At 56.5% G+C, this 230,686-nt stretch carries 212 protein-coding genes, 12 tRNA genes and 1 riboswitch; of the genes, 107 read left to right on the plus strand and 117 right to left on the minus strand.

Annotated features, from left to right (window positions below):
- Positions 1-47 precede the first annotated feature (47 nt).
- The gene (betT, locus tag ACMGG5_RS11945) at positions 48-2,081 is read left to right on the plus strand and encodes a choline BCCT transporter BetT (RefSeq protein WP_024906970.1); all 2,034 of its coding nucleotides are present in this window, start codon (positions 48-50) and stop codon (positions 2,079-2,081) included.
- Between the two features lie 46 nt (positions 2,082-2,127).
- On the opposite strand, the gene ACMGG5_RS11950 is transcribed toward betT, so the two are convergent.
- The 3 genes from ACMGG5_RS11950 to ACMGG5_RS11960 form a co-directional block, all read right to left on the minus strand.
- Positions 2,128-4,233 carry a prolyl oligopeptidase family serine peptidase gene (locus ACMGG5_RS11950; protein WP_090417862.1) on the minus strand — a complete coding sequence of 702 codons (2,106 nt, stop codon included), beginning with the start codon at positions 4,231-4,233 and terminating at the stop codon, positions 2,128-2,130.
- Positions 4,234-4,556: 323 nt separating this feature from the next.
- Entirely contained in the window at positions 4,557-5,210 is a 654-nt protein-coding gene (gene entD / locus ACMGG5_RS11955) for an enterobactin synthase subunit EntD (RefSeq protein ID WP_420277908.1), read from the minus strand.
- Positions 5,211-5,372: 162 nt separating this feature from the next.
- Positions 5,373-7,622 (minus strand): TonB-dependent siderophore receptor, encoded by a 2,250-nt coding sequence (locus tag ACMGG5_RS11960; protein WP_420277909.1) that lies wholly within the window; start codon positions 7,620-7,622, stop codon positions 5,373-5,375.
- Between the two features lie 144 nt (positions 7,623-7,766).
- On the opposite strand from ACMGG5_RS11960, the gene fes reads away from it, so the two are divergent.
- The 3 genes from fes to entF are packed head-to-tail and all read left to right on the plus strand — an operon-like array spanning position 7,767 to position 13,043.
- Positions 7,767-8,966, plus strand: coding sequence for an enterochelin esterase (gene fes, locus ACMGG5_RS11965; protein WP_420277910.1), 1,200 nt, complete (start codon positions 7,767-7,769; stop codon positions 8,964-8,966).
- 10 nt (positions 8,967-8,976) lie between these two features.
- The gene (locus ACMGG5_RS11970; RefSeq protein WP_061715786.1) at positions 8,977-9,189 is read left to right on the plus strand and encodes an MbtH family protein; all 213 of its coding nucleotides are present in this window, start codon (positions 8,977-8,979) and stop codon (positions 9,187-9,189) included.
- Positions 9,186-13,043, plus strand: coding sequence for an enterobactin non-ribosomal peptide synthetase EntF (gene entF, locus ACMGG5_RS11975; protein WP_420277911.1), 3,858 nt, complete (start codon positions 9,186-9,188; stop codon positions 13,041-13,043). Before ACMGG5_RS11970 ends, entF begins: the two co-directional genes overlap by 4 nt.
- An 87-nt stretch (positions 13,044-13,130) precedes the next feature.
- Here entF and fepC read toward each other — a convergent pair whose 3' ends face one another.
- From fepC to fepD, 3 genes are read right to left on the minus strand one after another with little or no spacing between them, the layout of a single operon-like run.
- A complete protein-coding gene (fepC, locus tag ACMGG5_RS11980; RefSeq protein WP_069597968.1) occupies positions 13,131-13,925 on the minus strand; it encodes an iron-enterobactin ABC transporter ATP-binding protein in 795 nt (264 codons plus the stop codon).
- A complete protein-coding gene (gene fepG, locus ACMGG5_RS11985; RefSeq protein ID WP_420277912.1) occupies positions 13,922-14,914 on the minus strand; it encodes an iron-enterobactin ABC transporter permease in 993 nt (330 codons plus the stop codon). Before fepG ends, fepC begins: the two co-directional genes overlap by 4 nt.
- Entirely contained in the window at positions 14,911-15,915 is a 1,005-nt protein-coding gene (gene fepD, locus ACMGG5_RS11990) for a Fe(3+)-siderophore ABC transporter permease (RefSeq protein WP_248272899.1), read from the minus strand. The genes fepG and fepD overlap by 4 nt, the downstream gene beginning before the upstream one ends.
- Positions 15,916-16,023: 108 nt before the next feature.
- Here fepD and entS point away from each other — a divergent pair, with 108 nt between their 5' ends.
- Positions 16,024-17,271 carry an enterobactin transporter EntS gene (entS, locus tag ACMGG5_RS11995; protein WP_420277913.1) on the plus strand — a complete coding sequence of 416 codons (1,248 nt, stop codon included), beginning with the start codon at positions 16,024-16,026 and terminating at the stop codon, positions 17,269-17,271.
- 46 nt (positions 17,272-17,317) lie between these two features.
- On the opposite strand, the gene fepB is transcribed toward entS, so the two are convergent.
- Positions 17,318-18,277 carry a Fe2+-enterobactin ABC transporter substrate-binding protein gene (gene fepB / locus ACMGG5_RS12000; protein ID WP_420277914.1) on the minus strand — a complete coding sequence of 320 codons (960 nt, stop codon included), beginning with the start codon at positions 18,275-18,277 and terminating at the stop codon, positions 17,318-17,320.
- A gap of 188 nt (positions 18,278-18,465) precedes the next feature.
- Here fepB and entC point away from each other — a divergent pair, with 188 nt between their 5' ends.
- The 7 genes from entC (at position 18,466) to ACMGG5_RS12035 (ending at position 25,806) form a co-directional block, all read left to right on the plus strand.
- Positions 18,466-19,641, plus strand: coding sequence for an isochorismate synthase EntC (gene entC / locus ACMGG5_RS12005; protein ID WP_420277915.1), 1,176 nt, complete (start codon positions 18,466-18,468; stop codon positions 19,639-19,641).
- A gap of 9 nt (positions 19,642-19,650) precedes the next feature.
- The gene (gene entE / locus ACMGG5_RS12010) at positions 19,651-21,261 is read left to right on the plus strand and encodes a (2,3-dihydroxybenzoyl)adenylate synthase EntE (protein WP_420277916.1); all 1,611 of its coding nucleotides are present in this window, start codon (positions 19,651-19,653) and stop codon (positions 21,259-21,261) included.
- A 10-nt stretch (positions 21,262-21,271) separates the two neighbouring features.
- On the plus strand, positions 21,272-22,126 hold the full coding sequence (locus tag ACMGG5_RS12015) for an isochorismatase family protein (protein ID WP_420277917.1): 855 nt from the start codon (positions 21,272-21,274) through the stop codon (positions 22,124-22,126).
- Positions 22,127-22,131: 5 nt separating this feature from the next.
- Positions 22,132-22,878 (plus strand): 2,3-dihydro-2,3-dihydroxybenzoate dehydrogenase EntA, encoded by a 747-nt coding sequence (gene entA / locus ACMGG5_RS12020; RefSeq protein WP_420278617.1) that lies wholly within the window; start codon positions 22,132-22,134, stop codon positions 22,876-22,878.
- 1 nt (position 22,879) lies between these two features.
- The gene (gene entH, locus ACMGG5_RS12025) at positions 22,880-23,293 is read left to right on the plus strand and encodes a proofreading thioesterase EntH (protein ID WP_048993150.1); all 414 of its coding nucleotides are present in this window, start codon (positions 22,880-22,882) and stop codon (positions 23,291-23,293) included.
- Positions 23,294-23,442: 149 nt separating this feature from the next.
- Positions 23,443-25,548 carry a pyruvate/proton symporter CstA gene (cstA, locus tag ACMGG5_RS12030; protein ID WP_024906987.1) on the plus strand — a complete coding sequence of 702 codons (2,106 nt, stop codon included), beginning with the start codon at positions 23,443-23,445 and terminating at the stop codon, positions 25,546-25,548.
- 60 nt (positions 25,549-25,608) lie between these two features.
- A complete protein-coding gene (locus ACMGG5_RS12035) occupies positions 25,609-25,806 on the plus strand; it encodes a YbdD/YjiX family protein (protein ID WP_006809671.1) in 198 nt (65 codons plus the stop codon).
- Here ACMGG5_RS12035 and ACMGG5_RS12040 read toward each other — a convergent pair.
- From ACMGG5_RS12040 to ACMGG5_RS12055, 4 genes are all read right to left on the minus strand, one after another.
- Positions 25,803-26,207, minus strand: coding sequence for a helix-turn-helix domain-containing protein (locus ACMGG5_RS12040; RefSeq protein ID WP_023305666.1), 405 nt, complete (start codon positions 26,205-26,207; stop codon positions 25,803-25,805). The genes ACMGG5_RS12035 and ACMGG5_RS12040 overlap by 4 nt on opposite strands.
- Positions 26,182-26,484, minus strand: coding sequence for a type II toxin-antitoxin system RelE family toxin (locus ACMGG5_RS12045; protein WP_267217083.1), 303 nt, complete (start codon positions 26,482-26,484; stop codon positions 26,182-26,184). The genes ACMGG5_RS12040 and ACMGG5_RS12045 overlap by 26 nt, the downstream gene beginning before the upstream one ends.
- Before the next feature lie 183 nt (positions 26,485-26,667).
- A complete protein-coding gene (locus ACMGG5_RS12050; RefSeq protein WP_024906989.1) occupies positions 26,668-27,411 on the minus strand; it encodes an SDR family NAD(P)-dependent oxidoreductase in 744 nt (247 codons plus the stop codon).
- A 57-nt stretch (positions 27,412-27,468) separates the two neighbouring features.
- Complete coding sequence (locus ACMGG5_RS12055; protein WP_024906990.1) at positions 27,469-28,557, minus strand: oxidoreductase; 1,089 nt, start codon at positions 28,555-28,557, stop codon at positions 27,469-27,471.
- 159 nt (positions 28,558-28,716) lie between these two features.
- On the opposite strand from ACMGG5_RS12055, the gene ACMGG5_RS12060 reads away from it, so the two are divergent.
- From ACMGG5_RS12060 to ACMGG5_RS12075, 4 genes are all read left to right on the plus strand, one after another.
- On the plus strand, positions 28,717-30,219 hold the full coding sequence (locus ACMGG5_RS12060; RefSeq protein WP_090417837.1) for a sugar ABC transporter ATP-binding protein: 1,503 nt from the start codon (positions 28,717-28,719) through the stop codon (positions 30,217-30,219).
- A complete protein-coding gene (locus tag ACMGG5_RS12065; protein ID WP_024906992.1) occupies positions 30,216-31,211 on the plus strand; it encodes an ABC transporter permease in 996 nt (331 codons plus the stop codon). The genes ACMGG5_RS12060 and ACMGG5_RS12065 overlap by 4 nt, the downstream gene beginning before the upstream one ends.
- A gap of 19 nt (positions 31,212-31,230) precedes the next feature.
- Complete coding sequence (locus ACMGG5_RS12070) at positions 31,231-32,295, plus strand: sugar ABC transporter substrate-binding protein (protein WP_090417834.1); 1,065 nt, start codon at positions 31,231-31,233, stop codon at positions 32,293-32,295.
- An 88-nt stretch (positions 32,296-32,383) separates the two neighbouring features.
- Positions 32,384-33,625: an LVIVD repeat-containing protein gene (locus ACMGG5_RS12075; RefSeq protein WP_175557788.1), complete on the plus strand. Its 1,242-nt coding sequence runs from the start codon at positions 32,384-32,386 to the stop codon at positions 33,623-33,625.
- Between the two features lie 52 nt (positions 33,626-33,677).
- On the opposite strand, the gene mtnK is transcribed toward ACMGG5_RS12075, so the two are convergent.
- Complete coding sequence (mtnK, locus tag ACMGG5_RS12080) at positions 33,678-34,877, minus strand: S-methyl-5-thioribose kinase (protein ID WP_420277918.1); 1,200 nt, start codon at positions 34,875-34,877, stop codon at positions 33,678-33,680.
- A gap of 104 nt (positions 34,878-34,981) precedes the next feature.
- On the opposite strand from mtnK, the gene mtnA reads away from it, so the two are divergent.
- Together mtnA and ACMGG5_RS12090 are read left to right on the plus strand one after the other, a co-directional pair.
- Positions 34,982-35,998: an S-methyl-5-thioribose-1-phosphate isomerase gene (gene mtnA, locus ACMGG5_RS12085; protein WP_090417828.1), complete on the plus strand. Its 1,017-nt coding sequence runs from the start codon at positions 34,982-34,984 to the stop codon at positions 35,996-35,998.
- Between the two features lie 42 nt (positions 35,999-36,040).
- Positions 36,041-36,511, plus strand: a complete 471-nt coding sequence (locus ACMGG5_RS12090; RefSeq protein WP_049138715.1) for an SRPBCC family protein — start codon at positions 36,041-36,043, stop codon at positions 36,509-36,511.
- A gap of 96 nt (positions 36,512-36,607) precedes the next feature.
- Here the strand turns inward: ACMGG5_RS12090 and ACMGG5_RS12095 are convergent, their stop codons facing one another.
- Genes ACMGG5_RS12095 through ACMGG5_RS12105 form a run of 3 tightly spaced genes read right to left on the minus strand, consistent with a single transcriptional unit; the run spans position 36,608 to position 38,447 of the window.
- Positions 36,608-37,150 (minus strand): 1,2-dihydroxy-3-keto-5-methylthiopentene dioxygenase, encoded by a 543-nt coding sequence (locus tag ACMGG5_RS12095; RefSeq protein WP_023315605.1) that lies wholly within the window; start codon positions 37,148-37,150, stop codon positions 36,608-36,610.
- On the minus strand, positions 37,147-37,836 hold the full coding sequence (gene mtnC, locus ACMGG5_RS12100; protein WP_024906997.1) for an acireductone synthase: 690 nt from the start codon (positions 37,834-37,836) through the stop codon (positions 37,147-37,149). Before mtnC ends, ACMGG5_RS12095 begins: the two co-directional genes overlap by 4 nt.
- A complete protein-coding gene (locus ACMGG5_RS12105) occupies positions 37,833-38,447 on the minus strand; it encodes a methylthioribulose 1-phosphate dehydratase (protein WP_090417825.1) in 615 nt (204 codons plus the stop codon). The genes mtnC and ACMGG5_RS12105 overlap by 4 nt, the downstream gene beginning before the upstream one ends.
- A gap of 123 nt (positions 38,448-38,570) precedes the next feature.
- Here ACMGG5_RS12105 and ACMGG5_RS12110 point away from each other — a divergent pair, with 123 nt between their 5' ends.
- Positions 38,571-39,731 (plus strand): pyridoxal phosphate-dependent aminotransferase, encoded by a 1,161-nt coding sequence (locus tag ACMGG5_RS12110; protein ID WP_090417822.1) that lies wholly within the window; start codon positions 38,571-38,573, stop codon positions 39,729-39,731.
- On the opposite strand, the gene ACMGG5_RS12115 is transcribed toward ACMGG5_RS12110, so the two are convergent.
- From ACMGG5_RS12115 to citR, 3 genes are all read right to left on the minus strand, one after another.
- The gene (locus ACMGG5_RS12115) at positions 39,732-40,358 is read right to left on the minus strand and encodes an IbrB-like domain-containing protein (protein WP_090417820.1); all 627 of its coding nucleotides are present in this window, start codon (positions 40,356-40,358) and stop codon (positions 39,732-39,734) included.
- Positions 40,343-41,566, minus strand: a complete 1,224-nt coding sequence (locus tag ACMGG5_RS12120; protein WP_148769594.1) for a phosphoadenosine phosphosulfate reductase — start codon at positions 41,564-41,566, stop codon at positions 40,343-40,345. The genes ACMGG5_RS12115 and ACMGG5_RS12120 overlap by 16 nt, the downstream gene beginning before the upstream one ends.
- Positions 41,567-41,740: 174 nt before the next feature.
- Complete coding sequence (citR, locus tag ACMGG5_RS12125) at positions 41,741-42,640, minus strand: DNA-binding transcriptional repressor CitR (protein WP_208763613.1); 900 nt, start codon at positions 42,638-42,640, stop codon at positions 41,741-41,743.
- A 622-nt stretch (positions 42,641-43,262) separates the two neighbouring features.
- On the opposite strand from citR, the gene ahpC reads away from it, so the two are divergent.
- Together ahpC and ahpF are read left to right on the plus strand one after the other, a co-directional pair.
- Positions 43,263-43,826: an alkyl hydroperoxide reductase subunit C gene (gene ahpC / locus ACMGG5_RS12130; RefSeq protein ID WP_008501015.1), complete on the plus strand. Its 564-nt coding sequence runs from the start codon at positions 43,263-43,265 to the stop codon at positions 43,824-43,826.
- Between the two features lie 188 nt (positions 43,827-44,014).
- Positions 44,015-45,580 carry an alkyl hydroperoxide reductase subunit F gene (ahpF, locus tag ACMGG5_RS12135; RefSeq protein ID WP_420277919.1) on the plus strand — a complete coding sequence of 522 codons (1,566 nt, stop codon included), beginning with the start codon at positions 44,015-44,017 and terminating at the stop codon, positions 45,578-45,580.
- Positions 45,581-45,640: 60 nt separating this feature from the next.
- Here ahpF and uspG read toward each other — a convergent pair whose 3' ends face one another.
- Positions 45,641-46,069, minus strand: coding sequence for a universal stress protein UspG (gene uspG, locus ACMGG5_RS12140; RefSeq protein WP_023310731.1), 429 nt, complete (start codon positions 46,067-46,069; stop codon positions 45,641-45,643).
- Between the two features lie 180 nt (positions 46,070-46,249).
- Between uspG and ACMGG5_RS12145 the strand changes: the two genes are divergently transcribed.
- Positions 46,250-47,488 carry a zinc-dependent alcohol dehydrogenase gene (locus ACMGG5_RS12145; protein WP_024907005.1) on the plus strand — a complete coding sequence of 413 codons (1,239 nt, stop codon included), beginning with the start codon at positions 46,250-46,252 and terminating at the stop codon, positions 47,486-47,488.
- 10 nt (positions 47,489-47,498) lie between these two features.
- Here the strand turns inward: ACMGG5_RS12145 and yldA are convergent, their stop codons facing one another.
- Together yldA and rnk are read right to left on the minus strand one after the other, a co-directional pair.
- Positions 47,499-47,588, minus strand: coding sequence for a small membrane protein YldA (gene yldA / locus ACMGG5_RS12150; RefSeq protein WP_008501020.1), 90 nt, complete (start codon positions 47,586-47,588; stop codon positions 47,499-47,501).
- A gap of 139 nt (positions 47,589-47,727) precedes the next feature.
- Entirely contained in the window at positions 47,728-48,138 is a 411-nt protein-coding gene (gene rnk / locus ACMGG5_RS12155) for a nucleoside diphosphate kinase regulator (RefSeq protein ID WP_024907006.1), read from the minus strand.
- A 246-nt stretch (positions 48,139-48,384) separates the two neighbouring features.
- On the opposite strand from rnk, the gene ACMGG5_RS12160 reads away from it, so the two are divergent.
- Positions 48,385-49,002, plus strand: coding sequence for a flavin reductase family protein (locus ACMGG5_RS12160; protein WP_148769598.1), 618 nt, complete (start codon positions 48,385-48,387; stop codon positions 49,000-49,002).
- Here ACMGG5_RS12160 and rna read toward each other — a convergent pair.
- Positions 48,996-49,805, minus strand: a complete 810-nt coding sequence (gene rna / locus ACMGG5_RS12165) for a ribonuclease I (RefSeq protein ID WP_024907007.1) — start codon at positions 49,803-49,805, stop codon at positions 48,996-48,998. The two genes, ACMGG5_RS12160 and rna, sit on opposite strands and share 7 nt — an antisense overlap.
- 94 nt (positions 49,806-49,899) lie before the next feature.
- Complete coding sequence (gene dcuC, locus ACMGG5_RS12170; RefSeq protein ID WP_032649567.1) at positions 49,900-51,267, minus strand: anaerobic C4-dicarboxylate transporter DcuC; 1,368 nt, start codon at positions 51,265-51,267, stop codon at positions 49,900-49,902.
- Between the two features lie 393 nt (positions 51,268-51,660).
- Between dcuC and pagP the strand changes: the two genes are divergently transcribed.
- Positions 51,661-52,278 (plus strand): lipid IV(A) palmitoyltransferase PagP, encoded by a 618-nt coding sequence (gene pagP / locus ACMGG5_RS12175; RefSeq protein ID WP_080350496.1) that lies wholly within the window; start codon positions 51,661-51,663, stop codon positions 52,276-52,278.
- 190 nt (positions 52,279-52,468) lie between these two features.
- Positions 52,469-52,678 carry a transcription antiterminator/RNA stability regulator CspE gene (gene cspE / locus ACMGG5_RS12180; protein WP_002439184.1) on the plus strand — a complete coding sequence of 70 codons (210 nt, stop codon included), beginning with the start codon at positions 52,469-52,471 and terminating at the stop codon, positions 52,676-52,678.
- A 219-nt stretch (positions 52,679-52,897) separates the two neighbouring features.
- On the opposite strand, the gene crcB is transcribed toward cspE, so the two are convergent.
- A complete protein-coding gene (crcB, locus tag ACMGG5_RS12185; RefSeq protein ID WP_024907010.1) occupies positions 52,898-53,281 on the minus strand; it encodes a fluoride efflux transporter CrcB in 384 nt (127 codons plus the stop codon).
- Between the two features lie 67 nt (positions 53,282-53,348).
- Here crcB and ACMGG5_RS12190 point away from each other — a divergent pair, with 67 nt between their 5' ends.
- Together ACMGG5_RS12190 and tatE are read left to right on the plus strand one after the other, a co-directional pair.
- Positions 53,349-54,137, plus strand: coding sequence for a deaminated glutathione amidase (locus ACMGG5_RS12190; RefSeq protein WP_290094597.1), 789 nt, complete (start codon positions 53,349-53,351; stop codon positions 54,135-54,137).
- Between the two features lie 125 nt (positions 54,138-54,262).
- Positions 54,263-54,466: a twin-arginine translocase subunit TatE gene (tatE, locus tag ACMGG5_RS12195; RefSeq protein WP_023310742.1), complete on the plus strand. Its 204-nt coding sequence runs from the start codon at positions 54,263-54,265 to the stop codon at positions 54,464-54,466.
- Positions 54,467-54,547: 81 nt separating this feature from the next.
- Here the strand turns inward: tatE and lipA are convergent, their stop codons facing one another.
- From lipA to leuS, 14 genes are all read right to left on the minus strand, one after another.
- Positions 54,548-55,513, minus strand: a complete 966-nt coding sequence (lipA, locus tag ACMGG5_RS12200; RefSeq protein WP_024907012.1) for a lipoyl synthase — start codon at positions 55,511-55,513, stop codon at positions 54,548-54,550.
- 207 nt (positions 55,514-55,720) lie between these two features.
- Complete coding sequence (locus ACMGG5_RS12205) at positions 55,721-56,674, minus strand: YbeF family transcriptional regulator (RefSeq protein ID WP_024907013.1); 954 nt, start codon at positions 56,672-56,674, stop codon at positions 55,721-55,723.
- Positions 56,675-56,965: 291 nt separating this feature from the next.
- The gene (gene lipB, locus ACMGG5_RS12210) at positions 56,966-57,607 is read right to left on the minus strand and encodes a lipoyl(octanoyl) transferase LipB (RefSeq protein WP_024907014.1); all 642 of its coding nucleotides are present in this window, start codon (positions 57,605-57,607) and stop codon (positions 56,966-56,968) included.
- A 95-nt stretch (positions 57,608-57,702) separates the two neighbouring features.
- The gene (gene ybeD / locus ACMGG5_RS12215) at positions 57,703-57,966 is read right to left on the minus strand and encodes a DUF493 family protein YbeD (RefSeq protein ID WP_003858718.1); all 264 of its coding nucleotides are present in this window, start codon (positions 57,964-57,966) and stop codon (positions 57,703-57,705) included.
- A 106-nt stretch (positions 57,967-58,072) separates the two neighbouring features.
- Positions 58,073-59,284, minus strand: a complete 1,212-nt coding sequence (gene dacA / locus ACMGG5_RS12220) for a D-alanyl-D-alanine carboxypeptidase DacA (RefSeq protein WP_014069323.1) — start codon at positions 59,282-59,284, stop codon at positions 58,073-58,075.
- A 139-nt stretch (positions 59,285-59,423) separates the two neighbouring features.
- Entirely contained in the window at positions 59,424-60,536 is a 1,113-nt protein-coding gene (gene rlpA / locus ACMGG5_RS12225; protein WP_024907015.1) for an endolytic peptidoglycan transglycosylase RlpA, read from the minus strand.
- Positions 60,537-60,552: 16 nt separating this feature from the next.
- On the minus strand, positions 60,553-61,665 hold the full coding sequence (gene mrdB, locus ACMGG5_RS12230) for a peptidoglycan glycosyltransferase MrdB (RefSeq protein ID WP_008501037.1): 1,113 nt from the start codon (positions 61,663-61,665) through the stop codon (positions 60,553-60,555).
- Positions 61,666-61,667: 2 nt separating this feature from the next.
- On the minus strand, positions 61,668-63,569 hold the full coding sequence (gene mrdA, locus ACMGG5_RS12235) for a peptidoglycan DD-transpeptidase MrdA (RefSeq protein WP_032649564.1): 1,902 nt from the start codon (positions 63,567-63,569) through the stop codon (positions 61,668-61,670).
- A gap of 28 nt (positions 63,570-63,597) precedes the next feature.
- Positions 63,598-64,065 (minus strand): 23S rRNA (pseudouridine(1915)-N(3))-methyltransferase RlmH, encoded by a 468-nt coding sequence (gene rlmH / locus ACMGG5_RS12240; protein ID WP_003858701.1) that lies wholly within the window; start codon positions 64,063-64,065, stop codon positions 63,598-63,600.
- A 3-nt stretch (positions 64,066-64,068) separates the two neighbouring features.
- Positions 64,069-64,386: a ribosome silencing factor gene (gene rsfS, locus ACMGG5_RS12245; protein ID WP_023334893.1), complete on the minus strand. Its 318-nt coding sequence runs from the start codon at positions 64,384-64,386 to the stop codon at positions 64,069-64,071.
- A gap of 269 nt (positions 64,387-64,655) precedes the next feature.
- Entirely contained in the window at positions 64,656-65,321 is a 666-nt protein-coding gene (nadD, locus tag ACMGG5_RS12250) for a nicotinate-nucleotide adenylyltransferase (RefSeq protein ID WP_048989993.1), read from the minus strand.
- A complete protein-coding gene (gene holA / locus ACMGG5_RS12255; protein WP_024907018.1) occupies positions 65,314-66,345 on the minus strand; it encodes a DNA polymerase III subunit delta in 1,032 nt (343 codons plus the stop codon). The genes nadD and holA overlap by 8 nt, the downstream gene beginning before the upstream one ends.
- The gene (lptE, locus tag ACMGG5_RS12260) at positions 66,345-66,914 is read right to left on the minus strand and encodes an LPS assembly lipoprotein LptE (protein WP_420277920.1); all 570 of its coding nucleotides are present in this window, start codon (positions 66,912-66,914) and stop codon (positions 66,345-66,347) included. The genes holA and lptE overlap by 1 nt, the downstream gene beginning before the upstream one ends.
- A 14-nt stretch (positions 66,915-66,928) precedes the next feature.
- Positions 66,929-69,511, minus strand: coding sequence for a leucine--tRNA ligase (gene leuS / locus ACMGG5_RS12265; RefSeq protein ID WP_148769603.1), 2,583 nt, complete (start codon positions 69,509-69,511; stop codon positions 66,929-66,931).
- Positions 69,512-69,725: 214 nt separating this feature from the next.
- Between leuS and ACMGG5_RS12270 the strand changes: the two genes are divergently transcribed.
- Positions 69,726-70,208 (plus strand): zinc ribbon-containing protein, encoded by a 483-nt coding sequence (locus tag ACMGG5_RS12270; protein WP_023617134.1) that lies wholly within the window; start codon positions 69,726-69,728, stop codon positions 70,206-70,208.
- 146 nt (positions 70,209-70,354) lie between these two features.
- Here the strand turns inward: ACMGG5_RS12270 and rihA are convergent, their stop codons facing one another.
- The 10 genes from rihA to miaB form a co-directional block, all read right to left on the minus strand.
- Positions 70,355-71,296, minus strand: a complete 942-nt coding sequence (rihA, locus tag ACMGG5_RS12275) for a pyrimidine-specific ribonucleoside hydrolase RihA (RefSeq protein WP_420277921.1) — start codon at positions 71,294-71,296, stop codon at positions 70,355-70,357.
- A 120-nt stretch (positions 71,297-71,416) separates the two neighbouring features.
- Positions 71,417-72,142, minus strand: coding sequence for an amino acid ABC transporter ATP-binding protein (locus ACMGG5_RS12280; protein ID WP_014883001.1), 726 nt, complete (start codon positions 72,140-72,142; stop codon positions 71,417-71,419).
- Positions 72,142-72,816, minus strand: a complete 675-nt coding sequence (gene gltK / locus ACMGG5_RS12285) for a glutamate/aspartate ABC transporter permease GltK (RefSeq protein ID WP_032649550.1) — start codon at positions 72,814-72,816, stop codon at positions 72,142-72,144. Before gltK ends, ACMGG5_RS12280 begins: the two co-directional genes overlap by 1 nt.
- Entirely contained in the window at positions 72,816-73,556 is a 741-nt protein-coding gene (gene gltJ, locus ACMGG5_RS12290) for a glutamate/aspartate ABC transporter permease GltJ (RefSeq protein WP_008501048.1), read from the minus strand. Before gltJ ends, gltK begins: the two co-directional genes overlap by 1 nt.
- Before the next feature lie 155 nt (positions 73,557-73,711).
- Positions 73,712-74,617 (minus strand): amino acid ABC transporter substrate-binding protein, encoded by a 906-nt coding sequence (locus ACMGG5_RS12295; RefSeq protein ID WP_008501049.1) that lies wholly within the window; start codon positions 74,615-74,617, stop codon positions 73,712-73,714.
- A 353-nt stretch (positions 74,618-74,970) separates the two neighbouring features.
- Entirely contained in the window at positions 74,971-76,509 is a 1,539-nt protein-coding gene (lnt, locus tag ACMGG5_RS12300) for an apolipoprotein N-acyltransferase (RefSeq protein ID WP_048992563.1), read from the minus strand.
- A gap of 5 nt (positions 76,510-76,514) precedes the next feature.
- The gene (gene corC, locus ACMGG5_RS12305; protein WP_021242574.1) at positions 76,515-77,393 is read right to left on the minus strand and encodes a CNNM family magnesium/cobalt transport protein CorC; all 879 of its coding nucleotides are present in this window, start codon (positions 77,391-77,393) and stop codon (positions 76,515-76,517) included.
- 89 nt (positions 77,394-77,482) lie between these two features.
- Complete coding sequence (gene ybeY / locus ACMGG5_RS12310; RefSeq protein WP_008501052.1) at positions 77,483-77,950, minus strand: rRNA maturation RNase YbeY; 468 nt, start codon at positions 77,948-77,950, stop codon at positions 77,483-77,485.
- The gene (locus ACMGG5_RS12315) at positions 77,947-78,993 is read right to left on the minus strand and encodes a PhoH family protein (RefSeq protein WP_023310759.1); all 1,047 of its coding nucleotides are present in this window, start codon (positions 78,991-78,993) and stop codon (positions 77,947-77,949) included. The genes ybeY and ACMGG5_RS12315 overlap by 4 nt, the downstream gene beginning before the upstream one ends.
- 163 nt (positions 78,994-79,156) lie before the next feature.
- Positions 79,157-80,581: a tRNA (N6-isopentenyl adenosine(37)-C2)-methylthiotransferase MiaB gene (gene miaB / locus ACMGG5_RS12320; RefSeq protein ID WP_248272877.1), complete on the minus strand. Its 1,425-nt coding sequence runs from the start codon at positions 80,579-80,581 to the stop codon at positions 79,157-79,159.
- A 135-nt stretch (positions 80,582-80,716) separates the two neighbouring features.
- Between miaB and ubiF the strand changes: the two genes are divergently transcribed.
- The gene (ubiF, locus tag ACMGG5_RS12325) at positions 80,717-81,892 is read left to right on the plus strand and encodes a 3-demethoxyubiquinol 3-hydroxylase (protein WP_032649545.1); all 1,176 of its coding nucleotides are present in this window, start codon (positions 80,717-80,719) and stop codon (positions 81,890-81,892) included.
- 106 nt (positions 81,893-81,998) lie between these two features.
- On the opposite strand, the gene ACMGG5_RS12330 is transcribed toward ubiF, so the two are convergent.
- The 12 genes from ACMGG5_RS12330 to nagB all read right to left on the minus strand — a co-directional run bounded on the left by ACMGG5_RS12330 (position 81,999) and on the right by nagB (position 88,867).
- Positions 81,999-82,073: transfer RNA gene (locus tag ACMGG5_RS12330), tRNA-Gln, on the minus strand.
- Between the two features lie 37 nt (positions 82,074-82,110).
- A tRNA-Gln gene (locus tag ACMGG5_RS12335) sits at positions 82,111-82,185 on the minus strand.
- Between the two features lie 41 nt (positions 82,186-82,226).
- A tRNA-Met gene (locus ACMGG5_RS12340) sits at positions 82,227-82,303 on the minus strand.
- A 17-nt stretch (positions 82,304-82,320) separates the two neighbouring features.
- Positions 82,321-82,395, minus strand: a tRNA-Gln gene (locus tag ACMGG5_RS12345).
- Between the two features lie 32 nt (positions 82,396-82,427).
- Positions 82,428-82,502 (minus strand) — tRNA-Gln (locus tag ACMGG5_RS12350).
- A gap of 23 nt (positions 82,503-82,525) precedes the next feature.
- Positions 82,526-82,610, minus strand: a tRNA-Leu gene (locus tag ACMGG5_RS12355).
- Positions 82,611-82,618: 8 nt separating this feature from the next.
- A tRNA-Met gene (locus ACMGG5_RS12360) sits at positions 82,619-82,695 on the minus strand.
- 226 nt (positions 82,696-82,921) lie between these two features.
- The gene (gene asnB / locus ACMGG5_RS12365) at positions 82,922-84,586 is read right to left on the minus strand and encodes an asparagine synthase B (protein WP_420277922.1); all 1,665 of its coding nucleotides are present in this window, start codon (positions 84,584-84,586) and stop codon (positions 82,922-82,924) included.
- Between the two features lie 249 nt (positions 84,587-84,835).
- The gene (gene nagD, locus ACMGG5_RS12370) at positions 84,836-85,588 is read right to left on the minus strand and encodes a ribonucleotide monophosphatase NagD (protein WP_023310763.1); all 753 of its coding nucleotides are present in this window, start codon (positions 85,586-85,588) and stop codon (positions 84,836-84,838) included.
- A 45-nt stretch (positions 85,589-85,633) separates the two neighbouring features.
- Positions 85,634-86,854: a DNA-binding transcriptional regulator NagC gene (nagC, locus tag ACMGG5_RS12375; RefSeq protein WP_024907025.1), complete on the minus strand. Its 1,221-nt coding sequence runs from the start codon at positions 86,852-86,854 to the stop codon at positions 85,634-85,636.
- Between the two features lie 8 nt (positions 86,855-86,862).
- Positions 86,863-88,011 (minus strand): N-acetylglucosamine-6-phosphate deacetylase, encoded by a 1,149-nt coding sequence (nagA, locus tag ACMGG5_RS12380; RefSeq protein ID WP_420277923.1) that lies wholly within the window; start codon positions 88,009-88,011, stop codon positions 86,863-86,865.
- 55 nt (positions 88,012-88,066) lie between these two features.
- Entirely contained in the window at positions 88,067-88,867 is an 801-nt protein-coding gene (gene nagB / locus ACMGG5_RS12385; protein WP_023310765.1) for a glucosamine-6-phosphate deaminase, read from the minus strand.
- Positions 88,868-89,196: 329 nt separating this feature from the next.
- Here nagB and nagE point away from each other — a divergent pair, with 329 nt between their 5' ends.
- The 4 genes from nagE to chiQ all read left to right on the plus strand — a co-directional run bounded on the left by nagE (position 89,197) and on the right by chiQ (position 95,276).
- Positions 89,197-91,218, plus strand: a complete 2,022-nt coding sequence (gene nagE, locus ACMGG5_RS12390) for an N-acetylglucosamine-specific PTS transporter subunit IIBC (protein WP_024907027.1) — start codon at positions 89,197-89,199, stop codon at positions 91,216-91,218.
- 169 nt (positions 91,219-91,387) lie between these two features.
- Positions 91,388-93,055, plus strand: coding sequence for a glutamine--tRNA ligase (gene glnS / locus ACMGG5_RS12395; RefSeq protein ID WP_032649541.1), 1,668 nt, complete (start codon positions 91,388-91,390; stop codon positions 93,053-93,055).
- Between the two features lie 446 nt (positions 93,056-93,501).
- The gene (chiP, locus tag ACMGG5_RS12400; RefSeq protein ID WP_032649540.1) at positions 93,502-94,899 is read left to right on the plus strand and encodes a chitoporin ChiP; all 1,398 of its coding nucleotides are present in this window, start codon (positions 93,502-93,504) and stop codon (positions 94,897-94,899) included.
- Positions 94,900-94,946: 47 nt separating this feature from the next.
- Positions 94,947-95,276 carry a ChiQ/YbfN family lipoprotein gene (chiQ, locus tag ACMGG5_RS12405; RefSeq protein ID WP_024908817.1) on the plus strand — a complete coding sequence of 110 codons (330 nt, stop codon included), beginning with the start codon at positions 94,947-94,949 and terminating at the stop codon, positions 95,274-95,276.
- Positions 95,277-95,372: 96 nt separating this feature from the next.
- Here the strand turns inward: chiQ and fur are convergent, their stop codons facing one another.
- The 4 genes from fur to ybfF form a co-directional block, all read right to left on the minus strand.
- Positions 95,373-95,819: a ferric iron uptake transcriptional regulator gene (gene fur / locus ACMGG5_RS12410; RefSeq protein ID WP_023310771.1), complete on the minus strand. Its 447-nt coding sequence runs from the start codon at positions 95,817-95,819 to the stop codon at positions 95,373-95,375.
- A 290-nt stretch (positions 95,820-96,109) separates the two neighbouring features.
- On the minus strand, positions 96,110-96,640 hold the full coding sequence (fldA, locus tag ACMGG5_RS12415) for a flavodoxin FldA (protein ID WP_008501067.1): 531 nt from the start codon (positions 96,638-96,640) through the stop codon (positions 96,110-96,112).
- 155 nt (positions 96,641-96,795) lie between these two features.
- On the minus strand, positions 96,796-97,083 hold the full coding sequence (gene ybfE, locus ACMGG5_RS12420; RefSeq protein WP_024908816.1) for a LexA regulated protein: 288 nt from the start codon (positions 97,081-97,083) through the stop codon (positions 96,796-96,798).
- Between the two features lie 128 nt (positions 97,084-97,211).
- Positions 97,212-97,985 (minus strand): esterase, encoded by a 774-nt coding sequence (gene ybfF / locus ACMGG5_RS12425; protein ID WP_208763623.1) that lies wholly within the window; start codon positions 97,983-97,985, stop codon positions 97,212-97,214.
- Between the two features lie 183 nt (positions 97,986-98,168).
- Between ybfF and seqA the strand changes: the two genes are divergently transcribed.
- A complete protein-coding gene (gene seqA, locus ACMGG5_RS12430) occupies positions 98,169-98,717 on the plus strand; it encodes a replication initiation negative regulator SeqA (RefSeq protein WP_008501070.1) in 549 nt (182 codons plus the stop codon).
- 24 nt (positions 98,718-98,741) lie between these two features.
- A complete protein-coding gene (gene pgm / locus ACMGG5_RS12435) occupies positions 98,742-100,382 on the plus strand; it encodes a phosphoglucomutase (alpha-D-glucose-1,6-bisphosphate-dependent) (RefSeq protein ID WP_420277924.1) in 1,641 nt (546 codons plus the stop codon).
- A 104-nt stretch (positions 100,383-100,486) separates the two neighbouring features.
- Here pgm and potE read toward each other — a convergent pair whose 3' ends face one another.
- The 9 genes from potE to kdpF form a co-directional block, all read right to left on the minus strand.
- Entirely contained in the window at positions 100,487-101,800 is a 1,314-nt protein-coding gene (gene potE, locus ACMGG5_RS12440; RefSeq protein WP_048990031.1) for a putrescine-ornithine antiporter, read from the minus strand.
- The gene (gene speF, locus ACMGG5_RS12445; protein WP_420277925.1) at positions 101,797-103,995 is read right to left on the minus strand and encodes an ornithine decarboxylase SpeF; all 2,199 of its coding nucleotides are present in this window, start codon (positions 103,993-103,995) and stop codon (positions 101,797-101,799) included. Before speF ends, potE begins: the two co-directional genes overlap by 4 nt.
- A gap of 255 nt (positions 103,996-104,250) precedes the next feature.
- Complete coding sequence (speFL, locus tag ACMGG5_RS12450; protein ID WP_003858645.1) at positions 104,251-104,355, minus strand: leader peptide SpeFL; 105 nt, start codon at positions 104,353-104,355, stop codon at positions 104,251-104,253.
- Positions 104,356-104,633: 278 nt separating this feature from the next.
- Positions 104,634-105,311 carry a two-component system response regulator KdpE gene (gene kdpE, locus ACMGG5_RS12455; protein WP_370732281.1) on the minus strand — a complete coding sequence of 226 codons (678 nt, stop codon included), beginning with the start codon at positions 105,309-105,311 and terminating at the stop codon, positions 104,634-104,636.
- Positions 105,308-107,995, minus strand: coding sequence for a two-component system sensor histidine kinase KdpD (gene kdpD / locus ACMGG5_RS12460; RefSeq protein ID WP_024908811.1), 2,688 nt, complete (start codon positions 107,993-107,995; stop codon positions 105,308-105,310). Before kdpD ends, kdpE begins: the two co-directional genes overlap by 4 nt.
- A complete protein-coding gene (gene kdpC, locus ACMGG5_RS12465; RefSeq protein WP_420277926.1) occupies positions 107,996-108,571 on the minus strand; it encodes a potassium-transporting ATPase subunit KdpC in 576 nt (191 codons plus the stop codon).
- A 12-nt stretch (positions 108,572-108,583) separates the two neighbouring features.
- The gene (kdpB, locus tag ACMGG5_RS12470) at positions 108,584-110,632 is read right to left on the minus strand and encodes a potassium-transporting ATPase subunit KdpB (protein ID WP_024908809.1); all 2,049 of its coding nucleotides are present in this window, start codon (positions 110,630-110,632) and stop codon (positions 108,584-108,586) included.
- Between the two features lie 18 nt (positions 110,633-110,650).
- Positions 110,651-112,330: a potassium-transporting ATPase subunit KdpA gene (kdpA, locus tag ACMGG5_RS12475; RefSeq protein ID WP_090417779.1), complete on the minus strand. Its 1,680-nt coding sequence runs from the start codon at positions 112,328-112,330 to the stop codon at positions 110,651-110,653.
- Positions 112,330-112,419: a K(+)-transporting ATPase subunit F gene (kdpF, locus tag ACMGG5_RS12480; RefSeq protein WP_014069365.1), complete on the minus strand. Its 90-nt coding sequence runs from the start codon at positions 112,417-112,419 to the stop codon at positions 112,330-112,332. The genes kdpA and kdpF overlap by 1 nt, the downstream gene beginning before the upstream one ends.
- Before the next feature lie 309 nt (positions 112,420-112,728).
- Here kdpF and ACMGG5_RS12485 point away from each other — a divergent pair, with 309 nt between their 5' ends.
- The 7 genes from ACMGG5_RS12485 to nei all read left to right on the plus strand — a co-directional run bounded on the left by ACMGG5_RS12485 (position 112,729) and on the right by nei (position 118,583).
- Positions 112,729-112,935, plus strand: a complete 207-nt coding sequence (locus ACMGG5_RS12485; protein WP_013097552.1) for a YbfA family protein — start codon at positions 112,729-112,731, stop codon at positions 112,933-112,935.
- A 347-nt stretch (positions 112,936-113,282) separates the two neighbouring features.
- The gene (gene phrB / locus ACMGG5_RS12490) at positions 113,283-114,695 is read left to right on the plus strand and encodes a deoxyribodipyrimidine photo-lyase (RefSeq protein WP_420277927.1); all 1,413 of its coding nucleotides are present in this window, start codon (positions 113,283-113,285) and stop codon (positions 114,693-114,695) included.
- Between the two features lie 10 nt (positions 114,696-114,705).
- A complete protein-coding gene (locus ACMGG5_RS12495; protein ID WP_024908806.1) occupies positions 114,706-115,449 on the plus strand; it encodes a type 2 GTP cyclohydrolase I in 744 nt (247 codons plus the stop codon).
- A gap of 14 nt (positions 115,450-115,463) precedes the next feature.
- Entirely contained in the window at positions 115,464-116,120 is a 657-nt protein-coding gene (pxpB, locus tag ACMGG5_RS12500) for a 5-oxoprolinase subunit PxpB (RefSeq protein ID WP_420277928.1), read from the plus strand.
- Positions 116,114-117,046 (plus strand): 5-oxoprolinase subunit PxpC, encoded by a 933-nt coding sequence (gene pxpC / locus ACMGG5_RS12505; protein WP_420277929.1) that lies wholly within the window; start codon positions 116,114-116,116, stop codon positions 117,044-117,046. Before pxpB ends, pxpC begins: the two co-directional genes overlap by 7 nt.
- Positions 117,033-117,773 carry a 5-oxoprolinase subunit PxpA gene (pxpA, locus tag ACMGG5_RS12510; protein ID WP_420277930.1) on the plus strand — a complete coding sequence of 247 codons (741 nt, stop codon included), beginning with the start codon at positions 117,033-117,035 and terminating at the stop codon, positions 117,771-117,773. Before pxpC ends, pxpA begins: the two co-directional genes overlap by 14 nt.
- 18 nt (positions 117,774-117,791) lie before the next feature.
- Positions 117,792-118,583 carry an endonuclease VIII gene (gene nei, locus ACMGG5_RS12515; RefSeq protein WP_148769309.1) on the plus strand — a complete coding sequence of 264 codons (792 nt, stop codon included), beginning with the start codon at positions 117,792-117,794 and terminating at the stop codon, positions 118,581-118,583.
- 97 nt (positions 118,584-118,680) lie between these two features.
- Here the strand turns inward: nei and ACMGG5_RS12520 are convergent, their stop codons facing one another.
- A complete protein-coding gene (locus ACMGG5_RS12520) occupies positions 118,681-119,964 on the minus strand; it encodes a citrate synthase (RefSeq protein WP_023334930.1) in 1,284 nt (427 codons plus the stop codon).
- Between the two features lie 639 nt (positions 119,965-120,603).
- Here ACMGG5_RS12520 and sdhC point away from each other — a divergent pair.
- From sdhC to pnuC, 26 genes are all read left to right on the plus strand, one after another.
- Entirely contained in the window at positions 120,604-121,008 is a 405-nt protein-coding gene (gene sdhC / locus ACMGG5_RS12525; RefSeq protein WP_020684965.1) for a succinate dehydrogenase cytochrome b556 subunit, read from the plus strand.
- On the plus strand, positions 121,002-121,349 hold the full coding sequence (gene sdhD / locus ACMGG5_RS12530; protein ID WP_008501088.1) for a succinate dehydrogenase membrane anchor subunit: 348 nt from the start codon (positions 121,002-121,004) through the stop codon (positions 121,347-121,349). Before sdhC ends, sdhD begins: the two co-directional genes overlap by 7 nt.
- Positions 121,349-123,115 (plus strand): succinate dehydrogenase flavoprotein subunit, encoded by a 1,767-nt coding sequence (gene sdhA / locus ACMGG5_RS12535; protein ID WP_024908800.1) that lies wholly within the window; start codon positions 121,349-121,351, stop codon positions 123,113-123,115. Before sdhD ends, sdhA begins: the two co-directional genes overlap by 1 nt.
- A 15-nt stretch (positions 123,116-123,130) precedes the next feature.
- Positions 123,131-123,847 carry a succinate dehydrogenase iron-sulfur subunit SdhB gene (sdhB, locus tag ACMGG5_RS12540; RefSeq protein ID WP_008501090.1) on the plus strand — a complete coding sequence of 239 codons (717 nt, stop codon included), beginning with the start codon at positions 123,131-123,133 and terminating at the stop codon, positions 123,845-123,847.
- A gap of 233 nt (positions 123,848-124,080) precedes the next feature.
- Positions 124,081-126,888, plus strand: coding sequence for a 2-oxoglutarate dehydrogenase E1 component (sucA, locus tag ACMGG5_RS12545; RefSeq protein ID WP_032649515.1), 2,808 nt, complete (start codon positions 124,081-124,083; stop codon positions 126,886-126,888).
- A 14-nt stretch (positions 126,889-126,902) separates the two neighbouring features.
- Positions 126,903-128,123, plus strand: a complete 1,221-nt coding sequence (odhB, locus tag ACMGG5_RS12550) for a 2-oxoglutarate dehydrogenase complex dihydrolipoyllysine-residue succinyltransferase (protein WP_008501093.1) — start codon at positions 126,903-126,905, stop codon at positions 128,121-128,123.
- A 117-nt stretch (positions 128,124-128,240) separates the two neighbouring features.
- Complete coding sequence (gene sucC / locus ACMGG5_RS12555; protein WP_006809579.1) at positions 128,241-129,407, plus strand: ADP-forming succinate--CoA ligase subunit beta; 1,167 nt, start codon at positions 128,241-128,243, stop codon at positions 129,405-129,407.
- Positions 129,407-130,276, plus strand: coding sequence for a succinate--CoA ligase subunit alpha (gene sucD / locus ACMGG5_RS12560; protein ID WP_008501094.1), 870 nt, complete (start codon positions 129,407-129,409; stop codon positions 130,274-130,276). The genes sucC and sucD overlap by 1 nt, the downstream gene beginning before the upstream one ends.
- A gap of 730 nt (positions 130,277-131,006) precedes the next feature.
- Positions 131,007-132,575, plus strand: a complete 1,569-nt coding sequence (cydA, locus tag ACMGG5_RS12565; protein ID WP_048990050.1) for a cytochrome ubiquinol oxidase subunit I — start codon at positions 131,007-131,009, stop codon at positions 132,573-132,575.
- A gap of 15 nt (positions 132,576-132,590) precedes the next feature.
- Entirely contained in the window at positions 132,591-133,730 is a 1,140-nt protein-coding gene (gene cydB / locus ACMGG5_RS12570) for a cytochrome d ubiquinol oxidase subunit II (protein ID WP_023310796.1), read from the plus strand.
- Between the two features lie 14 nt (positions 133,731-133,744).
- Entirely contained in the window at positions 133,745-133,858 is a 114-nt protein-coding gene (gene cydX / locus ACMGG5_RS12575) for a cytochrome bd-I oxidase subunit CydX (protein ID WP_003858598.1), read from the plus strand.
- Positions 133,858-134,148, plus strand: a complete 291-nt coding sequence (gene ybgE, locus ACMGG5_RS12580) for a cyd operon protein YbgE (protein WP_008501100.1) — start codon at positions 133,858-133,860, stop codon at positions 134,146-134,148. Before cydX ends, ybgE begins: the two co-directional genes overlap by 1 nt.
- A gap of 148 nt (positions 134,149-134,296) precedes the next feature.
- Positions 134,297-134,701, plus strand: a complete 405-nt coding sequence (gene ybgC, locus ACMGG5_RS12585; RefSeq protein WP_003858593.1) for a tol-pal system-associated acyl-CoA thioesterase — start codon at positions 134,297-134,299, stop codon at positions 134,699-134,701.
- Entirely contained in the window at positions 134,698-135,390 is a 693-nt protein-coding gene (gene tolQ / locus ACMGG5_RS12590; RefSeq protein ID WP_008501101.1) for a Tol-Pal system protein TolQ, read from the plus strand. The genes ybgC and tolQ overlap by 4 nt, the downstream gene beginning before the upstream one ends.
- A 3-nt stretch (positions 135,391-135,393) precedes the next feature.
- Positions 135,394-135,822, plus strand: a complete 429-nt coding sequence (gene tolR / locus ACMGG5_RS12595) for a colicin uptake protein TolR (RefSeq protein ID WP_003858589.1) — start codon at positions 135,394-135,396, stop codon at positions 135,820-135,822.
- 28 nt (positions 135,823-135,850) lie between these two features.
- Positions 135,851-137,152: a cell envelope integrity protein TolA gene (gene tolA, locus ACMGG5_RS12600; RefSeq protein WP_048990051.1), complete on the plus strand. Its 1,302-nt coding sequence runs from the start codon at positions 135,851-135,853 to the stop codon at positions 137,150-137,152.
- Positions 137,153-137,286: 134 nt separating this feature from the next.
- On the plus strand, positions 137,287-138,579 hold the full coding sequence (gene tolB / locus ACMGG5_RS12605; RefSeq protein ID WP_032649508.1) for a Tol-Pal system beta propeller repeat protein TolB: 1,293 nt from the start codon (positions 137,287-137,289) through the stop codon (positions 138,577-138,579).
- Between the two features lie 35 nt (positions 138,580-138,614).
- The gene (gene pal, locus ACMGG5_RS12610; RefSeq protein WP_003858578.1) at positions 138,615-139,136 is read left to right on the plus strand and encodes a peptidoglycan-associated lipoprotein Pal; all 522 of its coding nucleotides are present in this window, start codon (positions 138,615-138,617) and stop codon (positions 139,134-139,136) included.
- Between the two features lie 9 nt (positions 139,137-139,145).
- Positions 139,146-139,937 (plus strand): cell division protein CpoB, encoded by a 792-nt coding sequence (gene cpoB, locus ACMGG5_RS12615; protein ID WP_024908792.1) that lies wholly within the window; start codon positions 139,146-139,148, stop codon positions 139,935-139,937.
- Between the two features lie 161 nt (positions 139,938-140,098).
- Positions 140,099-140,174 (plus strand) — tRNA-Lys (locus ACMGG5_RS12620).
- Positions 140,175-140,200: 26 nt separating this feature from the next.
- Positions 140,201-140,276 (plus strand) — tRNA-Val (locus tag ACMGG5_RS12625).
- A gap of 3 nt (positions 140,277-140,279) precedes the next feature.
- Positions 140,280-140,355, plus strand: a tRNA-Lys gene (locus tag ACMGG5_RS12630).
- Between the two features lie 146 nt (positions 140,356-140,501).
- Positions 140,502-140,577 (plus strand) — tRNA-Lys (locus tag ACMGG5_RS12635).
- Positions 140,578-140,600: 23 nt separating this feature from the next.
- A tRNA-Lys gene (locus tag ACMGG5_RS12640) sits at positions 140,601-140,676 on the plus strand.
- A gap of 191 nt (positions 140,677-140,867) precedes the next feature.
- The gene (gene nadA / locus ACMGG5_RS12645; protein ID WP_008501105.1) at positions 140,868-141,911 is read left to right on the plus strand and encodes a quinolinate synthase NadA; all 1,044 of its coding nucleotides are present in this window, start codon (positions 140,868-140,870) and stop codon (positions 141,909-141,911) included.
- 22 nt (positions 141,912-141,933) lie between these two features.
- Positions 141,934-142,653, plus strand: coding sequence for a nicotinamide riboside transporter PnuC (gene pnuC / locus ACMGG5_RS12650; protein WP_061715739.1), 720 nt, complete (start codon positions 141,934-141,936; stop codon positions 142,651-142,653).
- Here pnuC and zitB read toward each other — a convergent pair.
- Positions 142,650-143,588, minus strand: coding sequence for a CDF family zinc transporter ZitB (gene zitB, locus ACMGG5_RS12655; protein WP_420277931.1), 939 nt, complete (start codon positions 143,586-143,588; stop codon positions 142,650-142,652). The genes pnuC and zitB overlap by 4 nt on opposite strands.
- A gap of 106 nt (positions 143,589-143,694) precedes the next feature.
- A complete protein-coding gene (locus ACMGG5_RS12660; protein ID WP_420278618.1) occupies positions 143,695-144,075 on the minus strand; it encodes a protein YbgS in 381 nt (126 codons plus the stop codon).
- A 304-nt stretch (positions 144,076-144,379) separates the two neighbouring features.
- Here ACMGG5_RS12660 and aroG point away from each other — a divergent pair, with 304 nt between their 5' ends.
- Positions 144,380-145,432: a 3-deoxy-7-phosphoheptulonate synthase AroG gene (aroG, locus tag ACMGG5_RS12665; RefSeq protein ID WP_024908788.1), complete on the plus strand. Its 1,053-nt coding sequence runs from the start codon at positions 144,380-144,382 to the stop codon at positions 145,430-145,432.
- Positions 145,433-145,493: 61 nt separating this feature from the next.
- On the opposite strand, the gene gpmA is transcribed toward aroG, so the two are convergent.
- The 7 genes from gpmA to modE all read right to left on the minus strand — a co-directional run bounded on the left by gpmA (position 145,494) and on the right by modE (position 153,242).
- Entirely contained in the window at positions 145,494-146,246 is a 753-nt protein-coding gene (gene gpmA / locus ACMGG5_RS12670; RefSeq protein WP_126785938.1) for a 2,3-diphosphoglycerate-dependent phosphoglycerate mutase, read from the minus strand.
- Positions 146,247-146,452: 206 nt separating this feature from the next.
- The gene (galM, locus tag ACMGG5_RS12675; RefSeq protein WP_024908787.1) at positions 146,453-147,493 is read right to left on the minus strand and encodes a galactose-1-epimerase; all 1,041 of its coding nucleotides are present in this window, start codon (positions 147,491-147,493) and stop codon (positions 146,453-146,455) included.
- On the minus strand, positions 147,487-148,635 hold the full coding sequence (gene galK / locus ACMGG5_RS12680; RefSeq protein ID WP_032649494.1) for a galactokinase: 1,149 nt from the start codon (positions 148,633-148,635) through the stop codon (positions 147,487-147,489). The genes galM and galK overlap by 7 nt, the downstream gene beginning before the upstream one ends.
- Positions 148,636-148,639: 4 nt before the next feature.
- Positions 148,640-149,686 (minus strand): galactose-1-phosphate uridylyltransferase, encoded by a 1,047-nt coding sequence (galT, locus tag ACMGG5_RS12685; RefSeq protein ID WP_420277932.1) that lies wholly within the window; start codon positions 149,684-149,686, stop codon positions 148,640-148,642.
- 9 nt (positions 149,687-149,695) lie between these two features.
- Positions 149,696-150,712: a UDP-glucose 4-epimerase GalE gene (gene galE, locus ACMGG5_RS12690; protein WP_048992115.1), complete on the minus strand. Its 1,017-nt coding sequence runs from the start codon at positions 150,710-150,712 to the stop codon at positions 149,696-149,698.
- Positions 150,713-150,913: 201 nt separating this feature from the next.
- Complete coding sequence (modF, locus tag ACMGG5_RS12695; protein WP_420277933.1) at positions 150,914-152,386, minus strand: molybdate ABC transporter ATP-binding protein ModF; 1,473 nt, start codon at positions 152,384-152,386, stop codon at positions 150,914-150,916.
- Positions 152,387-152,453: 67 nt separating this feature from the next.
- Positions 152,454-153,242 carry a molybdenum-dependent transcriptional regulator gene (gene modE / locus ACMGG5_RS12700; protein WP_420277934.1) on the minus strand — a complete coding sequence of 263 codons (789 nt, stop codon included), beginning with the start codon at positions 153,240-153,242 and terminating at the stop codon, positions 152,454-152,456.
- Positions 153,243-153,369: 127 nt separating this feature from the next.
- On the opposite strand from modE, the gene ACMGG5_RS12705 reads away from it, so the two are divergent.
- The 4 genes from ACMGG5_RS12705 to modC all read left to right on the plus strand — a co-directional run bounded on the left by ACMGG5_RS12705 (position 153,370) and on the right by modC (position 156,221).
- The gene (locus ACMGG5_RS12705; RefSeq protein WP_008501118.1) at positions 153,370-153,519 is read left to right on the plus strand and encodes an AcrZ family multidrug efflux pump-associated protein; all 150 of its coding nucleotides are present in this window, start codon (positions 153,370-153,372) and stop codon (positions 153,517-153,519) included.
- 178 nt (positions 153,520-153,697) lie between these two features.
- Positions 153,698-154,471, plus strand: a complete 774-nt coding sequence (gene modA, locus ACMGG5_RS12710) for a molybdate ABC transporter substrate-binding protein (protein WP_370883986.1) — start codon at positions 153,698-153,700, stop codon at positions 154,469-154,471.
- Complete coding sequence (modB, locus tag ACMGG5_RS12715; protein ID WP_032649484.1) at positions 154,471-155,160, plus strand: molybdate ABC transporter permease subunit; 690 nt, start codon at positions 154,471-154,473, stop codon at positions 155,158-155,160. The genes modA and modB overlap by 1 nt, the downstream gene beginning before the upstream one ends.
- 2 nt (positions 155,161-155,162) lie before the next feature.
- On the plus strand, positions 155,163-156,221 hold the full coding sequence (gene modC / locus ACMGG5_RS12720; protein WP_407859597.1) for a molybdenum ABC transporter ATP-binding protein ModC: 1,059 nt from the start codon (positions 155,163-155,165) through the stop codon (positions 156,219-156,221).
- On the opposite strand, the gene ACMGG5_RS12725 is transcribed toward modC, so the two are convergent.
- Positions 156,222-157,040, minus strand: coding sequence for a pyridoxal phosphatase (locus ACMGG5_RS12725; RefSeq protein WP_256067637.1), 819 nt, complete (start codon positions 157,038-157,040; stop codon positions 156,222-156,224).
- A gap of 140 nt (positions 157,041-157,180) precedes the next feature.
- Here ACMGG5_RS12725 and pgl point away from each other — a divergent pair, with 140 nt between their 5' ends.
- Together pgl and tisB are read left to right on the plus strand one after the other, a co-directional pair.
- Complete coding sequence (pgl, locus tag ACMGG5_RS12730) at positions 157,181-158,176, plus strand: 6-phosphogluconolactonase (protein WP_048992106.1); 996 nt, start codon at positions 157,181-157,183, stop codon at positions 158,174-158,176.
- A gap of 444 nt (positions 158,177-158,620) precedes the next feature.
- On the plus strand, positions 158,621-158,710 hold the full coding sequence (gene tisB, locus ACMGG5_RS12735) for a type I toxin-antitoxin system toxin TisB (protein WP_420277935.1): 90 nt from the start codon (positions 158,621-158,623) through the stop codon (positions 158,708-158,710).
- 55 nt (positions 158,711-158,765) lie between these two features.
- Here the strand turns inward: tisB and ACMGG5_RS12740 are convergent, their stop codons facing one another.
- Positions 158,766-160,049: a putative acyl-CoA thioester hydrolase gene (locus tag ACMGG5_RS12740; protein WP_420277936.1), complete on the minus strand. Its 1,284-nt coding sequence runs from the start codon at positions 160,047-160,049 to the stop codon at positions 158,766-158,768.
- A 224-nt stretch (positions 160,050-160,273) separates the two neighbouring features.
- On the opposite strand from ACMGG5_RS12740, the gene hutI reads away from it, so the two are divergent.
- The 5 genes from hutI (at position 160,274) to hutH (ending at position 166,518) form a co-directional block, all read left to right on the plus strand.
- Positions 160,274-161,497, plus strand: a complete 1,224-nt coding sequence (hutI, locus tag ACMGG5_RS12745; protein ID WP_024908775.1) for an imidazolonepropionase — start codon at positions 160,274-160,276, stop codon at positions 161,495-161,497.
- Complete coding sequence (hutG, locus tag ACMGG5_RS12750; protein WP_420277937.1) at positions 161,494-162,432, plus strand: formimidoylglutamase; 939 nt, start codon at positions 161,494-161,496, stop codon at positions 162,430-162,432. Before hutI ends, hutG begins: the two co-directional genes overlap by 4 nt.
- Positions 162,433-162,451: 19 nt before the next feature.
- Positions 162,452-163,186 carry a histidine utilization repressor gene (locus tag ACMGG5_RS12755; protein ID WP_024908773.1) on the plus strand — a complete coding sequence of 245 codons (735 nt, stop codon included), beginning with the start codon at positions 162,452-162,454 and terminating at the stop codon, positions 163,184-163,186.
- 126 nt (positions 163,187-163,312) lie between these two features.
- Positions 163,313-165,001: a urocanate hydratase gene (hutU, locus tag ACMGG5_RS12760; protein ID WP_370883984.1), complete on the plus strand. Its 1,689-nt coding sequence runs from the start codon at positions 163,313-163,315 to the stop codon at positions 164,999-165,001.
- Positions 164,998-166,518 (plus strand): histidine ammonia-lyase, encoded by a 1,521-nt coding sequence (hutH, locus tag ACMGG5_RS12765; protein WP_061715729.1) that lies wholly within the window; start codon positions 164,998-165,000, stop codon positions 166,516-166,518. The genes hutU and hutH overlap by 4 nt, the downstream gene beginning before the upstream one ends.
- A 103-nt stretch (positions 166,519-166,621) precedes the next feature.
- On the opposite strand, the gene ACMGG5_RS12770 is transcribed toward hutH, so the two are convergent.
- The gene (locus ACMGG5_RS12770; protein WP_061715728.1) at positions 166,622-167,098 is read right to left on the minus strand and encodes a kinase inhibitor; all 477 of its coding nucleotides are present in this window, start codon (positions 167,096-167,098) and stop codon (positions 166,622-166,624) included.
- Positions 167,099-167,146: 48 nt separating this feature from the next.
- Entirely contained in the window at positions 167,147-168,436 is a 1,290-nt protein-coding gene (gene bioA / locus ACMGG5_RS12775; protein ID WP_416202943.1) for an adenosylmethionine--8-amino-7-oxononanoate transaminase, read from the minus strand.
- A gap of 86 nt (positions 168,437-168,522) precedes the next feature.
- On the opposite strand from bioA, the gene bioB reads away from it, so the two are divergent.
- From bioB to bioD, 4 genes are read left to right on the plus strand one after another with little or no spacing between them, the layout of a single operon-like run.
- Complete coding sequence (gene bioB, locus ACMGG5_RS12780; protein ID WP_033144975.1) at positions 168,523-169,563, plus strand: biotin synthase BioB; 1,041 nt, start codon at positions 168,523-168,525, stop codon at positions 169,561-169,563.
- Positions 169,560-170,717, plus strand: coding sequence for an 8-amino-7-oxononanoate synthase (bioF, locus tag ACMGG5_RS12785; protein ID WP_420277938.1), 1,158 nt, complete (start codon positions 169,560-169,562; stop codon positions 170,715-170,717). Before bioB ends, bioF begins: the two co-directional genes overlap by 4 nt.
- Entirely contained in the window at positions 170,701-171,456 is a 756-nt protein-coding gene (gene bioC, locus ACMGG5_RS12790) for a malonyl-ACP O-methyltransferase BioC (RefSeq protein WP_208763635.1), read from the plus strand. The genes bioF and bioC overlap by 17 nt, the downstream gene beginning before the upstream one ends.
- Entirely contained in the window at positions 171,449-172,150 is a 702-nt protein-coding gene (gene bioD / locus ACMGG5_RS12795) for a dethiobiotin synthase (protein ID WP_420277939.1), read from the plus strand. The genes bioC and bioD overlap by 8 nt, the downstream gene beginning before the upstream one ends.
- On the opposite strand, the gene ACMGG5_RS12800 is transcribed toward bioD, so the two are convergent.
- Positions 172,113-172,835 carry an ABC transporter ATP-binding protein gene (locus ACMGG5_RS12800; RefSeq protein WP_208763637.1) on the minus strand — a complete coding sequence of 241 codons (723 nt, stop codon included), beginning with the start codon at positions 172,833-172,835 and terminating at the stop codon, positions 172,113-172,115. The genes bioD and ACMGG5_RS12800 overlap by 38 nt on opposite strands.
- 752 nt (positions 172,836-173,587) lie before the next feature.
- Between ACMGG5_RS12800 and uvrB the strand changes: the two genes are divergently transcribed.
- Positions 173,588-175,603: an excinuclease ABC subunit UvrB gene (uvrB, locus tag ACMGG5_RS12805; RefSeq protein ID WP_248163629.1), complete on the plus strand. Its 2,016-nt coding sequence runs from the start codon at positions 173,588-173,590 to the stop codon at positions 175,601-175,603.
- Positions 175,604-175,676: 73 nt separating this feature from the next.
- Here uvrB and yvcK read toward each other — a convergent pair whose 3' ends face one another.
- Positions 175,677-176,585 carry a uridine diphosphate-N-acetylglucosamine-binding protein YvcK gene (yvcK, locus tag ACMGG5_RS12810; protein WP_048992088.1) on the minus strand — a complete coding sequence of 303 codons (909 nt, stop codon included), beginning with the start codon at positions 176,583-176,585 and terminating at the stop codon, positions 175,677-175,679.
- A 225-nt stretch (positions 176,586-176,810) separates the two neighbouring features.
- Positions 176,811-176,944, plus strand: a riboswitch (molybdenum cofactor riboswitch).
- Between yvcK and moaA the strand changes: the two genes are divergently transcribed.
- From moaA to ACMGG5_RS12840, 6 genes are all read left to right on the plus strand, one after another.
- Entirely contained in the window at positions 176,932-177,921 is a 990-nt protein-coding gene (moaA, locus tag ACMGG5_RS12815; protein WP_032645389.1) for a GTP 3',8-cyclase MoaA, read from the plus strand. It overlaps the preceding riboswitch by 13 nt.
- A 24-nt stretch (positions 177,922-177,945) precedes the next feature.
- Positions 177,946-178,458: a molybdenum cofactor biosynthesis protein B gene (gene moaB, locus ACMGG5_RS12820; protein WP_024908761.1), complete on the plus strand. Its 513-nt coding sequence runs from the start codon at positions 177,946-177,948 to the stop codon at positions 178,456-178,458.
- Between the two features lie 3 nt (positions 178,459-178,461).
- On the plus strand, positions 178,462-178,947 hold the full coding sequence (moaC, locus tag ACMGG5_RS12825; RefSeq protein WP_023292962.1) for a cyclic pyranopterin monophosphate synthase MoaC: 486 nt from the start codon (positions 178,462-178,464) through the stop codon (positions 178,945-178,947).
- The gene (moaD, locus tag ACMGG5_RS12830) at positions 178,940-179,185 is read left to right on the plus strand and encodes a molybdopterin synthase sulfur carrier subunit (protein WP_032649449.1); all 246 of its coding nucleotides are present in this window, start codon (positions 178,940-178,942) and stop codon (positions 179,183-179,185) included. Before moaC ends, moaD begins: the two co-directional genes overlap by 8 nt.
- A gap of 1 nt (position 179,186) precedes the next feature.
- Positions 179,187-179,639 (plus strand): molybdopterin synthase catalytic subunit MoaE, encoded by a 453-nt coding sequence (moaE, locus tag ACMGG5_RS12835; RefSeq protein WP_148769799.1) that lies wholly within the window; start codon positions 179,187-179,189, stop codon positions 179,637-179,639.
- 64 nt (positions 179,640-179,703) lie between these two features.
- On the plus strand, positions 179,704-180,411 hold the full coding sequence (locus ACMGG5_RS12840) for a Bax inhibitor-1 family protein (protein WP_024908758.1): 708 nt from the start codon (positions 179,704-179,706) through the stop codon (positions 180,409-180,411).
- A gap of 89 nt (positions 180,412-180,500) precedes the next feature.
- Here ACMGG5_RS12840 and ACMGG5_RS12845 read toward each other — a convergent pair whose 3' ends face one another.
- From ACMGG5_RS12845 to ACMGG5_RS12855, 3 genes are read right to left on the minus strand one after another with little or no spacing between them, the layout of a single operon-like run.
- Positions 180,501-181,463 (minus strand): lysylphosphatidylglycerol synthase domain-containing protein, encoded by a 963-nt coding sequence (locus tag ACMGG5_RS12845; RefSeq protein ID WP_048991527.1) that lies wholly within the window; start codon positions 181,461-181,463, stop codon positions 180,501-180,503.
- Entirely contained in the window at positions 181,463-182,701 is a 1,239-nt protein-coding gene (gene clsB / locus ACMGG5_RS12850; RefSeq protein WP_048991526.1) for a cardiolipin synthase ClsB, read from the minus strand. Before clsB ends, ACMGG5_RS12845 begins: the two co-directional genes overlap by 1 nt.
- Positions 182,698-183,459, minus strand: coding sequence for an endonuclease/exonuclease/phosphatase family protein (locus ACMGG5_RS12855; RefSeq protein ID WP_048991525.1), 762 nt, complete (start codon positions 183,457-183,459; stop codon positions 182,698-182,700). The genes clsB and ACMGG5_RS12855 overlap by 4 nt, the downstream gene beginning before the upstream one ends.
- Before the next feature lie 133 nt (positions 183,460-183,592).
- On the opposite strand from ACMGG5_RS12855, the gene ACMGG5_RS12860 reads away from it, so the two are divergent.
- The gene (locus tag ACMGG5_RS12860) at positions 183,593-184,003 is read left to right on the plus strand and encodes a YbhQ family protein (protein WP_032649440.1); all 411 of its coding nucleotides are present in this window, start codon (positions 183,593-183,595) and stop codon (positions 184,001-184,003) included.
- Here the strand turns inward: ACMGG5_RS12860 and ACMGG5_RS12865 are convergent.
- From ACMGG5_RS12865 to cecR, 5 genes are read right to left on the minus strand one after another with little or no spacing between them, the layout of a single operon-like run.
- Positions 183,965-185,071 carry an ABC transporter permease gene (locus tag ACMGG5_RS12865; protein ID WP_267214524.1) on the minus strand — a complete coding sequence of 369 codons (1,107 nt, stop codon included), beginning with the start codon at positions 185,069-185,071 and terminating at the stop codon, positions 183,965-183,967. The two genes, ACMGG5_RS12860 and ACMGG5_RS12865, sit on opposite strands and share 39 nt — an antisense overlap.
- A gap of 9 nt (positions 185,072-185,080) precedes the next feature.
- On the minus strand, positions 185,081-186,214 hold the full coding sequence (locus ACMGG5_RS12870) for an ABC transporter permease (protein ID WP_267214525.1): 1,134 nt from the start codon (positions 186,212-186,214) through the stop codon (positions 185,081-185,083).
- A complete protein-coding gene (locus ACMGG5_RS12875) occupies positions 186,204-187,943 on the minus strand; it encodes an ATP-binding cassette domain-containing protein (protein WP_267214526.1) in 1,740 nt (579 codons plus the stop codon). Before ACMGG5_RS12875 ends, ACMGG5_RS12870 begins: the two co-directional genes overlap by 11 nt.
- Positions 187,936-188,931, minus strand: a complete 996-nt coding sequence (gene hlyD / locus ACMGG5_RS12880; protein ID WP_024908726.1) for a secretion protein HlyD — start codon at positions 188,929-188,931, stop codon at positions 187,936-187,938. Before hlyD ends, ACMGG5_RS12875 begins: the two co-directional genes overlap by 8 nt.
- Positions 188,928-189,605, minus strand: a complete 678-nt coding sequence (cecR, locus tag ACMGG5_RS12885; RefSeq protein ID WP_148769793.1) for a transcriptional regulator CecR — start codon at positions 189,603-189,605, stop codon at positions 188,928-188,930. The genes hlyD and cecR overlap by 4 nt, the downstream gene beginning before the upstream one ends.
- Before the next feature lie 205 nt (positions 189,606-189,810).
- On the opposite strand from cecR, the gene rhlE reads away from it, so the two are divergent.
- Together rhlE and dinG are read left to right on the plus strand one after the other, a co-directional pair.
- The gene (gene rhlE / locus ACMGG5_RS12890; RefSeq protein WP_208763640.1) at positions 189,811-191,196 is read left to right on the plus strand and encodes an ATP-dependent RNA helicase RhlE; all 1,386 of its coding nucleotides are present in this window, start codon (positions 189,811-189,813) and stop codon (positions 191,194-191,196) included.
- Positions 191,197-191,293: 97 nt separating this feature from the next.
- Positions 191,294-193,471, plus strand: a complete 2,178-nt coding sequence (gene dinG / locus ACMGG5_RS12895) for an ATP-dependent DNA helicase DinG (protein WP_420277940.1) — start codon at positions 191,294-191,296, stop codon at positions 193,469-193,471.
- Here the strand turns inward: dinG and ACMGG5_RS12900 are convergent.
- The 5 genes from ACMGG5_RS12900 to ACMGG5_RS12920 form a co-directional block, all read right to left on the minus strand.
- Positions 193,458-193,961 (minus strand): fimbrial protein, encoded by a 504-nt coding sequence (locus tag ACMGG5_RS12900; protein WP_048991519.1) that lies wholly within the window; start codon positions 193,959-193,961, stop codon positions 193,458-193,460. The two genes, dinG and ACMGG5_RS12900, sit on opposite strands and share 14 nt — an antisense overlap.
- Positions 193,958-194,944, minus strand: coding sequence for a fimbrial protein (locus tag ACMGG5_RS12905; protein ID WP_420278619.1), 987 nt, complete (start codon positions 194,942-194,944; stop codon positions 193,958-193,960). The genes ACMGG5_RS12900 and ACMGG5_RS12905 overlap by 4 nt, the downstream gene beginning before the upstream one ends.
- Positions 194,945-194,967: 23 nt before the next feature.
- Positions 194,968-197,511, minus strand: a complete 2,544-nt coding sequence (locus tag ACMGG5_RS12910; RefSeq protein WP_420277941.1) for a fimbria/pilus outer membrane usher protein — start codon at positions 197,509-197,511, stop codon at positions 194,968-194,970.
- Positions 197,512-197,537: 26 nt separating this feature from the next.
- A complete protein-coding gene (locus ACMGG5_RS12915; protein WP_420277942.1) occupies positions 197,538-198,212 on the minus strand; it encodes a molecular chaperone in 675 nt (224 codons plus the stop codon).
- Positions 198,213-198,280: 68 nt separating this feature from the next.
- Positions 198,281-198,817 carry a fimbrial protein gene (locus ACMGG5_RS12920; RefSeq protein WP_024908718.1) on the minus strand — a complete coding sequence of 179 codons (537 nt, stop codon included), beginning with the start codon at positions 198,815-198,817 and terminating at the stop codon, positions 198,281-198,283.
- 256 nt (positions 198,818-199,073) lie between these two features.
- Here ACMGG5_RS12920 and ybiB point away from each other — a divergent pair, with 256 nt between their 5' ends.
- Positions 199,074-200,036 (plus strand): DNA-binding protein YbiB, encoded by a 963-nt coding sequence (gene ybiB, locus ACMGG5_RS12925; RefSeq protein WP_048991517.1) that lies wholly within the window; start codon positions 199,074-199,076, stop codon positions 200,034-200,036.
- Positions 200,037-200,155: 119 nt separating this feature from the next.
- Here ybiB and ybiJ read toward each other — a convergent pair whose 3' ends face one another.
- The 3 genes from ybiJ to mcbA form a co-directional block, all read right to left on the minus strand.
- A complete protein-coding gene (ybiJ, locus tag ACMGG5_RS12930; RefSeq protein ID WP_023310874.1) occupies positions 200,156-200,416 on the minus strand; it encodes a DUF1471 family protein YbiJ in 261 nt (86 codons plus the stop codon).
- A gap of 285 nt (positions 200,417-200,701) precedes the next feature.
- On the minus strand, positions 200,702-200,968 hold the full coding sequence (locus ACMGG5_RS12935) for a DksA/TraR family C4-type zinc finger protein (protein ID WP_024908716.1): 267 nt from the start codon (positions 200,966-200,968) through the stop codon (positions 200,702-200,704).
- Positions 200,969-201,092: 124 nt separating this feature from the next.
- On the minus strand, positions 201,093-201,359 hold the full coding sequence (mcbA, locus tag ACMGG5_RS12940; RefSeq protein WP_024908715.1) for a DUF1471 family periplasmic protein McbA: 267 nt from the start codon (positions 201,357-201,359) through the stop codon (positions 201,093-201,095).
- A gap of 243 nt (positions 201,360-201,602) precedes the next feature.
- Between mcbA and rlmF the strand changes: the two genes are divergently transcribed.
- Positions 201,603-202,514, plus strand: a complete 912-nt coding sequence (gene rlmF, locus ACMGG5_RS12945; RefSeq protein WP_024908713.1) for a 23S rRNA (adenine(1618)-N(6))-methyltransferase RlmF — start codon at positions 201,603-201,605, stop codon at positions 202,512-202,514.
- Positions 202,515-202,562: 48 nt separating this feature from the next.
- On the opposite strand, the gene ybiO is transcribed toward rlmF, so the two are convergent.
- The 6 genes from ybiO to rhtA form a co-directional block, all read right to left on the minus strand.
- The gene (ybiO, locus tag ACMGG5_RS12950) at positions 202,563-204,776 is read right to left on the minus strand and encodes a mechanosensitive channel protein (protein WP_148769784.1); all 2,214 of its coding nucleotides are present in this window, start codon (positions 204,774-204,776) and stop codon (positions 202,563-202,565) included.
- Between the two features lie 125 nt (positions 204,777-204,901).
- Positions 204,902-205,624 carry a glutamine ABC transporter ATP-binding protein GlnQ gene (gene glnQ / locus ACMGG5_RS12955; protein ID WP_048991512.1) on the minus strand — a complete coding sequence of 241 codons (723 nt, stop codon included), beginning with the start codon at positions 205,622-205,624 and terminating at the stop codon, positions 204,902-204,904.
- A complete protein-coding gene (gene glnP, locus ACMGG5_RS12960) occupies positions 205,621-206,280 on the minus strand; it encodes a glutamine ABC transporter permease GlnP (RefSeq protein WP_014169254.1) in 660 nt (219 codons plus the stop codon). The genes glnQ and glnP overlap by 4 nt, the downstream gene beginning before the upstream one ends.
- A gap of 84 nt (positions 206,281-206,364) precedes the next feature.
- On the minus strand, positions 206,365-207,108 hold the full coding sequence (gene glnH / locus ACMGG5_RS12965) for a glutamine ABC transporter substrate-binding protein GlnH (protein ID WP_013097464.1): 744 nt from the start codon (positions 207,106-207,108) through the stop codon (positions 206,365-206,367).
- Positions 207,109-207,470: 362 nt separating this feature from the next.
- Positions 207,471-207,974: a DNA starvation/stationary phase protection protein Dps gene (gene dps / locus ACMGG5_RS12970; protein WP_010428924.1), complete on the minus strand. Its 504-nt coding sequence runs from the start codon at positions 207,972-207,974 to the stop codon at positions 207,471-207,473.
- A 299-nt stretch (positions 207,975-208,273) separates the two neighbouring features.
- Positions 208,274-209,161: a threonine/homoserine exporter RhtA gene (rhtA, locus tag ACMGG5_RS12975; protein WP_024908710.1), complete on the minus strand. Its 888-nt coding sequence runs from the start codon at positions 209,159-209,161 to the stop codon at positions 208,274-208,276.
- 354 nt (positions 209,162-209,515) lie between these two features.
- Between rhtA and ompX the strand changes: the two genes are divergently transcribed.
- A complete protein-coding gene (gene ompX / locus ACMGG5_RS12980; protein WP_024908709.1) occupies positions 209,516-210,034 on the plus strand; it encodes an outer membrane protein OmpX in 519 nt (172 codons plus the stop codon).
- 144 nt (positions 210,035-210,178) lie between these two features.
- Here the strand turns inward: ompX and ACMGG5_RS12985 are convergent, their stop codons facing one another.
- Positions 210,179-211,762 (minus strand): phosphoethanolamine transferase, encoded by a 1,584-nt coding sequence (locus ACMGG5_RS12985; protein ID WP_420277943.1) that lies wholly within the window; start codon positions 211,760-211,762, stop codon positions 210,179-210,181.
- A gap of 283 nt (positions 211,763-212,045) precedes the next feature.
- Positions 212,046-212,174 carry a manganase accumulation protein MntS gene (gene mntS / locus ACMGG5_RS12990; protein ID WP_032645368.1) on the minus strand — a complete coding sequence of 43 codons (129 nt, stop codon included), beginning with the start codon at positions 212,172-212,174 and terminating at the stop codon, positions 212,046-212,048.
- 183 nt (positions 212,175-212,357) lie between these two features.
- Here mntS and mntR point away from each other — a divergent pair, with 183 nt between their 5' ends.
- The 9 genes from mntR (at position 212,358) to ACMGG5_RS13035 (ending at position 223,003) form a co-directional block, all read left to right on the plus strand.
- Entirely contained in the window at positions 212,358-212,831 is a 474-nt protein-coding gene (gene mntR, locus ACMGG5_RS12995) for a manganese-binding transcriptional regulator MntR (protein WP_023310887.1), read from the plus strand.
- Positions 212,828-213,937 (plus strand): anion transporter, encoded by a 1,110-nt coding sequence (locus ACMGG5_RS13000; RefSeq protein WP_157188804.1) that lies wholly within the window; start codon positions 212,828-212,830, stop codon positions 213,935-213,937. Before mntR ends, ACMGG5_RS13000 begins: the two co-directional genes overlap by 4 nt.
- 101 nt (positions 213,938-214,038) lie before the next feature.
- On the plus strand, positions 214,039-215,133 hold the full coding sequence (locus ACMGG5_RS13005) for an HlyD family secretion protein (RefSeq protein ID WP_420277944.1): 1,095 nt from the start codon (positions 214,039-214,041) through the stop codon (positions 215,131-215,133).
- Positions 215,130-216,701: a DHA2 family efflux MFS transporter permease subunit gene (locus ACMGG5_RS13010; RefSeq protein ID WP_420277945.1), complete on the plus strand. Its 1,572-nt coding sequence runs from the start codon at positions 215,130-215,132 to the stop codon at positions 216,699-216,701. The genes ACMGG5_RS13005 and ACMGG5_RS13010 overlap by 4 nt, the downstream gene beginning before the upstream one ends.
- Entirely contained in the window at positions 216,701-218,224 is a 1,524-nt protein-coding gene (locus ACMGG5_RS13015; protein WP_420277946.1) for an efflux transporter outer membrane subunit, read from the plus strand. The genes ACMGG5_RS13010 and ACMGG5_RS13015 overlap by 1 nt, the downstream gene beginning before the upstream one ends.
- Before the next feature lie 107 nt (positions 218,225-218,331).
- Complete coding sequence (locus tag ACMGG5_RS13020) at positions 218,332-219,372, plus strand: aldo/keto reductase (RefSeq protein ID WP_032649388.1); 1,041 nt, start codon at positions 218,332-218,334, stop codon at positions 219,370-219,372.
- A gap of 148 nt (positions 219,373-219,520) precedes the next feature.
- Positions 219,521-220,897, plus strand: a complete 1,377-nt coding sequence (locus tag ACMGG5_RS13025) for a glycoside hydrolase family 1 protein (RefSeq protein WP_061715701.1) — start codon at positions 219,521-219,523, stop codon at positions 220,895-220,897.
- A 51-nt stretch (positions 220,898-220,948) separates the two neighbouring features.
- Positions 220,949-222,271 carry a PTS sugar transporter subunit IIC gene (locus ACMGG5_RS13030; protein ID WP_420277947.1) on the plus strand — a complete coding sequence of 441 codons (1,323 nt, stop codon included), beginning with the start codon at positions 220,949-220,951 and terminating at the stop codon, positions 222,269-222,271.
- Between the two features lie 15 nt (positions 222,272-222,286).
- Entirely contained in the window at positions 222,287-223,003 is a 717-nt protein-coding gene (locus ACMGG5_RS13035; RefSeq protein WP_420277948.1) for a GntR family transcriptional regulator, read from the plus strand.
- Between the two features lie 8 nt (positions 223,004-223,011).
- Here the strand turns inward: ACMGG5_RS13035 and ACMGG5_RS13040 are convergent, their stop codons facing one another.
- A complete protein-coding gene (locus ACMGG5_RS13040) occupies positions 223,012-223,821 on the minus strand; it encodes a glycosyltransferase (protein ID WP_024908699.1) in 810 nt (269 codons plus the stop codon).
- A gap of 242 nt (positions 223,822-224,063) precedes the next feature.
- Positions 224,064-224,984 carry a L,D-transpeptidase gene (ldtB, locus tag ACMGG5_RS13045; RefSeq protein ID WP_024908698.1) on the minus strand — a complete coding sequence of 307 codons (921 nt, stop codon included), beginning with the start codon at positions 224,982-224,984 and terminating at the stop codon, positions 224,064-224,066.
- Positions 224,985-225,206: 222 nt separating this feature from the next.
- Between ldtB and ACMGG5_RS13050 the strand changes: the two genes are divergently transcribed.
- Positions 225,207-226,802 (plus strand): ABC-F family ATPase, encoded by a 1,596-nt coding sequence (locus ACMGG5_RS13050; protein ID WP_024908697.1) that lies wholly within the window; start codon positions 225,207-225,209, stop codon positions 226,800-226,802.
- Between the two features lie 91 nt (positions 226,803-226,893).
- Here ACMGG5_RS13050 and ACMGG5_RS13055 read toward each other — a convergent pair whose 3' ends face one another.
- On the minus strand, positions 226,894-229,257 hold the full coding sequence (locus ACMGG5_RS13055) for a TIM-barrel domain-containing protein (RefSeq protein ID WP_420277949.1): 2,364 nt from the start codon (positions 229,255-229,257) through the stop codon (positions 226,894-226,896).
- Between the two features lie 17 nt (positions 229,258-229,274).
- On the minus strand, positions 229,275-230,576 hold the full coding sequence (locus tag ACMGG5_RS13060; protein WP_045909413.1) for an MFS transporter: 1,302 nt from the start codon (positions 230,574-230,576) through the stop codon (positions 229,275-229,277).
- Positions 230,577-230,686 lie beyond the last annotated feature (110 nt).

Consider the following 230,686-nt stretch of genomic DNA (forward strand, 5'->3'; position numbering starts at 1 on the left):
GTTGCGGATTTGGATTTTAATAGTTACAAAAACAGTGGGGATACTGGATGACAGACCTTTCACAGGACAGAGAAAAAGACAAAATCAACCCGGTCGTTTTTTATACGTCTGCCGGGCTGATTTTGTTGTTTTCCCTGACAACGATCTTCTTTCGCGATTTTTCTGCCGAGTGGATTGGGCGCACCCTGAACTGGGTGTCGAAGACCTTCGGCTGGTACTACCTGCTGGCGGCGACGCTCTATATCGTCTTCGTGGTCTGCATTGCCTGCTCGCGCTTCGGTTCGGTGAAGCTCGGGCCTGAGCAGTCAAAGCCCGAGTTCAGCCTGCTGAGCTGGGCCGCGATGCTGTTTGCCGCAGGCATTGGCATCGACCTGATGTTCTTCTCCGTGGCGGAACCGGTCACGCAGTATATGCAGCCGCCGGAAGGGGCAGGGCAGACGATGGAGGCCGCGCGCCAGGCGATGGTCTGGACGCTGTTCCACTACGGCCTGACCGGCTGGTCGATGTACGCCCTGATGGGCATGGCGCTGGGATACTTTAGCTATCGTTATAATTTGCCCCTCACCATCCGCTCCGCGCTGTACCCGATTTTCGGTAAAAAGATAAACGGCCCGATTGGCCACAGCGTCGACATTGCGGCGGTGATCGGCACCATCTTCGGTATCGCGACGACGCTTGGGATTGGCGTGGTGCAGCTTAACTACGGGCTGAGCGTGCTGTTTGATATTCCGGATTCGATGGCGGCGAAAGCGGCGCTGATTGCGCTCTCCGTCATTATCGCCACCATCTCGGTGACGTCGGGCGTCGATAAGGGCATCCGCGTGCTCTCCGAACTGAACGTGGCGCTGGCGCTGGGCCTGATCCTGTTCGTGCTGTTTATGGGCGATACCTCGTTCCTGCTCAATGCCTTAGTGCTGAACGTGGGCGACTATGTGAACCGCTTTATGGGCATGACGCTGAACAGCTTCGCCTTCGACCGCCCTGTAGAGTGGATGAACAACTGGACGCTGTTCTTCTGGGCGTGGTGGGTCGCGTGGTCGCCGTTTGTCGGCCTGTTCCTGGCGCGTATTTCACGTGGCCGCACCATCCGCCAGTTTGTGATGGGCACGCTGATCATCCCGTTCACCTTTACCCTGCTGTGGCTGTCGGTGTTCGGCAACAGCGCGCTGCACGAGATTATCCACGGCAATGCTACTTTCGCGCAGGAAGCGATGGCGCACCCGGAGCGAGGCTTCTACAGCCTGCTGGCGCAGTATCCGGCGTTCACCTTTAGCGCCTCCGTGGCGACTATTACCGGCCTGCTGTTTTACGTCACCTCGGCGGATTCCGGCGCGCTGGTGCTGGGCAACTTCACCTCGAAGCTGAAGGACATCAACAGCGATGCGCCGAACTGGCTGCGCATCTTCTGGTCCGTCGCCATCGGCCTGCTGACGCTCGGTATGCTGATGACCAACGGCATCTCTGCGCTGCAGAACACCACGGTGATCATGGGGCTGCCGTTCAGCTTCGTTATCTTCTTCGTGATGGCCGGGTTGTATAAGTCCCTCAAGGTGGAAGATTACCGCCGCGTCAGCGCCAGCCGCGACACCGCGCCGCGTCCGATGGGCGCGCAGGACCGGCTGAGCTGGAAGAAACGCCTCTCGCGCCTGATGAACTACCCGGGCACGCGCTACACCAAACAGATGATGGAGACGGTCTGCTTCCCGGCGATGGAAGAGGTGGCGCAGGAACTTAAGCTGCGTGGCGCCTACGTGGAGCTGAAAAACCTGCCGCCGGAGGAGGGCGAGACCCTGGGGCACCTGGACCTGCTGGTGCACATGGGCGACGAGCAGAATTTTGTCTACCAGATCTGGCCGCAGCAGTACTCGGTCCCCGGCTTTACCTACCGGGCGCGCAGCGGGAAATCGACCTACTACCGGCTGGAGACCTTCCTGCTGGAAGGGAGCCAGGGGAACGATTTGATGGACTACAGCAAGGAGCAGGTAATTACGGACATTCTGGATCAGTATGAACGGCACCTGAACTTTATCCATCTGCACAGGGAAGCGCCGGGGAATAGCGTGATGTTCCCGGATGTTTGAACCATTTCGTGTATGAATGACAGGGCACCCGTAACGGGTGCCGCTATCATCTATCCTGAACGTGAAGACCGGTTTTCCAGATAAAGAAGCTTACCGTGTCGACTAATTTTGAATCGGCCTCGGCATAGGTTGCGGCACTGTGTCCTCCCTGACGGTAAGCCAGAACCAGCACGCTGCGCGGCGAGCCTATTTCCTCTAAACGGGCGGCGAATTTTGCTGTTTGCCACGGGGAAACGCGCTGGTCATGCAGGCCCACGGTTAACAGGACGGGAGGATAACGTTTTTCAGGTACCAGATGCCGGTAAGCATCTATTTTCAATAAGTTTAGTCTGCCTGACGGCGTCAGCGGCGATCCCAGTTCGTCATAGTTCATCACGCCTATCGGAATGTTATCCAGTCGGCTGGTATTGAGCATCCCTGCGTCTATGGCCACAGCGGCAAACAGTTCCGGGCGACGGGTCATCGCCATACCCACGATAATTCCCCCCGCGCTTTCACCCCCGATTGCCAGTTTTGACGGTGAGGTGTAGCGACTGTCGATAAGATATTCCGCGCAACGGATAAAATCGGTAATGGAATTTTCTTTCTTATCTGCTCTTCCTGCTTCGTGCCATTCAGGGCCCATTTCACCGCCTCCGCGTACATGCGCGATAGCGAGAATACCGCCTTGTTCCAGCCAGAGCAGACGGGTCAGATCGAATGAAGGAAACGTACTCACGCCGTACGCGCCATAAGCCGTCAACCAGGTAGGGACCGAACCATCGCGCGCAATGCCTTTACGGTATATGAGGGTCAGTGGGACGCGAATATTGTCTGCTGTAGTGACCCATTTTTCTTCCGTCACATAGTCTGTCAGGGGCTGGCTTAACGGCGGTATTAACTCTGTTTTCTGGATAATGTTGTCCGCAGGTTGATAATGATAAATGACGGGGGGCTTCAGCCAGCCCTGGCGGGTGAAGAGAATGTCCTGACTATCGCTGCTGGCAAATATCGCACTCACGTCTTCATTTGCGGGGACCGGAATTGTCTGGTGTTTATTGATTTCAGCAAACGGAATACGCATGAATTTACTGCTGCCAGCGTCATGATAAACCACATAAAGTGAATCCCTGCTCAGGCTTAATTGTGTTAACTCTCCGTTCGACCAGCTCATCACGGGTTCTTTGGTGGAGGCAGGAGCCGCCAGATTGATGCGTGAAATATCATAGCCTGAGGAGGCGTTATAGCTCGCCAGATAAATCCACTCCCCGGAATAAACAAAGGCAGAAACATTTTCATCGGGATCAACAATCCTGATCCAGTTGAGCGTGCCGTTGCCATCTGCGTCTTTTTTAGCGGAAAAAAGAGAGCTGCCATAACCGCTAATGGATTTTGACACGTTAACAATCAGGTAGTCAGAATCAGGGGAGGCGTAAAGATTAACGTTTTCGCAGGACTGCTGTGCGAGTTCTGGAATGGTGCGCCAGTCAAACGTCATAATATCGTTGTTGCTTTCTATATGGTGGAGATAGACCTTGCCGCAGGTCTGCCGTCCTGAATCCTGAGTTGTAGTGTTCAGGCTGTAATAAAAGGACTGATTATCTGCGGCCCAGACAACATTGGGGTAGCGAACGGCGGGGATGCGAGTGTCTAATACCACGTTATCAGCCACTCCGATCACCGTGATATCCGTGCTTTCCGTTCCATTTCGTGAGCGCCCAACGGCAACGAAGCGACCATCATGTGAAGGAATGAAAAAGTTAATCCCATAACCCACAGGCGGATCGATGAGCACACGTTCAGGCTTTCCCGCTTGTTTTACAAACAGCCGCAGGTAGGGATGTTCGACCGATGAGCGGAGATAAAAACGATTGTCTCCCGCATCATAAATGTCTGAAATAGTGGGGGCCGTATTCACTAACTCGCTCAACCTTTTCGCCAGCACGTTTCGCCAGGGAAGGGCGTGGAGCATGTTAACCGTCTGGTTTGAGCGTTGATTTAACCAGCGCGCGGTCTGTTGGGGGTGAGTTTCCATCCAATGATAAGGATCCATGTCATCCTCATAGGGATTTTCGTTAGCATGAACGAAAAAGAGACAGCCGAAAAATGCGAGGGTACTAATAATTATCTGCTTGCTGATATGTTTTATTCTCGGTATCAGACAATGTTTCATTTCTGGCTGGGCTCATGTTGTTCTGTTAGTGGCGTTAGTTGGGTACGTCATGTTTCCTTAGTCACATCGAGTTAAGGTAGAACAGCGAAGGAATAATGTTCCTGAAAATATAAAATTGAAATAACTTATTTTGTATTTATTGATTTTTTATCCTCGTATTTTTGATCTGGCTCGAGGTTTTATGACCAAATTCTGTTATGAAAAAACTCGCCCGCATACTTTTAAATGCTTCAGGAAGATTTTGGTGGCTATTATAAATGGTAGGAAGTGAGAGTTTCGTTATTTTTAGTGTTTAATTTCCGGGAGCAATAAACAGGGCAGCATTATTCCTGAACGACAATCAAGGTATATACCTCTCCATTAACACGTAGCCAGTCGAGGCTAAAGCATTTTCCCTGCTGATAACGGCCTGCCGGATGGCTGAGCGTCAACGCGATAGTTTTCTGATTCAACGCAGTGACGCGTGCACAGTCGAATCCCATGTAGCGCTTTGCCGTAGGGAACAGGGCTTTAAACAAACTTTCTTTGGCGCTGAATGCCAACGTCAACGCCAGCGCAAAGGGGTAGCCCGAACGCTTCAGGCACATCGCTTCCTGTGCATCAATGATGCCGTCCTGGATTTCTCGGGCTTCACGGTCAGGAAGAATGGCTTCGCAATCAATACCCACAAGCGCATATGGATGACGGACGGCAAGCGCCATCGCCTGCGTGCCGCAGTGGGTGATGCTCCCTGATACGCCGTCAGCCCAGAGAGGTTCACCGCTGGGGCCGATGCCGGGCACGGTGTGGTCAGGTAAGGCATACGCGGCGGCGATGCGGCCTGCCAGATGCTCGGCTTTGCGTTTGCGCCCGGCGTTGGAAAGCTCAGCGTGGTGGGGGAGCCAAAGGAGATCGGTGTCGGTGAAGGTGGTTGGGTCGAAGGTGACGTGGTGGACGGTGTGGTTAGCGAGAGAAAATGTGCTGTGGGTGGTGTGCATGGTTTTTTCCTTCAGAGTTGTGCGGCCTGATGCCCTCACCCCGGCCCTCTCCCACGGGGAGAGGGAGCAAACACTAAAAACGGCAACGGGGTTGCCGTTTTGCTTTCACCTCGCCCTCACCCCGACCCTCTCCCACAGGGAGAGGGGGAGTTACTGCCTGTATCAGAAACGCGTATTCACGCTCATGTACCAGGTACGACCCGGTTCATTATACGTATACGCACCCGCACCGTACATATACGCACCGGTGGTGGTGTTTCCGGTTGTCTGGGCATTACCCGCGCGCCACTGGCGTTTGTCAAAGACGTTGTCCACGCCGCCGGTCAGGCTGACGTTTTTGGTCATGTCCCAGGTCGCGCTCAGGCCAACGATGCTGTACGGACTGACTTCGTCTTTTTCAGACCCGGTCACCGGCTGACCTTTGTAGTTGTACTTTTTCGGCTGCTGCTTGCCGTACCAGGTAAAGGTCGACTGGAGCGACACGTCCTGATGCACCTGCCAGCTCAGGGTTGAGTTCAGCGTGTACTCCGGAATGATCGACAGACGGTCGCCGGTCTCCTTGTTCTTGCTCTGCAGCATGTAGGTGATGTTGTTGGTCCAGTTAATCGTGTCGCTGACCGGCACGTTCAGGGAGCCTTCCAGACCTTCCACCACCGCCTTCGGCACGTTTTCCCACTGGTAGATGTCGGTCTGCACTTTACCGGAAGAGGTGTGACCAATCGGCGCGTAGCCCGCTTCAATCTTGTCGCGGTAGTCGTTGCGGAACCAGGTGACGCCCGCCAGCCAGCCGTCGTGTTTCCACTCCAGGCCAATCTCTTTGTTGATGCTGGTTTCGGCCTTCAGGTCGTCGTTACCCATCATGTAGCAGCCCACGCCGTCGGAGCTGGCGTAGCAGCCCTGGCCTTTACTGTAGAGTAGGTAGTTCGGGTTGGTCTGGTACAGGCTCGGCGCCTTATAGGCGCGCGCGATCCCCATCTTCAGCGTGAAGTTATCCCCCAGACCCTGCGACAGGTTAAGTGACGGGCTCCAGTTGTTGCCGACGATGGTGTGATGGTCGAAGCGCAGGGCAGGGGTCAGCATGGTGCTGTCGGTCAGCTCCATGTTGTTTTCAGCGAACAGGGAGAAGATCTCTGCCGAGGTATAAGGGCTGCGATCGTTACTCATTCCCGGGATCGCGCCGCCCTGCTGGGTTTGGGTGAAGGAGGTCGAGTCCTTCATGCGCTGCTGGTTCCACTCGGTGCCGAGCGTCAGGTTCTGGTTAACGATGAAATCAATCGGCAGGTTGACTTCGCTGTGCAGCATCACGTCGGCCAGGTCGGTGTCGGTAAATTTATTACTGTTGAACAGACCTTCCAGGCCGCCTGCCAGCCCTTCACCCAGACGGGAGTTGCGGGTGTGCTCGTACTGTGCCCAGTTGCTGGTGGTAATGCCGTTATCCCAGCCGCCGTTCCAGGTCGCCGCGAAGTTCTGGCGATAGATACGGTTGGTCTCTTTGCCGTAGTTTTTTTTCACCAGGCCGCTGGAGCTGTTGTCGTTGTTGGTGTTCTGCGTGTCGCCGGCGTAGAGGTTGTTCTGACGGCTGTAGCCCGCCTCAAATTCCAGAGACTGCATCGGCGCAAAGTCCCAGCGCACCACGCCGTTAATGTCTTTATTTTCCACCCCTTCACGGCCCGCGGGCAGCGTGTCAGCGTAGGCACCGGTTCGGTCAGACTGGTGACCCTGGTTGATGTCCCACGCGTCGGCCTGAGTTTTGTCCAGATTGCCGTACATGCGGAAGCTGAAGTCGCCGCCCAGCGGGCCGCTCAGGCTAAAGTTGGTGCGTTTGGTGGACCCTTCATCCTTGTGCTCAGGCGCATTCAGGTAGGTGTTCCAGGAGCCGTGCCACTGGTCGTCGAATTTTTTGGTGATGATGTTTACCACGCCGCCAGCCGCGCCGTTGCCGTAGCGCGCGGCGGCCGGACCGCGGATCACTTCGATGCGCTCGATCATCTCTGGTGGCACCCAGCCGGTATCGCCGCGCGTGTCACGCTCGCCGCGCCAGCCCAGACGGATGGAGTTTCGGCTGGTGACCGGCTTGCCGTCGATCAGGATCAGGGTGTTTTCTGGCCCCATGCCGCGGATATCAATCTGACGGTTGTTCCCGCGCTGGCCGCTGGTGGAGTTACCGGTCAGGTTAACGCCCGGCATGGTGCGGATGATTTCAGCCACGTCCCGCGCGGGCGGGTTTTTACGGATCTCATCGGCGGTGATGGTCGATACCCCCGGCGCCTGCAGATTCTGCTCGGCGGCGGTGATCACCATCGTGTCTTCGTGCTGCGCAGAGGCGGTGTTGTCGTCTGCCAGAGCGGGCAGCGCGACGCCGTAAATCCCTAAATTGACCAGCAAGGCCAAAGAGTGAATCTTCTTATTCATTGTACGTCCTGCTTTTGTGGTTGTTTTATGAGCGCTTCCCACAGCGCGGGCACTACGCTATTGCAAATGCAAATAGTTATCAATAATATTATCAATAAAATTTGCTCTGAAACAAAAAAGACTGTTAAACATGAGGTTATAAGGGTGACGGCGTTAACAACGGGAAGTGAAGCGTGGTGGCAGTCGAAAAACGGGCCTGAATGGAAGCCGGAAAAGGGAAACTATCGCGTCACGTTCTGGTGGCGTGACCCGGCAGGAACGCAAAGAACGTCACCGATCAAACGCGTCTGGCTCTACGTCACCGGCGTGACCGATCACCACCAAAATGCCCGCCCGCAGTCTCTCGAACGCATGCCCGATACCGACGTCTGGCAGTGGCAGGGCGATTTCAGCCCCGAGTGGCGCGGAAGCTACTGTTTTATCCCTTCCGTGAATGAAAACGATTTTGCCGACGCGGTATTCGAAGGCGAGCAGCCGGACCGCATGGCGCTGCGCGAAGGCTGGCGCAAGCTGCTGCCTCATGCGGTTTCCGACCCGCTGAATCCGCAGAGCTGGCGCGGCGGGCGCGGCCATGCCGTCTCCGCGCTGGAAATGCCGGAAGCACCCGTTCAGCCGGGGTGGAATCATCCCGATACGCCGTATCAGCCGCCAGTCTGCATTGAGTGGGAAAGCGTGCGCCTGAAAAATCGCCGTCGCGTCTGGATTTTCACTACCGGGGGCGACGACCCGGAACGTCCGCTGGCGGTGCTGCTTGACGGGCAGTTCTGGGCCGAAAGTATGCCGGTCTGGCCTGCGCTGGCGTCGCTCACCGCCGAGCGCAAATTACCGCCTGCGGTCTACGTCTTAATCGATGTTATCGATATGGCGCATCGCAACCGCGAGCTGCCGTGTAATCCCGATTTCTGGCTGGCGGTGCAGGAAGAACTTCTCCCCCTTGTTAAAAAACGCGTGCCGTTTAGCGACCGTGCTGACCGTACGGTGGTGGCTGGCCAGAGCTTTGGCGGTCTCGCGTCGCTTTATGCTGGCCTCCACTGGCCGCAGCGTTTTGGCTGCGTGCTTAGCCAGTCCGGCTCCTACTGGTGGCCAGACCGTGGCGGCCAGCAGGACGGGCTATTAATCGAACAACTTAAAGCCGGTGAAATATCCCCTCGCGGGCTACGCATCATTCTTGAAGCCGGGCGCAACGAGCCGCTCATCTTCCGCGCGAATCAGGCGATTTACGCCGAGCTGCACGCGCACCAACCGGTTTTCTGGCGTCAGGTTGACGGCGGACACGATGCGCTTTGCTGGCGCGGTGGGCTGACGCAGGGGCTGATGACCCTCTGGCAGCCGCTTATTCACTAACGGAGTCTGTATGGAATTCAGCAATCCTTTCGATAATCCGCAGGGACAGTTCGCCATTTTGCAAAACGACCAGGGGCAGTACAGCCTGTGGCCGCAGCAGTGCGAATTGCCGGCGGGGTGGCACGTGGTGTGTGAAGCACAGTCTCAGGAGGCATGCCAGCAGTGGCTTGTCGGGCACTGGCAAACGCTTGAGCCGTCTCACTTTGCGGGGGAGTACGCATGATCCGTCTTCCTCTCGTCGCCGCCCAGCCGGGGATCTGGATGGCGGAACAGCTGTCCACGCTGCCAAACACCTGGAGCGTGGCGCACTACACCGAGCTGAAAGGCGATATCGACGCGCCGCTGCTGGCAAAAGCGATTGCTGAAGGCATGATGCAGGCCGATACCCTGCGGATGCGTTTTGCCGAGGAGAACGGCGAGGTGTGGCAGTGGATGGACGAGTCCACGATCCTGCCTGAGCCGTCCATCGTTCGCGTTAACTCTCACGACGACGCCATGACGCTGATGGAATCCGATCTTGACCAGAACCTGCGCGTCGACAGCGGTCAGCCGCTGGCGTTTCACCAGCTGATTCAGGTGGGTGAAAGCCACTGGTACTGGTATCAGCGCTATCACCATCTGGTGGTGGATGGCTTCAGTTTCCCGGCGATTACCCGCCAGATCGCCGCGATTTACGCCGCGTGGAAAAAGGACGAACCTACGCCCGCATCTCCGTTTACGCCGTTTGCCGGGGTGGTGGACGAGTATCAGCGCTATCGCGACAGCGAGGCGTATGCGCGCGACGGCGCGTTCTGGGCAGAGCAGCGCAAGGAGCTGCCTTCTCCGGTCTCGCTCTCCTCCGCGCCCCTGCCTGGACGCGCCGCCACGACCGATATTCTTCGCCTAAAGGTTGCCGCCGACGGCCGCGCCTTTAGCCAGCTTGCGCAGGCGGCAGAAAAGGTACAGCGCACCGACCTGGCCCTTGCGCTGGTGGCACTGTGGCTGGGCCGCCTGACCGGGAGGCTGGACTATGCCGCCGGGTTTATCTTTATGCGCCGCTTGGGCTCCGCGGCGCTGACCGCGACCGGGCCGGTGCTTAACGTCCTGCCGCTGGCGGTCAATATCGATCCGCAGGAGAGCCTGCCCTCGCTGGCGCTGCGCCTGGCGAACCAGCTGAAAAAAATGCGCCGCCACCAGCGCTACGACGCCGAGCAGATCGTGCGCGACAGCGGGAAAGCGGCGGGTGATGAAGCGCTGTTTGGCCCGGTGCTGAACGTCAAGGTCTTCGACTATCAGCTGGATATCGACGATGTGGAGGCCATTACCCACACGCTGGCAACCGGACCGGTGAACGACCTTGAGCTGGCGCTGTTCCCGGACGAGCAGGGCGGGTTGAGCAGTGAGATCCTCGCCAATAAGCAGCGCTACGATGAAGCGACGCTTTCCCGACACGTCGCGCGTCTGAACGCGATGCTAATGCAGTTTGCGGCTAATCCGGACCTGCGCTGTGGCGAAGTGGAAACCGTTTCAGAGCAGGAATATCAGCAGCTGGCGCGCATCAACGATACCGGACTGGCGCTGCCGTCCACCACGCTCGCGGATCTGGTGGCGGAGCAGGCGAGCAAAACGCCGGACGCCCCCGCGCTGGCGGACGCGCATATTGAGCTCAGCTATCGCCAGATGCGCGAGCAGGTCATCGCGCTGGCAAACCTGCTGAGCGCGCGCGGCGTGAAGCCGGGCGACAGCGTGGCGGTGGCCCTGCCGCGCTCGGTGTTCCTGACGTTAGCATTGCACGGCATTGTGGAGGCGGGCGCCGCGTGGCTGCCGCTCGACACCGGCTACCCGGACGACCGCCTGCGGATGATGCTTGAGGACGCGAAGCCGTCCCTGCTCATTACTACCGACGAACAGCTTCCGCGCTTTAGCGATCTGCCGATTACGACGTTTAGTTACAACACACTGTTACCGACCGAGGGTGCTGAGCCGCTGCGGCTGGCGACGCCGGAGCAGACGGCGTACATCATCTTTACCTCCGGCTCGACGGGGCGCCCTAAAGGGGTCATGGTCGGCCATACCGCCATCGTTAACCGCCTGAAGTGGATGCAGGATCATTATCCGCTGGCGGCGCATGACGTGGTGGCGCAGAAAACGCCGTGCAGCTTTGACGTGTCGGTGTGGGAGTTCTGGTGGCCGTTTATCGCCGGGGCGAAGCTGGTGATGGCCGAGCCGGACGCGCACCGCGACCCGCAGGCGATGCAGAGCTTCTTCGCGCAGTACGGCGTGACCACCACCCACTTCGTGCCGTCGATGCTGGCCGCCTTTGTCGCCTCGCTGACGCCGGAAAACGTAGCGTGCTGCGCGTCGCTTAAGCAGGTTTTCTGCAGCGGCGAAGCGCTGCCGACCGACCTGTGCCGCGAATGGGAGCAGTTGACCCATGCGCCGCTGCACAACCTCTATGGCCCGACGGAAGCGGCGGTGGACGTGAGCTGGTATCCGGCGTTTGGTCCCGAGCTGGCGGCGGTGGAGGGCAACAGCGTGCCGATCGGCTTCCCGGTATGGAACACGGGGCTGCGCATTCTGGACGCGATGATGCGCCCGGTGCCGTTCGGCGTGGCGGGCGATCTCTATCTCACCGGCATTCAGCTGGCGCAGGGGTATCTGGGCCGTCCGGACCTCACCGCCAGCCGCTTTATCGCCGACCCGTTTGCGCCGGGCGAGCGGATGTACCGCACCGGAGACGTTGCCCGCTGGCTGGACAACGGCGCGGTGGAATACCTGGGCCGCAGCGACGACCAGCTTAAAATCCGCGGCCAGCGCATCGAGCTGGGTGAAATCGACCGGGCGATGCTGTCGCTGCCGGACGTGGCTCAGGCCGTGGCGCACGCCTGCGTGTTCAACCGGGCGGCGGCAACGGGTGGCGATGCCCGGCAGCTGGTGGGGTACGTGGTTTCTGAAACCGGCTTACCGCTGGACCGCGACGCGCTGCTCGAATCGCTCAAGGCACAGCTGCCGCCGCATATGGTGCCGGTGGTGCTGCTGCAAATCAGCGCGCTGCCGCTGAGCGCCAACGGCAAGCTTGACCGCAAGGCGCTGCCGCTGCCGGAGCTGACCAGCAAAATCTCCGGACGTGCGCCGGAAAGCGAATCCGAAATTGCCGTCGCGCAGGCGTTTGCCGCGCTGCTGGGCTGCGAGGTCAACGACATTGAGGCCGACTTCTTTGCCCTCGGCGGACACTCGCTGCTGGCGATGCGCCTGGCCGCGCAGCTTAGCCGCGCGTTCGAGCGCAAGGTTACGCCGGGGCAGATTATGGTCGCCTCCACGGTGAGCAAGCTGAGCACGCTGCTGGACTCGCAGATGAGCGACGAGCAGGCGCAGCGTCTGGGTTATGAAACGCTTCTGCCGCTGCGCGAGAGCGGCGGCCCGACGCTATTCTGCTTCCATCCGGCGTCCGGCTTCGCCTGGCAGTTTAGCGTGCTGGCGCGCTACCTCAGCCCGCGCTGGTCAATCGTCGGCATTCAGTCGCCGCGCCCGGACGGGCCGATGCAGCAGTGTGCGGATCTGGATGGAGTGATTGAGCATCATCTGAATACGCTGCGTATGCAGCAGCCGCAAGGGCCGTATTATCTGTTCGGCTATTCCCTCGGGGGTACGCTGGCACAAGGGATTGCCGCCCGTCTGCGCGAGCAGGGTGAAGAGGTGGCCTTCCTCGGCCTGCTGGATACCTGGCCGCCGGAAACCCAGAACTGGGCGGAAAAAGAGGCCAACGGCCTTGACCCGGCGGTGCTGGCAGAGATCGAGCGGGAACGTCAGGCGTTTATCGCCGCCCAGCAGGGGCAGGGCTCCAGCGAGCTGTTTAATGCTATCGAAGGCAACTACGCCGACGCGGTGCGGCTGCTCACCACGGCGCACAGCGCGCGGTTTGACGGCAAAGCGACGCTGTTCGTCGCCGAGCGCACGCGAACGATGGATCCGCAGGTTGCCTGGGCGCCGTGGGTGGCGGAACTGGAGGTGTACAGTCAGGACTGCGCCCACGTGGATATCATTTCACCGCAGGCGTTTGAGAAAATTGGGCCAGTGTTGAAGAATATTTTGAGGTAACGTCAAAAGCGCCGGGTGGCGGCTACGCCTTACCCGGCCTACACTCGGCTCCCGTAGGCCGGGTAAGGCGTAGCCGCCACCCGGCAATTACCGCCGACCTAACGGCACCACCAGCGGCGTACCCGCCACCGGATCGTCAATAATCATGCAGCGCATGCCGTAGATCCGCGCGATCAGCTCCGGCGTGACAATCTCTTTCGGCGCGCCCTGGGCCACAATCTCCCCGTCTCGCAAGGCAATCAGATGCGTAGCGTAGCGGCACGCCTGGTTTAAATCGTGCAGCACCGCCGCCAGGGTGTACCCCTGCGTGCGGTTCAGCTCGCTCAGCAGCTCCAGCAGGTCGATCTGGTGGCTGATATCCAGCCAGGTCGTCGGCTCGTCCAGCAGCATGATGGAGGTCTCCTGCGCCAGCACCATCGCGATCCACGCGCGCTGACGCTGGCCGCCGGAAAGGGTATCCACGCTTTGCTGAGCGAGATCGGTAATGCCTGTCGCCCGCATCGCGCGGTTCACCGCCTCGTCATCTTCCTTGCGCCAGCGGGTAAACAGCGGCTGGTGCGGATAGCGCCCGCGCGAGACCAGCTCCTGAACCGTGATGTCTCCCGGCGTGGTGGCGTTTTGCGCCAGCAGCCCGATGCGCCTGGCCACCTCTTTGCTGGCGAAGCGCTGGATCTGCTCGCCGTCGAGAAGCACGCTCCCCGTAACTGGCGTCATCAGGCGGCTCAGGGTGCGCAGCAGGGTTGATTTGCCGCAGCCGTTCGGGCCGATAATCGCCGTGAAGTGACCGTCCGGAATGGCGACGGATAAATCACGGGCAATAATTTTTTTGCCGTAACCAAGGGTGAGGTTTTCGCCGCGCAAGCGGGTGGTTGAATCTGTCATTTCTTGCGTGACTCCTGAACGAGCAAGACGATAAGGTAAATGCCGCCGAGGCTGACGGTCACCACGCCCACCGGCAGCTGGTAAGGCATAAACAGCCGCTGGGCGCAGAGATCGGCGGCCAGCAGCAGCACAGCGCCGCATAGCGCCGCCTGAGTTAATCCCCAGCGCGCGGTACCGCTAAGTCGCCGCGCGATATGCGGAGCGACGAGGGCAATAAACGAGATCGGCCCGGCGATAGCGGTGGAGGCGGCGGTCAGCAGTACGGCGACCAGCATCAGCATCAGGCGCGAGCGCTCGACGCCCACGCCCAGCGCGCAGGCGCTGTCGTCGCCCATCTCCAGCAGCCGCATACGCCGCACCAGCAGCAGCGCGCCGATAAACATCAACACAATCAGCGGCGCCGCGGGCCAGGTTTTGCCCCACGTCAGGCCGTTGAGGGAACCGGCGTACCACAGCCCGGCGGAGAGCGCCGTTTCCAGCGAGGCCTGCAGCAGCAGCCAGGTATTAAAGGCCATCAGCATCGCACGTACGCCGATACCGATAATGATCAGCCGGAAGGTATCGATACCGTTGCGCCAGGCCAGCGCCCAGATCAGTAAGGAGGTCAGAATGCCGCCCGCCATTGCCGTAAAGGTAATGGCCGTCAGGTGCTGACCAAACAGCACCATCGCCACCAGCACGCCGCTCCAGGCCCCGGTATTGAGGCCCATCACGTCCGGGCTGCCGAGCGGGTTGCGCATCAGCGACTGGAATATCGCACCGCTCACGCCGAGCGCCGCGCCGACCAGAATCGCCATCGCCACGCGCGGCAGTCGCCACTCCGTCACCACCATGGTGACGTTGCGCGGCGCGCTGCCGAGCAGGGCGTTAAGCACCTGCGCAAAATCGAGCGTGACCGCGCCGCTGCGCAGGCTCCAGACCGCCAGCAGCAGAATGGCGATAACCAGCAGTGAGACGCTGGTGAGTAAACGACGGGACGGGGCCATCATGCGCCACCTCCGCGTTTACGGCGTACCAGGAAGATCAGCACCGGCGCGCCGATAAAGGCGCTGACCACCGAGACGCGCAGTTCGCCGGGCACCAGCAGGCGGCCCAGCACGTCGGCAAACAGCAGCAAGGCAGGGGTGGCCAGCAGCGTCACCGGCAGCGACCAGCGGTGATCCGCACCTACCAGCCAGCGCGCCATGTGCGGCATCATCAGGCCAATAAAGGCGATCGGGCCGACCACGGCGGTCGCGCTGCCGCACAGCACGGTGATGGCGCACAGACCAATCAGCTGCGTACGTGCCACGCGGTTGCCGAGGGCTGTCGCGGTGTCGCTGCCGAGGCTCAGGCTGTTGAGCGACCGGCTTAAAAACAGCGCCACGGCAGCGGCAATCATCACCGGGATCGCCACCACTTTCAGGGTTTCAAGAGTGCGGATATCCAGCGAACCGGCCTGCCAGAAGCGTAGCTGGTCGTAAACGTCCGGGTTGAGCAGGGCGATGCCGTTGGATAAGCCTTCCAGCACCGCCGCGAGCGCCACGCCCGCCAGCGTCAGGCGCACCGGGCTCAGCTGTCCGCCGCCCTGGCTGCCGGTAAAGGCGACGACCAGCGAGGCGGCCAGCGCGCCGCAGAAGGCCATCACCAGTTGCTCGGAAGGAGAGGTCAACCCGAACAGCGCCGCACCGAGCACGATGGCAAAGCTGGCACCGGAGTTCACGCCGAGAATGCCGGGGTCGGCCAGCGGGTTACGGGTGAGGGTTTGCATCAGGGCACCAGCAAGGCCGAGCGCGCCACCGGCCAGCAGTCCGGCAAGGGTGCGGGGCAGGCGGGCGTCGAGCACGATAGTGCAGTCGGCGCTCTGGCAGGTGCCGGTGAGGGCATCAACAATAACGGACGCGGGCAGAGGCTTCGCGCCAACCAGCAGGCTGAGTGCAATCGCCAGGATCAACATCAGCAATAAAACGGGCACGGCAACGGCGCGCACCGAAGAAGAGGAAAACGACATAGCAACATCCATGATTTGATAATGATAGTGATTATCGTTATCTATCTTATTTGGCTATGTTAGCATGTGCGCCCATGGAATGGGTAGAAATAGACTCAAGGCTTTGTCATGAATCAAAAATCCTGGCTGCTCAACCTCAGCCTGCTGAAAACGCACCCGGCGTATCGCGCCGTTTTTATCGCTCGCTTTATCTCCATTTTGTCCCTCGGGCTGCTCGGCGTGGCCGTGCCGGTCCAGATCCAGACTATGACCCACTCCAGCTGGCTGGTGGGGTTATCGGTGACGTTAACCGGCGGGGCGATGTTTATCGGCCTGATGGTCGGCGGCGTGCTGGCGGATCGCTACGAGCGCAAGAAGCTGATCCTGCTGGCGCGCGGCACCTGCGGCGTGGGCTTTATCGGGCTGTGTCTGAACGCTATGCTGCCGGAGCCGTCGCTGATCGCCATTTATGCCCTCGGGCTGTGGGACGGTTTCTTTGCCTCCTTAGGCGTGACGGCGCTGCTGGCGGCGACGCCCGCGCTGGTCGGGCGCGATAACCTGATGCAGGCGGGGGCGATCACCATGCTCACCGTGCGTCTGGGCTCGGTGATTTCGCCGATGGTGGGCGGCCTGCTGCTGGCAACCGGCAACGTGGCGTGGAACTACGGGCTGGCGGCGGCGGGGACCTTTATCACCACCCTGACGCTGCTGCGCCTGCCGCTGCTGCCGCCTCCGCCGCAGCCGCGCGAGCATCCGCTGAAATCACTGATGGCCGCTATTTGTTTTCTGTTCAGTAACCCGCTGATTGGCGGCATTGCGCTGCTCGGCGGCCTGCTGACCATGGCGAGCGCCGTGCGCGTGCTCTACCCGGCGCTGGCGGGAGAGTGGCAGATGAGCGCCTCGGAGATTGGCATTCTCTACGCCGCCATTCCGCTCGGTGCGGCCTGCGGGGCGCTGACCAGCGGCAACCTGGCGCAGAGCGCGCGTCCGGGACTGATTATGCTGCTTGCCACGCTGGCCTCGTTTATCGCCATCGGCTTCTTTAGCCTGATGCCGGTCTGGGCGCTCGGGGGGCTGTGTCTGGTGATTTTCGGCTGGCTGAGCGCCATCAGCTCGCTCTTGCAGTACACCCTGATCCAGACCCAGACGCCGGAAGGGATGCTCGGGCGCATCAACGGTCTGTGGACGGCGCAGAACGTCACGGGCGATGCCATCGGCGCGGCGATCCTCGGCGGGCTGGGGGCGATAATGACCCCGGTGGCGTCGGCGAGCAGCAGCGGGTTTACGTTAGCGATGGTTGGTGGGATTTTGTTAGTGGCGTTGGTGGAATTGCGGCGGTTCAGGCAGGAGAGTGTGTTGAACGACGGTGCGGCCTGATGCCCTCACCCCGACCCTCTCCCACAGGGAGAGGGAGGGAAAATGCCTACTTAAACAACGTATTCAATCTGTCTAACATTAACATCGCGCTGTAATAATCCAGGCGGAACGTCTCCGTTCCCAGCGCCCAGACGCGCTTGTTCTTCACCGACGGCAGATGCGCCAGCAGCGGGTTGGCGTAAATCGCCTCCACGTCTTTCTCGTCACCGGCAAACACAAACAGCCCCTCGCCGTTCAGCCCCGTCGCCAGGTTTTCGCCGCCCAGCTGGATAATGTCGTGGCGCTTGCCCTGGCTAGTTGAGGTCTGCAATCCGGCAGGCAGCTCCGCCAGCGCAAAGCCCAGCTGGTGCAGCAGCTTGCCCTGCGCGGATTCCGCGGTCCACAGGTTGGCGCTGTGCGCGGCGGCGGTGTAGACGATGGCATTCACCGGCTGCGGCGGCAGCTTCATCTGCTGTTTCACCTGCGCGAGCTGTTTATCAAACGCGGCAATGCGCTCTGCGGCCTGCTTTTCCTGTCCGGTGATGGTGCCCAGCTGGGTCAGCAGCGCCTGCCAGCTCTTGTCATCGTAGTTAATGATAAGCGTCGGGGCGATGGCGGAGAGCTGATCGTACAGCGCCAGCGCGGAATCCCCGCCGGTGGCGCCGATCAAAATCAGGTCCGGCATCTGGGCGGCAACCGCTTCAGCGCTCGGCTCGCCAATGTACAGTCGTGCAACCTTCCGCTGCTTCGCGATATCACCCCACTGGCGCAGGAAGCCCTGCCCATCAGCCACGCGGTTATTCGGCGTGGTCGCGCCGCTGGCGACGACCGGTGCGTCAATCGCCAGCAGGGAGCCGGTTAAGGTCACGCTGGTGGAGACAATGCGCGTCGGTTTGCTCTCAAGGGTATGCACGCCGCGGCTGTCGGTCACCTGGCGCGGCCAGTCGGCGGCGGTCGCTGAGGTTAGTCCTAAAACAAAAAGGCCTGTTACAAGAAAGGCATTACGGCAAAGGGCAGGGAATTTCACTGAGCGGCATCCTGTTATCGTTGAAGTTAATGCTTCTCATTTTCATGATTGCCGGGAAGGGATGCAAGCGTTTGTCGCACAAGTTATTTGACCGACGGTTGACAGCGGGGCGCTGTGGGATTAGGTTAGCCGACGAAAATATAAATGATAATCATTATTGCTTCTTTTATCATTTTGAGGAGGATGATATGGATACGTCCCTGGCTGAGGAAGTTCAGCACACCGCAACCACGCTCGAATCAGACCGCTTTTTCTTTATGTCGCCTTACCGCAGCTTTACCACGTCCGGCTGCTTTGCCCGCTTCAGTGAACCCGCCGTTGGCGGCGACGATCCGGCGGGGCACTTCCAGCAAAAATTAGCCCAGGCCTTCCAGAATGCGAAAGCCAGCGGCATCGCCCATCCGGTGATGGTAGGGGCTATCCCGTTCGATACCCGCAAGCCATCCTCTCTGTTTATTCCGCAGCGCTGGCAGACCTTTTCCCGTCCGGCGCGTCAGCAGTCTTCACGCTATTTTTCCGGCTCGCAGGCGCTGAAGGTGGAACAACGCACCGAGATCCCGCCGCAGCCCGTCTTCGAAGAGATGGTCGCTCGCGCCGCGTCGCTGACCGCCACACCGCAGGTGAACAAGGTGGTGCTGTCGCGCCTGATTGATATCACGACCGATAAGCACATTGATAGCGGCGCGCTGATGGAGCGCCTGATCGCCCAGAACCCGGCGAGCTTTAACTTCCACGTGCCGCTGGAAGACGGCGGCGTACTGCTCGGCGCCAGCCCGGAGCTGCTGCTGCGCAAAGAGGGTGGGCACTTTAGCTCGCTGCCGCTGGCAGGCTCCGCGCGTCGTCAGCCGGACGACGTGCTTGATCGTGAAGCAGGCAACAAGCTGCTGGCCTCCGAAAAGGACCGTCACGAGCACGACCTGGTGACCCAGGCGATGAAAGCCATTCTGGCACCGCGCAGCCACCATCTCAGCATGCCGGATTCGCCTCAGTTGATTACCACGCCGACGCTGTGGCATCTGGCGACGCCGGTGGAAGGCGAGGCGCGTGAAAATGAAAACGCCCTGACCCTGGCCTGTCTGCTGCACCCGACGCCGGCGCTGAGCGGTTTCCCGCATCAGGTGGCGAAAGACCTGATCGCCGAGCTGGAGCCGTTCGACCGCGAGCTGTTCGGCGGCATCGTCGGCTGGTGCGACAGCGAAGGCAACGGCGAGTGGGTGGTGACCATCCGCTGCGCGCGTCTTCGCGAAAATACCGTTCGCCTGTTTGCCGGTGCGGGCATTGTGCCTGCCTCCTCGCCGGTGGGCGAGTGGCGCGAAACCGGCGTGAAGCTTTCCACCATGCTCAACGTGTTTGGCTTGCACTAAGGAAGACTCATGACCATCCCTTTTACCCGCTGGCCTGAGGAATTCGCCCGCCGCTACCGCGAAAAAGGCTACTGGCAGGATCTGCCGCTGACCCACATCCTGACGGATCGTGCGGATAGCGATGCCGTGGCGATAATCGACGGCGAGCGGCACATCACCTATCGCGCGTTTAATCAGGCGGTGAACAACCTGGCGTCCACCCTTCAGGCACAGGGGCTGCACCGCGGCGAGACGGCGCTGGTGCAGCTTGGCAACGTGGCCGAGTTCTACATCACCTTCTTCGCGCTGCTGCAAATCGGCGTCGCGCCGGTCAACGCGCTCTTTAGCCATCAGCGCAGCGAGCTGAACGCCTACGCGGAGCAGATCAAACCCGCCGTGCTGATTGCCGAACGCGACCACGCGCTGTTCGCGGACGATGAGTTCCTCAACGCCTTTGTGGATGCGCACCGCTCGGCACGGGTCGTACTCCTGCGCGGCGATAAGGGTGACTACGCCCTGGAAGCGGCGATTGCGCGTCAGGCGGACAACTTCATCCCGAACCCGACGCCCGCCGACGAAGTGGCTTTCTTCCAGCTCTCCGGCGGCAGTACCGGCACGCCGAAGCTGATCCCGCGCACGCATAACGACTACGACTACAGCATTCGCCGCAGCAACGAGATCTGCGGCATTACCGCCGAAACCCGTTACCTGAACGCGCTCCCCGCCGCGCATAACTACGCCATGAGTTCGCCGGGAGCGCTGGGCGTCTTCACCGCGGGCGGCAGCGTGGTGCTGGCGAACGATCCGAGCGCGACGCTCTGCTTCCCGCTGATTGAACGGCATCAGATTAACGTCACCTCGCTGGTTCCGCCGGCGGTGAGCCTCTGGCTGCAGGCGATTGCCGACGGCGCGGGCAACGCGCAGCTTAACTCCCTGAAGCTGCTGCAGGTGGGCGGCGCACGCCTCTCCGCCACGCTCGCGGCGCGCATTCCGGCAGAAATCGGCTGCCAGCTTCAGCAGGTGTTCGGCATGGCGGAAGGGCTGGTGAACTACACCGCGCTCGACGACGCGCCGGAGCGCATCATCAACACCCAGGGCCGCCCGATGTGCCCGGACGACGAAGTGTGGGTGGCGGACGAGCACGGCAATCCGCTGCCGCGCGGGGAGGTCGGACGCCTGATGACGCGCGGCCCGTATACCTTCCGCGGCTATTTCAACAGCCCGGAACACAACGCCAGCGCCTTCGACGCCGACGGCTTTTACTGCTCCGGGGATCTGATCGCCATTGACGAGCAGGGCTACATCACCGTGCAGGGACGCGAGAAGGATCAGATCAACCGCGGCGGCGAGAAGATTGCTGCCGAAGAGATCGAGAACCTGCTGCTGCGCCATGAGGCGGTGATCCACGCCGCGCTGGTGAGCATGGAGGACAGCCTGCTGGGTGAGAAGAGCTGCGCGTATCTGGTGGTGAAACAGCCCCTGCGCGCGGTCGAGGTGCGTCGCTTCCTGCGCGAGCAGGGCGTTGCCGAATTCAAGCTGCCGGACCGCGTGGAGAGCGTGGATGCGCTCCCGCTGACGCCGGTCGGCAAAGTCGATAAGAAACAGTTGCGCCTGTGGCTTGCTGAACGCGCCCGGGGCTGAGGAAAAGAATATGGCCATTCCAAAATTAACCGCTTACGCGCTGCCGACCGCCGCAGAGTTGCCGACCAGCAAGGTGAACTGGGCGTTTGAGCCCGAGCGCGCGGCGCTGCTGATCCACGATATGCAGGAGTATTTCCTGAACTTCTGGGGCGAAAACAGCGAGATGATGCAGCAGGTGGTGGCGAATATCGCCAGACTGCGCGCCTTCTGCAAAGCGCACAATATTCCGGTGTACTACACCGCCCAGCCGAAAGAGCAGAGCGATGAAGACCGCGCCCTGCTGAACGACATGTGGGGGCCGGGCCTGACCCGCTCTCCGGAGCAGCAGCGCATCGTCGCAGGGCTGGCGCCGGACGAAGCGGACACGGTGCTGGTGAAGTGGCGCTATAGCGCGTTCCACCGCTCGCCGCTGGAGCAGATGCTGAAAGAAACGGGCCGCAACCAGCTGCTGATTACCGGCGTGTACGCCCACATCGGTTGCATGACCACTGCCACCGACGCCTTTATGCGCGACATTAAGCCATTCTTCATTGCCGACGCGCTCGCGGATTTCACCCGTGACGAACACCTGATGTCGCTGAACTATGTGGCCGGACGCTCGGGCCGCGTGGTGATGACCGACGAGCTGCTGCCGTCCATTCCGGCATCGAAGGCCGCGCTGCGCGAGCTGATCCTGCCGCTGCTGGACGAGTCCGACGAGCCGATGGATGACGAAAACCTGATCGACTACGGCCTGGACTCGGTACGCATGATGGCGCTGGCCGCCCGCTGGCGCAAAGTACACGGCGATATCGACTTCGTGATGCTGGCAAAAAATCCAACAATCGACGCCTGGTGGGCGCTGCTTTCCCGCGAGGTGAAGTGATGGGACTGGATTTCACCGGTAAAACCGTCTGGGTGACGGGCGCGGGGAAGGGGATTGGCTACGCGACGGCTCTGGCGTTCGCCGAAGCCGGCGCGCAGGTGACCGGGTTCGATCTGGCGTTTCCGCAGGATGATTACCCGTTCGCCACCGAAACGCTGGACGTGGCGAACGCCGCGCAGGTGCATGAGGTGTGCGGGCGCGTGCTGACAACGCTTGAGCGTCTGGACGTGCTGGTCAACGCGGCGGGCATTCTGCGCATGGGGGCAACGGACCAGCTCTCGCAGGAGGACTGGCAGCAGACCTTCGCGGTCAACGTCGGCGGCGCGTTCAATCTGTTCCAGCTGACCATGGGCCAGTTCCGCCGTCAGCAGGGCGGGGCGATTGTTACCGTGGCGTCCGATGCGGCGCACACGCCGCGCATCGGCATGAGCGCCTATGGCGCATCGAAAGCGGCGCTGAAAAGCCTGGCCCTGACCGTCGGGCTGGAGCTGGCAGGCTGCGGCGTGCGCTGTAATCTGGTGTCGCCGGGCTCAACGGATACCGATATGCAGCGCATCCTGTGGAAAAGCGACGATGCGGAGCAGCAGCGCATCCGCGGCTTCGGCGAGCAGTTTAAGCTCGGCATTCCGCTGGGCAAAATCGCCCGTCCGCAGGAGATTGCCAGCACGGTGCTGTTCCTGGCATCCGATGCCGCCAGCCATATCACCCTGCAGGATATTGTGGTGGACGGCGGCTCCACGCTAGGGGCGTAAGATGATCTGGAAACGTCATATACCGCTCGAGGAGCTGAACGCGACCAGCCTGAACACCCTGGTGGCGCATCTCGGCATTGTCTATACCCGTATCGGCGACGACACGCTGGAAGCGGAGATGCCGGTGGATGCGCGTACCCACCAGCCGTTTGGCCTGCTGCACGGCGGCGCGTCGGCGGCGCTGGCGGAAACGCTGGGCTCAATGGCCGGTTTTCTGATGACCCGCGACGGGCAGAGCGTGGTGGGGACGGAGCTGAACGCCACGCACCATCGCGCGGTCTCCCACGGTAAGGTGCGCGGGGTGTGCCAGCCGCTGCATCTTGGGCGTTCGAGCCAAAGCTGGGAGATCGTGGTCTTCGACGAGCAGGGGCGGCGGTGCTGCACCTGCCGGCTGAGTACGATGGTGTTGGGCTAGCCCAGGCAGATCAAAGTGATCGGCTTAACACTGTGGTGTAAATCTCTGGTTTGACCACGCATTATTGCGTTTCAAAGTTGTTAAATTTTTCCGGTTGTTCTAGAAACAAAATGTAACATCTCACTGTTTCACAACAACGGACAACAACTATGAACAACTCAGGGAAATACCTTACATGGGCAGGGCTCTCCGTTGTGGGAGCCTTTGCCCTGGGCTATATCGCCCTCAACCGGGGGGAGCAGATCAACGCGCTCTGGATCGTTGTCGCCTCCGTCTGCATTTATCTGATCGCGTACCGTTTTTATGGCCGCTATATCGCAAAGAACGTGTTAGGCGTTGATGCGACGCGCATGACGCCAGCCGTCCGCCACAACGACGGGCTGGACTACGTGCCGACCGACAAGAAAGTGCTGTTCGGTCACCATTTTGCGGCGATTGCCGGGGCAGGCCCGCTGGTGGGTCCGGTGCTGGCGGCGCAAATGGGTTACCTGCCGGGGATGATCTGGATCCTCGCCGGGGTGGTATTGGCGGGGGCGGTACAGGACTTTATGGTGCTGTTTGTCTCCACCCGCCGCGACGGACGTTCGCTGGGTGAGCTGGTGAAAGAGGAGATGGGGGCCACCGCCGGGGTGATTGCGCTGGTGGCGACCTTTATGATCATGGTAATCATCCTCGCGGTGCTGGCGATGATCGTGGTGAAAGCGCTGACCCACAGCCCGTGGGGAACCTATACCGTTGCCTTTACCATTCCGCTGGCGCTGTTCATGGGGATCTACATTCGCTACCTGCGTCCGGGCCGCATTGGTGAAGTGTCGGTGATTGGTCTGGTATTCCTGGTGTTCGCCATTATCTCCGGCGGCTGGGTGGCGGAAAGCCCGACCTGGGCGCCGTTCTTCGACTTTACCGGCGTACAGCTGACCTGGATGCTGGTGGGCTACGGCTTTGTGGCGGCGGTGCTGCCGGTGTGGCTGCTGCTGGCCCCGCGTGACTACCTCTCTACCTTCCTGAAAATCGGCACCATCATTGGGCTGGCGATCGGCATTCTGATTATGCGCCCGACCCTGACCATGCCTGCGTTAACCAAATTTATCGACGGCACTGGCCCGGTCTGGACCGGAAACCTGTTCCCGTTCCTGTTTATCACCATCGCCTGCGGCGCGGTGTCCGGCTTCCACGCGCTGATCGCCTCCGGGACGACGCCGAAGATGCTGGCGAACGAAAATCAGGCCTGCCTGATTGGCTACGGCGGCATGCTGATGGAGTCCTTCGTCGCCATCATGGCGCTGGTCTCGGCCTGTATCATCGACCCGGGCGTGTACTTCGCGATGAACAGCCCGATGGCGGTCCTGGCGCCGGCTGGAACCGTTGACGTGGTGGCATCCGCCGCGCAGGTGGTGAGCGGCTGGGGCTTTGCGATTACCCCTGATACGTTGACGAGCATCGCCAGTGAAGTGGGCGAGCAGTCGATTATCTCCCGTGCGGGCGGGGCGCCGACGCTGGCGGTCGGCATGGCCTACATCCTGCACGGCGCGCTGGGCGGGCTGATGGACGTGTCGTTCTGGTATCACTTCGCCATCCTGTTCGAGGCGCTGTTTATCCTGACTGCGGTGGATGCGGGAACCCGTGCGGCGCGCTTTATGCTGCAGGACCTGCTGGGGGTGATCTCCCCGAACCTGAAGCGTACCGATTCGCTCCCGGCTAACCTGCTGGCGACGGCGCTGTGCGTGCTGGCATGGGGCTACTTCCTGCATCAGGGCGTGGTCGACCCGCTGGGCGGGATTAACACCCTGTGGCCGCTGTTTGGTATCGCCAACCAGATGCTGGCAGGCATGGCGCTGATGCTCTGCGCGGTGGTGCTATTCAAGATGAAGCGCCAGCGTTACGCCTGGGTGGCATTAGTGCCAACCGCATGGCTGCTGATCTGTACCCTGACTGCAGGCTGGCAGAAAGCCTTCAGCCCGGACAACAAAGTGGGCTTCCTGGCGATCGCCAACAAGTTCCAGGCGATGATCGACAGCGGTAAGATCCCGGCGCAGTACACCGAGTCGCAGCTGTCTCAGCTGGTGTTTAACAACCGTCTGGACGCCGGGCTGACCATCTTCTTTATGGTGGTGGTCGTGGTGCTGGCGTTGTATTCTCTCAAGACCGCGCTGGCGGCGTTGAAAAACGATAAGCCAACGGCGAAAGAGACGCCGTACGAGCCAATGCCTGAAAACCTGGAAGAGATTGTGACCCAGGCGAAAGGGGCGCACTAACCTTTGTGCCGGGTGGCGGCTTCGCCTTACCCGGCCTACATTCCCTGTGAGATCAGAATCATGTTCGACACCCTTTCCAAAGCCGGTAAGTACCTGGGCCAGGCCGCCAAAATGATGATTGGCGTGCCGGACTACGACAACTACGTCGAGCATATGCGCGTCAACCATCCGGACCAGACGCCAATGACCTATGAAGAATTTTTCCGTGACCGCCAGGACGCCCGTTACGGCGGCAAGGGCGGAGCGAAGTGCTGTTAACCCTCTTTCGGAAGATAGAGGCTGATCTGCTCCTGCTTACAGCCGTAGATCGCCGCCAGCTTTTCACGGGTGCGCTTTTGCGGACGGGAGTCCAGCGCTTCCAGCTGTGACACGGCGGACTGGCTGATACCGAGTTTCTCCGCCACCTCCTGCTGGGATAACCCACGCAGGATACGCCACGCGGCCTGCAGGCTGACGTTCTCGCTATGCATGATGTCGCACACTTCACCCGGTAAACCTACGTTATCGTAGATATCTGATTCGTAAGGGATGTCTTCCCAGTCGTTTTCATCATCGTCATCATACTCAAGCATGGCTAAACGCATGCGAAAATATTCACCGTAGGGAATGACAACATACTGTTTTTTTCCTTCTTCATCCTTGATGAACTGAATAGTCATATTCCGTATGCTCCTCATGAAGGTAGGTGGTGGTTGTCCGGCGTTTTACCGCCACTACGTAACAGGTATCACCTGGCGGGTCTCCGAAGGTGTAAATGACCCTGTAATCACCTAATCGCAACCTGTAGTGGTTTTCGGGAGAAGATAATTTCTTGATATCCGCGGCAGGTGATGTTTTATCATCCATCTTCTCCAGCCTGAATTTAATGCGGTTCTGATATCGCGTATCGATTTTAGAAAATTGCTTCTCTGCTGTTTTTGACCAGACAATCTTCATCCGTACCTCCACTGTACGCCCACACAGAATATAAGGAAATAATAAGACTATTAGATAAATTCCGAATTTCTAATGGGGTACTGTAGAGCGGAGAAAAACCGGAAGAAAGCGGCAAAACGGGAACCGTCGAGGGTGCTCGGGAAGGCCTCTGCCGGACGACAGAGGCTTGCAGGAAATGTGCGATCAGGCGTTCAAACCACCGTCCACGTCCAGACCGGTACCGGAGATCTGCCCGGCAGCCGGGCTGGCGAGGAAGGTGACCGCCGCCGCGATGTCTTCCGGCTGGCCGTAGTGACCGACCGCAATCATCTGGCGCTGGGCTTCCGCCTGTTCGCCGTCTTCCGGGTTCATATCGCTGTTGGTGGGGCCGGGGTGCACCAGGTTTACGGTAATGCCGCGCGGTCCTAAATCACGGGCCAGACCGCGGGTGAGGGAGTTAAGAGCGGACTTCGTCATCGAGTAAACGGCAATGCCCGGCATCGCCACGCGGTTTGCCAGACAGCTGCCGATGTTGATGATGCGCCCGCCGTCGGACATGTGCACCAGCGCTTCCTGAATGGCGATCACCACGCCGCGGATGTTGACGTTGATAAGGGCGTCAATATCTGCCAGCGTCATGGACTCCAGCGGGCCGCCGCGCGCGATCCCGGCATTGTTGACCAGAATGTCCAGCCCGCCAAGGGAACGTGCCGCATGGGTGACGGCATCCTGAATCGCCTGCGCACTGGCGCTGTCCGCCTGCACGGCTTCGCTGTGTCGTCCCAGCGCCTTAATCTCATCGGCGACCGCCTGGGCTTTATCGGCAGATTTTTCATACGTAATAATCACATCCGCACCGGCGCGCGCCAGCGAGAGTGCAATAGCCCGACCCAACCCGCGGCTGGCACCGGTAACCAGCGCCTTTTTACCTGTTAAATCGATCTGCATGATGACCTCGTTGCAAGAGTAGAAAGAATCATCATTAGGTATAGCCTGTCGGCGCGATTAACGGCTGAAGGATTCCACTTTCTCAAACGCGGCGCGCAGAACGTCAGGCGTTAACGCAACCGGTAGATAGTGAATCGACTCCACCGGGCGCAGGGTGTGGGCAATGACCTTATCCAGCGCTTCCCGGTTATTGATGTCGACGTCCAGCTCGCGAAGCGTGGTCGGCAGGTTAAAGCGCTGGTACGCCGTCACCAGTTGCGCCAGCACGTCGTCCTGGCCGAGCAGGGCGCTCTGCACCAGAATGCCGTAGGCCACCTTGGTACCGTGCAGGTATTTTTCCGTCTGCGGCAGCACGGTTAAACCGTTGTGCACCGCATGCGCCGCCGCCACGCGGGTATAGCGTTCGCCCAACCCGCCGACCATCCCGCCGCCGGCGATAATCGCATCCACCACGTCCCGAAACGCCTGCGTCTGTTCGCCGCGCTGCTGGTCGGCCAGTGCTTCCTCACTGTGCTCCAGCAGCACGTCGCGGATCGCCAGCGCGCCGTTGATGCCCAGCCGCACGGTCAGCGGCAGGTTCTGCGGCTCAGGTGCCAACACAACCGCTTCGTACCACTTCGCCAGCGTATCGCCGATGCCCGCCAGCAGGTATTCCGCCGGGGCGTTAAGGACGATCTGCGGCTCTACCAGCACCAGGAAGTTGGCGTCGTCGAAGATCTCAAAATGCAGCGCCTGACCTGCATCGTTGTACCAGACGGAGAGCGGGGTCCACGCCGCGCAGGTGGCGGCAACGGTGGGGATGCCCACGAACGGCACGCCCAGACGACGCGCCACGGCCTTGACGGTATCCAGTACCGCACCACCGCCGACGCCAATCACCACGCTGGCGTCACTGCCGGATTCGTTCACCAGATGGGTGACGTCGCGCTCGCTGCAGTGGCCTTTAAACAGCAGGTGTTTCGCCCCCGGCGCGTGAAAGCTCTCAGGCAGGAAAGGGCGCGCGCCGTCGATAGCGCGCTCGCCGTAGATCCACACCGCGCGGGAAAGCTGTTCCGGGGTAAAGAAGTCATTCAGATGCGCAAGGCTTCCGGGATGGGAGAAGTAGTTCGCCGGGCCAGGCACGACGCGGATATCGGTGTTGCTCATGGTGTTGTCCTTTTTTAGCAAGCGCTAACCCGATGTTATGTCTGGACATCCGGATGGCTAATAATATTTCGCTTTAACTTATGCCTTTTCCTTCGTTGTCAGTCAACCGGAGCTGTGAAAAATTCGATAAATCAGAAGAGTAATGAAGGATTTACGCGGATGGTTTCCAGTCGCCTTGAAATGCGCAGTATCAGCCTGGCCTTTTCCGGCTTTCAGGCGCTGTCGCGCGTGAACTTCACCTTAACCGGCGGATCGGTACATGCGCTGACCGGCGCCAACGGCGCGGGGAAATCGACGCTGATGGCGGTGCTGTGCGGGACGCACGACCACTATGAAGGCGAAATCTCCATCAATAACCAGCCGGTAAGCATCCGCGAACCGCTCGATGCCAAACGGCTGGGGATCCACCTCGTGCAGCAGGAAGTGGACGTGGCGCTGATCCCGGGATTAAGCATCGCCGAGAACATCATGCTCGACCAGCTGGCGCAGCCGGGGCATCGCTTCCGCTGGCGTGCAATCCGCCAGCAGGCGAGACAGGCGCTGGCGCAGCTGGATGTCTCTCTGGACGTACGCCGTTCCATCGACAGCTGCACGCTTGCCGAAAAGCAGCAGATTTTGCTGGCGCGCGCCCTGTCCCATCACTGCCGTTTTTTGATTCTTGATGAGCCCACCGCGCCGCTGGACGCGCACGAGAGCGAGCGCCTGTTTGGCGTGGTGAGACGGTTAAAGCAGCAGGGCATCGGCGTGGTGTTTATCTCCCACCGCATTCACGAGCTGAAGGCCATCTGCGACACCCTGACGGTGCTGCGCGACGGCAAGCTGATCGAGTCCGGCCCTATGGCCGATCTTAGCGGCGAAGCGATCGTCGAGAAGATGCTCGGCCACGTGCTGAGCGATATCTACCCGCCCGCTCGGCCGCCGCACGGCGACGAAACGCTGCTGCGGGTGGAAGGTCTGCATGACGACGCGCTGCTGAAAGATATCTCCCTGCACCTGCGCAAAGGCGAAATTCTCGGGATTGCCGGGCTGGCGGGGGCGGGGAAAACCGAACTCTGCAAGGCGCTGTTTGGCGCCAGCAAAAGCCGCGTGGCGCGCGGTGAGTTGAATCAACAGCCCTGGCAGCCGCGCGACCCGGCCGATTCGGTGCTGCGCGGCCTGGCGCTGGTGCCGGAGGAGCGGCGCAAAGAGGGCATTTTTATCGACGAGCCGGTGAGCATGAACCTTGCCGTGTGCGCCGATAACAGCTTCTCGCGCTGGAGCCTGTTTGGCCATCGTCAGGCGTGGCGCTGGGCGGAGGAGGTGATTGCCCGCGTCGGCGTGCGCGCCCGCGGTCCCGGGCAGGTTTTGCGACGTCTCTCCGGCGGCAACCAGCAGAAGGTCGCCATCGGCAAGTGGCTGCGCAATGATGCGAGCGTGCTGATCTTCGACGAGCCAACCAAAGGCGTGGACGTGAAGGCCAAAACCGATCTGTTCCAGCTGATTGACGGCCTGGCGCGCGAGGGCAAAGGGGTCATTTACGCCTCGGGCGAGTTTGCCGAGCTGGTCGGGCTGTGCGACCGCATCTGCGTGCTGTGGGACGGGCGCATCGTGGCGGAAATCGCCGGAGCCGAGGCCCGTGAAGAGACACTACTTTATTATTCAACCGGAGGAACGGCGTCGTGAGCAAGGCCCTTTCAGTAAACGCGACGGCGTCTGGCCGTCAGCAGATTTTCGATTTTCTCTACAAGTGGGGCATGCTGTTAACCGTCGTCGCGCTGGTGGCCGTCTTTGGCCTGGCGTCGGACAGCTTCCTCGATCCGAACAACATCATCAATATTCTGCGCTCAATCGCCATCGTGACGGTGATTGCCGTTGGCGTGTCGATATCATTGACCATTGGCGGGTTCGATCTCTCCGTGGGATCGACCGCCTCACTGGCGAATGCGCTGGTGATTTCCCTGTTCGTCTGGCACGGCTTTGGTACCACCGAGTCGATTCTGATCACCCTCGCGCTCTGCACGCTGGTGGGGCTGTTTAACGCCTTTCTTATCGTCATCCTGCGCATTCCGGACATGCTCGCGACGCTGGCCAGCCTGTTTGTGATCCAGGGCGTGGCGATGACCTACAGCTACGGCGGGTCGATTACCGAGAACATGGTGCTGCCGAGCGGTGACATGGCGGAAGGCACCATTCCGGCGGCGTTCAGCCTGCTGGGGCAGGTGCCGACGATTGTGATCATCATGCTGGTGGTGACGGTTCTGGCGCAGCTGGGGCTGTCGCTCACCACTCACGGTCGTCGGATGTACGCCATTGGCGGCAACCCGGAAGCCGCGCGTCTCTCGGGGATTCGCACCACCCGCTACAAGGTGGCGGCCTACGTGATTGCCTCCCTGCTTGCGGGCCTGGGCGGGATTTTGCTGGCCTCGCGCATCGGCTCGTCGCAGGTAAACGCGGGCGGCGGTTACCTGATGGATGCGGTGGCGGCGGCGTGGATTGGCTTCTCGCTGGCCGGGTCCGGCAAGCCGAATGCGCTGGGGACGCTGGTCGGGGCGGTTATTCTCGGCGTGCTGTCGAACGGGCTGGTGATGCTCTCCGTGCCGTATTACGCCATGGACATTATAAAAGGGCTGGTGCTCGCGGTAGCGCTGGCGATTACGTACATACAAAAACGCTGACAACACAACGGGATAAAAAATGAAAAAGATTGCACTCTCTTTGGTGGCATTAGGGTTATTCACCGCTCTGCCTGGCTTCGCGGCCACACCCGCCCCGCTTCCGGCGGCCATTGCCAGCCATGACGGCCCGATCCGCATCGCGGTGATCCGTAACCTTGGCTCAGACGACAACACCACGCAGTTTATTGCCGGGGCCATTCAGGAAGGGAAGAAGCTTGGCTTTAAGGTCAGCACCTTTTTAAGCAACGGGGACGATGCCAAATTCCAGGACTTTGTGAACCAGGCCATCAGCCAGAAATATGACGGGATTATCCTTTCTCAGGGCCGCGATCCGTACTCCACCGCGCTGGTGAAGAAGGCGGTGGACGCCGGGATTAAGGTCGCCGTCTTTGATACCGCCGTTAACGGCGAGATCCCGGGCGTGACCGTCACCCAGCAGGACGATGCCTCCCTGACGAACCTCTCCTTCGGCCAGCTGGCGAAAGATTTCAACGGCAAGGCCAATATCGTCAAGCTGTGGGTGGCGGGCTTCCCGCCGATGGAGCGTCGTCAGGCGGCCTATAAAGAGCTACAAAAGCAGTATCCGGACATCAAAGAGCTGGAGTCCATCGGCGCGGTCTCCTCTGACGTGCAGGGCGACACCGCTAACAAAGTGGGTGCGATCCTGGCGAAATATCCGAAAGGCAAGATCGACGCCATCTGGGGCACCTGGGACGCCTTCAGCCAGGGCGCGTACAAAGCGCTGAAAGAGAACGGCCGCACCGAGATCAAGCTCTACAGCATCGACATCTCCAACCAGGATCTGCAGCTGATGCGCGAGCCGGGCAGCCCGTGGAAGGTGAGCGTGGCGGTGGATCCGAAGCTGATTGGCGCGACCAACGTGCGTCTGGTGGCGAACAAGATTGCCGGGGAAGCGACGCCTGCGACCTACGATTTTAAAGCCGCGGCCATTCCGCAGGCGCTGCTGACCGCCCAGCCGGGCGCGGTGAACGTGGCGTCGCTGGGGAAAATCATTCCGGGCTGGGGCCAGACGGAAGATTTTATCGCACCGTGGTTTGCGACGCTGGAAGCGAAGAATAAATAAAACCAAGCCGGGTGGCATCAGGTGCGGCCTGATGCCCTCACCCCGGCCCTCTCCCACGGGGAGAGGGGGAAACCAACAGGAGCTAACGGTGAATCATTTACCCCCTCCCGAATACAGCCGCAATATGCGGCTGATTGGCCATAGCGACCAGGGCGGTCGCCCGGACGGCGTGCAGCTGATGGTGCACCGCGGTTTCGCCTATATCGGCCATATGGTGTCGCAGGGCTTTTCGATTGTCGACGTGCGCGACCCGAAGAACCCGAAAGGGGCGGGCTACGTGCCCGCGCCGCCCGGCACCTGGAACGTGCACCTGCAGGCGCATGACGACCTGCTGCTGGTGATTAACGCCCGGGATCTGTTTGCCGATGCCCGCTTTGCCGACGAGAAGGTCTACTACACCCGCCAGGTGGGGGAGACCGTCCGCGACGTGCAGGACAAAGGCTGGAGCGCCGGGCTGCGCGTGTTTGATATCTCCACGCCGGACAGGCCGCGCGAAATCGGCTTTCTGTCGCTGAACGGGATTGGCATCCACCGCATCTGGTACGTCGGCGGCCGCTGGGCGTACGTATCGGCGCTGATCGACGGCTTTACCGACTATATCTTCCTGACCATCGATCTTGCGGACCCGCGTAAGCCCGAAGTGGCAGGGCGCTGGTGGCTGCCGGGAATGAACCAGGCCGAAGGTGAACAGCCGAACTGGCCGGAAGGGAAACGCTACGCGCTCCACCATGCGATTATTGCCGGCGATACCGCGTACGGCAGCTGGCGCGACGGCGGCCTGACGCTGCTGGACGTGAAGGATCGTACCCGTCCTAAGCTCATTAGCCACCGTAACTGGAGTCCGCCGTTTGGCGGCGGGACGCACACCGCGCTGCCGCTGCCGGACCGCGATCTGCTGGTGGTGCTGGATGAAGCGGTGCTCGACAACCAGGAGGACGGGGAGAAGCTGATCTGGCTGTTTGATATCCGCGAGCCGTCGAATCCGGTCAGCATCTCTACCTTCCCACAGCCGGATGAAATCGATTATGTGGCTAAAGGGGCGCATTTCGGCCCGCACAACCTGCACGAGAACAGGCCGGGGAGCTTCGTCAGCTCGACGCTGATTTTTGCGACGTATCAGAACGCGGGCGTGCGCGCGTATGACATCTCCAATCCGTATCGTCCGGTTGAAACGGGTGCGCTGGTGCCTGCCGCGCCGGCGAAAATGATGGATACCCGCCCGAATCGCCCGCAGGTGATCCAGTCGTGTGACGTGTTTGTGGATGCGCAGGGAATTATTTACAGCACGGACTATAACGGCGGGCTGTCGGTGATTGAGTATTTGGGGTGAGTGCGGTTTGATGCCCTCACCCCGGCCCTCTCCCACAGGGAGAGGGAGAAAATCAGCTGTACTGCCGTACCCGCGCCACCAGATCTTCCGCGCTGTCGATACGGTCGGCAATAACAATCAGCGCCTTGCCGAGCGTTATCGCGTGGCGAAGGCATTCGTGGCGCATCGCCTCGTCCTGAATGGTGTCGATATCCGCGACGTGGGAAAGCCCGACGCTGCGGCGAATGAGTTCGGTGCCGCAGAAGCCGATGGCATCATGCCAGACCTTTTTCAGGAAGGCGGAGGCATAGCCCGGCGCGCTGAGCGCGGCGTCGCGTGTTTTCTCGTGTGCCAGCGCCTGGAAGCGCTCCGCGAAGGTGTTCCACAGTTCCTGAATATCGGTCAGTCGCTGTTCGCGGGCGGCGGCGGCATCGCGAATGCCCAGATGTCCCGGCAGGCCGCAGAAGTTCAGCAGCAGGTTGCCGATAGCGGTGCCGACGTCAAAGCCCATCGGGCCGAAATAGCCGAACTCGGCGTCGATGGCCTTCAGGCTGCCGTCGGCCACAAAAATCGAGCCGCTGTGAATGTCTCCGTGCAGCAGGGCTTCAGCCTGAGAAAAGAAACGGAGCTTCAGGGAGGCCACGGCAATTTTCAGCTGGGCGTCGTCGCGCAGGGCGGCGACGTCATTTTCCAGCTCGGCCGGGTAGCTGTTGCGTTCGTGGATCTGGTACGGATCGTTGAAGAACAGATCTTCTGTGATCTCGCACATCGCCGGGTTGATGAATTTTGCCACCTGCGCTTTTTTCTCGTGCGGGTGCAGGTAGAAATCGCTGGTGTGGAACAGCGCGTGCGCGAGGTATTCACCCAGCTGACGCGCCGCCTGAGGGTAGTAGATGTTGCCGATCAGCTCGCCGCGCCAGATGCGATGGCTGGAGAGATCTTCCATCACCATCACCGCCAGTTCCGGGTCGAAGTGATGAATTTTCACCGTGTGCTGCGGGCTGTGCCGGTAGTGCTCGACCAGGGTTTGCGCCTCCAGACGGGCGCGGTCCAGCGTCAGCGGCAAGGACTCGCCGACGCAGCGCACGTAGGGCAGCGCCTGCTTCACGATGATGCGGCTCACACCCGCGCTGTCGAAGATTTTGAACACCAGATTGAGGTTGCCGTCGCCTACCTCCTGCGCCTCCACCAGCGATGAAGGATCGTCAAGGCCGCCAAACTGCCTGGCATATTCCACGGCGTCCTGAGCGGTAAAGGTACGGTATTGCGACATGGCCTGCTCCTCACGGGTTTGCTAATAAAGACATGTAGACGTCTATACATCTGGATTTCATCCTGACACAATGTGCTACAACAACGCAACAGGGAATTAACGACATGCAGACATTACAGACGACCAGCCTGCGGGTAGCGGATAATCAGCTCTTTATTCTCGACCAGCAGGCCCTTCCGCAGGAGAAACGCTGGCTGGATGCCTCAACGGTAGAGGCGCTGGTGGGGCATATTCACGCCCTGCGGGTGCGCGGCGCGCCGCTGATCGGTCTCTCTGCAAGTCTGCTGCTGGCGCTGCTGGCGGAAAACGGCAAAAGCCGTGACGAGCTGGCGGTTGCGCTGGAAACCCTGCGCGCATCCCGCCCGACGGCGGTGAACCTGATGAACAACCTTGACCGCATGAAGCTGGCGCTGTGGCAGGAAGAGTATGTTCCGGCGCTGGTGGCGGAGGCGCTGCGCCTGATTGACGAAGACAAACGACTCTGTGACGCCATTGCGAGAGCGGGCAGCGCGCTGGTGAAGCCCGGCAGCCGCCTGCTGACCCACTGCAACACCGGCGGGCTGGCAACGGCGGGTGTCGGCACGGCGCTGGGCGTGATTGCTCGCGCGCATCAGGAGGGCAAGGTCAGCAACGTCTGGGTGGATGAAACCCGTCCGCTGCTGCAGGGTGGCAGACTGACCGCGTGGGAGCTTGGCGAGCTGGGCGTGCCGTATCAGCTGATTACCGATTCCATGGCCGCCAGCCTGATGGCGAAAGGGCTGGTGGACGCCGTGTGGGTGGGCGCAGACCGCATTGCGGCTAACGGCGACGTGGCGAATAAGATCGGCACCTATTCTCTGGCGGTGCTGGCGAAATTCCACGGCATTCCGTTCTACGTGGCCGCGCCGCAAACGACCCTCGATCCGGACTGCCCGAACGGCGACGCGATCCCGATTGAGCAGCGCGCCGCCAGCGAGGTGACGGGCGTAGCCGGAAGCTTTGGCGAGGTGCAGTGGGCGCCGGAAGATGCACGGGTTTATAACCCGGCGTTTGACGTTACCCCTGCCTCGCTGATTAGCGGCTGGGTGCTGGATACGGGCGTGGTCACGCCGGACGCGGTGGCAAACGGGAAATTCGCCTGAGTCCGGCTATCCTTTAAGGGGTTCCCTTAAGAGGACAATATCGTGACGCTCGATCCTGAAACAGACTTAAAACTGGAGCGCGTGGTGGACGCACCGCGCGATCTGCTGTGGCTCTGCTGGACCACGCCGGAACACATCAAAAACTTCTTCATTCCTGCTCCCCATAAGGTGACCGAATGCGACCTCGATCTGCGCGTGGGCGGACGGTTCAACACCGTGTTTGAGGTGGACGGTCAGCGGATGGATAACCGGGGTGTGTTCCTTGAAATCGATCCGGGGAAAAAGCTGGTCTTTACCGACGGCTATACCGAAGGCTGGAAACCGGCCGAGAAGCCGTTTATGACGGCGATTTTATTGCTGGAAGATGTCGGGGAGGGCAAAACGCGCTATACGGCGATTGCGCGTCACCCCACGAAGGAAATCCGCGAGCAGCACGAGCAGATGGGCTTCCACGAAGGGTGGGGGATTGTGCTGGATCAGCTGGTTGAGTATGTGAAGGGATTGAAGCGTTGAAGCTCGAGCGGCCTGATGCCCTCACCCCGACCCTCTCCCACAGGGAGAGGGAGCAAACACTAAAAACGGCAGCTATAGCTGCCGTTTTGCTTTTACCTATGCCAGCCGTGGATACGCGTCCGCGATCGCATCACCCGTAAACTGGGCCACCCAGCCTTCCGGATTGTCGAAAATACGAATCGCCGTAAAGTTCGGCTCTGAGCCCATATCAAACCAGTGCGGCGTGCCCGCAGGAACGGAAATCAGGTCGTTTTTCTCGCACAGTACCTGATACACCTCATCGCCAATGTGCAGGCAGAACAAGCCCGCGCCTTCCACGAAAAAGCGTACTTCGTCTTCACCGTGGGTGTGTTCGTTCAGGAACTTCGCGCGCAGCGCCTCTTTCTGCGGATTGTCGGCACGCAGGCTGATCACGTCCCAGCTCTGGTAACCCTTCTCTGCGACCAGTTTGTCGATCGCATGTTGATACGCCGCGATCACGGCTTCAGGCGCGGGATCGTGTCCTAAATCGCGATCCGCCGCCCAGCGTTCAAACCGCACGCCTTTCGCGTTGAGCTGTTGGGCAATCTCGGCGGCGTCGGTACTGTGCCACTGGTGTTGACTGGCGTCTTTATCGGAATAAATGGTCAATGCGCTCATGAAGGGATCTGCTCCGGGTTAATCTCGTCAAACTGGTGGACCTGATGGTGGTGGCTTGCGCCGTCATCATCACCGCGAATCAGCTGCAGGGTACGAAAACCTGCCTGTTCAGCCGCGTCCAGCTCCTGATGAATATCGGAGAGGAACAGGATCTGCGACGGGGCGATGCCCGTTTGCGCCGCAATGTTCTGATACGACTGCACCTCGCGCTTGGCGCCGATGTGGGTGTCGAAATAGCCGCTGAACAGATGAGTAATATCACCTTCGTCGCTGTAGCCAAATAACAGTTTCTGCGCAGCAACGGAGCCAGAGGAATAAACATAGAGATCAATCCCTTGCGCTTTCCATTTTTCCAGCGCGGGCAGCACGTCCGGGTAGAGATGGCCGGTAAAGTCGCCGTTGACGTAGCCGTCGTGCCAGATGATCCCCTGCAGCGCTTTTAGCGCAGTAGATTTGCGGTCTTCATCCATAAAGGCAAACAGGGCGTCGATAAGCTCGCTGACGCTGGCGTGCGGATTACCGATTTCATCACGCAGGTTGTCCAGAATGGATGTGACCGGCTCGGCGTACTGCTGCGCGGTCACGAAGGCCGCCAGCCGCTCACGCGCGTAGGGGAACAAAACATCATGGACAAAACGAATATCGCTGGTGGTGCCTTCAATATCCGTCACAATCGCGCGAATCATACTCTCTCCAGTTGTCGTAAACGCATTTCACATTCAAACAGGAATTCCAGTCCTTCCAGATGACGGCGGGCTTCGGCCACATCGCGTCCCCAGCAGGTTAAGCCATGGCCGCGCAGAAGAAAACCATAATTAAGCGGGCGTTCCTGCGCGTAATGGGCGATTCGCGAGGCGAGGGCGTCAATGTCCTGGTCGTTATCGAAGACCGGGATAGCCACCGTATCCAGATGCGTGCTCTGCCCGGTGAGGGATTTTTGCATCTCAAAGCCGCTGATGTTGAGCTCGGCTTCTTTGACCAGACGCGAGAGCACCGTGGCGTTGACCGTATGAACGTGCAGGACTGCGTTGGCCTCAGGAAACAGACGATAGATAAGGGTGTGCAGCCCGGTCTCCGCCGACGGTCTGCGGCCAGACGGCGCGCGGTTGGTGGCGATCTCCACCTGGAGAAAATCCTCCGTCGTCAGGCTGCCTTTGTCTTTGCCCGATTCGCTGAGCCAGCAGAGGCGTTCGTCCTGACGCACTGACATATTGCCCCCGGTGGCGGGTGCCCAGCCTTTGGCGCCAATCCAGCGGCAGGCGTCGACCAGATGCGTGAGTTGCAGGTTGTCTGTCATTTTCCTTTTACCCTCTCGGACAGGAATATTCATATTGTTTAGACGTCTAAGCGTCTTGATTGCCAAAGACTAACATCGTGTTATAGTGGCAGCAACATAAGTATTACAAGCAGGCACAACACAATGAGCATTAACGCATTGATTCCGCAAAGTAAACTTCCCAATCTCGGTACCACCATCTTTACGCAGATGAGCGCCCTGGCGCAGCAGCACAACGCCATTAACCTTTCTCAGGGATTTCCGGATTTCGACGGGCCGACCTATCTGCAGGAGCGTCTGGCGTACCACGTGGCGCAGGGGGCGAATCAGTATGCGCCAATGACGGGCGTGCAGGCGCTGCGGGAAGCCATTGCGGATAAAACGGCTGAGCTGTATGGCCATAGGCCCGATGCGAACAGCGACATTACGGTGACGGCAGGGGCGACCGAAGCGCTGTATGCGGCCATCACCGCCCTGGTGCGGGCGGGCGATGAAGTCATCTGCTTTGACCCGAGCTACGACAGCTATGCGCCTGCGGTTGAACTCTCCGGCGGCGTGGTGAAACGCGTGGCGTTACAGCCACCGCATTTCCGCCCCGACTGGCAGGCGTTTGCTGCGCTGCTGAGCGACAAAACCCGGCTGGTGATCCTGAATACCCCGCACAATCCGTCGGCGACGGTGTGGCAGAAAACGGACTTCGCCGCGCTGTGGCAGGCGATTGCCGAACGTGAAATCTACGTGCTGAGCGATGAAGTTTACGAGCACATCTGCTTTGCAGAAGAGGGACACGCCAGCGTGCTGGCCCATCCGCAGCTTCGCGAGCGCGCTATCGCCGTCTCGTCGTTCGGTAAGACCTACCATATGACCGGCTGGAAAGTGGGTTACTGCGTCGCACCGGCCGCCATTAGCGCTGAGCTGCGCAAGGTGCATCAGTACCTGACGTTTGCCGTAAACACGCCGGCTCAGCTGGCGCTGGCGGATATGCTGCGCGCGGAGCCCGAGCATTACCGCGAGCTGCCGCACTTCTATCGTGAACGTCGGGATCTGTTTGTGGCTGCGTTAAGTAAAAGCCGCCTGGAAATTTTGCCGTCTGAAGGAACCTACTTCCTGCTCGCGGACTACAGCGCGATTTCCGATCTGGACGACGTCAGCTTTTGCCAGTGGTTGACAAAAGAGGTGGGGGTGGCCGCCATTCCGCTGTCGGTGTTCTGCGCCGATCCCTTCCCGCATAAGCTGATCCGCCTTTGCTTTGCGAAGCAGGAATCGACGCTGCTGGCGGCGGCAGAGCGTTTGAACACGCTCTGATTATTTCACCGTCCAGGCTTCGGAATAGCGACGGTCTGCAAACAGCATCAGCAGACCGTTGATTTGCTTGAGACGCAGAACCTCGTCGCTGTCCATCCCCAGCTCTTTGCCAATTCGCTCATCGTTCCAGCCGAGCTGTGCCAGTTCGCGCACGATATCCGACATGGCGTTAATCTGGTGCCGACCCCGCGCCCGGTTGTGACGGATCGTGGCGGCCATACGGTCATGCTTTTCCTGTCGATCCTGGCGCAGGCAGGTGACGGGGAGATATCCCCTGAGCTGACGCTTCAACGCCGCCCGAGTTTTGCCGATTTCATGGCGGTGGAAACCATCCACAATTTCGTAATGTTGCGGTTCACTTTCCGTCACGACAATAGGTTGGGTGAATCCATCGAGTTCCAGCGACTTGCTGAGCAGCCGTTTTTCTGGAGGGGCGACGTTATTGGGGTTGTAGTCGTTAGCGGTAATCGCGTCCTGTTTGATCCAAAGCACGCAGTCTATCGGTTGCTCACGAAAAGGACTGTGTCGATGGATCGCTTCACGAAAAGCATTGATGGCGTTAATCCGATCCTCTTCGGGAAGAGACTGAAGGTACGTTTCGATCTCGGTGATTAATCGTTGTCGCATAATATGCCCCACTCCTTGCGTTTCGCCTTCACTCTTTCACTGTAGCGCTGATAATGTTTGGGTTTATTTGGGCTGAACGACAGCGCTCTGCACCAGTAGTCGTTATTAAGGATAACCTTGCAAATGCGGCGCCATGAGGGAATGTCTTTGGCACCAATATCACCGTCCTGGGTGTCGGGAATATCCTCGATGCCCTTCTTCTGATACCAGCGCAGATAAATGGCGATTTTATTGCGGTAATGCTCAGCCGTATTTTGCGGCATGCTGTCGAGCAGCAGCAGGGCATATTCGCGCCAGCAGAGGTGATCGGGTTTCAGGATTTTCCGGTGACCATAAAAGTGGTTATCGTGCCCGGCGTAAATTCCTCCGCTGCGCACGCCGCTCACGCGCTCGCACATGGCCGCCCAGCGATCGGGCTCAACAACATGGTAGAGCCATAATCCCTGACGCTGCTCCGGACCAAAGGGCTCACAAATACGCATATAGCGGGGCGGCACGCCAGCCTGGAACATCAGGTCATAGAGTGGGTTATAGCAACATCCCGATTTGGCAAACCAGGTCCAGATATCGGCGGTTTTCCAGTCGTAGAGGGGATAAACATACCAGGCATGCCCCCCAGGGGCGACGGTCGTCCAGGGTTTATCATCGGCAAACCGCTGCTTACGCGCCGACGCGATAGCCAGAAAACGGTTGTAAGATTCATCGGCGCGGATGCCAATCATCACCGCCGCCGGGCGATTGTGAGAGAACCAGTCGGAGAAGCTGCGAACAAAAGTTTCAAACGTCATGCCGGGCTGGTAGAAGGGAAAAAAAGCGGGATCGGTTATCGCACCGTCAGGGGGCTGGCGGACCCATCGGGTGCCGGGTTCCCAGCATTGCCATTCCGGCTGAAATTGCGACAGAGAATTTTGCGTTGTCAGGGGAAGCGCGACCCACCAGAAATGGCCGATGATATCGCTGTATAACTCGCGCATACGTTCAACATGGGTGATGGTATGGCTAAACTGCGCTTCCCAGTCGATAAAGAGAACGTCTATTTTAATATTCATCTGTCGCGCCTGCCGGGCAACCAGGTGCAGCATAGTGGTGGAGTCTTTACCTCCTGAAAAAGAGACACAGATCCTCGGTAAATTTTCGAGAGTCCATTTTATTCGTTCCCGAGCCGCAGAAAGAACATCCTGATTAAGAGGATACTTATAAATTGACATATTTGTTCTCATCCTGAGGAATAAATACCAGACGTTAGTGTCAATACTAGAGTGAGAATGATATCAGTCAATAATTTATGATGTGTATAAAGTTAATGCTGAATGTTTATATAACGATGGTGTATGTTTCTGGAAAAGGTGGTTCCCATCCTGTGTGAAAACCACGCTAACATCTCACGGTAAAGTTATTTCTTCAATAAAACTCGCGAATGCTGAGCTATTCAGTGCGGAGCGATTATACATCATGTAAATATCAATGCTGGGAAATTGAATGTCTGTCTCTACTTTGCGCAGGTTAAGCGCTGGACCATATTGTTCAAAGGCCGGCGTGGGCGCTAACCCTATGAGGTCGGATGAACTGATCACCGACAGAAGGGATATAAAAGAGTCGCTTCGATAAACGATATTTCTTTCGGTTAACAGGCTCTCGGCTTTTTCCTGGTAGTCTTTGACGCTGTTCTCATCGCTCAGGTAGGCGGTGAAATGTTCATTCAGAATCTCTTCACGCGTGGGATTTCCGCTCAAGCGGGGATGATCATTCCGGCAAACGAGCACAAAAGGCAGCTTATGGAAAAGGCTGGAGGCAATTGAGCGGCTGCTTGAGGAGGAAAAAGAAAATATCAGGTCGGCTTTTCGGTAAGCCAGGAGATCTTCTGCTGAATCAGGGGCAAGAAAAACATCATGTAATTCAATCGAATAGTTATACTTGTTCATGAGCAGTTTCATTGGCTCAAGCATCGTTTTGGTGCTCATAAACTGCGGGCAGTAAATGACAAAATTCTTCTTCAACCCGCTGCTGTGCATGATATTGATAGTCTGCTCAAGCTGGTTCAGGTTCTGTTCCAGATGATGATGCAAATTGACGCCGACGGTCGTGGGCGTGATCCCTTTACCGGAACGGATAAACAGAGGATCGTTGAGTTGTCCTCGCAGGCGTTGCAGTGACTGACTCACGGCAGAGGGTGTGATATACAGCGTCTCGGCGGCTTTACTGATACTAAGATGTTGGTAAATGCACTCGAAAATGACTAACAGATTAAGATCGAATTTTTTAAGGTCGTAGAGGTTTGCCATGTTTCGTCCTGAGGATGCTGTGTTTGCTGTGGTTATCACATCACTGATAACTATAGTTTGAAGTTAACCATTTACAATCCTTTCGATTAACCCTCTTAAATTTAAATTAAATTCACCTTAATATATCACGACGCCAGATTATTGAAATAGTGCTTCAAGGAATATGAAGGTAATTTTATCTCAGATGTTTCAATGAGCATTTTAAATAACAATTGTCATTTATATATTGAGGTATTTTTATAATGAAAATAAATTTATAACGTCCCGAAATGATGTTTGGCAAAACCTATCGCAGCCATAGGCAGGAATACCTCTCTTATGGATTGCCCAATCCCTGAACGGGTGGTGTAATCAAAGGGCTGTTACCCCTTGATATAAAGGGTTGTAGAGCGCAACGCAACGCCAGCTTCGGCTGGCACTGAATGTACCTGCGGGGAATTCAGGTATCAGGGCCGCCCGTTGAGGCGGCCTTTTTACTTTCAGGCTTTCCTGTAAAAGGTTCACCTTGTTGTCTTGTCGACGTTGTAAGGTTTGGCTGATTGATTTGATAAAGCATACGCATTAGCCCCGATGGATAAAGTTGGTTACCTTACATCTCAACGAAAACACGGAGGAAGTACAGATGTCTTTGATTAACACTAAAATTAAACCTTTCAAAAACCAGGCGTTCAAAAACGGTGAGTTCATCGAAGTAACCGAGAAAGATACCGAAGGTCGCTGGAGCGTCTTCTTCTTCTATCCGGCTGACTTCACCTTCGTTTGCCCGACCGAACTGGGCGACGTGGCTGACCATTATGACGAACTGCAGAAGCTGGGCGTAGACGTTTACTCTGTGTCTACCGATACCCACTTCACCCACAAAGCATGGCACAGCAGCTCTGAAACCATTGCAAAAATCAAATATGCGATGATCGGCGACCCGACTGGCGCCCTGACCCGTAACTTCGACAACATGCGTGAAGATGAAGGCCTGGCTGACCGCGCCACCTTCGTTGTTGACCCGCAGGGTATTATCCAGGCTATCGAAGTTACCGCTGAAGGTATCGGCCGTGATGCGTCTGACCTGCTGCGTAAAGTGAAAGCAGCGCAGTACGTGGCTTCTCACCCAGGCGAAGTGTGCCCGGCGAAATGGAAAGAAGGCGAAGCGACTCTCGCTCCATCCTTAGACCTGGTCGGCAAGATCTAAGTCTGTAAAGCCTGGCGGGGCTGCGCTTGCACAGGCCTACAGTATCGTAGGCCGGGTAAACGAAGTGCCACCCGGCAATCAATGGGCGCCCCCCGCGCCCATTTCATTCCAGCACCATGATGCAAGTTGCATTCAGGCCGCCCGTTAAAGGCAGCTTGCATGATGACGTTTTAAGAGAGGGAAGAATAATGCTCGACACTAATATGAAAACCCAGCTCAAGGCCTATCTTGAGAAACTGACCAAACCCGTTGAGCTGATTGCCACGCTGGACGACAGCGCGAAATCGGCAGAGATCAAGGAACTGCTGGTTGAGATCGCCGAACTGTCGCCAAAAGTGACCTTCAAAGAAGATAATTCGCTTAACGTCCGTAAGCCTTCTTTCCTGATTACGAACCCAGGCTCTGAGCTGGGGCCGCGCTTTGCCGGCTCGCCGCTGGGTCACGAATTTACCTCGCTGGTGCTGGCGCTGCTGTGGACCGGTGGTCATCCGTCGAAAGAGGCGCAGGCGCTGCTGGAGCAGATCCGCGATATCGACGGCGATTTTGAGTTTGAAACCTATTATTCACTCTCCTGCCACAACTGTCCGGACGTGGTGCAGGCGCTGAACCTGATGTCGGTCCTCAACCCGCGCATCAAGCACACGGCAATTGACGGCGGTACCTTCCAGAATGAAATCACCGATCGCAACGTGATGGGCGTTCCGGCGGTGTATCTGAACGGTCAGGAATTCGGTCAGGGTCGTATGACGCTGACGGAAATCGTTGCCAAAGTGGATACCGGCGCCGAAAAACGTGTGGCGGAAGCACTGAACAAACGTGATGCCTACGACGTGCTGATCGTCGGTTCCGGTCCGGCGGGCGCGGCGGCGGCAGTGTACTCCGCGCGTAAAGGGATCCGCACTGGCCTGATGGGCGAGCGCTTCGGTGGCCAGGTACTGGATACCGTGGACATTGAAAACTATATCTCCGTGCCGAAAACCGAAGGTCAGAAGCTGGCGGGGGCGCTGAAGGCGCACGTCAGCGACTACGACGTGGACGTGATCGACAGCCAGAGCGCCAGTAGGCTGGTACCTGCTGCGGTTGAGGGTGGTTTACACCACATTGAAACCGCCTCCGGCGCGGTGTTGAAAGCACGCAGCATCATCATTGCCACCGGTGCGAAATGGCGCAACATGAACGTCCCGGGTGAAGATCAGTATCGCACCAAAGGCGTGACCTACTGCCCGCACTGCGACGGCCCGCTGTTTAAAGGTAAACGCGTGGCGGTGATCGGCGGCGGTAACTCCGGCGTGGAAGCGGCTATCGACCTGGCGGGGATTGTTGAACACGTCACCCTTCTGGAGTTCGCACCAGAGATGAAGGCCGACCAGGTTCTGCAGGACAAAGTTCGCAGCCTGAAAAACGTCGACATCATACTGAACGCGCAGACCACGGAAGTGAAGGGCGACGGCAGCAAGGTGACCGGTCTGGAATACCGCGACCGCGTGAGCGGCGACGTGCACAGCGTTCAGCTTTCAGGGATCTTCGTGCAGATTGGTCTGCTGCCAAACACCACCTGGCTGGAAGGCGCGATTGAGCGCAACCGCATGGGCGAAATCATCATCGATGCGAAGTGTGAAACCAGCGTGAAGGGCGTGTTTGCGGCGGGCGACTGCACCACCGTGCCGTACAAACAGATCATTATCGCCACGGGTGAAGGGGCGAAGGCGTCTCTCAGCGCGTTTGACTACCTGATCCGCACCAAAACCGCATAAGAAAAGAAAGTAAGGCTACACCTGCAATAGCGAGAGGCCACCGAAAGGTGGCCTCTTTTTTTATCTGACGACCATCACCGGTATATGCGTGTGGCGGATCACGCTGGAGGCGTTAGATCCCAGCAGATGCGTAGTAATGGAAGGGTTGCGCGAACCGATGACCACCACGTCTGCTTTCAGCTCGTTCGCCAGTTCATTTACCGCATCACGTACGCTGCCGAATCTGACGTGCGTTTTGATCCGTGAAGGGTCGATGCTGAAGTGGCTGACCATGGTTTGCAGGCGCGTTTCCGCCTCGTGCTGCAGATGCTCTTCGAAGCGGCGCACATCGGCAGCAAAGCGGTGCAGGCTCAGGCTGGCGGAGCCCGGGAGCACGTGCAACAGATGGATGACCCCGTCCTGCTGCGCCAGGAACTCCGCGTGGCGTACGGCCTTGTCGCTCAACTCCATCTCAAAAACATCAACCGGCATAATGATTCTCTGATACATACCCGTTTCTCCTTGTTTATAAACGCTGTACTCATTCAACCACAAAATATTAATGGTTTCTGTAAGCGCCCCGTCAGTTTTCTTATCTCGCCAGGATAAATCTCAAAAGAACCGTATTACGGGGCAGACCTTCAGGGGTAGCTACCCTTATAGACTTACCTGGAACCTTTCGGAGGTCGCATGAAAGCACTTACGTATCACGGTCCACACCATGTTCGCGTCGAGAATGTCCCTGACCCCATCATCGAACAGCCCGACGATATCATTCTGCGCGTCACGGCCACGGCGATCTGCGGCTCCGATTTGCATCTCTATCGCGGAAAGATCCCGAAGGTGCAGCACGGCGATATTTTTGGCCATGAGTTTATGGGGGAAATCGTCGAGTGCGGTGCAGAGGTAAAGAATTTGCAAAAAGGCGATCGCGTGGTGATCCCCTTTGTCATCGCATGCGGGGATTGTTTCTTCTGTCGTCTGCAGCAATACGCGGCCTGTGAGAATACCAATGCCGGGCAGGGCGCCGCGCTGAACAAAAAGCAAATCCCCGCGCCGGCCGCGCTGTTTGGCTATAGCCACCTCTACGGCGGTGTGCCGGGGGGACAGGCGGAATACGTTCGCGTGCCGAAGGGGAACGTCGGGCCGTTTAAAGTCCCGCAGCTTCTTTCTGATGATAAAGCACTTTTCCTTTCCGACATTTTGCCCACGGCCTGGCAGGCGGCAAAAAATGCGCAGATTGCAAAAGGTTCAAGCGTAGCCGTTTTCGGCGCCGGGCCGGTGGGGCTACTGACCATTGCCTGCGCACGGCTGCTGGGGGCTGAGCAGATCTTTGTTATCGATCACCACCCGTACCGGTTGCGATTTGCCGAGGCACGATACGGCGCAATTCCCATCAACTTTGATGATGACAACGACGCCGCGGAAAAAATCATCGAGCAGACCGCGGGCCAGCGCGGCGTTGACGCCGTGATTGATGCGGTCGGGTTTGAAGCGAAAGGCAGCACCACGGAAACGATCCTCAGCAATCTAAAAATTGAAGGCAGCAGCGGCAAAGCGTTGCGTCAATGCATTGCTGCCGTGCGGCGCGGTGGGGTAGTTAGCGTACCCGGCGTGTACGCCGGGTTTATCCATGGATTCCTGTTTGGCGATGCCTTTGATAAGGGGCTGACGTTTAAGATGGGTCAGACGCACGTCCATGCCTGGCTGGGTGAACTGTTACCGCTGATCGAAAAAGGGCTGCTTACGCCGGAAGAGATCGTGACCCATTATCTCCCCCTTGCGGATGCGGAACGCGCCTATAAGATTTTCGAAAAACGGGAGGAGGAGTGCCGGAAGGTGATTCTGGTCCCGGGCGCAGAGACCCCCGAAGCCGCAGAGCAGACCGTTAAGGGCCTGGTGAATGCCTTCCCGGGTGGGGTGGCTTGAGAATGTTCGCTTACCAGTGGCGTTCAAGATAGAGCACTGCCGTGACGATAATCGCCACAAAAATCAGAAAGATAAGTGTGATAACGCCTATCTCACTCATGACCGTCCCCGCGGCACCAAAACAGATTAAGCGTGGATTAAGGCCATTTTGCGCGGTATAGGAAAATCGTGTGAATTTGCGGAAAGAGGATGCGGCGGCATCCTCTGTGCAAAGCGGATAGGCGCTTATTCAGAAGAGATTAACGCAGGTAATCGCCTGCGGCTTCTGGCTGGTAGAGCAGCTCCAGCACTTCCAGATGGGTTGAAGCGCCGCCCGGCAATTCCCAGTGGATCGTATCCCCCGTACGCAGTCCCAGCAGTGCGGCACCCACAGGCGCAAGCACAGAAAGCTGTGCGCTGCTGTCGGTCATCTGCGCCGGGTAAACCAGCGTGCGGGTCAGCTCTTCACCGGTGGTCAGATTGCGGAATTTCACCTGGCTGTTCATGGTGACTACGTCATGCGGCATCGTCTCAGGCGTGCACATCTGTGCCCGGTCGAGTTCTTCATTCAGGGCGTCGGCCACGGGGAGCGAGGCAAATTCTGCTTTTTCCAGCAGCCTGTCGATACGTTCTGCGTCGAGCTCATTGATGATAATGGTAGGTCTGGACATTTTTTACTCCATGTCGTTAATGCTGCGTCTAACGCAGAAACTGATCCAAAAGAAAACCCTCGCCGTCTGGCAGCGAGGGTTTAACTCTCCCGATGATACTGGCTGAGCGCGCAAGTTTGAAGTGATGAAAGTCACATTCATGGTCCATATGAATTTTCGCTGAAATTTATTCAGTCTTCATTCCTGGCGGAATACGTTACGCTGAGTGTCCTGAATCCGGGCGTTGCCCGCCAACGAGAGAGCACTATGTACTTCTATCAACCGTCTCAGGGGCACGGCCTGCCGCATGACCCGCTGAACGCCATTATTGGCCCACGTCCGATCGGCTGGATCTCCTCATGCGATAAGGCCGGTCAGCTGAACCTTGCGCCGTATAGCTTCTTTAACTGCTTTAACTATCGCCCACCGATCATCGGCTTTTCCAGCAACGGCTGGAAGGACAGCGTGCGTAATATTACTGAGACAAAAGAGTTTGTCTGGAATCTGGCGACGCGCGATCTCGCGCAAGCGATGAACCAAACCTCCGCGATGCTTCCCCACGACCGGGATGAATTTAGCTTTGCCGGACTAACGCCAGCGGCCAGCCAGCTGGTTAACGCCCCACGCGTTGCAGAAAGCCCGGTGAATTTTGAGTGTCGACTGTCGCAGTGCATTCAGCTGACCGGTGCCGACGGTACGCCGGTGGAGACGTGGCTGGTGTTGGGGGAGGTGGTCGGTATCCATATTGCCGAAACGCTGCTGGAAGAGGGGATATACCAGACGGCGAAAGCGCAGCCCATCCTGCGTGCGGGTGGGCCGACGGCGTACTATGGCATCAGCGATGAAAACCGGTTTGATATGGTGCGCCCGGGCGCGGATCAGTAGCCGGCTTTATCAATCACGAATTGGTTTCCGCAGTTACCCGGATGTGGCTGCGGGGCAAATGAGGTCGCAGAAAGCGGGTTGTTAATGGCGTTTGCCTTCAGCGAAATCTGCATCTCGGTGAGATACGCCGGATTGCCGTTGCAGGTCAGCTTGAACGCTTTGACGTTCTCGTTGCCCCAGCTTTTGGCCACGGCACTATCAAAATCACTACGGTTGACGGATTTCCCGTAGTTATCGGCGAGGAATTTTCCGACCGCACTGTTTTTAACCTCCTGATTCATCCGTACCATCGTGCCGAAATAGGCATCCGGGTCAAAACCAAAGCAGACGCCATGTTTGGCATATTCGTAGCGTTCCAGGCAGGAATTCCCGCCCGCGCCCGGCATCACGTCATTGAGCTTTGCGGCAGCGGAAAGCGACAGTCCGGTTTCGGCGGCATCGCATTTGCGGCTGGCCTTCACTTCCGGCATGTTCGGAATGGGGCGTGTGGCGCAGCCAAAACGCATCCATCGACGGTCATCCACGCCGCGTGCGGCAATAGATTTCGGCAGGCCGGGCCATAACCCGTGCACGGTCAGAAAATCGGCTTTATTCTCGCGCTCTTTTTGCAGGCGACATTCGTCAGGTTCATTACGGTTGCGCTCAACCATGCTCTGACAAAACCCGGTTTGCCAGGACAAAGCCAGCACATAGCGATCGAAATCGCCATATTGGGTTGCCTTCAGCGGTTCCGCCTGTGCGGAGAAGATACAGAGTGCAAGCGCCATTGCGCCAGACGGGATGACGATATCCTTCCTGAACATATGATTTCCTGATCGAATGAGCGTGATTAATTTCTGAGGGTTATTAAAGCATAAAAAGCGCCCGCAGGCGCTTTTTGGATATCCCTAATTTCGCTTAGGCCGCGCCGGGAACCAGCACTTCCGTGGCGATAATCACGATAATCAGGCCAACCATAACGGGCACTGAGGTACGTTTTACCACTTCGAATGGTGAGATTTTCGCCATCCCGGCAACGGCGACAACCACGCCTGATACCGGGGAGATGGTACGGCCCAGGTTTGACGCTTGCAGCATGGGTATGGAGAGATAGGCCGGGTTAATACCAGAGGAGTGAGCCAGTTTCGGGATCATCTCAACGAAAGCGTAGAAAGGCGCATTACCGGAACCCGTGGTCATCGCCGCCAGCATGGTGAGCACCACCAGAACCAGCATCAGGATAATACTGGCCGATCCGAACGAGGTGGCGATCGAGATCAGGCTCTGGATAAAGCCGATGGTGCTCAGACCCTGGGCAAAAACGCCCGCTGCCACCAGCAGCATCACCACGCCAGCGAAGGCATCCGCCATACCGCGATAGGCAACTTCCAGACCCGAGAACACCTTTTGCGTGTTAAAACCACGCACAAATTCCAGCACGGCAGCCAGCAGCATGCAGATAACCAGAATGGTGATGATGTGCAGCTGCGGACCCCATTTGCCGTCAAAAATCAGCACCCCGATAATCGGCGTGAAGGGCAGAATGGCATAAAACGCGGGAGCGGTAGTGGTGATTTCACTCACGTCCATCATTTCATGGCTGATGTTTTCTTTCTTATCGAGATAGCGCTGCCAGAAGAAATGCGCGATACCCATGCCGACAATGGCAACAATGGAGATCGGCAGCGTGGTTTTAAAGGCGAAGTCGATGAGCGACATCTCCGCTGCCTTTGCCGCCAGCACGACGTCGCCGGAGGTAGGGGAAAGAATAATCGCTGCCGGAGACGCGCAAATGGCTGCTGCCGCGCCGCGGCTGATACCGACGTTCACCATGACCGGGAACAGCGTGGCCATCAGCAGTACGCCAAGTCCGGTAGCCGACGAAACGGCCAGCGACATCAGGCAGGCGAGGAAATAGGCGGCGACCATCAGCAGATACGGCGAGTTAATGTACTGCAGGGGTTTGGAGGCAAGTTTAACGACCATGTCGTTGGCGCCGATGTGGGTCATGTAGGCCGCAAAACCACACAGCATCATGATCATCATGCCCAGATCGCCGCCGCGGCTCATGAGCAATATTTTAATGTATTCAACAATATCTGTAGCGGTGTAACCGGTGCTCGTGGCGCTGGCAGGTAACACCTGGTGCCCCATCAGTGCGCTGATAATCAACAGCGTTAAACCGCCAACAAATAATACGCCCGTGGCCGAGTAGCCTTTAATGATGTAGCGCGCGACGCCGACAATGACGACGACTCCAATAAGGAGCTCGAATAACGTAAGCATGATTTCCCCTGTATCTCTGCTGCAGTGGAGCACAAAAAATCAATAAAAAAAGAAGGATGGAAATGTGCCGAATAATTGGCCTGTTCTTGCTGATTAAAATCAATAAACAGACGACTAGAGAACAGAACAAGCGTGTTTTTGCCATGGCCCATACATTTATACCATGAGGGTCTTGACCATCAGAAATGGCGCAATGTGTCCCAATAATGATAACAAATTGTTAATGTTTTGTGCGGTTTTGCATGTCACTGATTACGAACGCTAAATGGAAAAAGTCACACCTCTTGTAGGCTTATTTGAGCATATCCCCCGATTTCTTTAAGAATATTCCCGGAAAATGGCCGAATAATTAGGAATAACGCCGATGCCGTTAAGCCTTGATTCAACTATTTTATGGTAAACTTTGCCTCGAATACTAAGAATGGTAATTGCATTGTGATCGTACGTAATACATTTTTCTCTGTTTTGTTGTTTATTTTTGGGCAGTTAACGTTTTCTTCTGTTGCACAGGCAGAAGGCAACGCGACGGACAAAGGCTGGTTCTCCACCTTTACGGATAATGTTTCCCAGACCTGGACGGCTCCTGAACATTATGATCTCTATGTTCCGGCAATAACGTGGCATGCGCGTTTTGCTTATGACAAAGAGAAAACCGATAAATACAACGAGCGTCCGTGGGGCGCGGGTTTTGGTCAGTCTCGCTGGGACGAAAAGGGAAACTGGCATGGCATCTATCTGATGGCCTTCAAAGACTCGTTTAATAAATGGGAGCCGATTGGGGGGTATGGTTGGGAGAAAACCTGGCGTCCGCTAGCGGACGAGAACTTCCACGTCGGTTTGGGCTATACCGCCGGGGTCACTGCACGTGACAACTGGAACTACATCCCGATCCCGGTGCTGCTGCCTTTGGCCTCTATTGGCTATGGCCCCGCAACGTTCCAGATGACCTACATCCCGGGTACGTACAACAACGGAAACGTTTACTTCGCCTGGATGCGTTTTCAGTTTTAACTGACAAAACGTTACATTGCGGTGAAAAAACGCGCAGGCGTTGATTCATAAACGATAAAAATCTGCCAGTGAAAATTAACGCGACTTTAGTCACTTTTTATCAAAGATCCGCTGGACAAAAGGTCCCACAATTGATGTACTGGTAACCGACACAGCATTTGTGTCGTTTTTTAATGTAAAGGTAATTTTGATGTCTAAGATTAAAGGTAACGTTAAGTGGTTTAATGAGTCCAAAGGATTCGGTTTCATTACTCCTGAAGATGGCAGCAAAGACGTGTTCGTACACTTCTCTGCAATCCAGTCTAATGGTTTCAAAACTCTGGCTGAAGGTCAGCGTGTAGAGTTCGAAATCACTAACGGTGCCAAAGGCCCTTCTGCTGCTAACGTAATCGCTCTGTAATTCAGACGCGTCAGCAAGAATTTCAAAACCCGCTCCCTGAGCGGGTTTTTTTCGTTTTGAATCAGTCAAGCAGATACATTTTCAGGAAGCTGGCAACGATCAGCACGCTTAACAACACCATGCCTGCGCTCATCAGACTCTGTTTCATTCTGTCACCCTCGTTCAGTTCTGCATTCAGAGTGACAGAGAAAAATTAAGCCAACATTAACGGTTCGACGGTTAATGCGTGCTTGCGGAGGAAAAGAGCCAAAATGCGATCCCCGTCATCGCAAACGAGCCGAGCATGTTAATCGCGATGTTCGCCAGTGCCCAGCCGATACGGCCTTCCTGAAAGAGAAACACGACTTCTGCGGAGAACGTCGAGAAGGTGGTTAACCCGCCGCAGAAACCCGTCGTAATCAGGACCTTCCACATCGGGTCGATGTGCGTCATTCGGTTAAACCAGGCCAGACCCATGCCAATGATAAAGGCACCAATCAGGTTAGCGGCCAGTGTCCCCATAGGAATCGCCTGATGCAGAGGGTTAAACCGCATACTCAGAAACCATCGCGCAACGCTACCCGTTCCTCCACCAATAAAAACGGCTAAAAGTAGTTGTAACACGCTAAATACCTGCTATTTGATGTGTAAGAGAAGCGAGTTTAACGCCGTTTATGATGAGGGGACAAATATGTATGTTGCGGTAGGGCAATTTGCGGTCACGCCTGACTGGCATGAAAATGCGCTCACGTGCGTCAACCTGATGAAGCAGGCCCGGCAGAAAGGCGCGTCGCTGCTGGTTCTCCCTGAAGCGCTGCTGGCCAGGGATGATAATGACCCGGATTTATCGGTGAAGTCCGCGCAGTCGCTGGACGGCGAATTCTTGCAGCAACTGCTCGCCCAGAGCGTGGGCAATACGATGACGACGATCTTAACGATCCATGTCCCCTCAACGCCGGGTCGCGCAGTCAATACGCTTGTGGCGATTCGCGGCGGAGCCATTGTCGCCCGCTACGCCAAGCTGCATCTCTATGATGCGTTCAGCATTCAGGAGTCGCGGCGCGTTGACCCCGGAGACAGTATCCCACCGCTTCTGGAGATTGACGGACTTAAGGTTGGCTTGATGACCTGCTATGATCTGCGTTTTCCCGAGCTGGCGCTTCATCTGGCGCTACAGGGCGCGGACGTGCTGGTACTGCCTGCAGCGTGGGTTCGCGGGCCGTTGAAAGAGCACCACTGGGCAACGCTGCTGGCGGCACGCGCGCTGGATACCACCTGCTATGTCGTTGCCGCAGGAGAATGCGGCACGAAAAACATCGGGCAAAGCAGGGTGGTCGATCCGCTGGGGGTGACGATCGCCGCCGCCGCTGAAGCCCCGCATTTGCTGGTGGCGGAGATAAACTTAGACAGAATTACGCTTGCACGTCAGCAACTACCTGTTCTTCGCAATCGTCGGTTTGCGCCACCGCAATTATTGTGATGTTTTTTTCAACAATGCTTGATTCACCTTGTTACAGATTGCTATTGTGTGCACGCGCTAAATGACCGTTAATACAATCAGGTTTTGGCGCTGAATGCAGCCTGTTTTAAGTAAAGAAGGTATCTATGGGTGAGATTAGTATTACCAAACTGCTGGTGGTTGCCGCACTGGTCGTCCTGCTGTTTGGTACCAAGAAGTTACGCACGCTGGGTGGTGACCTGGGGGCTGCCATCAAAGGCTTTAAGAAAGCGATGAACGACGATGATGCAGCAGCGAAGAAAAGCGCCGAGGATGACGTCCCGGCAGACAAGCTTTCTCACAAAGAGTGACAGCAACGCCTGAGGGCTTGCGAAAAAAAACCGGCTCATGAGGCCGGTTTTTTTGTATTACTGTAAAAGAATATTACAGCATTATTTAACTTCTTCGCCTTTTGCCTGCATATCGGCGTGGTATGAGGAGCGAACGAACGGGCCGCAGGCTGCGTGGGTGAAGCCCATCGCCATCGCTTCGGCTTTCATTTCATCGAACTCGTCCGGGCTCACGTAGCGCTGTACCGGCAGGTGGTGACGGCTTGGCTGCAGATACTGCCCCAGGGTCAACATGGTCACACCGTGGCGGCGAAGATCGCGCATCACCTCAATGATTTCCTCATTGGTTTCACCTAGCCCCACCATCAGACCAGACTTGGTCGGAATATGCGGATGCGCTTCTTTGAAACGCTCCAGCAGTTTCAGAGACCAGTTATAGTCAGCACCCGGGCGGACCTGACGGTAGAGACGCGGCACGTTCTCCAGGTTGTGGTTAAACACATCTGGCGGCGTTGCGGTCAGGATATCCAGCGCGCGGTCCATACGGCCACGGAAGTCAGGCACCAGCGTCTCGATTTTGATGTTAGGGCTTTTCTCGCGAATGGCCGTAATACAGTCGGCGAAGTGCTGAGCACCACCGTCACGCAGATCGTCACGGTCAACGGAGGTGATAACCACATAGCGCAGCGCCATGTCAGCAATGGTCTGCGCCAGTTTCTGGGGTTCGTTAGCATCAGGTGCGACTGGACGGCCATGAGCAACATCGCAGAACGGGCAGCGGCGGGTACAGATAGCACCCAGAATCATAAACGTCGCGGTACCGTGATTGAAACATTCAGCAAGGTTCGGACAAGAGGCTTCTTCACATACGGAGTGAAGGCCATTCTTGCGCATCGCCGCTTTGATCCCCTGGATACGCGAAGAGTCGGCCGGAAGTTTGATTTTCATCCATTCCGGTTTTCTTAACAGCGCCTCGCGCTCTGTAGCCACGTTTTTAACCGGGATAAGGGCCATTTTATCGGCATCGCGGTATTTAACACCGCGTTCCATCACAATGGGTTTACTCATAGCGTGCGTGTTCCAGTTGCGAATATCGAAGGAAAGCGTTTCAATTCAAGGGAATGTTGTATTTATCAACTATTTTTGAACGAACGACAGGCAGTATATCATTGAAACGGTCGTTAAAGCAGCCTGCCAGATCGCCAATTTGTAAAATAGTTGTTGTTTTGTGCCTTTCGCCCTGCCTGTTGCAGGGTCTTGTGCTGGCTAAACCTGTCAGAAGGCCTGACGGATAATGCGGATGACGTTTTCCAGGACCGGGTCGCGCAAACTCAGCTTGTTGTAATGCAGTGAAATTTCGATTGATTCCGCATTAAGCTGACTGAGTGGAATGCTCTCCAGCGGCCAGCATTTTTGTAGCAGGCTGTACAGGCGCGATGGCATAACGCACAGCATATCGCTGCTGCCGATCAGCGATGCGGTGGTAAACATATTGTAACTGCTGAAGCTAATCTGACGTTCCGGGAAAATTTCATCAATACGCTGACGAAGGGCGTGGTTAGACTGCCCTTCGGTCATGAAAGACGAGTGGTCGTAGTTGCGCAGGTTTTCGATGGTCAGCGGTTCGCTGAGAACCGGATGCTGCTGCCGGCAAACCAGCACCAGGTTATCCGAATAGAGCACATTTTGACCCAGCGCTCTGGCACTGAAGCTGCCGCTTTCAATAATCAGGTCCGTCTGGAACTGGGCAAGCTGAATGTCAGGTTCATTGAGCGGCACATTACGAAGCAGGAGCTGCGGAGCATGCTCTTTCACTGCCTGGAAGATCGCCGGCATCACCAGCACACCCACAGAAGGGGAACAGCCGATGGTGATGGTTCTCTGCTTATCATAGCTCCCGGTTAAATCCAGTGCGCCCAGAATCGACTCCAGCCCCTGGCTGATGTACTCGTGGAGATGCGTGGCGTAAGCCGTCGGCGTTACCCCCTGGCCCTTACGGATAAATAACGGGTCAGGAAATATAGCGCGTAGCTTTTGGATTGACTGACTTATTGCTGATGGCGTGAGATTAAGAATTTTCGCAGCGTTAACGATACCTTTATGGACATATACTGCCTCAAAAATAGTCAGTAAATTGAGATCAATATTACGTAAAGTCCGAAAAATTTGCGGCTTGTCTTCGCCACCAGGTTCATTCAGTCGTTTGGCTGGTAAATTATTATACTCCACGCTTTCACCCCGTATACATTCACAATATGAATGATAGTTGAATTTATTTATTATGCTTGTAGAGATTCGTAAAGTGTTGGTTTTGTTTCACTTGTTTATCAAAAGCAAACAGTTGTGTGATAATTGCTCACGTTACTTATGCCGTGTTTGCCGAGCTTGCTGGAGGCTAAATAATATGTAGCGGTAATATTCGGGCGCTTCGAAAATATAGAATCTGTGGATTATTGTAAAGTGCAAAAGCGGTAAATAAACAGTGGCCCGTCAAATTATCGAGCCCTGTTGTACGATATATTAAGCAGGGATATATTCGTGTGGGGGATTGTTAAGTAGCGCTAACACGTTCTTCAAAAGCACGGGACGAATATGTTCGGGCGTAGCGGCTTCTACCCACTGGCGCATTTGCGTCATTTCCATGCCGGCGTAGCCGCAGGGGTTTATGCGCTGGAACGGCGCGAGATCCATATTTATATTCAATGCCAGGCCATGGAATGAGCAGCCTTTTCGAATACGCAGCCCCAGGGAGCAGATCTTCATTTCCCCAACGTAAACGCCCGGCGCATCGGCACGCGGATGCGCGTCAATACCATATTCCGCCAGCGTGTTGACAACGGTTTGTTCCAGTAAAGTGACCAGTTCACGCACGCCCAGCTTTCTGCGCTTCAGATTGAGCAGGACGTACATCACCTGCTGCCCGGGCCCATGGTACGTGACCTGACCGCCGCGATCGCTCTGAATAACCGGGATATCTCCCGTCATTAATAGATGTTCTGCTTTACCCGCCTGACCCTGCGTAAATACCGGCAGGTGTTCGACCAGCCAGATTTCATCTGGGGTGCTGTCATCGCGTGAATCGGTGAAGTCATGCATGGCCTGGGAGACAGGCTCATAAGGTTGCAGCCCGAGGTGACGGACCAGAATTTTATCCTGATACAAAACTGCGTCTCCGAAGACGAGGGACAAAAGGTGTGGGGGGAGTATATCACAGCGGGGAGAAGGGTTACCCGGCAAACCGGGTAACCGCAAAGGGACTACAGTACCATACGAACGATTTCGATATTGCCGAGCTCTTCGTACAGCGTCTCAACCTGCTCAATGTGTGTCGCAGTGATGGTGATAGAAACCGAGTGGTAGTTGCCCTTGCTGCTTGGTTTTACTGACGGAGAGTAGTCACCCGGCGCATGGCGCTGTACCACTTCAACCACCTGATCAACCAGCTCAGGTTTCGCCAGACCCATTACTTTGTAGGTAAATGGGGTAGGGAATTCAAGCAGTTCGTTAAGTTTGGTTTTCATGTCAGCTCCGGCGTAACGTCAAAAAATAATAACTCCCACGTCAGGTGGGAGTTATCAGGATACTTAGTATATGGGGATCAAAATCACACTTTCAAGTGTTCAATTTTTAACCAAACCAGTGGTGGAACATCAATTTAATGTAATCAATGATTTTACCGAAGAAATTGCCTTCAGGAATTTCTTGCAGGACAACCAGCGGACGCTGATCGATCGTTTTTCCATCCAGCTGGAAGTTGATCGTGCCTACAACCTGGTTTTTCTGCAGTGGAGCGTGCAGCTCGGTGCTGTTCAGCACGTAGCTGGCTTTCAGATCCTTCATACGACCGCGCGGAATGGTCAGGTAGAGGTCTTTATCAACGCCGAGAGAAGCACGGTCGTTGTCGCCGAACCAGACGGGTTCAGACGCAAACTCTTTGCCTGCTTTCAGTGGATTCACGGTTTCGAAGAAGCGGAAGCCCCAGGTCAGCAGCTTCTTGCTTTCTGTTTCACGACCTTTAAAGGTGCGGCCGCCCATCACGGCAGAGATCAGACGCATCTGACCTTCAGTAGCAGAGGCCACCAGGTTGTAGCCCGCTTTGTCGGTATGGCCAGTTTTAATGCCGTCAACGTTCAGGCTGTTATCCCACAGCAGACCGTTACGGTTGGTCTGACGAATCCCGTTGAAGGTGAACTCTTTTTCTTTGTAGATAGAGTATTCGTTAGGGACATCGCGGATCAGCGCCTGACCAATCAGGGCCATATCACGTGCGGAGCTGTACTGACCGTCTGCGTCCAGGCCGTGTACGGTCTGGAAGTGGCTGTTTTTCAGACCCAGCGCGGTAACGTAGCTGTTCATCAGACCCACGAAGGCATCCTGGCTACCGGCGGCGAAATCGGCCATCGCCACGCAGGCATCGTTACCCGACTGCAGGTTGATACCACGAATCAGCTGGGAAACAGGAACCTGCATACCCGGCTTCAGGAACATCAGAGAGGAACCTTTGAAGACAGGGTTCCCGGTTGCCCACGCATCGTTACCGATGGTGACCAGATCCGATTCTTTGAATTTACCTGCCTTCATCGCCTGGCCGATAACGTAGCTGGTCATCATTTTGGTCAGGCTGGCCGGATCACGGCGGGCATCGGCATTCTGTTCTGCCAGCACTTTGCCAGAGTTGTAATCGATCAGGATGTAGGATTCCGCATCGATTTGCGGAACGCCAGGGATCATGGTCTTGATATTCAGGTCATCGGCGTGAGCTGCAGAAAGAGCAGCCGCGCAAAGGGCCGTGGTCAGCGCCATGCGCTGCACAAAACGAGCAGAAAAAGTGGTCTTCATGGTCAGAACTACGACATCCGTGATGGAATTAAAAAAAGTGCCTTACTATAGCAAATGCTATTCAGGCAGGCATCCGACTTTAAGCATGAGTTTGTGAATGTGTTTTACACTAACTGACAATTCGGATACCGCCGGTTAATTATTTCGCAACAGCGATAAATGACTGAAGTTGAGCTTCATTCTGCAGACGCTGCTGCAGGGAGGCTGCCTGCGATTTGCTGGCAAACGGCCCCATCTGAATGCGCCAGACCGCGCCGTTCTGCTCAACGCGTCCTGGTACGCCAAACTGCTGGCTCAGACGCTGTTGATATTGTTTGGCCCGGGCCTGATCGCTCACTGCGCCTACCTGAACCACATAGCTTCCGCTGGCCGCTGCTGGAGCCGCCACCGCCGCACTTTGCGTGGCCGCTGGCGCCGTTACGGGAGCCGGCTGGGTCGCTGGCGCAGCGACGGGAGCAGGGGCTGGAGTGGGTTCACTGCCTTCCAGCACGCCCGCGGCTAAGGTCGTCGGTGCGCCAAGAAAGCCGCTACTCTTTACCGGCGCGCCGGTAGCATCCTCGCTTTGCAGCGTGTCATTGCTGATCGGGCGTATTTCTCCTCCCGGCTGAGCAGGCTCTGCCGGAGACGAGACGCTTCCCATTCCGCCGTCAAGATTTGGGCGGTCAGGAAGGGCATAGGTCTGTTTCGCCACCGTTGTACACGCGGTACCCGGTCCGGAGAGCGAACCATCCTGCGCGACGATAATCGGGTCAATACGAACTTTGGTGTTGTTCGAGGTGTTCAGGCGATCGGCAGACGCGCGCGACAGGGAGATCACCCGGTCATTCCCGTACGGGCCGCGATCGTTGATACGCACGACGATCATGCGGCCATTCGCCAGGTTGGTGATACGGGCGTAGCTCGGAATCGGCAGCGTTGGGTGTGCCGCCGTCAGTTGCATTGGGTCGAACGCCTCCCCGGAGGCCGTCAGGTTACTGCCTGGCTCGGCATCATAAATGGCGGCAAAGCCTGCCTGACTGAAACGGGAAGGATCCTGAACAATTTTATAGCTTTTGCCGTCGCGCTCGTAATCCTGATTGGCACTGGCATTCAGCGGTTCATAAACGGGATCGGCACCGCTGATTTCAACGATCGGGCCATTACACACCGCAGGCTGCGGCGGCGCGACGGTTGCCTGTTGCTGACCATCATCACTTGTGCAGGCCGCAAGTAAACTTGCCGCGATGCAGATCCCCAGCCACTGCTTACGCATTCCGATCCCCTTATTTTTATACGCTTTTTGACAACATTTTTCTGTGGGTATGGATCGACATCACGATACCAAACCCGGCCATCAACACGATCAGTGCCGAGCCTCCGTAACTCACCAGCGGCAGCGGTACGCCTACCACCGGCAGAATACCACTCACCATACCAATATTTACGAAGACATAAACGAATAAAATCAGCATCAACCCGCCAGCCATGACGCGACCAAACGTGGTTTGTGCACGCGCTGCAATCCACAATCCCCGCATGATCAGCAGGACATACAGCGCAAGAAGTATCAGAATGCCAACCAGCCCCAGCTCTTCCGCCAGTACGGCAAAGATAAAATCGGTGTGGCGTTCCGGTAAAAATTCCAGCTGCGACTGCGTACCGTGCAGCCAGCCTTTACCGCGCAGGCCCCCGGAGCCAATTGCAATCTTCGACTGAATAATATGATAGCCCGCGCCCAGCGGATCGGTTTCCGGATCGAGTAGCATCATGACGCGCTGGCGCTGGTAGTCATGCATCAGGAAGAACCAGAGGATAGGGATGAACGCCGCAATCAGCACCACCGCGATACCAATCAGGCGCCAGCTCAGTCCCGACAGGAACAGGACAAACAGGCCGGAGAGGGCAATAAGGATTGAGGTCCCCAGGTCAGGCTGTGCCGCAACCAGCAGCGTTGGCAGGAAAATCAGCACCAGCGCGATAGCGGTATTCTTCAGAGACGGCGGACAGACATCGCGGTTGATAAAGCGTGCCACCATCAGTGGCACGGCGATTTTGGCAATCTCCGAGGGCTGGAAGCGGACAATACCCAAATCCAGCCAGCGCTGCGCCCCTTTTGATATGGCGCCAAACGCATCTACCGCAACCAGCAAAATAATACAGAAGATGTAGAGGTAGGGCGCCCAGCCTTCGTAGACGCGCGGCGGGATCTGCGCCATCACCACCATAATGATCAGACCCATGGCAATCTGGCCAATTTTGCGCTCCATCATGCCGATGTCCTGGCCGCTGGCGCTCCAGATAACCAGGGCGCTGTAAACCAGCAGGGCCAGCAGGATCAGCAGCATGGCTGGGTCGATGTGGATTTTGTCCCACAGCGATTTTTTATTTGGATTATCCGTCATGATTATTGGTCCTCCGCCGCAGCGGCGGCCGGGTTTTCAGCCGGCAGTTCGGTGTTGTTATCACCCAGCATAATGTGGTCAAGGATCTGGCGCATGATGGTCCCTACAGCTGGACCGGCACCGCCGTTCTCCAGAATCATCGCCACCGCGACCTGCGGGTTATCATAAGGGGCAAACGCCGTCATCAGCTTATGGTCACGCAGACGTTCAGCAATGCGGTGCGCATTATAGGTTTCGTTGGCTTTCAGACCGAACACCTGCGCAGTACCGGATTTCGCGGCCACTTTGTACGGCGTACCGGTGAAGTACTTATGCGCGGTACCGTTGGGGCGGTTTGCCACGCCGTACATACCGTCTTTCGCAATTTCCCAGAAGCCGGAATGAATGTCTCCCACCGGCGCCTCATGCGGCTGGTTCCACGGCACTTTTTTGCCGTCTTCAACCGTGCTCTGTAGCAGATGAGGCACTTTTACCACGCCGTCATTGATGAGGATCATCATGGCCTTGTTCATCTGAAGCGGTGTTGCCGTCCAGTAGCCCTGGCCGATACCCACCGGAATGGTGTCACCCTGATACCACGGTTTTTTAAAGCGCTTCAGCTTCCATTCACGCGTTGGCATGTTGCCAGAACGTTCTTCGGAAAGGTCAACGCCGGTGTAATGCCCGTATCCGAATTTGCTCATCCACTCTGACAGGCGGTCGATCCCCATGTCATACGCCACCTGATAGAAGAAGGTATCCGCAGATTCTTCCAGCGATTTGGTGACGTTCAGATGACCGTGGCCCCATTTTTTCCAGTCACGATAGCGTTTATCTGAACCAGGCAGTTGCCACCAGCCCGGGTCAAACAGACTGGTATTACGGTTAATGACGCCGGCACTCAGCGCAGAAACCGCCACGTACGGCTTAACCGTTGATGCCGGCGGATAAACCCCTTGCGTCGCGCGGTTCACCAGCGGCGTGTTCGGGTCATTCAGCAGACCGGAATAGTCCTTACTGGAAATGCCGTCAACGAACAGGTTCGGGTCATAGCTGGGCATAGACACCATTGCCAGAATGCCGCCGGTACGAGGATCGGTGACCACAACGGCTGCACGGCTGCCCGCCAGCAGGGTTTCGATATACTGCTGCAGCTTAAGGTCGAGGGTCAGATAGACGTCATGCCCCGCCTGAGGAGGGACTTCTTTCAGCTGGCGGATCACTCGGCCGCGGTTGTTAACCTCAACTTCTTCATAGCCGGTTTGCCCGTGCAAAACGTCTTCGTAGTAACGTTCGATCCCCAGCTTACCGATATCGTGCGTTGCAGCGTAGTTTGCCAGCTTGCCGTCTTTATCAAGGCGGTCGACGTCTTTGTCGTTAATCTTGGAGACGTAGCCAATCACATGCGTCAGCGCGGAGCCGTAGGGATAGTAGCGACGCTTATAACCCTTCACTTCCACGCCGGGGAAGCGGTACTGGTTTACCGCAAAGCGGGCCACCTGGACTTCCGTCAGGTTGGTTTTAACCGGAATGGAGGTGAAACGGTGAGAGCGGGAGCGCTCTTTTTTAAAGGCCGCGATATCGTCATCGTTAAGGTCGACAACGCTTTTCAGCGCTTCCAGCGTATCCTGAACATTATCAACTTTTTCCGGCATCATCTCGATTTGATAGATGGTGCGGTTTAATGCCAGCGGCGTGCCGTTACGATCGTAAATAATGCCGCGGCTGGGGGCGATAGGCACCAGCTTGATACGGTTTTCGTTTGAGCGCGTCTGGTAGTCGGTAAAGCGGACAATTTGCAGATTATAAAGGTTGGCGATCAGCACGCCGGTAAGCAGCAAAATCCCGGTAAAGGCGACCAGCGCCCGGCGCACAAACAGCGCGGACTCAGCCGTATAGTCGCGAAAAGAATTCTGTAGTTTCATTCGCTGCTTAATCTACCCTGGTCAGTCATTACTCGCGGTGATAGGGGTGGTTGGTAGTAATGCTCCACGCGCGATACAGGCTTTCTGCCACCAGTACCCGAACGAGCGGGTGGGGAAGTGTCAGCGCGGAGAGGGACCAACTTTGTTCAGCCGCCGCTTTGCAGGCGGGGGATAACCCTTCTGGACCGCCAATCAACAGACTGACGTCACGGCCATCCTGCTTCCAGCGCTCCAGTTCGTGCGCCAGCTGCGGCGTATCCCAGGGTTTTCCTGGAATATCGAGGGTGACGATGCGGTTTTTGCCTGCGGCAGCCAGCATCAGTTCGCCCTCTTTATCGAGAATACGTTTGATATCCGCGTTCTTGCCGCGCTTACCGGCGGGAATTTCCACCAGTTCGAACGGCATGTCTTTTGGAAAACGACGCAGATATTCAGTAAAACCGGTTTGTACCCAGTCCGGCATTTTGGTGCCGACGGCGACCAGCTGCAACTTCACGCATTAACCCCAGAGTTTTTCCAGCTCATACAGGCGACGGCTCTCGTCCTGCATGACGTGGACAATCACATCGCCGAGGTCGACAACCACCCAGTCAGCCGTTGCTTCACCTTCAACACCCAGTGGCAACAGTCCTGCTGCACGCGATTCCTGAACCACATGATCGGCAATCGAAACAACATGACGCGTAGATGTACCGGTGCAGATGATCATGCAGTCGGTAATACTGGATTTACCCTTAACGTCGATAGCGATGATGTCCTGACCTTTCAGGTCATCAATTTTGTCAATAACAAAATCCTGGAGTGCTTTACCCTGCAAGTTTTCCCCCTGGGGTGAATGAGATTGTAAAACGTTGAATTCGTAGCCAGACAGTATACCTGAACTCACGCCTGTGTCGGGACAAATGTCTCCGACCGGGCTTTTGAAGGCGGGTATCATCCCACCCTCTGCCTGAGATTGCATCGCCATTTTTGTAAAACAATTTCTGTAAAGCAATGATTGGCGGGAAAGTCTGGCAGCGGAGAATAACAGTATGGCTTAACCTGTCAAGGCAGGATAAACAATAAGCCGCTTTTTATGCCCTCCGGCTATTCATCTGCGCTTTTCTGATACAACCCGTGCGTATGGATATACGCCAGCACCGGGGCTGGCAGTAGATCGTCACAGGCTAAACCCTGCTGTAAACGCTCACGTATGAGGGTTGCAGAGATATCGAACCACGGCGTTTCCGCCAGATAGATCTTCCCGGCAGGCCGATTGTGAAGATCTTCAACATTATCGGTGAGATGATCTTCCAGCCACTGCTGGTACTGCGCTTCACGCATGGTCAGAGGATAGCCAGGGCGGCGGCAGACGAGCAGATGGCTGTTCTCCAGGATGGTTTCATACTGATGCCATGTGGGTAAATTCAGCAGGGAATCCTGGCCGATGATAAACGCCAGCGGCTGGTCTGGACCCTGTTCTGTGCGCCACTCCTGAAGCGTCTGTGACGTCCAGGAGGGCGTGTCGCGACGCAGCTCACGCTCATCAAGTTGGAAGAGCGGTTTATCTTCGATGGCAAGGGCGAGCATCGCTTTTCGCTGCTCGCTGGTCGCCTCCGGCTGCGGACGATGGGGCGGAACATTATTGGGCATGATAGTGACGCGCTGAAGGCCGATCAAATTCGCCAGAATTTCAACCGGCTTCAGGTGCCCGTAATGTACCGGGTCGAAGGTGCCGCCATACAGGGCCTGTAAAGAATGCATACTATCCATCAATAAAAACGTCTGCCAGCGCCTTGTGGCAGAGCAGCAGAGAAAGGCTTTCCAGCTCCGCCCAGACCGACTGGCCGTAATCTTGTTTTAACGTGAGCTCAGCGCGCATCAGAAGCTGTACAGCCTGACGAAGCTGCTCATGACTCAGGCGGTTGACGGCCTCGGTGGTCAAAGCCCTGCGATTTTGCCACACGCGGTGTTTATCAAACAGCGAACGCAGCGGCGTATGGGCAGACTGGCGCTTGAGCGTAATCAGCAGCAGTAATTCGCGCTGCAGCGTACGCAGCAGAATAACGGGTTCGCTCCCTTCAAGACGCAGCTGTTGCAGAATATGCAGGGCGCGTTTGCTTTTTGCCGACAGTAGCGCGTCCACCCAGTGGAACGGCGTGAAGTGCGCCGCGTCGTTAACGGCCTGCTCGACGCGCGGCAAGGTCAGCTTGCCATCCGGCCAGAGCAGGGAGAGTCTGTCCAGCGCCTGCGCCAGGGCCAGCAGGTTACCTTCATAGCAGTAGCACAGCAGTTGATTCGCCGCATCATCCAGTTGGAGGTTGTTCTGCTTCGCTCTCGCTGACACCCATTTGGGCAGATGCGCCTGCTCAGGCGTCTGACAGGTGACCTGCACCGCGTGGGCTGCGATCTGGGTAAACCACGCCGCGTTTTCCTGGGCTTTGGTAAGCTTGTTGCCACGCACAATAAAGAGCAGATCGCTGTGTAACAGGCTGACCAGCGTAGCGAGCTGCTCGTTCATGGCCGCGTTAGGACCATTTTCCGGCAGCAGGATCTGAATAGTCTGGCGCGAGGCGAAAAGGCTCATCGCCTGACAAAGCGAGAAGAGGGCGTTCCAGTCGGTGTTGTTGTCCAGTTGGACGGTGTGGTGTTCATCGAAGCCCTGCGCTGCGGCAGCATGCCGCACGGCATCCTGGCTTTCCTGAAGTAATAACGGATCGTTTCCAAGAAGCAGATACGCCGCGCGCAGCCCTTCATTGAGCTGCGCGCGGAGTTGTTCAGGATACAGCCTGATCATCATTTACCCAGAGAGTTAGCAGCAGGAAGCGTGCCAGCAATCGGTTTTTCAACGATGTCAGATCCTTGTTTAGTTGACGCTGCAATACTTGGCAGTTTACGGATCAGCTGTTCCGCTGCCTTGTCGTACATTTCGTTGATGATAATCTGCTGTTCGGCATCTTTTGCCAGCGCTGTCTGCGGGTTATCGAAGAACGAACGGTATACTTTCGTGCTGATCGGGTAGATGTCTTTACCGGGGATCAGGACTGCCGCGTCGACCGTCAACACCATCTGATACTCAGCTGTACGGCCATCCTGGAAGATAGAGGCTGTATCTCTCGACAGGCCGCCACCTATAACACGCAGAGACGGTACATCCTGGCGCAGGGTTTGTTTTTCGACAATCTCTACGCCGTTGAGACGCAGCTGATTACGAATGGCCCGGCTGAGTGGGCCATTCGGATCTGGTGAGTCGAACATCATCGTTTTCATCTCAGCGGGCACCGCCGTGGTATTGCGCAGGTGCCAGCCACAGCCAGCGGTGACAAGCACCGCCAGTGATAAGAGTATTGTTGCCAGTTGTCGCACGTTTCCTCCCGCGCTTAGCCAACGACCAGATTGAGCAGTTTACCCGGTACGTAGATCACTTTACGTACGGTAACGCCCTCAAGATATTTTGCGACCAGAGGTTCCTGGCCCGCGCGCTCGCGAACCTGTTCTTCGGTTGCATCGACCGCCACGGTAATTTTACCGCGGACTTTGCCGTTCACCTGGACCACGACCAGCGTCGTGTTTTCCACCATCGCTGATTCGTCAGCCTGCGGCCACGGCGCGTTGTCGATATCGCCTTCGCCTTTCAGCTCCTGCCACAGGGTAAAGCTAACGTGCGGTGTGAACGGGTTCAGCATGCGAACAACGGCCAGCAGCGCTTCACGCATTAAAGCACGATCCTGCTCGCCGTCCTGCGAAGCCTTCGCCAGCTTGTTCATCAGTTCCATAATAGCCGCAATTGCGGTATTGAAGGTCTGACGACGACCAATATCATCGGTCACTTTTGCAATCGTTTTATGAACATCGCGACGCAGCGCCTGCTGATCTTCAGTCAGTGCGGCGGCATTCAGCGCCGGGGCATCGCCCAGTGCAGTGTGTTCGTAAACCAGTTTCCAGACGCGTTTCAGGAAGCGGTTTGCACCTTCCACGCCAGACTCCTGCCACTCCAGCGTCATGTCCGCCGGAGAAGCAAACATCATGAACAGACGCACGGTATCTGCACCGTAACGCTCAACCATCACCTGCGGGTCGATACCGTTGTTTTTAGACTTGGACATCTTGCTCATGCCGGTGTAGACCAGCTCATGACCTTCGGCGTCTTTGGCCTTCACGATACGGCCCTTCTCGTCGCGTTCAACGATCGCGTCAACCGGAGAAACCCAGTTACGCTCGCCGTTGGCACCGACGTAATAGAAGGCATCCGCCAGCACCATGCCCTGGCACAGCAGCTGTTTTGCAGGTTCGTCAGAGTTCACCATGCCCGCATCGCGCATCAGCTTGTGGAAGAAGCGGAAGTAGAGCAGGTGCATGATGGCGTGTTCGATACCACCGATGTAGATATCTACCGGCAGCCAGTAGTTTGCCGCTTTGGAATCCAGCATACCTTCCTGATACTGCGGGCAGGTGTAGCGCGCATAGTACCAGGATGACTCCATAAAGGTGTCAAAGGTGTCGGTTTCACGCAGCGCAGGCTGGCCGTTGACGGTGGTTTTTGCCCACTCAGGATCGGCTTTGATCGGGCTGGTGATGCCGTCCATGACGACGTCTTCCGGCAGGATCACCGGCAGCTGATCTTCTGGCGTTGGCATCACGGTGCCATCTTCCAGCGTCACCATTGGAATTGGCGCACCCCAGTAACGCTGACGGGAAACACCCCAGTCGCGCAGACGGAAGTTAACTTTACGCTCGCCCACGCCAAGGGAGGCCAGCTTGTCGGCGATGGCGTTAAAGCCCTCTTCGAAGCTCAGACCGCTGAATTCACCGGAGTTGAACAGGGTGCCTTTTTCAGTCAGCGCGTTTTCGGACAGGTCTGGTTCAGAACCATCGGCGGCCAGAATAACGGCTTTAATCGGCAGGTTGTATTTGGTGGCAAACTCGTAGTCGCGCTGATCGTGGCCCGGAACAGCCATTACCGCACCTGTACCGTACTCCATCAGCACGAAGTTCGCTGCCCAGACCGGGATCGCTTCGCCAGTCAGCGGATGCTTAGCATAGAAGCCTGTCGCAACGCCTTTTTTCTCCATCGTCGCCATGTCGGCTTCGGCCACTTTGGTGTTGCGGCACTCATCGATGAAGGTAGCCAGTTCCGGATTGTTTTCTGCCGCTTTCTGCGCCAGCGGGTGACCTGCAGCCACGGCCAGGTAGGTCGCGCCCATGAAGGTGTCCGGACGGGTGGTGTAGACAGTCAGAGTCTGGTCGTAGTTCTCAACGTTGAAGGTAATCTCCACACCTTCAGAACGGCCGATCCAGTTGCGCTGCATGGTCTTCACGGTATCTGGCCAGTGGTCCAGATTATCCAGATCGTTCAGCAGCTCATCAGCGTAAGCGGTGATTTTGATAAACCACTGTGGGATCTCTTTACGCTCAACTTTGGTGTCGCAGCGCCAGCAGCAGCCATCGATAACCTGTTCGTTCGCGAGAACGGTCTGGTCATTCGGACACCAGTTAACGGCAGAGGTCTTCTTATACACCAGGCCTTTTTTGTACAGCTCGGTGAAGAACTTCTGCTCCCAGCGGTAGTATTCCGGGGTACAGGTTGCCAGCTCGCGGCTCCAGTCATAGCCAAAGCCCAGCATTTTGAGCTGGTTTTTCATGTACGCGATGTTGTCGTATGTCCACGGGGCCGGTGCGGTGTTGTTTTTGACCGCCGCGCCTTCCGCAGGCAGACCGAACGCATCCCAGCCGATAGGCTGCAGAACGTTTTTGCCCAGCATACGCTGGTAACGTGCGATCACATCGCCAATGGTGTAGTTACGCACATGGCCCATGTGTAGTCGACCAGAAGGATAGGGAAGCATCGACAGGCAGTAATACTTCTCTTTGCTCTCGTCTTCGGTTACTTCAAAGGTGCGCTTCTCGTCCCAGTGTTGCTGGACTTTTGATTCTATCTCTTCCGGGCGGTATTGCTCTTGCATGGCAGCCAGTGGTCCTGTTTTCAATACAGCTACAAATGTAGCCAATGGATGTGGTCATTCAGATCCGCATAGCATAGCCCAAACGCCCGCGTCAAAACAGCCTTTCGCACAAATGCGCTTTGCAGGAATTTACCGGGTCTGTGCTTCACCTGACAAAGCGGCGATGAAATAAGGTCTATTATTAGAAATAGTTACTTACCCGGGAGGCAAAATGATGAACAAGGTTGCTCAATTTTACCGCGAACTGGTGGCGACACTGACGGAACGACTGCGTAACGGCGAGCGCGATATCGATGCGCTGGTGGAGCAGGCGCGTGCCCGCGTGTCGCAAACGGGTGAGTTAACGCGAACCGAAGTGGAAGAGGTGACGCGCGCCGTGCGTCGCGATCTGGAAGAGTTCGCGCGCAGCTACCAGGAGAGCCAGGAGGAGGTCACGGACAGCGTTTTCATGCGGGTGATCAAAGAGAGCCTGTGGCAGGAGCTGGCCGATATTACGGATAAAACGCAGCTGGAGTGGCGCGAGGTCTTTCAGGATTTGAACCACCATGGTGTGTACCACAGCGGTGAGGTGGTCGGGCTCGGAAATCTGGTGTGCGAGAATTGCCACCACCATATTGCGGTGTATACGCCGGAGGTTCTGTCGCTGTGCCCGAAATGCGGCCACGATCAGTTCCAGCGTCGTCCGTTTGAGCCCTAGGTAAAGCGCAGGTTTGCTCCCTCTCCCTGTGGGAGAGGGCCGGGGTGAGGGCATCAGGCCGCAAAAGGTAAAAGCAAAACGGCAACCCCGTTGCCGTTTTTAGTGTTTGCTCCCTCTCCCCGTGGGAGAGGGTAGGGGTGAGGGCATCAGGCTGCACTATAGTAGTCCAGTCTCTCCGCCAGCAAATCCACAAACGCCTCCCTGTCGATGTCCACCATCACGGTAGTATTCGGCTTATTCCCCGTCAGCGAGTAATAATCCACCACCGTCATTCCCTGGGTGTATTTTCCCTGCGTTTCCACGCCAACCCAGCGGTCAACCGTGGTGAATATCTCAGGCTTTAACAGCCAGGCAATGGTGCACGGGTCGTGCAGGGGCGCGCCGTGGAAGCCCCACTTCTCGGCTTTGTGATACTCCATAAAGAAGTCGAGCAGCTCGGCCACGGTTGTCGCGACCGGATTACCAACGGAACGGAAGCGCTCAATATCGTCCGCCATAATCTGCGCGCGATGGGTAACGTCCAGTCCCGCCATTACAATCGGTAAGCCGGACTGGAAGACAATCTCAGCGGCTTCCGGGTCGACAAAGATGTTGAACTCCGCCGCAGGCGTCCAGTTACCCAGCCCCATGGCCCCGCCCATGATGACGATACGGGCTATTTTGCTGTGCAGTTCAGGGTGGCTGTTCAGCAGCAGCGCGACGTTGGTTTGCGGCCCGGTAGCCACCAGCGTCAAGGGTTCCATGCTCTCGCGCAGCACCTTCGCCATCAGCTCCACGGCGGTGCAGTTTTGCGGCGCGAAGCCCGGCTCCGGCAGCGCCGGACCGTCCAGCCCGCTTTCACCATGCACGTTATCCGCGATAATTAATTCACGCATCAGGGGCTTGAGGGCTCCGCCAGCGACGGGAATATCGGTACGCTTGAGCAACGTCAGCATACGCAAAACGTTACGCAGCGTTTTATCCGGCGTCTGGTTTCCGGCAGAAGAGGTGACGGCTTTGACGTCGAGTTCAGGGGAGGCAAGTGCAAGGACGAGCGCGATCGCGTCATCATGACCCGGATCGCAATCGAGAATAATAGGCTGTGCCATAGCGTTCTCCATACGTAGCGTTATTTTGTGACAAGGTTAACGCTGCAATGTGACGCCGACGAGAGGAAGTGAGTGAAAGCGTGAAGCAGTGCGCAATCCGCAGATTGCGCACCGGGAAGATTAGTGCAGGATTTTCGCAAGGAAATCTTTCGCACGCTCGGATTTCGGGTTAGCAAAGAACTCTTCTTTCGGTGAGTCTTCGACAATTTTCCCTTCGTCCATAAAGATCACGCGGTTGGCCACCTTACGGGCGAAGCCCATTTCGTGGGTCACCACCATCATGGTCATCCCTTCGTGCGCCAGTTCGACCATCACGTCCAGCACTTCGTTGATCATCTCCGGATCGAGCGCCGACGTGGGCTCATCAAACAGCATCGCCACCGGATCCATGCACAGCGCGCGGGCGATCGCCACACGCTGCTGTTGGCCGCCAGAAAGCTGCGCCGGGAACTTATCGGCATGCGCAGAAAGCCCAACGCGTTCCAGGAGCTTCAGACCTTTCTCGCGCGACGCTTTTTTATCACGCTTAAGCACTTTTACCTGCGCCAGCGTCAGGTTCTCAATAATAGAGAGGTGAGGGAACAGCTCAAAATGCTGGAATACCATGCCAACGTGAGAGCGAAGCTGGGCGAGGTTGGTTTTCTTGTCGTTGACTTTGGTACCGTTGACGACGATCTCACCCTGCTGCACTGGCTCCAGTCCGTTGACGGTTTTGATCAGCGTCGATTTACCGGAGCCGGACGGCCCGCACACTACCACCACGTCGCCTTTTTTCACTTCGGTGGAGCAGTCGGTCAGCACCTGAAAGTGCCCATACCATTTAGAAACATTTTTCAGGGAAATCATTATACCGTCCTTTTCTTCAGCCAGCTGACCAACAGCGACGCGCTTAAACTAATCACAAAATAGACCGCACCCGCGAAGAGCACCATCTCAACCTGCGTACCATCACGCTCACCGATGGTTGACGCGGTACGGAAGAAGTCTGCCAGGCTCAGAACGTAGACCAGCGAGGTATCCTGGAACAGCACGATACCCTGGGTCAGCAGGAGTGGAACCATGGCGCGAAACGCCTGCGGCAGAATAATGAGCTGCATGGACTGCCAGTGCGTCATCCCCAGCGCCAGCGCGGCGCTGGACTGTCCGCGGGAGATACTCTGAATGCCCGCTCGGATAATCTCTGAGTAGTAAGCTGCCTCAAACATCGAGAATGCTACCATCGCCGAGATCAGACGGATATCGGTTTTCGGCGACAGCCCCAGCACGTTCTGCAGGAAGCCGGGCACAATCAGGTAAAACCACAGCAGCACCATCACCAGCGGGATGGAGCGGAATACGTTAACGTAGGCGGTCGCGAACCAGGCGAGCGGCTTAAAGCTCGACAGACGCATAACGGCCAGCAGGGTGCCCCAGACGATACCGACGATGATGGCAATGACGGTGATTTTTAAGGTAATCATCAGGCCATCAAGCAGGTAAGGCATGGATGGAACGATAGAACTCCAGTCAAATTCGTACATTATTTGCCCCCCATGTTGCCCGGCAGGCGAATTTTGCGTTCAACCAGGTTCATCACCAGCATGATGAAAGCGTTTATCAGAACATAGGCGAGCGTGATCGCGGTGAAGGATTCCCACGCGTGAGCGGAGTAATCCAGCAGCTTGCCCGCCTGCGCAGCCATATCGACCAGGCCGATGGTCGAGGCGATGGCCGAGTTTTTCACCAGGTTCATCATCTCGGAGGTCATCGGCGGAACGATGACGCGGTAGGCGTTAGGCAGCAGCACGTAGCGGTAGGTTTGTGGCAGGGTTAATCCCATCGCCAGACCCGCATTTTTTTGTCCACGGGGTAATGACTGAATGGCGGCACGCACCTGCTCGCAAACGCGCGCAGCGGTAAACAGCCCCAGACACATCATGGAGGAGACAAAGAACTGTACGTTCGGATCCAGTTCCGACTTGAACCACATGCCAATATTTTCCGGCAGCAGTTCCGGGATAACCAGATACCAGGTAAAGAATTGCACGATCAGCGGAACGTTACGGAACAGTTCCACATACAGGGTGCCGAGTGTTGAAAGAAAACGGTTAGGGACGGTGCGCAGAATACCGAACAAAGAACCGACAAGAAACGCGATGATCCACGCCGTTATCGATAATGCCACGGTGACCTGAAAGCCGCTCCACAGCCAGCCAAGATAGGTGGTGTTGCCGAACGGGGCTTGTTGCAGAAATATGCCCCAGTTCCAGTCGATTGACATAATAAACTCCAGAAAAAAAAGGGTAGCAGCGCTACCCTCGAAGATTGGTGAGAAGCTCATTTTTCGCGCTGAGTGGGGAACGACCACTCAACGTATAGTCTGTCCATGCTTCCCGACAATCGAGAGGGCAGGAGATCCCGCCCCTGTTGTTCTAATTAGTTAAGAGCCTTGTCATTTGGAGATTTGAACAGCGCTTTCATGTCGTCAGACAGTTCAAAATTCATGTTCAGGTTTTTAGGTGGAATCGGGTTCTTGAACCATTTGTCGAACCATTTTTCCGCTTCGCCAGAGGTCTGCACCTGAGCGATGGTGTCATCGATCAGCTTTTTGAACTGCGGATCGTCTTTACGCAGCATACAGCCGTAGGCTTCTTTCGACTGCGCGGTGCCGACGATATCCCAGTTGTCAGGTTTCTTCGCTTTCGCACGTTCGCCCGCCAGCAGGGCGTCATCCATCATAAACGCGACGGCACGACCGCTTTCCAGGGTACGGAAGGAGTCGCCATGGTCTTTCGCGCTGATGATGCGCATATCCATTTTTTTCTCGTCGTTCAGCTTGTGCAGCAGCACTTCTGACGTGGTACCGGAGGTGACAACAACCGCTTTACCTTTCAGATCAGCGAAGTCTTTAATCTCGCCGCCTTTCTTCGTCAGCAGGCGGGTGCCTACAACAAAGATGGTGTCAGAGAAGGCAGCCTGCTTCTGACGCTCGAGATTGTTGGTGGTGGAGCCACACTCGAAATCAAAGGTGCCGTTTTGCAGCAGTGGAATACGGTTCTGTGAAGTGATTGGGATCAGCTTCACCTGTAGGTCAGGTTTGTTCAGCTTTTTCTTCACGGCTTCAACGATAGCGTTGGAGTAATCCTGTGAATAACCCACGACTTTTTGCGTGTTGTCGTAGTAAGAGAACGGGACAGATGATTCACGGTGGCCGACCACGATGACGCCGTTTTTGGCAATCTTGTCGAGAGTGCTGCCTGCTGCAGGCGCATCTTCAGCGTGGACCACGCCAGCAGACATTCCCATAACCAGCATTGCTGTGGCCAGTTTACGTAATTGCATACCCAACTCCTTTTTTATCAGCGCCAGAGACGCATTGATACCCATTGTGATGTTGTTATATCTCGCGCAATGCGAGTGCAGTGTTATGCAAGCTTGTTAACATTTAGTCTGGCTTAATGTAAAGATTTTGCTGCGTTATTGTTTATTTTTGCGAAGCGCGCCGCACCATTCAGAGGCAAATATCTCCCGTTGCACCGTTTCGGTGCTACCGATGATCTACGCTGGTGCGACAAAGTTGCACGTTAAGCCAAACTGCGTTTACCTGAATAAACAAAGCAATAGGCGTGCCAGAATGGGAGTTTGGGAGGATTTACCGGGTAAGCGTCAGCGCCACCCGGCAACAGAAGGGAAGGTTATTTACGACGCTGACGCAGGCTCATCAGCACTGCGCCAAAGCCGAACAGCACGGTCAGTATCCACAGCGACCAGTTGCCGGTACGGGCGTATGGCGTCAGTCCCGTGGTTGGCGTGACGTTAGCGGTCAGTACCTCACGGGTAAACTGCGGGATCATCGCCTGAATTTCACCCTGAGGACCAATCACGGCGGTGATGCCGTTGTTGGTGCTGCGCAGTAACGGACGCGCCAGCTCCAGGGAGCGCATACGTGCCATCTGGAAGTGCTGCCACGGGCCAATTGACTTACCAAACCAGGCATCGTTGGAGATGGTCAGCAGATAGTCAGTATCCGGGCGGAAGTTATCGCGCACCTGCTCGCCGAGAATGATTTCGTAGCAGATAGCCGGCGTCAGGGCAGCGCCGTGCGCGTGCAGCTGAGGCTGAACGTACGGTCCGCGGCTGAAGGAGGACATCGGCAAATCAAAGAACGGGGCCAGCGGGCGCAGAATCGATTCCAGCGGCACAAATTCACCAAATGGCACCAGGTGGTTCTTGTTGTACCGGTCAGTGGAGTGGTAGCTGTATTCGCTGTCTTTGCCGAGCGTAATGATGGTGTTGTAGGTGTCGTAGCGGTTCTGCTGATTCAGACGCGCATCGACAATCCCGGTGATAAGCGTGCTGCCGCGGGCCAGCAGCAGGTCGTTCATCATGTTGAGGAACGGCTGCTGGTTAATTTCCAGATCGGGGATCGCAGACTCCGGCCAGATAATCAGCTGCGATTTACCCATCACCTCTTCGGTGGCGTTGGCGTAGATCTTCAGCGTATTCAGCAGCTCTTTTTCGTCCCACTTCATGGACTGCGGGATATTCCCCTGCACCATGGAAACCCGCATGGCGCGATCGGGCTCAGGCGTGAACCACTGGATATAGCGCAGCGGGAAGGGCAGGGCGAACAGCACCAGCGCCACAGCCAGCGGTTTCCAGCCGCGCGTGACCAGCGCTAATACCAGCAGGCCGCTCACGACCATCAGCAGGAAGTTGATAGCTTCAACACCCATTACCGGTGCCAGGCCTTTCAGCGGGCCGTCAATCTGGCTGTAGCCGAACTGCAGCCACGGGAAGCCGGTCAACACCCAGCCGCGCAGGAACTCGGTTACCTGCCAGACCACCGGCGCGGCAATGGCGACGCGCAGCCAGTTGGTTTTGGGCCACAGGCGAGAAAGGATGCCGGCGAACAGACCGGTATAGAGCGAGAGATAGGCGGCGAGCAGTACCACCAGGAAGACGTTTACCGGGCCAGGCATACCGCCAAACTGGGCGATGCTGACATAAACCCAGTTGATGCCTGAGCCAAACAGCCCCAGCCCCCAGAAGTAGCCGATAGCGGCAGCCTGTACCGGACGACGGTTCAGGGTCAGACCCTGAAGCCCCATCAGGGAGAGAATGGCCGCGGGCCAGATATCGTAAGGAGAAAAAGCCAGCGTACCGCTGGCTCCTAGTAACAGCGCCAGCAGCAAACGGACGCGCTGGCGTTCAAGCAATGGGGCAAATGCCATTTACATTAATCTTCCAGTTTTGGCACCGGTGAGTCGTCCGGCGTTCTGACGTGAACCTGTATAATACGTCGGCTGTCGGCCATGGCTACTTTGAACTGGTAACCGTCGATGTCAACGGTCTCTCCACGCGCCGGGAGGTGGCCAAAGGCCTGCATCACCAGCCCGCCAATGGTATCGACCTCTTCATCGCTGAAGTGGGTTCCGAAGGCGTCGTTGAAGTCTTCGATGGAGGCCAGCGCGCGCACGGTCCAGGTGTGGCGGCTAAGCTGACGGAAGTCGATATCTTCTTCTTCGTCGTACTCGTCTTCGATTTCGCCCACGATCAGCTCAAGGATATCCTCGATCGTGACCAGACCGGAAACGCCACCAAATTCATCAATAACAATCGCCATGTGGTAACGCTGAGAGCGAAACTCTTTCAACATCCGATCCACACGTTTACTTTCCGGCACAACCACGGCCTGGCGTAACACTTTTTCCATGCTGAAGGCTTCGGCATCGCTGCGCATAAACGGCAGCAGGTCTTTCGCCATCAAAATCCCTTCGATGTGATCTTTGTCTTCGCTGATGACCGGGAAACGCGAGTGGGCGGATTCGATGATCACATCGAGGCACTCGTCCAGCGTCTGGTTACGTTTCAGGGTGATCATCTGCGAGCGGGGGATCATGATATCGCGAACGCGCTGGTCGGCGATGTCCATTACCCCTTCGAGCATTTCGCGCGTATCTTCGTCGATAAGGTCGTTCTGCCCGGAATCACGAATCAGCTCCAGCAGTTCATCACGGTTTTTCGGTTCGCCGTGGAAAAGCTGGTTCAGAATGAGGGAGAAAAATCCCTTTTTACTGGTTGTCGTGTCGCTACTGTGTGAATTGTCGTCGCTCATGGCGTTTGTTAAGGGTTCTCTTGTTAGTTCAACGTTTACCGCCACGCGATGTCCTTTCGTGGCGGCAGGGGAGTCCGTCAGGTGACGGACTATTCTTTCTCGGCAATGTACGGATCCTCATAGCCCAGAGCAAGCATTATCTCTGTCTCGAGGGACTCCATCTCTTCCGCTTCGTCGTCTTCAATATGATCGTAGCCGAGCAGATGCAGGCTGCCGTGTACCACCATATGCGCCCAGTGGGCCTCAAGCGGCTTTTGCTGCTCTTTGGCTTCCTGCTCAACCACCTGACGGCAGATGATCAGATCGCCCAGCAGCGGCATCTCGATGCCCGGCGGCGCTTCGAACGGGAAAGAGAGCACGTTGGTCGGCTTATCTTTCCCGCGATAGGTCAGGTTAAGCTCATGGCTTTCCGCTTCATCCACCAGGCGAATCGTAACTTCTGATTCTTCCTGAAACTGAGGAATAACGGCATCCAGCCATTTCTGAAACTGCGCCTCATCTGGCATGCCGGAATTGTCTTCACAGGCCAGCTGTAAATCGAGGATCACCTGACTCATTTCTGTTCTTGCTCCTGCGCTTCGCGCTTACGTTCTGCGGCCAGTTCGGCCTTACGCTTCTGATCCGCCTCTTCCCAGGCTTCATAGGCATTAACGATACGCGCGACCACCGGGTGGCGTACCACGTCTTCACTGTGGAAGAAGTTAAAGCTGATTTCGTCGACCTCGGCCAGCACCTCAATGGCGTGGCGCAGACCGGATTTGGTGCTGCGCGGCAGGTCAATCTGAGTGACGTCGCCGGTAATCACCGCCTTCGAGTTAAAGCCAATACGCGTCAGGAACATTTTCATCTGTTCAATGGTGGTGTTCTGGCTCTCATCGAGAATGATGAACGCATCGTTCAGCGTACGACCGCGCATGTAGGCGAGCGGGGCAACTTCGATAACGTTACGCTCAATGAGCTTCTCGACCTTCTCAAAGCCCAGCATTTCGAACAGCGCATCGTATAAAGGACGCAGATACGGGTCGACCTTCTGGCTCAGATCGCCTGGCAGGAAGCCCAGTTTTTCACCGGCTTCAACGGCAGGGCGGGTCAGCAGGATACGGCGGATTTCCTGACGCTCCAGCGCATCGACCGCCGCGGCAACGGCGAGATAGGTTTTACCCGTCCCCGCCGGACCCACCCCGAAGGTGATGTCGTGGTCGAGGATATTGGCGATGTACTGCGCCTGGTTTGGCGTACGCGGCTTAATGACGCCACGTTTGGTCTTGATGTTAATGGCCTTGCCGTAGTCCGGCACGCTTTCCGCGCTCTGCTCAAGCACGCGCGCCTCTTTAATGGCGAGGTGGATCTGTTCCGGCTCGATATCCTGCGTTTCGCCGCGCATTGGGGCGGTATCAACATACAGGCTACGCAGAATGTCCGCAGCGGCGTTGACGCAGATAGGGCGTCCGGTAAGTTTGAAATGATTATCGCGACGATTGATTTCGATACCCAGACGTCGCTCCAGTTGTTTGATATTGTCATCAAACGGCCCGCACAGGCTCAGCAGGCGAGCGTTGTCTGCTGGCTCAAGGCTAATTTCACGCGTATCTATGTTCAAACTGTTCCTCTTTAATTGGTTAACCGGTCCGTTGCGACAGGACGTAATAAAACGGTCATTACCGAAATTATTCACGCCACAGAATAAAGGCGCAAGCGTTGCGGAAGATATTGGGGACGATGAGAGGAAATACAAGGCCTGCCGGAAGGGCAGGCCATGAGGATTAAGGCTGGTAAATCCCAACGCCAGAATCGTTTTCTTTTCGGGTGCGCGAGATTACGGATTCCGGTGACTCGGCAATGCGCAGGCCCATTTCGTCCTCGGTGCGTACCAGCTTCGCGCGCAGCGAGTTGGTCAGCACTTCAACAATCTCGACGTCTACGAATTTACCGATCATATCCGGGGTGCCTTCAAAGTTCACCACGCGGTTGTTCTCGGTACGACCGGACAGTTCCATAATGCTCTTGCGTGAGGTGCCTTCCACCAGAATGCGCTGAACGGTGCCGAGCATGCGGCGGCTCCAGGCGTTGGCCTGCTGAAGGATACGCTCCTGCAGAATATACAGACGCTGTTTCTTCTCTTCTTCCGGAACATCGTCAACCATATCGGCCGCCGGTGTTCCCGGACGCGCAGAGAAAATGAAGCTGTAGCTGACGTCAAAATTCACTTCACCGATGAGCTTCATGGTGCGCTCGAAGTCATCAGCGGTTTCGCCAGGGAAGCCGACTATAAAGTCGGAGCTAATCTGGATATCCGGACGCGCTTCACGCAGCTTGCGGATGGTGGACTTGTACTCCAGCACCGTATGCGGGCGGCCCATCAGGTTCAGCACGCGGTCAGAGCCGCACTGAATCGGCAGGTGCAGGAAGCTCACCAGCTCTGGCGTATCGCGATAGACGTCAATAATGTCGTCGGTAAATTCCATCGGATGGCTGGTGGTAAAGCGAATGCGGTCGATACCGTCAATCGCGGCCACCAGACGCAGCAGTTCGGCAAAGCTGCCGGTGGTTCCGTCGTAGTTTTCCCCGCGCCAGGCGTTAACGTTCTGGCCCAGCAGGTTCACTTCGCGAACGCCCTGCGCGGCAAGCTGCGCGATTTCAAACAGAATGTCATCTGCCGGGCGGCTGACCTCTTCACCACGGGTGTACGGTACCACGCAGTAAGTACAGTATTTGTTGCAGCCTTCCATGATCGAGACGAAGGCGGTCGGGCCATCGGCGCGCGGCTCAGGCAGACGGTCAAACTTTTCGATTTCCGGGAAGCTGACGTCAACGACCGGGCTGCGGTTGCCGCGAACCTGATTGATCATCTCGGGCAGGCGGTGCAGAGTCTGAGGACCAAAGACAATATCCACATACGGGGCTCTCTGGCGGATCAGCTTGCCTTCCTGCGACGCAACGCAGCCACCCACGCCGATGATCAGGTCCGGATTTTTTCGCTTGAGAAGCTTCCAGCGGCCTAACACGTGAAAGACTTTTTCCTGCGCTTTTTCACGAATCGAACAGGTGTTCAGCAGCAGCACGTCCGCTTCTTTCACATTTTCTGTCAGCTGGTATCCGTGGGTTGAATCCAGCAGATCGGCCATCTTGGATGAATCGTATTCGTTCATCTGACAGCCCCAGGTTTTTATATGGAGTTTTTTAGTCATCGACTTGCTCAGCTCAGGATTGCAAGCCGCGTATTGTAATGCTTTGGTGGGGTTGTGACCAGTATGAAGGTTATGTGTCTCAGGACCGCAAAAATCCGGTAAACTTAAGGGATTCTCCAATAAGGAAAATTGACCATGACACTCCTACACACCGAAGTTGCCGTTGTCGGCGGCGGTATGGTCGGCGGCGCGCTGGCGCTGGGGCTGGCGCAGCAGGGATTTGAGGTAACGGTAATTGAACAGGCTGCACCGCCGGCCTTCGATCCCGCCAGCAAACCGGATGTGCGCATTTCCGCGATCAGCGCGGCTTCCGTCGATCTGCTGCGCGGGCTGGGCGTCTGGGAGGCGGTGCTGGCAATGCGCGCGCATCCTTACAGCCGTCTTGAAACCTGGGAGTGGGAAAATGCCCACGTTGCGTTTGATGCCGCTGAGCTGAAGCTGCCGCGCCTGGGTTATATGGTGGAAAACAACGTGCTCCAGCTGGCGCTCTGGCAGGCGCTGGAGACACATCCGAAGGTGACGCTGCGTTTTCCGGCCTCGATTAAGGCACTGCATCCTCACGAGAGCGGCTATCTACTGACGCTCGACAGCGGCGATGAGCTGTCCGTGAAGCTGGTCGTTGGGGCGGACGGCGCTAACTCGCAGGTCAGACAGATGGCGGGTATCGGGGTTCATGCCTGGCAGTACGAGCAGTCCTGCATGTTGATTACCGTCGAGTGCGAGAATGCACCGGGAGAAAGCACCTGGCAGCACTTTACGCCGAACGGTCCGCACGCCTTTTTACCGCTGTTTGATAATTGGGCGTCGCTGGTGTGGTACGACAAACCGGCGCGTATTCGCCAGCTGCAGGGGCTTTCAATGGAACAATTGCAGCGGGAAATCCGCCTGCACTTCCCGAGCCGCCTGGGCAACGTTACGCCGGTCGCAGCAGGGGCGTTTCCGCTCACGCGCCGTCACGCTTTGCAGTATGCCCGTGAAGGGCTGGCGCTGGTGGGCGATGCGGCACACACCATTCATCCGCTGGCAGGGCAGGGCGTGAACCTGGGGTATCGCGACGTCGATGCGTTACTGGATGTGCTGGGCAGCGCCCGCGGACACGCGGAAAACTGGGCCAGCCATCAGGTGCTAAAGCGTTACCAGACGCGGCGAATGGCGGACAATTTCATCATGCAGTCGGGAATGGATCTGTTCTATGCCGGGTTCAGCAATGACCTGGCCCCGGTGCGCATTCTGCGTAATATTGGCCTGATGGCAGCGGAACGCGCCGGTGGTCTGAAGCGTCAGGCCCTGAAGTACGCCCTCGGACTCTAAACTTTTTTCCCTCTCCCCGTGGGAGAGGGCCAGGGTGAGGGCATCAGGCCGCACAATTCTGTACAAAAACAAAAAAGCCCGCAGAGCGGGCTTTTTTGTTACTAAGTGGCTGGGGTGCAGGGATTCGAACCCCGGAATGCTGGTATCAGAAACCAGAGCCTTACCGCTTGGCGACACCCCAATTGCGTTAAACAAACTGCTTAACGACTTTTTTAAATTGGCTGGGGTACGAGGATTCGAACCTCGGAATGCCGGAATCAGAATCCGGTGCCTTACCGCTTGGCGATACCCCAACAATTTTTTTCATTACCGAACAACATCAATAATCTAAATTTGGTGGCTACGACGGGATTCGAACCTGTGACCCCATCATTATGAGTGATGTGCTCTAACCAACTGAGCTACGTAGCCAGTACTGCAATCTTCGATGGCTGGGGTACCTGGATTCGAACCAGGGAATGCCGGTATCAAAAACCGGTGCCTTACCGCTTGGCGATACCCCAATACCGCGGAGAACCGCAAAATCGAAGAAATATGGCTGGGGTACCTGGATTCGAACCAGGGAATGCCGGTATCAAAAACCGGTGCCTTACCGCTTGGCGATACCCCATCCGTGCAACGCTTACCCGGGAATGGTGCGGGAGGCGAGACTTGAACTCGCACACCTTGCGGCGCCAGAACCTAAATCTGGTGCGTCTACCAATTTCGCCACTCCCGCAAAAAAGATGGTGGCTACGACGGGATTCGAACCTGTGACCCCATCATTATGAGTGATGTGCTCTAACCAACTGAGCTACGTAGCCATCTTTTTTCGCGTTACCTTATCGGCGTTGCGGGGCGCATTATGCGTATAGACCCTTGCAGCGTCAACACCTTTTTCAACGAAAATAGCCGGAATGTGACTGTTTGGTTAGGTTGCGAACAGCGTGACCGAATATTCGGCAATTATTGGTTATTAATCGTTTTTAGCTGTGCAAAAGCGGGGCAAAAAAAATCAGGCCCCGCAGGGCCTGATGATGAAATACGCAATTATTTGTAGGCTGACTGGTGAACGCCTACCGCACGTCCTGACGGATCGTTCATGGATTTGAACGATTCATCCCATTCAATCGCTTTGGCAGACGAGCAGGCGACGGACGGGCCACCCGGCACACACTCCGCAGCGCTCGGTACCGGGAACAATTCTTCAAAAATTTCACGGTAGAGATACGCTTCTTTCGAACCCGGCGTGTTGTACGGGAAGCGGAAGCTTGCGGTTTCCAGCTGCTGGTCAGAAACCTGTTTCGCCGCGACCTCTTTCAGGGTGTCGATCCAGCTATAACCTACGCCATCAGAGAACTGCTCTTTCTGACGCCACGCCACGCTCGCCGGCAGGTAGGATTCAAAACATTCACGCAGGATATGTTTTTCCATTTTACCGTTGCCGCACATCTTGTCCTGCGGGTTGATGCGCATCGCCACGTCGAGGAATTTCTTATCCAGGAACGGCACGCGCGCTTCCACGCCCCAGGCGGACATCGCTTTGTTGGCACGTGCACAGTCGAACATGTGCAGCGCCTGCAGTTTACGCACGGTCTCTTCGTGCAGCTCTTTGGCATTCGGCGCTTTGTGGAAGTACAGGTAGCCGCCAAACACTTCGTCCGAACCTTCACCGGAGAGCACCATCTTGATGCCCATCGCTTTGATCTTACGTGACATCAGGTACATCGGGGTCGAGGCGCGGATGGTGGTCACGTCATAGGTTTCAATGTGATAGATCACATCGCGGATCGCATCCAGACCTTCCTGCACGGTGAAGTGAATTTCATGGTGCACGGTCCCCAGGTGGTTTGCCACTTCCTGCGCGGCTTTCAGGTCAGGTGCGCCTTCCAGGCCCACGGCAAAGGAGTGCAGCTGTGGCCACCAGGCTTCTGAGCGCTCCTGATCTTCCACGCGACGGGCCGCGAATTTCTTGGTGATCGCGGAGATCACGGAGGAGTCCAGACCGCCAGAGAGCAGCACGCCGTACGGCACGTCGGACATCAGGTGGCTTTTCACGGAATCTTCCAGCGCCTGACGTAGCTCGGCTTTGTCCGTGACGTTGTCTTTTACCGCGTCGAAATTGAACCAGTCACGCTGATAATATTGACGGATCTCGCCGTCTTTGCTCCACAGGTAGCTGCCTGCCGGGAACTCTTTGATGGTGCGGCAGACCGGTACCAGGGCTTTCATTTCAGAAGCAACGTAGAAGTTGCCATGCTCATCGTGGCCCATGTACAGCGGGATAATGCCGATATGGTCGCGGCCAATCAGGTAAGCGTCTTTTTCGCTGTCGTACAGCGCGAAGGCGAACATGCCCTGCAGGTCGTCCAGGAACTCAGGCCCTTTCTCCTGATACAGCGCCAGGATCACTTCACAGTCAGAACCGGTCTGGAACGCGTAGCGGTCGCCGTATTCGGCGCGCAGCGCCTGGTGGTTGTAGATCTCACCGTTGACAGCCAGCGCGTGCGTTTTTTTCTCGTTATACAGCGGCTGTGCACCGGCGTTGACGTCAACAATAGACAGACGTTCGTGAGCCAGAATCGCTTTGTCACTGGCGTAAACGCCTGACCAGTCCGGTCCGCGATGGCGCATCAGGCGGGACAGTTCGAGTGCCTTTTTACGCAGTTCGCCTGCGTCAGTTTTAATATCCAGTACGCCAAAAATTGAACACATAACCTTCTCCGTTAACCCTGTTGCTTTGTAATGTTGCTTGCTTATGAAAATGCCGCAAAGGGGCAGGGCGCGCAAGCGTTTTACGGGTGAAAACGGAAATAGTGCAATGGCGGTTGCCGATCTGTGAAAAATGCGTATGTCATGAGCGCTTTTATTGATGATTATGCAATGAAAGTGCTTTTCCGTTAGATGCAGCTGTGTTTTACAGGCGAGAAAATAAAAAACCACGCCCTGAGGCGTGGTTCGGAATCAGATAATGTCGATTTCGTCGACGGAGGGGTAAATCCAGCTTGGCCGGAACGGCATCGAATCAATGTCATCAAGCTGAGAGACGCCAGAGAGGACCAGAATCGTCTCCAGACCCGCCTGGAAACCGGCCAGAATATCGGTGCGCAGGTTGTCGCCGACAATCACGGTTTCTTCAGAGTGGGCCTGCATTTTATTTAGCGCGGCACGAATGATCCACGGGCTCGGTTTCCCGACAACGAACGGCTGACGACCAGAGATTTTTTCGATACCGGCACACAGAGCGCCGCAGGCCGGATAAAAACCGCGGCCGTGGGTATCCGGGTTGGTGGCGATAAAGCGCGCACCGCTGGCGACAAAGTATGCAGCTTTATGCATCATCTCCCAGTTAAAGGATCGCGTTTCGCCAACAATCACAAAGTCCGGGTTGACGTCGGTGATGGTAAAGCCCGCTTTGTATAGTTCATGGATCAGCGCACCTTCACCCACCACGTAGGCTTTTTTCCCTTCCTGACGCTTCAGAAAATCCGCCGTGGCCATCGCCGAGGTATAAAACACGCTGTCCGGGACGTCGACACCCGCCGTGGCAAAGCGGTTTGCCAGATCCTGACCGGTCTGAGAAGGGTAGTTCGTGAGAAGAACCAGAGGCATTCCTTTGTCGATGATGCGGTGAAGAAACTCCGCAGCACCCGGCACGGCAACGTTGTCGTGCATCAGCACGCCGTCGATATCACAAATTACATTCTTAATGGTCATGGACAGTCCGACATTAAAAAAAGAAGGCGTTACTATAAGGTCCGATCAACTTTCCAGCAAATGCTGCAGCAGAATTCCGTTGAGCATGGCGCGTTTGACCAGCGCGAACGCGCCAATCGCCGAGCGATGGTCAAGCTTTGAACGAACCACCGGAAGATTCTGGCGGAATGCTTTCAGCGCCTGGGTGTTAATACAGCCTTCAATCGCGGGGAGCAGCACCTTTTCCGCTTCCACAATTTCACCGGCGATCACCACTTTTTGTGGGTTAAACAGGTTAATGGCGATGGCGATAGTTTTCCCCAGATGGCGCCCCACCTGCTCGATTACTTCACAGGCCAGCGCGTCGCCTTTATTAGCGGCTTTGCAGATGGTGCCTATTTTGCAGTCGTCCAGCGTGACGCGGCTTTGGTAACCCTGTTCAAGCAGATGGCGAACGCGCTGCTCAATGGCCGTGTTGGCGGCGATGGTTTCAAGACAGCCGAAATTGCCGCAGTGGCAGCGCTCCCCAAGGGGCTCAACCTGAATGTGGCCAATCTCACCGACGTTACCGTTGCGACCAATGAAAATACGGCCGTTAGAGATAATGCCCGCGCCCGTTCCGCGGTGAACGCGCACCAGAATAGAGTCTTCACAGTCCTGGCTCGCACCAAAGTAGTGCTCCGCCAGCGCCAGCGAGCGAATATCATGGCCCACAAAGCAGGTCACTTTAAAACGCTTTTCCAGCGCATCGACCAGCCCCCAGTTTTCAACCGGAATGTGCGGCATATAGCGGATCACGCCGCTTTCCGGGTCGACCAGACCGGGTAGAATTACGGAGATAGCGATGAGTTCGCGGATCTTGCGCTGACAGCTTTCAATAAACTGCGCGATGGTATTCAGCAGCGCATGCTCCAGCGTCTCCTGGGTGCGCTCCGGAAGAGGGTAGTGCTCTTCCGCGATGGCTTTACTGCTCAGATCGTATAGCGTGAGCGTGGTGTCATGACGGCCCAGACGGACGCCAATTGCCTGAAAATTACGGGTTTCAGTAATAATGGAGATGGCGCGACGGCCTCCGGTGGAGGCCTGCTGATCGACTTCTTTGATCAGACCGCGCTCAATAAGCTGGCGGGTAATTTTTGTCACGCTGGCGGGTGCAAGCTGGCTTTGTTCGGCTATCTGAATTCGCGAGATGGGGCCGTGTTGGTCAATCAGGCGATATACCGCCGCACTGTTAAGTTGTTTAACGAGATCGACATTACCGATTTGAGCTTGTCCGCCAGGTGTCATACTTTTACTTACTCAGTGACGACCTCGTTACCATTAACGATGGTCTTAATAATTTTATAATCGTGTGTGAATGCCGTCAGGTTTGCAACCATACCTGGTGCAATTCCGCCGAGCTGTTTATCCACGCCCATTGCGCGAGCCGGATAAAGGGTTGCCATACGCAGGACTTCATCAAGCGCAATCCCGCAATGCTCAACCAGGTTACGCACCCCTTCAATCATGGTCAAAGAGGAACCACTCAGCGTACCGTTTTCATCAACACACAGTCCATTGCGGTAGTATATTGTTTTACCGGCAAAAATGAACTGCTCAATATTTGCACCTGCCGGTGCAGTGGCATCCGTCACCAGACAAAGCTTGTCACCTTTCAGCCGCTTAGCATTGCGAATGTTGGTGTAATCAACGTGTAAGCCGTCAGCAATAATACCGCAGTAGACGTCTGGCTCATCCAGAATCGCCCCGACCAGACCCGGTTCACGGCCTGTGATATACGGCATGGCGTTGTAGAGATGCGTCGCGAAGGTAATGCCCGCGCGGAAACCGGCTTTCGCTTCTTTCAGGGTCGCGTTTGAGTGACCGGCTGAAACCACAATTCCGGCGGCGGCCAGCTTGCTGATGACGTCCGTGCCGGTCATTTCCGGTGCCAGCGTCACCTTGGTGATTACATCGGCGTTGGCACACATGTAGTCAACCAACTCCGCATCGGGCTTACGCACGTAATCCGGGTTATGCGTTCCTTTCTTGACCATGTTCAGCCATGGCCCTTCAAGGTGCAGACCGAGCGCCTGATTTGGGTGTTTGGCCAGATATTCGCGCATCACGCGGATGCCCTGCTTCATCAGGTCATCACTGCTGGTGATGAGCGTCGGCAGATAGCTGGTGCAGCCCGATTTCTCGTTGGCTTTCTGCATGATCTCCAGCGTTTCTACCGTTACCGCATCGGCGGTATCATTGAATTGCACACCGCCGCAGCCGTTGAGCTGTACGTCGATGAAACCGGGGGAGATTACTGCTCCATTGAGTGAGCGCTGTTCAATCTCCGGCGGCAGTTCTGCCAGCGGGCAAACACGTTCAATCAGGCCATTCGCGATAACAATCGCATGGTCATCCAGAATTTCATGGCCGGTATAAATCCGACCGTGGGTTAAAGCGTACATAACGACCCCCGGTTAAAAAAAGCGGCCGCCTCTTGAGAAAGAGGCGGTTATTCAATTACAGACCTTTGATGTTCTCGGCTTCTAACTCGTTGAAGTATTTCAGCGTTTTAACCTTCAGCTCCATCGTGGACGGCTCGTCGCAGACGATGACTGATTTAGGATGCAGCTGCAGACAGCTAATGGTCCACATATGGTTAACGTTGCCTTCAACAGCAGCCTGGAGCGCCTGCGCTTTCACGCCGCCCAGCACCAGAATCATCACTTCTTCGGCATCCAGCAGGGTGCCTACGCCTACGGTCAGGGCGTATTTTGGAACCTGGTTAACATCGCCGTCAAAGAAGCGGGAGTTTGCCACGCGCGTGTCATGGGTCAGCGTTTTAATACGGGTGCGGGAAGCCAGAGAGGACGCCGGTTCGTTAAACGCGATATGACCATCATTGCCTACACCACCCATGAACAGGTGGATCTTACCGTAAGAACGGATTTTTTCTTCATACTGACGGCATTCTGCGTCAATATCCGGCGCGTTTCCATTCAGCAGGTTAATATTTTCAGATGGAATATCAACGTGATCAAAGAAATTGCGGTGCATAAAGCTATGGTAGCTTTCCGGGTGGTCTTTCGGTAAGCCAACGTATTCATCCATATTGAAGGTGACGACATGTTTGAAGCTAACCTGGCCTGCTTTATGCATCTCAACCAGCGCCTTATAGGCTGTCAGCGGCGTGCCGCCTGTTGGAAGTCCAAGAACGAAAGGACGATCGGCAGTCGGCTTGAATGCGTTAATGCGGTTTACGATATGGCGAGCGGCCCATTTACCAACTTGTTCAGCAGTTGCCAGGGGAATCAGTCTCATTGTTCACCTCGAGAGTTAAAGTAGAAGAGTGGGCGGATGGCTATCGGAACCTGATACTTAAGCGTAACCTGGAAACTTTCAGGCCGGATCAATCCGTCTTGATTTTTTGAATGATAAAATAAGTTTTCGCTGTTAGCCAGTATAAGGGAGGGTGAATAACGATATTTGGTGACAAAAATCACAAAAAGTACGCGTTTAATTTGCGATACGAATTAATTTTTCACACACTCACAATGCCAGTGAATCATCAACTGTATCTATAGTTCGTGACACAATAAAAAAACAGAGCTGAGAACATGCCTTAAACGGGGTCTCATAGGGGGAAGAAAGTGAGTATTCTAGGTTATTTACAAAAGGTTGGTCGCGCACTGATGGTGCCGGTCGCCACGCTGCCTGCCGCAGCCATCCTGATGGGTGTCGGCTACTGGATCGACCCCAACGGCTGGGGTAATACCAGCGCGCTGGCGGCGTTCTTTATCAAGTCGGGCTCTGCCATTATCGACAACATGTCCGTGTTGTTTGCTATTGGTGTGGCTTATGGTATGTCCAAAGACAAAGACGGCGCCGCTGCGCTGACCGGTTTTGTCGGTTTCCTTGTGTTAACCACTCTCTGCTCACCGGCAGCGGTGGCCATGATCCAAAAAATCCCGGCGGACCAGGTTCCGGCGGCATTTGGTAAGATCAGTAACCAGTTTGTCGGTATCCTTGTGGGTATCATCTCCGCTGAACTGTATAACCGCTTCAGCAGCGTAGAGCTGCCAAAAGCGCTCTCCTTCTTTAGCGGCCGCCGTCTGGTCCCCATTCTGACCTCGTTTGTGATGATCGTTGTTGCGTTCATCATGATGTACGTCTGGCCGATGATCTTCGACGGTCTGGTGAACTTCGGTGAGCACATCCAGAAACTGGGTTCTGTCGGTGCGGGCGTGTACGCGTTCTTTAACCGTCTGCTGATCCCGGTCGGTCTGCACCACGCGCTGAACTCTGTATTCTGGTTCGATGTTGCCGGTATTAACGATATTCCTAACTTCCTGGGTGGCGCACAGTCCATCGAAGCAGGTAAAGCGGTTGTCGGTATCACCGGTCGTTACCAGGCTGGCTTCTTCCCGATCATGATGTTTGGTCTGCCGGGAGCTGCGCTGGCTATCTACCACTGCGCGCGTCCAGAGAACAAAGCGAAAGTGCTGGGTATCATGATGGCGGGGGCGTTCGCGGCCTTCTTCACCGGTATCACCGAGCCGCTGGAGTTCTCCTTCATGTTCGTGGCGCCAGTTCTGTATGTGATCCATGCTGTGCTGACCGGTATCTCCGTGTTCATCGCTGCCAGCATGCACTGGATTGCCGGTTTCGGCTTCAGTGCGGGTCTGGTGGATATGGTGCTTTCTTCCCGTAACCCGCTGGCGACCCACTGGTGGATGCTGATTCCACAAGGTCTGGTGTTCTTCGCGATCTACTACATGGTGTTCCGTTTCACTATCACCAAATTCAACCTGATGACCCCGGGTCGTGAGCTGGCCGTGGCCGGTAGCGAAGCGGATGGTCAGGATGTGAACGTGAGCGGTGCTCAGGATCAGGATGTTTCAGGTCTGGCGCGTCAGTACATCGCCGCTGTTGGCGGTTCTGACAACCTGACCGGTATCGACGCCTGTATCACCCGTCTGCGTCTGAACGTGAAAGATTCTTCCCTGGTGAACGAAGCGCTGGCCAAACGTCTGGGTGCTTCCGGTGTTATCCGCCTGAACAAAACCAGCGTGCAGATTATCGTTGGCTTCGTGGCAGAGAAAATTGCTAACGCCATGAAAACCACCGGTCCGGTAGCCGCAGCAGAAGCTTCTGCCGCACCTGCCGCCGCGCCAGCGGCTGCAAAACCGCAGGCAGTACCTAACGCCAAAACGGTAGCCGCGCTGGTTTCACCGGTAACCGGTGAAGTCGTTGCGATTGAGCAAGTGCCTGACGAAGCCTTCGCCAGCAAAGCGGTCGGTGACGGTGTGGCGGTGAAACCAACGGAAAAAACCGTTGTGTCTCCGGCGGCCGGTACCATCGTGAAAATCTTCAACACCAACCACGCGTTCTGCCTCGAAACCGAAAATGGTGCGGAGATCGTTGTCCATATGGGTATCGATACCGTTGCGCTGAACGGTCAGGGCTTTACTCGCCTGGTGGAAGAGGGCGCTGAAGTGGTGGCAGGGCAGCCGATTCTGGAAATGGATCTGGACTTCCTGAACGCCAACGCACGCTCCATGATAAGCCCGGTGGTTTGCAGCAACATTGACGACTTCAGCGGTCTGGTCATCCAGGCGAAAGGTCAGGTTGTTGCGGGTCAAACACCGCTATATGAGATTAAAGGCAAGTAATCGCTCCTGAGTAGAGTCATGCCTTAAGCGGCGGGGGATATCCTCCGCCGCTTTTTTTTGCAGCAAATGCCCCCATTATTTTCTTAAGAGACGTTTTAAGGGTTGTCACTACGTCCGGCTTATAAGATCATACGCCGTTATACGTTGTTTACGCTTTGAGGAATCCACGATGAGTGAGGCAGAAGCCCGCCCGAGTAACTTTATTCGTCAGATCATCGATGAAGATCTGGCCAGTGGTAAGCACACCACAATCCATACCCGTTTCCCGCCGGAGCCGAACGGCTACCTGCACATCGGGCATGCAAAATCTATCTGCCTGAACTTTGGCATTGCCCAGGACTACCAGGGCCAGTGCAACCTGCGTTTCGATGACACCAACCCAGTAAAAGAAGACATCGAATACGTTGAGTCCATTAAGAACGACGTGCAGTGGCTGGGCTTCAACTGGTCTGGCGACATCTGCTACTCCTCTGACTATTTCGATCAGCTGTACGCCTATGCGGTAGAGCTTATCAACAAAGGTCTGGCGTATGTCGACGAGCTGTCTGCTGACGAAATCCGCGAATACCGCGGTACGCTGACCGCGCCGGGCAAAAACAGCCCGTTCCGCGATCGCAGCGTGGAAGAGAACCTGGCGCTGTTTGAAAAAATGCGTGCCGGCGGCTTCGAAGAAGGCAAAGCGTGCCTGCGTGCCAAAATCGACATGGCGTCTCCGTTCATCGTGATGCGCGATCCGGTGCTGTACCGCATCAAGTTCGCAGAACACCACCAGACCGGTAACAAGTGGTGCATCTACCCGATGTACGACTTTACCCACTGCATCAGCGATGCGCTGGAAGGCATCACTCACTCGCTGTGTACGCTGGAGTTCCAGGATAACCGTCGTCTGTACGACTGGGTGCTGGATAACATCACCATTCCTGTGCACCCGCGCCAGTACGAGTTCTCTCGTCTGAATCTGGAATACACCGTGATGTCCAAGCGTAAGCTGAACCTGCTGGTGACCGACAAGCACGTTGAGGGCTGGGATGACCCGCGTATGCCTACCATTTCTGGTTTGCGTCGTCGTGGTTACACTGCCGCGTCTATTCGTGAGTTCTGCAAACGTATCGGCGTGACCAAGCAGGATAACACCATTGAGATGGCTTCCCTGGAATCCTGCATTCGTGAAGATCTCAACGAAAACGCCCCGCGCGCGATGGCGGTTATCGACCCGGTGAAACTGGTCATCGAAAACTATCCGCAGGGTGAAAGCGAGCTGGTCTCCATGCCTAACCATCCGAACAAACCGGAAATGGGAAGCCGTGACGTGCCGTTCAGCGGCGAGATCTGGATTGACCGCGCTGACTTCCGCGAAGAAGCCAACAAGCAGTACAAGCGTCTGGTGCTGGGTAAAGAAGTGCGTCTGCGTAATGCTTACGTCATCAAAGCCGAGCGCGTTGAAAAAGATGCGGAAGGGAATATCACCACCATCTTCTGTTCTTATGACGCTGAAACGCTGAGCAAAGATCCTGCTGACGGCCGTAAAGTGAAGGGCGTTATCCACTGGGTGAGCGCATCCCACGCGCTGCCGGTAGAAATTCGTCTGTACGATCGTCTGTTCAGCGTGCCTAACCCGGGTGCGGCGGAAGACTTCCTGGCGACCATCAACCCGGAATCGCTGGTGATCAAGCAGGGTTATGCGGAACCTTCTCTGAAAGCTGCTGAAGCGGGCAAAGCGTTCCAGTTCGAACGTGAAGGTTACTTCTGCCTGGACAGCCGTTACAGCACCGCGGAAAAACCAGTATTTAACCGTACTGTAGGTCTGCGTGATACCTGGACGAAGATCGGCGAATAATATTGCTGCTCTGGTCAATGAGAGACAAACGCCGCACTGTGCGGCGTTTTTTTATATAACGATCAGGGTATTAAGCCAGGGCCTAAAGAGGCGTCATGAAAATATCAGGTCAATGAGGTGCTACTTATTTTTTTAAAAAAAGTTTGTGCCATTGCGAAAATCAAAAATGTTACATAAAAGGAAAGAGATACCACGTCTACCCACTGAAATACCTGATAATTCCCCGTCATTCCTCGCCTTCCCGTAAATGTTACAAAGCACTACCAATTATGTGCACTTCGTCATAATCCTGACTTTTGTCCGCTAAAAAGCATTGATAATTCGCGTCGCGAAAAATAACCTAAAGACGGTAGTTAATTCGAGGGTATTTAAAACTACCCCTGACCATTTGGTCTTTTTTATTTACGCCGTTTCAGGCGTTTTAATTCGTCAAAGAGGAATAATCTATGCGTACGTTCAGTGGCAAACGTAGTGCGCTGGCGCTGGCTATTGCCGGTGTGACAGCAATGTCGGGACTTGTGATTGCGCCAGAGGCAAAAGCAGCGGGTTTCATCGAAGATTCTACCCTCACGGGCGGTATTTATTACTGGCAGCGTGAGCGTGACCGTAAAGACGTCACTGAAGATAAATACAAAACCAACCTTTCTCACTCCACCTGGAACGCCAATCTGGACTTCCAGTCAGGCTATGCCGCGGATATGTTCGGTCTGGATATTGCAGCGTTCACCGCGATTGAAATGGCGGAAAACGGCGACAGCGGCCACCCGAACGAAATCGCCTTCTCCTCCAGCAACAAAGCCTATGATGAAGACTGGTCCGGGGATAAGAGCGGTATAAGCCTTTACAAAGCCGCGGCGAAATTTAAATACGGTCCGGTATGGGCGCGCGGTGGTTATATTCAGCCAACTGGCCAGACCCTGTTAGCACCGCACTGGAGCTTTATGCCGGGTACCTATCAGGGTGCGGAAGCGGGGGCTAACTTTGACTACGGTGATGCGGGTGCGTTGAGCTTCTCCTATATGTGGACCAACGAGTACAAAGCGCCTTGGCACATCGAGATGGACAAGTTCTACCAGAACGATAAAAAAACCAAAGTCGATTACCTGCACTCGCTGGGCGCGAAATACGACTTCAAAAACGATCTGGTGCTTGAAGCGGCATTTGGTCAGGCACAAGGCTATATCGATCAGTACTTTGCTAAGGCCAGCTATAAGTTTGATGTCGCGGGTAGCCCGCTGAGTACTAGCTACCAGTTCTACGGTACGCGCGATAAAGTCAGTAACGGTGGGGTCAATGACATTTATGACGGCACCGCGTGGCTGCAGGCACTCACCTTCGGCTACAAGGTTGGCCAGGTTGATTTGCGTCTGGAAGGCACATGGGTGAAGGCGGAAGGGCAGCAGGGCTACTTCCTGCAGCGTATGACTCCGACCTACGCCTCCTCCAACGGCCGTCTTGATATCTGGTGGGATAACCGCTCAGACTTCAACGCCGACGGCGAGAAAGCGGTCTTCTTCGGTGCAATGTACGATCTGAAAAACTGGAACCTGCCTGGCTGGGCGGTGGGCGCTTCTTACGCTTACGCCTGGGACGCAAAACCTGCCGATATGGCAACACCGGACGCATACTACGATCCCAACTATCGCCTGAAAGAGTCTTCCTACAGCCTGGATGCAATCTATACCCTGCAGGATGGCCGCGCGAAAGGCACGATGTTCAAACTGCACTTCACCCAGTATGACAACCACTCCGATATCCCGAGCTATGCGGGCGGTTACGGCAACATCTTCCAGGATGAACGTGACGTGAAGTTCATGGTTATCGCCCCATTCACCATCTTCTGATAAACGCACTGGCGGGCTGAGTCCCGCCGGTATGGAGACTGTATATGATGAAAAAAATCGTAGTCGTCGCGTTGCTGGCATCAGGGCTGGTGGCGTGTGCTCAGACTCAGGCACCAAAAGAGGACTCCCGTCTGAAGGAGGCATATAGCGCCTGCATTAATACTGCGGAAGGTTCGCCGGAGAAAATTGAAGCCTGTCAGAGCGTGCTAAACGTGCTGAAGAAAGAGAAAGCGCATGAGCAGTTCGCGACGCAGGAAAATGTCCGCGTAATGGATTACCAGGCCTGTATCCAGGCGCGTAAAACCGGTAACGATCAGGAAGTGGCGAAGCGTTGCGACCAGATTTGGAAAGAAATTCGAAGCAATAACAGTAAGTAACTCGCTGTTATCATGCCCGGTGGCGCTGCGCCACCGGGCATTTTTTTAGGCAAAAAAAAGCCAACCTTACGGCTGGCTCAGAGTATGAACACTTGTTTATTTCGCGTCGTGCGCGTGGTCGTCTTCGCGGCAATCGCCTTCAGCACAATGACCGTAAAGGTACAGGCTGTGGTTGGTCAGGCGGATGCCATGACGCGCGGCGATTTCACGCTGGCGTGATTCGATGGAATCATCGCTGAATTCAATGACCTTGCCGCAATCGAGGCAGATCAGGTGATCGTGGTGCTGCTGCTGGGTCAGTTCGAAAACAGATTTACCGCCTTCGAAATTATGACGGGTAACAATGCCCGCGTCATCAAACTGGTTCAGCACGCGATAGACGGTAGCCAGCCCAATCTCTTCACCCATGTCGATAAGACGTTTATAAAGGTCTTCCGCACTGACATGGTGATTGTCTGGACCCTGAAGCACTTCAAGGATTTTTAACCGAGGAAGCGTAACTTTCAGGCCAGCCTTCTTTAATGCGGTATTGTTGTCAGTCATGCGGAATCTGTCCTGTTGCTAAACGATTCACTTCTGTAGGAAGTGACAGAAAATGCACCTGGGATAATGCGTCTCATTATAGAACTGCCATGGCTAAATGAAAACTGCAAGTCTCAGGCAAAATATGCTTATAAAAATGGGGTATCACCAACAAACTTGCTCAATGGAAAACCACATTTTATCAGGGAGACATTGTACAGGTCTGGGCGAAAAAGTTAAAAGATTGTAGCGATTAATTTAATCGGTTTGACCTGGGGCATGGGCGCAACCGCAGTTGCGCCGCGAAATAATCAGGCGTTCAGAATATCGTCCAGGTGCAGTTCTTCACGGATCTGCTTCACCCACTTCTCAACACGCTCGGCGGTCAGTTCTGGCTGACGGTCTTCGTCGATGGCCAGACCCACGAAGTGATCGTCATCGGCCAGGCCTTTAGACGCTTCGAAGTGGTAACCGGCGGTCGGCCAGTGGCCTACAATAACCGCGCCATTCGGCTCAATGATGTCGCGGATGGTGCCCAGCGCGTCACAGAAGTATTCGGCGTAGTCTTCCTGATCGCCACAGCCAAACAGGGCGACCAGCTTACCGTTGAAGTCGACTTCTTCCAGCGTCGGGAAGAAATCATCCCAGTCGCACTGGGCTTCACCGTAGTACCAGGTTGGGATACCCAGCAGCAAAATGTCATAGCCTTCCAGATCTTCTTTGCTGCTCTTGGCGATGTCATGCACATCAGCAACGTCTTTACCGAGCTGTTTTTGAATGTTTTTTGCGATATTTTCAGTATTGCCGGTATCACTGCCAAAGAAAATGCCGATGATTGCCATGAGTAAAATAACCTCTTGAAACTTAATAGTATGGTGGCGCAATTCGGCCACGGATAAGGGCAATAATAGCAGAACTGGCAACCCTGCGGAAACAGCTATCGCGCAGGACTGCACTCTGTGCTACATGAAAAGGGCGATAAAGGGGATTTTCAGACTTATGCCTGGCCGCGTAACGTTTCAAGCTGAGCGATCAACATCTCTTCAATGAGTTCACTGCGGCTGATATTTCGCGCGTCGGCCAGCTCGTTCAGCGCATCGACGGCGTCGGCGTTAAGCTTCAGTTCGACACGCTTAAGCCCACGATTTTTATCGCGTTTAAGCTGGTTGCGTTTATTGATACGCAGCTGTTCATCGCGCGAAAGCGGATTCGTCTTGGGTCGTCCCGGGCGACGCTCATTCGCGAACAGATCTAGTGTCGTACGGTCCGTTTGTTCTTTGGCCATGATTCTGAGACTTCGGGGGAAACACGCCGCCCTGCTAATGCCCGGGCGATAAGCGCGCCATCATACATCACCAAAAACGGCACGCCAACGACTGGACGCCTGCTGCCTTCCAGTCGCTTTCTTTTTAATCAATTTGCAGTATCAGCAAGATAGCGGCGAATGGCGCGCAGCACGGCGTCAGGTTTTTCCGCATGCACCCAGTGCCCGGCACCGGCAATAACGTGGGCGCGAGCCTGCGGGAATTGGGCCAGCAGCGTGTCGCGGTACGCGTCGGTTACGTAAGGTGAGTTTCCGCCGCGAATAAAGAGGGTAGGGTGCGGCCAGGCGGGGACGGTTTTCCAGCCCACGATGTTGTTGTACTGGTCCCAGAGCACCGGCACGTTAAAACGCCATTGCCCGTCAACAAACGACTTCAGCAGGAACTGCACGACGCCTTCTTCATCAAGATGCTCACGCATGACGGCAGCCGCCTGTTGGCGTGTCGCGACACCCGCTTCTGTGACCGCATTAATGGCGGCAAAAATCTCGTCGTGACGACGGACGTCATAATCCACGGGCGCGACGTCAATTACCACCAGGCCGTTAATACGGTCCGGGGCCAGTGCCGTCAGGGCCATCACCGCTTTACCACCCATTGAATGCCCGATCAGCGTTACCTTCTGCAGGCTATGTGCGTCCAGTGTATCCAGCAGATCCTGCGCCATCGCTGCGTAGGTCATCTCGTCGGAACGCCCGGAAAGACCGTGATTGCGCATATCGACCTGTAAAATATCGTGGTCGGTAACCAGATCGCGTGCCAGCACGCCCAGGTTATCCAGGCTGCCAAAAAGCCCGTGAACCAGTACGATGGGAGAATTATTGTTCGGCGATTGTGCAGTTTGCGCTCGGGTATTCAATTTCATGGCAAAGTTCTTTTTTTACGTATGTCAGGTTAGGGTATCATGTTGACCATTCTGCCGCCCGGCTGCAAGGTTCCAGTTTAATCTGACTTTTGCCGCCAACCTGGTTTGACGCTATCCGCTGTTGGGATTTGACCTTATAATCCCAATGACTTGTATTCAGATAAGATATCGCACTGGATTAAGATGAAAACAATCGAAGTTGATGACGAACTCTATCAGTATATTGCCAGCCAGACGCGGCATATCGGGGAGAGCGCGTCCGACATTTTACGGCGCATGCTTAAAATTTCCGCCGCTTCACAGCCTGCTACCCCAGTCACCAAAGATGTCGTGTCTCAGCCGAGCGTTGTTGCACAAGCAAAACCTGCCGTGACACCGGCAAAAGATAAAGTGCGCGCGATGCGCGAGCTGCTGCTCTCCGATGAATATGCGGAACAGAAAAAGGCGGTTAACCGCTTTATGCTGGTGCTGTCTACACTTTATTCACTGGATAACAAAGCGTTTGCTGAAGCGACCGAGTCGCTGCACGGTCGTACTCGCGTCTATTTCGCGGGCGACGAGCAGACGCTGCTGCAAAATGGCAATCAAACCAAACCCAAACATGTTCCTGGCACCCCGTACTGGGTGATCACCAATACCAATACGGGCCGCAAGTGCAGCATGATTGAACACATCATGCAGTCCATGCAGTTCCCGGCGGAATTGATTGAAAAGGTTTGCGGTACAATTTAACCCTTGCATCAGAAGGACCCGGTAATGGCAAATCACAGCCGTGCAGGCCAACCTGCACAACAAAGCGATTTGATTAACGTCGCTCAGCTGACCGCGCAGTATTACGTGCTGAAGCCGGTCGTGGGCAACGCAGAACACGCAGTGAAGTTTGGTACATCTGGTCACCGCGGCAGCGCGGCGCGCCACAGCTTCAACGAACCGCACATTCTGGCCATTGCTCAGGCCATTGCGGAAGAGCGCGCTAAAAACGGCGTTACCGGTCCGTGCTACGTGGGGAAAGATACCCATGCCCTGTCTGAACCGGCGTTCATCTCTGTTGTGGAAGTGCTGGCTGCAAACGGCGTCGATATCATTGTTCAGGAGAACAATGGCTTCACCCCAACGCCTGCGGTCTCTAACGCCATCCTGGTACACAACAAAAAAGGTGGCGCGCTGGCTGACGGTATCGTTATCACGCCATCCCACAACCCGCCGGAAGACGGTGGCATCAAATACAACCCGCCTAACGGTGGCCCGGCCGACACCAACGTCACCAAAGTGGTGGAAGATCGTGCGAACGCCTTGCTGGCTGATGGCCTGAAAGGCGTGAAGCGCATCTCTCTGGATGCGGCCATGGCGTCCGGCCACGTGAAAGAGCAGGATCTGGTTCAGCCGTTCGTGGAAGGGCTGGCGGATATCGTCGATATGGAGGCCATTCAGAAAGCCGGCCTGAAGCTGGGCGTGGATCCGCTGGGCGGCTCCGGTATCGAATACTGGAAGCGTATCGCCGAGCACTACAAGCTGGATCTGACCATCGTGAACGATCACGTCGATCAGACCTTCCGCTTTATGCACCTGGATAAAGACGGCGCGATCCGTATGGACTGCTCCTCCGAGTGCGCGATGGCGGGCCTGCTGGCGCTGCGTGATAAATTCGATCTGGCGTTTGCGAACGACCCGGATTATGACCGTCACGGTATCGTCACCCCTGCCGGGCTGATGAACCCGAACCACTATCTGGCGGTTGCGATTAACTACCTGTTCCAGCACCGTCCGCAGTGGGGCAAAGAGGTGGCCGTCGGTAAAACGCTGGTTTCCTCGGCGATGATCGACCGGGTGGTCGAGGCGCTGGGCCGCAAGCTGGTGGAAGTGCCGGTGGGCTTCAAATGGTTTGTTGACGGTCTGCACGACGGCAGCTTTGGTTTCGGTGGTGAAGAGAGCGCGGGGGCCTCTTTCCTGCGTTTCGACGGCACGCCATGGTCAACCGATAAAGACGGCATCATCATGTGCCTGCTGGCGGCGGAAATCACCGCGGTCACCGGTAAAAACCCGCAGGAACATTACAATGATCTGGCGGCACGCTTTGGTGCACCAAGCTATAACCGTATTCAGGCCAGCGCGACGTCAGCTCAGAAAGCGGCCCTGTCCAAACTCTCTCCGGAGATGGTCAGCGCAAGCACCCTGGCGGGCGATCCGATCACCGCACGTCTGACGGCGGCACCGGGCAACGGCGCCTCCATTGGTGGGCTGAAAGTGATGACCGAAAACGGCTGGTTTGCCGCGCGTCCATCCGGTACGGAAGATGCGTATAAAATCTATTGCGAAAGCTTCCTCGGCGCTGAGCACCGTCAGCAGATTGAGAAAGAAGCGGTAGAGATTGTCAGCGAAGTGCTGAAAAACGCGTAAGTGCGGTTTGGGTGCGGGCTGATGCCCTCACCCCGGCCCTCTCCCACAGGGAGAGGGAGAAAACAATAAAAACGGCAACCCTTGGGTTGCCGTTTTGCTTTTACCTAACTGTGCTTGTTCTTCAATTCAAACCGAGGTGACACCAGACCGTACAGCGTCCAGCCCATAAAGGTCACCATCGCGCCATACAGCATCGCTTCCTCACCGGATGAGTAGAGCGCATAGAAGCTGTAGATTGCGCCAATCAGCGCCACGATATTGGCCGCGCGCGCCTTGCGTGGATCCACCTTCGCGACTTTCTGAATAATCACCAGCGCCGCCATCGACAGAATATACGGAATGATATTTGTCACGACCGCCAGGTTGACCAGCACGTTGAACTGGCTGTTCAGCGACGGGCTAATGGTCATCAGCGACAATCCGCTCTGGAAGATAACAATCGCCAGCATGCCCTGCACCGGCGCATCCGCTTTGGTCACGCGGGAGAAGATTTTTGGGAAGTAACCTTCATCAGCGGAGGATTTAAACACCTGTGCGATGGTGAACTGCCACCCAAGGAGTGAACCGCAGCAGGACATCACCATCAGACCCATGATCACTTTCCCGACTTCCGGCGTGAACATCTGCGCGAAGGCCAGCCCGAACGGCGCCGTGGAGTTAGCCAGATCCATATTCGGTACGATACCCGCAATCACGTTAGTCGAGACGATATAGATCACCGCCGCGCCCAGCGTTCCGCCAAGGACCGCAATCGGCACGTTCTTTTCAGGATTCTCCACCACTTCCGCGTTCGCGCAGGCGGATTCCAGCCCCAGGAAAGCCCAGAGCGTCATAGCGATAGAAGAGCCCACAGCGGTAAAGAACGGCACATGGTGCGGGTTCCAGGAGTTGGCGTACAGCGTCGGGCTGAACCAGAACCAGCCGATGATGCACAGGCCGACAACCGGGATAATCACGCCCCAGACGGTGACGCTGGAGAGCTGTCCGGTGATACGCGCACCGCCAAAGTTAGCCACGGTGCAAATCCACAGGACCCCGATGGTCGCCAGCCCAATTTGTACCGGGCTGAGCGTCGCGCCAAACAGCTCCGTACCGTAACCTACGGCGGAGATGGCAATCGCCACGTTGGCGATCAGCAGCGACACGCCGTAGGTGTAGTTGGCCATAAAGTTGCCCGACTTGCCAAAGGCGTATTCGGCATAGCCCCCCATCCCGCCTGACTTACGGCTGAACATCCCGCACTTGGCGAACGCCCACGCCAGCGCCATTGAACCGACTGCCGTCACCAGCCAGGAGATGATAGAGATGGTACCCACCTCTGCAAGCTTGGTGGGCAGCATGATAATCCCGGAGCCCATCATGTTCACCATGGTGAGGATGGTCAGCTGCACCACGCCCATCTTATTGGACTTACTCATAATTTCTCTCCTTTCAGCAGCGCGGGCTGAGCGACGGGTTGTTTGATGACATTGCAGCGAACCTGTTTGCGGCCCTCACACTCCTCGACGTACACGCCCTGCAGCTCCGGCGCGAAGCCTGGCAGAAGGTTGATGCCTTCTTCCAGGGCGGCAAAGTAGCGCAGCACGGAACCGCCCCAGACTTCCCCTGGGACAACACACAGTACCCCCGGCGGATAAGGAAGTGCGCCTTCGGCGGCGATGCGGCCTTCCGCGTCGCGCAGGGAGACCAGTTCAACTTCACCGCGCAGATAGGCGTAGTTCGCGTCCTGCGGGTTCATCATCACGCGTGGGAAGTGAGACTTGCGGAACATCTCTTTCTGCAGCTGTTTCACGTTGTGACGGGCGTACAGGTCATGCATCTCCTGGCAGATCTGGCGCAGGGTGTAATCCGCGTAACGTTCCGGATGCTGTTTGTAGAGAGAAGGCAGGACCTCTTTCAGCGGAACATCGCTCTCGAGCAGTTTTTCGAAGCGCACCAGCTGCGCCACCAGCTGCTGCAGTTTGCCCATATCTTCCGCAGGCGTGAGCAGGAACAGGATCGAGTTGAGATCGCATTTTTCCGGCACGATGCCGTTTTCACGCAGGAAGTTGGCAAGGATAGTGGCGGGCACGCCGAAGTCGTCATACTCCCCGGTGCGGGCGTTAATGCCCGGCGTGGTCAGCAGGAGCTTGCATGGGTCGATAAAATACTGGTGCTCTGCGTAGCCTTCAAAAGCGTGCCAGTTTTCATCCGGTACGAAGTGGAAGAAGCGCAGGTCGGTCGCAATCTCCGCCGTATCCCAGCTTTCCCACGGACGGCCATCCACCGTCTCCGGCACGAAGGGACGCAGATACTGGCAGTTTTCCAGGATCAGCTTGCGCGCTTCGATACCGTTCACCACGCAGTCCATCCACATGTTGCGGCCGCTCTGGCCTTCATGCATACGGGCGTTAATGTCCAGCGCGGCAAACAGCGGATAAAACGGGCTGGTGGAGGCATGCATCATAAAGGCATTATTCAGCCGCTTATGCGGGACATAGCGCTGCTGGCCTTTGATGTGGCTGTCTTTCTTGTGAATTTGCGAGGTCTGGGAGAAGCCTGCCTGCTGTTTATGCACGGACTGGGTGACCAGGATCCCCGGATCGTTTTCGTTCAGCTCCAGCAGCAGCGGCGAGCAGTCGGCCATCATCGGAATAAACTGCTCGTAACCCACCCAGGCCGAGTCAAACAGGATGTAATCACACAGGTGCCCAATCTTATCCACCACCTGACGGGCGTTATAGATGGTGCCATCGTAGGTACCCAGTTGGATCACCGCCAGACGGAACGGACGCGCATCGCGTGCACGGCCCGGCGCCACCTCTGCTACCAGCTCGCGCAGATAGCTTTCTTCAAAGCAGTGGGCGTCAATGCCACCAATGAAGCCGTACGGGTTACGCGCGGTTTCGAGATAGACCGGCGTTGCGCCAGCCTGGAGGAGGGCACCGTGATGGTTAGATTTGTGGTTGTTACGGTCGAACAGCACCAGGTCGCCCGGGGTGAGCAGGGCGTTAAGCACCACTTTGTTGGATGACGAGGTGCCGTTCAGCACGAAGTAGGTCTTATCGGCATTAAAGACCTTCGCCGCATGTTGCTGCGCAATGCACGGCGCGCCCTCGTGAATCAGCAGATCGCCCATTGCCACGTCGGCGTTACACAGATCGGAGCGGAAAAGCGTCTCACCAAAGAAATCGACAAACTGATTACCGGCAGGATGACGGCGGAAGAACTGACCGCCCTGATGCCCAGGACAGTCAAACGCGCTGTTGCCCTGCTTCACGTAGTCGACCAGGGCGCGGAAAAACGGCGGACGCAGCTGGGTTTCGTACTTCAGGGCCGCTGCTTCCAGCTGGCGTCCATAAAAGTGGTTGCTGGTGTCTGAATACTCAAATACGCCATGAATGCGCGATAAATAGTCTGCCGGAATGATCTCTTCTTTATGCGTCGCGACAAAAACAGGAATGCCAAAACCGGTGGCTTCTATTTCGTCCAGGATACCGCTGGCAATATCCGTTACCGCCAGAACAATGGCGGCAACATCAATATAATCAGAAGCGCGGACATCCACCAGTTCACGCTGGGTGGTAAAGCAATCCGGACAGGCACGGCTGGCTGCGATTTTTAAACTTTTCATCTTTCTCTCTTTATTTTAGGTAATAAACGTCCCTCGATTTCTTGCAAGAAAGAAATCGATAATTTTCCGGAAAAAAAAGCAAAGGGTGGCCGCTGATTTAAATCAGTGAATTGCTTTTTTGATGATTGAAATTCAGTCCGCCCGGTGCGGATGAGTCTGAATCAAGATGAATGAGCGCACGGGTTCACAGGCAAAAGCCTGTAAAATAAGATGTTTCAGGATGACCTGTAAGCGAGTGCGCCAGAAGTCGAAGGACTACCGGGCATTAAAGAGATGAAAGTCAAAGCAGTTTCGGTGGGCAAACATCATGATATGTGTTGTCCGCCTTATATGGGGCATTAAGCGATTGTTGTTTTCCATGATTCATTTTCCTTTCAGTAATTGAAAGCATGGTCATTTTATCCAGGAAAGGGCGATTAACCGTGAGGTAGATCACCGATAATCGATCAAATTAGAAATAAATATTCGTTTTAGATGAATATCGCAGATCAAAATTCTGATTTGTTGATGGTGCGTTAATGGGTTGTGTTATCAATGTTTTAAATGAGCAAAAATAACCCGAAAAAATAACGTATGGGTTATTTGTGAAATATTTTCTGAGGGATTTAGTTTTATTTAGAAATAAAATGAATAGTTATTCAAAGCATAAACCGATAACCGATACCGGTTTCAGTTAATAGATGGCGAGGGCGAGCGGGGTCGACTTCGAGTTTCTGACGAAGATGTCCCATATATATGCGTAAATAATGACTATGTTCCACAGCGTTGGGTCCCCACACCTGACTTAACAGCTGGCGTTGGGTGAGTACCTTACCGTGGTTGTTGAGCAGTACGGCGAGCAGGCGAAATTCTATCGGCGTGAGGTGAATCTCCTCATCGCCGCGCACAATGCGCCGCGCAGCCAGGTCAACCCGGATATTCCCAAACGTGTAGGTTGGGTCAGCAGGCGTGGTTGCACTGTGGCGACGCAGCGCCACGCGAAGGCGGGCCTGTAGTTCGCCGATCCCAAAAGGTTTAATCAGATAGTCATCCGCCCCGGCATCCAGCGCCGCGATTTTATCCGTCTCTTCAGTACGGGCGGAGAGCACGAGGATCGGCATCTGGCTCCACTGACGGACTTCCCGGATAAAATCGATGCCGTCACCGTCCGGTAGGCCAAGATCGAGGATCACCAGGTCCGGCTTGCGGGTAGCGGCTTCAATTAAACCCCGCTGAAGCGTACCCGCATCATGAACGCGCAGACCGTCTCCTTCCAGCGCAGCGCGCAGAAAACGGCTAATGGCGATCTCATCTTCAACAATCAGAACGTTGATCACAAATCCTCTGGTAATTCATTAAGTTCTGGCGGGGTTTCCAGAGGAAGTGTAACACAAAACCGCGCGCCGCCTTCCGGACGATTCTCTGCGGAAATGGTCCCGCCATGGACGTCAATGATCGCCTGGCAAATCGCCAGCCCCAGCCCCACGCCTGGAATGGCCGACTCCTTATTGCCGCGTGCGAATTTTTCGAAAATAGCCAGCTCCTGCCCGGCTGGGATGCCGGGGCCGGTATCCCAGACGTCAAGACGAAGCGTACCATCGTCCACCGTCGCATCCACCCCAATCCGGGCGCTGGAGCCCGCATATTTGCCGGCGTTCTCCAGCAGGTTGATCAGCACCCGCTCAAACAGCGGACCGTCGACGTGAATTAACGTCAGAGGCTCGGGCATGTTCAGCGCGATATGTCGCCCACCCAGGCCGGGTTCGAGCATTTTCAGGGCGCTGCCCACCACCTCTTCCAGCGTGAGCCACTCTTTTTTGAGGTTAAAACCGCCTGACTGGATACGCGCCATATCGAGCAGGTTATTCACCAGGCGCGTGGTATTCAGCACATGCTGGCGGATCTCGCTGGCCTGAAGGGCGTGTTTAGAGCCTTCCGCCGCCAGGTCAAGCGTCAGGATTTCTGACTGACCAAACAGGACGGTGAGCGGGGTCCGCAGATCGTGAGAGAGCGCCGCCAGCAGCGAGTTACGAATGCTTTCACGCTCGCTCGCCAGACGGGCCTGTTCCTCGCTGGCGGTAAGGGCCAGTCGTTCCAGCGCGCTGGCAACCAGCAGCGTAAACGTCTCCAGTAAACGCTGCTGTTCGGGGATCATCAGCTGGCGCAGGTTGGAAGGCTCTACGATGACCAGCCCCTGATTTTTATCGGCACTGCGCAGCGGCAGAATTTGATAGGGCACGCCGGGGAGGGTGTCGGTCCCTGCGCCCGCCGGTAAGCCTTTGTCAAAGCTCCAGCGCGCGATGGCTTCGTCCCAGGGCGTCATGCCGCTGGCCGAGGTCAGCGGGCGCAGCTTACCGTGTTCGTCCGGGAGTAAAATCAGGTTGCTGGCATGAAACGTCGAGCGAATAAACTGCTCGCTGGTCTGCACGATATCCAGCGGCGTACGGCCCACCGCCAGCGATTTCGACATCTCGTAGAGATGGCGCGTACGCTGTTCGCGATAGCGGGCGATGCGTGCCTGGTAGCGTACGCCCGCCGTCAGATTCCCGATCACCAGCCCGACGGTGAGCATCACCGCAAAGGTGAGAATGTATTGTACGTCCGAGACGGCGAGCGTCCCGCGGGGAGCAATAAAGAACAGATCGAAGCTGATGACGTTGACAACCGTCGCCAGTACCGACGGCCAGCGCCCGTAAAAGAGCGCCACCACCACCACGCCAAGAAGGTAGATCATCACCAGGTTGGCGGCATCAAACGCAATCAGCCACTGGCTGGCAATGACGGTAATCAGGGCGCAGAGCACGACGGCGACAAGACAGCCGCGAAGCTGAATGCGCCATTTATCGCTGAAGGTGCGGCTGTCCGGCGCGCGATTCGGTAAGGGGGTAGGTTTGTCATCCAGCGCCACGATCACCAGATCCAGATCCGGCGCACGACGAGCCAGCTTGTCGGCAAAGGATTCGCGGCTAAACCAGCGGCGATGCTGGCGACGGCCAATGACGATTTTCCCCAGGTTGTGCTCGCGCGCGTAGCGCAGAATGGCTTTATCTTCCTGCGGATCGGAAAGCGTCGCGGTTTCGGCACCCAGCTCCTGTGCCAGGCGCAGCGAACTCAGGATCGCGCGACGCTGGTTTTCGGGCAGCGCGTGCAGCTGCGGCGTTTCGACATATACCGCATGCCAGACGCTGCCAAATTTGGCAGCGAGGCGCGCGGCGGTGCGGACAAGCTTTTCATTACCGCTGCCGTGGCCCACGCACAGCAGGATGGCATCCCGCGTGTGCCAGACGCGTTCCTGGCCCTGCAGGTCGCGCCAGGCGCGCATCTGATCGTCCACCCGGTCGGCGGTTCGGCGCAGGGCCAGCTCGCGCAGGGCTATCAGGTTGCCTTTACGGAAGAAATGTTCGATGGCGCGCTCGGCCTGGCCGGCGATATACACTTTGCCTTCATGGAGGCGCTGGCGCAAATCATCGGGGGGCAGGTCGACCAGCACCACCTCGTCCGCGGAATCAAAGAAGGGGTCGGGCACCGTCTCGCGCACCTGAATGCCGGTCACGCCGCTGACCACGTCGTTCAGGCTTTCAAGATGCTGAACGTTAACCGTGGTGAACACATCGATACCGGCTTCAAGTAGCTCTTCAACATCCTGCCAGCGTTTTGGGTGGCGTGAGCCTGGCGCATTGCTGTGCGCCAGTTCGTCCATCAGGATAAGGGCGGGACGGCGGGCGAGGGCGGCATCGAGATCGAATTCGGTGACTAACCGACCGCGATGGCTGATGCGGCGGGGCGGCTGGGTAGCCAGCCCCTTCAGCAGCGATGCCGTCTCTTTACGTCCGTGGGTTTCAACCACGCCGATCAAAATATCGAGCCCCTGCGCCCGAAGCCGCTGGGCTTCCGTCAGCATGGCGAAGGTTTTCCCGACGCCCGCGCAGGCGCCGAAGAAAATTTTCAGTTTGCCACGATGGGCTTCAGCCGTCTGTTCAAGCAGCCTGTCCGGATCCGGGCGCATGGGCTCGTCGGTCATTTAGTTTTTCCTTAGCGCGTCCAGCGCCAGATTCAGCTCAACAATATTTACCACGGGCATGCCGATGAAGCTGACCAGCGGCTTTTGCGTGTGCTCTGCAACCAGCTGGCTCACCTGTTCGACGCTCAGCTGGCGGGCGGCGGCGACGCGCGGGATCTGCCATGCCACGGCTGCCGGCGTCAGGCTGTAGTCCAGCCCGCTGGCCGAGGCGGTCACCAGCTCCACGGGCACTTCCCGGCTGGCCTTTGGATTCGCGGCGCGCAGGGCTGCCACGCGCTCAGCGACGGCTTTGTCCAGCTCCGGGTTGCTGCCCGCCAGGTTGCTGCCGCCGGATGCCATCGGATTATACGGGCTTTCGGCAGTGGCGGAAGGGCGTCCCTGGAAGTAGCGGGCATCCGTAAAGTTCTGACCAATCAGGCGAGAACCGCGGTTTTCACCGTTTTGCAGTATCAGCGAGCCGTTAGCCTGATCCTTAAACCACCACTGGCCCAGCGCGGTGGTCACCAGCGGGTACAGCCCGCCGGTAATGAGAGACAGCAGAATAAACAGAAGTATAGCGGGACGTAACATTGTCATTTGATTCACCTTTTAAACCAGGCCGAACAGCGTCAACAGCAGGTCGATAACCTTGATACCGACGAAGGGCACCACCAGCCCGCCCAGGCCGTAAATCCACAGGTTACGGCGCAGCATGGCGGCCGCCGTGAGCGGCTTGTAGCTCACGCCCTTCAGCGCCAGCGGGATCAGGAAGACAATAATCAGGGCGTTAAAGATGACTGCGCTCAGAATGGCCGAGGCCGGAGAGTGCAGGTGCATCACGTTCAGGGCGTTTAACTGCGGATAGGTCGCGGCAAACGCGGCCGGAATGATGGCGAAATACTTCGCCACGTCGTTGGCGATGCTGAACGTGGTCAGCGACCCGCGCGTCATCAGCATCTGCTTGCCGATGTGTACCACTTCGATCAGCTTGGTCGGGTTAGAGTCGAGGTCGACCATATTGCCCGCCTCTTTTGCCGCCTGGGTACCTGAGTTCATTGCCACCGCCACGTCGGCCTGCGCCAGGGCAGGGGCATCGTTGGTCCCGTCCCCCGTCATCGCCACCAGACGGCCTTCCGCCTGATACTGACGAATCAGCGCCAGCTTGGCTTCCGGTGTGGCTTCGGAAAGGAAATCATCCACGCCCGCTTCGGCTGCAATCGCCGCGGCGGTAAGACGGTTATCCCCGGTGATCATTACCGTTTTGATCCCCATCTTACGCAGCTGGGCAAAGCGCTCCTTGATGCCGCCTTTGACGATATCCTTCAGCGCAATTACCCCCAGCACATGGGCTCCTTCGGCCACCACCAGCGGCGTCGCCCCCTGACGGGCCACGCTTTCGACCAGGCTGTCCACTTCCGGCGGGAAGTGACCGTTGTTAGCCTCGATGTGGCGGCGGATGGCGTCAACCGAGCCTTTACGGATCATGCGATCCTGAATGTTAATGCCGCTCATGCGGGTTTGCGCCGTGAAGGGCACGAACGTGGCGTGCAGGCTCTGAACGTCGCGCTGGCGCAGGTTAAAGCGCTGCTTGGCGAGGATCACGATACTGCGGCCTTCCGGGGTTTCATCGGCAAGGGATGAGAGCTGCGCGGCATCTGCCAGCGTTTTTTCATCCACGCCCGGGGCGGGTAAGAAATCTGACGCCTGACGGTTGCCGAGGGTGATGGTCCCGGTTTTATCCAGCAGCAAGACGTCCACGTCACCGGCGGCTTCCACCGCACGCCCGCTGGTGGCGATAACGTTGGCACCGAGCATACGGCTCATGCCGGCCACGCCGATGGCCGACAGCAGGCCGCCAATGGTGGTTGGGATCAGACAAACCAGCAGCGCCACCAGTACCGTGACGGTGACCGCGGTACCGCCATAGGCAGAGAATGGCCACAGCGTCGCGGTTGCCAGCAGGAAGACGATGGTCAGGGCCACCAGCAGGATGGTCAGGGCAATTTCGTTTGGCGTTTTACGACGCTGGGCGCCTTCCACCATGGCGATCATCCGGTCGAGGAAGGTTTCACCCGGGTTAACGCTGCACTGTATCACCAGCCAGTCGGAAAGAATGCGCGTCCCGCCCGTCACGGAGGCGAAATCGCCGCCGGACTCACGGATCACCGGCGCAGATTCGCCGGTGATGGCGCTTTCATCCACCGATGCTCCCCCTTCAATGACTTCGCCGTCGCAAGGGATGATGTCACCGGCTTCCACCAGCACCACATCGCCTTTACGCAGTTCATCCGCCGGAACGTGGTCCATCTGCGCGCCGTATTTCGGTTCACGTAGCTTGCGCGCGAAGGCGGTTTTTTTCACCCCTTTCAGGCTGTTGGCCTGGGCTTTACTCCGGCCTTCCGCCAGCGCTTCCGCAAAGTTGGCGAACAGCACGGTAAACCACAGCCACAGGCTGATGGCACCGGTAAACATCGCATTCCCCGGCATGTGGCCCGTTCCCATGGCAATCGCCAGGCCGGTGGTCAGGACGCTTCCCGCCCAGACAATAAACATCACCGGGTTGTGCCACTGCACGCGCGGGCTCAGCTTTTTCACCGCATCCATGAGCGCCTGACGAACTAATGACGGTTCGAACAGGGCCAGTTGTTTACGACTCATGACAATTTCTCCGCAAAATCAGCGTAAAGAAAGGTATTCCGCGACCGGGCCTAACGCGAGGGCGGGGATAAAGGTCAGGGCGCCGACCAGTAACACGGTGCCCGTCAGCAGGCCGATAAACAGCGCGCCGTGGGTCGGTAACGTCCCGGTGGTGGTCGGTTGGATTTTTTTGTTCACCAGCGATCCGGCTATCGCCATAACCGGCACGATGATCCCGAAACGACCCACGAACATGCAGAACGCCAGCAGGCAGTTCCAGAACGGTGAGTTGGCGCTTAAGCCTGCAAAGGCGCTGCCGTTGTTGTTGGCGGCAGAGGAGACGGCATACAGCACTTCACTAAAACCGTGAATGCCAGGGTTAAAGATGCCGCTGCGTCCGGCCTCGGTCATCAGGGCCAGCGCGGTGCCGAGCAGCACAAGCGCCGGGGTGACCAGAATCGCCAGCGCGGTTAATTTCATCTCGCGGACGTCGATTTTTTTACCCAGATATTCCGGGGTGCGGCCAATCATCAGACCTGCAATAAACACCGCCAGCAGCACGAACAGCAGCATGCCGTACAGACCAGAGCCTACGCCGCCAAACACCACCTCGCCAATCTGCATCAGCCACATCGGGATCATGCCACCCAGCGCCGTAAAGGAATCGTGCATGGCGTTGACCGCCCCGCACGAGGCAGCCGTGGTGACCACCGCATACAGGCTGCTGGCAAGAATGCCAAAGCGGCTCTCTTTACCTTCCATGTTGATTGCGCTGTCGGCACCCAGTGTCAGGAAGTGCGGATTACCCTGCCATTCGGCCCACATCACCAGCGCAACACAGACCACGAAGATAAGCGACATGGTCCAGAGCAGGGTGCGCCCCTGACGGCGATCGTTGACTACGTCTCCAAAGGCAAAGCAGAGCGCGGCGGGGATCAGGAAAATCGCCAGCATCTGCACAAAATTGGTCAGAGCGGTAGGGTTTTCAAACGGATGCGAGGAGTTGGCGTTGAAGAAGCCCCCGCCGTTCGTCCCGAGCATTTTGATGGCTTCCTGCGACGCCACCGGCCCCATCGGCAGGAGCTGTTTTGCGCCTTCCAGCGAGGTATAAGGCGTGTAAGGCATCAGGTTTTGCAGGGTGCCCTGCTGAATAAAGAACAGCGCGATCAGCAGCGCAATCGGCAGCAGGATCCACAGCGTAATGCGCGTCAGATCCACCCACGCGTTACCCAGCGTGCTCACTTTCTGGCGCGCAAACGCACGCGTCAGCGCGAAGATCACCGCAATACCGCTCGCGGCAGAGAGGAAGTTCTGCACGGTTAACCCGACCATCTGGCTGAAGTAGCTGAGCGTGGTTTCACCGGAATAGGACTGCCAGTTGGTGTTGGTGACAAAACTGACAGCCGTGTTCAGCGCAAGATGCCAGGACAGGCCCGGTAATTGTTGCGGATTCAGCGGCAGAATGCCCTGCAACATCAGCATGGCAAAAAGCGCAATGAGCCCAACAATATTCAGCAGCAGAATGGCGATCAGATAGTCACGCCAGTTCATCTCCCGATCGTCTATTCCCAGTACGCGCCAGATCCCTTTTTCAACGCTTCCCGTGCCGGGCAGGGGAACGTTATTGATTAGCCGTGCCAGCCCCGAGCCCAGCGGCCTTGCCAGGACGAACAACACCACTAAGAAACTGGCAATAAGCAAAAACGCCTGAGCAGCCATCAGAATGCCTCCGCATTAATCAGGGCATAAACCAAATAACCCAATAACAGGAACACCAGCACGATGCCGGCAATAAGACCTGCACTCACAATCCACCTCCGGGTGACTTTTGTTGTTGTGCTAACGGTAGGATTTATGGCGCAAAGATTTCGCAAAAATGAGAAGGGCGGGTGTAAAAAAAGTATAAAAATGGCAAAGCCCACAATTTAACTATTGATAAGTAAATCGTTAACTTTTTTGTAACTTAATTACGGTGTGAGTGTAAATTTTTGCTAAACGGACGAAAATAAGTGGTCGGATGAGTAGTAAAATTACAAACAAAGCGATATTATTTTAGCCAGGTCACAGATTTTGAATTTTCCGGATGACGTTTCCGGCCAACTATAGGGGAGAAAAATATGGATCTTTATAAAGAGTATCCGGCTCATATCGTGTTCATGCGCCGCGCTTTCGCCGTAGTGGCTGGCGTGCTGGCTCTGCCGGTGATGCTGTTCTGGAAAGATCGTGCACGTTTTTATAGCTATCTGCACCGCGTCTGGGCGAAAACCAGCGAGAAGCCGGTATGGATGGATCAGGCCGAGAAAGCGACCTGCGACTTCTACTAAGACTACACACAGCAATAAAAAAACCGCCAACAGTAATGTGGCGGTTTTTTTGTCCCTCGGGATTCGCGGTCCGTTGGGTGGTCTTCCAGCCCCTACCCGGGATTTTTATCATCCCCTCCTGTAAGCAGATGGCAATCCCTCGAAGCCTTTATAAAATCCTAATAAGTGATGAGCCGATCGGGTTTGTTGCTTTAACCACGATCTCGCAGGACAAGTAGCGTTAAGGCCGCCTCGGGCGGCCTTTTTTATTTCATCCCGTCTACACTTCATGGCAAAGTAGTTCAATGCATGCTTTTTCCTTTTACGGCATGCCCTTACGGACATAATGGACAATAGCCTGGAGTTTTATGCCCACCCATCTGGTTTGGTTTCGCGCGGATCTGCGCGTACATGACAACATCGCCCTCGCGGCGGCCTGCCGCGCCAAAGACGCTAACGTACTGGCTCTGTTTGTGGCTACGCCCGGGCAGTGGCGGCAGCATGATATGGCTCCCCGCCAGGCGGCCTTGCTGCGTGCGTATCTGACCGAACTGCAGCATTCGCTTGCCGGAAAAGGCATACCGCTTCTCTATAAAGAGGTGAGTGATTTTGCCGCACAGCTGCGGACGGTGCAGGAGACCTGTAAGCAGCACAACGTTACGCATCTTTTTTACAACTATCAGTACGAATTCAACGAGCAGCAGCGCGACCGTCAGCTGGAGAAGGAGCTGCAGGATGTGGTCTGTGAAGGATTTGATGACAGCGTGATGCTGGCGCCGGGCAGCGTGATGACCGGCAACCGTGAGATGTATAAAGTTTTCACTCCGTTTAAAAATGCCTTTATCAAACGTCTGAAAGAGGCGTTGCCGGAGTGCGTTGCCGCGCCTGCCGCGAGGGGCGAACCCCTGAAGGACCTGTCTGAACTGACGTTCGATTATCCTCAGCAGCCGTTTGATAAAGCGCTGTTCCCCGCCGATGAGAAAGCGGCCATCGCCCAACTGCGCCAGTTCTGCAAACAGGATGCGGCCAACTACGACGCGCGTCGGGATTTTCCCGCCATCGAGGGCACCAGCCGCCTGTCGGCCTGTCTGGCACTGGGCGCGATCTCTCCTCGCCAGTGTTTACATCGTCTGCTGGCGGAGCAGCCGCAGGCGCTGGAGGGCGGCGCTGGGTCCGTCTGGCTGAATGAACTGATCTGGCGTGAGTTTTATCGCCATCTGATGACGTATCATCCCGATCTCTGTAAGCATCGTCCGTTCATTCCCTGGACCGACAACGTAAAATGGCAGCACGACGAGGCACTTTTACAGGCCTGGCAAAAAGGGCTGACGGGCTATCCGATAGTCGATGCCGCGATGCGTCAGCTCAATGAGACGGGGTGGATGCACAACCGCCTGCGAATGATTACCGCCAGCTTTCTGGTGAAGGATCTGCTTATCGACTGGCGTATCGGAGAGCGCTATTTTATCTCTCAGCTGATCGATGGCGATCTTGCCGCGAATAACGGCGGCTGGCAGTGGGCAGCCTCAACGGGCACCGATGCGGTTCCCTATTTCCGGATTTTTAATCCAACCACTCAGGGACAAAAATTTGATGAGGACGGCGAGTTTATCCGCCGCTGGGTCCCTGAACTTAAAGAGATACCGGCTAAAGCGATCCACGAACCGTGGGCATGGGCGGATAAACAGCGTGTAAAACTGAATTATCCCCGTCCGATTGTCGATCATAAACAGGCGCGTGTCGCCACGCTGGCTGCGTACGAAGCGGCCCGCAAAGCATAAGAGAGTGATGATGAAAAACAGCGAACTGGAACGCCTGATTAACGAAAAACTGAATAGTGCCTCCTTCAGCGATTACGGCCCGAACGGGCTCCAGGTCGAAGGACGTGAAACGGTGCAAAAAATTATCACCGGCGTCACGGCAAGCCAGGCGCTGCTGGACGAGGCGGTCCGTCAGAACGCTGATGCGGTGATTGTCCATCACGGTTACTTCTGGAAAAACGAATCGCCGATTATTCGCGGCATGAAGCGCAACCGCCTGAAAACGCTGCTGGCAAATGACATTAACCTGTACGGTTACCACCTGCCGCTGGATGCGCACCCGGAGCTCGGCAACAACGTCCAGCTGGCGCAGCTACTGGGCATTACCGTGATGGGGGAGATTGAGCCGCTGGTGCCGTGGGGCGAACTGGCGATGCCGGTTCCGGGGCTGGAGCTGGCCTCGTGGATTGAAGCGCGCCTGGGGCGTCGTCCGCTATGGAGCGGTGATACCGGCCCGGATACGGTCAAGCGTGTGGCCTGGTGTACCGGTGGCGGGCAGGGCTTTATCGACAGCGCCGCGCGTTTTGGTGTCGATGCTTTTATCACCGGCGAGGTGTCCGAGCAGACGATTCATTCGGCGCGTGAGCAGGGGCTGCATTTTTACGCGGCAGGCCATCATGCCACCGAGCGCGGCGGCATTCGCGCCCTCAGCGAGTGGCTGACGGAAAACACCGATCTGGATGTGACTTTTATTGATATCCCTAACCCGGCCTGATGAGAGGTGCCTGAGTGCAGCGAGCGCGTTGTTATCTTCTGGGAGAAACGGCAGTGGTTCTGGAGCTCGAGCCGCCGGTGACCCTTGCCACGCAAAAACGTATCTGGCGGCTAACCCAGCGTCTGGTCGATCTGCCGGAAGTGGTTGAAGCCATTCCGGGGATGAATAACATCACCGTGGTGCTGCGTAGCCCGCATACGCTGGCGCTGGATGCCATCGAACGTTTGCAGCGCTGGTGGGAAGAGAGTGAGGCGCTGGAGCCGGAATCGCGTGCCATCGAGATCCCGGTCGTGTATGGCGGCCCGGGGGGACCGGATCTCGGCGTGGTGGCAGACCACTGTGGTTTAACAGCAAAGCAGGTTGTTGAGCTGCACAGCTCGGTTGACTACGTGGTCTGGTTCCTGGGCTTTCAGCCCGGATTCCCGTATCTGGGTGGATTATCCCCTCAGCTGCATACGCCACGTCGTGCCGAACCGCGCCTGAGCGTACCGGCGGGGACGGTGGCTATCGGCGGCGAGCAGACCGGCGTTTATCCGCTGACATCGCCCGGCGGCTGGCAGCTTATTGGGCATACCGCCACACCGTTATTTGACCCGGGGCTGGAGACGCCAATACTCCTGCGTCCCGGCGATACCCTTCGCTTTATCCCGCAGAAGGAGGGGGTATGTTAACGCTTATTCGCGCCGGGCTTTATACCTCCGTACAGGATGCGGGCCGCTTTGGTATGCGCCAGTCTGGCGTGAGCTATTGTGGCGCGCTGGACAGGCCTGCGCTGGAGATTGCTAACGTGCTGGTGGGCAACCCCGGCAATACGGCCGCGCTCGAAATTACGCTCGGTCAGTGCGTCATTGAGTTTAGTCAGGAGACCTGGTTTGCCTTAACCGGCGCAGGGTGTGACGCGACGCTGGATGGCAAAGCGGTCTGGACCGGCTGGCGTCTGCGGGCGAAAGCCGGACAGCGTCTGACCTTAAAGCGTCCTTTGCACGGTGTACGTAGCTATCTCGCGGTGGCGGGCGGCATCGACGTGCCGGAGGTGCTGGGCTCATCCAGTACCGATCAGAAAGCCGGGATCGGCGGTCATGAAGGGCGTTTGCTGCGCGACGGCGATCGGCTGGCAATCAAGCCCTCGGCACGCCATTTCTCGACCGCGCAGGGCGTAAAACAGCTGCTGTGGGGAAACCAGATCCGCGCCTTACCGGGGCCGGAATATCATGAGTTTGACGAGGCTTCCAAAGAGTCCTTCTGGCGCTCGCCGTGGAAGCTTAGCCCGCAGAGTAACCGCATGGGCTACCGTCTTCAGGGGCAGCCGCTGATCCGGACGACCGACAGGGAACTGCTCTCCCACGGTTTATTGCCGGGGATCATTCAGGTTCCAGGCAACGGGCAACCGATCGTGTTAATGAACGACGCGCAGACGACCGGCGGTTACCCGCGAATTGCCTGCATCATTGAAGCCGATCGCTACCATCTGGCGCAAATTCCTCTCGGCCAGCCGATTCACTTCGTGCAGTGTTCACTGGAAGAGGCGCTGAAGGCGCGGCAGGATCAGCAGCGTTATCTCGAACAGCTGGCGTGGAGGCTTGATGGTAAAGATTGATTTGAATGCCGATCTGGGCGAGGGCAGCAGCGCCGATGCGGCGCTGATGACGCTTGTCACCTCAGTCAACATCGCCTGTGGCTTTCACGCGGGCGATGCGCAAACCATGCTGGAGAGCGTGCGTAATGCCATCAAAAACGGCGTCGCGATTGGCGCTCATCCGAGCTTCCCTGACCGGGAAAACTTTGGCCGCACGGCGATGGATCTGCCGCCGGATACGGTCTACGCTCAGGTGCTCTACCAGATCGGCGCGCTGGAGGCGATGGTACGCGCTGAGAACGGTGTCATGCGCCACGTGAAGCCGCACGGCATGCTCTATAACCAGGCGGCAAAAGAACCGGCGCTGGCGGAAGCGATTGCTCGCGCGGTACGCGATTGTAACCCGCAGCTGATCCTTGTGGGGCTGGCAGGCAGCGAGCTTATTCGCGCCGGCGAGCTTCTGGGGTTAACCACGCGGCAGGAGGTCTTTGCCGACCGGGGTTATCAACCCGATGGCAGTCTTGTACCGCGTACACAAGCTGGTGCGTTGATAACGGACGAAGGTCAAGCGCTGGCGCAGACGCTGGAGATGGTGCGCGCCGGGCGGGTGACCGCCGTGGATGGCACACAGGCAAACGTTCAGGCTGATACGGTGTGTTTACACGGCGACGGCGAGCATGCGCTCCAGTTCGCGCGCCGCTTGCGGGCGGCGTTCTCTGAAGAGGGCATTCTGGTCAGCGCAGAATAATCATGAAAGGACAATAACATGCCAGAAGGTCCGGAGATCCGCCGCGCGGCGGATAGCCTGGAGGCGGCGATAAAGGGCAAACCGTTGACGCATGTCTGGTTTGCTTTTCCTCAGCTAAAACCGTTTGAATCACAGCTGGTGGGGCAGACGGTGACCCATATTGAAACGCGCGGCAAAGCGTTGCTCACGCATTTTTCCCATAACCTGACGTTATATAGCCATAACCAGCTTTACGGCGTCTGGCGCGTGGTGGAGGCGGAGGAGCAGCCCCAAACCACCCGCGTGCTGCGCGTCAGGCTGCAAACGGCGGATAAAGCGATCCTGCTTTACAGCGCGTCGGATATCGAAATGTTAACGCCGGAGCAGCTGCTGACGCACCCGTTTCTGCAGCGGGTCGGGCCGGACGTGCTGGACATGCGCCTGATGGCGAGCGATGTGAAGGCCCGGCTGTTATCACCTAAATTCCGTAACCGGCAGTTTTCCGGCCTGTTCCTTGACCAGGCGTTTTTGGCCGGGCTCGGCAACTACCTGCGGGTGGAGATCCTCTGGGAAGTCGGGCTGGCGCCGCAGCACAAAGCGTCTCAGCTGAATGATGAACAGCTGGAGGCGTTATCCCACGCGCTGCTGGATATTCCGCGGCTGTCGTACAACACGCGCGGCGTGGTGGATGAGAACAAGCATCACGGGGCGCTGTTCCGGTTCAAGGCGTTTCATCGGGAGGGGAAAATGTGCGAGCGATGCGGCGGGATTATCGACAAGATTATGCTCTCTTCGAGACCCTTTTACTGGTGCCCGCACTGCCAGAAATAAAAGCAAAACGGCAACGAAAGTTGCCGTTTTTAATGTTTTCTCCCTCTCCCTGTGGGAGAGGGCCGGGGTGAGGGCATCAGGCCGCACCCAACGTCTGTTAGCGCTTAATATCAGACTTAAAATCACGCTGCTCGTAGCCGGTATACAGCTGACGAGGACGGGCAATTTTCATGCCTTCGCTGTGCATTTCGTTCCAGTGCGCAATCCAGCCTACGGTACGGGCCATGGCGAAGATGACGGTGAACATGGAAGACGGAATGCCCATCGCTTTCAGAATAATGCCAGAGTAGAAATCGACGTTCGGGTAGAGTTTCTTCTCGATGAAGTACGGGTCGTTCAGCGCGATGTGTTCCAGCTCCATCGCCACTTCCAGCAGGTCATCTTTGGTACCCAGCTCTTTCAGCACTTCGTGGCAGGTCTCACGCATGACGGTGGCGCGCGGGTCGTAGTTTTTGTAAACACGGTGACCGAAGCCCATCAGGCGGAAGGAGTCATTCTTGTCTTTCGCACGACGCACGAACTCAGGAATGTGCTCAACGGTGCTGATCTCTTCCAGCATCTTCAGTGCCGCTTCGTTCGCGCCGCCGTGCGCCGGTCCCCACAGGGAGGCGATACCCGCAGCGATACAGGCGAATGGGTTCGCGCCTGAAGAGCCCGCGGTACGGACGGTAGAGGTAGAGGCGTTCTGTTCGTGGTCAGCGTGCAGGATCAGAATACGGTCCATCGCACGTTCCAGTACCGGGTTCACTTCGTACTCTTCGCACGGCGTGGAGAACATCATGCGCAGGAAGTTACCCGCGTAGGAGAGGTCGTTGCGCGGATACACAAACGGCTGGCCGATGGAGTATTTGTAGCACATCGCCGCCATGGTAGGCATTTTGGACAGCAGGCGGAACGCCGCGATATCACGGTGACGCGGGTTATTCACGTCAAGGGAGTCGTGGTAGAACGCCGCCAGCGCACCGGTAATCCCGCACATCACCGCCATTGGGTGAGAGTCACGACGGAACGCATGGAACAGACGGGTAATCTGCTCATGGATCATGGTGTGACGGGTCACGGTGGTTTTGAATTCATCGTACTGGGCCTGCGTCGGTTTTTCGCCGTTCAGCAGGATGTAGCACACTTCCAGATAGTTGGATTCGGTGGCTAACTGATCGATGGGGAAGCCGCGATGGAGCAGGATACCTTCGTCACCGTCAATGTAGGTGATTTTGGATTCGCAAGATGCGGTAGAGGTAAATCCAGGGTCAAAGGTGAACACACCTTTAGAACCCAGCGTACGGATATCAATAACATCCTGACCGAGCGTGCCTTTTAGCACATCCAGTTCAATAGCAGTGTCACCATTTAGGGTGAGCGTTGCCTTTGTATCAGCCATTTACGGTCTCCTTAGCGCCTTATGCTTAAGACTGCGCTTCACCGGATTTGCTTTCAGCTGTAAATCACCGTTACCAGATTGTTATTTGGCTTACCGCTCAGCTCACGAGGACAAACCAGGGTACAGAGCTATGGCGCCTTGCAGGTAAACGAATGAAATATCAGTGAAACAACAGCAAATCAGCGTTTTTGCAGTCCGAATTATTCAAACCTGTATATCACTAATAACTGTCCTGATAACTTCGGTCAATACCATCACACTGTTACATAACTATTTGTCAGGTGAAAGTGAGACCTCATAACTTTTGCGCATTATATGCCTTTTCTGATGACGTTTGTAACAATATTGTTTAACATTTGTCAAATCAGATGATTAAAAATTAAAAAGATGTTGTTATCGTGACCCTGATCACTGTTCCAGAGAAAACCCGACAAACTGTATGTAGGTTAATTGTAATGATTTTGTGAACGGCCTATACTGCCGCCAGGTCTCCGGAACACCCTGCAATCCCGAGCCACCCAGCGTTGTAACGTGTCGTTTTAGCATCTGGAAGCAATGTTTTGCATGACGCGCAGTTATAGAAAAGGAACGCTGCTTGACCCGCATCGCAGTCCGGAGGAAGGAAACAATAAGAACAGCATGTGGGCGTTATTCATGATAAGAAATGTGAAAAAACAAAGACCTGTCAATCTGGATCTCAAAACGATCCGGTTCCCTGTAACAGCAATAGCGTCCATTCTGCACCGTGTTTCTGGTGTGATTACGTTTGTGGCGGTCGGTATTTTGCTGTGGTTACTGGGCACCAGCCTCTCTTCCCCTGAAGGATTCCTCCAGGCCTCTGCCATCATGAACAGCTTCTTCGTGAAATTCATCATGTGGGGCATTCTGACCGCGCTGGCGTACCACGTCGTCGTGGGTGTTCGCCATATGCTGATGGACTTTGGCTATCTGGAAGAAACGTTCGAAGCCGGGAAACGCTCCGCTAACATTTCATTTGTGATTACAGTCGTGCTTTCACTTCTCGCAGGAGTTCTCGTATGGTAAGCAACGCCTCCGCATTAGGACGCAACGGCGTACATGACTTCATCCTGGTCCGTGCTACCGCCATCGTTCTCACCCTTTACATCATCTATATGATCGGTTTCTTCGCGACCAGCGGCACGCTGACGTGGGAAATCTGGAGTGGGTTCTTCGGATCCGCCTTCACCAAAGTGTTCACCCTGCTGGCTCTGTTCTCCATCCTTATTCATGCCTGGATTGGTATGTGGCAGGTGTTGACCGATTACGTTAAACCGCTGGCGATTCGCCTCCCGCTGCAGCTGGCCATTGTGGTTGCACTGGTGGTTTACGTTATTTATGGATTCGTTGTGGTGTGGGGTGTGTAATGAAACTGCCAGTCAGAGAATTTGATGCTGTTGTGATTGGTGCCGGTGGCGCAGGTATGCGTGCCGCACTGCAAATTTCCCAGAGCGGCCAGACCTGTGCGCTGCTCTCTAAAGTTTTCCCGACCCGTTCCCACACCGTGTCTGCGCAGGGTGGTATCACCGTTGCGCTGGGTAACTCCCATGAAGACAACTGGGAATGGCACATGTATGACACGGTAAAAGGTTCCGACTACATCGGCGACCAGGATGCCATCGAATATATGTGTAAAACCGGCCCGGAAGCGATTCTGGAGCTGGACCATATGGGTCTGCCGTTCTCCCGTCTGGAAAACGGCACTATCTATCAGCGTCCGTTTGGCGGCCAGTCGAAAAACTTCGGCGGCGAGCAGGCGGCACGTACCGCGGCGGCGGCTGACCGTACCGGTCATGCGCTGCTGCACACCCTGTATCAGCAGAACCTGAAAAACCACACCACCATCTTCTCCGAGTGGTATGCGCTGGATCTGGTGAAAAACGCCGATGGCGCAATTGTTGGTTGTACCGCGCTGTGCATCGAAACCGGTGAAGTGGTTTACTTCAAAGCCCGCGCGACCGTGCTGGCGACCGGCGGCGCAGGCCGTATTTATCAGTCCACCACTAACGCCCACATTAACACCGGTGACGGTGTCGGTATGGCTATCCGCGCGGGCGTGCCGGTGCAGGATATGGAGATGTGGCAGTTCCACCCAACCGGTATCGCCGGTGCGGGCGTTCTGGTAACAGAAGGTTGCCGCGGTGAAGGTGGTTACCTGCTGAACAAACACGGCGAGCGCTTTATGGAGCGTTATGCCCCGAATGCGAAAGACCTTGCGGGTCGTGACGTGGTGGCGCGTTCCATCATGATCGAAATCCGAGAAGGCCGCGGCTGTGATGGCCCATGGGGTCCACACGCGAAGCTGAAACTCGACCATCTGGGTAAAGAAGTGCTGGAATCCCGTCTGCCGGGCATCCTGGAACTCTCCCGCACCTTTGCACACGTCGACCCGGTGAAAGAGCCGATTCCGGTTATCCCAACCTGCCACTACATGATGGGCGGTATTCCGACCAAAGTGACCGGTCAGGCGCTGACCGTGAACGAGCAGGGCGAAGACGTGGTTATTCCTGGCCTGTTCGCGGTAGGCGAAATTGCCTGCGTATCCGTACACGGCGCAAACCGTCTGGGCGGTAACTCCCTGCTGGACCTGGTAGTGTTTGGTCGCGCAGTGGGTCTGCATCTGCAGGAATCTATTGCCGAGCAGGGCGCGCTGCGTGATGCAACCGACGACGAAATTGATGCCTCTCTTGAGCGCCTCAACCGCTGGAACGGTAACCGTAACGGCGAAGATCCGGTGGAGATCCGTAAAGCGTTGCAGGAATGCATGCAGCACAACTTCTCGGTATTCCGTGAAGGCGATGCGATGGCCAAAGGCCTTGAGCAGCTGAAAGCTATCCGCGAGCGTCTGAAAAATGCCCGTCTGGACGACACCTCCAGCGAGTTCAACACCCAGCGCGTTGAGTGCCTGGAGCTGGATAACCTGATGGAAACCGCGTTCGCGACGGCGATGTCGGCAAACTTCCGTACCGAAAGCCGTGGCGCGCATAGCCGCTTCGACTTCCCGGAGCGTGATGACGAAAACTGGCTGTGCCATTCCCTGTATCTGCCAGAGTCGGAAACCATGACGCGTCGTAGCGTCAATATGGAACCGAAACTGCGTCCGGCGTTCCCGCCGAAGATTCGTACTTACTAATGCGGAGACAGGATAATGAAACTCGAATTCTCAGTTTATCGTTATAACCCGGATGTTGATGACGCTCCGCGCATGCAGGACTACACCCTGGAAGCGGAAGAAGGTCGCGACATGATGCTGCTGGATGCCTTAATCCAGCTGAAAGAAAAAGATCCAACGCTGTCGTTCCGCCGCTCCTGCCGTGAAGGGGTTTGTGGCTCTGACGGGGTGAACATGAACGGCAAAAATGGTCTGGCCTGCATCACGCCAATTTCAGCGTTGCAACGTCCTGGTCAGAAAATTGTTATTCGTCCTCTGCCAGGCCTGCCGGTTGTGCGTGATTTGGTGGTAGACATGGGGCAATTCTATGCACAATATGAGAAGATTAAGCCTTACTTATTGAATAATGGGCAAAATCCACCCGCTCGCGAGCACTTACAGTCTCCAGAGCAGCGTGAAAAACTCGATGGGTTGTACGAGTGTATTCTCTGCGCATGCTGTTCAACGTCCTGCCCGTCGTTCTGGTGGAACCCGGACAAGTTTATCGGCCCGGCCGGTCTGCTGGCTGCCTATCGCTTCCTGATCGATAGCCGCGACACCGAAACCGACAGCCGTCTGGAAGGACTGAGTGACGCTTTCAGCGTATTCCGCTGCCATAGCATCATGAACTGCGTCAGTGTGTGTCCGAAGGGGCTGAACCCGACGCGCGCCATCGGCCATATTAAGTCGATGCTGCTGCAGCGCAGTGCGTAAGTAGTGAGAGGGGAGCGCTGTTCCCCTCACCCTGACCCTCTCCCAAAGGGAGAGGGAACAGATTGCAGAAACCTTTAAAAACTGCCCTGTACTACCCTGAAGTCCAGACAGTTTCTAAAGGTTCCTTCGCGGGCCAAATGAAAAGAGCTCGCAGGTGAACCCCGGCACGTACACGCGGTGTGCGTGGTAGTTTCTACGGCGAAAGTAAGCATAAAAATGCTTAAGGGATCACGATGCAGAACGGCGCAATGAAAGCCTGGCTGGACTCTTCTTACCTCTCTGGTGCGAACCAGAGCTGGATAGAACAGCTCTATGAAGACTTCTTAACCGATCCTGACTCAGTGGACGCAAACTGGCGTTCCATGTTCCAGCAGTTGCCTGGCACAGGGGTCAAACCGGATCAATTCCATTCCAAAACACGTGATTATTTCCGTCGTCTGGCGAAGGATGCCTCACGTTACTCTTCTGCGATTTCCGACCCTGACACCAATGCGAAGCAGGTTAAAGTCCTGCAGCTTATCAACGCTTATCGCTTCCGCGGTCACCAGCATGCGAATCTCGATCCGCTGGGACTGTGGAAACAAGACCGTGTGGCCGATCTCGATCCGGCGTATCACGATCTGACCGAGGCCGATTTCCAGGAAAGCTTTAACGTAGGTTCCTTTGCCATCGGCAAAGACACGATGAAGCTGGGCGATCTGATTGACGCGCTCAAGCAAACCTACTGCGGCTCCATCGGCGCGGAATATATGCACATTACCTCTACCGAAGAGAAACGCTGGATCCAGCAGCGCATCGAATCCGTAGCGGGCCACGCGACCTTCTCGGCTGACGAGAAAAAACGCTTCCTGAACGAACTGACCGCAGCGGAAGGACTTGAGCGCTATCTGGGCGCGAAATTCCCGGGCGCAAAACGCTTCTCGCTGGAAGGCGGCGACGCGCTGGTGCCGATGCTGAAAGAGCTGATTCGTCACGCAGGCAAGAGCGGTACCCGTGAAGTGGTACTGGGTATGGCGCACCGCGGTCGTCTGAACGTACTGGTCAACGTGCTGGGTAAAAAACCACAGGACCTGTTCGACGAATTCGCGGGCAAACATAAAGAACACCTCGGCACCGGCGACGTGAAGTACCACATGGGCTTCTCGTCTGATATCGAAACCGAAGGCGGTCTGGTTCACCTGGCGCTGGCGTTTAACCCGTCACACCTGGAAATCGTCAGCCCGGTGGTTATCGGTTCCGTACGTGCGCGTCTGGATCGTCTGGACGAGCCAAGCAGCAATAAAGTGCTGCCAATCACCATCCACGGTGATGCGGCGGTAACAGGGCAGGGCGTGGTTCAGGAAACCCTGAACATGTCGAAAGCGCGTGGTTATGAAGTGGGCGGTACCGTTCGCATCGTGATCAACAACCAGGTGGGCTTCACCACCTCTAACCCGCTGGATGCGCGTTCTACCCCGTACTGCACCGACATCGGTAAGATGGTACAGGCGCCGATCTTCCACGTTAACGCGGATGACCCGGAAGCCGTTGCTTTCGTTACCCGTCTGGCGCTGGACTTCCGTAATACCTTTAAACGCGATGTGTTCATTGACCTCTTCTGCTACCGCCGTCACGGCCACAACGAAGCGGATGAGCCAAGTGCAACCCAGCCGCTGATGTACCAGAAAATCAAAAAACACCCGACCCCGCGCAAAATCTATGCTGACAAGCTGGAGAGCGACAAAGTGGCGACGCTGGAAGATGCGACCGAAATGGTCAACCTCTACCGCGACGCGCTGGATGCGGGTGAATGCGTGGTGAAAGAGCTGCGTCCGATGAACATGCACTCCTTTACCTGGTCTCCGTACCTCAACCACGAGTGGGATGAGAGCTACCCGAACAAGGTTGAGATGAAGCGCCTGCAGGAGCTGGCTAAACGCATCAGCACCGTACCGGACGCTATCGAGATGCAGTCTCGCGTGCAGAAAATCTACGCTGACCGTCAGTCCATGGCGGCAGGCGAGAAACTGTTCGACTGGGGCGGCGCGGAAACGCTGGCTTACGCAACGCTGGTTGACGAAGGCATTCCTGTTCGTCTGTCCGGTGAAGATGCGGGCCGTGGGACCTTCTTCCACCGTCACGCGGTTGTTCACAACCAGTCCAACGGTTCAACCTACACCCCGCTGCAGCACGTGCACAACGGTCAGGGCCAGTTCAAGGTCTGGGACTCCGTGCTGTCTGAAGAAGCGGTACTGGCCTTCGAATATGGCTACGCCACCGCTGAACCACGCACCCTGACCATCTGGGAAGCGCAGTTCGGTGACTTCGCCAACGGTGCGCAGGTGGTTATCGACCAGTTCATCTCCTCCGGCGAGCAGAAGTGGGGCCGTATGTGTGGCCTGGTAATGCTGCTGCCGCACGGTTATGAAGGACAGGGTCCGGAGCACTCCTCCGCGCGTCTGGAACGTTATCTGCAGCTCTGCGCCGAGCAGAACATGCAGGTCTGCGTGCCGTCCACCCCGGCTCAGGTGTACCACATGCTGCGTCGTCAGGCGCTGCGCGGTATGCGTCGTCCGCTGGTGGTGATGTCGCCGAAATCCCTGCTGCGTCATCCGCTGGCGGTGTCCAGCCTGGAAGAACTGGCGAACGGTACCTTCCAGCCGGCCATTGGCGAAATTGACGAGCTGGATCCGCAGGGCGTGAAGCGCGTGGTGATGTGTTCTGGTAAGGTTTATTACGACCTGCTGGAACAGCGCCGCAAGAACGATCAGAAAGATGTCGCCATCGTGCGTATCGAACAGCTTTATCCGTTCCCGCATCAGGCGATGCAGGAAGTGCTGAAACAATATGCTCACGTACATGATTTTGTCTGGTGCCAGGAAGAGCCGCTCAACCAGGGCGCATGGTACTGCAGCCAGCATCATTTCCGTGAAGTGATTCCATTTGGGTCAGCCCTGCGTTATGCAGGTCGCCCGGCCTCCGCCTCTCCGGCGGTAGGGTATATGTCCGTTCACCAGAAGCAGCAACAAGATCTGGTCAATGACGCGCTGAACGTCGATTAATTAAAGGATACAAAATGAGTAGCGTAGATATTCTTGTTCCCGACCTGCCTGAATCCGTAGCAGATGCGACCGTCGCTACCTGGCACAAAAAACCAGGCGATGCCGTTAAGCGCGATGAAGTGCTGGTAGAAATCGAAACTGACAAAGTGGTACTGGAAGTACCGGCTTCGGCGGATGGCGTTCTGGACGCGGTGCTGGAAGATGAAGGTACCACCGTCACCTCTCGTCAGATCCTGGGTCGCCTGCGTGAAGGCAACAGCGCGGGCAAAGAGTCCAGCGCGAAGTCTGAAGAGAAAGCCTCTACGCCGGCTCAGCGCCAGCAGGCTTCTCTGGAAGAACAGTCTAACGACGCCCTCAGCCCGGCGATCCGTCGCCTGCTGGCTGAACACAGCCTCGACCCGGCAGCCATCAAAGGCACCGGTGTAGGCGGACGTCTGACCCGCGAAGACATCGACAAACACCTGGCGAAAGCGCCTGCTCAGGCAGAAGCGAAAGCCCCTGCGGCAGCGCCAGCAGCTCAGCCTGCTCTGGGCGCCCGCAGCGAAAAACGCGTGCCGATGACTCGCCTGCGTAAGCGCGTGGCCGAGCGTCTGCTGGAAGCGAAAAACTCCACCGCGATGCTGACCACCTTCAACGAAGTGAACATGAAGCCAATCATGGACCTGCGTAAGCAGTACGGTGACGCGTTTGAAAAACGTCACGGTATCCGTCTGGGCTTTATGTCCTTCTACGTGAAAGCGGTAGTTGAAGCGCTGAAACGCTACCCGGAAGTGAACGCGTCTATCGATGGCGATGACGTGGTTTACCACAACTATTTCGACGTCAGCATGGCGGTTTCTACCCCACGTGGCCTGGTAACACCGGTTCTGCGTGATGTGGATACCCTGGGTATGGCTGATATCGAGAAAAACATTAAAGAGCTGGCTGTTAAAGGCCGCGACGGCAAGCTGACCGTAGACGATCTGACCGGCGGTAACTTCACCATTACCAACGGCGGCGTATTCGGCTCGCTGATGTCTACCCCGATCATTAACCCGCCGCAGAGCGCGATCCTGGGTATGCATGCCATTAAAGATCGCCCGATGGCGGTAGACGGTAAAGTTGAGATCCTGCCGATGATGTATCTGGCGCTCTCTTACGACCACCGCCTGATCGACGGCCGCGAGTCCGTGGGCTTCCTGGTAGCGATTAAAGAGCTGCTGGAAGATCCAACGCGTCTGCTGCTGGACGTCTAGTGACTATTTAGCATCACCTGCCCTGTAGGCCGGATAAGCGTAGCGCCATCCGGCACACAGACTGCGCCGGTCTACAGGTTTGAAGATAACGATTACCCTGAAGGATGGATAGAACACATGAACTTACATGAATATCAGGCCAAACAGCTGTTTGCCCGGTATGGCTTACCGGCTCCGGTGGGTTATGCCTGTACTACCCCGCGTGAAGCAGAAGAAGCTGCATCTAAAATCGGTTCCGGCCCGTGGGTAGTTAAGTGTCAGGTTCACGCTGGTGGCCGTGGTAAAGCGGGCGGTGTGAAGGTTGTTAAGAGTAAAGAAGAGATTCGTGCGTTTGCTGAACATTGGCTCGGCAAGCGTCTGGTGACCTACCAGACAGACGCGAACGGCCAGCCGGTTAACCAGATCCTGGTTGAAGCGGCGACCGACATCGCGAAAGAACTGTACCTGGGCGCGGTTGTTGACCGTAGCTCCCGTCGCGTGGTGTTCATGGCGTCTACCGAAGGCGGCGTTGAAATCGAAAAAGTGGCGGAAGAGACCCCGCACCTGATCCACAAAGTGGCTATCGATCCGCTGGCGGGCCCAATGCCTTACCAGGGTCGCGAGCTGGCGTTCAAACTGGGTCTGGAAGGTAAACTGGTTCAGCAGTTCACCAAGATCTTCATGGGTCTGGCAACCATCTTCCTGGAGCGCGATCTGGCGCTGATCGAGATTAACCCGCTGGTGATCACCACCCAGGGCGACCTGATCTGCCTCGACGGCAAGCTGGGCGCTGACGGTAACGCGCTGTTCCGCCAGCCGGATCTGCGCGAAATGCGCGATCAGTCTCAGGAAGATCCGCGTGAAGCGCAGGCTGCACAGTGGGAGCTGAACTACGTGGCGCTGGACGGCAACATCGGCTGCATGGTTAACGGTGCGGGCCTGGCGATGGGCACCATGGACATCGTTAAGCTGCACGGCGGTGAGCCAGCAAACTTCCTCGACGTGGGCGGTGGCGCAACCAAAGAGCGCGTAACCGAAGCGTTCAAAATCATTCTCTCCGACGACAACGTGAAGGCCGTTCTGGTTAACATCTTCGGCGGTATCGTCCGTTGCGACCTGATCGCCGACGGTATCATCGGTGCGGTAGAAGAAGTGGGTGTTAACGTTCCGGTTGTTGTACGTCTGGAAGGTAACAACGCTGAACTCGGCGCGAAAAAACTGGCTGACAGCGGCCTGAATATTATTGCAGCGAAAAGTCTGACGGATGCAGCTCAGCAGGTTGTTGCCGCAGTGGAGGGGAAATAATGTCAGTTTTAATTAATAAAGATACCAAGGTTATCTGCCAGGGCTTCACCGGTAGCCAGGGGACTTTCCACTCCGAACAGGCGATTGCCTACGGTACGCAGATGGTTGGCGGCGTAACGCCAGGTAAAGGCGGCACCACCCACCTGGGCCTGCCGGTGTTCAACACCGTGCGTGAAGCCGTAGAAGCGACGGGCGCAACCGCGACCGTGATCTACGTTCCGGCGCCGTTCTGCAAAGACTCCATTCTGGAAGCGATCGACGCAGGCATCAAGCTGATCATCACTATCACAGAAGGCATCCCGACGCTGGATATGCTGACCGTGAAGGTGAAGCTGGATGAAGCAGGCGTGCGTATGATCGGCCCGAACTGCCCAGGCGTTATCACCCCAGGCGAATGCAAAATCGGCATCATGCCGGGCCACATTCACAAGCCGGGCAAAGTGGGCATCGTGTCCCGTTCCGGTACCCTGACCTATGAAGCCGTTAAGCAAACCACCGACTACGGCTTCGGCCAGTCCACCTGCGTGGGCATCGGCGGTGACCCGATCCCGGGCTCTAACTTCATCGACATCCTGAAGCTGTTCCAGGAAGATCCACAGACCGAAGCGATCGTGATGATCGGTGAGATCGGTGGTAGCGCGGAAGAAGAAGCGGCTGCTTACATCAAAGAACACGTGACCAAGCCAGTTGTGGGTTACATCGCGGGTGTGACTGCGCCGAAAGGCAAGCGTATGGGTCACGCAGGCGCGATCATCGCCGGTGGTAAGGGTACGGCTGATGAGAAATTCGCAGCGCTGGAAGCCGCAGGCGTGAAAACCGTTCGCAGCCTGGCGGATATCGGCGAAGCACTGAAATCCATCATTAAGTAAGTCCTCTCTGCTCCCCGAAAGGGGGGCGTTGCAGTATAAAAATGTCCGTTTCGACATGGTTGGCCGCTGTAAAGCGGCCTTTTTTATTGCCTGCCGGGCGTCATGCAATAGTCACAAACAGGTGTTAATTAGAGAGGATGTAAAAGTAAAATAATTGTTATTTATTTGCCTTAAAGAGAGCAGATGGAAAAAAACGAAAAACCCACTAAAATTTATGTCCTGAATAAATCGGCATTCAGACTACTAAGTTAATAAAAATCACTTCTGTTTATATTCACCCGTCGATTCGATAACCTTAATTGTATTTTATATACATATCTTTAACATGGTCTTTACTATGTTCACCGCATCAAAACACAATTAACATAACAGATTGTTTTTGATTTAAATCAATGTTTAATGTTTGGAAAAACACACCAAAAGGCGCTAAATTGTCCGCGATCAAAATGGCCGAAAAGTGGTAATTTTGCTATAAATTGATCACCGTCGAAAAACGTAAATGTGATTCAATAAAAACCTGTTTATTGTAAGGGTTTTGCAGCGTATTATATTTGCGGGATCAATTTGAGTTTTTTATTAACGTATTTGTAACCTCACGTCATCGTTTTTATCCTCCTTCAGGGTAATAACGACGACAAGGATGCGAATAATTTGTATTGGGGCATGCGTGTGGATCTCTCTCTGACGGGGTTCACTCTCGGAGTCTTCATGCGATGAGCAAGGAGTCATGATGTTAGATATAGTCGAACTGTCGCGCTTACAGTTTGCCTTGACCGCGATGTACCACTTCCTGTTTGTGCCACTGACGCTCGGTATGGCGTTCCTGCTGGCCATCATGGAAACGGTATACGTTCTCTCCGGCAAACAGATTTATAAAGATATGACCAAGTTCTGGGGCAAGTTGTTTGGTATCAACTTCGCACTGGGCGTGGCAACCGGTCTGACTATGGAGTTCCAGTTCGGGACTAACTGGTCTTACTATTCCCACTATGTAGGGGATATCTTCGGTGCGCCGCTGGCCATTGAAGGTCTGATGGCATTCTTCCTCGAATCCACCTTTGTAGGTCTGTTCTTCTTCGGTTGGGACCGTCTGGGTAAAGTCCAGCATATGGCGGTGACCTGGCTGGTGGCATTAGGTTCGAACCTGTCCGCGCTGTGGATCCTGGTGGCGAACGGCTGGATGCAGAACCCGATCGCGTCTGATTTCAACTTCGAAACCATGCGTATGGAGATGGTCAGCTTTGCCGAGCTGGTCCTGAACCCGGTTGCGCAGGTTAAATTCGTTCACACCGTCGCTTCTGGCTATGTGTGCGGCGCAATGTTTATCCTGGGTATCAGTTCTTACTACATGCTGCGCGGTCGTGACTTCGCGTTTGCTAAGCGCTCCTTTGCTATCGCGGCAAGCTTCGGTATGGCTGCAATCCTCTCTGTTATCGTTCTGGGGGATGAATCCGGTTACGAAATGGGTGACGTGCAGAAAACCAAACTGGCCGCTATCGAAGCCGAATGGGAAACCCAACCGGCGCCTGCGGCCTTTACGCTGTTCGGTATTCCGGATCAGGACGCGCAGCAAAACCACTTCGCGATTCAGATCCCTTACGCGCTGGGTATCATCGCCACCCGTTCTGTTGATAAGCAGGTGACGGGGCTGAAAGAGCTGATGGTTCAGCACGAAGAGCGTATCCGTAACGGTATGAAAGCCTACTCGCTGCTGGAACAGCTGCGTGCCGGTTCTACCGACCAGGCCGTTCGCGACCAGTTCAATAACGTGAAGAAAGATCTGGGTTACGGTCTGCTGCTGAAGCGCTATACCCCGAACGTGTCTGATGCGACAGAAGCACAGATCCAGATGGCAACCAAAGACTCGATTCCACGCGTTGCGCCTCTGTACTTCGCATTCCGTATCATGGTGGGCTGCGGCATCATCATGCTGCTGATCATTGCGGCGTCCTTCTGGTCCGTGATTCGCAACCGCATCGGCGAGAAAAAATGGCTGCTGCGCACTGCGCTGTACGGTATTCCACTGCCGTGGATCGCAATCGAATCCGGCTGGTTTGTCGCGGAGTATGGCCGTCAGCCATGGGCGATTGGTGAGGTACTGCCAACGGCGGTAGCGAACTCCTCCCTGACAGCGGGCGACCTGATCTTCTCCATGCTGCTGATTTGTGGTCTGTACACCCTGTTCCTGGTAGCTGAACTGTTCCTGATGTTCAAGTTCGCGCGCCTTGGCCCAAGCAGCCTGAAAACCGGTCGCTATCACTACGAGCAGTCCACTGCGACTACTCAGCCGGCACGCTAAGACAGGAGTCATCAAATGATCGATTATGAAGTATTGCGTTTTATCTGGTGGCTGTTGATCGGCGTTCTGCTGATCGGTTTCGCCGTCACGGATGGTTTCGACATGGGGGTGGGGATGCTCACCCGTTTCCTCGGTCGTAATGACACCGAGCGTCGAATCATGATCAACTCCATCGCCCCTCACTGGGACGGTAACCAGGTGTGGCTGATCACCGCAGGCGGCGCGCTGTTCGCTGCCTGGCCGATGGTCTACGCGGCTGCGTTCTCCGGCTTCTACGTGGCGATGATTCTGGTGCTGGCTTCTTTATTCTTCCGTCCGGTTGGTTTCGACTACCGTTCCAAGATTGAAGACACCCGCTGGCGCAACATGTGGGACTGGGGCATCTTCATCGGTAGCTTCGTTCCACCGCTGGTCATCGGCGTGGCGTTCGGTAACCTGCTGCAGGGCGTGCCGTTCCACCTGGACGAGTACATGCGTCTCTACTACACCGGTAACTTCTTCCAGCTGCTGAATCCGTTTGGTCTGCTGGCCGGCGTGGTGAGCGTGGCGATGATCATCACTCAGGGCGCAACCTATCTGCAGATGCGTACGGTTGGTGAACTGCACCTGCGTTCCCGTGCTACTGCTCAGGTTGCGGCACTGATCACGCTGGTCTGCTTCGCACTGGCCGGTGTGTGGGTGGTGTACGGCATTGATGGCTACGTGGTGACGTCTGCGATTAACCATACTGCGCCGTCTAATCCGCTGACCAAAGAAGTGGCGCGTCAGGCAGGAGCATGGCTGGTGAACTTTAACAATACCCCTGCGCTGTGGGCTATCCCGGCGCTGGGCGTATTGCTGCCGCTGCTGACCGTGTTGACGTCTCGTCTGGAGAAAGGCGCGCTGGCGTTCGTGTTCTCATCACTGACCCTGGCGTGCATCATCCTGACATCGGGTATTGCGATGTTCCCATTCGTCATGCCATCCAGCACCATGCTGAATGCTAGCCTGACCATGTGGGATGCAACGTCCAGCCATATGACGCTGAACCTGATGACGTATGTTGCTTGTGTGTTCGTTCCGATTGTTCTGGCCTACACCATCTGGTGTTACTGGAAAATGTTCGGTCGCATCACGAAAGAACATATCGAAAGCAACACCCACTCTATGTACTAAGTAAGGAGCTGAATATGTGGTATTTCGCATGGATTTTAGGGACGCTTCTTGCCTGTGCATTTGGTGTCATCACTGCCCTGGCGCTTGAGCACGTAGAAGCGACCAAAGCGGGTGAAGAAAAACACTGATGAATATTATCGCGAAACTTTACGCGGTAATGGACAAGCGCCCGTTACGGGCGCTTTCTTTAGTGATGGCATTACTGCTGGCAGGTTGTATCTTCTGGGACCCTTCGCGCTTTGCAGCGAAAACCAGCGAGCTTGAAATCTGGCACGGCTTCCTCATTATGTGGGCGGTGTGTGCAGGTGTGATCCACGGCGTGGGCTTTCGTCCGAAAGCCGTTCACTGGCAGGGAATTTTTTGCCCGCTGATTGCCGATCTGGTGCTTCTCGCCGGTTTGATTTTCTTCTTCTTCTGAATAAGAAATGTCCGTTAACGTTATGGGCTTACCCGAGCCCATAAAAATTTACTCTCCGTTTACTTTCCCCCATTCCCAACCCTCTTTCCCGCGCGTATAGTAGCGAAGTTTAAAAGCATTAACTTTTGTTGCATTACCGGGATGTAAAGTGAATACAACGCTGTTTCGATGGCCGGTTCGTGTCTATTACGAAGATACCGATGCCGGTGGTGTGGTTTACCACGCCAGCTACGTTGCTTTTTATGAACGGGCACGCACAGAGATGCTGCGCCATCATCACTTTAGTCAACAGGTACTGTTGGCTGAGCGAGTTGCCTTCGTGGTTCGCAAGATGACGCTTGAGTATTTTGCGCCTGCCAGACTCGACGATATGCTCGAAGTCCAAACTGAAATTACATCAATGCGCGGGACCTCACTGGTTTTCACGCAGCGGATAGTCAACGCAGAGAATACCGTACTTAACTCAGCTGAAGTACTGATTGTTTGTGTTGATCCAACCATAATGAAGCCTCGTGCGCTTCCTAAGTCTATTGTCGCGGAGTTTAAGCAGTGACTGACATGAATATCCTTGATTTGTTCCTGAAGGCAAGCCTTCTGGTTAAACTTATCATGTTGATTTTGATTGGTTTTTCAATCGCATCCTGGGCCATCATCATCCAGAGAACGCGTATCCTCAATGCCGCTGGCCGTGAAGCTGAAGCGTTTGAAGATAAGTTCTGGTCGGGTATTGAGCTTTCTCGTCTGTATCAGGAAAGCCAGGGACGCCGTGAAAACCTTACAGGCTCCGAGCAAATTTTTTATAGCGGTTTCAAAGAGTTTGCCCGTCTGCATCGTGCAAACAATCATGCGCCGGAAGCGGTGGTGGAAGGTGCCTCGCGTGCGATGCGCATCTCTATGAACCGCGAGCTGGAAAACCTTGAAACGCACATTCCATTCCTCGGTACTGTCGGTTCCATCAGCCCGTATATCGGCCTGTTTGGTACCGTGTGGGGGATCATGCACGCCTTTATCGCGCTGGGCGCGGTGAAGCAGGCGACGTTGCAGATGGTTGCACCGGGTATCGCTGAAGCACTGATTGCGACCGCTATCGGTCTGTTTGCGGCAATTCCGGCGGTTATGGCTTACAACCGTCTGAACCAGCGTGTGAACAAACTGGAACTGAACTACGACAACTTTATGGAAGAGTTCACTGCGATTCTGCACCGTCAGGCGTTTACCAGCACCGAGAGCAACAAGGGGTAAACCATGGCCAGATCGCGTGGACGAGGTCGTCGCGAGCTCAAGTCCGAAATCAATATCGTTCCACTGCTGGACGTCCTGTTGGTACTGCTGCTGATCTTCATGGCGACAGCGCCAATCATTACCCAGAGCGTGGAAGTGGATCTGCCGGATGCGACAGAATCACAGGCGGTGAGCACCAATGACGATCCTCCGGTTATCATTGAGGTTTCCGGCGTAGGGCAATACAGCGTCGTGGTAGAGAAAGATCGTATGGATCAGCTGCCGCCTGAGCAGGTGATTGCTGAAGCGCAGCGTCGCCTGGAGTCAAATCCGAAAACGGTCTTCTTAATCGGTGGCGCGAAAGACGTACCCTACGATGAAATTATTAAAGCGCTGAACTTGCTACATAGTGCGGGTGTTAAGTCAGTTGGCTTAATGACCCAACCTATTTGATCATCCGCGTAGTTTTTGGGAACCGATAGTGTCAAAGGCAACCGAACAGAACGACAAGCTTAAGCGAGCGATAATCGTCTCCGCAGTGCTGCACGTTATTCTCTTTGCAGCGCTGATCTGGAGTTCGTTCGACGAGCATATTGATGCATCAGCCGGCGGCGGTGGAGGGTCTTCCATTGACGCCGTGATGGTGGATCCCGGTGCGGTAGTACAGAACTATAATCGCGAACAACAGCAGAAGGCGAGTGCCAAACGGGCTGAAGAGCAGCGTGAAAAACAGTCGCAACAGCAGGCGGAAGAGCTGCGTGAAAAGCAGGCCGCAGAGCAGGAACGTCTGAAGCAGCTTGAGAAAGAACGTTTGCAGGCGCAGGAAGCTGCGAAAGAGCAGGCGGAACAGCAGAAACAAGCCGAAGAGGCCGCGAAGAAAGCACAGGAACAGCAAAAGCAGGCGGAAGAGGCGGCAGCAAAAGCCGCAGCGGACGCGAAAGCGCAGGCTGATGCCCAGGCAAAATTAGCGGCAGAAGCGGCGAAGAAAGCCGCTGCTGATGCTCAGAAGAAAGCTGAAGCAGAAGCGGCGAAGAAAGCCGCTGCTGATGCTCAGAAGAAAGCTGAAGCAGAAGCCGCGAAGAAAGCCGCTGCTGATGCTCAGAAGAAAGCCGAAGCGGAAGCCGCGAAGAAAGCCGCTGCTGATGCTCAGAAGAAAGCTGAAGCGGAAGCCGCGAAGAAAGCCGCTCAGGACGCAGAGAAGAAAGCTGCTGCCGAGGCCGCTAAGAAAGCGGCTGCTGCTGAGAAAGCGGCAGCAGAAAAAGCAGCTGCCGCGGAAAAAGCCGCTGCTGATAAAAAAGCTGCAGCTGAGAAGGCCGCGGCCGATAAGAAAGCCGCAGCTGAAAAAGCGGCTGCTAAAAAGGCTGCCGCCGCTGAAAAAGCTGCTGCTGCCGCAGGGGTTGACGATCTGCTGGGCGATTTGAGCTCCGGTAAGAATGCACCGAAAACGGGCGGTGGGGCGAAAGGAAACAACGCAGCGCCGACCGGAAGTGGTAACACTAAGAGTAACGGTGCGACCGGGGCTGAAATCAACGGTTATGCCGCGCAGATTAAATCCGCTATTGAAAGCCGATTCTATGATGCGTCTTCCTATACCGGTAAAACGTGTACGTTGCGTATAAAACTGGCTCCGGACGGCATGCTGCTGGATATCAAGTCGGAAGGTGGCGACCCGGCTTTATGTACTGCGGCCCTGGCTGCAGCGCGTCAGGCGAAGATGCCGAAACCGCCGTCTCAGGCAGTTTACGAAGTCTTCAAAAATGCGCCGCTGGACTTCAAACCTTAAGTTACATTTTCCCCGTGCAAACGGGGAAAAATAGACCAGGTTTAGTCACAGGGTTCGGGTAGTTTTGTCTATTTGAGTTTGTTAACATTCTGCTAAATTATCGTGGGTAAGGTTACCCGGATAAGGGAGATATGATGAAGCAGGCATTACGTGTAGCATTTGGTTTTTTAATGCTGTGGGCAGCAGTACTGCACGCAGAAGTACGTATCGAGATCACCCAGGGGGTGGACTCGGCACGCCCAATCGGTGTTGTTCCGTTCCAGTGGGCCGGTCCTGGCGCTGCACCTGAAGATGCCGGTGGCATCGTGGCGGCTGACCTGCGTAACAGCGGTAAATTCAACCCGTTAGATCGTTCTCGTCTGCCTCAGCAGCCGGGTAGCGCGCAGGAAGTACAGCCTGCAGCATGGTCTGCGCTGGGTATTGATGCCGTGGTTGTGGGTCAGGTTACGCCTAACCCGGACGGCTCTTACAACGTGGCCTGGCAGCTGGTGGATACCGGCGGTGCACCGGGTACCGTTCTGGCTCAGAACTCTTACAAGGTCACTAAGCAGTACCTGCGCTACGCGGCTCACGCTGCCAGCGATGCGGTATTCGAAAAACTGACCGGTATTAAAGGTGCGTTCCGTACCCGTATTGCTTATGTGGTGCAGACCAACGGTGGTCAGTTCCCGTATGAGCTGCGCGTATCTGACTACGACGGCTACAACCAGTTCCTGGTGAAACGTTCTTCACAGCCGCTGATGTCTCCAGCCTGGTCTCCGGACGGTTCTAAACTGGCCTATGTCACCTTCGAAAGTGGCCGTTCAGCACTGGTTATCCAGACGCTGGCAAACGGTGCTGTTCGTCAGGTAGCATCTTTCCCACGTCACAACGGTGCGCCTTCGTTCTCTCCGGACGGTTCTAAACTGGCGTTTGCGCTGTCAAAAACCGGTAGCCTGAACCTGTACGTGATGGACATTGGCTCTGGCCAGATCCGTCAGGTGACCGACGGTCGCAGCAACAACACCGAACCTTCATGGTTCCCGGACAGTCAAAACCTGGCGTTTACCTCTGATCAGGCTGGCCGTCCACAAATCTACAAAGTCAACATCAACGGCGGTGCTCCGCAGCGTATTACCTGGGAAGGTTCGCAGAACCAGAACTCAGACGTGAGCAGCGACGGTAAATTTATGGTAATGGTGAGCTCCAACGGTGGGCAGCAGCACATTGCCAAACAAGATCTGGTAGCGGGTGGCGTTCAAGTTCTGTCGTCAACGTTCCTGGATGAAACGCCAAGTCTGGCACCTAACGGCACGATGGTAATCTACAGCTCTTCTCAGGGGATGGGATCTGTGCTGAATCTGGTTTCTACAGATGGGCGTTTCAAAGCGCGTATTCCGGCAACTGATGGACAGGTAAAATCTCCTGCCTGGTCGCCGTATCTGTAAATAATAATTAATTGATTACTAAAGGAATCATAGAAATGCAACTGAACAAAGTGCTGAAGGGGCTGATGATCGCTCTGCCTGTAATGGCAATCGCAGCGTGTTCTTCTAACAAGAACGCAAGCAATGACCAGAGCGGCGAAGGCATGATGGGTGCCGGCACCGGTATGGACGCGAACGGCAATGGCAACATGTCTTCTGAAGAGCAAGCGCGTCTTCAGATGCAGCAGCTGCAGCAGAACAACATCGTTTACTTCGATCTGGATAAATACGACATCCGTTCTGACTTCGCTGCGATGCTGGATGCGCACGCTAACTTCCTGCGTAGCAACCCATCTTACAAAGTCACCGTAGAAGGTCACGCGGACGAACGTGGTACTCCAGAGTACAACATCTCCCTGGGTGAACGTCGTGCTAACGCTGTTAAAATGTACCTGCAGGGTAAAGGCGTTTCTGCTGACCAGATCTCCATCGTTTCTTACGGTAAAGAAAAACCTGCAGTACTGGGTCACGACGAAGCGGCTTACTCCAAAAACCGTCGTGCCGTACTGGTTTACTAAGAGAATTGCATGAGCAGTAACTTCAGACATCATCTGTTGAGTCTGTCGTTACTGGTTGGAATAGCGGCCCCCTGGGCCGCTTTTGCTCAGGCACCAATCAGTAGTGTCGGCTCAGGCTCGGTAGAAGACCGGGTCACTCAACTCGAGCGTATTTCTAACGCTCACAGCCAGCTTTTAACCCAACTCCAGCAACAGCTCTCCGATAACCAGAATGATATTGACGCTCTCCGCGGTCAGATTCAGGAAAGCCAGTATCAGCTTAACCAGGTTGTGGAACGTCAGAAGCAGATTTTGCTGCAGATGGATAGCCTGAGCAGTGGTAGTGCAGCACAAGCACAGCCAGCCGCGGGCGATCAGAGCGGTGCAGCGACATCAGCTCCGGCTGCGGATGCTTCTGCTTCAACAGGTGCGCCTGTACAGAGCGGTGACGCGAATACGGACTACAACGCGGCCATTGCCCTGGTGCAGGATCAATCTCGTCAGGATGACGCGCTTGCTGCGTTTCAGAACTTTGTTAAGAAATACCCTGATTCCACTTATCAGCCAAATGCGAATTACTGGCTCGGTCAGCTGAATTACAACAAGGGTAAAAAGGACGATGCGGCGTTTTATTTTGCCTCCGTGGTAAAAAACTACCCGAAATCGCCAAAAGCGCCTGATGCGATGTACAAAGTGGGCGTCATCATGCAGGACAAAGGCGACACTGCGAAAGCCAAAGCGGTTTATCAGCAGGTGGTCTCTAAATTCCCGGGTACCGAAGGTGCTAAGCAGGCGCAAAAACGTCTGAATTCGATGGGATGATTATCGCATGACCAGAAATCGCGTTATTTCTGGTCGTGCAGCATGATTCGTAAGCAGTTAAGTGATCTTCATCGAAATTTTTGTTGCGCTGAATTCTTAAATCAGTAATATATGCCGCCGTTGCCACGGGATATCAAACAACGTGAAAACAGCGTAAAAGTGGGTCGTTAGCTCAGTTGGTAGAGCAGTTGACTTTTAATCAATTGGTCGCAGGTTCGAATCCTGCACGACCCACCACTTAACGCATACCGGCAGTACAGAGTGGGTGATTAGCTCAGTTGGTAGAGCATCTCCTTTACACGGAGGGGGTCGGCGGTTCGAGCCCGTCATCACCCACCACTCGGGTCGTTAGCTCAGTTGGTAGAGCAGTTGACTTTTAATCAATTGGTCGCAGGTTCGAATCCTGCACGACCCACCAATTTTAATATCTTACTCAGATATTAAACGTGAAGGATAACGTTGCTTTAGCAACGGCCCGAAGGGCGAGGCGAAGCCGAGTCATCCTGCACGACCCACCACTCTCCGGTGGTACCGAGTAAAAATCTTCGAAGTCAGCACCCGAATGGGTCGTTAGCTCAGTTGGTAGAGCAGTTGACTTTTAATCAATTGGTCGCAGGTTCGAATCCTGCACGACCCACCACTTCGAAGAAAAAATCCCGCAAGGGGTCGTTAGCTCAGTTGGTAGAGCAGTTGACTTTTAATCAATTGGTCGCAGGTTCGAATCCTGCACGACCCACCAGTGTAGAAAGGCGCCCTAAAGGCGCCTTTTTGCTATCTGCGGTACAACAAATGCTCCGCCCATCTATTCCCGGTGACTTTTCACTCCAGATTCGCTATCTTGTTTAGTATACAAAACACAATTGCCACGCGTTTTGCTATGTCAGGCAAAAGAAAGGCAATATTGTTAAGCCAGTAAAACGAGAAGCCATAATGAGTGTGATGTTTGATCCTGAAGCCGCAATCTATCCGTTTCCGCCAAAGCCTGTCCCGCTGAGCCAGGATGAAAAGCAATTCTACCGCGAGAAGATCAAACGTCTTCTTAAAGAGCGCGATGCGGTAATGGTGGCCCATTACTACACCGACCCGGAAATTCAGCAATTGGCTGAAGAGACCGGAGGCTGCATTTCTGACTCACTGGAGATGGCACGCTTCGGTGCACGACACCCCGCTTCCACGCTACTGGTTGCTGGCGTGCGTTTTATGGGCGAAACGGCAAAGATCCTGAGCCCTGAAAAAACCATTCTGATGCCCACGCTTAACGCAGAGTGTTCGCTGGATCTGGGCTGTCCGATTGACGAATTCACGGCCTTCTGTGACGCCCACCCTGATCGGACCGTGGTGGTTTACGCCAACACCTCTGCGGCGGTAAAAGCGCGGGCCGACTGGGTAGTCACGTCGAGCATCGCCGTTGAGCTGATTGAACATCTGGATAGCCTGGGAGAGAAAATTATCTGGGCGCCAGATCGTCATCTTGGAAATTATGTCCAGAAGCAGACGGGGGCTGACGTTCTCTGCTGGCAGGGCGCCTGCATCGTGCATGATGAATTCAAAACCCAGGCGCTGGCGCGCATGAAGGCACTTTATCCTGACGCCGCCATTCTTGTTCACCCTGAGTCACCGCAGTCAATTGTCGACATGGCGGATGCCGTGGGCTCAACCAGCCAGCTTATCAACGCGGCCAGGACGTTGCCTCACAAGCAGCTCATTGTCGCGACCGATCGCGGTATCTTCTATAAGATGCAGCAGGCCGTGCCGGAGAAAGAGCTCCTTGAAGCGCCAACGGCGGGTGAGGGCGCAACGTGTCGCAGCTGTGCGCATTGCCCGTGGATGGCGATGAACGGCCTGAAGGCCATTGCCGAAGGGCTCGAGACCGGCGGTGCAGCACATGAAATCCATGTGGATGCCGCTCTGCGTGAAGGTGCATTGATTCCGCTTAACCGCATGCTGGATTTTGCGGCTACACTACGTACTTAATTCAACACGCCGCGGAGAAAAGATGGATTTTTTTAGCACACATAACATTCTGGTTCATATACCGATTGGTGCAGGTGGCTATGACCTGTCATGGATTGAGGCCGTTGGCACACTGGCGGGATTACTCTGTATCTGGCTGGCAAGCCTGGAGAAGATCAGCAACTATGCGTTCGGGCTGATTAACGTCACGCTGTTTGCGATTATCTTCTTCCAGATCCAGCTTTACGCCAGCCTGCTTTTACAGCTGTTCTTCTTCGCCGCCAATATCTACGGCTGGTACGCGTGGTCGCGTCAGAACAGCCAGCAGGAGGCAGAGCTGCAGATCCGCTGGCTGCCCTTGCCGAAAGCCATCGCCTGGTTCGTCGCCTGCGTGCTGGCCATTGGCTTAATGACCGTCTACATCAACCCGGTGTTTGCGTTCCTGACCCGCGTCGCCGTTTCGGTCATGTCTGGCATCGGCCTGAACGTGACGATGCCAGAGCTGCAGCCGGATGCTTTCCCGTTCTGGGATTCCTGCATGATGGTGCTGTCGATTGCGGCGATGATCCTGATGACCCGTAAATACGTTGAGAACTGGCTGCTTTGGGTCATCATCAACGTGATCAGCGTGGCGATCTTCGCCCTGCAGGGCGTCTATGCGATGTCGCTGGAATATCTGCTGCTAACCTTCATTGCGCTGAACGGCAGCCGGATGTGGATTAACAGCGCGCGTGAGCGAGGCTCTCACGCGCTTTCCAGCTAGTGGTGATGATGATGTGAATGTCCGGACTGCGCCTCGTTAAGGTGGCAGTCCGGCCCGTTACAGGGCTGATACTCCATCTGGATGGTGGAGTGGCCAATTTCGTAGTGATGCTCAAGAAAATGCTGGATGCGTTCTAGCAGCGCATCGTGGTCGTGAGGCGGGATCACCTGGACGTGCAGCGTCATGACCGGTTTTTCCCCCACCAGCCAGACGTGCACATGATGAACATTGCGGACTTCCGGGACTGAACGGCGCAGGTTGCGCTTCAGCTCGTCAATATTCATGGATGCCGGTGCCCCTTCAAGCAGTTCATTCACGCTCTCCTTCAACAGCCGCCAGGCACTGCGTAAGACCAGACACGACACCAGCACGGACAGAATCGGATCGACAGGCGTCCAGCCGGTGTAGAGGATCACCAGCGCGGCGACAATCGCCCCGACGGAACCGAGCAAATCCCCCAGAACATGCAGCGCCGCCGCGCGCACGTTGAGGTTCTTTTCCCCGCTGCCGCGGTGCAGAATCCAGAAGGCCAGGATATTCGCCAGCAGCCCTGCCACGGCAATCACCATCATGGTCGCCCCGGCGATCGGCTGAGGATGCCGGAAGCGCTGTACGGCCTCCCAGACGATAAGCACGGTAATGACCACCAGCGCAATGGCGTTAACAAACGCGGCCAGGGTGGTCAGCCTCAGCCAGCCGAATGTGTGGCGCGCATTCGGTGGACGACGCGCGAACTGCACCGCCAGCAGGGCGAAGAGCAGGGCGGCGGCATCGGTCAGCATATGTCCGGCATCGGCCAGAAGCGCCAGAGAGCCGGAAACCAGGCCGCCAATGACCTCGATAACCATAAACGTTGCCGTGACGCCAAAGGCCAGCATCAGTCGTTTAGCGTTGTCGTTGCCGGGAGAATGCGAGTGGGAATGGGAGTGCGCCATGTCTGCTTTCCTGATGTGTTATTGTTTTTAGTGTAGCGTTTTTAATAGGTTACTCCAAAAAGAAAGGAGAGCCTGGGCTCTCCTTTTTCTGACGGTTCATAACAAATTACTGGGTGGTGCCATCAGTTTTGGTATTGGCGTCGTTACCCACTTTGTCGTCAGGGTTCGGGCATTTGCCGTCCTTACACATCGAGTTCTTATGAACCTCATCCGAACTCATATTGTCATGATTCATGGTGCCGGAAGCGCTGCCGTTGGGATGCAGCATCGTGCCGCCGGTGTTGGTGTTGCCGGTATTGATCTGGTTGTTGTCGACATTATTCGGGGCGATATTCTGTTTCGCATCCGGAGCGGGCTGGCCTGCTGCCGCAGCCGCATTTGCATCCCCGTTGCTGTCTGATGTGCCCGTTTCCGCGGCCAGGACGCTGCCGCTGGCCAGAGTGAGTGTGGCGGTCAGGAAGAGGGTTGCCAGTTTTGTCATTTTCATCATGGTGCTCCTGTTCTTGTCGTTACGCTGGATAACATTCTCCAACAGTGCATCTTTTTCAGAGGCGAAAGATTCCGCCTTACGGACTTACGTCAGTAGGGAATCGCGTTTAAGCGTGTAAAATTGGTTGTTACAGTTAAAAAGCTTAGGTTAGATCTCATTTTTCGCTATTTTGTGGCGATTTTTAGGCGAATTCCAGGAATTATCTGCGTGAAGTGTAAAACCGTGTTTACACTTCCTGGTCGACAAGATAGATTGAAAGGATTGCTTTCATTACTAAAGATATGGCAGAGCTGGAAAGAAAATGAATTATCAGAACGACGATTTACGCATCAAAGAGATCAATGAGTTATTACCTCCTGTAGCACTCCTTGAGAAATTCCCCGCCACTGAAAATGCCGCAAACACGGTTTCTCATGCACGTAAAGCGATCCATAAGATCCTGAAAGGTAATGACGATCGTCTTCTGGTGGTGATTGGCCCGTGCTCCATTCACGATCCTGCAGCCGCGAAAGAATACGCTGCCCGCCTGCTCACCCTGCGTGAAGAGCTGAAGGACGAGCTGGAAATCGTCATGCGCGTCTATTTTGAAAAACCGCGCACCACCGTGGGCTGGAAAGGGCTGATTAACGATCCGCACATGGATAACAGCTTCCAGATCAACGACGGTCTGCGCATTGCGCGCAAGCTGCTGCTGGAGATCAACGACAGCGGCCTGCCTGCGGCCGGTGAATTCCTGGACATGATTACGCCACAATACCTGGCAGACCTGATGAGCTGGGGCGCAATTGGTGCCCGTACCACTGAATCTCAGGTGCACCGCGAGCTGGCGTCCGGTCTCTCTTGCCCGGTGGGCTTCAAAAACGGCACTGACGGTACCATCAAGGTCGCCATTGACGCTATCAATGCTGCAGGTGCACCGCACTGCTTCCTGTCGGTGACCAAATGGGGTCATTCCGCCATCGTTAACACCAGCGGTAACGGCGACTGCCATATCATTCTGCGCGGCGGCAAAGAGCCGAACTACAGCGCAAAACACGTGGCAGAAGTGAAGGTTGGGCTGGAAAAAGCCGGGCTGCCACCGCAGGTGATGATCGATTTCAGCCACGCCAACTCCAGCAAGCAGTTTAAAAAGCAGATGGAAGTGGGGGCAGACGTCTGTCAGCAGATTGCCGGCGGTGAGAAGGCGGTGATTGGGGTGATGATCGAAAGCCATCTGGTTGAAGGTAACCAGAATCTGGAAGGCAGCGAACCGCTGGTGTATGGCAAAAGCGTGACCGATGCCTGCATCGGCTGGGACGATACCGATACCATCCTGCGTCAGCTGGCGAATGCGGTAAAAGCGCGTCGCGGCTGAATTATCAGGCACAAATAAAAAAGCGCGGAAGGCTCCGCGCTTTTTTTATGTCTGGCGAAAATTACTTCGCTTTACCCTGGTTCGCGACAGCCGCTGCTTTCGCCGCGATCTCTTCCGCGTTACCCAGATAGTAATGTTTGATTGGCTTGAAGTTTTCGTCGAACTCATACACCAGCGGTACGCCAGTTGGGATGTTCAGTTCGAGGATTTCGTCTTCACTCATGTTGTCCAGGTATTTCACCAGCGCGCGCAGGGAGTTACCGTGAGCCGCGATGATCACGCGCTCGCCGCTTTTCAGGCGTGGCAGAATGGTTTCGTTCCAGTAAGGCACAACGCGGTCGATGGTCAGCGCCAGGCTCTCGGTGGTTGGCAGCTCAGCGTCGGTCAGCTTCGCGTAACGCGGGTCGTGGCCCGGGTAGCGCTCGTCATCTTTGGTCAGCTCTGGTGGGGTGATTGCGAAGCCGCGACGCCACTGTTTAACCTGCTCGTCGCCATATTTCTCAGCGGTTTCCGCTTTGTTCAGGCCCTGCAGCGCACCGTAGTGACGTTCGTTCAGTTTCCAGGACTTCTCAACCGGCAGCCAGGCCTGATCCAGTTCGTCCAGCACGTTCCACAAGGTGTGGATGGCACGTTTCAGCACAGAGGTGTAAGCAAAATCAAAGCTGAAGCCTTCTTCCTTCAGCAGTTTACCTGCTGCTTTTGCTTCGCTTACGCCTTTCTCAGACAGATCAACGTCGTACCAACCGGTAAAGCGGTTTTCGTTGTTCCACTGGCTTTCGCCGTGACGCACCAGGACCAGCTTAGTTATAGCCATCTCTTACTCCTCAAGCATTTTTAGAATGATAACAATTCTCATTATATTGCCGTGGCCGTGCCACCAGCAACGCTTAACCCTAACCATAGCGAAAATAGTCTCTGAGTGTAAGATGCTTGTGAATCCAGGGTTATGATTTTGTCTGCGATCGGCGCTATTTTCAGCAAGGCGCGCAGAAAAAAGCCCTCCGATGGGAGGGCTGGAAATCAATGCGGAATGAAATGATACTCTGTGACGCTAACGTACTCTTCACCCGGGCGCAGCACGCAGTCCGGCTGCGGCCATTCCGGATGGTTCGGGCTGTCCGGCAGGAACTCGCTCTCCAGTGCCAGGCCTTGCCAGTCGCTGTACTCTTCGTGTTCGCGCGCCGTCGTGCCGCCGAGATAGTTACCTGAGTAGAACTGCAGGGCAGGGGCAGTGGTATACACCGTCATCTGCAGCTTCTCATCCGCAGACCACACCTGCGCGGCAGGTTGTTTCACATCACCTTTGGCCTGTAGCAGGAACGCGTGGTCGTAGCCTTTCACCTTGCGCTGATCGTCATCGCTCAGGAAATCCTGGGCGATCGTTTTCGCGCTGCGGAAGTCAAAGCTGGTGCCGCTCACGTCTTTGAGGCCCTGATGCGGAATGCCCATCTCGTCAACCGGCAGCCAGGCATCCGCCAGGATCTGCAGCCTGTGGTTACGCACGTCGCACTGGTTACCGTCCAGATTAAAGTACGCGTGATTGGTCAGGTTGACCGGACACGGCTTGTCGACCGTCGCACGGTATTCAATGGCGATACGGTTGTCGTCGGTCAGCGTAAAGCGCGCGGACGCGATAAGGTTCCCCGGGAAGCCCTGATCGCCGTCAGGCGAATCCAGAGAGAACAGCACTTCCCCGTCGTTTTGACGAACAATCTTCCAGCGGCGTTTATCAAACCCGTCCGGTCCGCCGTGCAGCTGGTTCTCACCCTGGCTTGGAAGCAGGGCGTACTGCACGCCGTCGAGTTCAAAACGGCTCTTCGCGATGCGGTTAGCATAGCGCCCAACGGACGCGCCCAGATAGGCGGACTGATTGACGTACTGCTCAGGCGAGGCGCAGCCCAGCAGGGTTTCGCGTACGCTGCCGTCCGGCATCGGTACGCGGGCAGAAAGAAGGGTTGCCCCCCAGTCCATCACCGTAACGACCATCCCTGCGCGGTTGCGCAGGGTTAACAGGCGATACGGCAGACCATCCGGTGCAAGGGTAGGTGTTTCGTTTAGCACTGTCCGGCTCCTTGTGATGCTTTGCAAACATAGAAGGTTTCTTTGATACCTGTTTTTGCTTCGTACTGCTTCGCCACGGCATCCTGTACGGCAGGAACCAGCTCTTCAGGCACCAGCGCAACGACGCAGCCGCCAAAACCGCCGCCCGTCATGCGCACGCCACCTTTATCGCCGATGGTGGCTTTGACGATGTCCACCAGGGTGTCGATCTGCGGAACGGTGATTTCAAAATCATCGCGCATGGAGGCGTGAGATTCCGCCATCAGCTCACCCATACGTTTCAGGTCACCTTTCGCCAGCGCGGAGGCAGCTTCAACGGTACGGGCATTTTCCGTCAGCACGTGACGAACGCGCCTGGCAACGACCGGATCCAGCTCGTGCGCCACTTTGTTAAATTCATTGAGCGTTACGTCGCGCAGGGCGGGCTGCTGGAAGAAGCGGGCACCGGTTTCGCACTGTTGGCGGCGGGTGTTGTACTCGCTGCCCACCAGCGTGCGCTTAAAGTTGCTGTTGATGATTACCACAGCCGCGCCTTTTGGCAGGGGAACGGCTTTAGTGCCCAGCGAGCGGCAGTCGATCAGCAGCGCGTGTTCTTTTTTGCCTAGGGCGGAGATCAGCTGGTCCATAATGCCGCAGTTACAGCCCACGAACTGGTTTTCCGCTTCCTGACCATTCAGGGCGATTTGCGCTCCATCCAGCGGCAAATGATAAAGCTGCTGGAACACGGTACCCACGGCGACTTCCAGAGACGCAGAGGAGCTTAAGCCCGCGCCCTGCGGCACGTTGCCGCTGATAACTAAATCTGCGCCGCCAAAGTTTTTGTTGCGCTTCTGCAGATGCTTCACCACGCCGCGCACGTAGTTTGACCACTGCTGGCTGTCGTGCGTCACAATCGGGGCATCGAGAGAAAACGCGTCCGTCTCATTACCGTAATCCGCCGCAATCACGCGAACCTGGCGGTCGTCGCGCTTCGCACAGCTGATCACCGTCTGGTAATCGATGGCGCACGGCAGGACGAAACCGTCGTTATAGTCGGTGTGTTCACCAATCAGGTTGACGCGGCCAGGGGCCTGGATAACGTGGGTGGCAGGGTAGCCAAATTTTTCAGCAAACAGGGATTGTGTTTTATCTTTCAGACTCATTTTTTTAGACTCCTGATTCGCGATAGTGGACGTCGCTAACGGCACGCAGACGTTCTGCCGCCTGTTCCGCCGTCAGGTCACGCTGGGTTTCCGCCAGCATTTCATAGCCCACCATAAATTTACGCACCGTCGCAGAGCGCAGCAGCGGCGGATAGAAATGGGCGTGCAGCTGCCAGTGTAGATTCTCTTCGCCGTTAAACGGGGCGCCGTGCCAGCCCATGGAGTACGGGAAGGAGCACTGGAACAGGTTGTCGTAACGACTGGTCAGCTTTTTCAGCGCCAGAGCAAGGTCGTCACGCTGCGCGTCGCTGAGATCGGTGATGCGCTGTACGTGCGCTTTCGGCAGCAGCAGCGTTTCAAACGGCCAGGCAGCCCAGTAAGGCACGACGGCCAGCCAGTGTTCGGTTTCCACCACGGTGCGGCTGCCGTCGGCCAGCTCACGGCGGGTGTAATCGACCAGCATTGGGGAACCGTTTTCCGCGTAATACGCTTTTTGCAGACGGTCTTCACGCTCGGCTTCGTTAGGCAGGAAGCTGTTCGCCCAGACCTGGCCGTGCGGATGTGGGTTAGAGCAGCCCATTGCCGCACCTTTGTTTTCGAACACCTGCACCCACGGGTAAGTTTGACCCAGCTCGGCGGTTTGCGCCTGCCAGGTGCTTACCACCTCTTTCAGCGCTTCCACGCTCAGCTCCGGCAGCGTTTTGCTGTGATCGGGGGAGAAGCAGATCACGCGGCTGGTTCCGCGCGCGCTTTCGCAGCGCATCAGCGGGTCGTGGCTTTCCGGCGCGTCCGGGGTGTCGGTCATCAGGGCGGCAAAATCGTTGGTGAAGACGAAGGTGCCTTTGTAGTCCGGGTTTTTATCCCCGGTGACGCGCGTGTTGCCCGGACAGAGGAAGCAGTTTGGGTCGTGCTGTGGCAGCGTTTGTTTCGCAGGCGTTTCCTGCGCCCCCTGCCAGGGGCGCTTGGCGCGATGCGGAGAAACCAAAATCCATTGCCCGCTTAACGGGTTAAAACGACGATGCGGATGATCGACGGGATTAAATTGCGTCATGACGGATCCTTAGTCCGGATAGCCCTGCGGGTGGCGTGACTGCCAGTGCCAGGTATCCTGTGCCATTTCATCAAGCGTGCGCGTGACACGCCAGTTAAGCTCTTTGTCGGCTTTGGTGGCATCGGCCCAGTAAGCAGGCAGGTCGCCATCACGACGCGGTGCGAAGTGGTAGCTCACCGGCTTACCGCAGGCTTTGCTGAAGGCGTTAACCACGTCCAGCACGCTGCTGCCGACCCCGGCGCCGAGGTTGTAAATATGCACGCCCGGCTTGTTGGCCAGCTGCTGCATCGCCGCCACGTGGCCGTCGGCCAGATCCATGACGTGGATGTAGTCACGCACGCCGGTGCCGTCTTGGGTAGGGTAGTCATTGCCAAAAATCGCCAGCGAGTCGCGGCGACCCACGGCAACCTGCGCGATATACGGCATCAGGTTGTTCGGGATGCCCTGCGGATCTTCACCCATATCGCCGGACGGATGGGCGCCGACCGGGTTGAAGTAGCGCAGCAGCGCGATGCTCCACTCCGGCTGCGCTTTTTGCAGGTCGGTCAGGATCTGCTCCACCATCAGTTTGCTTTTGCCGTACGGACTTTGCGGTGTCCCGGTTGGGAAGCTTTCAACGTAAGGGATTTTGGGCTGATCGCCGTAGACGGTAGCCGAAGAGCTAAAGATGAAGTTTTTGACGTTGGCCGCACGCATGGCGGAGATGAGACGCAGGGTACCGTTGACGTTGTTGTCGTAATACTCGAGCGGTTTCGCAACGGATTCACCGACCGCTTTCAGACCTGCGAAGTGGATCACCGCTTCGATGGCGTGGTCGTGAAGGATCTCGGTCATCAGCGCTTCGTTGCGGATGTCGCCTTCTACAAAAGTCGGTTGTTTACCGCCAAGACGTTCAATCACAGGCAGCACGCTGCGCTTACTGTTGCACAGGTTGTCGAGGATGATGACGTCGTGACCGTTTTGCAGCAGTTGCACGCAGGTATGACTACCTATGTAACCGCTACCACCTGTTACCAGAACTCGCATATTTCGCTCCATTGGGCTTATGGTATGTAATAACCATAGCATAACAGAGACGCGAAAAGTGTGACATGGGATAAAATAGTGGAATCGTTTACACTGTTTTTAAAGTCCGATTATCAGCCGCTGTGGGGCATTGTAGATCAACGGGATAGCAATGTCTTAGTGCAGGTTATCTGAAAAACGGAGGGCGGTGCCCTCCGGGGGTTAATCGATTTTGCTTTGCAGATAACGATACTGCTCACCGTCCGGAACAAACTCCAGCCGATGGGTGATGCAGGAGGGGGCATCTTCGGCATGGTGTGAAACGAAAAGCAGCTGCGTTTCACCTTCGCTAATCAGCACGTCCACAAAGCGGCGGATAAGCTGTCGGTTCAGCGGATCAAGTCCCTGCAGCGGTTCGTCGAGGATAAGCAGCGTAGGGTGTTTTACCAGCGCGCGAACGATCAGGGCCAGACGCTGCTGCCCCCACGACAGACTATGAAACGGTGCGTCAGCGACGCGGTTGTCCATGCCCAGGATATCCAGCCACTGCTGGGCCAGCTTGTGCTGTTTGTCCGACACCGCCTGATAAATACCGATGGAATCAAAATAGCCGGAGAGGATCACGTTGCGTACCGTGGTACTGACCCGGTAATCCAGATGCAGACTGCTGCTGACATAGCCGATATGTTTTTTAATATCCCAGATGGTTTCGCCGCTGCCGCGACGCCGACCGAACAGCGTCAGATCGTTGCTATAGCCCTGCGGGTGATCGCCGGTGATCAGGCTAAGCAGCGTTGATTTTCCCGCGCCGTTAGGGCCGACAATCTGCCAGTGCTCGCCTGGATTGACCGTCCAGCTTAGACGGTTAAGGATCGGGCGATCGTCATAAGAGACCATCCCATCCCGCAGCACGATGCGCGGCTGATGGGGGTCAAGCGCATGGCGGGCCGAAGGGGCGTCAGGTTCCGGAAGAGTAATACCGTCGAGCTGTTCGCTGTGCGCGAGCTGGGCAATGAGCGCCTGCTTAAGCAGTGCGGTTTTTTCGCCGGTCTCGGTCAGGTTACAGTCGGCCAGTACGCCCGCGTGCTGGATAAAGTCCGGAATTTCATCGAAGCGGTTAAGTACCAGCACCAGGGTATATCCCTGCCGATTAAGCGACTCCAGCAGAGCAGCAAGCTGCGCACGGGACTGCACGTCAAGACCGTCGAACGGTTCGTCCAGAATAAGAAGGTCAGGCTCGCTCATCAGCGCCTGACAAAGCAGCGTTTTCCGCGTCTCGCCGGTCGAAAGGTATTTAAAGCGCCGGTTCAGCAGGGCGGTGATACCGAACCGTTCTGCCAGGCGCTGACAGCGGGCGGGGTCTTTCACCTCATCCTGAATAATTTCTGCCGTTGTACGGCCGGTATCGTCTTCGCCAGGGCTGAGTAAATCGGTGTTGTTGCGCTGCCACTCGTCGCTGACCAGCTTTTGCAGTTGTTCAAACGACAGGCGCGTCAGGCGCGTAAAGGTGCTCTGGTATTCGCCCTTGAGGAGGTTGAGCTCGCCGGCCAGCGCGCGGGCCAGCGCAGATTTACCGCTGCCGTTAGTGCCGACAAACGCCCAGCTTTCACCCGCGCGTATCGTCAAATCAGCAATCGTCAGCGTTCGGGTATCGCTAAGACGAAACGTGCCTTGCGAAATATGCAATGATGACATGATTTATCCCTGTTTTTGCAGCAATAGATATCAGGGATACGCACTGTCGGGGCGATTGTCAATGTGCTCAGCACAATGTGGCGATAATCACCCGATCTGCGTTGAACCAGGCGGTGACGACAGTACCTTCTTCTAAACCGTCCGCCTCGCTAAGCGGTATGGTCGCGCAAAGCCGTTGCCCGTCTGCCAGGGTCATCAGCACTTCGCACTGCGCCTGGCCGCGTTCGATATGGCTAATTGCGCCCTGCAGCTGATTATCTGCTGCCTTTGCGGTGTCGGGATCGCGCGTGATATTGACCCACGGTGCTTTCAGCAGCACCAGTACCTCTTTCCCTTCGTCCAGCTCAAGGCGCTCTGCACTCTGCGCCGTTATGGCGGCTTTCAGACGGGTAGTCCCATCGGCAAGCAGGATTTCAATATGCTGCTGTACCTGGAGATTATCGCGCGCCGTCACCGTGCCAAACCACTGGTTGCGGGCGCTGGTTTGTAACGAGAAGCGGGAAATGGCGGCCAGCAAACTGTCCAGCGGAACGTCGTCGTCGTCGCTCAACACATCAAACGCTTTTTGCTGGATCTGGGCCAGCAGATCGTAAAGCTGAATAAGGCGCTGGCCGTAACGCGTCACGATTGCACCGCCGCCGCCTTTGCCGCCCGTGGCTCTGTCTACCAGCGGCTGTTCGCTCAGGGTGTTCATCTCGTTGATGGCGTCCCAGGCGCTTTTATAGCTGATGCCCGCGTTTTTCGCCCCCTGGCTAATCGAGCCTGTTTGTTCTATTTGTTTAAGCAGGGCGATACGTCGCGGATCGGCGAAAAGCTTTTGCTGAAGTCGGAGTGTGAGAAGAATTTCGGCCTGCATAACAGTGTCCTGGCAAAAAGAGTATTGTGACCCAAATGGTGCAGGGCGCAAAGGGTACCGCACAAAAGGGGATGTTTTTCTCACTTGAAAGGGTAGAATAAGCTATTCACAATATCTGGAGAAAACCATGTTAGAGTTGTTGAAAAGTCTGGTATTCGCCGTGATCATGGTACCAGTAGTGATGGCCATCATCCTCGGTGCCATCTACGGCCTGGGTGAAGTGTTCAACGTCTTTTCGAACATTGGTCACAGAGACCAGGCTAAAAAGCAGCATTGATTCCCCACAAAACGCCCGGCTTGTCCGGGCGTTTTGCTCTCAAGATTTTCCCGTTTTCGCCGATAATATTTAACGTATCACACCGGTTTACCTCTTCAGCGGTACGATTTAACGCTGGGATCTCCCTGACGTTACCGTTATATTAATATGTATATAACGCTACTCACAGGAGTTAAAAATGGCACGTACCTGGGTACGCCTTTTCGCAGGGGCAACGCTGACGCTTTCAATTACCGGCCACGCGCTGGCGGACGACGGTAAAATCACGGTCTTTGCGGCGGCGTCGCTGACCAACGCGCTGCAGGATATCGCGGCGACGTATAAAAAAGAGAAAAACGTCGAGGTGGTCTCCTCTTTTGCCTCTTCCTCGACGCTGGCGCGCCAGATAGAAGCGGGCGCACCGGCGGATCTGTTCATCTCTGCCGATCAGAAGTGGATGGATTACGCGGTGGAGAAGAAAGCGATTGATGCGGCAACCCGCGAAACGCTGCTGGGGAATAGCCTGGTTGTCGTGGCGCCAAAAGCCAGCGCCCAGGCGGACATTACCATCAACAAAGAGACCAACTGGACGAGCCTGCTGAACGGTGGCCGTCTGGCGGTGGGCGATCCGGAGCACGTTCCGGCCGGTATTTATGCCAAAGAAGCGCTGCAAAAGCTGGGCGCATGGGAGACATTGTCACCGAAACTGGCTCCGGCGGAAGATGTCCGCGGCGCGCTGGCGCTGGTGGAACGCAACGAAGCCCCGCTGGGCATTGTGTATGGCTCTGATGCCGTTGCCAGTAAAGGTGTAAAAGTGGTCGCAACGTTCCCGGAAGACTCCCACAAGAAAGTGGAATATCCTGTTGCGATTGTTGATGGACATAAAAATGCGACCGTGACGGCCTTCCGCGATTACCTGAAGGGGCCGGAAGCGTCCGCAATCTTTAAACGTTACGGATTTACGACTCACTGATGATATTGACCGATCCTGAATGGCAGGCTGTTCTGCTGAGCCTTAAAGTCTCTTCCCTGGCGGTTGCGCTGAGTTTGCCCTTTGGGATCTTCTTTGCCTGGTTACTGGTTCGCTGTCAGTTTCCCGGCAAAACGCTGCTCGACAGCGTGCTTCATCTTCCGCTCGTTTTGCCGCCCGTGGTGGTCGGTTACCTGCTGCTGATTTCGATGGGGCGACGCGGTTTTATCGGCGAGAAGCTTTACGATTGGTTTGGGCTGACGTTTGCGTTTAGCTGGCGCGGTGCGGTACTGGCGGCGGCGGTGATGTCATTCCCGCTGATGGTGAGGGCGATACGCCTCGCGCTGGAAGGCGTGGACATAAAGCTCGAACAGGCGGCCCGCACGCTGGGCGCAGGGCGCTGGCGCGTCTTTTTCACCATCACGCTACCCCTGACGTTACCCGGCATTATTGTTGGCACGGTGCTGGCCTTCGCCCGCTCGCTGGGCGAGTTTGGCGCGACGATCACGTTTGTGTCGAACATCCCCGGCGAGACGCGAACCATCCCCTCGGCAATGTATACCCTGATTCAAACGCCGGGCGGTGAAGGCGCGGCGGCGCGGCTGTGTATTATTTCAATTGTGCTGGCGCTGGCATCGCTAATGGTGTCTGAATGGCTGGCGCGCCTCAGCCGCGAGCGAATGGGGAAATAAGCATGCTGGAACTCCATTTCACCCAGACGCTGGGAAACCATACCCTGACGCTTAACGAGACGCTGCCGGCAAGCGGCATCACCGCCATCTTTGGCGTGTCGGGGGCGGGAAAAACGTCGCTGATTAATGCCATCAGCGGTCTGACCCGCCCGCAGTCAGGCCGTATTGTCCTGAATGACCGCGTCCTGAATGATGTGGAAAATAAGGTTTATCTCTCGCCGGATAAGCGCCGCATCGGCTATGTTTTCCAGGACGCGCGCCTATTCCCGCACTACAGCGTGCGCGGCAACCTGCGTTACGGCATGGCGAAAAGCATGGCCGGGCAGTTTGATAAGCTGGTGACGCTGTTAGGCATTGAACCTCTGCTCGACAGGCTGCCTTCCTCGCTTTCCGGCGGAGAAAAACAGCGCGTGGCGATTGGCCGCGCGTTGCTGACCGCACCCGAACTACTGCTGCTCGACGAACCGCTGGCCTCGCTGGATATTCCGCGTAAACGCGAACTTCTGCCTTATCTACAGCGCCTGACGCGCGAGATTAATATTCCGATGCTCTACGTCAGCCATTCGCTGGATGAGATCCTCCACCTGGCCGACAAGGTGCTGGTGCTGGAAGAGGGCCGCGTCAAGGCCTTCGGCAACCTGGAAGAGGTGTGGGGCAGCAGCGTAATGCACCCGTGGTTACCCCGGGAGCAGCAGAGCAGCATCCTGAAAGTGAGCGTGCTGGAACACCACCCGCACTATGCGATGACCGCCCTGGCGCTGGGTGACCAGCATCTTTGGGTCAATAAGATTGATAAACCGTTACAGTCCGTACTGCGAATTCGCATTCAGGCGTCGGACGTCTCGCTGGTGCTGCAACCGCCGCTGCAAACCAGTATTCGAAATATTCTGCGCGCCAAAGTCGCGGAGTGTTTTGATGATAACGGGCAGGTGGAAGTGAAGCTTGAAGTGGGAAGCAGAACGCTCTGGGCGCGCATCAGCCCGTGGGCCAGGGATGAGTTAGGGATCAAACCCGGCCTGTGGCTTTACGCGCAAATCAAGAGCGTCTCGATCACCGCCTGATTACAGCAGGTGGGTATAAATGTACTGCGCGATGCTGTCGGTGGTGTTGTCGCCGATCACCACGTTAGCACGCGCTTTGACCGCGTCGTCGGCATTGCCCATCGCCACGCCGGTACCGGCGGCTTCCAGCATGCTGATGTCGTTGTAGTTGTCACCGAAGGCGATCACGTCCTGCATTGACCCGCCCTGCGATTCCACGTACTGCGTCAGCCGTTTGCCTTTGCTGTTGCCTTTGCGGGCAATATCCACCTGATCGTGCCAGGACCATTCGCACTCCAGACCCAGCGTCTGTTCCACGTGTTTTGCAAAGGTATTCAGTTTGGTCGTGTCTTCATCCGTCAGGGCGAATTTCCAGATAGCCTCAACGTCCTGGGCCGCCTGACGCAGTGAAGATACCTGAGTAAAGACCGGACGCTGCGCTTCAGGCAGGGACAACGCCCAGTTGCTGGTGCGCACCACATGGCCGGTTGGGCGCTCGTACACCATCGCGTTATCCACGTACATCAGGCCGTGAACGGCATGCTCATCCAGCAGATCAATCAATTGCAGCGCCTGGGGAACCGGCAGCGGGTCGGAGGCTAAAACCTTTTTTGCCTGATAATCATACAAATAGGTGCCATTACAACAAATTGCAGGTGTATCTAACGCCAGTGCCTGATAAAAAGGGTGAATGGCAACGTGATGTCGACCCGTTACGATAAGGAGTTGATATCCCGCTTCCTGCGCGCGTTTAAGCGCTTCCAGAGAAGAGGGGAGAAGGGTTTTTTGCGGCGTCAGTAAGGTACCGTCTAAATCCAGAGCAATCACACGCGAGGTCATCTGTTTTCCCGGGTTAATATTGAATTTACGTTTTGATGGGATGGTACACCGAGAGGCGAATGCTTCAAAACCCCTGTCGACAATTCAGCATTCACCGTCAAAAGTTAACTACTTTCATGCGCAGTGAGGAGTGAATATTCATGAAACAAACCGTTTATACCGCCAGTCCTGAAAGCCAGCAGATCCACGTCTGGCGTTTAAATACCGAAGGGACACTCACGCTGGTGCAGGTTGTTGATGTGCCAGGCCAGGTGCAACCGATGGTCATCAGCCCGGATAAACGTTTCTTGTACGTGGGTGTGCGCCCGGAGTTCCGCGTGCTGGCCTATCGCATTTCTCCGGACGATGGCGCGCTGACGTACACTGCCGAAGCCCCGCTGCCGGGCAGCCCAACCCATATCTCTACCGATCGTAAAGGCAATTTTGTCTTCAGCGGCTCTTATAACGCGGGCTGCGTCAGCGTAACGCGTCTGGAAAATGGTATTCCGGTCGAAACCGTGGATGTGGTGGAAGGGCTGGAAGGCTGCCACTCGGCGAATATCACGCCGGATAACCGCACGCTGTGGGTGCCTGCGCTGAAGCAGGATCGTATCTGCCTGTTCACCCTGAGCGACGATGGTCACCTGGTGGCGCAGAATCCAGCCGAAGTGACTACCGTTGAAGGCGCGGGTCCGCGCCATATGGTCTTCCATCCGAACCAGCAATACGCCTACGTGGTTAATGAACTGAACAGCTCAGTGGACGTCTGGGAGCTGAAAGATCCTAACGGCCAGATTGAGTGCGTGCAGACGCTGGACATGATGCCGCCTGACTTCTCCGACACCCGCTGGGCGGCGGATATCCACATTACGCCAGATGGCCGCCATCTGTACGCCTGTGACCGTACCTCCAGCCTGATTACCGTGTTTAGCGTTTCTGAAGACGGCAGCGTGCTGGCGGTCGAAGGCTTCCAGCCAACGGAAACCCAGCCGCGCGGCTTTAATATCGATCACAGCGGCAAATACCTGATTGCGGCGGGGCAGAAATCCCACCACATCGCGCTGTATGAAATTAAAGGCGAGCAGGGTCTGCTGGAAGAGAAAGGACGTTACGCCGTCGGACAGGGGCCAATGTGGGTCGTGGTAAACGCTCACTAAGCGGCTAAAAACAAAAAAACCTCGCGAACGCGAGGTTTTTTTATGCCCGGTGGTTGCCGGGTGAGCACATCAAAACGTAACCAACATGGTTATCATAATGTCGACTCAAGGCGAAGTAAACTCATCGTCAACGAAGGACAAAGAACACAGAATGATTATCGGTTGTTATTTTTAAAATAATCAGTTGTTTAGAGACATTTTCTTTATAAATTCCTAAACTGACCTTATCTGTTTTTATGTACAGTAGTGATTTGATATCATTCTGTCCGTTGGCTTGATGTGTTGCAGTTCCGCAATTCAGGATCCGTATTCAGTCCTGGCTGTCGGGTGGTGCCGACAGTGCCTAAACTGCGGAGCACATCAAAACATAACCAACACACCTCTGGTGACAGGCAGCGGAAAGGTAAATCAGGGGAGAAGTGCTCTATACCAAAGGAGTGGCGTATGAGCGGTGTGGAATGGGCAATTCTGTTCCTGCAACTCATGGTTGCGATTATGCAACTATTGGATGCGTATCTTAAGCTTGGAGCCTGACGCATTCAGTCGCAGTAAAAAGGGGGATTAAACTCCCCCTTTTACTCTCATCTTATTACTGCTTCGGCTCAGCAACCACTTTGCTACCCAAACCGCGGTTGTTGTATTCCCACATGCGGTTGAAGTTAGCGTCGTTCAGGTTGCGCTGCACGTTCCCTTTATCATCCATCGCACCGGTATTGCCGGAGAACGGACGTTTGGAGATTGCTGCATCAGCCCACGGCTTCGCCATGTTGAAGCCTTCGTTAATCACGCTGTCGCGGATCACGACCTGGCCGTTAGTGGCAGAGTCCACGTCCAGGGAACGTCCCAGCTGCGCCACGCCGTCACCGGCAGCATTAAAGCGGCTGTTCACGGCCAGGAAGCCGTAGAAGAGGTTAGACTGGGTTGCCGGAGCAAACACGTAACCTTCCTGCTGAGTACGTGAGTTCACCACGCGGAAATCGGTGTTATCAAACACCACCGCGCCGCGACCGGACACCAGATCCACGTCACCTTCAACGTAGCTGTTGGTCACCAGGGTACGGGTCAGGCGGTTATTCTGCAGGGCGTTCTGCACGCCGCTGTTGGTCACGAAGAAGGTGTTCTGACGTCCCAGAATGTTGACGTTGTTAATCTGCACCTGGTCACCATCGCTACGCAGCGCAACGGCCTGGTGGTTACCGGCATCAACGCTGTCGCCCAGGGTATTCTGGATGGTCAGGTTCTGCAGCTGCAGACCGTTATTCTGAGACCAGAACACCGCTGAACACATCACGCCAATGGTGGCGGAACGCTTGCTCTGGCAGTTATCAAACATGTACCACGCCGGTTTACCCGGCATATATTTACCGGCCGGGTTCACCAGGTGACGCCAGGTGTTGCTGTCGATTTCGGAATCAATCGCCAGGCCAATTTTTACGTCGATCGCTTTTTCGCCCAGACCGTAAAGCGTAATGCTGCCTGGTGCGGCCGGAATATACACGGTGCCTTCATATTCACCTGGCAGGATCGCGATGTACTGGCGAGACGCGCTGTGTTTAGTGATGGCAGCATCAACCGCAGCCTGAATAGAGGTATGCGTTACGCCCTGCGCACCCGCCGGACCAACCACGAAGTCAGGCTGTTTAGGCAGGTTAATAGACGACGGTGTCCACGGTGCAGCGTTAGGATCCATCGCTGAGAAGTAGTGCGCACGGTCGAAGTTCTTCGCTTCATCAGCGGACAAAATCGGGCGGGAGGCGGTACCGGGCGCAACCTGCTCAGAAGGTCGCTGATCCGGTGGAGTTGAACTGCATGCGGATAAGGTCACGCCAAAGGCGAGTGCTAACGCCAGACGGGAAATCCTGGAAATGTTCAAGGTGAAGCTCCTGGGTATGCAAGTCTTTACGGGATAGACGAAATAGCCTGCTTTTTTATACTAAGTTGAGCGAAACGGGAAGATAAAAAGGGTAAAAGTTGCATTTTTAGCCCCGGAGCCGCAGGTAAGTGATCACAAATAAATAACATTTTCCACAAAGTCGGTTGACAGCAGGCAACAGATGAAAATAAATGTCTATACAACCTATGACAAGTGGAATGCCCATGCAGCAGATTCATCCCGACGATGTAATATGGCGAAATGCGCGACTGGCTACGATGGTGCCGGACGTCTCTGCGCCCTATGGACTGAAAGAGCAACATGCCCTGGTCGTGCGCGGCCACACCCTTCTGGCCGTGATCCCTGAATCTGACATTCCTGCCGGACACCCTCACTGTGTCGATCTCCAGGGGCGTCTGGTCACGCCTGGCCTGATTGACTGCCATACCCACCTGGTGTTTGGCGGCGATCGCGCGGCGGAGTGGGAGCAGCGTCTGAACGGCGTCTCTTATCAAACCATCAGCGCCCAGGGGGGCGGGATTAACGCGACCGTGACGGCGACGCGCAGCAGCTCACCCGAAACCCTGCTTAAGCTGGCGCAGCAGCGGCTTCAGCGACTGATGAATGAAGGCGTCACTACGGTTGAAATCAAGTCGGGATACGGTCTAAACCCCGAGGCCGAAGAGAAGATGCTGCAGGTTGCCCGCCAGCTGAGCCTCAATAATCCGATCGATATCAGCCCTACGCTGCTGGCGGCCCATGCGGTTCCGCCGGAATACCGACAGGATCCAGATGCGTATCTCACGCTGGTCTGTGAGCAGATATTGCCCACGCTGTGGCAAAAAGAGTTATATGAAGCAGTAGACGTGTTCTGCGAAAACGTCGGCTTTACCCCGTCGCAAACCGAGCGCCTCTTTCAGGCTGCAACCGCGCTCGGCATCCCGGTGAAAGGACATGTCGAACAGCTGTCGAATCAGGGCGGTGCGGCGCTGGTCAGCCGGTATAAGGGACGCTCCGCCGATCATATCGAATATCTTGACGACGCAGGCGTTCAGGCGATGGCGGAAAGCGGCACGGTTGCGGTCCTGTTGCCGGGGGCGTTCTATTTTCTGCAGGAGCGCCAGCGTCCGCCGGTTGAACAGCTCAGAAAACAGGGTGTGCCGATGGCGGTCGCCACCGACTACAACCCCGGCACCAGCCCGTTTGCCAGCCTGCACCTGGCGATGAACATGGCCTGCGTCCAGTTCGGCCTGACGCCGGAAGAGGCCTGGGCTGGCGTGACGCGACACGCGGCGCAGGCGCTGGGGCGTGGTGCAACCCACGGACAGCTGCGGGCCGGGTTTGTCGCCGATTTTATCGTCTGGGATGCTCACCATCCGGTTGAGATGGTCTACGAGCCGGGACGCAATCCGCTGTATCAACGTATTTTCCGTGGGGAGGCAGTATGAGGTTATGGCGGCCCGTAGCCGAAACGGTCTGGCAGGGGCGCGACGACAGCGCCGAGGCCAGCAATGCGACGCGCATTTTCCAGACGATACGGCAGCAGGGGCAGTTCACGCCGCTTTCATCCGGCATTGCGCTGATAGGCTTTGAATGTGATGCAGGGGTAAAACGCAATCAGGGCAGGCCCGGCGCCGTGCAGGCGCCTGATATGCTGCGAAAGGCGCTGGCGAATATGGCAAGCCATCAGGGACACGATCGGCTGGCGGATATGGGCTCGGTTTACGTTGAAGGCGACGAGCTGGAAGCGGCACAGCAGGCGTTAAGCGATGCCGTTACGGCCTGTCAGCAGTCCGGGATGCGTACGCTGGTTTTTGGCGGCGGGCACGAAACCGCCTGGGCGCACGGTCGCGGCGTTCTTGACGCGTTCCCCAACGAGCGCGTGGTGGTGATCAATCTTGATGCGCATCTTGACCTGCGCAAGGCCGACCATGCCACGTCCGGCACCCCGTTTCGTCAGCTGGCGCATTACTGCGATGAGCGCGGGCGGGCATTTCAGTACGCCTGCTTTGGCGTGAGCCGGGCGGCGAACACGCAGGCGCTGTGGGATGAGGCTGACCGCCTGAACGTCACGCTGGTGGAAGATCTCCATTTCAGGCGCGATGCGCTATCTTCGCTGGAAAAAGTGCTGGCGCAGGCTGACCGTATCTATCTGACGATCGATCTGGACGTCCTGCCCGCCAGCGAAATGCCTGCCGTTTCCGCTCCGGCTGCGTTAGGCATACCGGCACTGGATCTTCTGCCGGTTATCGAACAAATCTGCCGTAGCGGTAAGCTACAGGCCGCCGATCTGGTAGAGTTTAACCCGCTGTACGATCGGGACGGACAGGGCGCAAAGCTTGCCGCCCGTCTGGCCTGGCAAATTGCTCACTGGTGGGCATAAAACTATTCAAGGAGTTACGATGTTTTCACGCTCACCTCTGCCGCAGTCGAGCCCTCCCGCGCCTTTCTACGAAAAGGTGAAGCAGGCGATCAGCGAAAAAATCGCCACCGGCGTCTGGCGGCCGCACGATCGCATTCCCTCGGAGGCCGAGCTGGTGGCGCAGTTCGGTTTTAGCCGGATGACCGTCAATCGGGCGCTGCGCGAACTGACCGATGAAGGGCTTCTGGTGCGCCTGCAGGGCGTGGGGACATTTGTGGCGGAACCGAAAGGGCAATCCGCTCTGTTTGAAATCCGCAGTATTGCCGATGAGATAACCTCGCGTAATCACCAGCACCGCTGTGAGGTACTGGTGCTCGAAGAGACCCAGGCCAGCGCCGAGCAGGCGGTAGAGCTGAATGTCAAAGAAGGCAGCCGGATCTTCCACTCGGTTATGGTGCATTTTGAGAACGACATTCCGGTGCAGATTGAAGATCGCTGCGTGAACGCTGAACGGATACCGGACTATCTGAACCAGGATTACACCCAGACCACCCCGCACGCCTATCTCTCGCTCGTCGCACCGTTGACGGAAGGGGAGCACATTGTGGAGGCCGTGCGCGCCACGCCGCAGGAGTGCGAGCGGCTGCGCATTAAAGAGCACGATCCGTGCCTGCTGATTCGCCGTCGGACCTGGTCCTCGTCGCACATTGTGTCGCATGCCCGACTGCTTTTCCCGGGGAACCGTTACCGGCTGCAGGGCCACTTTATGTCATAAGTTTTAAAAGCGTGATAGCTAACGCAATATAACAAAATTGTATCTTTTTTGTTAAAACTGACCTTGTGTGTGCTTGTCTATACAAGTATATCTAAATGCATCACTGTCCCGTATGAGGAGCACACAATGTCGTCAGGTAAATACCGTCAGCAGGATGTCCGCGCCGCGCGCGGCACCACTCTCACCGCCAAAAGCTGGCTCACCGAAGCCCCGCTGCGCATGTTGATGAACAACCTTGATCCTGAGGTGGCGGAGAACCCCCACGAGCTGGTGGTCTACGGCGGCATAGGCCGCGCCGCGCGCAACTGGGAATGCTATGACGCAATTGTAAAATCCCTGACCGAACTCGAACATGACGAAACCCTGCTGGTGCAGTCCGGCAAGCCGGTGGGCGTGTTCAAAACGCACAAAAACGCGCCGCGCGTGCTGATCGCCAACTCTAACCTCGTGCCGCACTGGGCCACCTGGGAACACTTCAACGAACTGGACGCGAAAGGGTTGGCGATGTATGGCCAGATGACCGCGGGTAGCTGGATCTACATCGGCAGTCAGGGGATTGTGCAGGGCACCTACGAAACCTTCGTGGAAGCCGGTCGCCAGCACTATAACGGTTCGCTGAAAGGCCGCTGGGTACTGACCGCGGGTCTCGGTGGGATGGGCGGCGCGCAGCCGCTGGCCGCCACGCTTGCCGGCGCGTGCTCGCTGAACATTGAGTGCCAGCAGAGCCGCATTGATTTCCGTCTGCGTACCCGTTACGTCGACGAACAGGCAACCGATCTGGACGATGCGCTGGCGCGCATCAAAAAATACACGTCTGAAGGCAAAGCGGTGTCGATTGCCCTGTGCGGCAACGCGGCGGACATTCTTCCTGAACTCGTCGCCCGCGGCGTGCGTCCGGATCTGGTCACCGACCAGACCAGCGCCCATGACCCGCTGCACGGTTACCTGCCAAAAGGCTGGACGTGGGAAGACTATCAGCAAAAAGCGGAAACCGATCCGGAAGGCACGGTGCTTGCCGCGAAACGCTCCATGGCGGAACACGTCTCCGCCATGCTGGCCTTCAGCCAGATGGGCATTCCGACCTTTGATTACGGCAATAACATTCGCCAGATGGCGAAAGAGATGGGCGTGAATAACGCCTTCGACTTCCCGGGCTTCGTTCCGGCCTATATCCGCCCGCTGTTCTGCCGCGGCATCGGTCCGTTCCGCTGGGTTGCCCTGTCCGGTGACCCGGAGGATATCTACAAAACCGACGCCAAAGTGAAGGAGATCGTCGCCGATGACGAACACCTGCACCGCTGGCTGGATATGGCCCGCGAGCGCATTAACTTCCAGGGCCTGCCGGCGCGTATCTGCTGGGTAGGGCTGGAGTGGCGGCAAAAACTCGGTCTGGCCTTCAACGAAATGGTGCGCAGCGGTGAAGTTTCCGCGCCGATCGTCATTGGCCGCGACCACCTGGACTCCGGCTCCGTCGCCAGCCCGAACCGCGAAACGGAAGCCATGCGCGACGGCTCGGATGCGGTCTCCGACTGGCCGCTGCTGAACGCCCTGCTGAATACCGCCAGCGGCGCGACCTGGGTGTCGCTGCACCACGGCGGCGGCGTGGGGATGGGCTTCTCCCAGCATTCCGGGATGGTCATCGTCTGCGACGGAACCGATGAAGCCGCCGCGCGTATCGCTCGCGTGCTCCACAACGACCCGGCAACCGGCGTGATGCGTCACGCGGATGCGGGTTATGAGATTGCCATTGACTGTGCCAAAGAGCAGGGCCTTAACCTGCCGATGATCCCTGCCACACAAGGAAAGCATGAATGAACGCATTAACACTCACTCCCGGCTCGCTGACGCTCAAACAGCTGCGTAACGTCTGGCGTAAACCGGTCACCCTTTCGCTTGATGAAAGCGCGCACGCGGCCATTAATGACAGCGTTGCCTGTGTGGAAGCTATTGTGGCCGAAGGGCGCACGGCTTACGGGATTAACACCGGCTTTGGGCTGCTGGCGCAGACCCGCATCGCGACGCACGATCTGGAAAACTTACAGCGTTCTCTGGTGCTGTCGCACGCGGCGGGCGTCGGCCAGCCGCTTGACGATGAGATTGTCCGTCTGATGATGGTGCTCAAAATCAACAGCCTGGCGCGCGGCTTTTCCGGCATTCGCCTGAGCGTGATTCAGGCGCTGATGGCGCTGGTCAATGCGGAAGTCTATCCGTGGATCCCGGCAAAAGGCTCTGTTGGGGCATCCGGCGATCTTGCCCCGCTGGCGCACATGTCGCTGCTGCTGCTGGGCGAAGGCAAAGCGCGCTGGCAGGGCGAGTGGCTGCCTGCGAAAGAGGCGCTGAAAAAAGCCGGCTTAACACCCATTACGCTGGCGGCGAAAGAGGGGCTGGCGCTGCTGAACGGCACGCAGGCATCGACCGCCTTCGCGCTGCGCGGCCTGTTTGAAGCGGAAGATCTGTTTGCCTCGGCGGTGGTGTGCGGCGCGCTGACCACCGAAGCCGTACTGGGCTCGCGTCGCCCGTTCGATGCCCGCATCCACGAGGTGCGCGGTCAGCGCGGGCAGATTGATGCCGCCGCGATGTACCGTCACGTGCTTACTGACACCAGCGAAATTGCCGATTCACACCATAACTGCGAGAAGGTTCAGGATCCGTATTCCCTGCGTTGCCAGCCGCAGGTGATGGGCGCGTGCCTGACGCAGCTGCGTCAGGCGGCGGAGGTGCTGCTGGTGGAGGCCAACGCGGTGTCCGATAACCCGCTGGTGTTCGCTCAGGAAAACGAGGTGGTCTCCGGTGGTAACTTCCACGCCGAGCCGGTAGCGATGGCGGCGGATAATATCGCCCTGGCGATTGCCGAAGTCGGCGCGTTGTCCGAGCGCCGTATCGCGCTGATGATGGATAAACATATGTCCCAGCTGCCACCGTTCCTGGTGCGTAACGGCGGGGTCAACTCGGGCTTTATGATTGCTCAGGTGACGGCCGCAGCGCTGGCAAGCGAGAACAAAGCCCTGTCGCACCCGCACAGCGTGGACAGCCTGCCAACGTCTGCAAACCAGGAAGATCACGTTTCGATGGCACCGGCTGCCGGGCGTCGTCTCTGGGAAATGGCCTCCAACACCCGCGGCGTGCTGGCGGTGGAATGGCTGGCGGCAAGTCAGGGTATCGATCTGCGTGAAGGGCTAAAATCCAGCCCGCTGCTGGAGCAGGCGCGTCATGCGCTGCGCGAGCATGTATCGCATTACGATGACGACCGCTTCTTTGCGCCGGATATTGATAAGGCGATGCAGCTTCTGGAAGAGGGGCGGCTGGTGGGGCTGTTACCTTCGGTGCTGTGATTTTTCCCCTCACCCTAACCCTCTCCCACAGGGAGAGGGAATTGCCAGGTTTTCTCCCTCTCCCTGTGGGAGAGGGCCGGGGTGAGGGCATTAGCCCGCACTATTACGAATACATCGCCGTAATCGACGCGCTGCCCAGCGTATGGAAATGCACGTTAAACCCGACCATTGCGCCGCTCGCCCCTTCATCGACCTCAATCCTCTCCACATCCAGCGCGTGCACCGTGAAGATATAGCGGTGGGTTTCCCCTTTTGGCGGCGCCGCGCCGCCGTAGCCCGCTTTACCGAAGTCAGTGCGCGTCTGAATGGCACCTTCAGGCAGGGCAACCAGGTCTGAACCGGAACCCTGCGGCAGGACGCGCGTGTCGGCAGGCAGGTTCGCCACAATCCAGTGCCACCAGCCGGAGCCAGTAGGCGCATCCGGGTCGTAGCAGGTCACGACAAAGCTTTTGGTGCCTGCCGGAACCTCATCCCACGCCAGGTGTGGGGAGATATTGTCTCCCTGATACCCCATGCCGTTGAAAACGTGACGCTCCGGCAGTTTTTCGCCGTCGCGCAGATCTTTGCTGATGATTTTCATACGGTTTACCCTCGTTGATCGCTCGTTCAGCAAGTGTAATGCATAGGGTTAAATCGTGAAATGCGCGGGAATGTTAACGGCTGTTACAACCGCGTCGGTTAATTTACGCAGCTGCTCCGACGTAATGCTGTACGGCGGCATCAGGTAGATAAGCTTGCCGAAAGGCCGTACCCACACGCCCTGGTCCACGAAGAAGCGCTGTAGCGCCGCCATATTCACCGGATGGGTGGTTTCAATCACCCCGATGGCGCCCAGCACCCGCACGTCCGCGACGAAATTCGCCCCTGAGGCGGCGCTCAGCTCCGCTTTCAGCTGCACTTCAATCGCCGCAACCTGCGTCTGCCACTCGCCGCTCTCCAGAATGGCGAGGCTTTCGCTTGCGACGGCGCAGGCGAGAGGATTACCCATAAACGTCGGACCGTGCATAAAGCAGCCTGCTTCGCCGTCGCTGATGGTGTCGGCGACCTGGCGGGTCGTGAGCGTGGCGGAAAGTGTCATGGTGCCGCCGGTCAGCGCTTTGCCGAGGCACAGAATATCCGGGGCGATACCCGCATGTTCGCAGGCAAACAGCTTGCCGGTGCGGCCAAAGCCGGTGGCGATCTCATCGGCAATCAGCAGAATGCCCTCGCGGTCGCACATCCTGCGAATACGCTTCAGCCATTCCGGGTGGTACATCCGCATCCCGCCCGCGCCCTGCACGATCGGTTCAAGAATGACGGCAGCAATCTCGTGACGATGCGCCGCCATCAGCCGCGCGAAACCGACCATGTCCATTTCGTTCCACTCGCCGTCGAAGCGGCTCTGGGGGGCCGGGGCAAACAGGTTTTCCGGCAGATAGCCCTTCCACAGGCTATGCATGGAGTTGTCCGGATCGCATACCGACATCGCCCCGAAGGTATCCCCGTGATAGCCGTTGCGGAAGGTGAGGAACCGCTGGCGCGTTTCGCCTTTGGCGTGCCAGTACTGCAGCGCCATTTTCATCGCCACTTCCACCGCCACGGAGCCGGAATCCGCCAGGAACACGCACTCCAGCGATTCAGGCGTCATCGCCACCAGGCGACGGCATAAATCCACCGCGGGCTGATGGGTGATCCCGCCGAACATCACGTGCGACATCTGGTCAATCTGCGCCTTCATCGCCGCATTCAGGCGCGGGTGGTTGTACCCGTGAATGGCCGCCCACCAGGAGGACATCCCGTCAACGAGCTGTTCGCCGCTGGCGAGATGCAGCTCGCAGCCGTGGGCGGAGGCCACCGGATAAACGGGAAGGGGGCGGGTCGTGGAGGTGTAAGGGTGCCAGATATGCTGCTTGTCGAAGGCGAGATCGTCCTGGGTCATAATCGACTTGTAAACCATTTTGAAAAGTTTTAGGTTTACGAGTATAAACCGAACCGAAAATTAACAAAACCCTTTGGAGAAGCCCCATGGCTCACCACGCACGCTGGACGATGTCGCAAGTCACTGAATTATTCAATAAACCTTTCCTTGAGCTGATGTTCGAAGCCCAACAGGTGCATCGTCAGCACTTTGATCCTCGCCATGTTCAGGTCAGCACGCTGCTGTCGATCAAAACCGGCGCCTGCCCTGAAGACTGCAAATATTGCCCGCAGAGCGCGCGCTACAAAACCGGCCTGGAATCCGAACGGCTGATGGAAGTTGAGCAGGTACTCGACTCGGCGCGCAAGGCGAAAAACGCCGGCTCGACCCGCTTCTGCATGGGCGCGGCGTGGAAGAACCCGCACGATCGCGACATGCCTTACCTGGAGCAGATGGTAAAAGGCGTGAAGGAGATGGGTCTCGAAGCCTGTATGACGCTCGGCACGCTCAACGAGGAGCAGGCGCAGCGCCTCTCGGCGGCGGGGCTGGACTACTACAACCACAACCTCGACACCTCGCCGGAATTTTACGGCAACATCATCACCACGCGTACCTACCAGGAGCGTCTGGATACGCTGGATAAAGTGCGTGATGCCGGAATCAAAGTGTGCTCCGGCGGTATCGTGGGCCTTGGAGAAACGGTGAAAGACCGCGCGGGCCTGCTGCTGCAGCTGGCTAACCTGCCGACCCCGCCGGAAAGCGTGCCGATCAACATGCTGGTGAAGGTCAAGGGCACGCCGCTGGCGGACAACGACGACGTGGATGCGTTTGATTTTATTCGCACCATCGCGGTGGCGCGCATCATGATGCCGACCTCTTTCGTGCGCCTCTCTGCCGGTCGCGAGCAGATGAACGAGCAGACCCAGGCCATGTGCTTTATGGCCGGAGCCAACTCTATCTTCTACGGCTGCAAGCTGCTGACCACGCCGAACCCGGAAGAGGACAAAGACGTTCAGCTGTTCCGCAAGCTGGGGCTTAACCCGCATCAGACCGAGGTGCTGACGGGCGATAACGAGCAACAGCAGCAGCTGGAGCAGCAGATTTTCAACGCCGACACCGACCAGTTCTACAACGCGGCAGCCGTATGACCTGGCAGGCACGTATCAACTCTGCGCTTGACGACCGTCGGGCGGCAGAGGCATTTCGCGTTCGCAGGGTGGTGGAAAACGGCGCGGGCCGTTTTCTTACCCGCGACGGGCGGCAGTTTTGTAATTTCTCCAGCAACGACTATCTCGGGCTGAGCCAGCATCTGGCCATTATCCGCGCCTGGCAGCAGGGCGCTGAGCGGTTTGGCGTGGGCAGCGGCGGCTCGGGACACGTCAGCGGATACACCACAGCGCATCATGCGCTGGAAGAGGAACTGGCTGACTGGCTCGGCTACCCGCGCGCGCTGCTGTTTATCTCCGGTTTTGCCGCCAACCAGGCGGTGATTACGGCCCTGATGGAAAAAGAGGACCGCATTGTCGCCGACCGCTTAAGTCACGCCTCCCTGCTGGAGGCGGCACATTTAAGCCCGGCGCAGCTGCGCCGCTTTGCTCATAACGATGCGGGACAGCTTGCTGCGCTGCTGGATAAACCCTGCGACGGACAACAGCTGGCGGTCACGGAAGGGGTATTCAGCATGGACGGCGACAGCGCGCCGCTTGCCGCGCTGCACGATACCGCCAAACGGCAAAACGCCTGGCTGCTGGTGGACGATGCCCACGGCATTGGCGTAATGGGCGACGAAGGGCGCGGGAGCGCGTATCAGCAAAACGTGAAGCCGGAACTGCTGATTGTCACCTTCGGCAAAGGTTTTGGCGTCAGCGGCGCCGCCGTGCTGTGCAGCGAATCCGTCGCCGACTATCTGCTGCAGTTTGCCCGACACCTAATCTATAGCACCAGCATGCCCCCGGCGCAGGCCGTGGCGCTGTCTGCATCGCTGGCGGTGATCCGCAGCGCAGAAGGGGATGAACGTCGCCAGCGTCTGGCAGAGCATATCGCTCGCTTCCGTCAGGGACTTGAGGCGCTGCCCTTCCGCAGTCCCGATTCGCAGAGCGCTATCCAGCCGGTGATTGTCGGTGAAAATGCCCGCGCGCTGGCGCTGGCACAGGCGCTGCGCCAGCGCGGCATGTGGGTGACCGCTATCCGCCCGCCAACGGTCCCGCCAGGTACCGCGCGGCTGCGTTTAACCCTGACGGCGGCGCATGAAGCACAGGATATTGAGACGTTGCTGGAGGCGCTCCATGTTGCCGGTGAATAAGCAGGCCATCGCGGCGGCATTTGGTCGCGCCGCGCAGAGCTATTCGCAGCACGATGAGCTGCAGCGTCTGAGCGCGCAGGGGCTTCTGACCGCGCTTGGCGAGAGCCGTTTTCCCCAGGTGCTGGACGCCGGCTGTGGTCCGGGCAGCAACAGCCGCTACTGGCGCGGGGCGGGAAGCCAGGTCACGGCTATCGACCTCTCAGAGCAGATGCTCGACGAGGCGCGTCAAAGGCAGGCAGCGGATCGCTATCTGCTGGCCGATATCGAGGCGATCCCGCTGGCGGATGCGCAGTTCGATCTGGTCTGGAGCCATCTGGCGGTCCAGTGGTGCAGCAGCCTGCCGCAGGCCTTGCGTGAGCTTTATCGCGTGGCGCGACCGGGCGGGAAGGTGGCCTTTACCACCTTGCTGGAGAGTTCGCTGCCGGAGCTGAATCAGGCGTGGAAAGCGGTGGATGAGCAGCCGCACGCTAACCGTTTTTTATCGCATGAGCAGGTGACGCAGGCGCTGACAGGCTGGCGCTACCGTAGCACGGTGCAGACCATCACCCTCAATTTTAGCGATGCGTTCAGCGCGATGCGCTCGCTGAAGGGCATCGGCGCCACGCACCTGCATGCCGGACGGGAGAAAAAACCACTCACCCGCGGACAGCTGCAGCGGCTGGAGCTGGCCTGGCCTCAGCAGCGGGGTTATTTCCCGCTCTCTTATCAACTTTTTCATGGGATTATCGAACGTGACTGAACGTTATTTTGTCACCGGAACGGATACGGAAGTGGGCAAAACGGTGGCCAGCGCGGCGCTGCTGCAGGCGGCACGGAAGCTTGGGAAAAACACCGCCGGATATAAGCCTGTTGCTTCCGGCAGCGAGATGACGGCGGAAGGGTTACGCAACACCGACGCGCTGGCGCTCCAGCGTAACAGCACGCGTGAACTCGCCTATTCAGCGGTCAATCCGTACACCTTTGCCGAGCCGACCTCGCCGCACATCATCAGCGCTGACGAAGGTCGTCCGATTAATTTCGCCGTGCTTTCAGCCGGGTTACGGGCGCTGGAAAGCCAGGCCGACTGGGTGCTGGTGGAAGGGGCTGGCGGCTGGTTTACGCCGCTTTCGGACACGCAGACGTTTGCTGACTGGGTGCAGGCCGAGCAGCTTCCGGTCATTCTGGTCGTCGGCGTTAAGCTGGGCTGTATCAATCACGCCATGCTGACCGCGCAGGCCATACGGCAGGCCGGGCTGCGTCTGGCGGGCTGGATAGCCAACGACGTGGTTGCGCCGGGGAAACGACACCAGGAGTATCTGGCGACGCTCAGGCGCGTCCTTCCCGCCCCGTGCCTCGGGGAAATTCCCTGGCTTGCTGACGGCGCGGAAAATGCCGAAATCGGGCGTTATCTCGATCTCAGCGTCTTGCTTCCCGCGACATCCAGTGCGCGATAAGCTCGTCATCCAGTTCGTTAACGTGGCCCTGCGCCACGTTACGCCCGCGATAGAGCATACAGAAACGGTCCGCAACCCGGCGGATAAACGACAGCTGCTGCTCCGCTAACAGCACCGTCATACCTAACTCCCGGTTTAAGCGCACCAGCAGCTGCCCCAGCTTCTGGGCGAAGCTGTGTCCTGCGCCGTGCAGGGGCTCATCGAGGATCAGCAGGTGAGGACGGTTCACCAGCGCATTAGCCAGCGCCAGCTGGTACTGGTCGTCCGGAGAGAGCGTGTTGGCGCGGGTCTGTCGCAATGCGTAGAGCGCCGGAAACAGGTCGTAAACGTCATTTTTCGCTTCCGGGTTGGGTTTCCCCATCGCCCGCATGGCGATATGCAGGTTTTCCTCGATCGTTAGCTGGGAGAAGATCCGCCTGTCCTGCGGGACATAGCCTATCTCCGTTCCTGAACGCTGTTCTGGCGGCAGGTTAAGCAAATCGCGCGGCGGCGCGCCTGCCTCATGCCAGATGATGCTACCGCTTTCGACGGGCACTCTCCCGGCGATGCAATTCATCAGGGTGGTTTTTCCCATTCCCGGCAGGCCAACGACGCCTGTACACATCCCTTGCGGAAAATCCAAATTCACGTTCCATAGCGTATGTTGGCTTCCGTAAAACTGATTCACAGCACGCAGACTCAACATCTTTCTCTCCTTAAAAATGTGTGTAGGTGAGGCTCGGGTTTGAATCTGCAAAACCCCTGCCAGAAACCGAAAAGCGTTTAAAAAACCGGCTTTTTTAGGAATAAGTCACCGGAGAGGGGCTGAGAAAAAAAGGGATTGCACATCGACGGTGCTGGCGGTGTTGAGTTGTGGTGCAGAACCCGAAATGCTGAAAATGTGAGCAAGATCGCATCGGTTGGTTATGAATGACGCAACTGTTAATCAGCAAAAAATAGCTATAAAAATTTTTTACCGCCGTCTCGTGGGAAAATCCGGGAATTTGCCGAGCGCCAGTCTGCATGGGCTGGAAGCAGTTATCCACTATTCCTGTGGATAACCATGTGCATTAGAGTTAGAAAACACGCGATAAGCGAGAGAAGACGCGGCTTACGCCCAAATTGACGCGAAACGCGGCTTTAGAAAATATCGTTTATTATTTAATTGCTTAGATAAAAGCAATTCCCGTCATGAAAGTGTCACCCGTTGCCACAAAACTATCATTACCTGGCTTGACAAATGTTAAAAAAGAAAAAGTTCTGGGGATAACCTGACCTGACTGGTGTTTTATATTGTCACAGTCCAAATTTTGGTCGCTATCGCGCTAATCATTCAGGCGCTACTCTAAATATCCTGACATGCTACTGGTTTTTCATCCAGTGTTTTTTACTGGCATTCCTGGCAACAAGGAGTAAAATTACTCACCTGCCGCTTATAACGTCATCAGGTTGTCGCCCATGAGTAAACCGTTCAAATTGAATTCTGCTTTCCGTCCATCTGGCGATCAGCCTGAGGCGATCCGTCGTCTGGAAGAAGGGCTGGAAGATGGGCTGGCGCACCAGACGCTGCTGGGGGTAACCGGCTCGGGTAAAACGTTCACCATCGCCAACGTGATTGCGGATCTCCAGCGCCCCACGATGGTGCTGGCACCCAATAAAACCCTGGCCGCACAGCTTTACGGCGAGATGAAAGAGTTCTTCCCGGAAAACGCCGTGGAGTATTTCGTCTCCTACTACGATTACTACCAGCCTGAAGCTTATGTACCGAGCTCTGACACCTTCATTGAGAAAGATGCCTCGGTGAACGAACACATCGAGCAGATGCGTCTGTCGGCCACTAAGGCGCTTCTGGAGCGTCGCGATGTGGTCGTTGTCGCATCGGTTTCCGCGATCTACGGTCTCGGCGATCCGGATCTCTATCTCAAGATGATGCTGCACCTGACGCAGGGGATGATCATCGACCAGCGCGCCATCGTCCGTCGTCTGGCTGAGCTGCAGTATGCCCGTAACGATCAGGCGTTCCAGCGCGGCACCTTCCGCGTACGCGGTGAGGTGATCGACATCTTCCCGGCGGAATCGGACGATATGGCACTGCGCGTCGAGCTGTTTGACGAAGAGGTTGAACGCCTGTCGCTCTTTGACCCGCTGACCGGACACGTTGAATCGGTGATCCAGCGCTTCACCATCTACCCGAAAACGCACTATGTGACGCCGCGCGAGCGTATTGTGCAGGCGATGGAAGAGATCAAAGTGGAGCTGGCCGAGCGCCGTAAGGTGCTGCTGGCGAACAATAAGCTGCTGGAAGAGCAGCGCCTGAGCCAGCGCACCCAGTTTGACCTTGAGATGATGAACGAGCTGGGCTACTGCTCCGGCATTGAAAACTACTCCCGCTTCCTCTCCGGGCGCGGGCCGGGCGAGCCGCCGCCGACGCTGTTTGACTACCTTCCGGCAGACGGTTTGCTGGTGATCGATGAATCCCACGTTACGATCCCGCAGATCGGCGGGATGTACCGCGGCGACCGGGCGCGTAAAGAGACGCTGGTGGAGTACGGATTCCGCCTGCCGTCGGCGCTGGATAACCGTCCGATGAAATTTGAAGAGTTTGAGGCGCTGGCGCCGCAAACCATCTACGTCTCGGCCACGCCGGGCAACTACGAGCTGGAAAAATCGGGCGATGAGGTGGTTGACCAGGTGGTGCGTCCGACCGGGCTGTTGGATCCGGTTATCGAGGTGCGCCCGGTGGCCACCCAGGTGGACGACCTGCTTTCGGAAATTCGCGCGCGTTCCGCCATCAACGAGCGCGTGCTGGTGACCACGCTCACCAAGCGTATGGCGGAAGACCTGACCGAGTATCTCGAAGAGCACGGCGAGAAGGTGCGTTATCTACACTCGGATATCGATACCGTGGAGCGCATGGAGATTATCCGCGACCTGCGTCTGGGCGAGTTTGACGTGCTGGTAGGGATTAACCTGCTGCGAGAAGGTCTCGATATGCCGGAGGTCTCGCTGGTGGCGATTCTGGATGCGGACAAAGAGGGCTTCCTGCGTTCCGAGCGTTCCCTGATCCAGACCATCGGTCGTGCGGCGCGTAACGTCAACGGTAAAGCGATTCTGTACGGTGACAAAATTACCCCGTCGATGGCGAAAGCGATTGGTGAAACGGAGCGCCGCCGCGAGAAACAGCAGCGCTACAACGAAGAACACGGTATTACGCCGCAGGGTCTGAACAAGAAGGTGGTGGATATTCTGGCGCTGGGTCAGAACATTGCCAAAACCAAAGCGAAAGGCCGCGGCAAGGCGCGTTCAGTGGTGGAAGAAGATACCGTCGTGCTGACGCCGAAAGCGCTGCAGCAGAAAATCCACGAGCTGGAAGGGCAGATGATGCAGCACGCGCAGAACCTGGAGTTCGAAGAGGCGGCGCAGATCCGCGACCAGCTTCATCAGCTGCGGGAGTTGTTTATCGCGGCATCATAGGTAAAGCAGCGTGTTTCTCCCTCTCCCCGTGGGAGAGGGCCGGGGTGAGGGCATCAGGCCGCACAAAACGAACCTAACCCAGCGCCTGAATCGCCTTCTCCAGCGCCTCGCGCAGCAGGTGACGGTCATGGCGATACTTGATGTCTGAGGCCTCCAGCGGCTCCTGCACCACCAGACGATCGCCAATCCCTGACACATCCACTTTTGGTCCCACGACGACGCCGTCAATGATTTTCTTGCCGACGTAATGCTCCATTAATTCAAGCTTGTCCGCCAGCGACAGGCTCGCCGCCGCCGGGCTCAGTTCACGTCCCAGATTACCGATGTAAACCATCGGCGCCGGGGTGCGGCGCAGCGCCTGCGCCAGTTCTTTCACCAGCAGAATGGGCATCAGGCTGGTATAAAAACTACCTGGACCGATCAGGATAAGATCCGCTTCCCCGATTGCCTCTACCGCTTCACGCGTGGCGGGCACGCTAGGATAGGTCATCAACTCCGTTGGCGGCAGGAGGAGCTGGTCAATATTCACCTCGCCGTAAACTTCATGCCCTTCGGCGTCGATAGCCATCAAGTCAACCGGTTGTTCAGACATGGGGATCAGGAATGCGTCCACTTTGAGCAGATTACGGATCAGATTGATGGCTTCGAGAGGCCTTACGCTCAGGTGATCCAGCGCCTTTAACATCAGATTTCCGAGGTTATGTCCGGAAAGTTCGCCATTACCGCCAAAACGGTACTCAAACATCGCCGACGCGACGCTCGGCTCGGTAATTAACTGGTTCAGGCAGTTGCGCATATCTCCCCAGGCAATGCCGCCTTCGGCACGACGAATGCGCCCGGTTGAGCCGCCGTTATCGGTGGTGGTCACTATCCCTGTCAGCCTTGAGCCCAGTGACGACAAAGAGGACATAACCCGGCCTAAGCCGTGTCCTCCGCCAAGAGCGACCACTCGGTCAAGATCCGCAAAAGTGCGATTGCGCATACGTATTCCTTATTACGTTCGATCGCGTAACAGTAACCTAACTACCCCTAAAAGACGATGCTTCACCCGATGCAAAATGACGTATATCAATGTGAAAATGCGGTTTTTAGGTATTCTGTAGCGAAAATGGACGAATGACTCGCTATATACTTAATTATATAGCGAAAAGCGATAATGGCGCCGTCAGAATTTCCGCGCTACTATCGCCCTAACCACGTTTTCAAAATTGAAAACATACACTCTAGCCCTTGCGCCTGTGTCGAAAGATATGGCGCTCTGGCCGTGGCGAATTTGCCACCAGGGTACAGAAAGAAATGACTGTGCCTCCCGATCTGGAAAGGTGTACATGGCTTCACAACTTACTGATGCTTTCGCGCGTAAGTTTTATTACTTACGTCTGTCGATTACCGATGTGTGCAACTTCCGTTGCACCTACTGCCTGCCCGATGGCTACAAACCGGGCAGCGTCACCAATAACGGCTTTCTCTCCGTGGATGAAGTGCGCCGCGTCACGCGCGCCTTCTCTGAGCTCGGCACCGAAAAAGTGCGCCTTACCGGCGGTGAACCCTCGCTGCGCCGCGATTTCCCCGACATCATTGCCGCGGTACGTGAAAACGAACGTATCCGCCAGATTGCGGTGACCACCAACGGTTACCGCATGGCGCGCGACGTGGCGACCTGGCGCGATGCGGGGCTGACGGCGATCAACGTCAGCGTCGATAGCCTGGACGCCCGCCAGTTCCACGCCATTACCGGCCAGGATAAATTCCAGCAGGTCATGGACGGTATCGATGCGGCATTTGCGGCCGGCTTCGAAAAAGTCAAAGTCAACACGGTGCTGATGCGTGATGTAAACCATCACCAGCTTGATACCTTCCTGGCGTGGATTAAATCCCGCCCCATTCAGCTGCGTTTTATTGAGCTGATGGAAACCGGCGAGGGTAGCGAGCTGTTCCGCCGCCATCACATCTCCGGCATGGTGCTGCGCGACGAGCTGCTAAAACGCGGCTGGCTCCATCAGATCCGCCAGCGCAGCGACGGCCCGGCGCAGGTCTTCTGCCACCCGGATTACGAAGGCGAGATCGGGCTTATCATGCCTTACGAGAAAGATTTCTGCGCCAGCTGCAACCGCCTGCGCGTCTCCTCCGTGGGCAAGCTCCATCTTTGCCTGTTTGGTGACGGCGGCGTAGACCTTCGCGATCTGCTGGAAGACGATGCGCAGCAGGACGCGCTTGAAGCACGCATTTCTGAAGCGCTGACGCATAAAAAACAGACCCACTTCCTGCATCAGGGCAATACCGGCATTACTCAGAACCTGTCCTACATCGGCGGGTAATCAGGCTTAAGAAGGAAACAGAAAATGAGTCAGGTAAGCGCAGAATTTATCCCGACACGCATTGCTATCCTTACCGTTTCCGATCGCCGTGGCGAAGAGGATGATACCTCCGGCCACTGGCTGCGCGAGGCGGCCCATGACGCGGGGCATCACATTGTTGATAAAGCGATCGTGAAGGAGAACCGCTACGCCATTCGCGCGCAGGTCTCTCAGTGGATCGCCAGCGATGAGGTGCAGGTGGTGCTGATCACCGGCGGCACCGGCTTTACCGCAGGCGATCAGGCCCCCGAAGCGCTTATCCCGCTGTTCGACCGCGAGGTGGAAGGCTTCGGCGAGGTGTTCCGCATGCTCTCCTTTGAAGAGATTGGTACCTCCACGTTGCAGTCGCGCGCCGTTGCCGGGGTGGCTAACAAAACCCTGATTTTCGCCATGCCGGGCTCGACCAAAGCCTGCCGCACCGCGTGGGAAAACATCATCGCCCCGCAGCTGGATGCCCGTACCCGTCCGTGTAATTTCCATCCCCATTTAAAGAAATAAGCTATGTCACAACTGACCCACATTAACGCCGCAGGCGAAGCGCATATGGTGGACGTCTCCGCCAAAGCGGAAACGGTGCGCGAGGCGCGCGCCGAAGCGTTCGTCACCATGCTGCCGGAGACGCTGGCGATGATTATCGACGGCAGCCATCACAAGGGCGATGTCTTTGCCACCGCGCGCATCGCGGGGATTCAGGCCGCCAAGCGCACCTGGGATCTCATCCCGCTGTGCCATCCGCTGATGCTGAGCAAGGTGGAGGTGAACCTGCAGGCCCAGCCGGAGCAGAGCCGGGTGCGCATTGAGTCACTCTGCCGCTTAACCGGCAAAACCGGCGTGGAGATGGAAGCGCTGACGGCGGCCTCCGTTGCCGCGCTGACCATCTACGACATGTGCAAAGCGGTGCAGAAAGATATGGTGATTGGCCCGGTTCGCCTGCTGGCAAAAAGCGGCGGCAAATCCGGAGATTTTAAGGTGGACAGTCATGATTAAGGTGCTCTTTTTTGCGCAGGTGCGCGAGCTGGTGAATACCGACAGCCTGACGCTGGATGCGTCTTTTGAAAACGTTGCTGCCCTGCGCGCGCATCTGGCGGCACAAAGCGACCGCTGGGCGCTGGCGCTGGACGAAGGCAAGCTGCTGGCCGCCGTTAACCAGACGCTGGTGGAATTCACCCACCCGCTGGCCGAAGGGGATGAAGTGGCCTTCTTCCCGCCGGTAACGGGGGGCTAAGATGGCTGAAACCCGAATTCTGGTGAGCCCCGGGCGTTTTAACGTGGGGACCGAATACAGCTGGCTGGCGGAACGCGATGAAGACGGCGCAGTTGTCACCTTCACTGGCAAAGTGCGCAACCACAACCTCGGCGACAGCGTGAAGGCGCTGACGCTGGAGCATTATCCCGGCATGACGGAGAAGTCGCTGGCGGAGATTGTTGGCGAGGCGCGGGGCCGCTGGCCGCTCGGCCGCGTCACGGTGATTCACCGCATCGGCGAGATGTGGCCCGGCGAGGAGATTGTCTTCGTCGGGGTGACCAGCGCGCACCGCGGCAGCGCGTTTGCCGCCGGGGAGTTCATTATGGATTACCTCAAAACCAGGGCGCCGTTCTGGAAGCGCGAAGCCACGCCGGAGGGTGACCGCTGGGTAGAATCTCGCGACAGCGATAAACAAGCCGCCAGCCGTTGGTAGTCGGTTTACGCGGATGTGTTAATCTTAACGTGTGTGTCTACTTAAACTTAATCAGGAGTGAATCATGGACCGATTTCCGCGTTCCGATTCAATAGTACAGCAGACCCGTAGCGGCCTGCAGACGTATATGGCTCAGGTGTACGGCTGGATGACGGTTGGCCTGCTGCTTACCGCGTTTATCGCGTGGTATGCGGCGAACACGCCGGAGCTGATGATGTTTATCTTCTCCAGTAAGATCACCTTCTTTGGGCTGATTATCGCGCAGCTGGCGCTGGTGTTTGTGCTTTCGGGTCTGGTGCAAAAGCTGAGTGCCGGAATGGCGACCACGCTGTTTATGCTCTATTCGGCGCTGACCGGGCTGACGCTCTCCAGTATTTTCATCGTCTACACCTACTCCTCCATCGCCAGCACTTTTGTGGTCACCGGCGGGATGTTTGGCGCGATGAGCCTGTACGGTTACACCACGAAGCGCGATCTGAGCGGCTTCGGCAGCATGCTGTTTATGGGGCTGATCGGGATTGTGCTGGCGTCGCTGGTGAACCTGTGGCTGAAGAGCGAAGCGCTGATGTGGGCCGTGACCTACATCGGGGTGGTGATCTTCGTTGGATTGACGGCGTATGACACCCAGAAGCTGAAAAACATCGGCGAGCAGATTGACGTGCGCGACAGCTCGAACCTGCGCAAATACGCGATCCTGGGCGCCCTGACGCTATATCTGGACTTCATCAACCTGTTCCTGATGCTGCTGCGTATTTTCGGCAACCGTCGTTAAGGTTGCTTTGCCGGGTGGCGGCTTCGCCTTACCCGGCCTACGAAGCGCGAACCGTAGGTCGGGTAAGGCGAAGCCGCCACCCGACTTATTCACTTCGCTAGCATCCTCTCATTCTTCGCCCGCAGCTTTTTCGCCCGACTTTCCAGCACCAGATAGCAGATCGTTGCCAGCGCCAGCGGCAGGAAGTAATACAGCATGCGGTACGCCAGCAGGGCGGCGATAATCGTTCCCTGAGAAACATGCTCCCCGGCCAGCAGGGCAATAAACACCGCCTCCAGCACGCCGATCCCCGCCGGAATATGCACAATCACGCCCGCAATACTGCTCACCAGCAGCACGCCCAGCACGAAGAAGTAGTTTACGTCCTCGCCAATCAGCAGCCAGATGATGGCTCCCATCGCCATCCAGTTAGCGCTGGAAACCGCCATCTGCAGCACCGCAAACTTCCACGAGGGCAGGACCAGCTTTTGCCCTTTAATGGTCATATGACGGCGTCTGGCAAAGGCGCAGGCCCAGAGATAAACGGCGATAATCAGCAGCAGTACGATGCCCAGAATGCGCAGCGTAGCCTCATCGATATACCAGTGCGCGGGCAACTGCACCACGCCGATGGTGAAGATCACCCCGCCGAGCAGAATATAGCCCAGCCAGTTAGTGGTGATGCTTAACGAGAAAATGCGCGTGATGGTTCCGCCCGGCAGGCCAAGGCGCGAATAAAGGCGATAGCGCATGCCAATGCCGCCGACCCAGGTACTCAGCGTCAGGTTAAAGGCGTAGCAGATAAACGACACCAGCATTACCTGACGTTTGGCCAGCTTGTGGCCGCAGTAAGCGCGGCCCAGCAGGTCATAGCAGCCGTACATCAGGTAGCTCACGATAACCAGCCCCACAGCGCCCAGCAGCACCATCCGGTTATAGTTGCGGATGACCTTCCACACCTCTTCCCAGTCAACTTTCTGCGCGTAGACCACCAGCAGAACCGCGACCGCAATAAAAAACAGCCAGGTGAGGATCTTTTTTGCCAGCCGCCAGCGTGGATGCGATTTCGACATCAGGGTTTGCCTCCGTCTTCCGCTTCTATGCGGTCCTGGGTTTCCATTTCGGGTTGTACCGGCGGGTCCACCTGCGCCAGCTTCGGCGTATGCGCCGGCAGCCAGCCGACCATCGCCGGGAAATGCCGCAGAAAGTGGAACACCACCACGCTGATGCCCAGGTTCCACCAGGTGCGTTTGGGAACCATGGACTCATCCACGCGCACGCAGTCGTTAACGATCAACGCCTGCAGGTTATCCCGCAAGGTCTGATTAAACTGGCGATCGTGAATGATCAGGTTGGCTTCAAGGTTGAGCGATAAGCTCAGCGGATCGAGGTTGCTGGAGCCCACGGTGGCCCAGTGATCGTCCATCAGCGCGACTTTGCCGTGCAGCGGTCGGCGGCGATATTCGTAGATCTGGACGCCGCCCTTCACCAGATAGTTATACAGCAGCCGTGCCCCGACTTTGACGATCGGCATGTCCGGCTCGCCCTGCACAATCAGCTTCACGCGCACGCCGCGTCGGGCGGCATTGCGCATGGCATGCAGCAGACGATAGCCCGGGAAAAAGTAGGCGTTAGCGATGATCACTTCACGCTTCGCGTTGGCCAGCATCTTGAGATAATGACGTTCAATATCGTCCCGGTGCTCGCCGTTGTCGCGCCAGACGAAAAGCGCCTGCGCTTCGCCGGGCTTCCGATTCTCTTCCGGGCGATGACGGCGTTTCCACCAGCGGCGAACGGCCTCTTTCCCCGGCAGGTTCTCCAGCTCAAACAGCAAGATGTCCTGCACCACCGGGCCTTCAATGCGAATCGCGTAATCCTGCTTCGCTTCCGGGCCGTAGTCGGACATATGCTCAGCGGAGTAGTTAATGCCGCCGACAAACGCCACCGTCTCATCCACCACCACAATTTTGCGATGCATCCGGCGGAAAAGGTTGGTACGCATACCGAACAGGCGAGGGCCGGGATCGTAGTAGCGGAACACCACCCCCGCGGCGGTCAGTTCATTGACGAATGCATCGCTGAGGTCCGGCGAGCCGTAGCCATCCAGCAGCACTTCAATTTTCACCCCGCGCTGGGCGGCGCGCAGCAGCACGCTGTGCAGCTGCTTGCCAACGTTGTCTTCGAACCAGATAAAGGTTTCGAGGATCACCTTCTGCTGAGCGTGATCAATCGCCTTAAACACGGCCGGGTAATACTCGTCCCCGTTGACCAACAGCGTGATCCGGTTGCCTTCCTGCCAGGAACATTTCATAGGTGGATCTCCGCGCTGAGCGGGGCATGGTCGGAAAGATGCCGCCAGTTGAGGAGCGCCAGGGCGGTCGGGCTGCTGGCATGGGCATTTTTTACGTAGATGCGGTCAAGCCGCAGCAGCGGGAAACGGACCGGAAAGGTGCGCGCAGGCCTGCCGTTCGCCCGGGTGAAAATTTCCTCCAGTCCGGCCTCTACCTTTAACGGATGGTTTGCCCGCTGTCGCCAGTCGTTGAAATCGCCAGCCACTACCACCGGTTCACCTTCGGGAAGCGCGTTGGCCCATTCGGCCAGCATTTTCAGCTGCGCCTGACGATGGGCTTCGCGCAGGCCCAGATGAACACAGCCGACATGGATGGGCAGTTCAAGATCGGGCGGGGTAACGCGGCAGTATAGCAGGCCGCGTTTTTCGCTCTCCCCGACGGAAACGTCGCGGTTTTCGTAATGTTCTATGGGATAACGGGACAGCACCGCGTTGCCGTGATGCCCTTCCGGATAGACCGCATTGCGGCCGTAGGCGTAATCACTCCACATGGTGTCGGCCAGAAATTCATAGTGCGGCGTGTCGGGCCAGTTCTCAAAGTGAAGCGGATGCACTTCGTGTGCGCCCATCACCTCCTGCAGGCAGACAATATCCGCGCTGACGGTGCGAACCGCGTCGCGCAGCTCCGGTAAAATGAAGCGGCGATTAAATGCTGTGAAGCCTTTATGAATGTTTATCGTCAGCACTTTAAGCGAGAAAGGCTGCATTTTTTTCGTCATAAGCTCCTTCCTGAGTGACTATCCCAATGAAAATAAAGTGTAGTCGGCGTCACAAAAAGATGCGGCGTTACGGAATTTTCCGTAAAGTGCGGTAGTCTGATTAAGCAGAGAAAAATCCTTCAGGAGAGAAGCCATGAAGTGGCAACAACGTGTTCGTGTCGCAACTGGCCTGAGTTGCTGGCAGATAATGTTGCATTTACTGGTCGTGGCCGTACTGGTGATGGGCTGGATGAGCGGCACGCTGGTGCATGTTGGCCTGGGGCTATGCGTCCTTTACGGCGTCACCGTGCTGTCGATGCTGTTCTTACAGCGCCACCATGAAGCACGCTGGCGCGAGGTGGGTGATGTGCTCGAAGAGCTCACCACCACCTGGTATTTTGGTGCGGCGATGATCGTCCTGTGGCTGCTGTCACGCGTGCTGCAAAACAACCTGCTGCTGGCCCTGGCGGGTATGGCTATCCTCGCAGGGCCTGCGGTCGTCTCATTGCTGACCAAAGAGAAAAAGCTACGCAATGTTGCGTCTAAACATCGCGTACGCCACTGAGCCCGTCGTGGCCGCAATCACCAGTAGCGGCCACAAACTTCCCCAGACAATATCCAGACTCGCATCCTTCAGATAGATTTGTTTGGTGATGTCCGTAAAGTGCCGAATCGGATTTACCCACGTTAGATCCTGTAGCCATACCGGCATATTCTCGACGGGCGAAACATACCCCGAGAGCAAAATCGCGGGCATCATAAAGACGAATACCCCGATAAACGCCTGCTGCTGCGTCGAGCAGAGCGCCGAGATCAACAGCCCGAACCCCACCAGCGACAGCCCGTAAATCACCATCGTGAAGTAAAACAGTGCCAGCGAACCGGCGAACGGGATCTGATAAGCAAATATTCCCACGCCCAGCACGATGGTGGCCTGGAAGGTCGCGACGATCAGCGCCGGAACCGCTTTGCCGACGAAAATCTGCCAGGTAGCAAGCGGGGAGACCAGCAGCTGATCCAGCGTGCCCTGTTCGCGCTCGCGGGCGACGGAGAGGGAAGTGACGATCATCACCCCGATGGTGGTGATCATGGCGATCAGCGACGGCACCACAAACCACTTGTAGTCCAGATTCGGGTTGTACCAGTTGCGCACCACCAGTTCGCTGTTGTTAGGCTTCGGTTTGCCGTCCATCAGCTCCTGCTGGTAATCCTTCACCACCTGCTGCAGATAGTTGGCCGCTATCTGGGCGCTGTTGGAGTTACGTCCGTCGAGGATCAGCTGCATCGGCGCGGTCTGGAAGGTATCCAGATTGCGGGAGAAATCCGCCGGGAACCGTACCAGCAGCAGCGCTTTTTGCGTGTCGATAGTGGGCTGGATCTCCTGCGGGCTTTTTAGCAGCAGGATGTGGGTAAAGGCTTTCGCGCGGGCAAAACGCTGCGTCAGCTCAACAGCGTGTTTGCCGTTGTCTTCGTTGTAAATGGCGATGGTGGCGTTGGTCACCTCCAGCGTGGCGGCAAACGGGAACAGTAAAACCTGGATCAGCACCGGCAACACCAGAATGGCGCGGGTTTGCGGCTCGCGCAGCAGGGATTGCAGCTCTTTGCGTATTAATGTCCATAAACGGTGAAACATGCGCGCTCCTTAATCTAACCGCCGTTTGGTTTTCATCCACGTTAACCCGATAAACATCGCCGCAGACGCCAGTAAAAACAGCGTGTTGACGATCAGCACCACCGGAATATTCCCTGCCAGGAACAGGCTCTGCAGCGTGCTCACAAAGTAGCGCGCCGGAATCACGTAGGTCACGGCGCGGATCACGGCAGGCATGCTGTCTATCTGGAAGATAAAGCCGGACAGCATAATCGACGGCAAAAAGGCGGCGTTGAGGGCCACCTGGGCCGCGTTAAACTGGTTGCGGGTGATGGTGGAGATGAGTAGCCCCATCCCCAGCGTGCTGAGTAAAAACAGGCTGGTGATAAAGAACAGCACCACCAGCGATCCGCGATACGGCACGCCGAGGATAAAGACGGAAACCAGCATGCAGAGCAGCATCGCCAGCATACCGAGGAAGTAGTAGGGAATAAGCTTACACAGCAGCAGCTCGACGCGCGTCACTTCGGTTGAAAGCAGCGCCTCCATGGTGCCGCGCTCCCACTCGCGGGCGATCACCAGCGAGGTCAGAATCGCGCCAATGACCGTCATGATGATGGTCACCGCACCCGGAATAATAAAATGCTGGCTGATGGCGGCGGGGTTAAACCAGTAGCGCGTCTGCACGTCGATGAGTGGTTTAAATTCTTCACCCCGATCTTCCGCCCGCTGCATCTGCCAGAGCTGCCAGATCCCCTCCGCGTAGCCCTGCACGAAGTTCGCGGTGTTCGGCTCGCTGCCGTCGGTGATCACCTGGATCGGCGCATCGGTATTCGCCCGCGCCATATTGGCGGCAAAATCCACCGGAATGACGATCAGACCGCGAATTTTCCCGGCCTGCATCTTCTGGATCAGTTCCTGACGGCTGTCGCTGATGGTGGCGTCAATGTAGGGCGAGCCGGTCATGGCGTGGGTGAAGTCCAGCGCCTCCTCGCTCTGCTGCTCCAGCAAAATCCCGACCCGCAGCTTGCTGGAGTCCAGGTTAATGCCGTAGCCAAAGATAAACAGCAGCAGCAGGGGGATCACCACCGCAATCAGCCAGCTGCTGGGATCGCGCACGATCTGCCGCGTCTCTTTAACGCACAGCGCGCGCACCCGGCGCCAGGAAAGGGCGTTACTGCGCATGGGCATTCTCCTTATCCCAGTCGTGGATGAGGGTGATAAACGCCTGCTCCATGGTCGGGTCCGGGACCTCCTCGTCGGCGGCCTGGTTTTTCAGGTCGTCCGGTGTACCGTGGGCAATCAGCTTGCCGCGATACACCAGCCCGATGCGATCGCAGTACTCCGCCTCGTCCATGAAGTGGGTGGTCACCATCACGGTCACCCCTTTTTCCACCATGCTGTTGATATGCAGCCAGAACTCGCGGCGGGTGAGGGGATCAACGCCGGAGGTCGGCTCATCCAGAAACAGAATATCCGGCTCGTGCATCAGCGAGCAGGCCAGCGCCAGCCGCTGCTTAAAGCCGAGCGGCAGTTCGTCGGTGGCGTGGGAAGCAATCGTCGTTAACCCGAAGGCGTCGCTCATGCGGCGGATCTTCTCGTTCTGCGCCCGTCCGCGCAGGCCGTACACGCCGGAGAAAAAGCGCAGATTCTGCTCGACCGTCAGGTTGCCATACAGCGAGAACTTCTGCGCCATATAGCCCAGATGCTGGCGCGCCTTGCCGGAGCTGACCTTCAGATCCATATCCAGCACCAGCGCTTTGCCGGACGTCGGCACCAGCAGGCCGCACATCATCTTAAAGGTGGTCGATTTTCCCGCGCCGTTCGGTCCAAGCAGGCCAAAAATCTCGCCGCGTTTTACCGCGAAATTGACGTTATCGGTGGCGGCGAAATCCCCGAACTTTTTGGTGAGGGATTTGGCTTCGATCACCGTTTCGCCCGGCGTGCCGTCCACCGTGTGCAGGATTGCGCCAAGCGGCGACTCGGACGTCCCCGCGCCGCCCAGCAGGTCGATAAACGCATCTTCGAAGCGCGGCGCCGTCTCTTCCATGTCGATCTCAGGCATGCCGGGCGCATGGCGAATATCGTCGACGGTGGCCTCTTTTTTGAGGATTACCCGCACCGAGCGGCCCTGAATCATTCCGTCGCTGACCTGTGGCAGCTTGAGCACCCGCTGTAGCAGCGAGCGGTTGGACGCCTGCGGGCTGTGCAGCAGGAAGCTGCGCCCGGCCATGCTCTGCGTCAGCGTCGTCGGCTCGCCCTGATAAAGCAGTTCGCCTTCGTTCATCAGCAGCACGTCCCGGCACTGTTCCGCTTCATCGAGGTAGGAGGTGCTCCAGAGGATCAGCATCCCGTCGCCCGCCAGCTCGTGCACCATCTGCCACAGCTCGCGGCGCGATATCGGGTCGACGCCCACGCCGGGCTCGTCCAGCAGCAGCACTTTTGGCTCGCCCACCAGCGTGCAGGCCAGACCCAGCTTCTGCTTCATCCCACCGGAAAGCTTGCCCGCCAGCCGGTCGGTGAACGGGCCGAGGGAGGTAAATTCCAGCAGGCGGGCGAAGGTCTTCTGTCGGGCTTCGCCGGTAACGCTGCGCAGGTCGGCGTACAGGTTCAGGTTTTCCATCACCGTCAGGTCTTCATACAGGCCAAACTTCTGCGGCATATAGCCGAGCATGGCGTGGAGCGCGCCGTCATCTTTTATCGGGTCAAGGCCCAGCACGCTGGCCGATCCTTTATCCGGCTTCAGCAGCCCCGCCAGCATGCGCATCAGCGTGGTCTTTCCCGCACCGTCCGGGCCGACCAGGCCGGTGACATAGCCTTTCTGGATGGTGCAGTTCAGCGGCGCGACCGCCGGTTTGTCCATCCCTGCGAAGCGTTTGACCAGATTGTTGAGCTGGATAACCGTATCATTCATGTCGTTCCCCGCTGTTCACTTTTACGGTGACGGGCATGCCCTGGCGCAGGGCGTCATCCGCATCAGTCACGATGATGCGCAGGCGATACACCAGGTCGGTACGCAGGTCCGGCGTTTCTACTGTTTTCGGTGTGAATTCGGCGGTAGGGGAGACAAAGCCCACCTTGCCGTGATACGGCTTGTCCGGGCGACCGTCGGTATAGAGCAGCAGCTCGCGGCCCGGCTGCATCTGGCCGAGGTTGGGCTCATCAATGTAGGCGCGTACCCAGACCGGGCGGGTCAGGGAGAGGGTTAACACGGTGCTGCCCGCGCTGAGCATGCTGCCCGGCTCCACGGCGCGGGTCATCAGCGTGCCGTCAGACGGTGCGATGAGCGTGGTGTCGTGCAGATCCAGCTCCGCCTGGGCCAGCTGCGCCTGCGCCTGTTCAAGGCTGGCTTTCGCCTGGGCGATATCCTGCGGGCGGTTACCGGTGTGGTATTGGCTTAATTTATCCTGCGCGGATTTCAGCGTTGCCTGCGCCTGGTCGCGGGACGAACGCGCATTTTCCAGATCGTTAGCGGAAATGGTGCGGCTTTTCCACAGCCCCTGCTGACGGGCGTAGAAATTCTGCGCGTAGTCATAGGCGGCCTGCGCCTGTTTAACGGCGGCGGCGGCCTGGGCGATCTCTTCGTCGCGATAGCCTGCCAGCATCAGGTCATATTGTGCCTGGGCTACGGACACGCCCGCCTTGGCCTGCAGCAGCGCATTTTCATAGGGCGCTTTGTCCAGCATCCCCAGCGTCTGCCCGGTTTTAATGGCATCGCCTTCGTCAACGCTCAGCGCGGCGAGACGTCCGCCGACGCGGAAGCTCATGTTCACCGTGCGAATATCCACGTTACCGTACAGCGTCAGGCCTTTATCCTGATGGCTCTGGTACCACAGCCATCCACCGACTCCGGCGGCAAGCAAAACAACAACCACCAGAATGATGGCGACAGGTTTTTTCATGACTTCAGGCTCCTTTGCGTTAAGCCTTGCAGGATCAGATCGAGATGACAGGCGATCACCTCACCGATCTGCGCGGCTTTATCCTCATCAAATTGTGTCCACCCGGTGCGTAACAGGATGGTTTCCCGGCCCAGACGGAAGGCAAGGATTTCACCCAGCAGGGCGTGGGTATGCAAAATTGTCGCGGTATCGTTGGCATCCCGCCCGGTATAGGCGGCGATCAGCCGGGTCAGGTGGGTATGCATCGGGGCAATGACCCGATCGTGTACCCGCTGATAGGCGGCAGTGGGGGAGAGCTGCTCGCGGGAGATAAACTTGCTCAGGTTGAGCGTATCGTCGTGGGTCAGCACGCGGATCATGTTGTGGCAGGCATTGAGGATCAGCTGGCGGATGACCTCGCGATCGGGCGACGGCTGGCTGAGCAGCGCGGTGGCCTCCTCGACGTGAGGGTGAAACTGCGTGCCGATAAAATCGGCAATCCACTCGGCGCAGGCGAGATATAAATCCTCTTTCGAGCCAAAATAGTAGGTAATCGCCGCAATGTTTTGCCCGGCCAGCGCGGCGATATCGCGCGTGGTCGCATGCAGCCCATACTCACCAAACTGCGCCAGCGCGGCGGCAATAAGCTGGTTTTTGGCCTGTTCACCTTTGGTTGTTGTGGGTGTTGTATTCATGGCGGCATTAAAAATTAATCAATCGATTGATTAAGATTATGCCTGATTCACGCTTACGTCGAGGGAACGCGGAGGGATATTTTATGCGCCACGTCACAAAAGCTGCTACACTCCGCCCCTTCGCGACATTGTGGTTTTTGTCCTCCTAATTGTTATATCTCCCTGAAAACTACACCTGTGATGGTCGGGGCGGTTCGGAGTTTTTATGTCTTTTGATTCCCTTGGCCTGAACCCGGAAATTCTGCGCGCGATCGCAGAGCAGGGCTACGTTGAGCCAACCCCAATCCAGCAGCAGGCTATTCCTGCCGTTCTTCAGGGCCGTGACCTGATGGCCAGCGCCCAGACCGGCACCGGTAAAACCGCGGGCTTTACGCTGCCGCTGTTAGAGCTGCTGGTAAAAAACCAGCCGCACGCCAAAGGCCGCCGTCCGGTTCGAGCGCTGATCCTCACCCCAACTCGCGAGCTGGCGGCGCAGATTGGCGAGAACGTGCGTGACTATAGCCGCTATCTCAACATTCGCTCGCTGGTGGTGTTCGGCGGCGTCAGCATCAACCCGCAGATGATGAAGCTGCGCGGCGGCGTGGACGTGCTGGTGGCAACGCCGGGTCGTCTGCTGGATCTGGAACACCAGAACGCGGTGAAGCTCGATAGCATTGAAATTCTGGTGCTGGACGAAGCCGACCGCATGCTCGACATGGGCTTTATTCACGATATTCGCCGCGTGCTGGCCAAGCTGCCGCCGCGTCGTCAGAACCTGCTCTTCTCCGCGACCTTCTCCGACGAGATCAAGGCGCTGGCGGAAAAGCTGCTGCATAACCCGCTGGAAGTGGAAGTGGCGCGTCGCAACACCGCCTCTGAGCAGGTGACCCAGCACGTTCACTTTGTTGATAAAAAGCGCAAGCGCGAACTGCTCTCCCAGATGATCGGTCAGGGTAACTGGCAGCAGGTGCTGGTCTTTACCCGCACCAAGCACGGCGCCAACCACCTGGCGGAACAGCTGAATAAAGACGGCATCCGCAGCGCCGCCATTCACGGTAACAAGAGCCAGGGCGCGCGTACCCGTGCGCTGGCGGACTTTAAATCCGGCGACATCCGCGTGCTGGTGGCGACCGACATCGCCGCCCGTGGCCTCGATATTGAAGAGCTGCCACACGTGGTGAACTACGAGCTGCCAAACGTCCCGGAAGATTACGTTCACCGTATCGGCCGTACCGGCCGTGCGGCGGCAACCGGTGAAGCGCTTTCGCTGGTCTGCGTGGACGAGCACAAGCTGCTGCGCGACATCGAACGTCTGCTGAAGAAAGAGATCCCGCGCATCGAAACCCCGGGCTACGAAGTGGATCCGTCAATCAAAGCCGAGCCGATTCAGAACGGTCGTCAGGGCGGTGGTGGACGTGGCCAGGGTGGCGGCGGTCGCGGTCAGCAGCCGCGTCGAGCAGAAGGCGGTGCACCGAAATCATCCGGCAAACCGCCGCGTCGTAACAGCGACAGCAAACCGGCGGGTGAAAACCCGTGGCGCAGCGGCGAAGGGAAACCGGCAGGGGAAGGGCAGCGTCGACGCCGCCCGCGTAAACCCGCTAACCCGCAGTAATCTGGAAGCCCGGTCGTAAAGCCGGGCTTTTCTTTTTGCGGCAGCGAAGAGAAAGTGCCACAATAGTGGCTGTTTATACAGTATTTCAGGTTTTCCGATGGCTTTAACCGCGGCGCTGAAAGCGCAAATTGGCGCCTGGTATAAGGCGCTACAGCAGCAGATCCCCGACTTTATCCCCCGAGCGCCGCAGCGGCAGATGATTGCTGACGTGGCAAAAACGCTCGCCGGGGACGACGGGCGACATCTGGCGATTGAAGCCCCGACCGGCGTCGGGAAAACCTTGTCGTATCTCATTCCCGGCATTGCCATTGCACGGGAAGAGGACAAAACGCTGGTGGTCAGCACCGCCAACGTGGCGCTGCAGGATCAGATCTTCAGCAAAGACCTGCCGCTGCTGCGCAAAATTATCCCCGACCTGCGGTTTACGGCCGCCTTTGGGCGCGGGCGTTACGTGTGCCCGCGTAACCTGGCGGCGCTGGCCAGCAGCGAGCCGAATCAACAGGATCTGCTCGCGTTTCTGGATGACGAGCTGACGCCAAACAATAAGGCCGAGCAGGAGCAGTGTGCAAAACTCAAAGCCGAGCTGGACGGCTATAAGTGGGACGGCCTGCGGGATCACACCAGCCAGGCCATCAGCGACGACTTATGGAGAAGGCTCAGCACCGACAAAGCCAGCTGCCTGAACCGTAACTGTCACTACTACCGCGAGTGCCCGTTCTTTGTCGCCCGGCGTGAGATCCAGGAGGCGGAAGTGGTTGTGGCTAACCACGCCCTGGTGATGGCGGCGCTGGAGAGCGAAGCGGTGCTGCCGGAGCCGAAAAACCTGCTGCTGGTGCTCGATGAAGGCCACCACCTGCCGGACGTGGCGCGGGACGCGCTGGAGATGAGCGCCGAAATTACCGCGCCCTGGTTCCGCCTGCAGCTCGATCTGTTCTGTAAGCTTGTCGCCACCTGCATGGAGCAGTTCCGCCCGAAAACCACGCCGCCGCTGGCGGTACCCGAGCGGCTGAGCGACCACTGTGAAGAGGTCTACGGCCTGATCTCATCGCTCAACAACATTTTGAATCTTTATCTTCCGCAAACGCAGGAAGCTGAACACCGCTTTGCGATGGGCGAGCTGCCGGACGAGGTAATGGAGATCTGCCAGCAGCTGGCGAAGCATCTGGAAAAGCTGCGCGGGCTGGCGGAGATGTTCTTAAACGATCTGAGCGAGAAAACCGGCTCGCATGACGTTGTTCGCCTGCACCGTATTCTTTTGCAAATGAACCGTGCGCTGGGCATGTTCGAAGCGCAGAGCAAGCTCTGGCGGCTCGCCTCGATGGCGCAGGCGTCCGGCGCGCCGGTCACCAAATGGGCCACCCGCGAAGTGCGGGACGGGCAGGTGCACCTCTTTTTCCACTGCGTAGGCATCCGCGTGGCCGATCAGCTGGAAAAGCTGATCTGGCGCAGCGTGCCGCACGTGGTGGTCACCTCTGCCACGCTGCGTTCCCTGAACAGTTTCTCAAGGCTGCAGGAGATGAGCGGGCTTAAAGAGAAAGCGGGCGACCGCTTCGTGGCGCTGGACTCGCCGTTTAACCACTGCAAGCAGGGCAAGCTGGTGATCCCGCGCATGAAATTCGAGCCGCTCATCGACAACGAGGAGCAGCACATTGCGGAGATGGCGGCCTACTTCCGCGAACAGGTCGAGAGTAAAAAGTACCCCGGCATGCTGGTGCTGTTTGCCAGCGGGCGCGCGATGCAGCGCTTCCTGGAACACGTCACCGATCTGCGTTTATTGCTGCTGGTGCAGGGCGATCAGCCGCGCTACCGGCTGGTGGAAACGCACCGCAAACGCATCGATAACGGCGAACGTAGCGTGCTGGTGGGATTGCAGTCCTTCGCGGAAGGTCTGGATCTGAAAGGGGACTACCTGACGCAGGTGCATATCCATAAAATCGCCTTCCCGCCTATCGACAGCCCGGTCGTCATCACCGAAGGCGAGTGGCTGAAAAGCCTCAACCGCTATCCGTTTGAGGTGCAGAGTTTACCTGCGGCGTCGTTTAACCTGATTCAGCAGGTGGGGCGTCTGATTCGTAGCCACGGCTGCTGGGGGGAGGTGGTGATTTATGACAAGCGTCTGCTCACCAAAAACTACGGCCAGCGGCTGCTGAACGCGCTGCCGATCTTTCCGATTGAACAGCCAGAGGTGCCCGAGGTAAAAAAACGCCCTGCAACACTGACCGCCGGGCGCAGGAAAAGCCTCCGTGCTAAGGGGCGCGGTCCTACTGGTAAGTGAAGGTCACCTGCACCACACTGCTGAACGTCCCCGCGCTCACCGGCATGGAGGTGGCGTAGTAGCGTGCGGCAAGTGGGAAATCGACGGTATGATCGCTTTGATTAACCAGGGCGCTGAAGCTCGCCTGCGGGGCAATGGTAATGCGATCCAGGCGGTCTGCCAGCTCCAAAGCCAGCCCGCCGGCGCTGCCCGTGCTGGCAAATTTCGTCGGGTGTGCGCTGTCTGCCTGGCCGTTAAAGGTCGCGGTGGCGAGCGTGGTGGTGGACGGGCATTTGGACAGCGTAAGGTCAAAATTCTTCCACTCCCCGGTATCCCCCACATCCTTAAAATCGCTGGAGGCGGCTTGTCCCAGGTTAACGGTCAAATTCTGGCTGGCGCTGTCTACCGAGCAGGTATTGGCGATGATATTGCCTCTCATCTGGATCGCGATCTCATCGGCATTCGCCTGCGTGAGAAGGCCTGCCAGTAGTAACAAGGTGATTTTTTTCATTTATATCCCAACGTAATCGTGGCAATGCTGTTTGCTGTCCCGGGGGTGACGCTGGCTGCCGTTTGTTGATATGCGACCTCAAACGGGATCGCCAGCGGAACGTTCGCTTGTGCAACTGCCGCCGTATTCTTGTAAGTATCAAAGTTGGCAATTTCCCCGTCGAACATCATGCGCACTCCCACGCCGGTTGCTACGCCACTCTCCTGAGTCAGTTTTACGACGCCAGGGAAATCTGTTTCATAGCCGTTTGCACTGGTGATCATCACTTGAGGCTGTACGGTGTTATTGCAGTTAACGGTAATGTCGAACGTCTGAGGCGACGTCAGAGTTCCTGTCCCGGTGAAGTCGCTGACAGGGAAATTGCCCAGCGTCACGGTGAGGCTTTTCGGCGAAACGGAGCAGGTGACTTCGTTAAACGTGATATTTCCTGAATAGGAAAGGGTGTTCGGACTGCCTAAACCTTCGTGATTGTAAACGCCAAGCCCAAACTCCGTCTGAGCCTGAGAAAGCGAGCCTGAGGACACCGTGGAGCTGGTTTTCACCAGTTCCAGAGTTACGTCAAAATTGAACGAGAGCTGTCCATCTGAAGAGAGATATCCCACCGGCGTATTCCGGGAATCACAGTGGACGCCACCGGCCCCCTGGATGCGTTGCCCCTGATCGTTCATCAGGGCGATACCAATCCCGGCGACACCAGAGTCGTACACGCCCGGCAGGCCCGCTATTTCTGAACCGGAACCATAATAGCAAGCCACTATTTCCATCCCCGGGCTGTAGGTACTGGAGCAACTTCCGGCAACGTGCACCGTCTGTTCTGAACCCGGAATGGTCGCGCCAACGGCCAGCGAGGTGGGTACCGATATGGAGGCCACATCAATCATCTTTGGCATATCCGGTGACGTGCATGACGCTTTCGCGTGCGGCATAAAAAATGCGGATATTCCCAGCACTAACAATAAAAAACTCTGTTTAACGATTTGCATCATCTTTCGTCTCAGCCAGTGCATTACTGACATGTTGCGGCAGCGGTAATAATGCCGGATTTATCTCTCTCTTCAGCCAGCGCGTACTGCGCGATGCATTGTTCGCTGACATTGTCACCCCACATAACGGAGAGTTTTCCGCGTGCGGGGAGGCCGGAGAGGTACGTTTGGCCATCTGAGCCAACGATAAATTCGCTGTCCTTATCCTCAGTGGTCACCGTCGCGCCGAAGGGCAGCGGTTTACCGTTGTGCGTGAGCGTCATCAGCACGCGATTGCCCACGCGGGTGTTAAAGCTGGCGCGCACCACCGCTCCCCGCGTTGGGGTGACGACCTGCGCCGCGTGCGTCACGTCGGCATCATCCGGCAGCGTTTCGGTATCCAGCGCAATGGTGTTATGGCGATACGCGGTGACGAATGGTACGACGGTGTAGCCGCGGAAATCGGTCTCAACGCCCGTCTGGTTGGTGATATGCGTCCCGTGCGTTCCCGGCGCCTTCACCAGCGCGATGGTCTCACCGAGCGGCTGGCTCAGGGTGATGCCGTTCGCATGGGCAACCACGCCGCCCTGCAAACCGACGTTCACGGTCTGCTGGTATTTATCCTGACTGACGCCTGCGCTCACTTCGCCATAGGTCGCTTTGTAATCGGCGTTCATGCTGGTGGAGTTACCGCTGCCGGTACTGCTCAGCCCTTCCTGAATATTCCAGTTCAGATTGTCTTCCTTCAACGCCGTGCCGTTCAGGCCGATATTCTGCGTGGTACCGTCTTTGGTATTGTTCAGGTTGTAGGTGGCCCAGGTGTTATGCATCCAGTGGTCCAGCGGCACGGAAACGCTCAGTGAGAACTGGTTGTCGTTCGTCACTTCGTCGCCTTTTTCATCGCTGTCCTGGGTGTTCTTGTTCATGCTGTAGCTCAGGCTGTAGCTCACCCCGTGCCAGCTGTTGTTGTAGCTGACGCTCATGGAGGTCATGTCCTGGTTCTGGCTCCAGTAAGTCTCTTTCACCATGCTCAGGGTGACGGACCCCCAGCCTTCGGGCAGCGTCTGGTCGATGGTGGCCTCGGTTCGGGCGCGGCGCTGCTGGGGGGCAGACCAGTCGTCAGAGCGGGTATATGACTCCATGGTGTCTTCAAGGGTGTAAAACCCTTTGCTGTTGTAGCGATAGCCCGCGAGCGAGAAGTTGGTGCCTGAACCGGCAAAATCTTTGCTGTAGCGCACGCGCCAGGACTGGCCTTTGCTGGCCTGCTGCTTTTTCAGCAGGGCCTTTGCGCGGGTGACGTCGATGGAGAACGCCCCTAAATCGCCCATGTTTTTCCCGGCGCCGAGCGCCTGGGACTGATAGTGGCTGCTCTGCTGTATGCCGCCGTAAGCGGTAAAACCAAAGGGCAGGCCGTAAATTGCGCTGCCCTGGGCAAACGGAGTTTTCTCGACGTCTTTGTCGTAGGAACGGTACCGCCCGGCGGTCACGCTGTAGCGCAGGTTTTTTTCGCGCTGCAGTACCGGTACGGAGGCATATGGCACTACGAAATGGCTTTCGCTGCCGTCGGTCTCTTTCACGGTGACCTGCAGATCGCCGCTGCTGCCGGTGGGGTAAAGGTCGTTAATTTCAAACGCGCCGGGGGCGACCGTGTTCTGATAAATGACGTAGCCGTTCTGGCGAACCATCACCAGCGCATTGCTGTGTGCGGTGCCGCGAATAATGGGCGCATAGCCTTTTTCGCTGTCCGGCAGCATGTCGCTGTCGGATTTAATCTCCACGCCGGTGTAGGGTACGCTGTCAAAAACATCAGAAGGCGAAGAGCTTTGTCCAACGGTGAGATCGCTTTTCATCGCCACGATATCGCGCTGGGCATAGGTATAAACGGAAGAGAATCTTTGCTGCTCTTCCTTGCCCTGGGTGCTGCGATTCCACGTGGAGTAGTTGCGTACGCGCCAGGCGCCAACGTTAAACCCGGGACGCAGGTTAACGTACTGGCTGCTGTTATTCTGCTCGCCCGACTGTCGCGCATGGCTCTGGCTGGCGGTCGCGCTGTAGTTGAGAATACCTGCGGTGATCCCCTCGTCGAATTCTTTCGGGTCGATATAGCCGCGTGGAACCTGGCCCAGGGCCAGTTGAGGGATACTGAGCAGCAGCTGCTGATTGCGAACGTGAAACGACGTGGAGGCTGCCGGTATGGCGGTTAAATCGGCACACTGGCCTTTTGCCATCAGCGCCGGATATTTTTGGGTTTTGATCCCAAGGCTTTTTAAATCATTCAGGCTAAAGCAAGGCTGAAGTGAACTGCTGCCGTGTGAATCTTTTTGCAATGTGAACGTGACGTCGCGGGTATCAATTTTATTATTATTAATAAAAATAGCGACCTGATATTTACCCGGTGCCTGCCCTGGCCCTTTTTCGTAAACCGACAGATCGGTCTTACCCTGTTGCGGATTATCAATATCCAGCAGCGCCGGGTTAAAATAATCATCAGCCATAACCTGCTGCGCAAAAAACATCATTGCCAGGCCACAGAGAATGACCAGCAGGGATGAAATTCGGCAGGTGAACGGCTTTTTATGGCTGTACATGATTATTTTATTACCGGCGGATAGTATTAACGAACGGCTTTCGACCAGGTATGGCTGATGCTGCCATAATCAGTAATAATGGAATACGTGACGGTTGAGCCTCCGATATTGCCAGGTAAGGCAAAATGCGTTTCCGTTTTCGGGACCGCCCAGGTGGCTTTTGTTACTTTATGACCGTTCAGCGTGACGGTCTGGAAGTTCATAAAGAAAGGCGTGGGGTTATTCACCACCAGTTCATTACCTTCACGGCGCCATTCAAGCTTATCGGCCACCTCTTCTGGTCTGCCTTTTACTGCTGACGGGCGATAAAGCAATTTAATACGCGTATTAATGGCAATTTGTAGCGTATTCACACCTTCGACGTGCTTTGATGATGGGATCGCTTTAATATTTAACCAGTACAGAGATTCCCTGTCTTCCGGTAAATTTCCGCCCGTACGTACAACGCGCAGAACGTTATCTTCTTTCGCATCCAGACGGAAAAGAGGAGGGGTGATCAGAAACGGCGCTTTGGCCAGGTTTTTACCGCCAGAGTCGACCCAGGACTGTACCAGATAATCCGTTGCATCTGGGTTTGAAAGACCAAGAGACGATTCCTTTTTCTCTCCCGGGTAGACCAGACGTGTGCCATTAATAATGACACCTGCATGTGCAGTAGAGGCTGCCAGTAAAAGCGTGCTCAGTAAATAACCGTGGCGCATAAATATTTCTCAATAAGATAAGAGATATTAACGCGTATAACCGCGTTAATATCTCAGGATTGATAATATCAGTTATAGATAACGGTGAAGGTCGAAACGGAGTTAGCCGGCCCTGCGGTAATCGCGGCCCCGGTTTGAATATAACGCGCGCCGAATATCAGGTCGTTAACTGCTGTACCGGAGGCTAACGGATATTGCTGAGAAGGGGTGTACAGACTCACCGGCTGCTCAGAAGCGTCAACCAGCTGAATAGCGACACCCGTTGCCGCATCCACATCCGGCGTTAATGCCAGCGTTGCGTTGTTATTCGCATCCGGCGTTCCGCCGAAGTTAATCGCTGCAGAGGTAACGGTTTCCGGACAGTCTTTTAACTGAATATCGAACTTCGTTAACGTGCTGGTAGAGCCTGCACCGGTAAATACCGTTTTAGAGACTTTGCCTAACTGAACGTTTAACGGGTTACTTAACCCATTAACCACCTGACACGCTGAATCAATAATTTCTCCGGTGAAATTGATCTGCCCTTCACCGTTTGTTGCCGCAAATGCGGATGCAGAACATCCCACCGCTGCGGCGATGAATAAACCTAAAGCAACCTTGTTCATAGTGAATCCTGATATGTGACTGGTGCGAACGTTGCCTGGACGTTTCCACCGTTGACCCTGGAAGACTTTCCGCTGGTTATTTAATCAAAAAATACATGTCTAAGAATCTTCTGCAGAAATCACAAATAATTGAAAAATTGCTTGTATATATTTTTTTTCATTAAAACAGAGCATTGGGTTAGGGGATAAAACACTAACGGCCGGGCAATCATCAGGGCTATATTGTTAACAAGATGATGCTGTCAGGAGAGAAGTCGTGGATTACCGCAAAATTATCAAAGAGGTAGGGCGTGGGAAAAATCATGCCCGCGATCTGGACCATGAAACCGCGCGTGCACTTTACACCCGCATGCTTGAGGGCGACGTCCCCGACCTGGAAATGGGGGGCATTCTGATCGCGCTGCGTATCAAAGGAGAGGGTGAGGCGGAGATGCGCGGGTTCTATGAAGCCATGCAGGCGCAAACGCTGCGCTTAACGCCGCCTGTGGCAAAGCCCATGCCGATCGTAATCCCGAGCTACAACGGCGCGCGCAAGCAGGCAAATTTAACCCCGCTTCTTGCTATTTTATTACACAAGCTGGGGTTCCCGGTGGTGGTGCACGGGGTTAGTGAAGACCCCACTCGCGTACTGACGGAAACCATTTTCGGGATGCTGGGCATCGAGCCAACGCGTCATGCCGGTCAGGCGCAGGCGAAGCTGGATGGCCATCAGCCCGTTTATATCCCGGTTGGCACACTTTGCCCGCCGCTTGAAAAGCAGCTCGATATGCGCTGGCGCATGGGCGTGCGCAACAGCGCGCACACGCTGGCGAAGCTGGCCACACCGTTTGGCGAAGATGCCGCCCTTCGTCTTTCCAGCGTCTCGCACCCGGAATACGTGGCGCGTGTGGGTCAGTTCTTTGCGGCTATTGGTGGAAGGGCGTTACTGATGCACGGCACGGAAGGTGAGGTTTATGCGAACCCACAGCGTTGCCCGCAGGTGATGCTGATCGATTCTGCTGGTACGCGCGTCATTCTGGAACGCGGGGAGGAAAATAGCGGTGTGATATTGCCTGAGGCAAAAGATCCCCATACTACAGCCCACTGGATTGAGCAGTGCCTTGCCGGAAAAGTTCCTGTTCCGCATTCGATCAAGCTGCAGATGGCCTGCTGTTTGCTGGCAACCGGTGAAGTGGACACGGTAGAAGCCGGGCTGGCACGCGTGGCGCAGTCTTTTTAACTAAAAAAAAAGCCCGTCCAGTGGCGGACGGGCAAGCAAGGGTAACAAACAACAGGGTCAATGAGGGTTGGAGCAGCTCACCAGAGGGTTTGGCGAGGGGACAGCATTCGTTCAGGCGATTATTTGTAGATAACCGCGGTACCGCTCAGCTTGTTATTGCCGTTAGCGGAGGTAATGGTGTATCCGCTTGCACCGGCAGCAGCGGCTTTCTCAGCCAGTTTGGCTTCCAGACCGTCCAGCGTGGTCGCGCCATCAGCACTCACCACACCGACTTTGTTCATGTTCTGTGCCTGAGTTGAAGAGACTGGCTCTACGGCGAAAGCGCCGAAGGACAGAGCGGACAGGGCAACAGCAGCTACAGCATATTTGATGGTTTTCATAATTAATCTCTCGCAGGTGTTTCTGTTAAGGAGACGATGTTCCGTCGATGTGATGAGTATCACGTTTTTTTGCGAGGGATAAAATCGAAGAGAATTGACGTGGTTGCTCAAAAAAACTGAATGACAAATAACTTATTGAATATTAATAAATTCAAACTGGCGATTTACACTTCTTGTTGATGCGCTTTACAGAAGCGAAATGAAGGGCACATTTTGCCACGCGGTTCGTTAAAAATCGTGATCGTAAAGGTATGGGCCTGCGAGGTTAACTTAGGTAAAGGAAAGTCAACGTAACTGGCTGTCTTTCGAACCTCTGCGATTATATCCCGAATATGATGAGTTTTTTGAATCTTTATGTTGCTGGCAAGTGATGCAAAGCCTTACGCCGGGGATGGCTTTCCGGCGCGCCTCCGGAATGGGTTCTCCGCATTCTTCGCATTCCGTTAAGCTTTCGCCGCGCGGAATTTCACCGCGGGCGCGCGCAACCGCATCTTCAATAGTACTGTTGATCTGTTGGTTAACAGCGTCGTCATTTGCCCAGCCGGAAGCCATAGCGTCCTCCCAAAATCGGTTTAAGCCATACGTTTACTATGGGGTTAAAAAATGAACAATCAAGGCGAAGGAAAAAGAGAACTGCATCTGTGCGGCAGATGCAGTGTGTTGGAGTGTAGTGGGGTTACTTGTAAATGGTCGCGGTGCCAAACATATGGTTATCGCCGCTGGCGGAATTAATCTCGAATCCTTTTGCACCTTCCTGACGGGCTTTTTCGGCAAGTTTAGCCTGGAGATCGTCAAGGTTGCTGGCACGGCTAACTGAAACGGTGCCTGCAGGACGGAGCTGGCTAGTGTCGGTACTCTGGGTTAGTGACTGAACGGCCATGGCAGAGAATGAAGCAGTTGCCAGGACGCCAGCGATAATAGCAAGGGTCAGATACTTTTTCATAATCACATCCTCATGAGGAAACAGCAGGTGATTCCCTTTAAGTTTAGAAGCCTGATGAGTGTGACTTAGCGCAAATATTTGATGATGATCTGCTTATTTTTTGAACGATATAAATTGACAATTCGCTGACAGATCATAGACATAAAGGTGTTTGATTTACGGCGGTTTTTTGCGCGACGCAGAGAAAGATTTACCGTTGGGCCAGCAAAGGGTATCTTACGCCGCTGTTTAAAGGAGAATGCCATGACTGCCCAAAAGCCGGGATTGCACCCGCGAAATCGCCACCGCAGCCGCTACGACATGAATGCGTTATGCCTGAGCTGCCCGCCGCTGCAGGACTACCTGGTTCAGACCCCAGCGGGAGAGCCCTCGGTCAACTTTGCTGACCCGCAGGCGGTTAAAATGTTGAACAAAGCTCTACTGGCGCATTTTTACGGTGTGGCTCACTGGGATATTCCGGAAGGCTTTCTCTGTCCACCTGTGCCGGGCCGCGCGGATTACGTGCATCACCTTGCCGACCTTCTTGCCGAGGGCAATGAGGGCGTTGTTCCGCCGCAGGCCACCATTCTGGATATTGGCACCGGGGCGAATCTGATTTACCCGCTGATCGGCGCGCATGAATACCACTGGCGCTTTACCGGAAGCGAAATCGGTGCCGAGGCCTTTGCCAGCGCCCAGGCGATTATCAGCGCGAATCCTGGGTTGAGCCGCGCCATTCGCCTGCGTCGTCAGAAAGAGGCGGCGTCGATCTTCAACGGCATTATTCACAAAAACGAAAGCTATGACGCCACGATGTGCAATCCGCCGTTCCATGATTCGGCGGCATCGGCCCGCGCGGGCAGCGAGCGCAAGCGCCGCAACCTGGGTCAGGCGGAAGACGCCGCGCTGAACTTCGGTGGTCAGCAGCAGGAGCTCTGGTGTGAAGGGGGCGAAGTGGCGTTTATCCTGCGCATGATTGCGGAAAGCAAACAGTTTGGCCGTCAGGTGAAGTGGTTCACAACGCTGGTTTCCCGCGGAGATAACCTGCCGCCACTCTACCGCGCGCTGACCGAAGCGGGCGCCGTAAAAGTGGTGAAAAAAGAGATGGCGCAGGGCCAGAAGCAAAGCCGCTTTATCGCCTGGACGTTTATGGACAATAACAAACGTCGCAAATAGCACTCCGTCGCAGGCCGGGTAAGGCGAAGCCGCCACCCGGCAACGAGGCTACAGCGTCGGCTCCTGCGGTGGGAGCGGAGCTGCGGGCGGCGGCAGTACCTGATAGGTCTGGACCGGCATCCGCACGTTCGCCAGATCGAAGTGTTTTTTCACCATGCTGTCGAGCGCAAAGCGCACCGTCCACTGCTTCAGCGGCTGGGTGGTGAACGACACGCGCAGGGTAAACGCCGTGTTCGTCAGCCCGACGATGCCGGCGAATGACGGCTCGCCAATCACCAGCCCGCGAATATCCTCCATCTGCATCAGCTCTTCTACCGCATCGCGCAGCGCCTGCTTCGCTTTATCGGCATCCTCGTGACGATCCACATCGTAGTTCGCTACAACTGAACCAATGCCGCGTACAAAGTTGGCGAAGGTGGTGATCGAAGACCAGGGAATGATGTGGTACGCCCCGGTGTCCTGGCGCACGCCCACCGAGCGGATGGACATCCTCTCCACGGTGCCGGTTAACGGTCCGATGGTCACCAGATCGCCCGTGTTCATCCCGTTTTCAAACTGAATGAAAATGCCGGTAATAATATCCTTCACCAGCGTTTGCGACCCGAAGGAGATCGCCAGCCCCAGCGCACCGGCCCCCGCCAGCAGCGGGGCGATATTTACGCCGATTTCCGACAGCACAATCATGATGGTGATGGTGCTGATAATCACCGCCAGCGCGTTGCGGAACAGGGTTAACAGCGTTCTTGCCCGCGCGCTGGGCAGCGGCCTGCCGTGAATATCCGATACCAGGCGGTTCTCGATAAGGCTCGCCAGCAGCGTCCAGCCGACGGCGGAGAAGAACAAAATCAGCGCGATGCGAATCAGGATATCGACCGTTTTTTCACCCGCACCGTTGTGCAGCCAGTTCCAGAAATCAAACAGGCTCCACGCATTCAGGAGCAGCATAATCGCCACGCAGACGGTGAGAATGCGCGCCACTTTGAGCGATACCGACATCCAGCCGTTCACCCGTTTTTGCAGCTCCGGGTAATTACGCTGTACCTGCGGCGACAGGGTGATGGTTTTCGAGATCCAGCGCGACAGCAGCCCCGACACAAACGCCGCGATACCGATAATGGCCAGGCTTTTGAACGTCGCCCCCATCATGAATTTCAGGCTATTGCCCGGGTCGAACAGCGAGAAGAAGCACAGTACGATGAAGTAGGCGCTTGCCAGCCAGTGCCATACCAGGGCGAAAGCGCGGATAAACAGGCTAAAGAACGAGAGGGAGCGATCGGCCAGATTCAGCAGGCTTTGGGTAATGGTTTTTTTATTGTGGAAGATCAGATACAGAGACCAGACGGTAATGCAGATCATGATAATGACGTTTGCCAGCGCCCCGAACTGGACGTTCACCTGGTTGGAGATGATCGGCACGGCAACCAGCAGACCGTAGCCAATCAGCCCGCTGAGCACGCTCAGACGCAGCGCCCAGTACTTCGCACTCTCATCCCGGATGGCGAAAGGACGCAGCGCCGGTACGTGCGGGCAAAAGAGTAACCGCAGCAGCGCCTTGAAGAACTCAATAAGGGCAAAGGCGTTCAGGAAAAGCGACTGCTGGAAGGCGATGGTTTTGTTGTCCGCGTTCAGCCTGTCGGCCAACATCTGGCCTAAAAACAGCGTCAACGCAAGCAGCAGCAAATCGATGATAAACGCTGAGGCTATCATCAACGGCAGGTGCAGCCAGCTGCTTTTCTGCTGATTCTTTCTGCGTCCCCATTGCCCCATTTTGCGATAGAGCGGCCACGCGCACAGGCGTACCAGCCAGTAAAAAAGAAATACTGCACCGGCCAGCATCAGAAACTGCGTGGCGGCGGCGGTAAACGTTTGTGGGTTAAACGGCTTATGCGGTGAGCCAATCAGGTTGCGGTAGAGCTGAGCAAAGCGCGAGGAGAGCGCTTCCCCATAGTGCCGGCTCACGTCGGTGACATTTTCCAGCACCGTTTTTTGTTCCTCCACCTGGGGAGGGGTGATGACAGGCACCGGCTCCTGCGGCGGCGTGGCGGCCACTTTCCGCAGCTGACCAATAAGTTCCTGCCGGGAGGTGTCGTTCTCAAGGACGTCGGCGAGGGCGCTGTAGGCGGCTTTTTTCTGTTCGACATCGGGTTCCGGTGGCGGCGTATTTTGCTGGCTGGCGGTTGTTCCGGTGGTCACGCCGGGGATCGCGACGGCGAACGATGGCGCACTAAACAGGCTAATCAACAGCAACAGGATCCACGGCACGGCGTCCTCCGGTGAAAATGTCGAACAAAATGATAAGTATAGAAGTCGGGACGCGGAGGGGGATTTTTGGGAACAATCTGGCGTAAAAAAGCCGGGCAAGCCCGGCTTTAGCGTAAAGCGATGGATCAGGAGACGTGCTGCAGGAACTCCTGCAGACGCGGGCTCGGCGGGTTCGCAATTAATTCCTGCGGGTTACCGTCTTCCGCGATACGGCCTTTATCAATAAAGATCAGGCGGGACGCCACTTTTTCAGCGAAGCCGATTTCGTGGGTCACGATCACCATCGTCATCCCTTCTTCTGCCAGATCCTGCATGACCTTCAGCACCTCGTGGCGCAGCTCGGGGTCGAGTGCGGACGTAGGCTCATCAAACAGCATCATTTTCGGTTTGACCGCCAGCGCGCGGGCAATCGCCACGCGCTGCTGTTGACCACCGGACAGCTCAGAAGGGTAGTGGTGCGCGCGTTCAGCCAGGCCGACTTTCGCCAGCAGATCTTTGGCCAGCGCTTCTGCCGCCGCTTTGTTGGCGCCGCGCACGCGCAGGGGGCCAAACATCACGTTCTCCAGCGCCGTCAGGTGCGGGAACAGGTAGAACTGCTGGAACACCATGCCCGCTTCCTGACGAATCAGACGGTCATCCACTTTCGGGTCGTTCACCTTCAGACCGTCGACGATAAGGTCGCCGCTGGTGATCTCTTCCAGCTTGTTGATGCAGCGCAGCAGGGTGGATTTACCGGAGCCGGATGGCCCAATAATCACCACCACTTCACCCTGTTTAATGTTCAGATCGATATTGTGCAGCACCTGGGTTGGGCCAAAGTGCTTGGAAACGTTTTTAAATTCAATCACAGGATTTTCATCCTTCTTTCAAGACGACGCAGAACGAAGCTCAGAACCAGAGTAATGATCAGGTAGACAACGGCTACCGCACTCCAGATTTCCAGCGCGCGGAAGTTGCCAGCAATGATCTCCTGACCCTGACGGGTCAGCTCGGCCACGCCGATAACAATGAACAGCGACGTATCTTTAATGCTGATGATCCACTGGTTACCGAGCGGTGGCAGCATGCGACGCAGTGCCAGCGGCAGAATAACGTGGCGGATCGTTTCGCGACGAGAAAGACCTAGCGCCAGACCGGCTTCACTGAAACCTTTATGAATCGACAGCACCGCACCGCGGGTGATTTCCGCAATGTAAGCGCCTGAGTTGATCATAATGGTGACGACGGCTGCGCTGAACGGATCGATGCGCAGGTCGGTGAACGCCATTGGCAGGGCGAAGTAGATGAACATGACCTGTACGACAATTGGGGTGCCGCGGATCACTTCGATGAAAACCAGTGCGATGTGGTTTGCAATCCAGCCGCCGTAGGTGCGAGCGAAACCGGCGACAAGACCGATAATCAACCCACCAACCAGACCCAGGACCGAAATCCACAGGGTCATTTTAGCGCCTTCAAGCAAGATAGGAATGGCAGGCCAGATGGCGCTCCAGTCAAACTGCATGATAATTTCCTGTTACTGTTACCGTGTTTCAAAAATAGCAGGGGCGAAAGGTCGCCCCCGAGTGAACGTCATTGTTACGTCTTATTATTTAGGCTCGGTACCGAACCATTTTTTGTAGATTTCGTTATAGGTGCCGTTCTCTTTCAGCGTTTTCAGCGCGCCGTTAACTTTCGTGCGCAGGTCGTCGCTGCCTTTCGGGAACGCGATACCGTACTGCTGGGCTTCCAGAGACTCGCCAACCGCTTTGAACTTACCGTTACCGGCTGTTTTGATGAAGTACAGGATGTTCGGCGTGTCGTGCAGAACCGCGTCAGCACGGTTGGTGCCGAGTTCCATGTACGCGTTGTCGATGTTCGGGAACTGACGCAGGTCTTTGGTTTTGATATTTGCTTTCGCGTAATCAACCGAACCGGTGCCGCTCTTCACTGCCACCACTTTGCCGTCGAGATCTTTCACGCTTTTTACGTCGTTATTATCGGCTTTGACCATCACCAGCAGGCCGCTTTTGTAGTAGCCGTCAGAGAAGTCGATCGCTTTTTTACGTTCATCGGTAATGGTGATGCCCGCCAGCGCCAGATCAACGTTCTTGGTTTGCAGTGCCGGGATGATGCCGCTGAAGTCCATCGGCTTCAGGGTGTAATCCAGTTTGAGTTCTTTTGCGATTGCGGCCCACAGATCCACATCAAAACCAACGTATTTATCACCCTGTTTGAATTCAAACGGAACGAACGCCGTGTCGGTCGCCACAACCAGTTTGTCGGCAGCCTGAGAGGACACCGCAAAAGCCAGGGTAAGTGCAGCCAGTGAAACTTTTAATACAGACTTCATAGCATTTCCTTTTATATCCACGGGGCGATCCCCTGCGAGAACAGGTGGCACAATGAAAAAATCGTGCCAACTTTACAAGCTATTGTTTTGCAAAGGGGATGATGTCATACATTGCACATTAAATGGGGCAATGAGGTTTTATTGCACCAAAGTGGAGCACTGTTTTGGTGCGCTTCGTTTGGCTCAACTGACGGGGAGATATTTAGCGTAAATTATGACGAAAAAACAATCTTCCGTTAACGGTTGTGTGAGGTGATTATTACATTTCGTTCACTTTTGCAGGTGTGCAGACAAAAACTGTGCACCATAGATGTGCAAAACCCTCACCAGAGGGCGAGGGTTTGATAGAAAATTCGTATGAATTATTCGATGTTAGATTCGATAAACCACAGGAATTGATCCAGGTCGCGGGACGCGGCGGTGAAGATGTCTGCAGTATCTTCGTCTTTCGCTTCGCCAATCGCTTTGCGCACATCATTTGCCACAATCGCGTAGCGGTCCGCCAGCTCTTTCAGGTGATCCTGAACGGTATGGATATCCAGCGGATAACTCTTCAGTGGCGTTTTGCTGTTGATCACCTGCGTGGTACCCAGCGCCACGCCGCCTAGCTGAACGGCACGTTCAGCCATCGTATCGAGGTGGGTCACCAGTGCTGTGCGGAAGCCATCCAGCATTTCATGAACGGCAATAAAGTTTGCACCGCGCATATTCCAGTGGGCCTGTTTGGTGATCAGCGAAAGATCGATGAACTGGATCACCTGGCGATTCAGCAACTCAATGGTTGCTTTTTTGTCGCTGTCCGATACATCGTTACGGGTATAAAGCAGATTAGACGCTTTCGTTTTCACCAGTTTAGCGGTACTCATAATCTCATATCCTCTTGATGTTTATGTCCCAGGTAATTACGGAACTAAGTATAGCACCGGATTTTTTCCCTGCGGTTTGGCTGTGCCTATCGGTTTAATAGCGAGAAGGAGGTTGAGAATTTAACTCATTGAAATTAGTCTAAAATTTTAAAATTGATACAGATCAATCTTAATTACTGGCTGGGAATGTAAACCCAGAGGGATATTTTGAAAATAGGGCGAAGTGTGTAAAAAATTATAACGACAGTCTTTCTGGCCTTTATTCTGCATGGCATGGAAGCCATGCAGAATATATGGGCTTAGCGGATATCCACTTTCTCCACTTTAGGTTCAGGGCGCATGGTGAGCGTCGAGCCCATTGATGCCGCGATAATCGAGCAGAGCGCCAGCGTCTGGGTCAATGTCAGGGTTTCGCCGAGAAACACCATCCCGGAAATGGCGGCTAGTGCAGGCTCCATGCTCATCAGGGTGCCAAATATGCGCGTCGGCAGACGCGTAAGGGCAATCATCTCCAGAGAATAGGGAAGTGCGGTAGAGAGGATCGCGACCGCCAGCCCGATGGGCATGACGGACCATTGCCAGATAGATTCGGTCGCCTGCGCCATGCCGATGGGCACAAAGACGATAGCAGCGATCAGCGACCCCAACGCGACGGTCGCCGGACCATGCTCTTCTCCTGCACGCTGGCCCGTGAGTATATAGACGGCCCAGCAGGCGCCTGCACCCAGCGCCAGCGCTGCGCCCGTCAGATCAATCTCAGAAACACTCTTGCCCAGCGGCAGCAGGAACCACAACCCCAGAACGGCTAACACGACCCAGATAAAATCGACCGGACGTCGCGAGGAGAAAAGCGCCACCGCCAGCGGGCCGGTAAACTCCAGCGCGACGGCAATACCCAGCGGTATCGTCTGAATAGAGAGGTAGAACAGGTAGTTCATTGCCCCCAGGGAGAGTCCATAAAACAGCAACGGTAAACGCTGCTCCTTTTTGAATCGCAGACGCCAGGGTTTGAAAATAACCACCAGTATCGCCGTGCCCAGGACGATACGCAGGGCAGTTACCCCAGGCGCACCGACCAGCGGAAAAAGCGATTTTGCAAGCGAAGCACCGCTTTGAATGGACAACATGGCAATGAGTATGACTGCGACCGGCAACCAGACCGACGACGTGCGGGATAACCCAGGCATCCTTTCTCCTGTCAGCTTATGTCAAATGAGGTAAAAGTTGCAGTGTAAAGGAAATATGCGGCTACGGTTGAGGCGCTGTTGAAAAAAAACCACGTCAAATCCGTAAAATGGTTAAGCGCTGGTGGATTTATCGCCTGTCAGATTAGGAATAATCTGGATGAATGTAACTGCGCAGACGCGCACTATGCGCATTTAGTAGTGAAAATTGCATGTGATTTGAAAGAGATAGCTGACGCTGGAAACGTTCTGTTACAGGAAAGGTTTCATTAGACATCACGAATCACAAAGAGTTTCGCAAATTTTTTTGATATATTTAAAACTTACGGACTTACTTGGATCACATTTGAGGTGGTTATGAAAAAAATTGCATGTCTTTCAGCACTGGCCGCTGTACTGGCTGTTTCCGCAGGTACCGCTGTAGCTGCTACTTCTACTGTTACTGGTGGTTACGCTCAGAGCGACTATCAGGGCGTGATGAACAAAGCTAACGGTTTCAACCTGAAGTATCGTTACGAGCAGGATAACAACCCACTGGGCGTGATCGGTTCTTTCACCTACACCGAGAAAGATCGTTCTGAAAACGGCGCATACAACAAAGGCCAGTACTACGGTATCACCGCGGGCCCGGCTTACCGTCTGAATGACTGGGCGAGCATCTACGGTGTTGTAGGTGTTGGCTACGGTAAATTCCAGCAGACCGAAAACCAGGGTCTGAACCGCACTGCAAGCAACAGCGACTATGGCTTCTCCTATGGCGCAGGCCTGCAGTTCAACCCAATCCAGGACGTTGCTCTGGACTTCTCCTATGAGCAGAGCCGTATCCGCAACGTTGACGTTGGCACCTGGATCGCTGGCGTAGGTTACCGCTTCTAATCACTTCGGTGATTAAATAAAAAATCCGCCCAATGTGGCGGATTTTTTTTGAAGGTAAAAGCAAAACGGCAACCCCAGGTTGCCGTTTTTTAGTGTTTGTTCCCTCTCCCCGTGGGAGAGGGCCAGGGTGAGGGCATCAGACCGCTACTTACTCTTAATATCAAAAATATCCGTACCCAGATGGTTGTAGTCAACTTTCTGTAACTTGAAGTTGGTAACGTACACTGGGGAAGCTTTCTTGTTAGAGACAAACGGGTAAGCATTTTTTATCTGCTCAGCCTTAATCCCGGTCCACTGCGAGAAGAACTGCAGGAAATCATTTGCCGAACGACGCGCTTTAATAACGCGATGCGTTTTATCGTCACTCGACAGCACCATAAACGGCACCTGGAAGTTCTGCTGGAACTTGTCATCGTGCGCCAGGTACTGCACCTCTTTACCACGCTCTTTAAACGCCAGCCCGTGATCCGAGAAATAGACCATGGAGAAGCTGTCGCCCGTATTGCGTAGCTGATCGTACAGCTTGCTCAGCAGGTCGTCGGTTTGCGTCATGGTGTAGAGATAGCAGGACGTCTCTTTGGACTGCACAAACTCCGCGTACTTCCCACCGGTCCGATCGCAGGCCTGCGGGTGCGACCCCATCAGGTGCAGGACGATCAGCTGAGGCTGGGTGCGCGGGGTGGCGAAGACCTGTGCCGTCATTTTCAACAGCGCTTCGTCTTTGGTGTTTTTGTCGGCTTCGAAGTCGCCATTTTTCAGGAACTGCACTTCGTCAGCGCGTTTGGCGATACTGGCGATGGCCGTATCGTATTCGCCAATTTGCCCCTGATTAGAGAACCACCACGTCTGAAAACCCGCACGGTTTGCCAGGGTGACGAAATTATCCTGATACTGCGGTTTGCCATCCACCACCCGGTTAAGGGTCAGGCCGAGCGATTTCTGCGTCGAGCCGCTGGCCGCGACATAATCGGTAAACAGCGTGCCTTTGACTGAACTGGCAAACGGTGTGTTATCCCAGTGACCGCCAAACGCTCCCATCGCATCGCGACGCGCGCTTTCGCCAATCACCACCACATAGGTGTGATATTTCGGCTTAACGGCCAGCACGTTCCAGGTGTCTTTCATATTGGAAAGCTCAGCCATGCGCGCCTGTTCGTCGAGAACCTCTTTATTGTTTACAACGACGTCTTTCACGAAGCGGAAAACCGGATAACCGATATTGCTGAGCCTTAGTTTACCGTCCCAGGGAATATTCTGGATGGGAGCGACAAAGGCCACGGCAATGCTGAGCACCAGACAGAGTATTTCGATCTTACCCCAGGATTTTTTCTCGCCCGACTGACGGCGGATGGCGATAACGCCCAGCGCGAAGATAAAGATCCCGACCACGTAGCTGTACCACGGGAAGATCGTCAGGATCTCCGTTGACTCTTCCATATTGGTCGAGTGCAGCGCCAGCAGGGTATTAAAGTTTGGCGCGCCGTAAGCCTGACCAAACGGGAAATAGAGTGCAGCAACCAGCGAACAGATGCCGATTAACGCTTTTTGCACGCGCGGTGCGGATCGCCACAGCAAATGCAGAACGCAGGTGAACGCCACCGCGTAAAGCAGACTAAAGGGATAACCCAGCGCAAAGTTAATCAGTAATGACTGCAAAAAGTAAAAACCCGTCCACGGGCTTAAGGCCCGGCTGCGGGTCACAACGGTATCTATCAGGGTTACATTCATAGGTCACTATCATGGATGAAAACGCCATGTGCTCACCCTGGCGTCAAGGGTCATAACCTGCCTGACAGTGCGTGGAGAGGGAATGAGGGTCCGCTTCAGCGAGCCGCAAATTGTGCAGGGCTGCAAGAAGATAGTGCGAGCGCTAAATAATATCAACAGTTGCTAAGCAGATGTTTTGCGAAGGGGATTGCAAATCCGTAAAAAAGATCGGGAATAAGGCGGCTGGAAGCCAGTTTAGAGCGAGATTGTGACGGGAAAATGAAGCGGCGTACCGCAACGCCGCTTAGTGGGAAGATTTGTCGTCCTGATGCGGTTTGTTGTTAAACATATCGCACAGCATGTTCAACAGCATTAAGCGCACTTTAAAAGGAGAGTGGGTAAACACGGTCATGCACCTCTTGAATTCGTTCATAAGACCTCCTGAGTTTTGATCCCTTCGATCCGTGAAGGGTGACTGCATTACATACAGATATAGCACAGGCTATATTGTATAGCTATGGCTATTTCGTTAATTTTTTGTGCTTGCGGAGCTATGGTTTACAATGTGCGCTCTCGAAACCGGGCGCTGGAAGCGTCACCCCACTGAGGAAGTACAATGAACCGTCGCGCAGGTCATCCGACAATGAGGAAAACGACGCAACTGGTGAATGTTGAAGAACATGTCGAAGGTTTTCGCCAGGTCCGTGAAGCGCACCGGCGTGAACTGATTGATGATTATGTTGAACTCATTTCCGATCTGATCCGTGAGGTTGGTGAAGCGCGGCAGGTCGATATGGCCGCCAGGCTGGGGGTTTCACAGCCAACTGTCGCTAAAATGTTAAAACGCCTGGCCTCCGTGGGCTTAATTGAAATGATCCCCTGGCGCGGTGTTTTTCTGACGCCGGAAGGGGAGAAACTCGCGCAGGAGAGCCGCGAGCGGCATCAGCTTGTCGAGAATTTTTTACTGGTGCTGGGCGTCAGCCCGGAGATCGCCCGCCGGGATGCGGAAGGAATGGAACACCACGTTAGCGAAGAGACGCTGGTGAAATTTCGTGAGTTTACGCTTAAATATGGTCCCTCCGCTGAATGAAAATCCCTGGACTGCAGGCCCTGGCACGCGATCGTTTTTTCCATCTGTTATTAATTATTGGCGCAGCGTTAAGCCTCTTTGTGCCGTTTGCCCCACACGCCTGGCCCGCCGCGATTGACTGGCGCACCATCATTACCCTGAGCGGCCTGATGATGCTCACCAAAGGGGTCGAGCTGAGCGGCTATTTTGACGTTCTGGGACGTAAAATGGTGCGCCGGTTTGCCACCGAACGCAGGCTGTCCCTGTTTATGGTGTTCTCCGCCGCGGTACTGTCGACGTTTCTGACCAACGATGTGGCGCTATTTATCATCGTGCCGCTCACGCTCACGCTGCGTAAGCTCTGTGAAATTCCGGTCAGTCGTCTGATTATCTTTGAAGCGCTCGCCGTAAACGCCGGTTCTCTGTTGACGCCTATCGGCAACCCGCAAAATATCCTGCTCTGGGGCCGTTCCGGCCTGTCGTTTGCCGCCTTTACCTGGCAGATGGCCCCGCTGGCGCTGGTGATGATGCTGTCCCTGCTGGCGGTCTGCTGGTTTGCCTTCCCGGATAAAAAACTGCAGTACCACAGCGGCACAACGGGCCCGCAGTGGCAGCCGCGTCTGGTGTGGAGCTGCCTCGGGTTATACATTGTCTTTCTGTTCGCGCTGGAGCTGAAGTATGAAGTGGCGGGCGTCCTGCTGGTCGCCGCGGGCTTTGTCGTCCTGGCGCGGCGTGTGCTGGTGAGCGTGGACTGGACGCTGCTGCTGGTCTTTATGGCGATGTTTATTGATGTGCATCTCCTTATCCAGCTTCCGGTGCTGCAAAACGTTCTGCACAGCGTCAGCACGCTGTCGCAGCCGGGATTGTGGCTAACGGCGATTGGCCTGTCGCAGTTTATCAGCAACGTGCCTTCCACCATTCTGCTGCTCAACTACGTTCCGCCGGATACGCTCCTGGCCTGGGCCGTTAACATTGGCGGGTTTGGCCTGCTGCCCGGCTCGCTGGCCAACCTGATTGCCCTGCGTATGGCCAACGACCGTCGTATCTGGTGGCGTTTCCACGTCTGGTCGATTCCGATGCTGGTTTGGGCCGCGGCGATCGGTTTCGGACTATTCCTTCTCATATAGTGCGCAATTTGTCAGTTTTTCCTGGCAAACGTATAGCAACGTCCTAGCTTTAGTGAACGGCATAGTGTGATGCCGCTCACTGACAGGACCGTTGCTGACCTATGGCTGAAGATCAAACTCCCCCTGCAGACGAGCAGGACAAAAACAATAATGCGCGTAAGCGCCCGGGCAAGAAACCGTTAATTATCCTCGGCATTGTCGTGGTGGTGATGGTCGTCGTGGCGCTGGTCTGGTGGTTTTTAACCCGTAACGAAGAGACGACCGACGACGCCTTTACCGACGGCGACGTGGTGACGATTGCCCCCAAAACGGCGGGCTACGTCACCGAGCTGCGCGTGCGTGATAACCAGCGCGTGAAAAAGGGCGATCTGCTGGTGGTCATCGATCCGCGTGATACCACCGCGCAGCGCGATCAGGCCCAGGCCCAGCTTGGGCTGGCTATCGCGCAGCTGCATCAGGCTCAGGCACAGCTGGCGCTCTCAAAAGTGCAGTATCCCGCCCAGCGTGACGAAGCCAAAGCGCAGGTGCTGAAAGCGCAGGCCGATCTGGCGAACGCGCAGGCGGAGTACCGTCGCCAGCGCGGTGTCGACCCACGGGCAACCACCCAGCAAAGCATTGATTCCGCGAACGCTCAGCTGCGCAGCGCGCAGGCGGAGCTGGCCAGCGCCCAGGCGCAGTTGGAGGTGGCAGAGCAGGTACAGCTGCAAATCCGCCAGCAGGAAACCAACGTTGAAGCGCGCGAGCGTCAGGTCGATCAGGCGAAAGCGCAGCTGGAAACGGCCAATCTGAACCTCTCTTACACCGAAGTCCGCGCCCCGTTCGACGGCGTTGTCACCAAACGCAACGTACAGCCCGGAACCCTGGTGCAGGCGGGAACGGCGCTGTTCTCCCTGGTTTCGCCAAACGTGTGGGTGGTGGCGAACTTCAAAGAGTCCCAGCTTGAGCGCATGAAGCCCGGCGATAAGGTCACCGTGTCCGTCGACGCGTGGCCGGATATGGCGCTCGAGGGCCACGTTGACAGCATCCAGCAGGGCAGCGGCTCGCGCTTCTCCGCCTTCCCGGCTGAAAATGCAACCGGTAACTTCGTCAAAATTGTGCAGCGCGTGCCGGTCAAAATCGTGATTGATAAGGGGCTCGATCCGAACAGACCGCTGCCGCTGGGGCTGTCGGTTGCGCCGAAGGTGACGGTGGAATGACGGATCACAGCCACGACAGCTGGAAGCCCGCCAGCAATCCGTGGGCGGTGGCGATTGTCGTCACCCTGGCGGTGTTTATGGAGATCCTCGACACCACTATCGTCAACGTGGCGCTGCCCCACGTGGCGGGTTCGCTCTCGTCCAGCTATGACGAATCCACCTGGGTGTTAACCAGCTACCTGGTCGCGAACGGCATCGTGCTGCCCATCTCGGCGTTTCTGAGCCGCGTCTTCGGCCGCAAGCAGTTCTTCCTGATCTGCATCGTCATGTTCACCGTCTGCTCGTTCCTGTGCGGGATCGCCACCGAGCTGTGGCAAATCATCCTGTTCCGCGTGATGCAGGGCTTCTTTGGCGGTGGGCTGCAGCCCACGCAGCAGTCGGTGCTGCTCGACTACTTCAAGCCCGAAGACAGGGGCAAAGCCTTTGGGCTCTCGTCCATCGCGATTATCGTTGCGCCGGTCCTCGGCCCGACGCTGGGAGGCTGGATCACCGACAACTACTCCTGGCGCTGGGTGTTCTTTATCAACATTCCGGTGGGGATTGTCACGGTGCTGGCCATCTACCAGCTGCTGGAAGATCCGCCGTGGGAGAGCAAGTCTAAAGAGAAGCTGACCATCGACTGGACGGGGATCGGCCTGATCGCCCTGGGGCTGGGCTGTCTGCAGGTGATGCTCGACCGGGGAGAAGACGAAGACTGGTTTAACTCGAACTTTACCCGCACTTTCGCGGTATTAACGCTGATCGGCATCATTGGTGCGATTTACTGGCTGATATATGCCAGAAAACCGGTGGTGGATCTGCACTGCATGAAGGACCGCAACTTTGCCATCTCCAGCCTGCTGATGGCGGGGATGGCGATGATTTTGTACGGCAGCTCGGTGGTGATCCCGCAGCTGGCGCAGCAGGACTTGGGCTATACCGCCACCTGGTCCGGGCTGGTGCTGTCGCCCGGAGCGGTGCTGATTGTGCTGACGATTCCGCTGGTGCTGAAGCTGATGCCGGTGGTGCAAACGCGCTGGATTATCGCCTTTGGCTTTACCTGCCTGGCGGTGTCGTTCTTCTGGTCGCGCACGCTGACCCCGGATATCGACTTCGAAACCCTGGTGTTGTTCCGCAGCGCCCAGTCGCTGGGGCTGGGGTTCCTGTTTGTGCCGCTGACTACCATTGCCTTTATCTCAATACCAAGGCGGCTGAACGCCGATGCGGCGGCGCTGTTCACCATGTTCCGTAACGTCGCGGGCTCGGTCGGGATCTCGCTGTCGACGGCGGCGATTACCGAGCGCTCGCAGGCGCACAGTGCGCACCTTGCGTACCACGCCTCGCCGTTTAACGAGCAGTTTCAGCAGGCGATACGCGAAAGCGCCCAGGCGATCCAGAACTTCACCACCCAGGTGGGCGATCCCATCGGCATCGCCACTGGGCGTATGTACCAGACGATGATTGAGCAGTCGCGCTTCCTGGCCTACATCGACGTCTTCACCATTCTGAGCGCGGTGGCCTTGTTACTGATTCCGTTTTGTTTGTTGCTCTCGCCGGTTAAGAGCGAGGGAAGTGCAGGAGCACATTGATGATACACAGACGTTTACACCCCCTGATGATAATGATGCTGCTGGCAGGCTGCGCCGTCGGGCCGGACTACCAGCAGCCCGCGCCGCCTGCCGTTACGCACTGGAACGATAAGGGCGACGGCTCGGTGAAGTCGCAAACCACCTCCGCCGCGACCAATCCGCGCTGGTGGAAAACGTTCGGCTCGCCGCAGCTCGACAGCCTGGTTGAGCGCGCCATCGCCGGAAACCTGACGCTGCAGCAGACGGTGCTGCGCATCGCCGGGGCGCGCGAACAGATTAACCAGGCCGGCGGGGCGTTTTATCCGTCGGTGAACGGCAATCTGCAGGCGACGCGCCAGCAGCTCGGGCTGGAAGGGGAGCTGAAATCCCACGGCGTATATGACCAGGTGGATAGCATCGATCCCGCTCTCAAGGGCGCGCTGGGACCGCTGACGCAGCCGATCAACCTCTACCAGGGTAGCTTCGACGCCCAGTGGGAAATCGACCTGTGGGGCAAGGTGCGCCGTCAGGTGGAAGCCGCCGAAGCGCAGCAGAAAGCGGCTATCGAACAGCGTAACGACGCGCTGGTGTCGCTGGAAGCCGAAGTGGCGCGCGCGTGGCTCCAGCTTCGCGGGGCGCAGAGCATTATCGCCACGCTGAACACCCAGATTAAGAGCGCGCAGCAGACGCTGGATCTGACCGAGAGCCGCCAGCGGGGCGGGCTGTCGCCGCAGATGGATGTGGAAAACGCCCGGGCGCAGTTAGGCAACCTTGAAGCACAGCTTCCGCAATATCAGGCGCAGGAGCGGCAGGCGATGAACGGCCTGGCGATCCTGCTCGGTAAGCCGCCGGGGGCGCTGGATGCGGAACTGCAGAGCGTGCAGCCGATGCCCGCGCTGCCGGATATTGTGCAAACGGGCATTCCGTCGACGCTGGCGCGCCGCCGTCCGGACGTGCGAGAAGCGGAGGCGAACCTTCATGCCGCCACGGCGCAAATCGGCGTCTCGGTGGCGCAGCTGTTCCCGAGCTTTACCCTCTCCGGGCAGTTTGGCCTGCGCAACAGCGAAACCAACTGGCTGACCGACTGGAGCAGCCACTTCTACAGCTTTGGCCCGCAGGTCTCCATTCCCATCTTCCAGGGCGGTCGACTGGTCTCCAGCGTGAAGGTGGCGCGCGCGCAGCAGGGTGCGGCGGTGCTGGACTATCGTCAGACGGTGCTCACCGCGCTTGGCGATGTCGAAAATGCGCTGGTGAGCTATCGCACCGACCAGCAGCGTGAAGCGGGGCTGGCGAAAACGATCGATGCGCTGCAAAACGCGTTTGACCTGGCAAGCGACAGCTACCGCCAGGGGATCGCCAGCTTTATCGACGTGCTGGACGCCCAGCGTCAGCTGGCGCAGGCCCAGCAGCAGCGCGCGCAGGCGCAGGTGCAGAGCGCGCTCGATCTGGTGGCGCTCTACAAGGCGCTCGGCGGCGGCTGGGAGCCGTATCAGCAGGTGCAATTACCGGACTACAGCGTCTTTGGCGACGCCCCGCGCGGATAAATATTCAGAGGATTGGGCAAGAAACGGACAGGAACGCCACATTCGCGATCGCTGAGGGGCGGGTATAACTATCGGGTACCCCTTAAACGACATGCGAGGATTATCTTATGCGTTATCAAAAACTGGGCAACACCGGACTGTTTGTTTCTGAACTGTGCCTCGGCACCATGACCTTCGGTGGTGAAGACGGCATGTGGGGCAAGATTGGCCAGCTTAAGCAAAACGAAGCCGAGCAGCTGGTGGGCCGCGCGCTGGATGCGGGCATTAACTTCATCGATACCGCTGACGTCTATTCGGAAGGGCGCTCGGAGACGATCCTCGGGCAGGCGCTGAAAAACCTCAACGTCCCGCGCGAGAACGTGGTGGTTGCCACCAAGGTATTCGGCGAAACGGGTACCGCCGGGGTGAACTCGCGCGGCAGCTCGCGCTATCACATCATCAGCAGCGTGAAGGAGAGCCTGCGCCGCCTGCAGCTCGATCATATCGATCTCTATCAGCTTCACGGTTTCGACCCGGCCACGCCGATTGAGGAGACGCTGTATGCGCTGGATAACCTGGTGCAGCACGGCCACGTGCGCTATATCGGCGTCTCGAACTGGGCGGCGTGGCAGATTGCCAAAGCGCTGGGCATTTCCGAGCGTCTCGGGCTGGCGCGTTTCGCATCACTGCAGGCGTATTACACCATCGCCGGACGCGATCTTGAGCGTGAGCTGGTGCCAATGATGCAGAGCGAAGGCGTCGGGCTGATGGTCTGGAGCCCGCTGGCGGGCGGCCTGCTGAGCGGAAAATATGGCCGCGACGGGCAGAGCGAAGCCGGTGGTCGTCGTCTGGAGTTTGACTTCCCGCCGGTGAATAAAGATCGCGCCTTCGACTGCGTGGACGTAATGCGGACTATCGCCGAAAGCAAGGGCGTCTCCGTCGCGCAAATCGCGCTGGCGTGGCTGCTACATCAAAAAGCGGTGACCAGCGTCATCATTGGCGCGAAACGCGTTGAACAGCTGGACGACAACATTGCCGCCACCGGTATCCTTCTCAGCGAAGACGAGCTTAAACAGCTGGATGCGGTCAGCGCGCTGCCGCGGGAATATCCTGGCTGGATGCTGGAGCGTCAGGGAGAGTATCGCCGTAATCAGCTCGCGCAACAGTAACCCTTCTTGCCCCGGGAGTGCATCGCTTACCGGGGCTTTTTTTCCCGCCTTGCTCACAAAAAACGATCCTCCTCTTTGATCCTCTTTTCATCATCGCCTATATGACTAGACATGAAATTTTAAATGACTAGTCATATAGGGAGAAAACATGAACCATCAGCTACCGGCCAACTTTTTATGGGGCAACTCGGTCTCCAGCATGCAGACGGAAGGAGCCTGGAACGAAGGCGGGAAGGGGATGTCGGTGTATGACATTCGTGAAGCCGGGGAAAACGTGTCCGACTGGAAAGTGGCGACCGACTCCTACCACCGCTACCGGGAAGATTTCGATCTGATGCAGGATCTGGGCATGAACTGCTACCGCTTCCAGATCTCATGGAGCCGCGTCTGCCCGCAGGGTGACGGCCCGTTCAACGACGAAGGCATCGCATTTTACGACCGCTTTATTGACGATCTGATCGCCCGCGGCATCGAGCCGATGATCTGCCTGTACCATTTCGATATGCCGCTGGCGCTGGCGCAGGAGTACAACGGCTTCAACGACCGCCGCGTAATGGACGCCTTTATCCGCTATGGCAAAAAGATGATCGACTGTTATGGCGACCGCGTGAAGTACTGGTTGACCTTCAACGAGCAGAACATCTTCCATATGCCGGAAGCGTTCCGTATTTCCGGCTATATGAAAGGCGAGAAAACCCTGCGCGAGCTGTACGAGCTGCAGCACCATACGATGGTGGCGCACATGGCGCTAACCGAATACCTGCACCAGACCAGACCGGGCCAGCTGATGGGCGGCATGCTGGCGCACCAGCTGATCTACCCGGCTACCTGCAAACCGCGCGATATCTTCTGCGCCCAGCAGTATGACGAGTTTCTCAACCAGAACCTGCTGCGCGTCTTCGCAGGGCAAGGCTACAGCCCGGCGGTGATGGCGGTGGTGGAACAGGAGGGCTTTGGTGATATCTACCGCGCCGAGGACCTGGCGCTGTTCGCTCGTACAAAGAACGACTATATGGCCTTCAGCTATTACGCCAGCAAAACGCTGGACAGCGATGCGATCCCGGAAGGCACGCCGGTGAACTATTACCTGCTGCACGGCGAGAAAAATAACCCGTACCTGAAGGCCACCGAGTGGAACTGGCAGATCGATCCGCTGGGCTTCCGCACCATCATCACCCGCTACGCCAACGACTGGCGCCTGCCGGTGTTCCCGATCGAGAACGGCATTGGGGTGATTGAGTCATGGGACGGCGTGAACCCGATTGAGGACACCTACCGCATCGACTATCACCGGGCGCACATCGAGGCCATGAAAGCGGCGATGTTCGAGGACGGGGCAGAGGTCATTGGCTACCTCGGCTGGGGATTGATCGACATTCTCAGCTCCCAGGGCGACATGCGTAAGCGCTACGGCGTGGTCTATGTCAACCGGGAAAACCACGACCTGAAAGACCTGAAGCGCGTGCCGAAGAAGAGCTACGCGTGGTTAAAACAGGTTATCCATACCAACGGACGCGAGATGTAAGCCGTACGCTGCCGGGCCGTTTTTGTGACTGATTGATGGGAACACTCCGCTATGTCTGAAACAAAAATCACACCGCACATGCAGTCCTTTGTCGATAAATTTGTCGAGTTTTCGGCGCGCCTGGCAAACCAGGTGCACCTGCGCTCCCTGCGCGACGCCTTCGCCACGGTGATGCCGATTTTCATCCTCGCCGGTCTGGCGGTGCTGGTGAACAACGTGGTGTTTCCGTGGATTTTTCACGGCGATACGCTGGCACACTTCAAAGTGTGGGGCGAGGCGATTATCAACGGCACGCTGAACATTGCCGCGCTGCTGCTGGCGCCGATGATTGCCTGGTCGCTGGCGCGCAACAAAGATTTCGACAATCCGGTCTCGGCAGTGGTTATCGCCGTCAGCAGCTTCATCATCATGATGCCGATGCGATTGCAGATTATGCCCGTCGGCAGCGATACCACGGTGAAAGTCACCCAGGTGCTGACGTTCGCCAATATCGGCTCCACCGGGATTTTCGCCGGGGTGCTGATTGGGCTGCTCTCAACGGAAGTGTTTATCGCTATTTCGCGCCTGAAGGCGCTGCATATTTCGCTGGGGGAAAACGTGCCTCCGGCCGTGAGCAAATCTTTTACCGCGCTGATCCCGACCATCCTCACGCTCTCCCTGTTCGCGGTGCTGGCGGCGGTGCTGGCAAACGTGCTGCATACGGATCTGATCCATCTCATTACGACCTTTATCCAGCAGCCGCTGCGGCTGATCAACACCAGCCTGCCGGGGACGATTTTCATCTACAGCTTCGGCAACTTCTTGTTCACGCTCGGTATTCATCAGTCGGTGGTCAACAGCGTGGTGCTGGAGCCGTTCCTGCTGATCAATACCAACGAAAATATGCTGGCCTTCGCCAACGGTCAGCCCATTCCGCACATCATCAACAATATCTTCGTGCCGACGTTTGGCATGGTGGGCGGCACGGGCAGTACAATCTCGCTGCTGATTGCGATATTTATCTTCTCGCGCCAGCAGTCGGCGAAGCAGGTGGCGCGCCTGTCGCTGGCGCCGGGCCTGTTTAACATCAACGAGCCGGTGATTTTTGGCCTGCCGATCGTGTTTAACCTGCCGCTGATGATCCCGTTTGTGCTGCTGCCCGCCATCGGCATTTATTTCGCCTGGCTCTGTACCACGCTGGGGCTAATGTCGCGCTGCGTGGTGATGATCCCGTGGACCACGCCGCCGATCCTGAGCGCCTGGCTGGCTACGGCGGGAGACTGGCGGGCGGTGGTGGTGCAGTTGGCAATCATCGTATTTGGTGTATTCTTCTACCTGCCTTTCCTCAAGATTGCCGAGAGAGTGGCGTTGAAAAACAGCGGGATAGAAAACTAACTGAAAGGAAGGACGATGGCGGCGAAGTACATCACCATAGCGCGGGAAATTAAGAAACGCATTATCAGCCAGCAGTACGCCGCCAACGAACCCCTGCCGGACCAGTTTGCGCTGGCGGCGGAGTTCAACTCCAGTCGGATGACCATTCAGCAGGCGATGCGCCAGCTGATCGTCGAAGGTCTGGTCTATACCCGTCAGGGCCAGGGCACGTTCATCCGTAAAAACTTCCTCCAGCTCTCGCAGTGGGATCTCTCCGGCAGCGACTACTTTGGCGCGACCAAAACCTGGGCACATCTGGGCACGGTCACGAGCCAGGTGGTGCATTTCGAGCTGCGCTTTCCTAATGAAAAAGAGCAGGCGTCGCTGATGATTAACGCCGATGCGCCGATCTATGACTTTATTCGACTCCGTTTGCTGAACGCTGAACCGATGTCGCTGGATTCCACGGTGATGCCGATGAATCTGGTCCCGGGCCTGACGAAAAACCATCTTGAAGCTTCAGTGTTCCAGTACGTTCAGGAAACGCTGGGGCTGAAAATTATGGGGTCGTACCGGGTGGTGCGGGCGCTTAAGCCCAGCGCGCTGGACAGAGAGCATCTGGTCTGCGAGGAAACCGATCCGGTGCTGGAGGTGGAGCAGGTGATTTATCTGGAAGATGGCACGCCGCTGGAGTATGCCCACTGCCACTATCGCTACGACCACGGCGGGATCGTGATCGTGAATAACGGGTAATCAGTCTTTCAGGCGCACGACTCGAAATAGCTGTCCGTGTCTTTTATGTAAAGATCGTTCTGACACAGATGCTGTATTTGACCAGGCTTAAATGTAAAACGGATTTTTTGAAACCAGGAACGTTTTATTTTGCTGGTATTCTCGCGCGATAATCCATAGTCATGGATTATTTCATGAACAAAACGAATGCTTTGTGCAGAAACATAGACAGGTGTTTTGGTTAGCTGAATCAGTTTGCTGATCCAAATATCATCCGCGCGAGGACAAACCGTAATAAAATCTTCGTTAAAATGGAAATATTCCGGGATCATATTTTTCTTGAGCACAACGCCACCAAGACCGGTGATGATATAGTTCTGCTCAACGACTTTTGGCACGGTGATAAGCGGGAAATTACGATAGGTATCAAGAAGTTCTTTCTTCTTCTTTACTGTTTCACGCACCCGCGCGGCAACCACATATTTTTGATTGTGGCGATAAAAATCATCCAGCAGTGTTTCTGCCCAAATTTCGTTATAGATTGCGTCATCATCGGCATAAATCAGAATATCGTCTTCGGTTGCTGCTTGCAGCGCCGGAAACAATTTCCGATAAGGGCCGGTGTTCTTAACCCATTTAAAAACCAGGTTGGTGCCCGTCTGGCGAATTTTCTGCGCCCATTCCGGCTCCTCAGTGATGCCTTCGTCACTGAGATAAGGTGTACTGGAGACCCACACAACAATTTGATCGACCTTCTTACTCTGGTTCGCCAGTGACCACACCGTTTGCGAACAGAGATAAAGGCGCGATTTTGTTGTTGTTAAGTTAATGCTAATCATCAAACTATGCGTGCTCCAGGAGATAAAAAGACCTTATAAAAGCAGATAAAACTGATTTTATAAGTGGGCGCATCATAACACTTAGAGGATTAGATGTAACCCCGCTGGGTTAGCAGAAAATGGCAAGAAAGGCACTTACGGCAGTAATAGCTGTTCAGAAAGGGTCAGCGTGATGGAGATTACAGTGCAATAAGACCCCGATAATACGGGGTCTTATAAGATACGTTATTGATTCAGCGTGATCAGTTCAAACGCACCGGCATTCCGGAGCGGTTCTGCACGGCCTGGTCAACAATCGCCGTTTCGACATCTGGCTGAGACGTCACCGCCTGCACCGCGCTGTTCAGCGTAACAGGAACGACTTCGTTGTTGTTGATCTGGTCTTCGCTGGTGGACAGCGGGTTGTGCACTTCGATGTAGCGGCTGCCGTCTGGTTCAGACGTTGCTTTCACCGGTTCGTTGATGAACTGCACGCGCGTACCGACCGGCACGTTTTCGAACAGGAACTTGATGTCGTCGTTACGCAGGCGCACGCAGCCGTGGCTCACGCGCAGGCCGATACCGAAGTTGGCGTTGGTGCCGTGGATCGCATACAGACGACCAATGTACAGCGCGTACAGGCCCATTGGGTTATCCGGGCCTGCCGGTACAACGGCTGGCAACGGTTCGCCCGCCGCGATGTATTCTGCGTGCATTTTGGCGGTCGGCGTCCAGGTTGGGCCCGCTTTCTTACGCTCAACTTTGGTGGTCCAGTTCATTGGGGTGTCTTTACCCAGCTGGCCGATACCGATTGGCAGCACGATAACGGTGTTGGTGCCTTTCGGGTAGTAGTACAGACGCATTTCGGCGCTGTTAATCACGATACCTTCATGAACGGTATCCGGCAGGATCAGCTGCTGAGGAATATTCAGCACGGTACCTGCTTTCGGCAGGTACGGGTCAACGCCCGGGTTCGCTTCCAGCATGTTAGACAGGCCCAGCTGGTACTGCGCAGCGAAATACTCCAGCGGCTGAGAGTTACCTTCAGGAACCGTCACCACCTGGTTTTGACCCACCAGACGGCTTCCGTCGGTCGGCAGGGGATACGTCACCGCAGACGCGGTCTTACAAAAACCTACTACGGCTAACGCCGCCGCAAAAAGCGCTGTTAATTTCATGTTCATGTTGTGCGAGGTATCTAAGCCATTCAGGCGATGAGTTGATAAGTCTGAATCTGTGATGGGAGCGCATTATATGTGCATTCCCGCTCACAGGGAATTCAGATGTGTACGAAATCACATTTTTTTCGATTTTGTTAAAGTTTAGTGGATGGTTGCAACGCGGGATCTCAATTCGGAATTGTGGCATAATGCCGTGTTTATCACACTTTTCGCAGGAATCTCCCCGTGTTAGTTACCAGCAACGTCACTATGCAGTTTGGCAGTAAGCCGCTGTTCGAAAACATTTCCGTCAAATTTGGCGGCGGCAACCGTTACGGCCTGATTGGTGCCAACGGTAGCGGTAAATCCACCTTTATGAAGATCCTCGGCGGCGATCTGGAGCCGACCCTCGGCAACGTGTCGCTCGATCCGAACGAGCGCATCGGTAAGCTGCGTCAGGATCAGTTCGCCTTCGAAGAGTTCACCGTGCTCGACACCGTGATCATGGGGCACGCGGAGCTGTGGGAAGTGAAGCAGGAGCGCGATCGCATCTATGCGCTGGCCGAAATGAGCGAAGAAGACGGCTATAAAGTGGCCGACCTGGAAACGCAGTACGGCGAGATGGACGGTTACTCTGCGGAAGCGCGCGCGGGCGAGCTGCTGCTGGGCGTGGGTATTCCGGTTGAACAGCATTACGGCCCGATGAGCGAAGTCGCGCCAGGCTGGAAGCTGCGTGTGCTGCTGGCTCAGGCGCTGTTCTCTAACCCGGACATCCTGCTGCTCGACGAACCGACGAACAACCTGGACATCGACACCATCCGCTGGCTGGAGCAGACGCTGAACGATCGCGACAGCACCATGATCATCATCTCGCACGACCGTCACTTCCTGAACATGGTCTGTACGCACATGGCGGATCTGGACTACGGCGAGCTGCGCGTGTATCCGGGCAACTACGACGAATACATGACGGCGGCCACCCAGGCGCGTGAACGTCTGCTGGCGGACAATGCCAAGAAGAAAGCGCAGATTGCTGACCTGCAGTCCTTCGTCAGCCGCTTCAGCGCCAACGCCTCTAAATCGCGTCAGGCAACCTCGCGCGCGCGTCAGATTGATAAAATCAAGCTGGAAGAGGTTAAAGCCTCCAGCCGTCAGAACCCGTTCATCCGCTTCGAACAGGACAAGAAGCTGTTCCGTAACGCGCTGGAAGTGGAAGCCCTTACCAAAGGCTTCGATGAAGGCCCGCTGTTTAAAAACTTCAACCTGCTGCTGGAAGTGGGCGAGAAGATTGCCATTCTGGGCGCTAACGGCGTGGGTAAATCCACCATGCTGAAAACCCTGGTCGGCGAACTGCAACCGGACAACGGCACCGTGAAATGGTCCGAAAACGCGCAGATTGGTTACTACGCGCAGGACCATGAGTACGAGTTCGAAAATGACCTGACCGTCTTTGACTGGATGAGCCAGTGGAAGCAGGAAGGCGACGACGAGCAGGCGGTGCGCAGCATTCTGGGTCGTTTGCTGTTCAGCCAGGACGACATCAAAAAGCCGGCTAAAGTGCTCTCCGGTGGCGAGAAGGGCCGCATGCTGTTCGGCAAGCTGATGATGGAAAAACCAAACATCCTGGTGATGGACGAACCGACTAACCACCTGGACATGGAATCTATCGAATCCCTGAACATGGCGCTGGAGATGTATCAGGGCACGCTGATCTTCGTCTCTCACGACCGTGAGTTTGTCAGCTCGCTGGCGACCCGCGTGATCGAAATTACGCCAGAGCGCGTGGTGGACTTCACCGGTAACTACGAAGATTACCTGCGCAGCAAAGGTATCGAGAACTAAAAAAATGCCGGGTGGCGGCTTCGCCTTACCCGGCCTACGTTCTATACCCTCTCCCTGTGGGAGAGGGTTAGGGTGAGGGCATCAGGCCGCACTACAGCACCCACTCACTCCCTTCAACCCCGTTCACCCGCAGCGTACGTTTTTCCCCCGCCGGTAATGATACCTTCAGCGCCTTCCACGCCGGACGATAGTCGCCGCGCGCATTCACCTTCAGGTTGATACTTGCGCCGTCGCACACCATTTCCCATTCCACCCACAGCGCATTGCCGTTCTGGTATCCCCAGCTTTCGCCGTCGTCTTCAAACAGCATGCCCGAGGTTGTGCCGACGCCCTTCACAGGGAACAGCTTCAGTTCGCGGGCCGTATCTTTTTCGGCACTCACATGCGTGATGCGCTCGCTGAGCGGCAGACCGGCTCCGGCGCGCACCAGCAGCGGCAGTTTTTCCAGCGGCGCGTCGAGAACGATCGACTGGCCGCCCGCATACCACGCGTGGGTGTAAAAATCATACCAGCCGGTGTCGTTATCCGGCAGCCAGACGCGGCGCTCGCGCTGCCCGGCTTCGACCACGCTGGCGACCAGCAGGTCGCGGCCCAGCAGGAAGTCATCGCATTCTTCGAAGGTCTGCGCATCGTGCTCGTGGTCGAGGAAGGTCGGACGCAGCATCGGCTCGTCGTCGGCGTGCGCCTGCCATAGCAGGGTGTAGAGATACGGCAGCAGGCGGTAGCGCAGCTCAACCGCGCCGCGAATGGCTGGGGTGACGCCCGGGTACATCCACGGCTCGTTCACCGTGTGGTCATCGTTCCACGAGTGAATGGTAAAGCGCGGATGCATCACGCCGTTCTGCACCCAGCGCACGAACAGCTCGGCGTCCGGCTTGTCGCCGGAGAAACCGCCCACGTCATGGCCGACGTTGAACAGCCCGGACAGGCTCATGCCCAGCCCCATGCGGATGTTATAGCGCAGCGTGTCCCAGCTGGTGCGGTTGTCGCCGCTCCAGGTCTGAACGTAGCGCTGCATCCCGGCGCAGCCGGAGCGGGAGATCAGATACGGGCGTTTTTCCGGCGCAAAGCGCTGCTGCGCTTCCAGCGAGGCGCGCATCATCAGCAGCGGCATGACCGGGCGAATGTGCTTGATGGCGATCTCCTTACCGAAGCCAAAGCAGCGGGCTTCCCCGTCCCACACTTCATATTCGTTGTTGTCGTTCCAGGTGGAGTCGATGCCCATCTCCAGCAGCTGCGTTGTGACGCCGTTCTGCCACCACTGCACCGTCTGCGGGTTGGTAAAGTCGAGGTGCGAGCCTTCGTCATCCCAGAAGCTGGAACGTTCGGGTGCATCGGTTTCTGAATCGCGAATGAACAGGCCGCTCTCCGCCACTTCGTTATAGCGAGGATGATCCTGCAGCAGGCACGGCTTGATGTTGGCGGCCAGCTTCAATCCCGCGTCGTGGAACGCCTGGCTCATTACCTTCGGCTGCGGCACCTTGTCGTAGTTCCAGTTGAAGACGTAGCGCTTGCCGTTGATGGAGGTATAGCCGGAGGAGAGCTGGAACGAGTCGCACGGGATGGCGTGCTCTTCGCACAGGCGGATGAAGTTCATCAGCTGGTTTTGCGCATCCGGCGCGTCGGTGTAGTGCATGGTCGAGCCGCTGTAGCCCAGGCTCCACTTCGGTCCGAACAGCGTTTTCCCGGTCAGGCGTACGAAGGCTTTGGTGACGTCCAGCACGCGCCTGCCGGTAAAGATGTAGTAGTCGATATCGCCCGCTTCCGCCTGCCAGCGGCGATAGGCGGTGTGGTAGTTGTCGATTTCGTTACCCAGATCCAGCCAGCAGCTGCTCAGGTTGTCGTAGAACAGGCCGTAGCTGACGTCGTCGCGGCGGGCGATAGTGAACGGGATGTGCTTGTAGAGCGGGTCGGTGCTGGCCGCGTTGTACCCCATTGCGTCGAGGTTGCGCATCTCATAGCGTTTACCGTTGCGCTGCAGATCGCCCGCTTTCTCGCCCAGGCCGTAGAAACGCTCGTCTTTACGACGGCTGAGGTAGTGCGCCACGCCGTCGCCGTGGGCGTTCAGCAGGTAGGCGCTGGTGGGGCGGTCATTGACCAGCGGCTGCCACTCGCCCGCCTCATCGCGGTAGTGCCACTCCAGCCACAGCGGCTGGTGCACGGTGACGCGCAGCTGTTCGGTTGCCACGGTTAACGTGTCGTCCTGCTGCGTCAGCGTCCAGGCCGGGCAGGTGAAGCCGCTGACATCGTCACGACGGCGACCTTCCCACGGCACGTCTTGTTCCGGGGCGATGCTCCAGGTGCGGTCCAGCGCCAGCTCGCCTTTGCGTTTGATCAGCACGCGGAACAGGTTCTCTTCCAGCACATACAGGCACAGGCGGTGCTGGTTATCGACCAGCAGTTCAAGATGGTTTGCCGACTGCGTATCAAGGGTCCAGTTTTTCAGGGTTTTCATATGCAATACATCCACTATCAGGCGCGCTTGGCGCGACGTTCAGCAATAAATGCTACCAGGAAGAGAGCGCCAATCAGGTCAAAGAAGCCCATGGCGATAAAGAGCGGGTTAAAGCCGATTTTGTCGGCGGTCACACCGATTAACAGCGAGAACAGGAAGCTGGCGATCCACGCCGCCGAGCCGCGCATGCCGTTGACGGTCGCCATCTGGCCTTTGTCGAACGACTCCACGACCAGGGCGCTGAGCATGCAGGAGATGATCTGGTGCCCGAAGCCGCCGATGGAGATCAGCACGATGGTGATATATGGGTCGCGGGTAATGGCCACGATGGCCAGCGAGATCATCAGGAACGCGCCGGTCACGGAGCTGGCGACGACAGAGTTCACGCGGGAGCAGCCGAACAGGCGGGTGTACAGACGCGTCAGGTAACCGCTCGCCACGCTGCCGAGGTCAGCGGCGAGGAACGGCAGCCAGGCAAACATCGCAATCTGCTTCAGGTCCATGCCGTGCTCTTTGGCAAGGTACAGCGGCACCCAGAAGCTCAGCACCGCCCAGGCCGGTTCCGCCATAAAGGCCGGGATGGCGATACCGTAGAAGCGTTTGTTCTTCGAGACGGTTTTCAGCGCGGTCAGGAAGGGCAGTTTGACGGCAGGCGGTTCGTTATCCTGCTTGATAAACGCCAGCTCGTCCTTGCTCAGGTTCGGGTGCTGCTCCGGGTTATGGTAGAACGCCCACCACAGGATCACCCACAGCAGCGCCAGCACGCCGGTAAACATGAACGCCCCCTGCCAGCCGAACGAGGCGTGAGCGAAGTAAATGATAGGCGGAGCCAGCATCGCGCCGATAGAGAAGCCCACGCCCGCCCAGCCGGCAGCAACGGGACGCTCTGATTTCGGGAACCATTCACCAATGGTTTTGGCGTTAGCCGGGGTAGCGGCGGCCTCAGAGGCACCCATAAAGAAGCGCAAAATAGCCAGGTGCAGCCAGCTTCCGGCGCCCGCGTGGAAAATACACATCAGCGCCCAGATCCCGGCGCAGACCATAAAGCCAATCTTCAGGCCGATCACGTCAATCAGCCAGCCGCAGAGGGGCTGGAAAATGGTGTAGGCGATCTGGAACGCGCCAACGATCCAGGAGTACTGCTCGGTGGTGATCCCGAGGCTCTCTTTCAGCTCGGGGGCAAGAATGCCTAACGAATTTCGGGTGATGTAGTTAACGGTGACGCCAAGTAAGAACAGCACCAGCACGTACCAGCGCAGGTTCTTGATGACGCGACGGGTTTTGCTTGTCGCAACGGTGTTATTGATGTCCTGACTCATTTTACTCTCCACAAGACGGACGGTAAGGGGACGGAGGTTCAGGTGTCACACAGATTTTTATGCCTTTGATTTCTATCCGTTTAAACTGCTTAAGTTGGTATACAACTAGT

Source organism: Enterobacter sp. BNK-34 (assembly GCF_048684445.1).
GTDB lineage: Bacteria > Pseudomonadota > Gammaproteobacteria > Enterobacterales > Enterobacteriaceae > Enterobacter > Enterobacter pseudoroggenkampii.

Bases quoted from the DNA above. Each gene is read 5' to 3' on its own strand.
- ACMGG5_RS12095 (WP_023315605.1), bottom strand. From the start codon at position 37,150: ATGAGCGCATTGACCATTTATTCCGATAAAGACGCCAGTCAACACCAG.
- kdpB (WP_024908809.1), bottom strand. From the start codon at position 110,632: ATGAGTCGTAAACAACTGGCCCTGTTCGAACCGTCATTAGTTCGTCAG.
- rhlE (WP_208763640.1), top strand. From the start codon at position 189,811: ATGTCTTTTGATTCCCTTGGCCTGAACCCGGAAATTCTGCGCGCGATC.
- modE (WP_420277934.1), bottom strand. From the start codon at position 153,242: ATGCAGGCCGAAATTCTTCTCACACTCCGACTTCAGCAAAAGCTTTTC.
- yvcK (WP_048992088.1), bottom strand. From the start codon at position 176,585: ATGCGCAATCGCACTTTTGCGGATCTTGACCGAGTGGTCGCTCTTGGC.
- ACMGG5_RS12045 (WP_267217083.1), bottom strand. From the start codon at position 26,484: ATGAAGATTGTCTGGTCAAAAACAGCAGAGAAGCAATTTTCTAAAATC.
- ACMGG5_RS12105 (WP_090417825.1), bottom strand. From the start codon at position 38,447: ATGACAGACAACCTGCAACTCACGCATCTGGTCGACGCCTGCCGCTGG.
- gltJ (WP_008501048.1), bottom strand. From the start codon at position 73,556: ATGTCAATCGACTGGAACTGGGGCATATTTCTGCAACAAGCCCCGTTC.
- ACMGG5_RS12015 (WP_420277917.1), top strand. From the start codon at position 21,272: ATGGCCATTCCAAAATTAACCGCTTACGCGCTGCCGACCGCCGCAGAG.
- ACMGG5_RS12845 (WP_048991527.1), bottom strand. From the start codon at position 181,463: ATGTCGAAATCGCATCCACGCTGGCGGCTGGCAAAAAAGATCCTCACC.
- pnuC (WP_061715739.1), top strand. From the start codon at position 141,934: ATGGATTTTTTTAGCACACATAACATTCTGGTTCATATACCGATTGGT.
- nagD (WP_023310763.1), bottom strand. From the start codon at position 85,588: ATGACCATTAAGAATGTAATTTGTGATATCGACGGCGTGCTGATGCAC.
- ACMGG5_RS13025 (WP_061715701.1), top strand. From the start codon at position 219,521: ATGAACCATCAGCTACCGGCCAACTTTTTATGGGGCAACTCGGTCTCC.
- mtnC (WP_024906997.1), bottom strand. From the start codon at position 37,836: ATGATTCGCGCGATTGTGACGGATATTGAAGGCACCACCAGCGATATT.
- moaA (WP_032645389.1), top strand. From the start codon at position 176,932: ATGGCTTCACAACTTACTGATGCTTTCGCGCGTAAGTTTTATTACTTA.
- bioB (WP_033144975.1), top strand. From the start codon at position 168,523: ATGGCTCACCACGCACGCTGGACGATGTCGCAAGTCACTGAATTATTC.
- ybeD (WP_003858718.1), bottom strand. From the start codon at position 57,966: ATGAAAACCAAACTTAACGAACTGCTTGAATTCCCTACCCCATTTACC.
- tisB (WP_420277935.1), top strand. From the start codon at position 158,621: ATGAGCGGTGTGGAATGGGCAATTCTGTTCCTGCAACTCATGGTTGCG.
- galT (WP_420277932.1), bottom strand. From the start codon at position 149,686: ATGACGCAATTTAATCCCGTCGATCATCCGCATCGTCGTTTTAACCCG.
- hutU (WP_370883984.1), top strand. From the start codon at position 163,313: ATGTCGTCAGGTAAATACCGTCAGCAGGATGTCCGCGCCGCGCGCGGC.
- ACMGG5_RS13060 (WP_045909413.1), bottom strand. From the start codon at position 230,576: ATGAGTCAGGACATCAATAACACCGTTGCGACAAGCAAAACCCGTCGC.
- fepG (WP_420277912.1), bottom strand. From the start codon at position 14,914: ATGATGGCCCCGTCCCGTCGTTTACTCACCAGCGTCTCACTGCTGGTT.
- ybgE (WP_008501100.1), top strand. From the start codon at position 133,858: ATGAATATTATCGCGAAACTTTACGCGGTAATGGACAAGCGCCCGTTA.
- ACMGG5_RS12280 (WP_014883001.1), bottom strand. From the start codon at position 72,142: ATGATTTCCCTGAAAAATGTTTCTAAATGGTATGGGCACTTTCAGGTG.
- ompX (WP_024908709.1), top strand. From the start codon at position 209,516: ATGAAAAAAATTGCATGTCTTTCAGCACTGGCCGCTGTACTGGCTGTT.
- ACMGG5_RS12935 (WP_024908716.1), bottom strand. From the start codon at position 200,968: ATGGCTTCCGGCTGGGCAAATGACGACGCTGTTAACCAACAGATCAAC.
- entH (WP_048993150.1), top strand. From the start codon at position 22,880: ATGATCTGGAAACGTCATATACCGCTCGAGGAGCTGAACGCGACCAGC.
- ACMGG5_RS11950 (WP_090417862.1), bottom strand. From the start codon at position 4,233: ATGAAACATTGTCTGATACCGAGAATAAAACATATCAGCAAGCAGATA.
- ACMGG5_RS12905 (WP_420278619.1), bottom strand. From the start codon at position 194,944: ATGCAAATCGTTAAACAGAGTTTTTTATTGTTAGTGCTGGGAATATCC.
- ACMGG5_RS12705 (WP_008501118.1), top strand. From the start codon at position 153,370: ATGTTAGAGTTGTTGAAAAGTCTGGTATTCGCCGTGATCATGGTACCA.
- sdhA (WP_024908800.1), top strand. From the start codon at position 121,349: ATGAAACTGCCAGTCAGAGAATTTGATGCTGTTGTGATTGGTGCCGGT.
- ACMGG5_RS13030 (WP_420277947.1), top strand. From the start codon at position 220,949: ATGTCTGAAACAAAAATCACACCGCACATGCAGTCCTTTGTCGATAAA.
- asnB (WP_420277922.1), bottom strand. From the start codon at position 84,586: ATGTGTTCAATTTTTGGCGTACTGGATATTAAAACTGACGCAGGCGAA.
- ACMGG5_RS12755 (WP_024908773.1), top strand. From the start codon at position 162,452: ATGTTTTCACGCTCACCTCTGCCGCAGTCGAGCCCTCCCGCGCCTTTC.
- fur (WP_023310771.1), bottom strand. From the start codon at position 95,819: ATGACTGACAACAATACCGCATTAAAGAAGGCTGGCCTGAAAGTTACG.
- nei (WP_148769309.1), top strand. From the start codon at position 117,792: ATGCCAGAAGGTCCGGAGATCCGCCGCGCGGCGGATAGCCTGGAGGCG.
- tatE (WP_023310742.1), top strand. From the start codon at position 54,263: ATGGGTGAGATTAGTATTACCAAACTGCTGGTGGTTGCCGCACTGGTC.
- sdhD (WP_008501088.1), top strand. From the start codon at position 121,002: ATGGTAAGCAACGCCTCCGCATTAGGACGCAACGGCGTACATGACTTC.
- ACMGG5_RS12070 (WP_090417834.1), top strand. From the start codon at position 31,231: ATGAAAAAGATTGCACTCTCTTTGGTGGCATTAGGGTTATTCACCGCT.
- ACMGG5_RS12145 (WP_024907005.1), top strand. From the start codon at position 46,250: ATGAAAGCACTTACGTATCACGGTCCACACCATGTTCGCGTCGAGAAT.
- entC (WP_420277915.1), top strand. From the start codon at position 18,466: ATGGATACGTCCCTGGCTGAGGAAGTTCAGCACACCGCAACCACGCTC.
- ahpC (WP_008501015.1), top strand. From the start codon at position 43,263: ATGTCTTTGATTAACACTAAAATTAAACCTTTCAAAAACCAGGCGTTC.
- sucA (WP_032649515.1), top strand. From the start codon at position 124,081: ATGCAGAACGGCGCAATGAAAGCCTGGCTGGACTCTTCTTACCTCTCT.
- rlmF (WP_024908713.1), top strand. From the start codon at position 201,603: ATGACTGCCCAAAAGCCGGGATTGCACCCGCGAAATCGCCACCGCAGC.
- lipA (WP_024907012.1), bottom strand. From the start codon at position 55,513: ATGAGTAAACCCATTGTGATGGAACGCGGTGTTAAATACCGCGATGCC.
- ACMGG5_RS13010 (WP_420277945.1), top strand. From the start codon at position 215,130: ATGACGGATCACAGCCACGACAGCTGGAAGCCCGCCAGCAATCCGTGG.
- hutH (WP_061715729.1), top strand. From the start codon at position 164,998: ATGAACGCATTAACACTCACTCCCGGCTCGCTGACGCTCAAACAGCTG.
- nadA (WP_008501105.1), top strand. From the start codon at position 140,868: ATGAGTGTGATGTTTGATCCTGAAGCCGCAATCTATCCGTTTCCGCCA.
- miaB (WP_248272877.1), bottom strand. From the start codon at position 80,581: ATGACTAAAAAACTCCATATAAAAACCTGGGGCTGTCAGATGAACGAA.
- hutG (WP_420277937.1), top strand. From the start codon at position 161,494: ATGAGGTTATGGCGGCCCGTAGCCGAAACGGTCTGGCAGGGGCGCGAC.
- modF (WP_420277933.1), bottom strand. From the start codon at position 152,386: ATGTCATCATTGCATATTTCGCAAGGCACGTTTCGTCTTAGCGATACC.
- ACMGG5_RS12190 (WP_290094597.1), top strand. From the start codon at position 53,349: ATGTATGTTGCGGTAGGGCAATTTGCGGTCACGCCTGACTGGCATGAA.
- leuS (WP_148769603.1), bottom strand. From the start codon at position 69,511: ATGCAAGAGCAATACCGCCCGGAAGAGATAGAATCAAAAGTCCAGCAA.
- nagB (WP_023310765.1), bottom strand. From the start codon at position 88,867: ATGAGACTGATTCCCCTGGCAACTGCTGAACAAGTTGGTAAATGGGCC.
- mcbA (WP_024908715.1), bottom strand. From the start codon at position 201,359: ATGAAAAAGTATCTGACCCTTGCTATTATCGCTGGCGTCCTGGCAACT.
- rihA (WP_420277921.1), bottom strand. From the start codon at position 71,296: ATGGCACAGCCTATTATTCTCGATTGCGATCCGGGTCATGATGACGCG.
- moaD (WP_032649449.1), top strand. From the start codon at position 178,940: ATGATTAAGGTGCTCTTTTTTGCGCAGGTGCGCGAGCTGGTGAATACC.
- ACMGG5_RS12055 (WP_024906990.1), bottom strand. From the start codon at position 28,557: ATGAGCAACACCGATATCCGCGTCGTGCCTGGCCCGGCGAACTACTTC.
- ACMGG5_RS12120 (WP_148769594.1), bottom strand. From the start codon at position 41,566: ATGTCAATTTATAAGTATCCTCTTAATCAGGATGTTCTTTCTGCGGCT.
- galE (WP_048992115.1), bottom strand. From the start codon at position 150,712: ATGCGAGTTCTGGTAACAGGTGGTAGCGGTTACATAGGTAGTCATACC.
- odhB (WP_008501093.1), top strand. From the start codon at position 126,903: ATGAGTAGCGTAGATATTCTTGTTCCCGACCTGCCTGAATCCGTAGCA.
- corC (WP_021242574.1), bottom strand. From the start codon at position 77,393: ATGAGCGACGACAATTCACACAGTAGCGACACGACAACCAGTAAAAAG.
- ACMGG5_RS12295 (WP_008501049.1), bottom strand. From the start codon at position 74,617: ATGCAATTACGTAAACTGGCCACAGCAATGCTGGTTATGGGAATGTCT.
- ACMGG5_RS13035 (WP_420277948.1), top strand. From the start codon at position 222,287: ATGGCGGCGAAGTACATCACCATAGCGCGGGAAATTAAGAAACGCATT.
- bioF (WP_420277938.1), top strand. From the start codon at position 169,560: ATGACCTGGCAGGCACGTATCAACTCTGCGCTTGACGACCGTCGGGCG.
- kdpC (WP_420277926.1), bottom strand. From the start codon at position 108,571: ATGACAATGTTACGTCCCGCTATACTTCTGTTTATTCTGCTGTCTCTC.
- ACMGG5_RS12985 (WP_420277943.1), bottom strand. From the start codon at position 211,762: ATGAATGTAACCCTGATAGATACCGTTGTGACCCGCAGCCGGGCCTTA.
- dinG (WP_420277940.1), top strand. From the start codon at position 191,294: ATGGCTTTAACCGCGGCGCTGAAAGCGCAAATTGGCGCCTGGTATAAG.
- ACMGG5_RS12875 (WP_267214526.1), bottom strand. From the start codon at position 187,943: ATGAATGATACGGTTATCCAGCTCAACAATCTGGTCAAACGCTTCGCA.
- modB (WP_032649484.1), top strand. From the start codon at position 154,471: ATGATATTGACCGATCCTGAATGGCAGGCTGTTCTGCTGAGCCTTAAA.
- rna (WP_024907007.1), bottom strand. From the start codon at position 49,805: ATGTTCAGGAAGGATATCGTCATCCCGTCTGGCGCAATGGCGCTTGCA.
- sucC (WP_006809579.1), top strand. From the start codon at position 128,241: ATGAACTTACATGAATATCAGGCCAAACAGCTGTTTGCCCGGTATGGC.
- glnS (WP_032649541.1), top strand. From the start codon at position 91,388: ATGAGTGAGGCAGAAGCCCGCCCGAGTAACTTTATTCGTCAGATCATC.
- ACMGG5_RS12270 (WP_023617134.1), top strand. From the start codon at position 69,726: ATGAACAAGGTTGCTCAATTTTACCGCGAACTGGTGGCGACACTGACG.
- cspE (WP_002439184.1), top strand. From the start codon at position 52,469: ATGTCTAAGATTAAAGGTAACGTTAAGTGGTTTAATGAGTCCAAAGGA.
- ACMGG5_RS12110 (WP_090417822.1), top strand. From the start codon at position 38,571: ATGAGCATTAACGCATTGATTCCGCAAAGTAAACTTCCCAATCTCGGT.
- ACMGG5_RS12770 (WP_061715728.1), bottom strand. From the start codon at position 167,098: ATGAAAATCATCAGCAAAGATCTGCGCGACGGCGAAAAACTGCCGGAG.
- potE (WP_048990031.1), bottom strand. From the start codon at position 101,800: ATGAGTAAGTCCAATAAGATGGGCGTGGTGCAGCTGACCATCCTCACC.
- ACMGG5_RS13005 (WP_420277944.1), top strand. From the start codon at position 214,039: ATGGCTGAAGATCAAACTCCCCCTGCAGACGAGCAGGACAAAAACAAT.
- entE (WP_420277916.1), top strand. From the start codon at position 19,651: ATGACCATCCCTTTTACCCGCTGGCCTGAGGAATTCGCCCGCCGCTAC.
- moaC (WP_023292962.1), top strand. From the start codon at position 178,462: ATGTCACAACTGACCCACATTAACGCCGCAGGCGAAGCGCATATGGTG.
- ACMGG5_RS12860 (WP_032649440.1), top strand. From the start codon at position 183,593: ATGAAGTGGCAACAACGTGTTCGTGTCGCAACTGGCCTGAGTTGCTGG.
- glnH (WP_013097464.1), bottom strand. From the start codon at position 207,108: ATGAAGTCTGTATTAAAAGTTTCACTGGCTGCACTTACCCTGGCTTTT.
- tolB (WP_032649508.1), top strand. From the start codon at position 137,287: ATGAAGCAGGCATTACGTGTAGCATTTGGTTTTTTAATGCTGTGGGCA.
- cydB (WP_023310796.1), top strand. From the start codon at position 132,591: ATGATCGATTATGAAGTATTGCGTTTTATCTGGTGGCTGTTGATCGGC.
- sucD (WP_008501094.1), top strand. From the start codon at position 129,407: ATGTCAGTTTTAATTAATAAAGATACCAAGGTTATCTGCCAGGGCTTC.
- aroG (WP_024908788.1), top strand. From the start codon at position 144,380: ATGAATTATCAGAACGACGATTTACGCATCAAAGAGATCAATGAGTTA.
- phrB (WP_420277927.1), top strand. From the start codon at position 113,283: ATGCCCACCCATCTGGTTTGGTTTCGCGCGGATCTGCGCGTACATGAC.
- mtnK (WP_420277918.1), bottom strand. From the start codon at position 34,877: ATGTCGCAATACCGTACCTTTACCGCTCAGGACGCCGTGGAATATGCC.
- rlpA (WP_024907015.1), bottom strand. From the start codon at position 60,536: ATGCGTAAGCAGTGGCTGGGGATCTGCATCGCGGCAAGTTTACTTGCG.
- ACMGG5_RS12520 (WP_023334930.1), bottom strand. From the start codon at position 119,964: ATGGCTGATACAAAGGCAACGCTCACCCTAAATGGTGACACTGCTATT.
- holA (WP_024907018.1), bottom strand. From the start codon at position 66,345: ATGATCAGGCTGTATCCTGAACAACTCCGCGCGCAGCTCAATGAAGGG.
- rnk (WP_024907006.1), bottom strand. From the start codon at position 48,138: ATGTCCAGACCTACCATTATCATCAATGAGCTCGACGCAGAACGTATC.
- hutI (WP_024908775.1), top strand. From the start codon at position 160,274: ATGCAGCAGATTCATCCCGACGATGTAATATGGCGAAATGCGCGACTG.
- ubiF (WP_032649545.1), top strand. From the start codon at position 80,717: ATGACACTCCTACACACCGAAGTTGCCGTTGTCGGCGGCGGTATGGTC.
- dps (WP_010428924.1), bottom strand. From the start codon at position 207,974: ATGAGTACCGCTAAACTGGTGAAAACGAAAGCGTCTAATCTGCTTTAT.
- speFL (WP_003858645.1), bottom strand. From the start codon at position 104,355: ATGGAAAACAACAATCGCTTAATGCCCCATATAAGGCGGACAACACAT.
- galK (WP_032649494.1), bottom strand. From the start codon at position 148,635: ATGAGTCTGAAAGATAAAACACAATCCCTGTTTGCTGAAAAATTTGGC.
- ACMGG5_RS12040 (WP_023305666.1), bottom strand. From the start codon at position 26,207: ATGACTATTCAGTTCATCAAGGATGAAGAAGGAAAAAAACAGTATGTT.
- modC (WP_407859597.1), top strand. From the start codon at position 155,163: ATGCTGGAACTCCATTTCACCCAGACGCTGGGAAACCATACCCTGACG.
- mntS (WP_032645368.1), bottom strand. From the start codon at position 212,174: ATGAACGAATTCAAGAGGTGCATGACCGTGTTTACCCACTCTCCTTTT.
- lnt (WP_048992563.1), bottom strand. From the start codon at position 76,509: ATGGCATTTGCCCCATTGCTTGAACGCCAGCGCGTCCGTTTGCTGCTG.
- ACMGG5_RS13020 (WP_032649388.1), top strand. From the start codon at position 218,332: ATGCGTTATCAAAAACTGGGCAACACCGGACTGTTTGTTTCTGAACTG.
- betT (WP_024906970.1), top strand. From the start codon at position 48: ATGACAGACCTTTCACAGGACAGAGAAAAAGACAAAATCAACCCGGTC.
- hlyD (WP_024908726.1), bottom strand. From the start codon at position 188,931: ATGAAAAAACCTGTCGCCATCATTCTGGTGGTTGTTGTTTTGCTTGCC.
- ACMGG5_RS13055 (WP_420277949.1), bottom strand. From the start codon at position 229,257: ATGAAAACCCTGAAAAACTGGACCCTTGATACGCAGTCGGCAAACCAT.
- pgm (WP_420277924.1), top strand. From the start codon at position 98,742: ATGGCAAATCACAGCCGTGCAGGCCAACCTGCACAACAAAGCGATTTG.
- sdhC (WP_020684965.1), top strand. From the start codon at position 120,604: ATGTGGGCGTTATTCATGATAAGAAATGTGAAAAAACAAAGACCTGTC.
- cpoB (WP_024908792.1), top strand. From the start codon at position 139,146: ATGAGCAGTAACTTCAGACATCATCTGTTGAGTCTGTCGTTACTGGTT.
- rhtA (WP_024908710.1), bottom strand. From the start codon at position 209,161: ATGCCTGGGTTATCCCGCACGTCGTCGGTCTGGTTGCCGGTCGCAGTC.
- uspG (WP_023310731.1), bottom strand. From the start codon at position 46,069: ATGTATCAGAGAATCATTATGCCGGTTGATGTTTTTGAGATGGAGTTG.
- bioA (WP_416202943.1), bottom strand. From the start codon at position 168,436: ATGACCCAGGACGATCTCGCCTTCGACAAGCAGCATATCTGGCACCCT.
- uvrB (WP_248163629.1), top strand. From the start codon at position 173,588: ATGAGTAAACCGTTCAAATTGAATTCTGCTTTCCGTCCATCTGGCGAT.
- pxpC (WP_420277929.1), top strand. From the start codon at position 116,114: ATGTTAACGCTTATTCGCGCCGGGCTTTATACCTCCGTACAGGATGCG.
- ybeY (WP_008501052.1), bottom strand. From the start codon at position 77,950: ATGAGTCAGGTGATCCTCGATTTACAGCTGGCCTGTGAAGACAATTCC.
- ACMGG5_RS12855 (WP_048991525.1), bottom strand. From the start codon at position 183,459: ATGACGAAAAAAATGCAGCCTTTCTCGCTTAAAGTGCTGACGATAAAC.
- moaB (WP_024908761.1), top strand. From the start codon at position 177,946: ATGAGTCAGGTAAGCGCAGAATTTATCCCGACACGCATTGCTATCCTT.
- ybfE (WP_024908816.1), bottom strand. From the start codon at position 97,083: ATGGCCAAAGAACAAACGGACCGTACGACACTAGATCTGTTCGCGAAT.
- modA (WP_370883986.1), top strand. From the start codon at position 153,698: ATGGCACGTACCTGGGTACGCCTTTTCGCAGGGGCAACGCTGACGCTT.
- dcuC (WP_032649567.1), bottom strand. From the start codon at position 51,267: ATGCTTACGTTATTCGAGCTCCTTATTGGAGTCGTCGTCATTGTCGGC.
- bioC (WP_208763635.1), top strand. From the start codon at position 170,701: ATGTTGCCGGTGAATAAGCAGGCCATCGCGGCGGCATTTGGTCGCGCC.
- ldtB (WP_024908698.1), bottom strand. From the start codon at position 224,984: ATGAACATGAAATTAACAGCGCTTTTTGCGGCGGCGTTAGCCGTAGTA.
- ACMGG5_RS12840 (WP_024908758.1), top strand. From the start codon at position 179,704: ATGGACCGATTTCCGCGTTCCGATTCAATAGTACAGCAGACCCGTAGC.
- ACMGG5_RS12660 (WP_420278618.1), bottom strand. From the start codon at position 144,075: ATGAAAATGACAAAACTGGCAACCCTCTTCCTGACCGCCACACTCACT.
- nagA (WP_420277923.1), bottom strand. From the start codon at position 88,011: ATGTACGCTTTAACCCACGGTCGGATTTATACCGGCCATGAAATTCTG.
- zitB (WP_420277931.1), bottom strand. From the start codon at position 143,588: ATGGCGCACTCCCATTCCCACTCGCATTCTCCCGGCAACGACAACGCT.
- chiQ (WP_024908817.1), top strand. From the start codon at position 94,947: ATGAAAAAAATCGTAGTCGTCGCGTTGCTGGCATCAGGGCTGGTGGCG.
- tolR (WP_003858589.1), top strand. From the start codon at position 135,394: ATGGCCAGATCGCGTGGACGAGGTCGTCGCGAGCTCAAGTCCGAAATC.
- ACMGG5_RS11970 (WP_061715786.1), top strand. From the start codon at position 8,977: ATGGAATTCAGCAATCCTTTCGATAATCCGCAGGGACAGTTCGCCATT.
- ACMGG5_RS12725 (WP_256067637.1), bottom strand. From the start codon at position 157,040: ATGACCTCGCGTGTGATTGCTCTGGATTTAGACGGTACCTTACTGACG.
- cydX (WP_003858598.1), top strand. From the start codon at position 133,745: ATGTGGTATTTCGCATGGATTTTAGGGACGCTTCTTGCCTGTGCATTT.
- fepC (WP_069597968.1), bottom strand. From the start codon at position 13,925: ATGACAGATTCAACCACCCGCTTGCGCGGCGAAAACCTCACCCTTGGT.
- chiP (WP_032649540.1), top strand. From the start codon at position 93,502: ATGCGTACGTTCAGTGGCAAACGTAGTGCGCTGGCGCTGGCTATTGCC.
- pagP (WP_080350496.1), top strand. From the start codon at position 51,661: ATGGTAAACTTTGCCTCGAATACTAAGAATGGTAATTGCATTGTGATC.
- fldA (WP_008501067.1), bottom strand. From the start codon at position 96,640: ATGGCAATCATCGGCATTTTCTTTGGCAGTGATACCGGCAATACTGAA.
- mrdB (WP_008501037.1), bottom strand. From the start codon at position 61,665: ATGACGGATAATCCAAATAAAAAATCGCTGTGGGACAAAATCCACATC.
- gpmA (WP_126785938.1), bottom strand. From the start codon at position 146,246: ATGGCTATAACTAAGCTGGTCCTGGTGCGTCACGGCGAAAGCCAGTGG.
- pxpA (WP_420277930.1), top strand. From the start codon at position 117,033: ATGGTAAAGATTGATTTGAATGCCGATCTGGGCGAGGGCAGCAGCGCC.
- ACMGG5_RS12495 (WP_024908806.1), top strand. From the start codon at position 114,706: ATGAAAAACAGCGAACTGGAACGCCTGATTAACGAAAAACTGAATAGT.
- nadD (WP_048989993.1), bottom strand. From the start codon at position 65,321: ATGGATAGTATGCATTCTTTACAGGCCCTGTATGGCGGCACCTTCGAC.
- ybfF (WP_208763623.1), bottom strand. From the start codon at position 97,985: ATGAAATTGAATACCCGAGCGCAAACTGCACAATCGCCGAACAATAAT.
- entD (WP_420277908.1), bottom strand. From the start codon at position 5,210: ATGCACACCACCCACAGCACATTTTCTCTCGCTAACCACACCGTCCAC.
- ACMGG5_RS12115 (WP_090417820.1), bottom strand. From the start codon at position 40,358: ATGCGACAACGATTAATCACCGAGATCGAAACGTACCTTCAGTCTCTT.
- ACMGG5_RS12900 (WP_048991519.1), bottom strand. From the start codon at position 193,961: ATGAAAAAAATCACCTTGTTACTACTGGCAGGCCTTCTCACGCAGGCG.
- kdpA (WP_090417779.1), bottom strand. From the start codon at position 112,330: ATGGCTGCTCAGGCGTTTTTGCTTATTGCCAGTTTCTTAGTGGTGTTG.
- ACMGG5_RS13015 (WP_420277946.1), top strand. From the start codon at position 216,701: ATGATACACAGACGTTTACACCCCCTGATGATAATGATGCTGCTGGCA.
- citR (WP_208763613.1), bottom strand. From the start codon at position 42,640: ATGGCAAACCTCTACGACCTTAAAAAATTCGATCTTAATCTGTTAGTC.
- cecR (WP_148769793.1), bottom strand. From the start codon at position 189,605: ATGAATACAACACCCACAACAACCAAAGGTGAACAGGCCAAAAACCAG.
- ACMGG5_RS12870 (WP_267214525.1), bottom strand. From the start codon at position 186,214: ATGCGCAGTAACGCCCTTTCCTGGCGCCGGGTGCGCGCGCTGTGCGTT.
- mrdA (WP_032649564.1), bottom strand. From the start codon at position 63,569: ATGAAACTACAGAATTCTTTTCGCGACTATACGGCTGAGTCCGCGCTG.
- ACMGG5_RS12485 (WP_013097552.1), top strand. From the start codon at position 112,729: ATGGATCTTTATAAAGAGTATCCGGCTCATATCGTGTTCATGCGCCGC.
- ahpF (WP_420277919.1), top strand. From the start codon at position 44,015: ATGCTCGACACTAATATGAAAACCCAGCTCAAGGCCTATCTTGAGAAA.
- ACMGG5_RS12920 (WP_024908718.1), bottom strand. From the start codon at position 198,817: ATGAACAAGGTTGCTTTAGGTTTATTCATCGCCGCAGCGGTGGGATGT.
- clsB (WP_048991526.1), bottom strand. From the start codon at position 182,701: ATGAAATGTTCCTGGCAGGAAGGCAACCGGATCACGCTGTTGGTCAAC.
- ACMGG5_RS12910 (WP_420277941.1), bottom strand. From the start codon at position 197,511: ATGTACAGCCATAAAAAGCCGTTCACCTGCCGAATTTCATCCCTGCTG.
- ACMGG5_RS13000 (WP_157188804.1), top strand. From the start codon at position 212,828: ATGAAAATCCCTGGACTGCAGGCCCTGGCACGCGATCGTTTTTTCCAT.
- glnP (WP_014169254.1), bottom strand. From the start codon at position 206,280: ATGCAGTTTGACTGGAGCGCCATCTGGCCTGCCATTCCTATCTTGCTT.
- entF (WP_420277911.1), top strand. From the start codon at position 9,186: ATGATCCGTCTTCCTCTCGTCGCCGCCCAGCCGGGGATCTGGATGGCG.
- ACMGG5_RS12800 (WP_208763637.1), bottom strand. From the start codon at position 172,835: ATGTTGAGTCTGCGTGCTGTGAATCAGTTTTACGGAAGCCAACATACG.
- ACMGG5_RS13040 (WP_024908699.1), bottom strand. From the start codon at position 223,821: ATGATTAGCATTAACTTAACAACAACAAAATCGCGCCTTTATCTCTGT.
- ACMGG5_RS12035 (WP_006809671.1), top strand. From the start codon at position 25,609: ATGTTCGACACCCTTTCCAAAGCCGGTAAGTACCTGGGCCAGGCCGCC.
- dacA (WP_014069323.1), bottom strand. From the start codon at position 59,284: ATGAAGACCACTTTTTCTGCTCGTTTTGTGCAGCGCATGGCGCTGACC.
- gltK (WP_032649550.1), bottom strand. From the start codon at position 72,816: ATGTACGAATTTGACTGGAGTTCTATCGTTCCATCCATGCCTTACCTG.
- pgl (WP_048992106.1), top strand. From the start codon at position 157,181: ATGAAACAAACCGTTTATACCGCCAGTCCTGAAAGCCAGCAGATCCAC.
- ybiJ (WP_023310874.1), bottom strand. From the start codon at position 200,416: ATGAAAACCATCAAATATGCTGTAGCTGCTGTTGCCCTGTCCGCTCTG.
- ACMGG5_RS12865 (WP_267214524.1), bottom strand. From the start codon at position 185,071: ATGTTTCACCGTTTATGGACATTAATACGCAAAGAGCTGCAATCCCTG.
- seqA (WP_008501070.1), top strand. From the start codon at position 98,169: ATGAAAACAATCGAAGTTGATGACGAACTCTATCAGTATATTGCCAGC.
- ACMGG5_RS12915 (WP_420277942.1), bottom strand. From the start codon at position 198,212: ATGCGCCACGGTTATTTACTGAGCACGCTTTTACTGGCAGCCTCTACT.
- cydA (WP_048990050.1), top strand. From the start codon at position 131,007: ATGTTAGATATAGTCGAACTGTCGCGCTTACAGTTTGCCTTGACCGCG.
- cstA (WP_024906987.1), top strand. From the start codon at position 23,443: ATGAACAACTCAGGGAAATACCTTACATGGGCAGGGCTCTCCGTTGTG.
- ACMGG5_RS11960 (WP_420277909.1), bottom strand. From the start codon at position 7,622: ATGAATAAGAAGATTCACTCTTTGGCCTTGCTGGTCAATTTAGGGATT.
- speF (WP_420277925.1), bottom strand. From the start codon at position 103,995: ATGAAAAGTTTAAAAATCGCAGCCAGCCGTGCCTGTCCGGATTGCTTT.
- nagC (WP_024907025.1), bottom strand. From the start codon at position 86,854: ATGACACCTGGCGGACAAGCTCAAATCGGTAATGTCGATCTCGTTAAA.
- fepD (WP_248272899.1), bottom strand. From the start codon at position 15,915: ATGTCGTTTTCCTCTTCTTCGGTGCGCGCCGTTGCCGTGCCCGTTTTA.
- ACMGG5_RS12160 (WP_148769598.1), top strand. From the start codon at position 48,385: ATGTACTTCTATCAACCGTCTCAGGGGCACGGCCTGCCGCATGACCCG.
- kdpD (WP_024908811.1), bottom strand. From the start codon at position 107,995: ATGACCGACGAGCCCATGCGCCCGGATCCGGACAGGCTGCTTGAACAG.
- mntR (WP_023310887.1), top strand. From the start codon at position 212,358: ATGAACCGTCGCGCAGGTCATCCGACAATGAGGAAAACGACGCAACTG.
- pal (WP_003858578.1), top strand. From the start codon at position 138,615: ATGCAACTGAACAAAGTGCTGAAGGGGCTGATGATCGCTCTGCCTGTA.
- moaE (WP_148769799.1), top strand. From the start codon at position 179,187: ATGGCTGAAACCCGAATTCTGGTGAGCCCCGGGCGTTTTAACGTGGGG.
- mtnA (WP_090417828.1), top strand. From the start codon at position 34,982: ATGCAGACATTACAGACGACCAGCCTGCGGGTAGCGGATAATCAGCTC.
- ACMGG5_RS12050 (WP_024906989.1), bottom strand. From the start codon at position 27,411: ATGCAGATCGATTTAACAGGTAAAAAGGCGCTGGTTACCGGTGCCAGC.
- yldA (WP_008501020.1), bottom strand. From the start codon at position 47,588: ATGAGTGAGATAGGCGTTATCACACTTATCTTTCTGATTTTTGTGGCG.
- sdhB (WP_008501090.1), top strand. From the start codon at position 123,131: ATGAAACTCGAATTCTCAGTTTATCGTTATAACCCGGATGTTGATGAC.
- entS (WP_420277913.1), top strand. From the start codon at position 16,024: ATGAATCAAAAATCCTGGCTGCTCAACCTCAGCCTGCTGAAAACGCAC.
- ACMGG5_RS12060 (WP_090417837.1), top strand. From the start codon at position 28,717: ATGGTTTCCAGTCGCCTTGAAATGCGCAGTATCAGCCTGGCCTTTTCC.